We start from the raw sequence: 229,476 nt of genomic DNA on the forward strand, positions 1-229,476 counted from the left end.
CCCGCTGGCGAACAAGGTGCAGGAGGGCGACTTCGTCGCCCCGCCGGTCTCCGCCGAGGGCAAGCACGTCGTCGTCATCGGCGGCGGCGACACCGGCGCCGACTGCGTCGGCACCGCGCACCGCCAGGGCGCGCGCTCGGTCACCCAGCTGGAGATCATGCCGCGGCCGTCGGACGACCGCCCGTCGCACCAGCCGTGGCCGACCATGCCGATGACGTACAAGGTCACCTCCGCCCACGAGGAGGGCGGCGAGCGGGTCTACGCCGTCAACACCATGCGGTTCGAGGGCGACGAGGACGGCAACGTCAAGGCGCTGCACCTCGTCGAGGTCGAGTTCCAGGACGGGAAGTTCGTCCCGCAGCCCGGCACCGAGAAGGTCATCCCGGCCGAACTGGTCACCCTCGCCATGGGCTTCACCGGCACCGACCAGCGCAACGGCCTGGTCGAGCAGCTCGGCCTGGAGCTCGACGCCCGCGGCAACATCGCCCGCGACAAGGACTTCACCACCAATGTGGACGGGGTCTTCGTCGCAGGTGACGCGGGCCGCGGCCAGTCGTTGATCGTGTGGGCCATCGCCGAGGGCCGTTCCGCGGCCCGCGCGGTGGACCACTACCTCACCGGCGCGAGCATCCTGCCTGCCCCGATCCGCCCGACGGATCGCCCGCTGACGGTCTGACCACCCGTCACACCTGAGACGTCCCGTACAAGGGCGTACGGAACGGAACGCGGCGCCTGCCCTCACCCGACCGGGGGCAGGCGCCGCACTGCGATGTCGTCGAACTCCACCCGGGCGTCCTCGGTGTAGGCGCCCACGGCGCCCCGTGTGTAGGGGCGTTCGGCGTCCGTGTACGCGGTCAGGAAGCGTCCGTCGACCGTGATCGTGAGCGTGCCGCCACGCTGCTCCACCTCGATCCGGTACCGGTGCCCGGTGGGGAACGGCGCCGGACCGGTGGCCAGGAAGCGCTGGCCGCCCGGGTAGGCCGGATCGCGCTTGCCCAGCTCCCAGCCGTTGGGCTTGAGGGCGAGGTAGTAGAAGTGCTCCGGGTCGCGGTACGCCCAGACCAGCCACGGCACCTCCCAGGGGTTGGGGCGCGGGGTGCGCAGCTGGCGGAGCGTCCGGGTGCGCGCCGCGTACGCCATGTCCCCGTACTCCTCGGTGGAGACCACCAGGCCCGCGTGGGTGACGTCCGGCCGGTCCGCCGCGCCCGGAGTGAGCAGCAGCGACGTGGCGTCCCCGCGGTTGTCGCCGTAGCCGTCGTACACCGAGAGCCAGGGTCCGTGCACCGTGCCGTCCGTCCAGCCGGGCCCGGCGCTCGCGCGGTCCTGGCAGGCGTACACCACCGCGCCCAGCACCAGCAGCAGGGCGAGCACCAGCCCGGCGGACCGCGGGCCCCTCCGCCGCGGGGGGCGCAGGGGCCTGGGCGCGGAGGGGCTCAGGGCGGTGGTCATGCCGCGGGGGAGGGCTCCGGGGCGCGCGGCGGCCGGACCGCGGAGGAGAGGCCCGTGGGCACGTCCTCCCCGAAGTCCTCGGCGAGCTGGGCGAGCACGCGTTCGGCAGCCCGTCCGTCGCCGAAGGGATTGCCCGCGGTCGCCATCCGGTGGTACTCGGCGGGGTCGTCCAGCAGCCGGCCCGCGGCCGCCAGGATCGCCTCGGGATCGGTGCCGATCAGCCGGGCGGCGCCCGCTTCCACGGCCTCCGGCCGCTCGGTGGTCGTACGCAGCACCAGCGTGGGCTTGCCGAGGCTGGGCGCCTCCTCCTGGATGCCGCCGGAGTCGGTGAGGACGAGGTCGCAGTCGGCGAGGGTGGCGGCGAAGTCGGGGTAGCCCAGCGGCTCGACGACGTGGACGGCGTGGTGGCCGGTCAGTTCGGGCAGCAGCGCGTCGCGCACGGCGGGGCTCTTGTGCAGCGGCAGCAGGATCTCCACGTCCCCGCGCTGGCCGAGCCGGCGCAGCGCGCGGCCCATGGCGCGCATCCGCTCGCCCTGGTTCTCCCGGCGGTGCAGGGTGAGCAGCACCCGGCGGCGGCCGCTGCCGGGGAACGCGCTGCGGCCGACGCCCTCCCCGAGCACCCACAGCAGATTGTCGACGACCGTGTTGCCGGTGGTGAACACCTGGGTGTCGGGGGTGCCCTCGGCGCGCAGGTGGGTGGCGGCCCGCGGGGTGGGCGCGAAGTGCCAGCGGGCGATCCGCCCGATCAGCCGGCGGTTGAGCTCCTCGGGGAAGGGGTTGTCGAGGACGCCGGTGCGCAGGCCCGCCTCGACGTGGGCGACCGGGACCCGTTCGTAGAAGGCCGCCAGCGCCCCGGTCAGCGCGGTCGTGGTGTCGCCCTGGACGATCACCAGGTCCGGGCGGTCGTTCCGGATGACCTCTCCGAGTCCCTCCACCAGACGCGCGGTCAGCTCCGAGAGCTGCTGGCGCTCGCGCATCACGTCGAGCCCGGCCTTGGCGGGAACCTGGAGCAGCTCCAGCATCTGGTGGAGCATCTCGCGGTGCTGCCCGGTGGTGACCACGACCGGCTCGAACAGCCGCGAGGCCGCCATGGCACGCGCCACGGGGGCCAGTTTGATCACTTCGGGCCGGGTGCCGAGGACGAGCATCGCACGGATGGTTCCCGGCACTTCGGGCAGTTCGACTGGGTAAGCGGACATGGTTCCCCCCTGGGACGGTGGTGCTGGTGTGCGGTGAGAGAAGTGTGGGCCGTCAGGTGCGCCCGGTCTTCAGCCAGGTGCGCTTGCCGGTGGCCATCCGCCACAGACCCCACCAGCCGGCGGCGAACCAGATGTAGCCGTAGAGGATGAAGGCGTGCGCCACCAGGACGGAGCGCACCAGCCCGAGCGTGCGCTCGCGCTTGGCGTAGACGAAGCCGTAGACGTAGGCCGCGGTGAAGGAGAGCAGGTACGGGCCGAGCAGCCACATCGGCGACACGAGCGGCCGGCCCTGCTGGAACGAGGCGAGGACGGTGCCCGCGACGGCGACCAGGAAGGAGAGCGGCAGCAGCGAGGTGAGCAGGATCAGCACCGGGCTGGACAGGTGGTAGAGCAGGTCCAGGGCCGGGCGGGTGGCGACCTCGCGCAGGATCAGCGGGACCAGGTTGGCCGACTGCAGGTGCCCCTGGAACCAGCGGGAGCGCTGCCGCACCAGGCGCCGTACGTCGAGCACGGCCTGCTGGGACACGGCGGCGGTGGTGCAGTACTGGTTGCGCCAGCCGCGGGCGATGAGCCGGACCCCGAGGTCGAGGTCCTCGGTCAGGCTGTCGCTCCAGGGGCCGTCGCCGCCGAGGGTGTCGAGCGCGGACAGCCGCATGAACTGCCCGTTGCCGCCCATCCCGACGCTGCCCAGGAAGCGCCGGGCGCTCTGGAAGACGTCGCCGTAGACGACGAACTCCATGTCCTGCAGCCGGGCCAGCAGTCCCAGGTGACGGTTGTACATGCGGACGCCGATCTGGACGGCGCCGGTCGACGGGTCGTCGAAGCAGGGGTCGACGGCCTGGATGGTGTGCGGGTCGAGCCGGCCGTCGGCGTCGACGACGCAGATGACGACGTCCTCGGGGGCGCGGTGGCCGAGCAGCCCGGCGGCCCGCAGATGGCGCACACCCGCGTTGAGCGCCGCGCCCTTGCCGCGCCGGGCGTCGGGGAGGCGGCGCTGGTAGAGCCAGACCCGTGAACTGTCGGCGGCCCGGGCGACCTCGGCCGTACGGTCGTCGGAGGCGTCGTCGATGACCAGTGCCACGAAGCTGTCGGCGGGCAGCGAGGTGATCCGGGCCAGGCTCTCGGCGAGGACCTTCTCCTCGTTGAGGCAGGCGAGCAGGAAGACGTAGAAGCGCTGCCGTCCCGGCCGGCGGACCCGGCGGATGTGCCGCCGGGAGAGCAGGAACAGCGTGGTGTTGTAGGTCCCGGCCAGCACGATCAGGGCGGTCGCGGCCCACAACGCGAACTGGCCGGTCATGACCCGCCCCCGGTGGGGCGGCCGGCCGCCGCCGCACGGGCCGAGGGCCGGCGGAGCCAGAGTCTCGCCGCTATCAGACCGAATGCGATCAAGCAATACAGCAGGAAGCCCATTCCTGCCGCTATTTGTAAACCCCTGGCGAACGGAATGCCAGGGACAGTTCTCGAAGCCGTGGCCATGCCGGCCAGCGGCAGCATTGTGCCCAGTGCGGGCCTTCCGTACATGAGTGAGTCCCCCCAATGTGTTCCGGTGCGAAAGGCCGTCCGGAACTCCAGGGCAGGAAGTTAGCAGATACTTTTTGATGATCATCGTTCCCCGCGTGGAGCGTGGGGTGGCCTGCGGGGCGTGCGCCGTATCGCCGCAGCTCGGGGGCGTGCGCCGAAAGAGAAATTCACCCTTCCGAGGGCTTCGGTTTCCATCATGGAATGGATAATCGAACGAGATGCGAATCCGATGATCGTGTTGACAGCGGGCATTGCCGCTCTGAACAATCGGCGACCTGTTCCGTACTGGTGCATTGGGGGGAAACATGCAATCCCGCATCGGGAGGTCCGGGAAGTCCCGGGTCTCCGTCATCGTCATGCTCATCGCGGCCCTGCTGGGGGCCGTATTCCTGTCCGCCCCGGCGGGCGGCGCCGCCGAGCGCGGCCCGGCCGGCAAGGGCGACCACCGCCACCGCGGCGAGCTCCCGGGCGGCCGCGCGGGCCTCGGCAAGGTCGACTTCTCCGGCTGGGCCAAGGCCCAGCGCGCCGCCGACCGCGACCGGCGCGCCAAGACCCCGGTCCGCGGCGGAGGACAGCCGCCACGGGCCGGCCGCGACCTGGCCGGCGCGCGCGCCCCGCTGGCAGCCGGGTCCGCGCGGGCCGCGGCGGCCGCCGACGCGGGCACCGCCGCGCTCGTCCTGTACGACACCGCCGGCCCCTACGGGCACCTCGGCGAGCTGTACGCCATGGCCACCGCCAACCTCGCCGGCCACTTCGGGAACGTGACCGCCAAGCCCGTCTCGCAGTACACCGCGGGCATGGTCGACCAGTACACGGCCACCTACTACATCGGCTCCACCTACTACGGCGGGAGCATCCCGGACGCCGTCCCCGCCGCCTTCTACCAGGACGTGGTCGCCACCACGCGCCCGGTGACCTGGCTCGCCGACAACATCTGGTCGCTGGCGAACGCGACGGGCGTCGCCCAGTTCCAGAACAAGTACGGCTGGGACCCCACCGCGTCGTACTTCGAGGCGAACGGCAGCGTCGGCACCGTCACGCAGGTGACGTACAAGGACCAGACCCTCACCCGGAAGGTCCCGGCCGGCCAGGACGGCGGCGTGCTGCGGCCCGCCGTCATGACGGGGCCCGGCTACCCGGCGGTGACACAGCTGGCCACCGCCCGCGACACCAGCACGGGCACCGACTTCCCGTGGGCGGTGCGCTCGGGCAACCTCACCTACGTCGGTGAGATCCCCTTCGCCTACGTCTCCGAGAGCGACCGGATCATCGCCTTCCAGGATCTGCTCTTCGACTCCCTCGCCCCCGGCACCGCCGAGCGGCACCGGGCCATGATGCGGCTGGAGGACATCAGCCCCAACTCCGACCCCGCGGAGCTGCGGGCCATCGCCGACTACCTCGCCGCGGAGCAGATCCCCTACGGCATCAACGTCATCCCCGTCTACACCGACCCCAAGGGCACGTACAACAACGGTCGGCCGCAGACCGTCACCCTGGTGCAGCGTCCGCAACTGGTCGCCACCCTCAAGTACATGCTCCAGCACGGCGCCGTGCTGATGAACCACGGCTACACCCACCAGCACGGGAACACCGCCAACCCCTACAACGGCGTCACCGGTGACGACTTCGAGTTCTACCGGGCCCACGTCGACGCCTCCGACAACGTGGTCTACGACGGCCCGGTCACCGGGGACTCCGCCCTGTGGGCGCAGACCCGGGTCACCCTGGGCCTGACCCAGTTCGCCCTGGCGGGCCTGCCGGTGCCCAGGCTGTGGACCACCCCGCACTACGCGGCCTCCGCCACCGACTACAAGGTCTTCGCCCAGAACTACACCGCGCGCCTTGAGCGTTCGCTGTACTTCTCCGGCACCCTCGGCGGCAGCACGGCCGAGCCCAACCGCTTTATCGGGCAGTTCTTCCCGTACGTCGTCAAGGACGTGTACGGCACCAAGGTGCTGCCCGAGAACATCGGCAACTACGAGCCGGAGGCCTACAACAACCACCCGGCGCGCCTGCCGGCCGACCTGATCGCCTCGGCCAAGGCGAACCTCGCCGTCCGCGACGGCTACGCCAGCTTCTTCTATCACCCCTACTACCCGGTCCAGCCGCTCAAGGAGACGGTCGAGGGCATCCGCGCCCTGGGCTACACCTTCGTCAGCCCCGCGACCGCCGGATGACCCTGTTCAGGAGGACCGCCGCCGCGACCGTCGCGGCGGCGGTCCTCGCCCTCACCGCCGGCTGCACCACCGTCGGCGCCAGGCCCGCGGACCGTTCCGACGGCCGGCCGCTCGAGCGCCCCGGGGATGCCGCGGACGACCGCGTCCGCGGCATCGCGCTGCCCTCCTGGGCCGCGGACGACTACGACAGCCCCGCGGCCGGGCGCTATCTGCGCGGCATCGCCGCCACCGGCGCGCGGTGGGTGTCCTTCACCCCCACCTGGTACCAGTCCGGGGTCCACGACTCCTCGATGCGCACCACCGGGGAGACCGCGAGCGACGCGAGCCTGCGGCGGATCGTCCGCGAAGCGCACGCCGCCGGCCTGAAGGTGCTGCTGAAGCCGCACGTCGACCTCACCGGCGGCGGCGACCGGGCCGGCATCACGCCCGACGACCCCGACGCGTGGTTCGCCTCGTACACCCGCTTCATCACCCACTACGCGGAACTGGCGGGCTCGCTCGGCGTCGAGCGGTTCTCCATCGGCACCGAACTGGCCGGCACCTCGCGGGACGGCGGGCGCTGGGCGGCGGTGATCCGCGCCGTCCGGGAGGCCTACGACGGTCCGCTGGTCTACGCCGCCAACTACGACGAGTACGAGCACGTCCCCTTCTGGGGCGCCCTCGACCTGATCGGCGTCGACGCCTACTGGCCGCTGGCCGACCGCCCCACCACCGACGCCCGTCGGCTGCGCGACGCCTGGCGGCCCGTCATCCGGGAGCTGGCCGGCTACTCCGCGCGGCACCACCGCCGCGTGCTGTTCACCGAGGCCGGCTACGTCAGCCAGCGCGGGGCGACCACGGCCCCGTACTCCTGGACCGTCAGCCGGCAGCCGGGGGAGGCCGAACAGGCCGCCGCCTACGAGGCGCTGCTCGCCGCCCTGGACGGGGAGCGCTGGTGGGCCGGGGTGTGCTGGTGGATGTGGGACGACTGGCCGGGCAGCGGGGAGACCCCGGCCCGGCTCGCGTACAGCCCGCACGGCAAACCCGCGGAGGAGGTACTGCGCCGCTGGTGGCGCACATGAGCGTGACAATTCAGGCTAAACGCTGACATTGTGTCGTCATGACGGCTCTCGCACCCGGCGCAACCGAGGACACGACGGACTTCGCCGACGCCGACCGGGGATTCCTCGGTGCCCTGACCCCCGGCCGCGTCACCGACGGCGGCGGCCGGGTGGTCTGGGACGGTGACGCGTACTCCTTCCTGCAGGGCCCGTGCCCCGACACCGCGCACCCCGGCCTGTGGCGGCAGAGCCGGCTCGCCTCCCGGCAGGGCCTGTTCGAGGTCGTCGAAGGCATCTACCAGGTACGCGGCCTAGACCTGTCGAACATGACCCTCGTCGAGGGGGACCGCGGGGTCGTCGTCATCGACCCCCTCCGCTCGGCCGAGTGCGCCGCCGCCGCCCTCGCCCTCTACCGCGAGCACCGGGGGGACCGGCCCGTCACCGCCCTCATCTACAGCCACTCGCACGTCGACCACTTCGGCGGCGCCCGCGGCGTCCTGCCGCTCGGTCACGACCCGGTGCCCGTCCTCGCCCCCTCCGGCTTCCTGGAGCACGCCGCCGGCGAGAGCGTGGACGCCGGGGTCGCGATGACCCGCCGCGCCGTCTACATGTACGGCTCCGAACTGCCCAAGGGCCCGGCCGGGCAGATCGGCTGCGGCCTCGGCCAGACCGCCTCCACCGGCACCGTCACCCTGATCCCGCCCACCGTGCACGTCACCCGCACCGGCCAGGACGAGACGATCGACGGGGTCCGGATGATCTTCCAGCTGACCCCGGGGGCCGAGGCGCCCGCCGAGATGAACTTCCACTTCCCCGCCAAGCGGGTGCTGTGCATGGCGGAGAACGCCACCCACACCATGCACAACGTCCTCACCCTGCGCGGCGCGCAGGTCCGCGACGCGCGGCTGTGGGCGCACTACCTCAACGAGGCCCTCGTCCTCTTCGGCAACGCCTCCGACGTCGTCATCGCCTCCCACCACTGGCCGACCTGGAGCCGCGAGGGCATCCACCGGCTGCTGTCCCACCAGCGCGACCTGTACGCCTACCTCCACGACCAGACCCTGCGGCTGATCAACCGGGGCCTCACCGGCAGCGAGATCGCCGAGGAACTGACCCTGCCCCCCGCCCTGGAACGGCTGGGCTCCAACCGCGGCTACTACGGCTCCCTCAGCCACAACGTGAAGGCCGTCTACCAGCGCTACATGGGCTGGTTCGACGGCAACCCGGCCCACCTGTGGCAGCACCCCCCGGTGGCGGAGGCGCGCCGCTACGTGGACTGCCTCGGCGGCACCGACGCCACCGTCGCCAAGGCCGGGGAGTACGCCGACGCGGGAGATCTGCGCTTCGCCGTCACCCTGCTGGGCCACGCCGTCTTCGCCGACCCCGGGCACGCCCGCGCGGCGGAGGAACTGGCCCTGCTCTACGAGCGCCTGGGGCACGGCTGCGAGAACGGGCCCTGGCGCAACTTCTACCTGATGGGCGCCCGGGAACTGCGGCAGGGCGTCACCCGGACCCCGGTCGTCATCGCCAACCCGGACGTGATGGCCGCCCTCACCGTCGACCAGCTCATCGACTCCCTCGCCATCCGCGTCAACGGCCCCAAGGCGTGGGACGTCCACCTGACCATCGACTGGCGCCTCACCGACGAGCACCGCAGCTGGCATCTGACCCTCTCCAACGGCGCCCTCACCTACTTCTCCACCCAGGACGGGCGCCCCGCCGTACGGCACGCCGACCTCACCCTCACCCTCACCCGGCCCGAACTGCACCGGCTCCTCGCCGGCGGCCGCTTCGAGGGCGTGGAGCACGAGGGGGACCTGAAGGTGGTCGCGACCCTCGTCGGGCTGCTGGACGCCGCCGACCAGGACTTCCCGATCGTCACACCGTGAAGCTCCCCCGGAGCGCGCCGCGCGCCACGGTGCGGCACCGCACCGTCGAAGCGAACGGAATCCGGCTGCACATCGCGGAGGAGGGCGAGGGCCCACTCGTCCTGCTGCTGCACGGGTTCCCCGAGTGCTGGTACTCCTGGCGCCACCAGTTCGGGCCGTTCGCCGCCGCCGGCTACCGGGTGGTCGCCCCCGATCAGCGAGGCTACGGCCGCAGCGAACGGCCCGGCGCCGTCGAGGAGTACACCGTGCTCGACCTCGTCGGCGACGTCGTCGGCCTCGTGCACGCCCTCGGCGAGAGCCGCGCCGTCGTGGTCGGCCACGACTGGGGTGCCCCCGTCGCCTGGCACACCGCGCTGATGCGGCCCGACGTCGTCCGCGCCGTCGCCGGCCTCAGCGTCCCGCCGAACCCGCGCAGCGGCGGCACACCGCCGTTGCGGGCCATGCGCGAGCTGTACGGCGGGCACTTCTACTGGAACTACTTCGAGCGGCCCGGTGTCGCCGACGCCGAGTTCGCCGCCGACCCGCGGACCACCTTCCGGCGCTTCCTGTACGGCGCCTGCGGCGACAACCCCGCCAACGACCCGGTCCCGGCGCAGCCCCTCGTACCGCCCGGCGGCGGCTTCCTCGACATCGTCGCGGAGCCCGGGGAACTGCCGGACTGGCTCACCGACGAGGACCTCGACGCCTTCACCGCCGAGTACGCCGAGTCGGGCTTCACCGGCGGGCTCAACTGGTACCGCAACCTCGACCGCAACTGGCGGCTGACCGCGCCCTGGACCGGCGCCGCCCTCCAGATGCCCGCCCTCTTCGTCACCGGCGACCGCGACCTCGTCCACGGCTTCCCGGGGATGTCCGAGCTGATCCCGGTGCTGCGGCAGCTCCACCCCACGCTGCGCGAACCGGTGGTGCTGCCCGGGTGCGGCCACTGGACCCAGCAGGAGCGCCCGGCGGAGGTCAACGCCGCGCTGCTGGACTTCCTGCGGGAGGCCGCCCCGCCCACCGGCTGAGCACGCGCGCGGTCAGGTGTCGCACTCCAGCACGGTCCGGCACAGCCCGCACCGGGCCTTCACGCGGCCCCGCACGGGTACCCGGATCCGCTGGTGGCACATGGGGCAGGGAAAGGAGACCCGCTGGGGGTCGCCGCCCTCGAAGGCGTAGCCGGCGGCCGGGTACGCGAGGCCGCGCCGCCGGTCGTGGGAGTACCGGCGGCGGCCCGCCCAGCCGCAGCCGACCATCGGCGGATGCCGCAGATCGTCCTCGGCGACCCGCAGCCCGGCCCGGTAGGCCTCCCGGGCCCTCGGGCTGGTGAGCCACGGTTCGACGTCGTCGCCGAACGCCTGCGCCCGCTTGGCCAGGACGTAGCCGAACTCCTCCGGGGTGAGGTAGCCCAGCTTGGACGCGGCCGTCGTCAGCCGCTCCCCGAGCAGCGCCGGCTCCTCGCGGTAGGAGTCCAGCAGCAGCCATCCCGCGCCCAGATAGGTCGTGGCGGTGTCGGTCAGGATCTCGTTCTCCCGCACCCCGGGGAACTCCAGGCCCAGCCGGTGCAGGTAGACGTGCATGACCTCGTGCGCCAGCACCGCGCCGACGTCGCGCCGGTCGTCCCGGAAGCGGCCGTGCAGCTCCACGAAGTACTCGGGCCCGGCGGCCAGTTCCACGTTGCCCGCGTGCACCATGTCCCGGAAGCTGACCACCATGCGGGCCTCCGGCAGGCGGAAGTGCTGCACGATGGCCCGGGCCACCCGCTGGGCGCCCAGATGGAGGTCCTCGTCCGCGGGGAAGGCCACCGCCTCCGGGCGCACGCTCGCCGGGAAGCGGCTCACCGTGTCGTACGACAGCCGCCGGTAGAGCGCGGTCATGGCGGCCCGCACCTGCTCCAGGTGCGGAAAGCCGTGCACGATCGGGCTGGACGACGGCTCGGTCACGGCGCCTCCCCAAGCGGGTACGACACTTCGAGCCTACGCGTCGACCCAGGCCGTTGTCGCCGTGCGTTCCGGTCCCGTGCCGCTCGCCGAACCACCCACCGGCACCCCCAGCGCGGCCAGCCGCTCGGCGGCGGTCGGCGCGGTGCCGCCCTCCGCCTGGTACACGCTGACCAGCAGCCGGCCGCCCGGCTCCACGAGCTCCGCCAGCAGTCTGCGCACCAGGTCGCCCAGCCGGCGCTCGGGCACGCAGTCGGCGAGGGTGTGCACGAACGTGAACCGCCCGCCGTCCGCCGGCCGCCAGTCCAGCGCGTTGCCCACGGCCAGCCGCCCGGCCCACCGCGGCAGCCGGCGCAGGGCCAGCTCCACCAGGCGCGGGGCGAAGTCCACACCGTAGGGCTCGATCACCCGGCCCCGCTCCGCCGCCCACCGCCGCACCGAATCCATCAGCAGCCCGTTGGCGCAGCCGACGTCCAGGAACGTGCCGTCCTTGTGCAGCGCCTCGACCACCATGGAGCGCCGCGCCCGCCACTGCTCCGGCTCCCGCCCGAAGCCGGAACCGCCCTCGGGCGTGGTCGCCCGCAGGTAGGCGGGCTCCAGCAGGCGCAGGTTGTCCGCGAAGTACGAGGCGTCGTCCTGTTCCCGGAAGGAACGCGCCGCGTCCAGCACGGCACGGCGCTCGGGGCCCTGGGGGAGCATGCCCGCGATCGTGCCGGCGTCGGCCACGACCAGGTCCGCGTCGGCGGCGTGCGGCCGCCGGCCCCGGTAGCGGTCGCCGTCCAGCCAGGCGTAGAGCCGCTGTTGCCCGGCGTCCCAGGCGAAGGGGTGCACACGCTGCCGGTAGTAGCCGGCGGTCTCCAGCGGCACCCGGGCGGCGGTGTCGAGGATCCAGTCCTCCCCGGGGAGCACCTCGCCGGACGGCAGCCGCACCATCCCGTCGCCGCCGCGTACCGCGCCCGCCAGGCCGCCCGGGAAGAACGGCACGAAGGTGACCCGGCGCACCGACGCCGGTTCCGGGTCCTGCCCGAGCGGCTCGTACGCCGTCCGTCCCGCGTCGTCCATGCCGTCCCCCTCGGCCGCATGCGTCCACCCCGGCCCGCCGACCGGGCCGGCCGCGCTGCCGCGCGCACCCGGCGGCGGCATGTGGACACCGTACAAGTGGGCACCGACACCGGCACCGGGCCGGCGGCCGCTCATCCCGTGACGGCCGGCCCCGGAGCCTGCCCGTAGCAGAGGCAGAACGGGTGCCCGGCCGGGTCGGCGAAGACCCGGAAGCCGCTGCGCTCGCCGCCGCTGTCGTGCAGGAAGACGGCGCCCAGCGCCACGACCTCCTCGTGGGCCCGCTCCACGTCGGCGCGGGTCGGGACGTCGAAGTCCAGGTGGAACTGCTGGGGGTGCTCCGGGTCGGGCCAGCGCGGCGGCCGGTGGAAGGGCACTTCCTGGAAGGCGATCCGGGCACCGTGCGGGGACGTCAGGGTCACCCACGAGGGGTCTGCGGTGTCCAGCGCCCAGCCCAGGACGCCCTGGTAGAAGGTGCCCAGCGCGGTCGGGTCCGGGCAGTCGATCACGGTGCACTGCAAGGTGGCGATCATCCGCCGAGCCTGCCCGGCGTCCTCCTCCGGACGCAAGACCCGCCCCCGGGACCATACTTTCGGCTGATACGGAACCGGTCCGGCGGTGGAGGCCCCGGCACCCCCGGCCTCAGTACGGTGGGACCCGTGGCCGTCCGCCCGTCGCCCGGCGGCCGGCCACGACATCCGTGCCGTCGCCGCCCGAAGGACCCCGAGCCATGTCCGCCGTCTGCGCCACCTCCGCCGCATCCGTCCGGACCACCGCTGCCCGGGGTGCGGCGCTCGCCGTGCTCGCGGTCCTCACGGTGTGCGCGGCCGGGGTGGCCGGCGCCCTGGGCGTTCCCGGACCGGCCCTGACCGGCGTGCTGCTGCTGGCGACCGGCGTCTGCGGCGTCCTCTACGCCGTCCGCCCGAGGTGAGCGCGCGATGCGGATGACGCACCGTCGCATCAACGTCCTCGCCCTCGCCCTCCTCGCCGTCGCCGCCGCCGCGACCGGCTGGGCCGTCACCCACGCGGGGCAGGGCCGGGCGGCCGCCGTCGTCCACGGCAGCACACCCGCCCGCGCCTCCGACCCCGACGGGCACACCCCCGTACGCATCGACATCCCCAGCGCGGGCGTGCACGCCAGGGTCGTCGACCTCGGGGTCACCGACGACGGCACCCTCCAGACCCCCGCCACCGAGCAGGGCCGCTACGCCGGCTGGTACGACCGCAGCGCCGCCCCCGGCGACACCGGAACCTCCGTGATCGTCGGCCGCGACGACGGCAGGCGCGGACGCGCGGTCTTCCACGACCTCCACGATGTGCGCCTCGCCGACACCGTCGCCGTCACCCGGCGTGACGGCAGCCAGGTCCGCTTCACCGTGACACAGGTCGAGCACCTGCCGCGGCACGCCCTCGTCACCGAGGTCCGGCGCGCCGACGGCGACGCGTCCACCCTTCGGCTCGTCACCTGCGCGGGCGACGGGCACGGCGGCGGCCGGCCCGCCGGGACGCTGGTCGTGCGGGCGACCGCCGTCCGCGCCTCCTGAGGCGCGCCCCCGCCCTTCACCTGCCCCGGTTGCCACGGCATTTTCGGCGGAGGATCGTGAGGAGCGGGGCTGCCCCCGCATCGGATGGCGGAGTCGAGCGCCCTCGCCGCGGCGCGCCCTCCGGTTCCCCGCCGCCTCGGGCGCCGCCCGGCGGACACCGGGCCGTGCCCCGTCAGCCGGGTCGCCTCGGGCACCCGGGACGCAGGGCCACGGGAGGCCGCGATGTGCTTCGTCCATTCCGGTACCGCAGGCGCCCGCGGCCTGGTCCAGCAGGCCTCCGCGGGACCGGCCGCGGCCGCGCTGTCGGCGCTGGCCGCGGGTGGCGGAACGGTCGGCGGCATGGACGTCGCCGGCGCCGGCACTCCGGACGTGACCACGGGACCGGACGGCGACAAGGTTGTGGACGGGTTCGGCCACGTGCTGCACAACCGGTGGAACCGGGACCTGCGTCCGGTCACCACGGTGCGGCCGGGCGAGGTCGTCCAACTGCTGTGCCGCGACGCCCTGGACATCGGCGCCGCGGCCCGGACGATGACCCCCGAGGCGACCCTGACCATCGACCTGGGCAAGGTCCATCCGCTCACCGGCGCCATCGAGGTGGAGGGCGCGAAGCCGGGCGACATCCTCGAGGTCGAGGTCCTGGACGTCGCCCCCCTCGTGGACTTCGGCTACGTCGTCGTCAGCCCCGCCCTGGGCCTGTTCGGATCCCTGCGCCCCGAACCGCTCGCCCCGCTCGCCCCCTGGAGCGAGGCCTCCCAGCTGAGCGACCCCACTCCCGGACCGGCCGCCGGCGCCCTGCCGGAGGACCAACCCCACAACAGCGGCGCTCCGTTCATCCAGCTGTTCCACTTCGAGCGCGGCCAGAACACCGGCTTCGCCACGTTCACCGGCGCCGACACCGGCCGGCAGGCCCGCATCCCCGTCGCGCCCTTCATGGGGATCATGGGCGTCGCGCCCCTGCGCAAGGGCATGTACCGCACCTTCCCGCCCGATGTCAGCGGCGGAATGGGCGGCAACACCGACATCCGGCAGCTCGTCAGGGGAACACGGATCCAGATCCCGGTCTACGCCGAGGGCGCGCTGTTCTCCGCCGGGGACGGGCACATGGCGCAAGGCGACGGAGAGGTGACCGGGACGGCCGTCGAGACGCTCATGGCGGTCACCCTGCGCTTCGGCATCGTCCCGGACACGGTGATCGCCGGTCCCCGGGCCGTCGTGCCCGCCGCGGACCCGACCCAGCTGGCCATGTCCGAGGAGATGCTCGCGCAGGGCTACTACCAGACGACCGGCACCGGACCGGATCTGATGGAGAACGCCAAGAACGCGGTCCGGGACATGATCGACTGGCTCGCCGGCGACCAGGGGCTGAGCCTGCACGAGGCCTACACGCTCTGCAGCGTGGCGGGCGACCTGAAGATCAACGAGACCGTCGACCTGCCGTCGTGGCTGGTGTCGATGACCCTTCCGCGCGGCATCTTCACCTGACGGCAGGCCCGGGGCGGACGTGCGGACGCCCCGGCGTACGGACGCCCGGCCCGTGCGACGGCGGGCCGCGGGGAACCCCCGTGCGCCGCGAGCCGGGCATGGGGGAGCATGGCCGCATGCCTGCTCTCACACGTGCCGAGGCCGAGACCCGCGCCCGGCTGATCGCCGTCCAGCACTACACCGTCGACCTGGACCTCACCCGCGGTGACGAGGTGTTCGGATCGACCACCGTCATCCGCTTCACCGCCCTCGCCGACGGCGACACCTTCGTCGAGCTGAAGCCGGCCGTGCTGCACGGCGCCGTCCTGGACGGGCGGCCGCTGGACCCCGCGGCCCTGGACGACAACCGGCTGCCGCTCACCGGCCTCGCCGCCGGACCCCACGAACTGCGGGTCGAGGCGGACATGCGGTACTCCCGCACCGGTGAGGGCATGCACCGCTTCACGGACCCGTCCGACGGCGAGACGTACCTGTACACCCAGCTCTTCCTGGACGACGTGCAGCGCGTCGTCGCCGCCTTCGACCAGCCCGACCTCAAGGCCGTCTTCGAGGTCGCCGTGACCGCGCCCCCCGCGTGGACCGTCCTCGGCAACGGCGTCGCCGAGCGCACCGGCGAGGCGGAGGGCCGCTGGCGCGTCGCGGCGACCCCGCCGATCAGCACCTACCTGCTCGCCGTCGCGGCCGGACCCTGGCACTCGGTGCGCACCGAGCACGCGGGCCTGCCCTTCGGACTGCACTGCCGCCGCTCGCTCGCCCCGTACCTGGACGCCGACGTCGAGGAGCTCTTCGACATCACCCGGCGCTGCTTCGACCGCTACCACGAGCTGTTCGAGGAGCCGTACCCCTTCGACTCCTACGACCAGGCCTTCGTCCCCGAGTTCAACGCGGGCGCGATGGAGAACCCCGGCCTGGTCACCTTCCGCGACGAGATGGTCTTCCGTTCCGCCGTCACCGACACCGAGCGGCAGACCCGCGGCATGGTCATCGCCCACGAGATGGCGCACATGTGGTTCGGCGACCTCGTCACCCTGCGCTGGTGGGACGACATCTGGCTCAACGAGTCCTTCGCCGAGTACATGGGCTACCAGGTGCTCTCCGAGGCCACGCGGTTCACCGGCACGTGGACCGACTTCGCCGTCGCCCGCAAGGGCTGGGGCTACGACGCCGACCAGCGCCCCTCCACCCACCCCGTCGCCCCCGCGCCGGAGGCCGTCCCCGACACCGCCTCGGCCCTGCTGAACTTCGACGGCATCTCCTACGCCAAGGGCGCCTCCGCGCTGCGCCAGCTCGTCACCTGGCTCGGCCGCAAGGACTTCCTCGCCGGCATCAACGAGCACTTCGCGCGGCACCGCTTCGGCAACGCCGCCCTCGCGGACTTCATCGACTCCCTCGCCGGCGCCACCGACCGCGACGTGCACGCCTGGGCCGACCGCTGGCTGCGCACGACCGGGGTCGACACGCTCACCCCCGTCCCCGTGGACGCCGACGGCGGCTGGCGGCTCGACGTCACGCAGCAGGGCGGCCGCCCGCACCGCATCTCCGTCGCCGCGTACGACCGCGCCGGAGCCGACCCGGCGCAACTGGTGCTGCGCGAGCGCTTCGAGACCGACGTGCCCGCGGACGGCGAGACGCCCGGCACGCGTCCGGGAACCCGCCCCGACCTGGTGCTCCTCAACGACCAGGACCTGACGTACGCCAAGATCCGCTTCGACGCCCGGTCCTGGGACACCCTGGTCGCCGCGCTGCGCGGCCTGCCCGACCCGCTCAGCCGCGCCCTGGTCTGGAACGCCGCCCGCGACCTCGTCCGGGAGGGCGAACTCCGCCCCGCCGCCTACCTCGACGTCGCCCGTACCCATCTGCCGTACGAGACCGACATCGCCGTCGTGCAGGGCGTGCTCGGGTTCGCCCGCGGGCAGATCGCCGACCGCTACCTCCCCGCCGACGAGCGCCCGGGCGCGCTCGCCACGCTGGAGGCGCTCGCCCGCGACCTGCTCACCCGCGAGGACCCCGGGCTGCGGCTGGCCGCGGCCCGCGAGCTCATCGCCGCCACCGCCGACACCGGTGCCCTGCGCGGCTGGCTCACCGAGGACGCGCTGCCCGGCGGGCCCGCGCTCGACCCCGAACTGCGCTGGCAGATCCTCACCCGGCTCAGCGTCCTGGGCGCGGCGTCGGCCGAGGACATCGCGGCCGAACTGGCCTCCGACCCCAGCGCCACCGGCCAGGAGGGCGCCGCCCGCTGCCGGGCCGCGCTGCCCGACCCGGAGGCGAAGCGGGACGCCTGGGCGCGGATGTTCGACGGCGACACCCTGTCGAACTACCTCTTCACCGCCACCGCCCAGGGCTTCTGGCAGCCCGAGCAGTTCGACCTCGTCGGGGAGTACGTGCCCCGCTTCTTCCCCGCCGCGGTGGCGGTCGCCGCCCGCCGGGGCCCCGCACTCGCCGAGGCCGCGGGCCGCTGGGCCTTCCCCGTCCCCGTCGTCGAGTCCTCCGTGCTAGACCTCGGCGAGGAGTGCCTCCGCACCGGCGATCCCGCCCCCACCCCGGCGCTGCGCCGCCGGCTCGCCGACCAGCTCGACGACCTGCGCCGCGCCCTGCGCGTCCGCACGGGTTCCGCGTAGCGGGTGCGGGCGGCTGCGCCGGGCTGGCCGGGTGGTTGTGTGCGGGTTGTTTGCGCCTGCGGCGGGCATCCCCCGCCCTCCCGCCCGATTGCCCGGCGCGGTTGGTGCGGGCCTGCGCGCGTGCGTGGTGGGCCGGGGGCGGGGCCTCCGGGGCTGCACGTCCTGGACTGGGTTATTTACGTGCATGGCGGGCGGTCCAGGTCCGAGCCCCCGATGCCGCACACAAATATCCCGCAGCGTCCAGAACATCCACCCCTACGACCCCGCCCCCTCCGTATCGTGGGGCGACCAACGGCCGGTGGGTGGTTGAGGGCGGTCCGGGGTTGCCGCACCCGTCTCACTGAACGCCCATGGTCGTTTGGGGGTGGTGGCTGAGGCCCGCGCAGGCTCCGGCGCGATCGGACCGGAAGGGGGTGCTTGGGCCGATGCCGGAGGTATGTCGCCCTGCTGAGCGGCCCGTTGTCGTGTGCGCGTCCTGCCCTTTTCGGCCTTCGGTCAGGGGCGGGCTGGGTCGGTGCGGTCGGCGTGGTTCCAAGGCTGAACCTGGTTGCGGGTCGACAGCCCGCCGGCTGTCCCTGGCGGCGGCCCTGCTGTCGGCGGTCTGCTGCGCGACGGCGGCCGTCGCCCAGGAACGCACGGTGCCAGGGTGCGTCCCCACATCGGCGCTCGTCGTGATCTGCCGCCGGGCGACCTTCGGCGTCGCCGTGACACAGGCAAGCCCTGCGAGCACCTGTGGGTGAGGTGCGTCAGCCGTCCCGTGGGAGAAGCCCCGGGCCACGGGTGCGGACACCCTTGCTCGGCCTGCGGCCGGGGACCTCCCTGCGGGGGCAGCTCCCGGCGGTGCGGGGAGGGGCGCACCCCATCACCCCCCCCCACCGGCCGTCAGCCGCCCACGGATACGGAGGGGGCGGGGTCGTAGGGGTGGATGTTCTGGACGCTGCGGGATATTTGTGTGCGGCATCCGGGGCACAACAAATATCGCCCGCCATGCACGTAAATAACCCAGTCCAGGACGTGCAGCCCCGGAGGCCCCGCACCCGGCCCACCACGCACGCGCGAGGCGGTCACTGACCGCGCCGGGCAATCGGGCGGGAGGGCGGGGGATGCCCGCCGCAGGCGCAAAACAACCCGCACACAACAACGGGCCGCAAGGGGCACCCCCCGCAACCACGACGGCGCCGCACATGACAGCTGGGCGAACGCCTCCGCGGGTGCGCCGGGGCGGCGACCGTTCGGGGTGCGGTGGCAACACCCGGGGCGGGGGAGCGTCGTTACGCAGGTCGCCCAGCGCGCACGCGCCGGTGATCCGCGACAACGGAGGCGCCGACTCCATGCCACCCCATCTCGCCGGCGGAAGTGAAGGGCCGGACCGGTTGCGCCCGTTGGTCGAGGACGTGCTCGGCGCGCTCGCGGCGGGGGCGGCCGCCCGCAAGGGCCCGCTTCCCGCGGGTGGCCCGGGGGCGGTGGCGCGGCGGGTACGGGAGGTGCTGGGGGAGGCCCTGCCCGAGGACGGCACCGGGGCCGCGGAGGCGCTGCGCGCGCTGGTCGGGGTCGTCGCCGAGGGCGCGGCCGATCCGGCGGACCCGTTGTGCGCCGCCCACCTGCACTGCCCGCCGCTGGCCGCGGCCGTGGCGGCCGACCTGGCCGCGAGCGCGCTCAACCCCTCCATGGACTCCTGGGACCAGGCGCCGGCCGCGACCGCGCTGGAGGCGGAGGTCACCCGCGCGCTGGCCCGCCTGGTCCACCCGGACGCGGCCGAGCCGGACGCGCTGATCACGACCGGCGGTACGGAGTCCAACCAGCTCGCCCTGCTGCTGGCCCGGGAGACCGCCCCCGGTGTGCGGGTCGTCGCCGGGGCCAACGGGCACCACAGCGTGCCGCGTTCCGCCTGGCTGCTCGGGATGCCCGCCCCCGTCGTCGTGGACACCCCCGGCGGGGTGCTCGACCCGGAGCGGGTGCGGGACGCGCTCGCCGCGGACGGGGGCCCGGCCCTGCTGGTCGCCACCGCGGGCAGCACGGACTCGGGCGACATCGACCCGCTCCCCGAACTCGCCCGCGCCGCCCGGGAGTACGGCGCCCGCCTGCACGTCGACGCGGCGTACGGCGGGTCGCTGCTGTTCAGCGACCGGGAGGCGGCGAGGCTCACCGGGCTGCGGGAGGCCGACACCGTCACCCTCGACCTGCACAAGCTGGGCTGGCAGCCCGTGGCGGCCGGGGTGCTCGCGGTCCGGGAGGCCGCGCTGCTGCGCCCCCTCGACCACCGCGCCGACTACCTGAATGCCGCCGACGACACCGAGGCCGGCTTCCCCGACCTCCTCGGCCGCTCGCTGCGCACCTCCCGCCGCCCCGACGTGCTGAAGATCGCCGTCACGCTGCGCGCCCTGGGCCGCCGCGGACTGGGCGGGCTCGTCGAGACCGTCTGCGACCGGGCCCGCCACCTCGCGGACCTGGTGGACCGGCATCCCGCACTGACCCTGCGCGCCCGCCCGGCGGTCAGCACCGTGCTCTTCCGCCCCACCGGCGACGCCGACGAGGAGGTCGCCGCGATCCGCCGCCGGCTCATGCTCGACGGCCGCGCCGTCCTCGGCCGGGCCCGCGCCGACGGGCGGCTCTGGCTCAAGGCCACCCTGCTCAACCCGGCCACCACGCCCACCGACCTCGAGGCACTGCTCACGCTTGTATGCGCGACCCACCAGGAAGGCAGCACCCCCCGATGACCCCCACCGACGCCCACGACCCCCACCGGGACCAGCCCTTCGACCTGCTCGGCATCGGCATCGGCCCGTGCAACCTGTCCCTGGCCGCGCTCGCCGACGGCGTCCCGTACCTCAGCGCGGCCTTCTACGAGCAGGAGCGCTCCTTCCGCTGGCACCCGGGGCTGCTGCTGGACGACGCCACCCTTCAAGTGCCCTTCCTCGCGGACCTGGTGAGCCTGGTCGACCCGACGAGCCGGTGGAGCTATCTGAACTACCTCAGGACCCGCGAGCGGCTCTTCCCGTTCTACTTCGCCGAGCGCTTCCACACGCACCGCGCCGAGTACGACGCCTACTGCCGGTGGGTCGCCGAGTCGCTGCCCAGCACCTGCTTCGGCCACCAGGTCGACACCGTCCGCTGGAACCCCGGGCGCGCCGTGTTCGAGGTGGACCACACCCGGCTCGACGCCGAAGGCCAGGCCGAGGCCCTCGGCCGTACGTACGCCCGCAACCTGGTGCTCGGCGTCGGCAGCGCGCCGTACGTGCCGGAACCGCTGCGGCCGCTGGCCGAGTCGCCCGCCGTCCCCGTCGTGCACTCGGCGCACTACCTGGAGCACCGGGACCGGCTGCTGGCCGCCGAGCACGTCACCGTCGTGGGCTCAGGGCAGTCGGGCGCCGAGGTCTTCCTGGACCTGCTGCGCGCCCGGCCCGCCGGGCGTGAACGGCTGACGTGGATCGCCCGCAGCCCCTCGTTCGCCCCGATGGAGTACAGCAAGCTCGGCCTGGAGCAGTTCACCCCCGACTACACGCGCTTCTTCCACGGGCTGGCCGAGCCGGTCCGCGACAACCTCCTGCCCCGCCAGTGGCAGCTGCACCGGGCCATCGACCACGGGACGATCGGCGCCGTCCACGACGAGCTGTACCGCCGCACCCTGGGCGGCGGCTGGCCGGACGCCGTCCTCACCCCCGGCGTGACGGTCCGTACGGCCGGCCGGATGGGCGTGGGGGCCGTCGAACTCCACCTGGAGCACGAGCAGCAGGGCACCCGCAGCCGGCTGGTCACCAACGCGGTCGTCCTCGCCACCGGCTACCGGGAGCGCTCCCTGGACGCGCTGCTCGCCCCGATCCACCCGTACATCCGCCGGGACGCGTCCGGCCGGCCCCGGATCGACGAGTTCCACCGGCTGGAACTGGACCCGGTCGTCGCGGGCACCGGCGCGGCCGTCCACGTGCAGAACGCCGAGCGCCACACCCACGGTGTCGGCGCCCCCGACCTGGGGCTCGCCGCGTGGCGCTCGGCGGTCGTCCTCAACGCGGTGACCGGCAAGGAGCCCTACCCGCTGCCCTCCCGGACGGCCTTCACGACCTTCGGGCTCGGCGCGGCCACCGAGCCCGTCAGCCCTTGGACCGCGACTTCTCCTTGCGCAAGGCCCGCAGGTACTCGCGGTTCATAGCGGCGATCGACGGCAGCGGGATGCCCTTGGGGCAGGCCGTCGCACACTCGCCGGTGTTGGTGCAGCCGCCGAAGCCCTGGTCGTCCATGGCCGCGACCATGTCCAGCACCCGGGTCTCGCGCTCCGGCTGCCCCTGGGGCAGCACGTTGAGGTGGTTGACCTTGGCCGAGGTGAACAGCATCGCCGAGCCGTTGGGGCAGGCCGCCACGCACGCGCCGCAGCCGATGCACTCCGCGTGCTCGAAGGCGAAGTCGGCGGCCTCCTTCGGCACGGCCGTCGCGTGCGCCTCGGGCGCGCTGCCCGTGGGCACGCTGATGTAGCCGCCCGCCTGGATCACCCGGTCGAAGGCCGTGCGGTCCACCACCAGGTCCTTGACGACCGGGAAGGCGGCGGCCCGCCACGGCTCGACGTCGACCGTGTCGCCGTCCTTGAAGTGCCGCATGTGCAGCTGGCAGGTGGTCGTCCGCTCCGGGCCGTGGGCCTGGCCGTTGATGACCATGCCGCACGCGCCGCAGATGCCCTCCCGGCAGTCGTGGTCGAAGGCCACGGGCTCGTCGCCCGCGAGGATCAGCTCCTCGTTGAGGACGTCGAGCATCTCCAGGAAGGACATGTCGGGGCTGATGTCCTCGACGCGGTAGGTGACCATGGCGCCCTCCTCCTCGGAGGACTGCTGGCGCCAGATGCGCAGGGTGAGGTTCACGCGTAGCTCCGCTGGGTGGGGTGTACGTACTCGAAGTCGAGGGCCTCCTTGTGGAGCACCGGGTCCTCGCCGGAACCGGTGAACTCCCAGGCCGCGGCGTACGAGAAGTTCTCGTCGTCGCGCATGGCCTCACCGTCCGGGGTCTGGCTCTCCTCGCGGAAGTGGCCGCCGCAGGACTCGGCGCGGTGCAGGGCGTCCAGGCACATCAGCTCGGCCAGCTCCAGGAAGTCGGCGACCCGGTTGGCCTTCTCCAGCGACTGGTTGAGCTCCACGCCGCTGCCGGGCACCTTCACCCGGCGCCAGAACTCCTCGCGCAGCGCCGGGATCCGCTCCAGTGCCTTGCGCAGCCCGGCCTCGGTGCGGGCCATGCCGCACTCGTCCCACAGCAGCTCGCCGAGCTCGCGGTGGAAGGAGTCCGGGGTGCGGTCGCCGTCCACGGCGAGCAGCAGGTTCAGCCGGTCCTCGACCTCGGCGACGGCCTCGGCGACCGCCGGGTGGTCGGGGGCCACGGTGTCGTGGGGGCCGCGCGCCAGGTAGTCGTTGATGGTGGCGGGCAGGACGAAGTAGCCGTCGCCCAGGCCCTGCATCAGGGCGCTGGCGCCGAGCCGGTTCGCGCCGTGGTCGGAGAAGTTGGCCTCGCCGATGGCGAACAGGCCCGGGACGGTGGTCTGCAGGTCGTAGTCCACCCACAGGCCGCCCATCGTGTAGTGCACGGCGGGGTAGATCCGCATGGGCCGGGTGTACGGGTCCTCCGCGGTGATCCGCTCGTACATCTCGAAGAGGTTGCCGTACTTCTCCTCCACCTTGGCGCGGCCCATGCGGGCGATCGCGTCGGCGAAGTCCAGGTAGACGCCCTGGCCGCCAGGTCCGACGCCGCGGCCCTCGTCGCAGACGTTCTTGGCGGCGCGGGAGGCGATGTCCCGCGGCACCAGGTTGCCGAAGGAGGGGTAGATCCGCTCCAGGTAGTAGTCGCGCTCGTCCTCGGGGATCTCGTTCGGCGGGCGCGTGTCGCCCTTGGCCTTCGGCACCCAGATGCGGCCGTCGTTGCGCAGCGACTCGCTCATCAGCGTGAGCTTGGACTGGTGGTCGCCGGAACGCGGGATGCAGGTCGGGTGGATCTGCGTGAAGCAGGGGTTGGCGAAGTACGCGCCGCGCCGGTGGGCCCGCCAGATGGCGGTGGCGTTGGAGCCCTTGGCGTTGGTCGACAGATAGAAGACGTTCCCGTAGCCGCCGCTGGCCAGCACCACGGCGTCGCCCATGTGCACCGACACCTCGCCCGTCACCAGGTCGCGGGCGACGATGCCGCGGGCCTTGCCGTCCACCACGATCAGGTCGAGCATCTCGGTGCGCGCGTGCAGTTCCACGTTGCCCGCGTCGATCTGCCGGGACAGCGCCTGGTAGGCGCCCAGCAGCAACTGCTGGCCCGTCTGGCCGCGGGCGTAGAAGGTGCGGGAGACCTGGACGCCGCCGAAGGAGCGGGTGTCCAGCAGGCCGCCGTACTCGCGGGCGAAGGGCACGCCCTGCGCCACGCACTGGTCGATGATCTGCACCGAGACCTCGGCGAGGCGGTGCACGTTGGACTCGCGGGCGCGGAAGTCGCCGCCCTTGACGGTGTCGTAGAACAGGCGGTGCACGCTGTCGCCGTCGTTGCGGTAGTTCTTCGCGGCGTTGATGCCGCCCTGGGCGGCGATGGAGTGCGCCCGGCGCGGGGAGTCCTGGTAGCAGAACTGCACGACGTGGTAGCCCTGCTCGGCCAGGGTGGCGCCCGCGGCGCCGCCGGCCAGGCCCGTGCCGACCACGATGACCGTGTGCTTGCGGCGGTTGGCCGGGTTGACCAGTTTCGCCTCGAACCGGCGGCGGTCCCAGCGCTCGGCGATCGGTACGTCCGGCGCCTTGGTGTCGGCGATCGGTTCGCCCAGTCGGTAATCCATGGTCAGTCCACCAATCCGGTCATCACGGCGACGGGTACGACGAGGAAGCCGGCGGTCAGCGAGGCCGCCAGCACGTTCGCCGTGATCTTCAGCGCGCGGTCGCGGCGCTTGTTCACCGCTCCCAGGGTCTGCGCGGCGCTCCAGAAGCCGTGCCTGATGTGCAGGCCGAGGGCGAGCATCGCGACGATGTAGACGACGTTGACCCACCAGATCCGGAAGTCGGCCACGATGTTCTCGTAGGGGTGGTGCTCCTTGCCCAGCGGGTTCACGGTGAGCGTGGTCAGGTCGAGGATGTGCCAGACGATGTAGAGGCCGAGGATCACCCCGCCCCAGCGCATCGTCCGGGTCGCGTAGCTGGCCCGCTGCCGCTTGTGCTCGTACTTCGCCGGGCGCGCCCTGATGTCGCGCTTGCTGAGCTGGTAGGCGGCGACGCCGTGCAGCACCACCGCGACGACCAGGCCGGTGCGCTGGATGTACAGGTACCAGCTGTTGTGCAGGGCGGGCTCGCCGATGGTGCGCAGCCACGCCGCGTACCCGTTGAACTCCTCCGCGCCGAAGAAGATCTTCAGATTGCCCAGCATGTGCGCGACCAGGAACAGCAGCATGATCACGCCGGTCCCGGCCATGACCGCCTTCTTGCCCACGGTCGAGCCCCACAGTGCCCGTAGGAGCGACGGGCGGCGGCCGGTGCCCGTCGTCGCCCTCGTCCTCGTCGTCGCCAAAGCCATGGGCCCGACGCTAGGTCTGCCTGCTACGACAGGTCCAAGACATGTTCCGGCTCGTTTCGATAGGTCGCGCCTATCGTGGGTTATCGTGCGGTCATGCAGTTGCAGCAGCTCGTGTACTTCCTGGCGGTCTCCGACACCCTGCACTTCACCCGCGCCGCCGAGCGCGTCCACGTCGCGCAGCCCTCGCTGTCGCAGCAGATCAAGGCCCTGGAGCGGGAGCTGGGCGCGAACCTGTTCAGCCGGGCCCGCGGCAACATCGCGCTGACCGACGCAGGTGAGGCCCTGCTGCCGCTGGCCCGCCGCATCATCGCCGACACCGAGACCGCCACCCAGGAGGTCCAGGAGCTGGTGCAGCTGCGCCGCGGCCGGGTGCGCCTCGGCGCGACCCCCAGCCTCGCCACCGGCCTGCTGCCGGACGTGCTCCGCGACTTCCACGACCGCTACCCGGGCATCCGGCTGGTCGTCGAGGAGGGCGGCTCACGCGACCTGGTGCGCGAGCTGGCCTCCGGCAGCCTCGACCTCGCCCTGATCGTGCTGCCGCTGCAGAGCCACGACCCCGCCCTGGACGCCACGCCGCTGCTCCACGAGGACCTGGTGGTGGTCACCGCCGCCGACGCTCCGCCGCCCTCCGCGGGCCCCACCATCAGCGTCAGCGACCTCAGGGACCGGCCGCTGGTCATGTTCCGCAACGGCTACGACCTGCGGGAGCTCACCGTCACCGCGTGCCGGGCGGCGGGCTTCGAGCCGCGCTTCGCGATCGAGGGCGGCGAGATGGACGCCGTGCTGGGCTTCGTGGAGGCGGGACTCGGGCCCGCCGTCGTGCCCAGCATGGTCGCCGGGCGCCGGCCCAGGCTGCGTACGACGCCCTTCGAGGCCCCCGGGCTGCAGCGCACCGTCGCCCTGGCGCACCGCAAGGACGCCGAGCCCCCGCGCGCCGCCCGGGAACTGCGCCGTGTGCTCCTGGAACACGTACCGGCCTGAGGCCGGCCGCTTTCGAGAGCCCGGGGGGCATGTGCGCGCCGCGCACATGCCCCCCGGTTTTCCGCTGCGGCGAATTGGTTCGGGTCTAGAAGACCGCCACGCCGCCGCGGGTCAGCTTCCAGTCCTGCGAGCCGAACCGCGCCGGGTCGATGGCGCCGTTGGCCTGCACCCAGGTGATGATGGTGTTGCGGATCTCCTCGGAGTTCGCCCACACCTGCTGCGCCGTGGCGACGCCCGGGAAGTTGCCGCCGCCATTGGCCCGGTAGTTGTTGACGGCCAGCACGAAGCGGGCCGACTCGTCGATCGGCGCGCCCTGGAAGAGCACGTTCGACACGCGGGAACCGGCGGGCCGGGAGATGTCGATGTCGTAGGTGACGCCGCCGACCACGTCGTAGTTGTAGTCCGGCGTGCCGTTCGCGTTCGTCAGCTTCGCGACGTCGACGGGCGCGTCGGGCGCGGTCTGCACGAAGTAGTTCGCGGAGAACTCGATGTACGCCTTGATCTGGGCGCCGGTCAGGACCCGGGCCTCCAGGGTGTTCTCGAAGACGTACAGCCCCGCGACGTCGCGGATGGTGACCTGGCCCGCCGGGATGGCCGCGGTGCGCGAGAAGCAGGCCGCCTGCGACAGCACGGGCAGGGAGGCGTACTCCGTCCCGGCCAGCGCCGTCTTGACCGTCTCGGCCTGGACGAAGTTGATGAAGTCGATGATCGGCGTGTCCTTGTAGGGCGCCTCCTCCGCCGACATCGCGGCGGCCGAGGTGCCGATCACCTGGTTGACGTAACCCACGACCTCCTTGTGCTCGTCCGCGAGCAGCCGGACGATCCGCGGGTCCTCCTCGACCGTGTTGGAGTTGAGGACGGACGCGCCCACGGTGACGACCTCCCACTTGCCCCGGACCAGCTCCAGGCCGAAGTCGAAGACGGTCAGCCGCTGGCCCCACTTCAGCGGCTCGGAGAGCACCACGCCCTGGCCGGTCTGCTTGTTGGCCACCACGTACTCGGGGATCTCGGAGTGGGCGTGGCCGACCAGGATCGCGTCGATGCCCGGCACCTGCTCGGCCACGAGCGCCGCCGCGTTCTCGACGTACGGCAGCTGGTCACCGTAGGAGGAGGTGCCGGAGGAGCCGCTGTGGGCCGAGACGACGACCACGTCGGCGCCCATGGCGCGCAGCCGCGGCACGTACTTCGCGGCCTGCTCCTCCAGGCCCGGGAAGGTCATCTTGCCCTGCACGTTGGCCTTGTCCCAGATCGCGATGCCGGGGTTGGTCAGGCCCAGGACCGCCACCTTCACGTCGGGCGCGCCCTTCACGCTCAGCCGGTGGAAGGAGTACGGCGGGAAGGCCGGCCGGCCGGTGCGCGCGTCGAGCGCGTTGGCGCCGAGCAGCGGGAAGTCGCACTGCTCCTCGAACTTGCGCAGCACGGGGATGCCGTAGTTGAACTCGTGGTTGCCCAGTGCCGCCGCGTCGTAGCCGATGGCGTTCATGGCCTGCGCCATCGGGTGCACCGGACCGTGCTTGGCGGTGATCGGGTCGATCTTGGCGTAGTAGTAGGACAGCTGGGTGCCCTGGATGGTGTCGCCCGCGTCGATGAGCAGGGTGTTGCCGCGGCCCTTGGCCGCGCGCTGCTGGGTGACCAGGGTGGAGATCTTGGCCAGGCCGACGTCGTTGTGCGCCTTGTCGTCGTACTCGGCGTCGGTGAAGTAGTCCCAGTTGAAGACGTTGCCGTGCAGGTCGGTGGTGCCGAGGACGCTGAACGAGTACTTCTTCGGCGCGTGTCCGTGTCCGTGCCCGTTCCCGTGGCGGCCGGTGGCCTGGGCCGGGGCCGCACCGGCCACCGCGCCGGCCGTGCCGGCGAGCGCGAGTCCCGCGCCGGTGGCGGCGGAGCGGTTGAGGAAGTCCCTGCGGTTCAGCGGCATGCGTCGGCTCCTGGTGTCCGGTGGCGCCCCGGTGGTCGTCAGGGGCGGGATGATCGTCTTTTTGTGGTGTTAACGCGCGTAGATTCTGGCGCAAGGGTGCTCCCGGCAACACCCCCGCCAGGTTGCGAACAGATGACTCGTCACGGCCGCGGCGGCCTGGCAGGGTGGGACGCATGACCACAGAACCGGCCAGGACGTACCCGACGCCCGAGACCCCGCACGTGGGGGTACGGGGCGAGGCGACCCTCGAGGTCGAGCCCGAGCTCGCCCGGATCGCCGTCACCGTCAGCGCCCGGGGCACCGACCGCCGCGCCACGCTGGAGGACCTCACCCGGCGCAACGCGCAGGTGCTCGACCTCGTCAAGGGCTGTGCCGACGCCGTCGAGAAGCTGGAGACCGGTGCCTTCGTGATCACCCCCGAGCTGCGGGAGCGGGGCCGCGGCGAACGCGTACGGGCCTACCACGGCAGCGTGCGCGTGGGCGCCGCCCTCACCGACTTCACCGTTCTGGGGGAGCTGACCACCCGGCTGGCCGATCTGGAGCTCACCCGTGTCGACGGCCCCTGGTGGTCGCTGCGCCCGGACTCACCGGCCTACGGCGAGGCCCGCCGGCAGGCCGTGCGCGACGCGGTGCAGCGCGCCCGCGAGTACGCGGAGGCACTCGGCGCCCGGCTGGTCGCGCTGGTCGAGCTCGCCGACGAGGGTGTGCAGCAGTCGGCGCCCTTCCGTGCCCGTCCGGCGATGCGGACCGCCGCCTTTGCGGCGCCCGGCGGCGCGCAGGAGACGGCACCCGCCCTTGACATGGAGCCGGAGCGACAGAGCGTGTACGCGCAGGTCACCGCGCACTTCACCATGACGGCGCCCGACCTGTCGGCCTGAGGCCCGCCGCACCTGCGGTGTGCTCATCGGAGCGGACAGCGGCTCACTTCACCACTTGTCAACAACCGTTAATCAGGCTGACGTTGGACAGTCGTATTCCACGCGGTCCCTACTGTGAAGTAGGTCATAGGCTCGCTCCATGCGCCGAGCAAAAATCGTCTGCACCCTCGGGCCCGCCACCGACTCCTACGACCAGATCAAGGGCCTGGTCGAGGCCGGTATGGACGTCGCCCGCCTGAACATGAGCCATGGTTGCCACGCCGATCACGAGGAGCGTTACCGGCGCGTGCGCAAGGCCGCCGACGAGAGCGGCCGCAGTGTCGGGATCCTCGCGGACCTTCAAGGCCCGAAGATCCGGCTGGGACGCTTCGCGGAGGGCCCCGTACTCCTTGAACGCGGTGACGAGTTCACGATCACCACCGAGGAGATCGAGGGCGACCGCCTGGTCTGCGGCACCACGTACAAGGGTCTCGCCGCCGACGTCACGCGCGGTGAGCGGATCCTCGTCGACGACGGCCGCGTCACCCTGGAGGTCACCGGCGTCGACGGCCCCCGGGTCCGCACCCTGTGCATCGAGGGCGGTCTGATCTCCGACAACAAGGGGCTCAACCTCCCCGGCGTCGCCGTCTCCGTGCCCGCGCTGTCCCAGAAGGACGTCGAGGACCTGCGCTGGGCGCTGCGCACCGGTGCCGACATCGTCGCGCTGTCCTTCGTCCGCAGCGGCCGGGACGTCGAGGACGTGCTGCGCATCATGCGCGAGGAGGACCGCCGGGTCCCCGTCATCGCCAAGATCGAGAAGCCGCAGGCGGTCGAGAACCTCGAGGAGATCGTCGCCGCGTTCGACGGGATCATGGTGGCCCGCGGCGACCTCGGCGTCGAGATGCCGCTGGAGGCCGTGCCCATGGTGCAGAAGCGCGCCGTCTCCCTCGCCCGGCGCAACGCCAAGCCGGTGATCGTGGCGACGCAGATGCTGGAGTCGATGATCGCCTCCTCGCGCCCCACCCGCGCCGAGGCCTCCGACGTCGCCAACGCCGTCATGGACGGTGCCGACGCGGTCATGCTCTCCGGCGAGACCAGCGTCGGCAAGCACCCCGTCGAGACGGTCAGGACCATGGGCCGGATCGTCGCCGCCGCCGAGGAGGACATGCTCGCGGCCGGCCTGCCGCCGCTGACCGAGCAGAACAAGCCCCGCACCCAGGGCGGCGCCGTCGCGCGCGCGGCCGCGGAGATGGGCGACTTCCTCGACGCCAAGTACCTGGTGGCCTTCACCCAGTCCGGCGACACCGCCCGGCGGCTCTCCCGCTACCGCTCGCCGATCCCCGTGCTCGCCTTCAGCCCCGAGCCGGCCACCCGCTCCCAGCTCAGCCTCACCTGGGGCGTGGAGACCTTCCTCGGCCCGATGGTGCAGACGACCGACGAGATGGTCGACCAGGTCGACGAGCAGCTGCTGCGCATCGGCCGCTGCCAGGAGGGCGACGTGGTCGTCATCACGGCGGGCTCGCCGCCCGGTGTTTCGGGGACGACCAACCTCGTGCGCGTGCACCACATCGGGGAGGACGACTCCCCTTCGCACCGCTGACGCCGCCGGTGCCGCCCGCGGCCGGGCGGCGGCCGCGCGCCTCCAGCAGGAGCGCGAGCGACAGCAGCGCGACACCGAGCAGGAGGGAGCCCCACGGCAGGTAGGAGGTCATCAGCAGCACCGCCTGCCGCTGGGAGCTCACCAGGTCGACGGTGTGCCGGACGTAGTCCTCGCGCATCTTCACGTGCCCGGCGAACGCGGTGATCGGCCGCTGCTTCCCGTCGGTGAAGCGCATCTCCTCGCGGTGGACCTCCTCCCCGTTGACCGGGGCCCCGGTGACCGGGTCCACCCAGAACATGCGCTTGGTGGTGTACCAGCGCTCCATGCCCATCGCCGCGACGGTCTGCGGGGTGACGCCCTCGACCGGCATCCTCTTCGGCAGCGGCACCTTGGTCCAGGGCACGGTCTGCTCGAAGTAGTAGACCTCCAGGCCGCGGAACTCCTGCGTGCCCCGGTAGTGGATGGGCGCGGAGCTCCGCGCCTGCGCGTCGAAGTAGTAGTAGTCCCGCTTCTGCGTGAGGAAGGGGAACTTGAACTCGACGCCCCGGCGTTCGACGGGGTCGCCGTCGACGCTCTCGCCCCCCGCGTGCACGGGCTCCTGCGTGTGCGCGTCGAAGACGTACCGCTCCGGGACCTGGGAGACCATCGCGCCGTCCGGGCCGACCACGTAGGCGAGCCCGTCCCACACGACGACGTCGCGGCCGGTGGCCCGGTCGATCCTGCGGGCCTCCTCCACATCGCCCTTCAGGGTCTGCACGATGCTGACCTTGGCGACCTTCTTCGGCCGCATCGTGCCGTAGTCGAGCAGCGTGGCGTCCCGCGCCTCCAGGACGACCGCCTGGTACTGGCCCGCGGGGATCTTCGCCAGCCGGGGGAACGCGTACCAGCGGACGAGCGGTGACAGCGCGGTGAAGAACACCGCGAGGGACAGGAGGACCAGGCTCGACCTGCGGCGCATGGGACCGCCCTCCTACGGGTGCGCGGGGACGGTGGTGAGCAACGGCTCGGGGGAGGTGCTGCCGTCCGGCGGACCGACCGCGGTCACGAGGAGGACGATCGCGAACGCGGCGACGAGTCCGATGGCCGCGGCGATGACTGCGCGCATGGCCGTACCTCCCGGTCGTACGGCTACGTCGGCTGGGCCGGTGCACCGTAGCAACCGGGAGGTGAAATGAGAACAGGTTCTACGGCGTCAGTTGACCGGGCCGGTGGCGGTGCCGCCCTCGGTCTCCGTCGGCGACGGGCTGTCCCCGGGGGAGGCCGTCGCGCACGGGTCGGGCGTACCGGTCTGCGACGGGGACGTCGTGTCGGTGGGGGTCGCCGTGGGCGAGCCCGAGTCCGTCGGGCAGGTCGGCGGGTCCGTCGGGCCGGACGGCTCGGTCGGGTCCGTGGTCGGATGCGTCGGGTCCGTGCTGGGGCCCGTCGTCGGGGAGTCGGTGGGCGAGGGGTGGCCCGACGGGGTGCCGATCGTGCCGCTGGCGGACGCGGTCGGGGTGGGCTTCTTCGTCGGCGAGGCGCTCATGGTCGGGGACCACGTCGGCGACGGCGAGGTGGAGGGCGTCGTGGAGGACGGCGGGCTGTCGGGGAGGTCGCTGCCCGCGTCGCCGATGTCGGGGACGGAGACGACGCCGCCCTTGCGGAAGTGCTCGTACCAGGACAGGACGGTGTTCAGGTACGCGGTCGAGTGGTTGTAGCCGAGGATCGCCTGGTGCAGGTTGCTCTCGATCGACAGGTCGCGGTTGCCCGCGCAGAGGTAGCGGCCGGCGGCGAGTGCCGCGTCGAATATGTTGTTCGGGTCGCTGACGCCGTCGTCGTTGCCGTCGGCGCCCCAGGTCTGCCAGGTCGACGGGATGAACTGCATCGGGCCGATCGCCCGGTCGTGGACGGTGTCCCCGTCCCACTTGCCGCCGTCGGTGTCCGTGATGTTCGCGAAGCCGTCGCCGTTGAGGACCGGGCCAAGTATGGGGGAGAGCGTGGTGCCGGCGGAGTCGACGTTGCCGCCGCGCGCCTGGTTGGACTCGACCTGGCCGATCGCGGCCAGCAGCTCCCAGCGCATGTTGCAGCCCGGGTCGCTGGCGGCGAGCGCTGTCTCGGCCCTGCGGTAGGCCTCCAGCACGGACGCCGGCAGGCCGGTGCCGTCGGTCGTCACGGTGCCGGTGCCGGTGCCCGGGGTGGCGGAGCCGCTCGGTATGGGCGTGTTGAGCGGCGGCAGCTCGGTGAAGTAGTCCGACGAACCGCCGTCGATGGGGTCGCCCGGCGGGGGCACGATCGGGGCGCCGACGCCGGTGTTGAGGACGCCCTGCAGTAGTCCGGGAGCCTGGGAACCCGTCAGCGCCGCCATGGCCGCGGCGGCCACCGCGGTGCCCGCGACTCCCCTGCGGATCCGCCGTCCGTACCGCGCTCGCATACCCGGTGCCCCTCCCGAAAGCCGTATTGCCCGTCTCCCTGCGTGGCAACCCTGGTGACCCTACGGCAACTTCCTGAACGGAGCCACCGTCCCGGACGTCGCATACTGATCGGACAGATGTGTTCCGGAAGAGGTTGCATGCCGTTCACGATGAGTCATGCGTTGGCAGTGCTGCCGGGTCTGCGGCAGGACCGCGCCGGCACCGTACGAGGTCGCGGCCCGCTCGTCGCGGCGGCCCTCGTCGCCGGCTCCTTCGCCCCCGACGTGCCCTTCTTCGCCGACTCGCTGGTGCGGGGCCTGTTCGGCTACGGACAGTTCACCCACGCCCCGCTCGGCGTCGCCCTCGTGGACCCGGTCATCGCCGCCGCCCTGGTGGGCGGCTGGGTGGTGCTGCGCGGCCCGATGGTGGCCCTGCTGCCCGAGCGCCGGCAGCCGAGGATCGCCGCCCTGGTGGGTGTCGGCGACCCGGTGCGGCCCTCGGCCCGCTCGGTCGCGGCCTTCTGGCTGTCGGCGGTGGCCGGATCGACGACCCACGTGGTCTGGGACGCCTTCACCCACCCCGGGCGGTGGGGCGTGCGCCTGCTGCCCGTGCTCGACCACGAGGTGCACGGCACGGCCCTGCACAAGTACGTGCAGTACGGGAGCTCGGCCGTGGCGCTGGCGGTGCTGGGCTGGTACGGGCTGCGCGCCCTGAGGGCCGCGCCCGATCCGGCCGAAAAGCGCCCCTCCCTCGTGCCCCGGCTCTCACGCCGGGCCCGGCGGCTCGCCCTGGCCGTCCTCGGCGCCACCACGGCCGCCGGGGCCGCCGTACGCGCGGAGCAGTGGTATGAGGCGACCGGCGACGCCGCCGGGATGATCCCGGCCGGACTGTTCGGCGCCGGAGCGGGACTCGCCCTGGCCGCCGCGACCTGCGCCGGCGCGGTGCACCTCACGCACCGCGCCGCCCGCCGCGACGGCCCGGCGGCGGCCGGTCAGTGGGCCGCCGACTCCCAGTCCGGGCCGACGCCCACGGAGACGTCCAGCGGCGCCCGCAACGGGTAGGCGGCCGCCATCTCGCGGCGGACCAGCTCCTCCACCGCCGCCCGCTCCCCGGGGGCGACCTCGACCACGATTTCGTCGTGCACCTGGAGCAGCAGCCGCGACCGCAGCCCCTCTTGCGCGAGAGCCGCGTCCACCTTCAGCATCGCGACCTTGACGATGTCGGCGGCCGAGCCCTGGATCGGCGCGTTGAGCGCCATCCGCTCGGCCATCTCGCGGCGCTGCCGGTTGTCACTGGTGAGGTCCGGGAGGTAGCGGCGGCGGCCCATCAGCGTCTCGGTGTAGCCGGTGACCCGGGCCTCCTCCACCACCCGCTGCAGATAGTCCCGCACGCCGCCGAACCGCTGGAAGTACGTCTCCATCAGGCCGCGCGCCTCGGCCGCCTCGATGCCCAGCTGCTGCGACAGGCCGAAGGCCGACAGCCCGTACGCCAGGCCGTACGACATCGCCTTGATCTTGCGGCGCATCTCGGCGTCCACCTGCTCGGGCGGCACCGAGAAGACATAGCTGCCGACGGTGGTGTGCAGGTCCTCGCCGGAGTCGAAGGCCGCGATCAGGCCCTCGTCCTCCGACAGGTGGGCCATCACCCGCAGTTCGATCTGGCTGTAGTCGGCGGTCAGCAGCGACTCGTAGCCCTCGCCGACCACGAAGCCGCGGCGGATCGCCCGGCCCTCGTCGGTGCGCACCGGCACGTTCTGCAGATTGGGGTCGGTCGAGGACAGCCGGCCCGTGGCGGCCACGATCTGGCTGAACGTGGTGTGGATCCGCCCGTCGGGAGCGATCGTCTTGACCAGCCCCTCGACCGTCACCCGCAGCTTCGCCTGCTCCCGGTGACGGAGCATGATCACCGGCAGCTCGTGCTCGGTCTGCGCGGCCAGCCACGCGAGAGCGTCCGCGTCGGTGGTGTAACCCGTCTTGGTCTTCTTCGTCTTGGGCAGCCCCAGCTCGCCGAAGAGCACCTCCTGGAGCTGCTTGGGCGAGCCCAGGTTGAACTCGTGCCCGACCGCGGCGTGCGCCTCCTTCACGGCGAGCTGCACCTCGCCCGCGAACCGCTGCTCCAGGCGCTCCAGATGCTCGCGGTCGGCTGCGATGCCCGCCCGCTCCATCCGCGCCAGCAGCGCCGAGGTCGGCAACTCCACCTCGCGCAGCAGCCGCAGCGCGCCGTCCTGCTCCAGGCGCGCGGCGAACGCGTCAGCGAGGTCCAGCACGGTGCGCGCCTGCACCATCAGCGCCTCGGACTCGGCCTCGTCGTCGGCGCCGAAGGCCAACTGCCCGTCCTCGCCGCCCGCGGGGGCCAGCTCCCGCCCCAGGTACTCCACCGACAGGTCGTCCAGCGCGAACGAGCGGCGGCCGGGCTTCACCAGATACGCGGCCAGCGCCGTGCACATCGAGACCCCGTCCACGCTCCAGCCGTGCTCGGCCAGGACCCGCGTCACGTTCTTGGCGTTGTGCAGCGCCTTCGGCCGCGCGCCGTCCGCAAGCCACGCCGCGAAGGCCCGCTCGTCCTTCTCGTCCAGCGCCGCCGGGTCGAACCACGCCGCCGGGCCCTGCGCCGTCGCCAGCGCCACCTCGGACACGCTGCCCGCGCCCAGCGCCCACGCGTCGACCGTCGCCACGCCCAGCGGCCCGCCGGCGTGCTCCGCCAGCCAGTCGGCCAGCTCGCCCGCGGCCAGCACCCGGCCCTCGACGGCGACGCCGCCGGCGACCTCCTGCGTGCCCTGCTCCTCGGCGCTCGGGTCGGCCGCGTACAGCCGCTCCCGGAAGTTGGGGTGGCGGAACTCCAGCGTGTCCAGCACGTTGTCGAGCGCGTCCCGGTCGTACGGCTGCCGCGCCAGCTCCTCCGGCCCGCACGGCAGCTCCACGTCCCGCACCAGCTCCGTCAGCCGGCGGTTGAGCTTCACCGACTCCAGGTGCGCGCGCAGGTTCTCGCCCGCCTTGCCCTTCACCTCGTCCGCGCGCTCCGCGAGCTCCGCGAACGACCCGAACTGGTTGATCCACTTGGCGGCGGTCTTCTCGCCGACACCCGGGATACCGGGCAGATTGTCCGACGGGTCGCCGCGCAGCGCCGCGAAATCCGGGTACTGCGCGGGGGTCAGCCCGTACTTCTCCTCGACCTTGCCCGGCGTGAACCGGGTCAGCTCGGAGACGCCCTTGGTCGGGTACAGCACCGTGACGTGGTCCGAGACGAGCTGGAAGGAGTCGCGGTCCCCGGTGACGATCAGCACCTCGTACCCCAGCGCCTGCGCCTGCGTGGCCAGCGTGGCGATCACGTCGTCCGCCTCGTAGCCCTCCGTGGCGAAGCGCTGCACGTGCATCGTGTCCAGCAGCTCGCCGATCAGCGCCACCTGGCTGCGGAACTCGTCCGGCGTCGCGGACCGGGTCGCCTTGTACTCGGGGAACTCCTCCAGGCGCCAGGTGCGCCGCGAGACGTCGAACGCGACCGCGAGATGCGTCGGCTGCTCGTCACGCAACGTGTTCGCCAGCATCGAGGCGAAGCCGTACACCGCGTTCGTCGGCTGGCCGGTGGTGGTGTTGAAGTTCTCCACGGGCAGCGCGTAGAAGGCCCGGTACGCCAGCGAATGCCCGTCCAGCAGGAGCAACCGGGGCCGCTCACCCCCCTGGGGTGCGGTGCCGGTCGCTGCGCTCGTCTTCTCTGCCTTTGCTGCCACGTTCCCGATCCTCCCACGCCCGACTGACACTGCCGGTCCGCGGCCTCGTCGTGGCAGGATCGAAGTCATGGCAGGCAAAGCACCCGCAGGCGACCCCGTCCAGGACGCACCCGAGGTCAGCGCCCCGCAGCATGCCGCTGCCGGGCTCCCGGCCATCGGGCACACCCTCCGCATCGCGCAGCAGCAGATGGGGGTGCGCCGCACCGCGCTCACCCTCCTCAAGGTCAACCAGAAGGACGGGTTCGACTGTCCCGGCTGCGCCTGGCCCGAGCCGGAGCACCGGCACACCGCCGAGTTCTGCGAGAACGGCGCCAAGGCCGTCGCCGAGGAGGCGACCCTGCGCCGGGTCACCCCGGACTTCTTCGCCGCGCACCCCGTCGCCGACCTCGCCCGGCGCAGCGGCTACTGGCTGGGCCAGCAGGGCCGCCTCACGCAGCCCATGTACCTGCCCGACGGCGCCGACCACTACGAGCCCGTCCCCTGGGAGCGCGCCTTCGAGATCGTCGCGGACGAGCTGAACCGCCTGGCGGGCCCCGACGAGGCCGTGTTCTACACCTCCGGCCGCACCAGCAACGAGGCCGCCTTCCTCTACCAGCTCTTCGCCCGCGAGTTCGGCACCAACAACCTGCCCGACTGCTCCAACATGTGCCACGAGTCGTCCGGCTCCGCGCTCGCCGAGACCATAGGCGTCGGCAAGGGCAGCGTCCTGCTGGAGGACCTCTACCGCGCCGACCTGATCATCGTCGCCGGGCAGAACCCCGGCACCAACCACCCGCGCATGCTCTCCGCCCTGGAGAAGGCCAAGGCGAGCGGCGCCAGGATCGTCACGATCAACCCGCTGCCCGAGGCCGGCCTGCAGCGCTTCAAGAACCCGCAGACCCCCAAGGGCCTGGCCGGCGGCGGCACCCAGCTCGCCGACCTCTTCCTGCAGATCCGGCTCGGCGGCGACCAGGCCCTCTTCCGCGCCCTCAACAAGGCGCTCCTGGAGGCCGAGGACCAGGCGCCCGGCACCGTGCTCGACCAGGCCTTCATCGCCGGTCACACCCACGGCTTCGAGGAGTGCGCCGCCGCCGCCCGCGCCACCGGCGCCGAAGAGGTGCTGCGCGCCACCGGGCTGCCGCAGTCCGAGATCGACGAACTCCTCGCCATGGTGCTCGACGCCAAGAGCGTCATCGTCTGCTGGGCGATGGGCCTCACCCAGCACAAGCACTCCGTGCCCACCATCAAGGAGGTCGTCAACTTCCTCCTGCTGCGCGGCAACATCGGCCGCCCCGGCGCCGGCGTGTGCCCCGTGCGCGGCCACAGCAACGTCCAGGGCGACCGCACCATGGGCATCTACGAGAAGCCCGCACCCGCCTTCCTCGACGCCCTGGAGAAGGAGTTCGGCTTCGCCCCGCCCCGCGAGCACGGCCTGGACACCGTCGCCGCCATCCGCGCCCTGCGCGACGGCGACGCCAAGGTCTTCTTCGCCATGGGCGGCAACTTCGTCGCCGCCTCACCCGACACGGACGTCACAGAGGCCGCCATGCGCCGCGCCCGCCTCACCGTTCACGTGTCCACCAAGCTCAACCGCTCCCACGTGGTCACCGGCGCCCGCGCCCTGATCCTGCCCGCGCTGGGCCGCACCGAGAAGGACGTCCAGGCGGCCGGCGAGCAGTTCGTCACCGTCGAGGACTCCATGGGCATGGTGCACGCCTCACGCGGCGGCCTGGAGCCCGCGGGCCCCCTGCTGCTCTCCGAGCCGGCCATCATCTGCCGCCTCGCCCGTGCCGTCCTCGGCCCGGACAGCCGGGTGCCCTGGGAGGAACTCGAGGTCGACTACGACCGGATCCGCGACCGCATCTCCCGGGTGGTCCCCGGCTTCGACGACTTCAACGTCAAGGTGCGCCGCCCCGGCGGCTTCACCCTCCCGCACGCGCCGCGCGACTCCCGCAGCTTCCCCACCGCCACCGGGCTGGCCAACTTCACCGCCGCCCCCCTGGAGTACCCGCACGTGCCCGAGGGCCGGCTGCTGCTGCAGACGCTGCGCTCGCACGACCAGTACAACACCACCATCTACGGCCTCGACGACCGCTACCGCGGCATCAAGGGCGGCCGCCGCGTCGTCCTGGTCCACCCCGACGACGCCGCCGCCCTCGGCTTCGCCGACGGCGCCTACACCGACCTCGTCAGCGAGTGGACGGACGGCACCGAACGCCGCGCCGAGGGCTTCCGGGTGGTCCACTACCCGACGGCCCGCGGCTGCGCCGCCGCCTACTACCCGGAGACCAATGTGCTGGTCCCGCTCGACCACACCGCCGACACCAGCAACACCCCGGCCTCCAAGTCCGTCGTCGTCCGGCTGGAACGGACCACCCCGGTCGGCGGTCACCACTGACCGTCCGGTAGAAAACGGGCCAGTACACCGAACGACGACGATCGGAGCCACCGTCCATGGGCGAGCAGACCACCACCAGCCTTTTCTCCCCGGAGGTCATCGAGCAGTACGCCGGACTCGGCGTCGACCTGGTGGCGCTCTTCTCCGCCGGCGACCTCGGCTCCCGCATGGGCGTCGAGATCGTCGAGGCGACCGCGGAGCGCGTCGTGGGCACCATGCCCGTCGAGGGGAACACCCAGCCCTACGGGCTCCTCCACGGCGGCGCCTCCGCCGTCCTGGCGGAGACCATCGGCTCCATCGGCGCCATGCTGCACGGCGGCCCCGGCAAGATCGCCGTCGGGGTCGACCTCAACTGCACCCACCACCGCGGCCTGCGCTCCGGCAAGGTGACCGGGGTCGCCACCCCCGTCCACCGCGGCCGCTCCTCCGCGACCTACGAGATCGTCATCAGCGACGAGCAGGACCGCCGGGTCTGTTCCGCCCGCCTCACCTGCATGCTGCGCCCGGCCACCCCGGGCACCGTCGCCCCCTGACGACCGCCCGTACGGCGCGGGAGGCGGCCCGATCGGCCCGTACGGCCCGCACAAGGAGAACGGCCCCCGGAATGCTCCGGGGGCCGTTCTCCTCGCCGTATGACGCGCCGTGCGACGCCGGACGTTACGCCGCGCCCTCACCGAGGTAGGCGGCACGCACGCGCGGGTCGGACAGCAGGGCCGAGGCGTCGTCCTCCATGACGATCGCGCCCGTCTCCAGCACATAGCCGCGGTCGGCCAGCTGCAGCGCCTGGGAGGCGTTCTGCTCCACCAGCAGCACCGTGGTGCCCTGGTCGTTGATCTCCTTGATGATCTCGAAGATCTGCTGGACGATCAGCGGCGCCAGACCCATCGACGGCTCGTCGAGCAGCAGCAGGTTCGGGCGGCCCATCAGCGCCCGGCCGATGGCCAGCATCTGCTGCTCACCGCCGGACAAGGTACCCGCCAGCTGCGTACGCCGTTCCGCCAGGCGCGGGAAGAGGTCCAGCACCCGCTCCAGGTCGTCCTTGGGGACGCCCTTGAACCGGTACGCGCCCATCTCCAGGTTCTCCAGCACCGTCATCACCGGGAAGACCCGGCGGCCCTCGGGGGACTGGCCGATGCCGAGCTCCACGACCTTGTGCGAGGGAACGCCGTCGATCCGCTCGCCGCCCAGCCGCACCTCGCCGTGGCGGGGCTGCAGCAGACCGGAGATCGTGCGCAGGGTGGTGGTCTTGCCGGCACCGTTCGCACCGAGCAGGGCCACGACCTCGCCCTGCCGGACCGTCACATTGATGCCCTTCAGCGCCTGGATCGCGCCGTAGAACACCTGAAGGTCGACCAGCTCCAGCATCGCCGGGGCCTCGGTGACGGAACCAGCCGTCTCCTTCTCGAAGTTGGCGGCCTCGGTCATCGGCCCTCCTCCTCGGACTCACGCGGCGCGGGGACTTCGGGAACATCGTCCGCGTGGTGCGACTCGACGATCTCCACCATCTCCGCGACGGCCTCCACGGCCTCCTCGTCGGCCGAACCCAGGTACGCCTCGATCACCGCCGGATCGCGCTGCACCTCCTCGGGCAGACCCTCGGCGATCACCTTGCCGAAGTTCAGCACCATGACGCGGTCCGCGACCGACATCACGAGCTTCATGTCGTGCTCGATCAGCAGCACGCTGATGCCCAGGTCCTGGTTGATCCGGCGGATCAGCTGCTCCAGCTCCAGCTTCTCCGTCGGGTTCGTACCGGCCGCCGGCTCGTCCAGCAGCAGCACCTTCGGGTCGGTCGCCAGCGCCCGGGCGATCTCCAGACGCCGCTGGTCACCGTAGGAGAGGCTCGCGGCGAGCTCGTTGTGCTTGCCCGCCAGGCCCACGTACGACAGCAGCTCCTGCGCCCGCTTGTCGCTGGCCTTCTCGTCCCGGCGCGCCCACGGCAGGCCCAGCATGATCGAGATCGCTCCCGACTTCTGCCGCGACTCCGCCGCGATCTTGACGTTCTCCAGTGCCGTCAGGGCAGCGAAGAGCCGGATGTTCTGGTAAGTGCGGGCCACGCCATAACGGTTCACCAGGTAGGGCTTGGCACCGAGCAGCTTGTGCTCCGCACCGCCCTCCTCGTGGAAGGTGATCGCGCCCTCCTGCGGGACGTAGACGCCCGTCAGGGAGTTGAACAGCGAGGTCTTGCCCGCGCCGTTCGGGCCGATCACCGCGAGGATCTCGCCCCGCCGCATCGTCAGGTTGACGTCCGAGAGGCTGGTCAGACCACCGAACCGCAGCGTCACGCCGCGGGCCTGCAGCACCGGCCCACCGGTCTGCGCGGGCTCCACGCCCGCTTCCTGCACCGCGTTCACGACTTCACGCCTCCCGTCGGCTCGGTCATCGCATCGGCGTCACCGAGGCCCGCCTCCGCCATGTGCAGCTCGCGCTGCCTGCGACGTGAGGGGATCACACCCTGCGGACGGAAGATCATCATGATGACGAGCAGCGCACCGAGGTAGATGAAGCGGTCCTGCTCCGGCACGATGTCACGCAGTGCGTTCGGCAGCCACACCAGCAGCGCGGCACCGAACAGCACGCCCGCGATGGAGCCCATGCCACCGAACACCACGTACGCCAGCGCGAGCACCGACAGCACGATGGTGAAGTTCTCCGGGTTGATGAAGCCGACCTTGCTGGAGTACACCACGCCCGCCAGACCCGAGGTCGACGCGCCGATCGCGAACGCCAGCAGCTTGTACCGGACGGTGTTGATGCCCGTCGCGGAGGCGGCCACCTCGTCCTCCCGGATCGCCGTCCAGGTGCGGCCGATCCGCGAGTGCTCCAGGCGGTTGTACAGGAAGATCAGCACCACCAGGAAGAACAGCAGCAGGTACCAGTACGGCAGCGGGTCCAGCGTCCAGTCGTAGTTGATCGGACCGATGTGGATCGACGGGTGCGGGATGCCGATGACACCGCGCGAACCGTTCGTGAAACCGTCCGAGTTCTTCGCGACCAGGTAGACGATCTCGTGGAAGCCCAGCGTCACGATCGCCAGGTAGTCACCGCGCAGCCGCAGCGTCGGGGCGCCCAGCAGCACACCGGCGATCAGACAGGTGACGATGGCGAACGGGATCGACTCCAGCGCGCCCACCGTGAACGGCGGCTTCACCGGCATGTGACCGGTCCAGAAGGCGCAGGAGTACGCGCCGATGGCGTAGAAGGCGATGAAGCCCAGGTCCAGCAGACCGGCCCAGCCGACCACCACGTTCAGACCGACCGCGATGATCATGAAGATCCCCATCTGCGTGACGAGGACCTCCTGCCAGAACAGGCTGGTGTTGGCCGGGATGACGATCGCCAGCACCAGGACGAGCACCAGTCCGCCCAGCCGCAGCCAGCCGTTGGACCGGAACATCGCCCGCGTCGGCTCCAGCGACTTGCCGACGCTCTGCCTACCCTGCCGGGCCACGTTGCGCACCGGAGCGCCGAACTCCACCAGCGCCCACACACCCACCAGGATGGCCAGGCAGATCCACAGCCGCGCCGACTCGAAGGCGCCGGTGAACGCCGACAGCCTCTCCGCCGGGTTGCCGTCCTCGCCCGTCATCAGCGCCAGGATGAAGCCCAGCACCACCATGCCGAGCAGCCGCGTCCAACGGGGCTGCTGGTACCAGGCCTTGCGGCGCAGTTTCGCCACGTCCACCGAGAAGGACTTGGCAGCGGTCGTGTCGCTCATGCCGACCTCCCCAGACGCTCGCCCATGATGCCCGTCGGACGGAACATCAGCACCAGGATCAGGACCACGAACGCGGTCACGTCGATCCACTGGGTGCCGAAGAGCGGGGAGCTCAGGTTCTCGACGATGCCCAGCAGCAGACCGCCCAGCATCGCACCGCGGATGTTGCCGATACCGCCCAGCACCGCCGCCGCGAAGGCCTTGATGCCCGGCAGGAAGCCCACCGTGAACCAGACCTGGCCGGAGATGCCGAAGCCGTACAGGAAGCCGGCCGCACCACCCAGCAGACCGCCGATGATGAACGTACGGGAGATGATCTTGTCGATGTCGACACCCATCAGACCCGCCGTCTCGGCGTCCTGCGCCACGGCCCGGATACCCGCACCCATCTTTGTACGGTTGACCACCAGGTCCAGGCCGATCATCATCGCGACCGCCGAACCGATGATGATCAGCTGCGTGATCTTCACCGGGGTGCCGAAGACGCTGAAGACCTCACCGTTGGTGTACAGCTCCGGCATCGGCACGGGGTTGCGGCCCCACAGCTTGCCCGCCAGGTTGTACAGGAAGAACGACGCGCCGATCGCGCTGATCAGGAAGACCAGCTTCGGGGCGTTGCGCTTGCGCAGCGGCTTGTACGCCGCCTTCTCCAGCCCGAACGCGGTCAGCGCTCCGACCAGAGCGCCGGCGATCATGCCGACGATCACCCAGACCACGGACGTGAACCCGTGCGGGGACTGCGGGGCGAGCTCGGAGAGCACGACGAGCGAACCGAAGCCGCCCATCATGAAGACCTCGCTGTGCGCGAAGTTGATGAGCTGGAGCACGCCGTAGACCAGTGTGTACCCGATCGCGATGACGGCGTACATGGAGCCCGTCGTCAGGCCTGGGATGAAGTAGTCCCAGAAGTTGTGGAAGAGATTCATGGTGCGTGGGAATCCTTGCTGAAGCCGGTGAAGGGCGGCGAGAACGCATCCGGTACAGCGATGGGGAGCGCGGGGCGGCGGCCGGAGTCCGTGCCGCGTCCCGCGCCCCCCACCTCAGATGCCGGTTGCCGGATCAGCCGTTGCTGAGGGTGGCCACGTCACCCAGGTAGCCGATCTTGCCGTCGGCGACCTGGTACAGGTACACGTTCTTGATCTTCAGCTCGCCCTTGTCGTCGAAGGCGAAGTCCTTGGTCAGACCCTTGTAGTTGACACCCTTCAGGGCCGCCAGCAGCTTGTCGCGGGTGACGTCCTTGCCGAGCTTCTTCATCTCGGAGATGACCAGGTTCGCGATGTCGTACGACTCGGCCGAGTAGGTGCCCGGCGGCGTGTTGAACTTCGCGGTGTACGCCTCGGTGAACGCCTTGGTGCTCTCGTTCTTCGTGGCGTCGGTGCACGGGCAGGTCAGGAACCACTTGTCGGCCGCGGCGCCGGCCAGCTCCACGAACTTCGCGTCGTTGGAACCGTCACCCGAGATGCCGATGCCCTTGAAGCCGCCGTCCGTCAGCTTCTTGGCGAAGGGCGCCAGGTCCGCGTAGTAACCCGCGTAGATCAGCGCGTCGGCCTTCGAGTTGACGACCTTCGTCGCGGCGGCGGTGTAGTCCGGGGTCTTGGCCGGGACGGAGTCCGTCTCCACCGTGACGCCCGCGGCCTTCAGGTTGTCGATCGCGACCTTGGCCAGACCGACGCCGTACTCGCTCTTGTCGTCGATGACGAAGACCTTCTTGGCCTTCTCCTTCTTCGACAGGTACTCGGCCATGCCGGCACCCTGCTCGTTGTCGTTCGGAGCACCGCGCAGGAACGAGGTGAAGCCCTGGCTCGTCAGGTCCGGGTTGGTCGCCGACGGCGACACCGCGGCGAGCTGCGCCTGGGCGTACAGGCCACCCGAGGCCTTGGTCGGGCCGGAGAACGCCGGGCCGACGACGGCGACGACACTGGTGTCACCGATCAGCTTCTGGGCGGCGGCGGGCGCCTGGTCCGGCAGACCCTGGTCGTCACCGTCCACGACCTTCAGCGTGAAGGGCAGGTCGCCCTTCTTGTTGGCCTCTTCGACGGCCAGCTTCAGACCGTTGTTCTCGTTGATGCCCAGCGCGCTGTTGTCGCCGGACAGCGGACCCTGGAAGCCGATGGAGAACGTCGGCTTGCCGCCGCTCTTGCCGCTGTCGTCCTTGCCGCCACCGCATGCGGTGAGCGCGAGAGCGCCAACTGCCACCGGGATAGCAAACTTGACGAACTTGTTGTTGAGCACTACGACCCCCTGGAGCCGCCCAATGAGATTACGAGTCGGCGGGCCGTAGGCCCTCCGGATTGCGACCGCGTGAACATCACGCGGGTTGGCGGGAATGTAATCCGCTGATCAGGCACTCAGATAGGTCGTAGGAAGATATGTGATCGGACGGTGACCTGGGTCATGTGCCGGAAACAGAACGGTCCTTACCGGTAACCGGACGACCCGTGGGGGAGAGATGCAGGCAAAGGTCCGATTTGGCGGCCTTGTGCGACGGGCGGCCCACCGGCCGCTCGTGACCGCGCTGGCCGGAGCGCTCGCCGGAGCCACGGTAGCGGCCCTCGTCGCCGCGGCGACATGGCCCCACCCTTCCCCGCCCGCGACCGGGCAACCCCTCCGTCAGCTCGAAATCCCCCTCGACGCACCCGCCGTCAAGGCGGGGAACCTCGAATTCCGCGCCCTCGCGCTGCGCTGCGGCATCGCCGTCATCGTCGGCACCCACGCCGAACACCCCGCGAAAGGCCGCCTCTGCCGCGTCCGCATCGGCGTCACCGTCGACGACTCCGTCAGCGCGCGCCTCGACAACGACCTCCACCGGCTCGTCCTCGCCGACGGCAGCGGGCACTCCATGGACTGGGAGGCCATGCAGATCAAGCGCCAGCCCCTCACCATCGGCATCGGCGCCCACGACAGCGCCCAGTACGACCTGTGGTTCGACATCCCCCGCGACGCCGCCGTCGACCACCTCGCCGTCACCAACGACAAAGGGATGCCCGCATCGGACATCCCTCTGCCATCGCTTGACTGGCCCGACCACTCGGCCTGAACCGCTCCCCGGCCGACGCTACTTGGCGGCGCCGTCCACCTCGTCCAGCACGGCCTGCGCCACCGCCTGCATCGTCATGCGGCGGTCCATCGACGTCTTCTGGATCCACCGGAACGCGGCCGGCTCCGACAGCCCGTACTTCGTCTGCAGGACGCTCTTCGCCCGGTCCACCAGCTTGCGCGTCTCCAGTCGCAGGCTCAGGTCCGCGACCTCCGCCTCCAGCGCCCGCAGCTCCGTGAACCGCGACACCGCCATCTCGATCGCCGGCACGACGTCGCTCTTGCTGAAGGGCTTCACCAGGTAGGCCATGGCGCCCGCGTCCCGGGCCCGCTCCACCAGCTCGCGCTGCGAGAAGGCGGTCAGCATCAGCACCGGCGCGATCTTCTCCTTGGCGATCCGCTCCGCGGCCGAGATCCCGTCCAGCACGGGCATCTTCACGTCCAGGATCACCAGGTCCGGCCGCAGCTCCTCGGCGAGCTTCACGGCGGTCTCGCCGTCCCCCGCCTCACCGACGACGGAGTAGCCCTCCTCCTCGAGCATCTCTTTCAGGTCGAGCCTGATCAGAGCCTCGTCCTCGGCGATCACCACGCGGGTGGTCTGCGGCGGTACGTGCGACTGCTCGTCAACGGGCTCGGCGGCGCTCACGGGACTCCTCGTTCCAGGGCAGGTGCTGCGAGTAGAGCCTACCTAGCTGCGGTGTCGCGTACCCACACGGTACGCTGTGATCCGCAACCCGCCGGGTTGGTGGAACGGCATACACGGATGTCTCAAACACATCTGCCCGTGAGGGCTTGCGGGTTCGAATCCCGCACCCGGCACTTTTTCATGAACATCCCTTTCGAGTGAATGTTCCCCTTTCTCCCTCGTTGATCTTCGGCTTCCACTCAAAGTGGGCGCATGGTCGCACAAGGGAACGATTTGCGTCACCAAGCGACGGCCCTCTGCCGCTCGGGCATGCGGAACGCCGAGGTCGCCCGCCAGCTCGGCGTTCCGCCGGGAACCGTGAGCTATTGGCTGCACCTGGATCGCTCAAGACGTGGTGAATGTCCAGGACGGCGGCCTCCGCCACCCTGCCCCCGGTGCGACGACACTCCGCTCGACGAGGCGGCGTACGCCTATCTCCTCGGGCTCTACCTCGGCGACGGCCACATCATCCAGCACTCGCGGCACCGCGTGCCCAGTCTGATGATCACGTGCTCGGAGAAGTGGCCCGGGCTCATCGACGAGGCGGAACGAGCCATGCGCGCGGTCTTCCCGCAGAACAGGACGTGCCGCGTCCGCAAGACCGGGGCACTCAATGTCAAGGTCTACTCGAAGCACCTGTGGTGTCTGTTCCCGCAGCATGGCGAAGGCCGGAAACACGAACGCCACATTGCCCTCGAGCCGTGGCAGCAAGCGATCGTGGACAGGTACCCGTGGGGGTTCATCCGCGGACTCATCCATTCCGATGGCTGCCGGACCACCAACTGGACGACTCGGATCGTCGCGGGGGAACGCAAGCGCTACGAATATCCCCGCTACTTCTTCACCAACAAATCCGACGACATCAGGCGGCTCCTCACGGACACCCTCGACAAGGTCGGGGTGGAGTGGCGGGTCACCCGGCGCGGCAACGATCCGTACAACGTCTCCGTCGCCCGCCGGGAGGCCGTCGCGCTCATGGACCGCTTCATCGGTCCGAAGCTTTGAGCCGGGCGCTTGTGTGCCGGGTGGCCACCGCCGTCGTGGGGTCCTCGGGCCAGGGGTGCTTGGGGTAGCGGCCGCGGAGTTCCGCGCGCACCGCGCGGTAGCCGTCGCGCCAGAAGGAGGCGAGGTCGGCGGTGACGGCGGCGGGACGGCCGGCGGGGGAGAGCAGGTGGACGAGGAGGGGGACGCGGCCGCCGGCGATGCGGGGGGTGGCGGTCCAGCCGAAGAGTTCCTGGAGCTTGGCGGCGAGGACGGGGCGGTCGTCGTCGTAGGAGACGCGGACCTTGGAGCCGGAGGGGATCTCCAGGCGTTCCGGGGCGAGTTCGTCGAGGCGGGCGGCTTCGCCGGTGGCCCAGGGCAGGAGGCGGCCCAGGGCGGTGGCGGCGTCGGTGCGGGCGAGGTCGGCCCGGCGGCGGGCGGTGGCGAGTTCGGGGGCGAGCCACTCGTCCGCGCGGGAGAGCAGGGCCTCGTCGGAGACGTCGGGCCAGGGGGCGCCGATCTCGCGGTGGAGGAAGGCGAGCCGCAGCCGCAGGGTGTCGGCGTCGCGGGTCCACCTCAGCAGGCGGGGTCCTTCGCGGCGGAGGCCGTCGAGGAGGGCGGTGCGCAGTTGTGCGGGGTCGGGGCGGGCGAGGGGGCGGGTGGTGAGGGTGATCGCGCCGAGCCGGGCGGCGTGGTGGGCGGTGACGTCGCCGTCGGTCCAGGTGACCTCGTCGGTCTCGGTGAGCAGGGGCTCGGCGGCGGTGCGGGCGGTGTCCTCGTCGATGACGGCGGCGAGGCGTACGCGGGCGGAGGGGGAGCCCGCGGGGCGGTCGGCGACGGCGACGGCGAGCCACTGGGGGGTGCCGAGGCGTGTGCCGTCGGCGAGTTCGGCTGCGGTGCCGGAGGCCATCAGGTAGCCGGTGCCGGTGCCACTGCCGGTGCCGCGGCGGCGGGCGACGCGTTCGGGGAAGGCCAGCGCGGTGACGAGGCCGGCGGCGGTGTCGTCGGTGAGCGCGGTGGCGGGGTGGTCGGGGGCCGCGGCGGCGAGGCGGCGGGCTTCGCGGCGCCAGCGGTCGGCGTGGGCGTCGTGGGCGCGGCGGGCGGTGCGCCAGGCGGTGGCGAGGTCGTCGCCGTGGTCGCGCGGGGGTTGCTCGGAGAGGAGGGCGACGATGTCGGCGGCGCGGCGGGTGCCGGTGCGGGGCGCGCCGTCCATGAGGGCGCGGGCGAGGCGGGGGTGGAGCCCGATGCGGGCCATGCGGTCGCCGCGGTCGGTGGTGCGGCCGTCGGGGCGGAGGGCGCCGATGGCGGTGAGGACGTCGTGGGCGGCGGCGAGGGCGCCGGTTGGCGGCGGGTCGAGGAGCGCGAGCCCGGAGGCGTCGGGGTCGCCCCACGCGGCGGCCTGGAGGGCGAAGGGGGTGAGGTCGGCGACGGCGATCTCGGGGGAGGGGTAGCGGGGCCGGCCGGTGTCCTCGGCCTCGTTCCAGCAGCGGTAGGCGGTGCCGGGGGCTTCCCGTCCGGCGCGTCCGGCGCGCTGGGCGGCGGTGGCGAGGGAGGCCCGGACGGTGGTGAGGGAGCCGAGTCCGCGGGCGTGGTCGGTGCGGGGTTCGCGGGCGAGGCCGGAGTCGACGACGACGCGGACGCCGGGGACGGTGAGGCTGGATTCGGCGACGGAGGTGGCGAGGACGACGCGTCGCCGGATGCCGTCGCCGCCGCGGAGCACGGCGTCCTGGACGGAGGCGGGTGCCTGGCCGTGGAGTTGGAGGACCTCGGCGCCGATGTCGCCGAGCAGGCCGGCGACGCGGGCGATCTCGCCGGTGCCGGGGAGGAAGCACAGGACGTCGCCGTCGGCGGCGCGCAGCGCGGTGCGGACGGTGGCGGCGACGTGGTCGAGGAACGCGGGGTCGACGCGCATGCCGTGGGGCGGCCGGATGCCGTGCGGCGGGGGTGCGTGGGTGACGGCCACGGGGTGCATGTGTCCCTGGGCGTGGACGACGGGTGCGTCGCCGAGCAGCCGTGACCATGCGTCGGCGTCGGTGGTGGCGGAAGCGGCGACGAGGCGCAGGTCGGGGCGGAGGGCGGCGCGTACGTCGAGCAGGAAGGCCATGGCGGTGTCGGCGTCGAGGTGGCGTTCGTGGCACTCGTCGAGAAGGACGGTGGTGGTGCCGGGGAGTTCCTGGTCGCGCTGGAGCCGCTGCAGGAGGACTCCGGTGGTGACGACCTCGACGACGGTGCGGGGGGAGACCTTGCGGTCGCCGCGGACGGTGTGGCCGACGAGGCCGCCCGGCTCCTCGCCGAGCAGCCAGGCCATGCGGCGGGCGGCGGCCTTGGCGGCCATGCGGCGCGGTTCCGCGACCACGACGCTCCGGGTGGGCCGGTCGTCGAGGAGGCCGGCGAGGGCGAGCGGGACGAGGGTGGTCTTGCCGGTGCCGGGCGGTGCGGCGAGGACGGCGCAGCCGTGGCCGTCGAGGGCGCCGTGGAGGGCGGGCAGGGCGGTGCGCACCGGGAGGGCGGCGAGGGCGTCCTCCCGCGGTCGCGCGGGGCGGGGAGTCACGGGGCGACGCAGACGAAGATCGCGGTGCCGGGGATGACGCGGCCGCGCTGCGGGGACCAGCCGCCCCACTCCGCGGTGTTCCAGTCGGGCCATTCGGGTTCGACGAGGTCGACGAGCCGGAAGCCGGCGGCGCTGAGTTCGCGGACGCGGTCGCCGAGGGTGCGGTGGTGTTCGACGTAGACGGCGTGCCCGTTCTCGTCCTGTTCGACGTAGGGGGTGCGGTCGAAGTAGGAGGCGGAGGCGGCGAGTCCCTCGGGGCCGGGTTCGTCGGGGAAGGCCCAGCGGACGGGGTGGGTGACGGAGAAGACCCAGCGGCCGCCGGGGCGCAGGACGCGCCGGACCTCGCGCATGACGCGCGCGGTGTCGGCGATGAAGGGGAGGGCGCCGTACGCGGAGCAGGCGTGGTCGAAGGAGGCGTCGGCGAAGGGGAGGACGCCGGCGTCGGCCTGCACGAGCGGGAAGGGGCTGCGGCCGTCGTCGATGCGGCGGGCGTGCTGGAGCTGGCGGTGGGAGAGGTCCAGGGCGACGGGCCGGGCGCCGTGCGCGGCGAGCCAGCGCGAGCACTGGGCCGCGCCGGCGCCGATCTCGAGGATGCGGGCGCCGTGGAGGCCGGCGGCGGGTCCGAGGAGCTGGAGTTCGTCCTCGGTTGCTCCTTCCGGGCCCCAGACGAATTCGGAGTCGCCGAGGAACTCCCCGTGGTCGCTCTGGTACTCGTCCGCGTTGCGGTCCCACCATCCGCGGTTGGCTCGGCTGCTCTCCGTGTCGTCGGCGACACGGCGCGTGGCCTCGGGTTCTTCGGGGGCTGGCCGGGGGGCCGGTGCTTGGATCATCGCGCTGGTCGTCGTACCCTCTGTGGTGACCTGTGGCTGCGGTGTCACCGCAGCACGTCTATGTGCCAGTGCCCGGTACGGGGTGTTACGCCCGTGGTGTGCTCTTCGTGCATTGACCGTGCCCGGCTGCCCCCGTATGCTACAAGTTGCGCTGCGAGCCTGCGCGCCTCGGACGGAGCAGGCTGCGCTCACATCTGTTGTACCTCTCGGCCTTGTGGGCTGTCCGGAATCGGCAGGAGCGAAACGGGCTTACGGCGTAGCAGTACCTACGACTTCATGTCCGTACCGGAGCCCTTTTCCTAATGACGAGCAGCACCGAGGCCCAGGCCCCTCGTACCACCCCGCAGGTGGCGGTCAACGACATCGGTTCCGAGGAAGCCTTCCTCGCCGCGATCGACGAGACGATCAAGTACTTCAACGACGGCGACATCGTCGACGGCGTCATCGTGAAGGTCGACCGGGACGAGGTCCTGCTCGACATCGGTTACAAGACCGAGGGTGTCATCCCCTCGCGCGAGCTTTCGATCAAGCACGACGTCGACCCCAACGAGGTCGTCGCCGTGGGCGACGAGATCGAGGCCCTGGTTCTCCAGAAGGAGGACAAGGAGGGTCGTCTGATCCTGTCCAAGAAGCGCGCCCAGTACGAGCGCGCCTGGGGCACGATCGAGAAGATCAAGGAAGAGGACGGGATCGTCACCGGTACCGTCATCGAGGTCGTCAAGGGTGGTCTCATCCTCGACATCGGCCTCCGCGGCTTCCTCCCCGCCTCCCTGGTCGAGATGCGCCGTGTCCGCGACCTCCAGCCGTACGTCGGCAAGGAGCTCGAGGCCAAGATCATCGAGCTGGACAAGAACCGCAACAACGTGGTCCTGTCCCGTCGTGCCTGGCTGGAGCAGACCCAGAGCGAGGTCCGCCAGACCTTCCTCACCACCCTCCAGAAGGGCCAGGTGCGCTCCGGCGTCGTCTCCTCCATCGTCAACTTCGGTGCCTTCGTGGACCTGGGTGGCGTGGACGGCCTCGTGCACGTGTCCGAGCTGTCCTGGAAGCACATCGACCACCCCTCCGAGGTCGTCGAGGTCGGCCAGGAGGTCACGGTCGAGGTCCTGGACGTCGACATGGACCGCGAGCGTGTCTCCCTGTCGCTGAAGGCGACCCAGGAAGACCCGTGGCAGCAGTTCGCCCGTACGCACCAGATCGGCCAGGTCGTCCCCGGCAAGGTCACCAAGCTGGTGCCGTTCGGTGCGTTCGTCCGCGTGGACGAGGGCATCGAGGGTCTGGTCCACATCTCCGAGCTGGCCGAGCGCCACGTGGAGATCCCGGAGCAGGTCGTCCAGGTCAACGACGAGATCTTCGTCAAGGTCATCGACATCGACCTCGAGCGTCGTCGCATCAGCCTCTCGCTGAAGCAGGCCAACGAGTCCTTCGGTGCCGACCCGGCCTCGGTCGAGTTCGACCCGACCCTGTACGGCATGGCCGCGTCCTACGACGACCAGGGCAACTACATCTACCCCGAGGGCTTCGACCCCGAGGCCAACGACTGGCTCGAGGGCTACGAGACCCAGCGCGAGGCTTGGGAGCACCAGTACGCCGAGGCGCAGACGCGCTTCGAGCAGCACCAGGCCCAGGTCATCAAGTCCCGCGAGGCGGACGCCGAGGCTGCGGCCCAGGCCGGCGAGGCGGCTCCGGCCGGCCCGACCGGTGGCTCGTACTCCTCGGAGTCCGGTGACCAGTCCGGCGCCCTCGCCTCGGACGAGGCGCTGGCGGCGCTCCGCGAGAAGCTGGCCGGCGGCCAGAGCTGATCGCAGGGCCCACGCCCACGCATCACGGAAGGACCCGCTCTCCCCTGGAGGGCGGGTCCTTCCGCGTTCGCGGCGTCCGGGTGGGAATGCGCGGGCTGTACGGTCCGTTGCACCGAGAGTTGACGTAGACCGAGGGAAGGGTGCGCGGTGCTGGATCCGCAGGGGCTGTACGCATACGAGCCGGGCGGGGCAGAGGCGGTCGACGAGGCGTTCGGTGAGACCGGGCCCGTGCTGCTGTACCACTTCGAGGGGTACATCGACGCCGGTGAGACCGGGGCGCAGGTCGTCGAGGAACTGCTGGAACGGCAGGAGCACCGGCTGGTGGCGCGTTTCGACGCGGACCGCCTGGTGGACTACCGGGCGCGCCGTCCGCTGATGACCTTCAAGCGGGACCGCTGGACGGGGTACGAGGCGCCGGAGATCGCGCTGCGGCTGGTCCGTGACAGCACGGGCTCGCCGTTCCTGCTGCTGTCCGGTCACGAGCCGGACATCGAGTGGGAGCGTTTCGCTGCGGCGGTGGTGCAGATCGTGGAGCGCCTGGGTGTGCGGCTGGCGTTGAACTTCCACGGCATCCCCATGGGTGTGCCGCACACCCGGCCGGTGGGGCTGACCCCGCACGGCAACCGGCTCGACCTGGTGCCGGGACACCGCACCTGGTTCGACGAGGCGCAGGTGCCGGGCAGCGCCGAGTCGCTGATCGAGTACCGGCTGGCCGAGGCGGGCCGCGACGTGCTGGGTGTGGCCGCGCATGTGCCGCACTACCTGGCGCGTTCGGGCTACCCGGATTCGGCGCTGGCCGTGGTGGAGGCGCTGACGGCCGCCACCGGGCTGGTGCTGCCGCAGGTGGCGCACGCGCTGCGGATGGAGGCGCACACGGTGCGCGCCGAGATCGACCGGCAGGTCGCCGACGGCGACGTGGAGCTCGTCGCGGTGGTGCAGGGCCTGGAGAACCAGTACGACGCGATGGCGGGCGGCAGCAGCCGGCAGAACCTGATCGCCGAGCCGGTCGAACTGCCGTCGGCGGACGACCTGGCGGCGGAGTTCGAGCGTTTCCTGGCCGACCGCGAGGACGACGGCGCCTGACCGGGCTCGTGGGTGTGCGGGGGCACCGGTAGTCTCGCGCCATGGTCAAAGTGGGGCTGACGGGCGGGATCGGGGCGGGCAAGAGCGCGGTGTCGCGGCTGCTGGTCTCGTACGGGGCGGTGCTGGTCGACGCCGACCGGATCGCGCGCGAAGTGGTGGAGCCCGGCACACCCGGGCTGGCGTCGGTGACCGCCGAGTTCGGCACGGAGGTGCTGGCCGCCGACGGATCCCTGGACCGGCCGAAGCTGGGCGCGATCGTCTTCTCCGACCCCGAGCGGCTGCGGGCGCTGAACGCGATCGTCCACCCCCTGGTACGGGACCGCTCGGCCGAGCTGGAGCGGGCCGCGGGCCCGGACGCCGTCGTCGTGCACGACGTGCCGCTGCTGGCGGAGAACGGTCTGGCGCCGCTGTACGACGTGGTCGTGGTGGTGGACGCCGCCCCGGAGACCCAGTTGGACCGGCTGGTGCGGCTGCGCGGGATGGCCGAGGAGGACGCCCGGGCGCGGATGGCGGTGCAGGCCGGCCGGGAGCAGCGGCTGGCGGTCGCCGACGTCGTGATCGACAACGACGGGCCGTTGGAGGCGCTGGAGCCCCAGGTCCGGCAGGTGTGGGAGCAGTTGCGTCAAAAGATTGCCAAGAGCTGATCCGGAACCCTCTTCGCGGACGTCCATGGGGCAGTGGCGTCGCTGCGCCGTGGACAGGAGGGGGATGGGGATGGAAGCCGTGTCGGCCGCGATCGGGATCGCCGTCGTGGTGCTGGGGCTGGGCCTCAAGAGCAGTCTCCGGGTGATCAGGCAGTACGAGCGGGGTGTGGTCTACCGCCTGGGACGGGTGCGGCCGCAGGCCAAGCAGCCCGGGCCGCGTCTGCTGGTGCCCTTGGTGGACCGGATGACCAAGGTCAACATGCAGGTCGTGACCATGCCGGTGCCCTCGCAGGAGGGCATCACCCGGGACAACGTCTCGGTGCGGGTGGACGCCGTGCTGTACTTCCGGGTCATCGACCCGATCAAGGCCACGGTGGACGTGCAGAACTACCAGTTCGCGATGGTGCAGGTGGCCCAGACCTCGCTGCGCTCGGTGATCGGCAAGAGCGAGCTGGACGACCTGCTGTCGGGGCGCGAGGCCATGAACGAGGGCCTGGAGCTGATGCTGGCCACGCCGGCCGTCGAGTGGGGCATCCACATCGACCGGGTGGAGATCAAGGACGTGGCCCTGCCGGAGTCGATGAAGCGGTCGATGGCGCGGCAGGCCGAGGCCGACCGCGAGCGCCGGGCACGCATCATCACCGCCGACGGCGAGCTGCAGGCCTCGCAGAAGCTCGCGCAGGCCGCGTCCGCGATGGACGCCACCCCGGCCGCGATGCAGCTTCGCCTGCTGCAGACGGTCGTGGAGGTGGCCGCGGAGAAGAACTCGACGCTGGTCATGCCGTTCCCGGTGGAGATGCTGCGCTTCTTCGAGCGGGCGGCCGGGAGCGAACGCCCGGCCGCCGAACCGGCCCCCGCCCCTGCCCCCGTTCCCGCGCCCGCCCCCGGCCCGGCCCCCGCCGCTGCGCCCTCGGCCCTGGAGGCGCCGAGGGACCGGCCGGGGCCCGCGGTGCCGGCGGAACGGAGCCCGGTGGACGAGGAGGCCTGAGCGAACGCCCGCCGCGGTGGTCCCCTGGGGAATGCATATGCGGATGGTGATGTTGGGTAGTTGTGAGCTGTTGAGTGCCCGGGGAAGGAGGCGGCTGTGCCCGAGCAGAGCCCCGAGAACCACGTCATCGACTTCCGCGCGGCGGAGCATCTGCTGGCGGCCCGCGACGCCCGTGGGGCGGTGAAGCTGCTCGACTCGGTGATCGCCGCGCACCCGGAGAACACGGCCGCGCGGCTGCTGCGGGCGCGGGCCTTCTTCCTGTCGGCGCAGCTGCGCCCGGCCGAGCTGGAGTTCCAGGTCGTCCTGGAGCGCGAGCCGGACAACGCTTACGCGCACTTCGCCCTCGGCCGCACCCTGGAGCGTTCCGGCCGGTCCGCCGAGGCGCTGCGGCACTTCCGGCTGGCGGCGGCCCTCGACCCCAAGCCCGACTACCTGCAGGCGGCCCGCTTCCCCGACCCGGCGTGAGCCAGGCCGGGGAGTTCGCCCGGTTTTAGGACGAACACCCCTCGCGTCACATTGATCCGTATCGTCACTCCCGTTACGGTTCCGGGGCACGCGTTCTGACGCAGCCTCAACTGTCGGGAGCCGGCCGTGACTCGAGTGACCAGGCGGATGCTGCTGGGTTCCGCCGCCGCGACCGCGGCGGGTGCGGTGTTCCCGACGGGCGCGGCGGGCGCGGCCATGGCGGCCTCCTTCGACACCGCTCCCGCGCAGGCCGCCCTGGGCCGGCTGCTGCCGAGGCACGCGGGGCAGTTCCGGCTGGTCGCGCTGGGCCGGGGGAACGGCGGCAAGGACGGCGAACGGTCCGACCGCTTCCGGATCGCGGGCGCGCGGGGCCGGGTCGAGGTGGCCGGGACGTCGCCGGCCACACTGCTGTGCGGTGTGCGCTGGTACCTCAAGCACGTGTGCGGCGTGGGCGTCTCGTGGGTGGGTGACAGTCTGGACGCCCTGCCCGCGACGCTTCCCGCCCCGCCCCCGGACGGCATCGCCCGGCGCGCCACCGTGCCCCACCGCTTCGTCCTCAACGACACCAACGACGGCTACACCGCCCCCTACGCCGACTGGTCGCGCTGGGAGCGCTTCATCGACGTCCTGGCACTGCACGGCTGCAACGAGGTGCTGGTGGTGGCCGGTGCCGAGGCCGTGTACCGGCGTGTGCTGCGCGAGTTCGGCTACTCCGACCGGGAGGCGCTGGCCTGGCTGCCGGCCCCGTCCCACCAGCCGTGGTGGCTGCTGCAGAACCTTTCCGGGTACGGCGGCCCGCTGACCCCGGGGATCGTCGACGCGCGCGCCGCGCTGGGCCGCAGGATCACCGCGCGGCTGCGGGAACTGGGCATGGCCCCGGTGCTGCCGGGCTACTTCGGCACCGTCCCGGACGGCTTCGCCGGGCGCAACGCGGGGGCGCGCGTCGTTCCGCAGGGCACCTGGCACGGTTTCGCCCGCCCGGACTGGCTCGACCCGCGCAGCGGCGCGTTCGCCGCCGTGGCCGCGTCCTTCTACCGCCACCAGAAGAAGCTGTTCGGCGAGGCCGCCTACTTCAAGATGGACCTGCTCCACGAGGGCGGCACCGCGGGCGACGTGCCCGTGCCCGCGGCCGCCCGCGGCGTCCAGGAGGCGCTGAGCGCGGCGCACCCCCGTGCGACCTGGGTGATCCTCGGCTGGGAGAAGAACCCGCGGGCCGATCTGCTGGGAGCCGTCGACAAGGAGCGGATGCTCGTCGTGGACGGCGTCTCCGACCGCTTCGCCTCGGTCACCGACCGCGAACGGGACTGGGCGGGCACTCCGTACGCCTTCGGCTCCATCCCCAACTTCGGCGGCCGGACGACGATCGGCGCCAAGACCCACGTCTGGGCGGACCGCTTCTTCAGCTGGCGGGACAAGCCCGGCAGCGCCCTGTCCGGCACCTGTTATCTGCCGGAGGCAGCCGAACGCGACCCCGCCGCCTTCGAGCTCTTCTGCGAACTGCCCTGGCACGAGCGGCGGGTGGACCTGCCCACCTGGTTCGACACCTACGCGCGGACCCGCTACGGCACCGCGGACGGCCAGGCCCGCGTCGCCTGGCAGGCACTGCGCCGCACCGCCTACCGGCACGACGCGCTGGAGCGCGCCGACGCCCACGACAGCCTGTTCGCCGCCCGCCCCTCGCTGACCGCGGACTCCGCCAGCGTGTACGCACCGAACGCCCTCACCTACGATCCCGCCGCCTTCGACACGGCGTTCGCCGCACTGCTGGCCGTGTCCGCCGGGGCACACCGACGCGACGCCTACCGCTACGACCTGACCGACGTCGCCCGGCAGGCCGTCGCCAACCGCAGCCGGCAACTCCTGCCGCAACTGCGCGCCGCGTTCGAGCGCGGCGACGCGGCGGTCTTCCGCCAGCTGTCCGAGCTGTGGCTGCGGCTGATGCGGCTGGCCGACGAGGTCGCGGGCGGTCACCGGGCGTTCCTGCTCGGCCCCTGGCTCGCGGAGGCCCGGGCCTGGGGCGGGGCGGACGCGCAGCGCGCCGGACTCGAGCGCACCGCCCGGGTGCTGACCACCACCTGGGGCGGGCGCGCGACCTCGGTGTCACTGCACGAGTACGCCAACCGGGACTGGAACGGCCTGGTCGCGGACTTCTACCTGCCGCGCTGGCGGACCTTCCTGGACGACTGCGCGGCGGCCCTCGGCACCCGCCGCACACCACGGGAGACCGACTGGTACCGCGCCGAGGAGCCCTGGACGAAGCGCGCCGGGAGCTACCCCACCCGGCCCACCGGCGACGCGCACACGCTCGCCCGGCGGGCCTACGAGACCCTCGCCGCGGCCCCCTACCAGGGCACGCTGGCCGTGACCGCGCAGCCGGCGACGCTGGCACCGGGCGGCCGGGCCCTGGTGACGGCCGAGTTCACCAACACCAACGGGCTCGCCCCCACGGGCACGGTCGGTTTCTCCCTCACCGCGGACGGGGTGCGGGCAGCACCTCGCGGGGCGCTGTCGCTGCCGCGCGTGGCGGCCGGCGGCACCGGCCGCGCCACCTGGCACGTCACCGCGCCCGAGGCACGTCCCGAACGGCCGCTGTCGCCGCTGCGGTACGAGGCGCGGGCCGCGTACGAGCCGGTGCCGGGCGGCGCGCGGGTGCCCGCGGTCGCCGCGGGGGACCTGTACGTCGCGGGCCCGCTCGACCACGCGTACCGCACCGTCAACGGCACCGGCGCCGTCTTCGGGCAGCTCGGCGACCGCTTCGCCATCGACGGCGCCGGGCGCGACCTGTGGAAGGGCACCGCCGAGTTCGCGGCGCTGCTGCGGCGCGGCGCGCTGCGGGACGGCGGGACGGTCACCACCCGGGTCGACAGCCAGGCGAGGACCGCCGCATGGGCACGGGCGGGCATCGTCGTCCGCGACGACCTCGACGATCCGGTCGCCCCGGGCTTCCTGAACCTGGCGGTGAGCCCCGGGCACGGGGTGACGCTGTCGTACGACTCCGACGGCGGCGGCCTGCTCAACCGCTACCGGCGGCTCGCCGGAGTGCGGGCCCCGGTGCTGCTGAGGCTGCACCGCCGGGGCCGCGCGTATACGGGGGAGTGCAGCACCGACGACGGCTCGACATGGCGGAAGGTCGCGACCGTGACCGTCCCGGCCGCGGCCCCGGCGCAGGACGTGGGGCTCTTCATGACCGCGGGGAACGGCGGCACGGGTGACCGCGGCCTGGTGGAGTTCACCGGCTTCCGCATCGGCTGAGCCCGGCGGCCGCCTCGCCGCCGACCGAATGCCTCCGACCGGTGCCGTCAGCCGGTGCCTTCAGCCGGTGCCGTCAGCCGCGCCGACGGCGGCGACGAGGGCGGCCAGGGCGTCACCCAGCCGGTCCACTCCCGCGCCGGGGGCACCCCCGGGCTCCGTCATGTATCCGTCCCGGCGGATCTCGACCATCAGCGCCGACACCTCGCGGACCTCGCCGTAGTGCTTCAACGGCACATAGGTGCCGGCGAACGGCGAGTCGAGACCGACCTCGCCGCACGGCGCGAAGGCCTCGCGGGCCGCGTCCAGCAGCCAGGCCGGGGTGTGGAAGGGGTCGGTGCCCAGGCACACCGCGGGGCGGGGCCCGCCGCCGTGCAGCTCGTAGGGGAGCGGCGCGCCGGGATAGGAGTGCACGTCGATGACGACCGCCCGCCCGGTGGCCGCCAGCCGGTCCTGGACGGCAGCCGTCATGGCGGCCGCGTACGGTTCGAAGTACGCGTCCAGCAGGTCCCGTTCGTGGCGGGGGTCGTCCTCGCGCAGCGGGGCCCCGTGCGAGGTGCGGGTGTAGACGGCGCCCATGCCGACGGCGCGCATCTCCTCCCGCTCGTCCGGGAACCGCTCGGGGTCGACCACCAGCCGCGACAGGAGGTTGGTGAACCGCCAGGCCCCGGTACGCGCGGCGGCGCGATCGGCGATCAGGTCGGTGTACGCGTCCGTCATGTGGTCGAGCTCGGCCGTCAGCGCGTCGTCGTCCAGGAGGATGCGCTCGCGGACGTGCCCGGGCACGGCGCGGGCACTGTGCGGCACATGGAGGAGCACCGGTGAGTCCGGTGCGCCCTCGGCGACGCGGAAAGTCGATTCGTCCATTTCCCCACCCCTCCCCGGCCATGCCGGTGTCCGGCGGCACGTCAGAACAGCGGCTCCGGGAGGACACCCTCCAGGGCCAGCAGCGAGCGCTTGATGTCGAGCATGCGCGCGCCTCCGCCGAAGCCGCCGATGCCGCCGTCGCTCTCCAGGACCCGGTGGCACGGGACGACGACGGGCAGCGGGTTGGAGCCCATGGCCGTCCCCACGGCCCGGGCCGCGCCCGGTTCGCCGACCCGGTTCGCCAGGTCCTGGTAGCCGACCACGCTGCCGAACGGGACACCGGCCGACAGCTCGCGCAGCACACGGCGGTTGAAGCCGGTCGTCAGCGACCAGTCGAAGTCGAGGTCGAAGGTGTGCCGCGTCCCGGCGAAGTACGCCTCCACCTGCGGTATCGCCTCGTCCAGCCGGGCCCCCGCGGCGCTCGCGGGCCCGGGACTGCGCACGGGTACGGCGCCCAGCCGGGAGCAGATCCGCTCCAGCACGGCGGGGGCCTCCTCCTCCCCGGTGCGGAAGGCCACGTGGACAAGGCCCTGCCCGGTCGCGGCGAGCAGCAGCGGCCCGATCGGTGCCTCCAGCACCGTCCAGGCGACCTCGGTGGCAGGGGTCTGGGGTTGCGTCACGGATCCCACCCTAGGGCGGGGCACCGACAACCGGTGCCGGCCGGGGTCCCGTGAAGTCCCCGGACGGTGGCGGCAACCGGCCGCACGCCCCGCCACCCGGGAGGGTGGCCGTTCTCGACAGGTGTGTCACAAGCGGTAGTTGATCGGTTACGAGGGGGGATGGGGCGCGCATGACGCGAAACGACTTCACCCACGCCGTCCGCCGGCTCGCCCGCGAACAGGACCGGGTCGCCACCGTCGCCCAGCTCGCCGAGGTGGGCGTACCGCAGAGCAGGCTGCGCGAATGGTGCCGCCCCGGTGGCCGGTGGCAGCGGCCGCTGCCCCGGGTGGTCGTTCTCCAGCCCGGTCCGCTCACCGCCGCGCAGCGGTCCAGGGCGGCGCTGGCCTTCGCCGGGTACCCGCAGGTCCCGGCCATGATCACCGGTGTGGCGGGGCTCGCCCTGCACGGCGTCGCCGTCGCCGCGCCGCCGTGCGGGCTCCCGGTGGTGGACGTGCTCGTCCCGAGTGAGCGCCGCATCCGCACCCACACCTGGGTTCGGGTCCACCACGGCCGCGGGCTCCCCGTGCCGGACGCCGTGAACGGGGTGCCCGTGGCGCCGGTCGTCCGGGCGGCGGCCGACGGCGTACGGGAGTCCATCGACCCCGAGTGGGCCCTGGAGGTGGTCCGCGAACTGGTCACCGCGCTCGGTGTGCCCGCCGCCGCGCTCGCCGCGGAACTGGGCGGCGCGGTGCTCGCCCGGCGCCCCGCCGTGGCGGCCCTGCTGGACACCATGGACTCCAACCGGCGCGCGGCCTCCGCCGAGCCGATGGCCCGCGCCCTGGTGGCGCGGTCCGGGCTGCGGCAACCGCTGTGGCGCCCCACGCTCGAGTTCGACGGCGCCTTCCTGGGCTCGCCCGACGCCTACTGGGTGCGCGACGGCCTCGTCCTGGACCTCGGCCCGGGGACGAGGCGCGGCCGGCTGGAGTCGCTGGGACTGCGGGTGCTGCGGGTCGCGCCCGCCGCGTTCACCCGCAGCCCCGCCGAGGTCGTCGCCGCCCTGCGCAGCGCCCTGGCGGAGGGTCCGTACGGACCGCTGGAGCGGATCACGGCACTGCCCGGAACGAGATGACGCGGGGGTGTCCGCGCGATGAAGCCGTCGTAGGGATGCCGCGCAGCACGGGCCCGCGACCCTAGCGTGTGTCAGCGCGGGGGACGAAAGGGACCGGGAAACCGGCGCGGTCAGGGGAGGGTGCCGTGAGCGGCACATACGGAACGGTCAACGGATTCACCTACGGATGGGCGACCCCTCTCGCGGGGTTCGTCATGGCCTGCTTAGGCGCCGCCCTCGGGCTGCGCTGCACGACCCGGGCGCTCGCCATGCCCCCTTCGCGACGGGCAGGCTGGCTCGCGCTGGGCTCCGCGGCCATCGGATCGGGCATCTGGACCATGCACTTCATCGCCATGATGGGCTTCACCGTCGGCGAGGTGCGGATCAGCTACGACATGCTCGTCACCTTCGAGAGCCTGCTGGTCGCCATCGCGGTCGTCGCGCTCGGGGTGTTCCTCGTCGGCTTCGCGGGCCGCACGCCGCCCGCCGTCCTGGCCGGCGGCTGCGTCACGGGACTCGGTATCGCCGCCATGCACTACCTGGGCATGCGGGGCATGCGGCTGCGCGGCGACCTGGAGTACACGCTGTCCACGGTGGTGCTGTCGGTCGGTGTCGCCGTGCTGGCCGCCACCGTCGCCCTGTGGGCGGCGGTCTCCGTCCGGCGCATGTACGCCGGTGTGCTCGCCGGCCTCGTCCTGGGCTTCGCCGTCACCGCCATGCACTACATCGGCATGGCCGCGCTGACGGTCCACCTGCACAGCGACGCCCGGGAGGGGGCGGCCGGGGCGGGCCCGGCCGCGTCCCTGGCCCCCGTGCTGATCGGCCCTGTCGTCTTCCTCTTCCTCTCCGGTGTCGTCGTGGCGCTCGACCCGCCCGTCGGCGAGGTCGCACCGGAGCCCGCGCCCGCCCGCGGCCGGCGCTCCTCACGGGCCGACCGCTCCTCACGGGCCGTCCACGCCTCACGCTTCCGCGAGGGCCCGCGCGAACGCCAGTGACGGCTGGTCGACCCCGCTGCACCGGGTCGGGGCCGCGCTCCCCGGGTCGTCCTCGCAGGCCCTGTCCCGGTCGGCCGACCACATCGACAGTCCGCCCAGCCCCTTGTCACGGGCGAAGGCGGCCAGTTGTGCCGCGTCCCCCAAGGTGAAGACCTCGCCCTCGATGTCGTTCACCCCGACCATCGGTGTCACGGTGAGGGTCCGCCAGGCCGCCGCGTCCGGCAGGTCCAGCAGCGCCTTGAGTTGCCGGTGGGCCGCGGTGGCCGCCTGGATCGCGTACCGGCCCATGTCGCCGGTGTACGTCTCCCCGTACTCCATCGCCATGATGTTGACGCCGTCGACGCGCACCCCTTGGTGCCGGGCGTCCGCGAGCAGCGCCGATGCCTCGGCGGTCAGTCCCGACGGCATCGCCGGCAGCGTGAAGGAGACCGACAGCGTCCGCCCCTCGCGCTCCGCCTCCCTCTGGAGGCGGGCGACGGCACGCGCACGGCGGGTGTTGGCGGCCGTGTCCGCCAGGTCGTCGCCCTCGACGTCGAAGTCGACCCCGGTCAGCCGGTAACGGCCGATCACATCGGAGTAGGCGGAGGCGAGTTCGTCCACGTCGCCGCAGGCTCCCGCCAGTTCCGTGCCGTCGGCGCCGCCGAACGAGACCCGCACGTCGCGGCCGGTGGCGCGCAACGCGGCGATCCGGTCCGCCAGGTCGCCGTGGGCGATGCCCTCGCGCCCGTCCCAGGTCGGCGCGCAGCCGCCGCGCGCGGTGACGAACCCGAGGGTGAAGCCGTCGGCCCCGGTGCGGCGGGCCGCGCCCGCCATGTCGTACGGGGTGGAGCGCGAGGCGTCCACATACGGGGTGAAGACCACCTCGGCCGCCGGTTGCCTTCCCTGGGGCGCGCGGGTCGCCGGGGCGCCGGCGGGCTCCCGGCCGGTGAGGAGGGAGGCGGTCGTGGCGGCGACGGCGACCGCCACGAGGCCGGTGATCAACTGTGCCGTGCGGCTCTTCATGACGGAGAGACTATCTGCCCCGGGAATTTCGGATCTCACTTTCAGGGAATTGCCGAAAAGGCGTCCCGGTCCATTCGTGGGATTAATTCCCGGGCGAATCCAGGGAATTCGTGGAGGGAAATTACTGCTAGCATTCCGCCCATGCATTCCCTCTCCCGGCGGGCGTGTCCCCGTGGGCGGTCCACGGAGGAAGGGCCCGTGTTCGTCGACGCGTCGGGCCGCCGGGCGCGCATTATCCGGCGCGCCGGACTGGCCGCCGGGGTCGCCTGCGCGGGATATGCCGTGCTGCTGGCGGTGGCTTTGGCGGGAGGCACCCCTTTCGCGCCCCAGACCCTGATTCCGGGTGCCGACGTCCCCGGGGGCGCTTCGGCGCAGGCCGGGGCGGGCGGACGGACCGGGCGTGCCCACGAACGTGCCGCGGGCGCCCCGGGCGCCGCTCACGCCCCCGCGCCGGCGGCCCGTCCCGTCGCCGCGCCCACCGCCGTCACGGCCGCGGAGGTGACCCCCTCCGCCACCAAGGGCCGCGCGACGGCCTCCGCGACGCCCGCCCCCGCACCCGGCAGGACCGGTGCCACCCCGACGGCGAGCGCCTCCCCGAGGCCCACGCCCCCGCGCACCCCGGCGGCCTCCGCCACGCCGTCCGCCTCCGTCCCCGTCACACCCGGACCGGACACCCCCGCGTTCCCTCCGGGCGACGCCGGCGGCGATCCCGTGCCCGGCGACGGCTGGGACGACTGAGCGGCCATGGCACGGACGGCCCGGCACGCGGCACCCGGTGCGATCACCAAGGTGGCGTCGGCCGGCCGGCAGGCCGTGCCCAGACCCCGTCTCGTCATGGCCGTGCTGGGACTGTTCGCGCTGGTGTGCGTGATGCTGCTGGACGGCTACCTGCACTCGGAGATCGGCAACGACAGCCGCGTCCACGAGTCCGGGAGTTCGGACCGGGTGCCCGCCTCCGTCCTCGAGGGCGGCCCCGTGCTGACCTTCGGCGCCGACGGCGAGCCCGTCAGCCACACCCTGCCGCCCCGGACGATCGCGCTCACCTTCGACGACGGCCCCGATCCCCGGTGGACCGCGAAGGTACTCGCCGTACTGCGCGAACACGACGTGCCGGGCACCTTCTTCGTCGTGGGCCAGATGGCCGCCCGGTACCCCGCGCTCATCCGCGACATCGTCGACTCCGGCGGCGAGATCGGCGTCCACACCTTCTCCCACGTCGACCTGGCGTACCAGGACAGGGCCAGGATCGACCGCGAACTCGCCCAGACCCAACTGGCGCTCGCCGGCGCCGCGGGCATCACGACCTCGCTCTTCCGCGCCCCGTACTCCTCCGAGCCCGACGCCGTCGACGACACCATGTGGCCCGTCTACCGCTACCTCGGCACCAAGGGTTACATCAGCGCCTTCGTCGACACCGACAGCGAGGACTGGCGGCGCCCCGGCGTCGCGCACATCGTCCGCGACGCCACCCCGGGGAACGGGAAGGGCGCCTCCGTGCTCTTCCACGACGCCGGCGGCGACCGCTCCCAGACCGTGGAGGCGCTCGGCACGTACATCGACACCATGAAGGCGAAGGGCTACACCTTCACCACGCTGACCGCGAGCCTGGGCGCCACGACCGCCAACCACCGGGCGAGCGGGGCCGAGTTGTGGCAGGGACGCGCTCTCATCGGCGTCGTGGCCCTGGCCGAGTTCACCATGCCCGTCCTGTTCTGGCTGCTCGTCGTGGTCGGCGCCGCCGTCCTGGCCCGCTTCGCCCTGATGCTCGTCCTCGCCCGCCGGCACGCCAGGATCCGCGGCCGACGCCGCTTCAGCTGGGGGCCGGCGGTCACCGAACCCGTCAGCGTCGTCGTGCCCGCCTACAACGAGAAGGAGTGCATCGCCAACACGGTCGGTTCGCTCGCGGCGAGCACCCACCCGGTGGAGATCATCGTCGTGGACGACGGCTCGACCGACGGCACCGCGGGCATCGTCGAGGCGATGGGCCTGCCGCGGGTGCGCGTCGTACGCCAGGAGAACGCGGGCAAGCCCGCCGCGCTCAACCGCGGCCTGGAGCACGCCCGTCATGCACTCGTCGTGATGATGGACGGCGACACCGTCTTCGAGCCCGACACCGTCCACCGGCTCGTCCAGCCCTTCGCCGACCCAAGGGTCGGCGCCGTCGCGGGCAACGCGAAGGTCGGCAACCGCTCCACGGTGATCGGCGCCTGGCAGCACATCGAGTACGTGATGGGCTTCAACCTCGACCGCCGCATGTACGACCTGCTCGGCTGTATGCCCACCGTGCCGGGTGCCGTCGGCGGCTTCCGCCGCGCCGCGCTCCTGGAGGCCGGGGGCATGAGCGGCGACACCCTCGCCGAGGACACCGACGTCACCATCGCGCTGCACCGGGCGGGCTGGCGTGTGGTGTACGCCGAGCAGGCCCGCGCCTGGACCGAGGCACCGGGCACCATCGGCCAGCTGTGGCGGCAGCGCTATCGCTGGAGCTACGGCACCATGCAGGCGCTGTGGAAGCACCGGCGCTCCCTGGTGGACCGCGGGCCCTCGGGACGCTTCGGCCGCGTGGGCATGCCGCTGGTCGTGCTCTTCCAGATCGTCACGCCCCTCTTCGCGCCGCTGATCGACCTCCTGACCGTCTACGGCGCCGTCTTCGTCGACCCCGCCAGGTCGCTCCTCGCCTGGGCCGCGCTGATGTCGGTCCAAGTGCTGTGCGCGGCGTACGCCTTCCGCCTGGACCGCGAGCGCTACCGCCATCTGCTGATGCTGCCGCTGCAGCAGATCGTCTACCGGCAGTTGATGTACCTCGTCCTGATCCACTCCTGCGTCACGGCCATGACCGGAGGCCGGCTGCGCTGGCAGAAGCTCGAGCGCACCGGAGAGGTCGGCTCCCCGCAGGCGTCCGCGGAAGCCGCCCGATGACCGCGCCCGACACCTCCTCCCTGCCGCTGCCCCGGCCCAGGACATCCGGCCGGCACGCCGCCCGCCGTGCCGCGCCGGGCGCCCGCATCGCGCCGGGCGGTGGCCGCGACCACTATCTGGACCTCCTGCGCGCCCTGGCGCTCGTCCGCGTCGTGACGTACCACACGTTCGGCTGGGCGTGGCTGAGCCTGGCCTTCCCCTCCCTCGGTGTGATGTTCGCCCTCGCGGGATCGTTCATGGCGCGATCCCTGGAGCGGCCCGCGCGGCCGGTCGTGCGTCGGCGGCTGCGCAGGCTCCTGCCGCCGCTGTGGTGCCTCGGCGCCGTCCTGGTGCCGGCGATGCTGATCCACGGCTGGGCGCCCGGCGAGCACCACGCGGGCCGCTGGTGGGCGCGGCTGCTCCTGTGGGTGGTGCCGGTGGCCGACCCGCCGGGCAGCGCCTGGGCCGAGCAGGCCACGGGGGTCCTGTGGTACGTGCGCGCCTACCTGTGGTTCGTCCTGCTCTCGCCGCTGCTGCTGCGGGTCTTCCGGCGGTCGCCCTCCGCCGTGCTCGTCGTCTCCCTCGCCCCCGTCGTGCTCCTGCAGACGGTCTGGATCCCGCCGCAGGGCGCGGCCGGCGCCGCCGTCACCGACCTGGCGACCTACCTGACCTGCTGGCTGCTCGGCTTCGCCCACCGCGACGGGCTGCTCGACCGCACGCCGGCCGGCCTGGTGGCGGTCCTGGCGGCGGCCGCCATGGCGGCCGGCGGCTGGTGGACCTCGTCCCACCGCGTGGACGGCTCGTACGACCTCAACGAGATCCCCCTCGCCCAGGCGCTGTGGTCGGCCGGTTTCGTCCTGCTTCTGCTGCGCTTCCGGCCGTGCGCCGGCCCGGCCGGGCGGATCCCGCCGCTGGACCGGCTGGTGCGGATCGTGAGCGCGCGGGCCGTGACCGTCTACCTGTGGCACGAGGTCGCGCTCATGCTCAGCGTCCCGCTGATCGACCTGATGTGGCGGGTCAGGGCCTTCGAGCTGTCGCTGCCCCTGGACAGCACCTGGTTCCAGTTCGCGGTGGCCTGGGTGCTGATCGCGGTGGCGGTGCCGCTCCCGGGCCTGGTGGAGGACCTCGCAGCGGGGCGCAGGCCCCGCCTACTGCCCTGATCCGGGCAGGTCGGAGCCGGTTGTCGGTGGGGGGTCGTACCGTTGACCCATGCGGCCCGTATCAGACATCGAACGCAGTGTGGCGCCCTTCGAGGTCGTCAGCCCCTACCAGCCCAGCGGCGACCAGCCGGCCGCCATCGACGACCTCGAGCGGCGCATCCGCGCGGGCGAGAACGACGTCGTCCTGCTCGGCGCGACGGGTACCGGAAAGTCGGCGACCACCGCCTGGATGATCGAACGGCTGCAGCGCCCGACCCTGGTCATGGCGCCCAACAAGACCCTGGCCGCCCAGCTGGCGAACGAGTTCCGCGAGCTGCTTCCCAACAACGCGGTCGAGTACTTCGTCTCGTACTACGACTACTACCAGCCCGAGGCGTACGTCCCGCAGACGGACACCTACATCGAGAAGGACTCCTCGATCAACGAGGAGGTCGAGCGGCTGCGCCACTCCACCACCAACTCGCTGCTGACCCGCCGCGACGTGGTCGTGGTCGCCTCGGTGTCCTGCATCTACGGCCTCGGCACGCCCCAGGAGTACGTCGACCGCATGGTCCGGCTCAGGGTCGGCGAGGAGATCGACCGGGACGCCCTGCTGCGCAAGTTCGTCGACATCCAGTACGCGCGCAACGACGTGGCGTTCACCCGGGGCACCTTCCGGGTGCGCGGCGACACCATCGAGATCTTCCCGGTCTACGAGGAGCTCGCCGTCCGCATCGAGATGTTCGGTGACGAGATCGAGGCCCTCTACACGCTGCACCCGCTCACCGGCGAGATCATCACCGACGACCAGCAGCTCTACGTCTTTCCCGCCACCCACTACGTGGCCGGTCCGGAGCGCATGGAGCGGGCCATCGCCGGCATCGAGAAGGAGCTGGGCGAGCAGCTCGCGGTCATGGAGAAGCAGGGCAAGCTGCTGGAGGCGCAGCGGCTGCGGATGCGCACCACGTACGACATCGAGATGATGCGGCAGATCGGCACCTGCTCCGGCATCGAGAACTACTCGCGGCACATCGACGGCCGCGAGGCGGGCTCGGCCCCGTCCACGCTCATCGACTACTTCCCCGAGGACTTCGTCCTCGTCATCGACGAGTCGCACGTCACCGTGCCCCAGATCGGCGCCATGTACGAGGGCGACGCCTCCCGCAAGCGCACCCTGGTCGACCACGGCTTCCGGCTGCCCTCCGCCCTCGACAACCGCCCGCTGAAGTGGGAGGAGTTCCTGGAGCGGGTCGGTCAGACGGTCTACCTGTCGGCCACCCCCGGCAAGTACGAGCTCTCCCGGGGCGACGGTGTCGTCGAGCAGATCATCCGCCCGACCGGCCTGGTCGACCCCGAGGTGATCGTCAAGCCCACCAAGGGACAGATCGACGACCTCGTGCACGAGATCCGGCTGCGCGCCGAGCGCGACGAGCGCGTCCTGGTCACCACGCTCACCAAGAAGATGTCCGAGGACCTCACCGACTACATGCTCGAACTCGGCATCCAGGTGCGGTACCTGCACAGCGACATCGACACCCTGCGCCGCGTGGAGCTGCTGCGCGAGCTGCGGGCCGGCGAGTTCGACGTGCTGGTCGGCATCAACCTGCTCCGCGAGGGCCTGGACCTGCCCGAGGTGTCGCTGGTGGCCATCCTCGACGCCGACAAGGAGGGCTTCCTGCGCTCCGGCACCTCCCTGATCCAGACCATCGGCCGTGCGGCGCGCAACGTCTCCGGCCAGGTCCACATGTACGCCGACAAGATCACCCCGGCGATGGAGAAGGCCATCGAGGAGACCAACCGGCGCCGGGCCAAGCAGATCGCCTACAACGAGGAGCGGGGCATCGACCCGCAGCCGCTGCGGAAGAAGATCGCCGGGATCCTGGACTCCTTCGCCCGCGAGGACGCCGACACCGAGGAGTTGCTGGGCTCGGGCCGCCAGCGCTCGCGCGGCAAGGCGCCGGTGCCGGGCCTGTCGGCGAAGGCGGGGGAGAAGCGGGCCGCCAAGAGCCTGCCCGCCGCCGAACTCGCCGAGCTCATCGGCGAGCTGACCGACCAGATGCACACCGCCGCCGCGGATCTGCAGTTCGAGGTCGCCGCCCGGCTGCGCGACGAGGTGGGCGAGTTGAAGAAGGAGCTGCGGCAGATGAGGGAGGCGGGCGTGGCCTGACCGCTGCCGCTGTCGAATCTCTTGCCGAACCACGGTGCCCTACCGGGGCGTCTACCCATAGGGTGCGGAGCAACCGCACGTCGGCAAAACGGTTGAGAGGGGACAGCGCGTGACGGTCAACATGACCAAGGGTCAGAAGATCAGCCTGCAGAAGTCGGACGGGGGGACGCTTTCGTCGGTCCGCATGGGGCTCGGCTGGCAGGCCGCCCCGCGCCGTGGGCTCTTCGGCAGCCGCACCCGGGAGATCGACCTCGACGCCTCCGCGGTCCTCTTCGCCGACAAGCAGCCCGTGGACGTGGTGTTCTTCCGGCACCTCGTCAGCGACGACGGCTCGGTGCGGCACACCGGCGACAACCTGGTCGGCGGCGCCGGGCAGGGCGGGGACGACGAGGCGATCCTGGTCGACCTGCAGCGCGTGCCGGTGCACATCGACCAGATCGTCTTCACGGTCAACTCCTTCACCGGGCAGTCCTTCCAGGAGGTGCAGAACGCCTTCTGCCGCCTGGTCGACGAGAGCAACGGCCAGGAGCTCGCCCGCTACACCCTGACTGGCGGTGGCGCCTACACCGCGCAGATCATGGCGAAGGTGCAGCGCGGTGGTGATGCCGGCTGGTCGATGACCGCGATCGGCACCCCGGCCAACGGCCGTACCTTCCAGGACCTCATGCCGGCGATCCTGCCGGCGCTCTGATCGGGCACAGGGGGGGGCGCGGTCATGACCACCGAGCTGGTCCACGGGCAGAACCATCCGCTACCCGGCACCTCGCTGGAGGTCCGGGTGTCGGCCGGCACGCCGGTGGTGGCCGGCGTCTCCCTGGGCGACGGGCAGGGACGCGTGAGCGGCCCCGGGTCCGTCGCCCACCCGGGGGCGCCGCGGCTGCCCGGTATCGAGGTGCCCGCGCACCTCGCCGCCGAGCAGCGCGTCACCGCCGACCTGGCCGCCGTCCCCGCGGACGTGGACCGCGTCCACGTCCTGCTGGCGCTGCCGCCGGTCGCGGGGGCGCCGACCCGCTTCGGGGCCTGCCCCGCGCCCCACCTGACCGTCTCCGGATCCGACGGGGCGCCGGTCGCGAGCTTCACCGTGACCGGACTGAGCAGCGAGGCGGCGATCGTCGCCCTGGAGCTCTACCGCCGCCAGGGCGCGTGGAAGGTACGCGCGCTCGGCCAGGGCTACGCGGGCGGGCTGGCCGAGCTGCTGCGCGACCAGGGGCTGGGCCGCCCCGAGGCGGACGCCGTGGCCGCCCGCGTGGCGGACGCGGTGCGGCCGGCGCCCGCAGTGCCGTCCACCACGCCGCCCCCGCCCGTCACGCCGCCCCCGCCTGTCACGCCGCCCCCGCCCCCCGTCCCTCCCGCCGCGTCCCCAGCCGACACGGTGCCCCCGACCCCGGCGCCCGTCGCGGGCGACGCCTCCGGCTGGAGCATGGAGGAACGGCTCCACAACCAGGTCTGGGGCATGTTCGAGGACCTGGCCCGCACCATCGCGGCGTACCGCAGCGCCGTCGACTTCGCCGAGTCCCGGCTCGACCAGGAGCTGGACACGCTCCTCGCCGACCCGCGCACCCGCGTCGGCCCCGCCGCCGAGGCCGCCCGCGACCAGGCCAGGGCGCGCCAGGCGGAGCTGGTGGACCGGGCCCGTGCCGTGCTCGACCGCGACCTGGCCCAGCTGACCGCCGAGGTCGAGGTGGTCGAGCCCGCCCTGCCACCGCCCTACGCGGGCTGGGAGAGCCCGGTCTGGCACGGCTACCGCGTCCCCGCCGAACCCCCGATGGCGGTCCGGCTCGGCGACCTCCACCTGCCCGAGCGCCCGGAGCTGCGGATCCCCCTGCTGGTACGGCTCCCGCTGGAACGCGGGCTGTGGGTGGACAGCGCCCAGGACCGCCGCCGCGCCGTGGACGTGGCAGTGGCGCTCGCCGCCCGGCTGCTCGCCGCCCACCCGGCGGGGGAGTGCGCCGCCCACGTCATCGACCCCGCGGGCTCCGCCGCGACGGCGCTGGCCCCCTTCACGGACTCCGGCGCGCTGCGCGAGCCGCCCGCCACGGGCGCCGCCGGGGTGGCGGCGCTGCTCGCCCGGCTCACCGAGCGGGTCGACCTGGTGCAGATGGCGCTGCGCGCCGACGTGCCCTTCGAGCTGCCCCCGGGCGTCGACCCGGCCCGCCAGGTGCTGGTCGTCAACGACTTCCCGTACGGCTTCGACGACCGGACGATCAACCAGCTGCGCTACCTCGCCGACGAGGGCCCGCAGGTCGGCGTCCACCTGATCCTGGTCGCCGCCCGTGAGGACGCCCGCGAGTACGGTCCGCTCCTCGACCCGCTGTGGCGCTCGATGATGCGTCTGACGCCGCAGCCCGACGACCACCTCGCCGACCCCTGGGTCGGCCACGCCTGGACGTACGAACCGCTGCTCGCCCCGCCCGGCAGCGCGGTCCTGTCCCAGGTGCTGCGCCAGGTGGCCGCCGCGCGCCGCACCTACGACCCGGGCCGCCACTGACCTGTCCGGCCGGTACGGCGGGGCCCCGGCCCGCCGTCCTGATTGACCATCACTTTACTCTCTTTACCTTTCCTTGGGATTTCATGTACTCTTCTTTACGCGGAGGGGAGTACTCCCTGCTTGCGGTGCATCCCGTCATCACGGGCCTGAACGGCCCCGGGACACCGGCCCCGGCCCTCGGGCCCGGGTGGAAGAGACCTCCGGCAGCGACAACGCTGACAATTGCCAGCCCATCTGCCGGAGGCATCGCGTGGATGTATCCCTGACCCTCTGGGTGCTGACCATCGCCGGTCTGTGCGCCCTCATCGCCGCCGACTTCTTCATCGGGCGAAAACCCCATGACGTGTCGGTCAAGGAAGCCGGGATCTGGACCATCGTCTGGATCGTCCTGGCCGCCCTCTTCGGGCTCGGCCTGCTGTTCTTCGCCGGGGGCCAGCCCGCCGGCGAGTTCTTCGCGGGCTACATCACCGAGAAGTCGCTCAGCGTCGACAACCTCTTCGTCTTCGTGCTGATCATGGCGAAGTTCGCGGTGCCGTCCCAGTACCAGCAGCGCGTCCTGCTCTTCGGCGTGCTCATCGCACTGGTCCTGCGCGCGATCTTCATCGCCGCGGGCGCCGCCATCATCGCCAGCTTCTCCTGGGTGTTCTTCATCTTCGGCGCTTTCCTCATCTGGACCGCGTGGAAGCTGGTCCAGGAGGCCCGGGCCGAGGAGCACGACGAGGAGTTCGAGGAGAACAGGCTGCTGAAGGCCGCCGAACGCCGCTTCGGCGTCGCCGACCGCTACCACGGCACCAAGCTGTTCATCCAGCAGAACGGCAAGCGGATCATGACCCCGATGCTCGTGGTCATGCTGGCGATCGGCACCACCGACGTCCTGTTCGCGCTGGACTCCATCCCGGCGATCTTCGGCCTGACCCAGGACCCGTACATCGTCTTCACCGCCAACGCCTTCGCCCTGATGGGCCTGCGGCAGCTGTACTTCCTCATCGGCGGTCTGCTGAAGAAGCTGGTCCACCTCTCCTACGGGCTGTCGATCATCCTCGGCTTCATCGGCGTGAAGCTCGTGCTCCACGCCCTGCACGAGGTGGGGGTCCACGTCCCGGAGATCAGCATCCCGTTCTCCCTCGGCTTCATCGTCGTGGTCCTCGCCGTCACCACGGTCACCAGCCTTAGGGCGTCGAAGAAGCAGGCGGCCGCGGAGAAGCGCGACGAGGAGCACATCGACGCCTGACCCACGGCTCCTCAGCCCGGGCGGGGTGCGCGGCGGTCCGCCGCGCACCCCGCCGTCGCGTCCGCCGCGGCCGCGCCCCGCGTCTCCGGCAGCGCTGCGAAGCACCCGAGGCTGAGCAGCGCCACGGCCGCGACGTAGACCGCCACCGGCCACGGAGTGCCGGTGCCCGCCACCAGCCGGGTCGCCACGAGCGGCGTCAGGGCGCCGCCCAGGACGCCGCCGAGGTTGTAGCCCAGCGCGGCACCGGTGCAGCGCACCCGGGGCGCGTACAGCTCCGGGAGGTACGCGCCCACCACGGCGAAGACCGTGATGAAGGCGATCAGCTCCGCGGCGGACCCCACGGCGATCGCCACCGGCGAGCCGCTCGCGAGCAGTCCGGCGTACGGGAAGACCACCACGCCCATCGCGGCGGTACCCACCAGCGCCATCCGCCGCCGCCCGAAGCGGTCGCCCAGCAGCCCCACGAGCGGCGTGAGCGCCCCCTTGAGCAGGACGGCCACCAGGACGCAGCCCAGCACGACCGTGCGGTCCATGCCGAGGTGCTCCGTGGTGTACGCCAGCGACCAGGTGGTCACCGTGTAGAAGACGGCGTAGCCGCACGCCATGGCGCCCGCCGTGAGCAGCACCAGGCGCCCGTGCTCGCGCAGCAGCTCCGAGACGGGCACCCGGGCCAGGTCGCCGCGCCCCGCGGCCGCCGCGAACGCGGGGGTCTCCGGCAGCGCTGCCCGCAGCGCCAGGCCGGCCAGCGCGAGCGCGCCCGCCACCCAGAACGGCACCCGCCAGCCCCAGGAGCGGAAGGCGGCGTCGCTCAGCCCCGCGGACAGGGCGAGCACGATCCCGTTCGCCAGCAGGAAGCCCACCGCGGGACCGGTCTGCGGCAGGCTCGTCCACAGCCCGCGGCGCCGCTCCGGCGCGTGCTCCGCGACGAGCAGCACCGCGCCGCCCCACTCGCCGCCCAGCCCCAGCCCCTGCAGGAAGCGCAGGGTCACCAGCAGCACGGGCGCGGCCGGGCCGATCGCGGCGTATCCGGGGACGCAGCCGACGGCGGTGGTCGCCAGCCCGGTCAGCAGCAGGGAGCCGACCAGTACGGGGCGGCGTCCGACGCGGTCGCCGATGTGGCCGAAGAGGACCGAGCCGAGCGGGCGGGCGACGAAGCCCACCGCGAAGGTGCCGAACGCGGCCAGAGTGCCGGCGAGCGCCGAGGCGTCGGGGAAGAACAGCGGTCCGAGGACGAGGGCGGCCGCGGTGCCGTAGGCGAAGAAGTCGTAGAACTCGATCGCGGTCCCGGCCGCCGACGCGGCGGCGATCCGGGCCATCGAGGGGGAGGCGGAGGGGGAGGCGGAGGGGGAGGTGCGCACGTGGGTCCAACGACCCACGTGCGCGGGGGTGGCGGCGCCGCGGTGGGCACCGCCGCGGAGTCGCTACCAGCCCCGTTCGCGCCATTCGTCGAGGTGCGGGCGCTCGTCGCCGAGCGTGGTGTCCTTGCCGTGGCCGGGGTAGACCCAGGTCTCGTCCGGGAGGCGGTCGAAGAGCTTGGCCTTGACCCCCTCGAAGAGGCTCGTGAAGTGGTCCGGGTTGCTGTGCGTGTTGCCCACGCCGCCCGGGAAGAGGCAGTCCCCGGTGAAGATGTGCGGGTGCCCGTGGGGGTCGTCGTAGATCAGGACGATGCTGCCGGGTGTGTGGCCGACCAGGTGCCGGGCGGTGAGCTCGACCCGGCCGACCTGGATCCGGTCGCCGTCCTCCAGGGGCACGTCGGTGGGGACGGGGATCCCCTCGGCGTCGTGGCGGCCCGCGTAGGTGCGGGCGCCGGTCCCGTCGACCACCGCCTGCAGCGCCTGCCAGTGGTCGGCGTGCCGGTGCGTGGTGACGACGGACGCGAGACCGTCGTTTCCGGCGACCTCCAGGAGCGTGTGCGCGTCGTTGGCCGCGTCGACGAGCAACTGCTCGTCGGTGGCGCGGCAGCGCAGCACATACGCGTTGTTGTCCATGGGGCCGACCGCGACCTTGGTGATGATGAGGTCCTTGAGTTCGTGCACGTCGGGCGCGCCCCCGACCGTGACCTCGCCGCTGTACGTCATGACGTCAGCCTAGTGGCGGCAGCACCGGCAGCGGCACGTCCGGATGGGCGGTCAAGTCCTCGCCGCCGGAGCGGCCGCTGACCCAGGCGAGCAGCGCGTGCCGGGGCCCGCCGACGGTGAGTTCGGGCTCGTTGGCGGCGCCGATCACCCACTTCTCGCCGCTGCCGGTGTCGTGGATGCGGACGGCGGCGACGCCCTCGTGGCCCGACAGGTCGTCGATGATGGCGCCGAGCTCCCGGGTCGCGAAGTCCTCGGGGAGGTGCGCGCAGGTGTACTCCAGGCCGAGGTCGACGTGGTGGAAGTAGATCTCCATGAGCCGGACGTACGGGATCTCCGCCGCCGCGATCACCCGGCCGGAGCGCATGACGACCTGTGCGGCCCAGTTCTGCGGCGGGAGCTCCTCGATGGCCAGGGCCAGCCGGTCCGCGGAGATGCGCAGGTCGTCGAGGTGCTCGGCGAGAGCGCGGCCCGCGCCCTCCTCGATGTCCTTGTTCCGGCGGTCGCCGCTCTCGTACTGCGGGGTCTCCTCGCCGGTGCGGGCCCAGATCATCAGGTTGACCAGGGAGTCGGCGTTGCGCGCCAGGTGGGCCAGCACATGGCCGCGGGTCCAGCCCGGCAGCCGCGACGGCTCCGCGACGGAAGCGGGGGGCATGGCGGCGATGGTCTCGATCAGTCGTTCGGTGGCTTCGTGGAGTTCGGCCGCATCGTGGTCGGGGTCGGGTCGTTGGACAGACACGGGGCCTCCTGGTCGGACCTGATCGACGTCTCCACGGAGACGCTAGCGCGGGACACTCGTTCGGGTGAAGCTGCCGCACCGATGCCGGAAATCGAATGTGCGTGCTATAGGCTCGCTCTCGTCATAACCGGAAGAAAACTCGTCGGCGCCCCGTTTAGGCTGTCTGGGGGTGCTGTCCCCTTGTCTGTCTTTTGAAAGGTGCGCACTGGCGTGGCCGATCGTCTCACCGTCCGTGGCGCTCGCGAGCACAATCTGAAGAACGTCTCGCTCGACCTGCCACGGGACTCGCTCATCGTGTTCACCGGCCTCTCGGGGTCGGGCAAGTCGTCCCTGGCGTTCGACACGATCTTCGCCGAGGGCCAGCGACGCTACGTGGAGTCGCTCTCCTCGTACGCTCGGCAGTTCCTGGGCCAGATGGACAAGCCGGACGTCGACTTCATCGAGGGGCTGTCGCCCGCGGTCTCGATCGATCAGAAGTCCACCTCGCGCAACCCGCGCTCGACGGTCGGCACGATCACCGAGGTCTACGACTACCTCCGCCTGCTCTTCGCCCGCATCGGCAAGCCGCACTGCCCCGAGTGCGGCCGGCCCATCTCCCGGCAGTCGCCCCAGGCGATCGTGGACCGGGTGCTGGAGCTGGAGGAGGGCTCCCGCTTCCAGGTGCTCTCGCCGCTGGTGCGCGAGCGCAAGGGCGAGTTCGTCGACCTCTTCTCCGACCTGCAGACCAAGGGCTACAGCCGGGCCCGGGTGGACGGCGCGACCGTCCAGCTGACCGATCCGCCGAAGCTGAAGAAGCAGGAGAAGCACACCATCGAGGTGGTCGTCGACCGCCTCACCGTCAAGGAGAGCGCCAAGCGCCGGCTGACGGACTCGATCGAGACCGCCCTGGGCCTCTCCGGCGGCATGGTGATCCTGGACTTCGTCGACCTCCCCGAGGGCGACCCGCAGCGCGAGCGGATGTTCTCCGAGCACCTCTACTGCCCGTACGACGACCTGTCGTTCGAGGAGCTGGAGCCCCGCTCCTTCTCCTTCAACTCGCCCTTCGGCGCCTGCCCGGAGTGCACCGGCATCGGCACCCGCATGGAGGTCGACCCGGAGCTGATCATCCCCGACGAGGAGAAGTCCCTCGACGAGGGCGCCATCGCCCCCTGGTCGCTCGGTCACACCCGGGACTACTTCCAGCGCCTGATCGGCGCGCTCGCCGACGAACTGGGCTTCCGCACCGACATCCCCTGGGCGGGGCTGCCGCAGCGCGCGAAGAAGGCCCTGCTCAACGGCCACAAGACGCAGATCGCGGTGCGCTACCGCAACCGCTACGGGCGCGAGCGCTCCTACACCACCTCCTTCGAGGGCGCGATCCCCTTCGTCCGGCGCCGGCACGCGGAGTCCGAGAGCGACTCCAGCCGTGAGCGCTTCGAGGGGTACATGCGCGAGGTGCCCTGCCCCACCTGCGAGGGCACCCGCCTCAAGCCGATCGTGCTGGCGGTCACCGTCCAGGGGAAGTCCATCGCCGAGGTCGCCGCGATGTCCATCAGCGACTGCGCGGAGTTCCTGCGCGGCATGAAGCTGAGCGCACGCGAGAAGACCATCGCCGAGCGGGTGCTCAAGGAGGTCAACGAGCGGCTGCGCTTCCTGGTCGACGTCGGCCTGGACTATCTGTCGCTCAACCGCGCGGCCGGCACGCTCTCCGGCGGCGAGGCCCAGCGCATCCGGCTGGCGACGCAGATCGGCTCGGGTCTGGTGGGCGTGCTCTATGTGCTGGACGAGCCGTCGATCGGCCTCCACCAGCGGGACAACCACCGGCTCATCGAGACCCTGGTGCGGCTGCGCGACCTCGGCAACACCCTGATCGTGGTGGAGCACGACGAGGACACCATCAAGACCTCCGACTGGGTCGTGGACATCGGCCCGGGCGCGGGTGAGCACGGCGGCAAGGTGGTGCACAGCGGCTCGCTCAAGGAGCTGCTGCGCAACAAGGAGTCGCTGACCGGCCAGTACCTTGCGGGCAAGCGCCAGATCCCGATCCCGGACACGCGCCGCCCGGTCAATGGGGAGCGCCGGCTGACCGTGCACGGCGCCCGGGAGAACAACCTGCGGGACATCGACGTGTCCTTCCCGCTGGGTGTCTTCTCCGCGGTCACCGGGGTCTCCGGCTCCGGCAAGTCCACCCTGGTCAACGACATCCTCTACACACACCTGGCCCGTGAGCTGAACGGTGCCCGGGGCGTCCCGGGCCGGCACACCCGGGTCGACGGGGACGACCTGGTCGACAAGGTGGTCCACGTCGACCAGTCGCCGATCGGCCGCACCCCGCGGTCCAACCCGGCCACGTACACGGGTGTCTTCGACCATGTCCGCAGGCTCTTCGCGGAGACCATGGAGGCGAAGGTGCGCGGCTATCTGCCGGGCCGCTTCTCCTTCAACGTCAAGGGCGGCCGCTGTGAGAACTGCTCCGGCGACGGCACCATCAAGATCGAGATGAACTTCCTCCCGGACGTGTATGTGCCGTGCGAGGTCTGCCACGGTGCCCGGTACAACCGGGAGACCCTGGAGGTCCACTACAAGGGCAAGTCCATCGCCGAGGTCCTGGACATGCCGATCTCCGAGGCGCTGGACTTCTTCGAGGCGGTCCCGACGATCGCCCGGCACCTGCGCACCCTCACCGAGGTCGGGCTGGGCTACGTCCGGCTGGGCCAGTCCGCCACGACCCTGTCCGGTGGTGAGGCGCAGCGTGTGAAGCTCGCCTCCGAGCTGCAGAAGCGCTCCACCGGCCGCACGGTCTATGTGCTGGACGAGCCCACCACGGGTCTGCACTTCGAGGACATCAGCAAGCTGATCAAGGTGCTCTCCGGGCTGGTCGAGAAGGGCAACACCGTGATCGTCATCGAGCACAACCTCGATGTGATCAAGACGGCCGACTGGGTCATCGACATGGGTCCCGAGGGCGGCAGCGGCGGCGGTCTGGTGATCGCCGAGGGCACCCCCGAGCAGGTCGCGGGGGTGGGCGCCAGCCACACCGGCAAGTTCCTCAGGGACATCCTGGGAGCCGAGCGGATCTCCGACGCCCCGCCGGTACCGGCCAAGAAGCGGGCCGCCCCTCGGAAGCGGGCGGCGGCGAAGGCCTGACAGCCGGCTCAGAGTTTCGGCACGTAAGGTACAGCTTTCAAGCTCTTTCCTTACGTGCCGAAGCGGAGTCCCCATGGCTGACACCACCGCCCTGCCCCCCTGCCGCCGTACCGTCCTGAAGGGCGCGGCGCTCGCCGGAGTCGCCGGGGTCGGTCTCACCGCCTGCGGTGGTTCCGGCACGACGGTCTCCGACGGCCCGATCGAGCTGGGCGCGGCCACCGAGGTCCCGGTCGGCGGCGCCAAGCTCTACCGCGAGGCCAGGATCGTCGTCGCGCAGCCCACGCAGGGCACCTACCAGGCCTTCAGCGCCGTGTGCACCCACCAGGGCTGCACCTGCGACAAGGTGGAGGGCACCGCACTGTCCTGCCCGTGCCACGGAAGCGTCTTCGACGCCGCCACCGGCGCCGTGCGCACCGGCCCCGCGACCAAGCCGCTGACCAAGGTCGACGTCCAGGTCGAGGACGGCAAGCTCGTCGCCGTGACAGGCGGCTGAGACGGCGGGAATGTCACCGTCAATCAGTAGGGTGGGGGCATGGCCGATCCCTCCAGCTACCGCCCCAAGCCGGGACAGATTCCGGACTCGCCCGGGGTGTACAAGTTCCGGGACCAGCACGGCCGGGTGATCTACGTCGGGAAGGCGAAGAGCCTGCGCCAGCGGCTCTCCTCGTACTTCCAGGACCTCGCGAACCTGCACCAGCGCACCCGCACGATGGTCACCACCGCCGCCTCCGTGGAATGGACGGTGGTGACCACCGAGGTCGAGGCGCTGCAGCTGGAGTACTCCTGGATCAAGGAGTTCGACCCGCGCTTCAACGTGAAGTACCGGGACGACAAGAGCTACCCCTCGCTCGCCGTCACCATGAACGAGGAGTTCCCCCGCGTCCAGGTGATGCGCGGCCCCAAGCGCAAGGGCGTGCGCTACTTCGGCCCCTACGCGCACGCCTGGGCGATCCGCGAGACCGTGGACCTGCTGCTGCGGGTCTTCCCCGTGCGCACCTGTTCCGCCGGGGTGTTCAAGCGCTCCGCGCAGATCGGCCGGCCCTGCCTGCTGGGCTACATCGGCAAGTGCTCGGCACCCTGCGTCGGCCGGGTCAGCGCCGAGGAGCACCGCGAACTGGCCGAGGAGTTCTGCGACTTCATGGCCGGCCGCACCGGTACCTATCTGCGTCGCCTCGAGCAGCAGATGAGGGACGCGGCCGCGGCGATGGAGTACGAGAAGGCCGCCCGGCTCCGTGACGACATCGAGGCGCTCAAGCGCGCCATGGAGAAGAACGCGGTCGTCCTCGCCGACGCCACCGATGCCGATCTGATCGCCGTCGCCGAGGACGAGTTGGAGGCCGCCGTCCAGATCTTCCACGTCCGCGACGGCCGGGTGCGCGGTCAGCGCGGCTGGGTCACCGACCGGGTCGAGGAGGTCGGTACCGCCGAGCTGGTCGAGCACGCCCTGCAGCAGCTCTACGGCGAGGAGCGCGGCGAAGGGGTGCCCAAGGAGGTGCTGGTACCCGCGCTGCCCGACCCGTGCGAGCCGGTGCAGCAGTGGCTCACCGAGCGCCGCGGCTCCCAGGTGAGCCTGCGGATACCGCAGCGCGGCGACAAGAAGGACCTGATGGCCACCGTGCAGCGCAACGCCCAGCAGGCGCTGGTGCTGCACAAGACCCGGCGCGCCTCCGACCTCACCACGCGCTCCCGGGCGCTGGAGGAGATCGCCGAGGCGCTGGACCTGGACTCGGCACCGCTGCGCATCGAGTGCTTCGACATCTCCCACCTGCAGGGTGACGACGTCGTCGCCTCGATGGTGGTCTTCGAGGACGGGCTGGCCCGCAAGAGCGAGTACCGCCGCTTCCAGATCAAGAGCTTCGCCGGCCAGGACGACGTCCGGTCGATGCACGAGGTGGTCTCCCGGCGTTTCCGCCGCTATCTGCTGGAGAAGCAGAAGACCGGCGAGTGGGTCGACGGCGACGGCGACGGCGACGGCCACGGCGAGGGCGGCGGCCCGGGGAGCGGCGGCGAGGTCGCCGGCGGGCCCATCGACCCGGACACGGGCAGGCCGCGCAGGTTCGCCTACCCGCCGCAGCTCGTCGTCGTCGACGGCGGGCAGCCGCAGGTCGCCGCCGCCCAGCGGGCCCTGCAGGAGCTCGGCGTCGAGGACGTGGCCGTGTGCGGCCTGGCCAAGCGCCTGGAGGAGGTCTGGCTGCCCGGCGAGGACGACCCGGTCATCCTGCCGCGCACCAGCGAGGGCCTGTACCTGCTGCAGCGGGTGCGTGACGAGGCACACCGCTTCGCCATCGCCTACCAGCGCAACAAGCGTTCCAAGTCGATGAGGGCCGGCGCCCTGGACTCGGTGCCGGGCCTCGGCGAGAGCCGCCGCCAGGCGCTGCTCAAGCACTTCGGCTCGCTCAAGCGGCTGCGGGCGGCGACGGTCGAGCAGATCTGCGAGGTCCCCGGCGTCGGCCGGCGCACCGCCGAGGCCGTGCTCGCCGCGCTGGCCGGGGCCGCCCCGGCCGGACCGGCGGTGAACACCGCCACAGGAGAGATCATTGAGGAAGAGGGGACGGCCGGTCCGGTGACCGTCCCCACGGAACGGGGAAACAGCTCATGAACGCGAACGACGGAGGCGGAGCACAGGTGACGACAGGAGGAGCGGGCGAGGCCGCCGAGGCCATCCCCGAACTCGTGATCATCTCAGGCATGTCGGGTGCCGGGCGCAGCCATGCGGCCAAATGCCTGGAGGACCTCGGCTGGTTCGTCGTGGACAACCTGCCGCCCGCCCTCATCCCCACCATGGTCGACCTCGGCGCCCGCTCCCAGGGCAACGTGGCACGGATCGCGGTGGTCGTGGACGTCCGCGGCCGGCGCTTCTTCGACAACCTCCGGGAGTCCCTGGCGGACCTGGACTCCAAGGGAGTCAAGCGCCGGGTGCTCTTCCTCGAGGCATCCGACGACACCTTGGTGCGCCGCTTCGAGTCGGTGCGCCGCCCGCACCCGCTGCAGGGCGACGGCCGGATCGTCGACGGCATCGCCAAGGAACGCGAGCTGCTGAGCGAGCTGCGCGGCGACGCCGACCTGGTGATCGACACCTCCAGCCTCAACGTCCACGAACTGCGGGCCAAGATGGACGCCCAGTTCGCCGGCGAGGAGGAGCCGGAGCTGCGGGCCACCGTCATGTCCTTCGGCTTCAAGTACGGCCTCCCCGTCGACGCCGACCTGGTCGCGGACTGCCGCTTCCTGCCCAACCCGCACTGGGTGCCGGAGCTGCGGCCGTACACCGGTCTCAACGACGAGGTCGCCACCTATGTGTTCAACCAGCCCGGCGCCAAGGAGTTCCTCGACCGCTACGCCGAGTTGCTGCACATCGTGAACGCCGGCTACCGCCGCGAGGGCAAGCGCTACGTGACCATCGCGGTCGGCTGCACCGGTGGCAAGCACCGCAGCGTCGCCATGTCCGAGCGACTCGCCGCGCGGCTGTCCGCCGACGGAGTGGAGACGGTGGTCGTCCACCGGGACATGGGGCGCGAGTGATCAGGACGACTCGGCGCTTGCGCCGGTCGGCAGGGCGCAGTGGGGTCACCCCCAAAGTCGTGGCACTGGGAGGCGGGCACGGACTGTCCGCCTCCCTCTCCGCCCTGCGCCGCATCACCCAGGACCTGACCGCCGTGGTCACGGTCGCCGACGACGGCGGCTCCAGCGGCCGTCTGCGCGAGGAGATGGGGGTGCTGCCGCCCGGCGACCTGCGCAAGGCGCTGGCCGCGCTGTGCGGCGACGACGAGTGGGGCCGGACGTGGTCCCAGGTCGTCCAGCACCGCTTCGTCAGCGAGGGTGAACTGCACGGCCACGCCGTGGGGAACCTGCTGATCGTCGCGCTGTGGGAACAGCTCGGCGACCCCGTGGCGGCACTGGAGTGGGTGGGCCGGCTGCTCGGCGCGCACGGCAGGGTGCTGCCCATGTCGGCGGTCCCGCTGGAGCTCACCGCCACGGTCCGCGGCCACGACCCGGCGGAGCCGGACGAGGTCACGACCGTGCACGGCCAGGCCACCGTCGCCCTCACCCCCGGTGAGGTGCAGGAGGTGCAACTGGTGCCGCACGACCCGCCGGCCGTCCCCGAGGCGGTGCAGTCCGTGCTCGACGCGGACTGGGTGGTGCTCGGTCCCGGTTCCTGGTTCTCCTCCGTGATGCCCCACCTGCTGGTGCCCGATCTGGTGTCCGCGCTCATGGAGACCAGGGCCCGCAAGGTGCTCGCGCTCAACCTCGCACCGCAACCGGGTGAGACCGAGGGCTTTTCTCCGCAGCGTCACTTGGAGGTTTTGGCCCGACACGCCCCTAAACTCACCATCGACGTGGTGCTGGCCGACGAGGCCGCCGTACTCGACCGCGACAGCCTCATACAGGCAGCCGAGCGTTTGTCGGGCACGGTGGAACTGGCCCGGGTCGCCGCCCCCGACGGGCCGCGGCACGATCCGGAACTGCTGGCCGCCGCGTTCGACCGGATTTTTCGTATGCATGGAAGGATCGGCCCATGGCGATGACGGCAGCGGTGAAGGACGAGATCTCCCGGCTCCCCGTCACCCGGACCTGCTGCCGCAAGGCGGAGGTCTCGGCGATCCTGAGGTTCGCGGGCGGACTGCACCTGGTCAGCGGACGCATCGTGATCGAGGCGGAGCTGGACACCGGCATCGCCGCGCGCAGGCTGCGCAAGGACATCCTGGAGATCTTCGGGCACTCCTCCGACCTGGTGGTCATGGCGCCCGGCGGGCTGCGCCGCGGCAGCCGCTACGTCGTGCGAGTGGTCGCCGGCGGTGACCAGCTGGCCCGCCAGACGGGCCTGGTGGACGGCCGAGGCCGCCCCATCCGCGGTCTGCCCCCGCAGGTCGTGTCCGGGGCCACCTGCGACGCGGAGGCCGCCTGGCGCGGTGCGTTCCTGGCCCACGGCTCGCTGACCGAGCCGGGCCGTTCCTCGTCCCTGGAGGTCACCTGCCCCGGTCCCGAGGCAGCCCTCGCCCTGGTCGGTGCCGCCCGCCGGCTGCAGATCGCGGCCAAGGCGCGCGAGGTGCGCAACGTCGACCGCGTGGTCGTCCGTGACGGTGATGCCATCGGCGCGCTGTTGACGCGGCTCGGCGCGCACGAGTCGGTGCTGGCGTGGGAGGAGCGGCGGATGCGGCGCGAGGTGCGCGCCACCGCCAACCGGCTCGCCAACTTCGACGACGCCAACCTGCGCCGCTCGGCCCGCGCCGCGGTCGCGGCGGGCGCGCGCGTGCAGCGGGCGCTGGAGATCCTCGGCGACGACGTGCCCGAGCACCTCGCGGCGGCCGGCCGGCTGCGCATGGACCACAAGCAGGCGTCCCTGGAGGAGCTGGGCTCGCTCGCCGAACCGCCGCTCACCAAGGACGCGGTGGCGGGCCGGATCCGCCGGCTGCTGGCGATGGCGGACAAGCGCGCCTCGGACCTCGGCGTCCCGGGCACCGAGTCCAACCTGACCGAGGAGATGGTCGGCTGAGCCCGGCGCGGCCCGGCCGCCCCGTCCGGTTACCGGTCCGTACGGCGGGCACCCGTGGCGCCGATGTCACCGGCGGGTGCCCGGGGAGGTAGGGTCGTCCTTGGTCGGGGACATCCCAATACGTCGCAGCCGGAGCGAAATGGCCTCCGGCACACCAGCGAGGAGATCGGTTCGTGACGATCCGCGTAGGCATCAACGGCTTTGGTCGCATCGGTCGAAACTTCTTCCGTGCCGCCCTGGAGCAGGGTGCGGACATCGAGATCGTGGCTGTCAACGACCTGGGTGACACGGCCACCACCGCGCACCTGCTCAAGTACGACACGATCCTCGGCCGCCTCAAGGCCGAGGTGTCCCACACGGCGGACTCCATCACCGTCGACGGCCACACCATCAAGGTGCTGTCCGAGCGCAACCCCGCCGACATCCCGTGGGGCGAGCTCGGCGTCGACATCGTGATCGAGTCCACCGGCATCTTCACCAAGGCCGCCGACGCCAAGAAGCACCTCGACGGCGGCGCCAAGAAGGTCATCATCTCGGCGCCGGCCTCCGACGAGGACATCACCATCGTGATGGGCGTCAACAACGAGAAGTACGACCCGGCGAAGCACAACATCATCTCCAACGCGTCCTGCACGACCAACTGTGTGGCGCCGATGGCCAAGGTCCTCGACGAGAACTTCGGCATCGTCAAGGGTCTGATGACGACCGTGCACGCGTACACCAACGACCAGCGCATCCTTGACTTCCCGCACAAGGACCTGCGTCGCGCCCGCGCCGCCGCCGAGAACATCATCCCGACCTCGACGGGCGCCGCGAAGGCCACCGCCCTGGTCCTGCCGCAGCTCAAGGGCAAGCTCGACGGCATCGCGATGCGCGTCCCGGTCCCGACCGGCTCCGTGACCGACCTGGTCATCGAGCTGGAGCGCGAGGTCACCAAGGACGAGGTCAACGCCGCCTTCCAGAAGGCCGCCGAGGGCCAGCTCAAGGGCATCCTGGAGTACACCGAGGACCCGATCGTCTCCTCGGACATCGTCAACTGGCCGGCCTCCTGCACCTTCGACTCCTCGCTGACCATGGCGCAGGGCAAGCAGGTCAAGGTCATCGGCTGGTACGACAACGAGTGGGGCTACTCCAACCGTCTCGTCGACCTGACCGTGTTCGTCGGCGACCAGCTCTGACACCCGCTCGACCTCCCGTCATGCGATGAGGACAGGGTCCGAACGACGTGCCGTCGTCCGGACCCTGTCCCATGAGACGGCGGTCCGAGCGATCCGACCCAGTCAGGACCAAGGCAGGGGAGCCTTCACCATGAAGACGATCGACGAACTCGTCGACGAGGGGGTCGGCGGCAAGCGCGTGTTCGTGCGCGCCGACCTCAACGTGCCGCTGTCCGGCACCACCATCACCGACGACGGCCGCATCCGCGCCGTCGTGCCGACCATCGCCAAGCTGGCCGAGGCCGGCGCCAAGGTGATCGTCGCCTCCCACCTGGGCCGTCCCAAGGGCGCGCCCGACCCGCAGTTCTCGCTCGCCCCTATCGCGGCGCGTCTGGGCGAACTCCTCGGCACGCAGGTGGCCTTCGCGACCGACACGGTCGGCGAGAGCGCCCGCGCGACGGTGGACTCGCTCACCGACGGCTCGGTGGCGCTGCTGGAGAACCTGCGCTTCAACCCGGGCGAGACCAGCAAGGACGACGCCGAGCGCGGCGCCTTCGCGGACCAGCTGGCCGCGCTGGCCGAGCTGTACGTCGGCGACGGCTTCGGCGCGGTGCACCGCAAGCACGCCTCCGTCTACGACCTCCCGGCCCGGCTGCCGCACGCCGCGGGCCTGCTGATCGCCACCGAGGTCGCGGTGCTGAGGAAGCTCACCGACGAGGTGTCCCGTCCGTACGCGGTGGTGCTGGGCGGCGCCAAGGTCTCCGACAAGCTGGGGGTCATCGACCACCTGCTCGAGCGCGCCGACCGGATCCTGATCGGCGGCGGCATGGTCTACACCTTCCTCAAGGCCCAGGGCCACGAGGTGGGCAACAGCCTGCTGCAGGAGGACCAGATCCCCGCGGTCACCGAGTACCTGGAGCGCGCGAAGGCCAAGGGCGTGGAGTTCGTGCTGCCCGTGGACGTCGTCGCCGCCCCGTCCTTCCCGGACCTGAAGAACCCGGTCGACACCAACCCGCTGGTCGTCGGCGTCGACGCCATCCCCGCCGACGTGCTGGGCCTGGACATCGGTCCGGAGTCCCGCAAGCTCTTCGCCTCGAAGCTCGCCGACGCGGCCACCGTCTTCTGGAACGGCCCGATGGGCGTCTTCGAGCACCCCGACTACGCCGAGGGCACCCGCGCCATCGCCCAGGCGCTGATCGACAGCCCCCTGCCTCCGGCGGGGGGACCCCCAGCGTTCACCGTGGTCGGAGGCGGCGACTCGGCCGCGGCCGTCCGCATCCTGGGCTTCGACGAGAACGCATTCGGCCACATCTCGACCGGTGGTGGCGCGAGCCTCGAATACCTCGAGGGCAAGACGCTCCCCGGCCTCGCCGCACTGGAGGACTGACCCGATGACCTCGCGCACGCCGATCATGGCGGGCAACTGGAAGATGAACCTCAACCACCTCGAGGCCATCGCCCACGTCCAGAAGCTCGCCTTCGCGCTCAACGACAAGGACTTCGACGCCGTCGAGGCCGTCGTGCTGCCGCCCTTCACCGACCTCCGGGGTGTGCAGACCCTGATCGAGGCCGACAAGCTGAAGATCAAGTACGGTGCCCAGGACCTGTCGGCGCACGACTCCGGCGCCTACACCGGCGAGATCTCCGGCCCGATGCTGGCCAAGCTGAAGTGCTCGTACGTGGTCATCGGCCACTCGGAGCGCCGCCAGTACCACCACGAGACCGACGAGCAGGTGAACGCCAAGGTCAAGGCGGCGTTCCGGCACGACCTGACGCCGATCGTCTGCGTCGGCGAGGGCCTGGACGTCCGCAAGGCCGGCGAGCAGGTGGCCTTCACCCTCGCCCAGGTCGACGGCGCCCTCAAGGACGTCCCGGCCGAGCAGGCCGAGACGCTGGTCGTCGCCTACGAGCCGGTATGGGCCATCGGCACCGGCGAGGTCGCCACCCCCGAGGACGCCCAGGAGGTCTGCGGGGCGATCCGCGGCCGGCTGGCAGAGCTGTACGGCCAGGCGGTGGCCGACGTGATCCGCATCCAGTACGGCGGCTCGGTCAAGGCCGGCAACATCGCGGCGATCATGGCGCAGCCCGACGTGGACGGCGCCCTGGTCGGCGGTGCCGCGCTGGACTCGGAGGAGTTCGTCAAGATCATCCGCTTCCGCGACCAGTAAGTTCTGCGGCAGTAGGCTGTCGGGCCCTGCCCGAAGTACTCTGTCGGGGGTCGGAGCGCTGCGAGGCAGCGGCCCGGCCCCCGCGTCGTCCTAGGTCACCGAGAGAGTTGGTCCAGCTGTGGTCATCGGGTTCTCCATCGCCCTCATCATCTTCAGCCTGCTGCTGTTGCTGCTCGTGCTGATGCACAAGGGCAAGGGCGGCGGTCTGTCCGACATGTTCGGTGGCGGCATGCAGTCGTCCGTCGGCGGTTCCTCGGTGGCCGAGCGCAACCTCGACCGGATCACGGTTGTCATCGGTCTGTTGTGGTTTGCCTGCATTGTCGCTCTCGGGCTTCTGCTGAAGTTCCAGAAGTGACCGAGTCCCCGGCTTCCGGGGAGAACTGACGCCTCGTCGTCGGCGCGACTTATCATGGGAGGGCCCCATGGGATACGGTGCCCTTTCCCCGCAGGCGCGGGGCGAACCGGTCTCCGTACACTGGGCGACCTCGCAGCACCATCACGCAGGGAGTTACGACCGTGGCAAGTGGCAACGCGATCCGTGGTAGTCGGGTCGGGGCGGGGCCGATGGGAGAGGCTGAGCGGGGCGAGTCCGCGCCGCGCCTCCGCATCTCCTTCTGGTGCTCCAACGGGCACGAGACCCGGCCGAGTTTCGCGAGCGACGCGCAGATCCCCGAGCACTGGGACTGCCCGCGCTGCGGCTTCCCGGCGGGACAGGACGAGGAGAACCCGCCTGCGCCCCCGCGCACCGAGCCGTACAAGACGCACCTGGCGTACGTGCGGGAGCGGCGCAGCGCGGCCGACGGCGAGGCGATCCTCGCCGAGGCGCTGGCCAAGCTGCGCGGCGAGATCTGAGCCGTACCGGCTGATGCTCCACGGGCCCGACCCGCAAGGAAGACCCTTCTTTCGCGGACCGGGCCCGTCGCGTCCCTTCAGTGCGTAACCGGAACGTATACTCCGTGTCGTGTCTCTGGTGATCGGCATCGATGCGGGCGGAACCCGGACGCGCGCCTACCTGGCCGAGGCGGCGCCCGACGGCGTGGTGCTCGGCGAGGGTGAGGGCGGCCCCGGCAACGCGATGACCGTCGAACGCGTGGCGCTGACGCAGCACCTCGCGGACGCCATCCGCGGCGCGGTCCCGGAGGACCGCAGGGGCGAGGTCGCGACCGTCGTGGGCGGCTTCGCCGGCGCGGCGCTCGGCACCGGCCCCGAGACGGGGCACGAGCTGGCCATCTCCTGTCTGCGGGCGGCGCTCGACAGCCACGGCGTCGGTGCGCCCGAGGTGACGGTCTGCGGTGACATCGAGGTCGCCTTCGCCTCCGCGCCGGGCACGCCGGCGGACGGACTGGCGCTGGTCGCCGGGACCGGAGCCGTGGCCGCGCGGATCGAGAAGCGCAACCAGACCCTCGTCGCGGACGGCAACGGCTGGCTGGTCGGTGACGAGGGCAGCGGCTTCTGGCTGGGCCGCGAGGTCATGCGGGCCGCCCTGCGCGCGCTGGACGGGCGCGGGCCGTGGACGATCCTGGTCGAGGCCGTGCTCTCCCACTACATGGGCTCCCCCGGGGGGCCGTACCTCGCGCAGGAACGCCCCGGCGGCCACGAGTGCCATGTGCTGCGCAACCGTCTGGTGCCGCTGGTGTACGCCGAATCCCCGGTCAGGCTGGCCAGGTTGAGTCCGCTCGCCGTCGCCGCCGACCGGGACGGCGACGAGGTCGCCGGAGCCCTGCTGGACGACGCCGCCGACGAACTGGCCGCCACCGTCGCCGCGCTGGACCCGCGGGCGGGCGAACCCCTGGTCGTCACGGGCGGGCTGCTGGGGCCGACGGGGCCGCTGCTCGGCCGGATCGTGGCCCGTGCCGAGGAGATGGACCTGGACGTGCTGCCGGTGCGCGACGGCGGCGCGGGCGCGCTTGCGCTGGCCCGGCTGCGGGTGAACGGGGACTGAGCGGGAGCGAACCGGACGGTTCGGACGGTCCCGACAGGACACCCCCGCCTGGGGATTGACGTGGACTAGACCTCTCGTCCATCGTTTCGGAGGAGCACCCACCGGATCACTGGACTCAGGGGGAATCGGCCATGGCCGACGACGTGACGACCACCGCTGCACGGTTCGCCGACGAGGCGAGGACGGTGATCGACCGCGTGGTCGCCGCCAACAAGGACTCCGTGGCCGCCGCCGCCCGGCTGCTGGCCGACTGCGTCGCCGCGGACGGCATCGTCCAGGCCTTCGGGACCGGCCACTCGCAGGCCACGGCGCTGGAGATCGCCGGACGCGCCGGCGGGCTGATCCCCACCAACCGCATCGGGCTGTCGGACCTGGTGGCCCGCGGCGGCGAGGACCTCTCCGTGCTCTCCGACCCGCTGCTGGAGCGGTCGCCGGGGCTCGGCAAGCGGCTCTACGAGCTGGCCGCCCCGCATCCGCGGGACGTCTTCGTGGTGATCTCCAACTCCGGCGTCAACAACTCGATCGTCGACTTCGCCCTGCACGTGAAGGAGGCGGGCCACCCGCTGATCGCCCTCACCTCGCTGCAGCACACCCGTTCCGTCCCGGCGCTGCACGCCAGCGGCAAGCACCTGGCCGACGTCGCCGACGTCGTCCTGGACAACGGGGCGCCGATGGGTGACGCGCTGCTCCCGCTGCCCGACGGCGGGTCGCTGTGCGGGATCTCCACGATCACCTCGGCCATGCTCGTCCAGATGACCGTGGCCGAGGCCGTCGGCCTGATGACCGCCGAGGGCCACCAGGCACCGGTGTACGTCTCGGCCAACGTCCCCGGCGGCTTCGAGCGCAACCTCGTCCTGGAGCGCCACTACGGGGAGCGGCTGCACCGCGGAGGGTTCTGACCTGGGCGTACGCGGCGTTGTCAGTGGCCCCCGCTACGGTCTGTGACGAAAGTCGAGGACCGGTGAGCGGGGGTTTCCATGAGCGTCGGCATCGCGTACGGCACCGAGCACGCGCCCGCGTGGCGGGGCGGGTTCGGGCGGCTGTGGACGGCCGCCGCGGTCTCGCGGTTGGGGGACGGGCTGCGGGCTGCGGCGCTGCCGCTGCTCGCCGTGGGCCTGACCGACTCCCCGCTGCTGGTCTCGCTCGTCACCGCCGCGGGCTATGTGCCCTGGCTTTTCTTCGGGCTGCTCGGCGGGGCCGTGGCCGACCGGGTGGACCAGCGGCGTGCCATGTGGGCCGTGGACGCCGTACGGGGCGCGCTCACGGCCGCCTTCGCGCTCGCGGTGTGGCTGGACGGGGCGGGCATCGCGCTGCTGCTCGTGCTGGCGTTCGCCCTCACCACGCTGCAGACCCTCTTCGACAACGCCACGACCTCCCTGCTGCCGGCTGTCGTGCCCTCCCGCGCACTCGGCCGTGCCAACGCCCGGTTGATGACGGCTCAGACCACGGCCGCGACCTTCCTCGCCGCGCCCCTGGGCCCGGTGCTGTTCGGTCTCACGGCCGCGCTGCCGTTCGGGGTGGACGCCCTCAGCTACGCGGTCGCGGCCCTGCTGGTGGCATCGCTGCGACTGCCCGCGCCCGAGCGGGCCGTACGGGCGGCCGGCCGCACACTGCGGCAGGACATCGCCGAGGGGATACGCGTGCTGCGGCGGGACCGAGTGCTGCGGGCGCTGTGCACGGCCAACACCGTGGTCAACGTGGGCATCGGCGCCCTGGTGGCGACCCTCGTCCTCCAGGTCACCGGCTGGCTCCACGCCGGGCACACGGGATACGCCGTCGTCCTGGTCGCCTACGGAGCGGGCAGCGTGGCCGGGGGAGCGGCCGCCGGGCGGCTCTCGGCGCTGCTGGGCGGCCGTGTCAGGAGCCTCGCGCCGGGCCTGGCCCTGCAGGCCGGCTGCCTGGTCCTGGCCGGCACTGTGCGCTCCCTGGCGGTGACCGCGGCCGCCCTGGCCGTCTTCGGCGCCCTCGGCATGGTGTGGAACGTCAACGAGACCACCCTGATGCAGCAGCGCACGCCCGAGAAGTTGCTGGGCCGGGTGAGCGCGGCCATGCGCACCCTGGGAGTCGCGGGGGCACCGCTGGGAGCCCTGCTGGGCGGCGCCACGGCGCAGATCCTCGGTCCGAACACCCCGCTGCTGCTCGCGGCCGCTCTGGTGGGCTGCGCGTTGCCGGCTCTTCGTCCGATCGTCACCACGCCCGACGGCGGACGTGAAAGAACGACGCGCAAGTAATCAACTAGTTTGGACCTGCAGCAGGAGGACGAGGAGAAGTGGACTGATGTCCGATACCAACACGCAGGGCCGAACCCGTCTCGACCAGCGGCCCGAGTGGCACGCGCTCGCCGAGCACCGCGAGGAGCTGGGCGCGACCCACCTGCGGGAGCTGTTCGACACCGACCCGGACCGCGCCCGGCGCTACACCGTGCAGGTCGGCGATCTCCATCTGGACTACTCCAAGCACCTTGTGACCGACGAGACGCTGCGTCTGCTGCGCGACCTCGCGGCGGCCACCGGAGTCGCCGAGCTGCGGGAGGCCATGTTCCGCGGCGAGAAGATCAACGTCACCGAGGACCGCGCCGTGCTGCACACGGCGCTGCGCGCCCCCCTGTCGACCGAGATCACGGTCGACGGGGTCAACGTGGTGCCCGGGGTCCACCATGTGCTCACCAGGATGGGGAGTTTCGCCCACTCCGTCCGCACGGGCAAGTGGGTCGGCTCGACCGGACGCCGCATCAAGAACGTGGTGAACATCGGCATCGGCGGTTCCGACCTGGGACCGGCGATGGCCTACGAGGTGCTGCGGCCGTACACCGACCGCGAGCTCACCTTCCGCTTCGTCTCCAACGTGGACGGCTCCGACCTCCACGAGGCGCTGCACGGCCTGGACCCCGCCGAGACGCTGTTCATCGTCGCGTCGAAGACGTTCACCACCATCGAGACCATCACCAACGCCACCTCGGCGCGCGAATGGCTGCTCGACGGGCTCGGCGGCGACGAGAACGCGGTGCGCTTCCACTTCGTGGCGGTGTCCACGAACGCGGCGGAGGTCTCCAAGTTCGGCATCGACACCGACAACATGTTCGAGTTCTGGGACTGGGTCGGCGGCCGCTACTCGTACCCGTCCGCGATCGGGCTCTCGCTGATGATCGCCCTCGGCGAGGAGCAGTTCCGGGAGATGCTGGCCGGCTTCCACCTGGTCGACGAGCACTTCCGCACCGCCCCTCCAGAGGCCAACGCGCCGCTGCTGATGGGCCTGCTGGGCGTCTGGTACGGCCAGTTCTTCGACGCCCAGGCGCACGCGGTCCTGCCGTACAGCCACTACCTGTCGAGGTTCACGGCCTACCTCCAGCAGCTCGACATGGAGTCCAACGGCAAGTACGTGGACCGCGAGGGACGGCCCGTCGACTGGCAGACCGGCCCGGTCGTGTGGGGCACGCCCGGCACCAACGGGCAGCACGCCTACTACCAGTTGCTGCACCAGGGCACGAAGTTCATCCCCGCGGACTTCATCGGCTTCGCCAACCCGGTCGGCGAGCTCGAGCCGGCCTTCGCCGCCCAGCACGACCTGCTCATGGCCAACTTCTTCGCCCAGACGCAGGCGCTGGCCTTCGGCAAGACCAGCGAGGAGGTCCGCGCCGAGGGCGTCCCGGAGGAGCAGGTCCCGCACCGCACCTTCCGCGGCAACCACCCGACGACGACCATCCTCGCCAAGGAGCTGACCCCGTCCGTGCTGGGCCAGCTGGTGGCGCTGTACGAGCACAAGGTCTTCGTCCAGGGCGCGGTCTGGAACATCGACTCCTTCGACCAGTGGGGCGTCGAGCTGGGCAAGGTCCTCGCCAAGCGCGTGGAGCCCGCGCTGACCGAGGGCGCCGAGGTCGCCGGCCTGGACGCTTCCTCGAAGGCCCTCGTGGCCACCTACCGGTCGCTGCGCGGCCGCTGAGGCGGACGACGCACAAACGAAAGACGCCGGGCGGACTCCTCGGAGCCCGCCCGGCGTCTTTCGTTTGCGCGTCGTCCCGCGCCGGTCACCGCCTCACGGGGAGGACGGCGGGTACAGCTGCGGGGGCAACTTCGCTGCGGCCGTACGGTCGAGCAGCCACAGCGTGCGGGCCCGCCCGTGGGCACCCGCCGCCGGGGCCTGGATCTCACCGGGCCCGGACAGGGCGATGGCCACGGCGCCCGCCTTGTCCTCGCCCGCCGCCAGCAGCCAGACCTCGCGGGCGGCACGGATGGCGGGCAGGGTGAGCGAGATCCGGGTCGGCGGCGGCTTGGGGGAGCCGTGCACGCCCACGACGGTGCGCTCGGTCTCGCGGACCCCCGGATGCCCGGGGAACAGCGAGGCCACGTGCGTGTCAGGACCCACACCGAGCATCAGTACGTCGAAGGAGGGCACCGGCCCGTGGTCCTCGGGACCGGCCGCCTCCGCCAGTTCCCGCGCGTAGGCCTCCGCGGCGGCGTCCGCGTCGTTGCCGAGCGGGCCGTCCGAGGGCGGCATTGCGTGCACCCGCGCCGGGTCGACCGGAACCGCGTCGAGCAGGGCCTCACGGGCCTGGGTCTCGTTGCGCTCCGGGTCGCCCGAGGGCAGGAACCGCTCGTCGCCCCACCACAGATCCAGCCGCGCCCAGTCCACCGCGTCCCGGGCCGGCGAGGCGGCCAGGGCTGCGAGCAGGGCGTTGCCGTTGCGTCCGCCGGTGAGCACCACCGAGGCGGAGCCGCGCGCGGCCTGGGCGTCCACGATCTTCGTGATCAACCGGGCCGCCGCGGCCTGCGCCATCAGCTCCTTGTCCCGGTGGACCACCACCTGGGGCGCGGTCACCGGGCGGCCGCCTTCTTGCCGGAGCCGCCGTCCTGGCCGGTTCCCGCCGCCGCGGCGGCCGGTTCGGCCGTCTCCTCGGCGTGCGCGAGCCGGTCCACGCCGAACTTCACCGCCGCCGCGTACGCCTCGTCGGGGTCGAGCCGGCGCAGCTCCTCGGCGATCAGATCCGAGGTCGCCCGCCGCTGCAGCGCCACGTGCCGGTCCGGCTGGCCCGGGATGGCGAGCTCGGCCAGTGAGCCGGTGGGCCGGTCAAGGCAGATCTCGCCGTCCGCGGTCGCCAGCCGTACGGCGGTGATGCCGGGGCCGTCGGAGACCTTCCGCCTGACGGGCACGCCGAGTCGCCGGGCGAGCCACAGCCCGAGCAGTTCCGTGCTCGGGTTGTACGCCTCGCCCTCGACGACGGCGCCCTTGACCGCGGCCTGCTTCTGGTCCAGGGCCGCGGCCAGCACGCTGCGCCACGGGGTGATCCGGGTCCAGGCGAGGTCGGTGTCGCCGGGGGCGTACGTCGCGGCACGCAGCCCCAGTGCGGCGACCGGGTCCTCGGTGGCCGCCGCGTCGGTGATCCGGCGCGCCGCGAGCTGGCCCAGCAGGTCCTCGGCGGGGTTCGCCGGGGCGTCCTCGGGCCACCAGACGACCACGGGGGCGTCGGGCAGCAGCAGCGGCAGCACGACGCTCTCGGCGTGGTCGGCGAGTTCGCCGTGCAGGCGGAGCAGGACGATCTCGCCGGTGCCGGACTCGCCGCCGACGCGCACCTCGGCGTCGAGGCGGGCGCTGCGCCGGTCGCGGGGGGAGCGGCCGGGCCGCTTGATGACGACCAGGATGCGCGAGGGGTGCTCGCGCGAGGCGTCGGAGGCGGCCTTGAGGGCGTCGTAGTGGTTGCCCTCGTCGGTGACGATCACCAGGGTGAGCACCATGCCGACCGCCGGGCTGCCGATCGACCTCCGCGCCTTGATCAGCGCCGAGTTGATCTTGCTTGAGGTGGTCTCGGTCAGATCGATGTTCATGGCCGGCGCCAGCTCCTGCCGTCTCGTGCGAGCATCTCGTCCGCCGCCTTCGGACCCCAGGTACCCGCGGTGTACTGCTCGGGCTTGCCGTGCCGGTCCCAGTACTCCTCGATCGGATCCAGGATCCGCCAGGACTCCTCCACCTCCTGCGGCCGCGGGAAGAGGTTGGCGTCGCCGAGCAGGACGTCCAGGATCAGCCGTTCGTAGGCCTCCGGGCTGGACTCGGTGAAGGACTCGCCGTAGGCGAAGTCCATCGTCACGTCCCGGATCTCCATCGAGGTGCCCGGAACCTTGGAACCGAACCTGATCGTCACGCCCTCGTCCGGCTGGACGCGGATGACCAGGGCGTTCTGCCCCAGCTCCTCGGTCGCGGTGTTGTCGAACGGGGAGTGCGGGGCGCGCTGGAAGACGACCGCGATCTCGGTGACGCGGCGGCCCAGGCGCTTGCCGGCGCGCAGGTAGAACGGGACCCCCGCCCAGCGGCGGTTGTCGATCCCCAGCTTGATCGCGGCGTAGGTGTCGGTCCTGGACTTGGCGTCGATGCCCTCCTCCTCCAGGTAGCCGAGCACCTCCTCCCCGCCCTGCCAGCCGTGCGCGTACTGGCCGCGCACCGTGTGCCCGCCCAGGTCACCCGGCAGCCGGACCGCCTGCAGCACCTTCAGCTTCTCCTGCACCAGCGACGTGGCCTCGAAGCACGACGGCTCCTCCATGGCGGTCAGCGCGAGGAGTTGGAGGAGGTGGTTCTGGATGACGTCGCGTGCGGCGCCGATGCCGTCGTAGTAGCCGGCGCGGCCGCCGATGCCGATGTCCTCGGCCATCGTGATCTGCACGTGGTCGACGTAGGAGCGGTTCCACAGCGGCTCGAACATCGTGTTGGCGAAGCGCAGCGCCAGGATGTTCTGGACCGTCTCCTTGCCCAGGTAGTGGTCGATCCGGAAGACCTCCGCGGACCGGAAGACCTGGTGGACCACCCGGTTGAGCTCCTGGGCACTGGCCAGGTCGTGCCCGAAGGGCTTCTCGATGACCGCCCGGCGCCAGGATCCCTCGGGAGGATCGGACAGCCCGTGCTTCTTCAGCTGCTGGACCACGCTCGGGAAGAACTTGGGCGGCACCGAGAGGTAGAAGGCGAAGTTGCCGCCCGTACCGCGGGCCTTGTCCAGTTCGTCGACCGTGGCGCGCAGCTTCTCGAAGGCCTGGTCGTCGCCGAAGTCGCCGGGGACGAACCGCATCCCCTCGGAGAGCTGCTGCCAGACCTCCTCGCGGAAGGGGGTGCGCGCGTGTTCCTTGACGGAGTCGTGGACGACCTGCGCGAAGTCCTCGTCCGCCCAGTCGCGGCGGGCGAAGCCGACGAGCGAGAAGCCCGGCGGCAGCAGCCCGCGGTTGGCGAGGTCGTACACGGCGGGCATCAGCTTTTTACGTGACAAATCGCCCGTGACGCCGAAGATCACCAGGCCCGACGGCCCCGCGATGCGCGGGAGCCGTCGGTCCGATGCGTCACGCAGCGGGTTGGCGCTGCTCAACGTGCTTACGCCTCCTTCGGCGCCAGGCGCTTGAGCTCGGCCTCGGTCGAGCCCAGCAGCTCGTTCCAGGACACCGCGAACTTCTCGACGCCCTCGTCCTCCAGCAGCTGGACGACGTCGTCGTACGAGATGCCGAGCGCGCCGATCGCGTCCAGCTCGCCCTGGGACTGCTCGTACGTGCCGCGGATGGTGTCCCCGGTCACCTCACCGTGGTCGGCGACCGCGTCCAGCGTGGCCTCGGGCATGGTGTTGACGATGCCAGGGGCGACCAGCTCGGTCACGTACAGGGTGTCCGGGTAGGCCGGGTCCTTCACGCCGGTGGAGGCCCACAGCGGACGCTGCTTGTGCGCGCCCTCACGCTCCAGCGCCTGCCAGCGGTCGGAGGAGAAGACCTCCTCGTACGCCTGGTAGGCCAGCCGGGCGTTGGCGACGGCGGCCTTGCCCTTGAGGGCCTTGGCCTCGTCGCTGCCCAGCTTCTCCAGGCGCTTGTCGATCTCGGTGTCCACGCGCGACACGAAGAAGGAGGCCACCGAGCGGATCAGGGAGAGGTCCAGGCCCGCGGCCCGGGCCTTCTCCAGGCCCGCCAGGTAGGCGTCCATGACCTCGCGGTAGCGCTCCAGCGAGAAGATCAGCGTGACGTTGACGCTGATGCCCCGGCCGATCACCTCGGTGATGGCCGGCAGGCCCGCCTTGGTCGCCGGGATCTTGATCAGGGTGTTGGGCCGGTCCACCAGCCAGGCCAGCTGCTTGGCCTCGGCGATGGTGGCGGCGGTGTTGTGGGCCAGACGCGGGTCGACCTCGATCGACACCCGGCCGTCCTGGCCGCCGCTGGCCTCGTACAGCGGGCGCAGCACGTCGGCGGCGTCCCGTACGTCCGCGGTCGTGATCATCCGCAGTGCCTCGTCCACCGTCAGCTTGCGCGCGGCGAGGTCGGTGAGCTGCTGCTCGTAGCCGTCACCGCCGGCGATCGCCTTCTGGAAGATCGACGGGTTGGTGGTGACGCCGACCACGTGGCTCTGGTCCATGAGCTCGGCCAGGTTGCCGGAGGTGATCCGCTTACGGGACAGGTCGTCGAGCCAGATCGCCACGCCCTCGTCGGAGAGGCGCTTGAGTGCGTCTGTCATGGGTTCTGCATCTCCTCTGTACGTCGTATGCGTCTGTGCGTCAGCGTGCGGCTGCGGCGATGGAGTCGCGTGCGGCGGCGGCCACGGCCTCTGCGGTCAGACCGAACTCGCGGTAGAGGACCTTGTAGTCGGCGCTTGCCCCGAAGTGCTCCAGGGACACAATCCGGCCCGCGTCGCCGACGAAGCGGTGCCAGGTCAGGCCGATGCCGGCCTCGACGGCGACCCTCGCCCGTACGTTCGGCGGGATGACGCTGTCGCGGTACGCCTGGTCCTGCTCCTCGAACCACTCCACGGACGGCATGGAGACCACGCGCGTCGGGATGCCGTCGGCCTGCAGCTGCTCGCGGGCCTCGACGGCCAGCTGAACCTCGGAGCCGGTCCCGATCAGGACGACCTGCGGCTGACCGCCCTCGGCGTCGAACAGCACGTAGCCGCCCTTGGCCGCGTTCTCGTTCGCCGGGTAGGTCGGCACGTTCTGCCGGGTCAGCGCCACGCCGTGCGGGGCGGGCTTGGCGGTGTGGCGGCGCAGGATCTCCGCCCAGGCGATCGCCGTCTCGTTGGCGTCGGCCGGCCGGACCACGTTCAGGCCGGGGATGGCGCGCAGCGCGGACAGGTGCTCGACCGGCTGGTGGGTCGGGCCGTCCTCGCCGAGGCCGATGGAGTCGTGCGTCCACACGTAGGAGACGGGCAGCTTCATCAGCGCGGCCAGGCGCACGGCCGGGCGCATGTAGTCGGAGAACACCAGGAAGGTGCCGCCGTAGATACGGGTGTTGCCGTGCAGCGCGATGCCGTTCATCGTCGAGCCCATGGCGTGCTCGCGGATGCCGTAGTGCACGGTGCGGCCGTACGGGCTCGCCTCCGGCAGCGGGTTGTCCGCCGGGAGGAACGAGGACGAGGCGTCGATGGTGGTGTTGTTCGAGCCGGCCAGGTCGGCGGAGCCGCCCCACAGCTCGGGGATCACGCCGCCCAGCGCCTTCAGCACCTCACCGGAGGCCTTGCGGGTGGCGACGTCCTTGCCCGCGGGGAACTCCGGGACGACGTCCTCCCAGCCGGCCGGGAGCTCGCCGGCGTGGATGCGGTCGAAGGTACGGGCCCGCTCCGGGTTGGCGGAGCGCCACTCCTCGAACCGCTTGGTCCACTCCGCGTGGGCCTCGCGGCCGCGGTCGGCGACCTTGCGCGCGTGCGCCAGCACCTCGGAGGCGACCTCGAAGCTCTGCTCGGGGTCGAAGCCCAGCACCTTCTTGGTGGCCGCGACCTCCGTGTCGCCCAGCGCCGAGCCGTGGGCGGCCTCGGTGTTCTGGGCGTTCGGGGCGGGCCAGGCGATGATCGTGCGGGCCGCGATGATCGAGGGGCGGTCGGTGACGGCCCGCGCCTTGTCGAAGGCGGCGTACAGGGCCCGGACGTCGAAGTCGCCCGAGGGGTCCTGCTCGATGCGCTGCACGTGCCAGCCGTAGGCCTCGTAGCGCTTCAGCACGTCCTCGGAGAAGGCGGTCGCGGTGTCGCCCTCGATCGAGATGTGGTTGTCGTCGTACAGGGCGATCAGATTGCCCAGCTTCTGGTGCCCGGCCAGCGAGGACGCCTCGGCGGAGATGCCCTCCTCCAGGTCGCCGTCGGAGACGATCGCCCAGACGGTGTGGTCGAAGACCGACTCGCCCGGCGCCGCGTCCGGGTCGAACAGGCCGCGCTCGTAGCGGGCGGCCATCGCCATGCCCACCGCGTTGGCGATGCCCTGGCCCAGCGGGCCGGTGGTGGTCTCCACACCCGTCGTGTGACCGTGCTCCGGGTGGCCGGGGGTGCGCGAGCCCCAGGTGCGGAAGGCCTTGAGGTCCTCCAGCTCCAGCCCGTAACCCGAAAGGAAGAGCTGCGTGTACAGCGTCAGCGACGTGTGTCCCGGCGAGAGGACGAAGCGGTCGCGACCGGTCCACGCGGCGTCCGAGGGGTCGTGCCGCATCAGCTTCTGGAACAGCAGGTAGGCCGCGGGGGCGAGGCTCATCGCCGTACCCGGATGGCCGTTGCCGACCTTCTGTACGGCATCCATCGCCAGAACCCGGGCGGTGTCAACCGCACGCCTGTCCAGCTCGCTCCACTCCAGCTCGGAGGTGGTCGGCTCGGTGCTCACCTGAGAGGGCTCCTCTCCACATGTATTACGCCGGTGACGATGTGCACACCGGGCGTTGCCGAGCCTACCCCTGCACGTGCGTGCACCTTTTCGAGTGTGGGCTCGACGGCTGCGGCAACCGATCCCCGGGCAGCGGCATTCCCTCCCCGGCACCGGTGGTTTCACCAGCGTGCCCCGGTCAGCGTTTCTTCGCCTGTTGAACGCAGAACACCTTCAGGTTGCCCTTCTCTTGCGCTATGGAGGACAACACGTGGCACCCCCGAGCGCGGGCGGAGTATCCGCTACGTCTAAAGTGGCGTGGTACGCGCAAGCGGAGCCGCTTGCTGGACTTTTCCTCAGGGGTGTTCGTGACGGCCGTCGAATCCCGGCCCGCCGGAGCCATCGGGTCGAGCCACCGCCACCGGCCGTTCGGTGCCCGTGTGATGGCGTTCGTGGCGCTGACCAAGCCGCGCATCATCGAGCTGCTGCTCATCACGACGGTTCCGGTGATGTTCCTTGCGGCGGGCGGTGTCCCCGACCTCTGGCTGGTCGCGGCGACCATGATCGGCGGTTACATGTCGGCGGGCGGCGCGAACGCCCTCAACATGTACATCGACCGCGACATCGACGCGCTCATGCACCGTACGGAGCAGCGCCCGCTGGTCACCGGCATGGTCGCGCCGTGGGAGTGCCTGGTCTTCGGCATCACGCTTTCGGTGGTTTCCACCGCCTGGTTCTGGGTGCTCGTCAACCCCCTGTCGGCGGCGCTGTCCCTGGCGGCGATCCTCTACTACGTCTTCGTCTACACCCTCGGCCTCAAGCGCCGTACGGCCCAGAACATCGTCTGGGGCGGCATCGCCGGCTGCATGCAGGTGCTCATCGGCTGGTCGGCGGTGCGGAACGAGCTGGCCTGGGCGCCGTTCGTCCTCTTCCTCGTCCTCTTCTTCTGGACGCCGCCGCACTACTGGCCGCTGTCGATGAAGGTGAAGGACGACTACGAGCGCGTGGGCGTGCCCATGCTGCCGGTCGTGGCGGGCAACGTCGTGGTGGGGCGGCAGATCGTCATCTACAGCTGGGTGATGGTGCTGGTCTCGCTCACGCTGTGGTGGCCGCTCGGTGCGGCGAGCTGGTTCTACGCGGTCGCCGCCGTGCTGCTGGGCGCCTTCTGGCTGGTCGAGGCGCACGCCCTGTACGGGCGGGCGAAGGCCGGTGTGGTCGGCGCCAAGCTCAAGGAGATGCGGCTGTTCCACTGGTCCATCACCTACGCGACGCTGCTGTTCGTCGCCGTCGCCGTGGACCCCTTCCTGCGCTGATTACCGGCGGGTAGCATTCCTTTCATGGCAGAGACCGAGGAAGCAGTCACCCAGGCCGCGGACCGCCGGGCCGCGGCCCGTGCCGAGCGCCGCGCCGCCCGCCTGGCGAAGCAGATCACCGCGTTCGCCAGGAGCCACGGCGGCGGCGCCGAGGGCCAGATCGCGTACATCGGCGAGGTCGGCACCCGCATCGTCCTCGTCGGTGAGAACGGCGAGTGGGGCGACCTGGTGGCCCCCACGTACGACATCGCGCGCAGCGCCGTGGAGCGCTCCGGGATCACCGTGCACGAGACCTTCGACGGAGACCTGGCGGCCAAGGTGCGCACCGGCCGCTACGAGTGGTCGCGGATGGCCGGGATCCAGATCGGCGGCCCCGCCAACACCTGACGCCGGGCCCGCCCGTTAGGACCATGGGAGTGGTCCGGTCGACGGGTGGCAACGAGGAGGCGCCGGTGGATACCGAGGAACGCGACGAGAGGCGGCTGACGGCCCGCCGGGAAGCGGCGCGGCTGTCCGCGGAGGGCGTGCGCGCCGTCGCCGTCAGCTGGGTGGACAACGCGGGCATCAGCAGGGCCAAGACCGTGCCGACCGCCCGGCTGGCGCACGCCGCGCACCGCGGGGTGGGCATGTCGCCGGTCTTCGACGTCTTCACCTCCGACGACGCCGTCACCTCCTCCCCGCTGATCGCCGGCCCTGACGGCGACCTGCGGCTCTTCCCCGACCTGGACCGGCTCACCGTGCTGGCTGCCCGGCCCGGCTGGGCCTGGGCCCCGGCCGACCGATACGACCAGGACGGCCGCCCCCACCCCGCCTGCCAGCGGCTGTTCGCCCGGCGTATGGCGGAGCGCGCCGCCGAGCGCGGCCTGGAACTGCGGATGGGCTTCGAGACCGAATGGGTCGTGGCGAAGGACGACGGCAGCGGCGACTGGGCCTCCCGCGGCCCGGCCTACGGCCTGACGCGGGTGACCGAACTCTCGGACTACCTGCTCGACCTCCACGACGCCCTCGCCGCCCAGCGCATCGAGGTCCTGCAGGTGCACCCCGAGTACGCGCCCGGCCAGTTCGAGGTGTCCACCGCGCCCGCCGACCCGGTCCGCGCCGCCGACGAGGTCGTCCTCGTCCGCGAGACCGTGCGGGCGGTCAGCGCCGCCCACGGCCTGCGCGCCTCCTTCGCCCCGGCCGTCGTCGCCGGGCAGGTCGGCAACGGCTGCCACCTGCACCTGAGCCTGCGCGAGCACGGGCACAACCTGCACCGCGACCCCACCGCCCCGTACGGCCTGGCACCCGCCGCGAACACCTTCCTGGCGGGCGTGCTCGACGCGCTGCCCGCCCTGTGCGCCATCGGCGCCCCGTCCCCGGCCAGCTACCTGCGGCTCGTCCCCTCCCACTGGGCCGGGGTGTACCGCTGCTGGGGCGTGGAGAACCGCGAGGCGGCGCTGCGCCTGGTGCCGGGCGAGGCCGACGACCCCGACGGCGGCCACGCCGAGCTCAAGCCCTTCGACGCCGCCGCCAACCCCTATTTGCTGGTCGGCGCCGTCATCGCGGCGGGCCTGGCCGGTCTGCGCGACGGCGGGGGGACGCTGCCGCCGCCGGTCAGCGGGGACCCGGTCGGGCAGGGCGACCAGAAGCGGCTGCCCAGCTCGCTCAGCGAGGCCGTCTCGCACCTCGTGCGCAGCGGGACGCTGAAGGAGGCACTGGGCGAGGCGCTGTTCGGCGCCGTGGTCGCGGTGCGGCGCGCCGAGTCCGAGGCGCTGGCCGAGTACGGTCCCGACGAGCTCGCGGAGGCCACCCGGTGGCGGTGGTGATCGAGCTGCCGCCGCTGGTCGACCACCACTGCCACGGCGTCGTCCGGGGCGAGCTCGGCATCGCGGCCTTCGAGACGTATCTCACCGAGTCCGACGCCCCCGCGGCGCCCGGCACCACCTTCTTCGACACCCAGACCGGCTTCGCCGTCCGCCGCTGGTGCCCGCCGCTGCTCGGACTCGAAGCGCACTGCCCGCAGGCAAGCTACCTCGCCCGGCGCCGCGAACTCGGGGCGTACGAGACCACGCGCCGGCTGCTGCGGGGCAGCGGCATCGGCACGTACCTCGTCGACACCGGGCTGCCCGGGCACCTGACGACGCCGGCGGAGCTGGCCGCGGCCGGCGGGGGAGCGGAGCGGGAGATCGTCCGGCTGGAGCGGCTCGCCGAGGACGTCGCCGGGGCCTGCGACTCGGCCGGTGCCCTGGTCGAGGGCATCGCCGAGGCCGTCCACACCGCCGCGCGCACCGCCGCCGGTTTCAAGTCGATCGCCGCCTACCGCCATGGCCTGGCGCTCGCCCCGGAGCCGCCCGCGCCCGGCGAGGTCCGGCACGCCGCGGGGGCGTGGCTGGAGGCCCGCGGCGCCGGGCGCGTCCGGCTCGACGACCCCGTAATGCTGCGGCACCTGCTGTGGACGGCCGTCGCGACCGGGCTGCCGCTGCAGCTGCACACCGGCTTCGGCGACCCGGACCTGCGGCTCGACCACGCGGACCCGGCGCTGCTGACGGACTTCGTCCGGTCGACCGCGGGGACCGGGACAGATTTGGTGCTGCTGCACTGCTACCCGTACCACCGACAGGCGGCCTACCTGGCGAACGTCTTCCCGCACGTGCACGCGGACGTCGGCCTCGCCCTCACCCATGTGGGGGCGCGGGCGGGCGCGGTCCTCGCGGAGTTCCTGGAGCTGGCGCCGTTCGGGAAGCTGCTGTTCTCGACGGACGCCTACGGGCTGCCCGAGCTGTATGTGACCGGCGCCGAGGCCTTCCGCGGCGCGGTGCGCGAGGTGCTGGGCGGCTGGGTCGCGGACGGCGCATGGTCGGCGGCCGACGCCCGGCGCGTCGCGGCCATGCTGGCCGCGGACAACGCGCGGCGGCTGTACCGGCTCCCGTGAGGGCCCCCTTGGCGGGGGCGTGGGCGGCGTGTCCGTGCCGCGGCCGGTGGGCGGGTGCGGGTTCGTCTCGCGCCCTTCGGGCGCAAAGCGGCGGGCTGCGGACGGGAGGGTGGGGGCGGTGCCTTGGCGGCGCTGTGCGGGTGGGTTCGTGGCGGGGGTTCAGGCTGCGGAGCGGGTGGGGTTTCCGTTGGCGGGGGTCTCGTTTCCGTCCGCGGGTGCAGATGGCCGCTTCCACGCCTTCGCTGTGTGGTGGGCGCGCCCGCCGTGACCGGCGTCCGCGGCTGATTCGAGGTGCTGTCGAGGGGTCGGCGGGACATCGGGCCCGCTTTCGCCGACATGTTCGGTGGAACAGGGCCCGGTCTTTGGGCCGGGGTAGATCGGGCTCGCTTTCGCCGACTCTGTCGGCGGAACAGGGCCCGATGTCGGGGAAGCACCCGCAGACGCCGGTCACGGCGGGCGCGCCACCCACGAACGGTGGGCGTGGCCACCGGCCATCTCTCCCCGCGGACGGCAACGAGACCCGCACCACTGGACAGGCGAACCGCTCCGGAGCCTGAACCCCCGCCACGAACCCACCCGCACACCGCCGACCGGCCCCGCCCCCACCCTCCCCATCCGCAGCCCGAGTCTTTGCGCCCGAAGGGCGCGCGCCCCGCGTGCTGCGGGGGCAGGCCGCTACGCGGCCGGCGCGGGCTCCGGGGCGGACGCGACAGCCGCGGGCACGGGCTCCTCGCCGCGCTCGCTCTCCGGACGCTCGCGCATCGACAGCAGCACCCGCAGCACCGCGATCCACACCAGCGTCGAGCCGAGCATGTGAAGCGCCACCAGGACCTCGGGCAGCTTCGTGAAGTACTGGACGTAGCCGATGACGCCCTGTGCGAGCAGCACGACCAGCAGGTCCCGTACCCGGGCCCGCGGCCCCGCGGGGGCGTCGACCGCGCGCAGTACGAACCACAGCGCGATCGTCAGCCCGCACACCACCCACGCGAGGTCGGCGTGGAGTTGCGCGATGGTCTCCCACTTCACCGGGACGCGCGGAACGTCGCTGCTGTCGCCGGCGTGCGGTCCGGCCCCCGTCACGAGCGTGCCGACCGCGATCAGCGCCCCGGAGGCGGCGATCAGCACCCACGTCAGCTGCCTGACCGGCTTGCCGACCAGGGGACGCGCTTCCGCGTCGCCCTCTCCGGCCCGCTGCCACATCACCAGCGCGACGGCGATCAGCGCGCTGGAGAGCAGGAAGTGCGCGGCGACCGTGTAGGGGTTGAGACCGGTCAGGACGGTGAAGCCGCCGAGCACGGCGTTGCCCATGACGACCCAGAACTGGGCCCAGCCGAGCCGGGTCAGCCCGCGCCGCCACGGCTTCGCGGCCCGCGCGGCGATGATCGCCCAGCCCACGGCGGCGCACAGCACGTACGTCAGCATGCGGTTGCCGAACTCGATCACGCCGTGCACGCCCATCGCCCGGGTCGCGGTGAGGCTGTCGTCGGTGCACTTGGGCCAGGTCGGGCAGCCGAGGCCCGAGCCGGTCAGCCGGACGGCACCGCCGGTCACCACGATGACGACGCTCATGACCAGCGCGGCCAGCGCGGCCCGCCGGACCGTCTCGGGGGACGGGGTCCAGCGCCGGGCGATGAAGGCCAGGGGGTTTCGAGCGGCTTGGCCTGCTTGGCTGAGATTGGGCACGGCCACCATCGTAGGCGCCTCCTTGTGCAATCCTTCACGAGGGGGACGCCCAGGGGAGGGGTTGGGGGACATGAGCGACGTCGACCGGCGGAAACTGCTCTACGGAGGCGCCGCCGCGGCGCTCACGGGGATCGGCGCGGCCGCGTACACCGCCGCGGACACCCCCGCCGCCGAGGCCGTGCGGCAGCCCAGGAGCACCACGCACCCCGGTGTGGTCGACGTCGTCGCCGACTTCGGCGCCAAGGGCGACGGCACCACCGACGACAGCAAGGCCTTCGCGGACGCCTACCGCTACGCCGAGTCGCGACTGGACGACCACACCGGCCGCACCGTTATCGACGTCCCGCCCGGCAAGTACCTGATCACCGAGCCGGGCGCGCTGCTGGACGGCGACGACCCGTCCAACGCCGCCAACGGCCTGCGCTTCCGGGGCGCGGGCCTGCGCATCAGCGAGATCGTCTTCGCGCCGCGGGAGCCCGCCGGCGCCTTCCTCTGCCGCAACGACGACATGTGGCAGAACATCGCCTTCGAGGGCCTGCGCTTCACCTCCGGCACCCCGGGCGCCTCCTTCTTCTCCTCCTACTCCACCGGCGGGGCGGCGAACTACCGCTTCAGCGACTGCGAGTGGATGGGGGAGTGGGAGTACGGCATCGCCCTCGACGGCACCAACACCAACTCCGAGATGCGCTGGGAGGCCTGCCGGGTGGGCGGCGCCTACCGCAGGGCGTTCCTCTACTCGGGCCTGTCCAAGCGCTCGGAGAACCCGGAGCAGCAGGACCAGTTCCTCAACTACTGGTTCACCGACATGAACGTCACCTACGAGTGGGGCAACTTCCTGGAGTTCCCCTACGGCGGCTCGGTCACCTGCCGCGCCGGGAGCTACATCGTGACCGGGCGCCGCCCGGCGCCCCACCCCGACTACGGCTACGAGAGCGCCTTCTTCCGCTTCCCCCGCAAGCAGCACTTCAGTTCGGTGCAGCGCTTCCACGCCGAGGACATCCGCTTCGAGCTGCGCAACGCCGACACGGTCGTGATCGACTGCGAGTGGGGCGGCGGCACCGTCCACTTCAACGACTGCGACGACACCGCCAACGCCTTCAAGTCCTTCGCCCCGCAACTGCGGGCCCACCGCTACACACTGGGCCCGCGCGGTCCGCTGGTGCGCTACGACTCCTGCCAGCTCACCGGCGCCCACCGCTACCGCACCGACGGCTCCGCGGAGCTGCCCACGACCGTGCGCTACGACATGTGCCTGCTGGCCAGCCACGCCCCGGAGAGCGGCTTCCTCGCCCTCGACGAGGGCCAGGGCACCGGCTTCGCCCGCTTCGTGGACTGCGTCACTCCCACCTGAACCAGCGCGCCGCGGCGCCGAGGCCCAGCACCGCCCAGACGGCGAGGATCCCGAGGTCGCCCCACGGCATGCCCGCGCCGTGCCGGAGGACGTCGCGCAGGCCGTCCGACAGGGCCGAGATCGGCAGCAGTTCCAGGACGGAGCGGGCCGTGTCCGGGAACCTGTCCAGCGGCACGATCACCCCGCCGCCGACGAGCAGCAGCAGGAAGACCAGGTTCGCGGCGGCGAGCGTGGCCTCGGCGCGCAGTGTGCCGGCCATCAGCAGACCGAGGCCGGAGAAGGCCGCCGTGCCCAGGGCGAGCAGCAGGAGCACCGCCAGCGGGTTGCCGCTCGGAGACCAGCCCAGGGCGAAGGCGATCACGGTGAGCAGGGCGATCTGCAGGACCTCGGTGACCAGCACGGAGCCGGTCTTGGCGGTCATCAGCGCCCAGCGCGGCAGCGGGGACGCGCCGAGCCGCTTCAGCACGCCGTAGCGCCGCTCGAAGCCGGTGGCGATCGCCTGGCCGGTGAAGGCGGTCGACATCACGGCCAGCGCGAGGACGCCGGGGGTGAGGAAGTCGACGGCCTTGCCGGCGCCGGTGTCGACGATGTCGACGGCGCTGAAGAGGACCAGCAGCAGTGTGGGGATGACGACGGTCAGCAGCAGCTGCTCGCCGTTGCGCAGCAGCATCCGGGTCTCCAGCGCGGTCTGCGCGCCGATCATCCGGGGCAGCGAGGCCGCTCCGGGGGCCGGGATGAAGGTGCCGGTGGCGGTCACGAACGCAGCTCCTTGCCGGTGAGCTCCAGAAAGACGTCCTCCAGGGTGCGCCGCTCGACCGCGAGGCGGTCGGGCATCACGCCGTGCTGGGCGCACCAGGAGGTGACGGTGGCCAGCATCTGCGGATCGACCTTGCCCTCGATCCGGTAGCTGCCCGGGGTGAGCTCCACGGCCGCGGAGTCGGCGGGCAGCGCCTTGAGCAGGGAGGCCAGGTCGAGGCCCGGGCGGCCGGAGAAGCGCAGGGTGTTCTCGGCGCCGCCGCGGCACAGCTCCTCGGGGGTGCCGCTCGCTATCACGCGGCCCTTGTCGATGATCGCGACGTCGTCCGCGAGCTGCTCGGCCTCGTCCATGAAGTGCGTGGTCAGGACGACGGTGACGCCGTCGGCACGCAGCTCGCGGATCAGCTCCCAGGTGGTGCGGCGGGCCTGCGGGTCCAGGCCGGCCGTCGGCTCGTCCAGGAAGACCAGCTCCGGGCGGCCCACGACGGCCATCGCCAGCGCCAGACGCTGCTGCTGGCCGCCCGAGAGCCGGCGGTACGGGGTGCGGCCGCAGGACTCCAGGCCGAGCCGTTCGATCAGCAGGGCGGGGTCGACGGGGTCGGCGTGCAGCTTCGCGGTGTGCCGCAGCATCTCCTCGGCACGGGCGCCGGCGTACACGCCGCCGGACTGCAGCATCACGCCGATCCGGGGCCGCAGCGCGGCGGCCTCGCGTACGGGGTCGAGCCCCAGCACCCGCACCCGGCCGCCATCCGGACGGCGGTAGCCCTCGCAGGTCTCGACGGTGGTGGTCTTCCCGGCTCCGTTGGGTCCGAGCACGGCGGTCACGGTGCCCCGGGCGACGCTCAGGTCGAGCCCGTCCACCGCGGTCTTGGCGCCATATCGCTTGACCAGTCCCGTCATCTCGACCGCGGGGTCCATTCGCATGAACGGAAGTCTACGAACCTCCGGGGGGCGTTCCGCCGGGAGGGCGGTGCCGCGCGCCGTCACCGCCGGTCGCGCGGGGTGCGCGGCGGCCGGATCCCGGCAGTGGGGAAGATCGTTTTCGCAGGTCAGGTTAGGTTTCCCTAAGTGACGCAGCAGACATCCACCCCGTGGACCGCCGCTTGCCTCTGCGAGCTGAATTACGCAACACTGGCCTTGTGAAAAACGCGTCCGAGGCTCAGGAGGAGCAGACGACCGGGGAGCGGAGCACCCGCAACCGGGTCGCCAGGTCCGTCCTGGTCCACGGGCCGTCCACCGCCGCCGACCTGGCGGAACGGCTCGGGCTGACGCAGGCGGCCGTGCGCCGCCACCTGGACGCGCTCGTCGCCGAGGACATCGTCGAGCCGCGCGAGAAGCGGGTCTACGGGAACCGCGGCCGAGGCCGCCCCGCCAAGGTGTTCGCGCTGACCGACTGCGGCCGTGACGCCTTCGACCAGGCCTACGACCAGCTCGCCGCCGACGCCCTGCGCTGGATCGCCGAGTCCGCCGGCGGCGGGGAGCAGGGGGACGCCGCGGTGTCCGCCTTCGCCCGCGCCCGGGTCGCCGCGCAGGCCGAACGCTACCGGTCGGTCGTCGAGGCGGCCGGCCCCGAGGAGCGCACGCAGGCGCTGGCCGAGGCGCTCAGCCAGGACGGGTACGCTGCCACGACGCGCAACGCGCCCGCCTCCGCCGGCGAGCAGCTCTGCCAGCACCACTGCCCGGTGGCCCACATCGCCGAGCAGTTCCCGCAGCTGTGCGAGGCGGAGGCCGAGGTCTTCTCCCGCCTGCTCGGCACCCATGTACAACGGCTGGCGACCATCGCCCACGGAGACGGTGTCTGCACCACCTTCGTGCCGAAGGCCGCGTCGCCGTCCGGAACCACCGCACCGACAAACACCGCAAGCAACGCCGGGAGGAACCCCGCATGACTGCCCCCCTGGAGACGGCTCACCCTGAACTCGAGGGTCTGGGCAACTACGAGTACGGCTGGGCCGACTCGGACGTAGCCGGTGCCGCCGCCCGTCGTGGCCTGAACGAGGACGTCGTCCGCGACATCTCCGCGAAGAAGAACGAGCCCGAGTGGATGCTCAAGCTCCGCCTCAAGGGCCTCAAGCTCTTCGGGAAGAAGCCCATGCCCACCTGGGGCTCGGACCTGTCCGGCATCGACTTCGACAACATCAAGTACTTCGTACGGTCCACGGAGAAGCAGGCGGAGTCCTGGGAGGACCTGCCCGAGGACATCAAGAACACCTACGACAAGCTGGGCATCCCCGAGGCGGAGAAGCAGCGGCTGGTCGCGGGCGTGGCCGCGCAGTACGAGTCGGAGGTCGTCTACCACCAGATCCGCGAGGACCTGGAGGAGCAGGGCGTCATCTTCCTGGACACCGACACGGCGCTGAAGGAGCACCCGGAGCTGTTCCAGGAGTACTTCGGCACGGTCATCCCCGCGGGTGACAACAAGTTCGCCTCCCTGAACACCGCGGTGTGGTCCGGCGGCTCGTTCATCTACGTGCCGAAGGGCGTGCACGTCGAGATCCCGCTGCAGGCCTACTTCCGGATCAACACCGAGAACATGGGCCAGTTCGAGCGGACGCTGATCATCGTCGACGAGGACGCCTACGTCCACTACGTCGAGGGCTGCACCGCGCCGATCTACAAGTCGGACTCGCTGCACAGCGCCGTGGTCGAGATCATCGTGAAGAAGGGCGGCCGCTGCCGCTACACGACGATCCAGAACTGGTCGAACAACGTGTACAACCTGGTCACCAAGCGCGCCGTGGCGTACGAGGGCGCGACCATGGAGTGGGTCGACGGCAACATCGGCTCCAAGGTGACCATGAAGTACCCGGCCGTCTACCTGATGGGCGAGCACGCCAAGGGCGAGACCCTGTCGATCGCCTTCGCGGGCGAGGGCCAGCACCAGGACGCCGGCGCCAAGATGGTGCACATGGCGCCGAACACCTCCTCCTCGATCGTCTCCAAGTCGGTGGCCCGCGGCGGTGGCCGCACCTCCTACCGCGGTCTGATCGAGATCGGCGAGGGCGCCGCCGGCTCCAAGTCCAACGTGCTGTGCGACGCGCTGCTGGTGGACACGATCTCCCGCTCGGACACCTACCCGTACGTGGACGTCCGCGAGGACGACGTGTCGATGGGCCACGAGGCGACCGTCTCCAAGGTCAGCGAGGACCAGCTCTTCTACCTGATGAGCCGCGGCCTGGAGGAGACCGAGGCGATGGCCACCATCGTCCGCGGCTTCGTGGAGCCGATCGCGCGCGAGCTGCCCATGGAGTACGCGCTGGAGCTCAACCGGCTGATCGAGCTGCAGATGGAGGGTTCGGTCGGCTGACGCCCGGCCGCTCCGTCCACCACGAACCGATGCCCCTGCAGGGCCGTGAGCGAGCCGAAGGGCGCGACGAGCCGAAGAGCGACGAGACCAAGCGACCTGGGAACGAGGGAGCGCAGTGTCGAGGAGCGTCGGCTGGGGGCCCCTCCCAGCGGTAGCTGGGGGAGGGTTCGAGCGCCCGGAGGCGAGCGAGCACAAATAGGCAGAAAGAGGCAGTAAGACAGCCATGGCTGAAACCATCCCGGCCGCCGGTGCCACCACCGAAGGCGCCATCCAGGTCGGCCAGCCCCGGGACGCCCGGGTCAGCGCGCCCGCGTCCTACGACGTGGCCGACTTCCCCGTGCCGAACGGCCGCGAGGAGGAGTGGCGCTTCACCCCGCTGGAGCGGCTGCGCGGTCTGCACGACGGCACCGCCGTCGCCACCGGTGGCGGCGTCAAGGTCGAGGTGAGCGCCCCCGCCGGCGTCATCGTCGAGACCGTCGGCCGGGACGACGCCCGGGTCGGCAAGGCCGGCAAGCCGGTCGACCGGGTCGCCGCCCAGGCGTACAGCGCCTTCGAGAAGGCCGGTGTCGTCTCCATCCCCAAGGACGCGGTGCTCTCCGAGCCGGTGCGGATCTCCGTGCACGGCCAGGGCGGCGTGGCCTTCGGCCACCAGGTGGTCGAGGTCGGGGCCTTCGCCGAGGCGGTCGTGGTGATCGACCACACCGGTGACGCCACCGTCGCCGCCAACGTCGAGTACCTGATCGGCGACGGCGCCAAGCTGACCGTCGTCTCCATCCAGGACTGGGACGACACCGCCGTGCACGCCGCCCAGCACACCGCGCTGATCGGCCGCGACGCGACCTTCAAGTCCGTCGTCGTCACCTTCGGCGGCGACGTGGTGCGGCTGCACCCGCGGGTCCTCTACGGCGCCCCGGGCGGCGAGGCCGAGCTCTACGGCCTCTACTTCACCGACGAGGGCCAGCACCAGGAGCACCGCCTCTTCATCGACCACGACACCCCGCACTGCCGGTCGAACGTGGCGTACAAGGGCGCGCTGCAGGGCCGGGACGCGCACGCGGTGTGGATCGGCGACGTGCTCATCCGCGCCGAGGCCGAGGGCACCGACACCTACGAGCTCAACCGCAACCTGGTGCTCACCGACGGCGCCCGGGTCGACTCGGTGCCGAACCTGGAGATCGAGACCGGCGAGATCGTCGGCGCCGGCCACGCCTCGGCCACCGGCCGTTTCGAGGACGAGCAGCTGTTCTACCTGATGGCCCGCGGCATCCCGGCCGACGAGGCCCGCCGGCTGGTCGTGCGCGGTTTCTTCGCCGAGCTGATCCAGCAGATCGGTGTCGCCGACCTGCAGGAGCGCCTGCTGGAGAAGATCGACGCGGAGCTGGAGGCGTCCGTCGTATGACCACTGCCGAAGGCTTCGTCCGCGCCTGCGCGCTGAGCGAGCTCGAGGAGGACACGCCCAAGCGTGTCGAGCTCGGCGGCGTGCCGGTGTCGGTCGTGCTCACCGAGGGCGAGGTGTTCGCGATCAACGACATCTGCTCGCACGCGAACGTCTCGCTGTCCGAGGGCGAGGTGGAGGACTGCCAGATCGAGTGCTGGCTGCACGGCTCCTCCTTCGACCTGAGGACCGGCAAGCCGTCCGGGCTGCCCGCGACGCGGCCCGTCCCCGTGTACCCCGTTCAGATCCAAGGGGACGATGTGCTCGTCTCCGTCACCCAGGAGTCCTGAGACACCCATGGCAACGCTTGAGATCCACGACCTGCACGTCTCCGTCGAGGCCGAGAACGGTCCGCGGGAGATCCTCCGCGGCGTCGACCTGACCGTGAAGCAGGGCGAGACCCACGCCATCATGGGTCCGAACGGCTCCGGCAAGTCGACCCTGGCCTACTCGCTGGCCGGGCACCCGAAGTACACCGTCACCGGTGGCACCGTGACCCTGGACGGCGAGGACGTGCTGGCCATGTCCGTCGACGAGCGGGCCCGGGCGGGCGTCTTCCTGGCCATGCAGTACCCCGTCGAGGTCCCCGGCGTCTCGGTCTCCAACTTCCTGCGGACCTCGGCCACCGCCATCCGCGGCGAGGCCCCGAAGCTGCGCACCTGGGTGAAGGAGGTCAAGGAGGCCATGGAGCGCCTGCACATGGACCCCTCCTTCGCCGAGCGCAACGTCAACGAGGGCTTCTCCGGCGGTGAGAAGAAGCGCCACGAGATCCTCCAGCTCGAACTGCTCAAGCCCAAGATCGCGATCCTCGACGAGACCGACTCCGGCCTGGACGTCGACGCGCTGCGCATCGTCTCCGAGGGCGTCAACCGGGTACGCGAGAGCGGTGAGGTCGGCACGCTGCTGATCACCCACTACACCCGGATCCTGCGCTACATCAAGCCCGACCACGTCCACGTCTTCGCCGCGGGCCGGATCGCCGAGTCCGGCGGTCCGGAGCTGGCGGACAAGCTGGAGGCCGAGGGCTACGAGGCCTATGTGAAGGGAGGCGCGTCCGCGTGACACCGCAGCTGCCGGGCCTGCTGGACGCCGAGGCGATCCGCAAGGACTTCCCGGTGCTGGACCGCCTGGTCCATGACGGCAAGAAGCTCGTCTACCTGGACAACGCGGCGACCTCGCAGAAGCCGCGCCAGGTCCTCGACGCCCTCAGCGAGTACTACGAGCGCTACAACGCCAACGTCCACCGCGGTGTGCACACGCTCGCCGAGGAGGCCACGGCGCTGTACGAGGGCGCCCGTGACAAGATCGCGGCCTTCATCAACGCGCCGAGCCGCGACGAGGTGATATTCACCAAGAACGCCTCGGAGTCGCTGAACCTGGTCGCCAACATGCTGGGCTGGGCCGACGAGCCCTACCGCGTGGACAGCGACACCGAGATCGTCATCACGGAGATGGAGCACCACTCCAACATCGTCCCGTGGCAGCTGCTCTCGCAGCGCACCGGCGCGAAGCTGAAGTGGTTCGGCCTGACCGACGACGGCCGGCTCGACCTGAGCGACATCGAGCAGGTCATCACCGAGAAGACGAAGATCGTCTCCTTCACGCTCGTCTCCAACATCCTGGGCACGGTCAACCCGGTCGAGGCGCTCGTGCGCCGCGCCCAGGAGGTCGGCGCCCTGGTGCTGATCGACGCCTCGCAGGCCGCTCCGCACATGGTGCTGGACGTGCAGGCGCTGCAGGCCGACTTCGTGGCCTTCACCGGCCACAAGATGCTCGGCCCGACCGGCATCGGCGTGCTGTGGGGCCGCCAGGAGCTGCTGGAGGATCTCCCGCCGTTCCTGGGCGGCGGCGAGATGATCGAGACCGTCTCGATGCACGAGTCGACCTACGCGCCCGCGCCGCACAAGTTCGAGGCGGGTACGCCCCCGATCGCCCAGGCCGTCGGCCTCGGCGCGGCCGTGGACTACCTGAGCGCCATCGGCATGGACCGGATCGCCGCGCACGAGCACGCGATCACCGAGTACGCGCTGCGCCGGCTGAAGGAGGTGCCCGGGCTGAAGATCATCGGACCGGACACCCCCGAGGGCCGCGGCTCCGCGATCTCCTTCACCCTCGGCGACATCCACCCGCACGACGTGGGCCAGGTCCTCGACGAGCAGGGCATCGCCGTGCGGGTCGGGCACCACTGCGCGCGGCCGGTGTGCCTGCGGTACGGAATTCCCGCGACCACGCGAGCGTCGTTCTATCTGTACTCCACTCCGGCCGAGGTCGACGCCTTGGTCGAGGGCCTGGAGCACGTACGGAACTTCTTCGGCTGAGGGACGGACGGCGAAGCCTGTGAAGCTGGATTCGATGTACCAGGAAGTCATCCTGGACCACTACAAGAACCCGCACGGCCGCGGCCTGCGCGACGGCGATGTCGAGGTGCACCACGTCAACCCGACGTGCGGCGACGAGATCACCCTGCGCGTCAAGCTCGACGGCACGTCCATCCAGGACATCAGCTACGAGGGTCAGGGCTGTTCCATCAGCCAGGCCAGTGCCTCCGTGCTCAACGAACTGCTCGTCGGCCGCCAGGTCGACGAGGCCGTGAAGGTCCAGGAGGTCTTCCTGGAGCTGATGCAGTCCAAGGGCAAGCTGGAGCCCGACGACGCGATGGAGGACGTGCTGGAGGACGCGGTCGCGTTCGCCGGCGTCTCCAAGTACCCGGCGCGCGTCAAGTGCGCGTTGCTGAGCTGGATGGCGTGGAAGGACGCCACCGCCCAGGCTCTGGGCGATGGCGCGGTCAGGGAGTCCGCATGAGCGAGAACGCAGAAGTGACGACGACGAAGCCGGCGAGCGAGGAGGAGATCCGCGAGGCCCTCTACGACGTCGTCGACCCCGAACTGGGCATCGACGTCGTCAACCTCGGCCTGATCTACGGCATCCACATCGACGACAGCAACGTCGCGACCCTCGACATGACGCTCACGTCGGCGGCCTGTCCGCTGACCGACGTCATCGAGGACCAGGCGAAGTCGGCCACCGACGGCATCGTCAACGACCTGAAGATCAACTGGGTCTGGATGCCGCCGTGGGGCCCCGACAAGATCACTGACGAGGGCCGCGACCAGCTGCGCGCACTCGGCTTCAACGTCTGACCCTCGCGGGGCCCCAGGGGTCCCGGAGACCACGACCGCGGGACGCCGCTCCGATCGGGAGCCGCGTCCCGCAGTTGTGTTGCGGCCCGCGATGTGTACGGGTGTACACATCGATGTGTACGCTTGTACGCATGGCATACGCATTGCTGGGCGGGGCGATACTCGCCGAAGTGCTCGGTACGACATCCATGAAGTACAGCGACGGCTTCACCAGGCTGTGGCCCTCCCTCGGCACCGCCGCCGGCTACCTGATCGCCTTCGCGCTGCTCGCGCAGACGCTCAAGTCGATGTCCGTGGGCACCGCCTACGCGATCTGGGCCGGGGTCGGCACCGCCGCGATCGCCGCCATCGGCATGGTCTTCCTCGGCGAGGCGGCCACCGCGGCCAAGCTGACGGGGATACTCCTGGTCATCGCCGGGGTGGTCGTCCTCAACCTGGGCGGCTCCCACTGATGGCCCGCCGGTACGACCCCGAGCGGCGGCAGCGCCTCATCGACGCCGCGATCCGCGTGGTCGGCGAGCGCGGCATCGCCGGGCTCAGCCACCGGGCGGTGGCCGCGGCCGCCGACGTCCCGCTGGGCTCCACCACGTACCACTTCGCCACCCTCGACGACCTGCTCGTGGCCGCCCTGCGGCAGTGCAACGAGGCCTTCTTCCGGGAGGTCGGGGAACGCGCCCTGCTCGGCGCGCCCGGGGCCGACCTCGCCGCCGAACTGGCCCGGTTCGTCGAGGAGACGGTCTCCCGGGACCGCCCCCGTGCGCAGCTGGAGTACGAGCTCTACCTGGCCGCCCTCCGTCACGAGGCCGTACGCCCGGTAGCCGCGGAGTGGGTGGACAACATGGCCGCGCTCCTCACCCGGTGGACCGATCCGGTCACCGCCCGCGCGCTGGCCGCCCTCACCGACGGGATGTGCCTGCAGGCGCTGCTGACCGGCCGCGACATCGACCGGGAGGAGGCCCGCGAGGTCTTCGCGCGGATCATCGGCAAACCCGGGCGAGACTGCTGACCTATACCGGCCGCGACCTGATCCGGCATCCTCACGCGCCGCATTCATGCCTTCACGTGATCGATTCTTGTAGAGCGTCGATCGGAGGCCAGTAAATGAAACAGGCGATGAAGGACATACCGAAGGTGGTGTGGCTCCTTGCCACCGGCATGTTCTTCGTGGCGGCGGTGAGCTTCACCTTCGTCTACCTCTTCGTCTACCTGACCGGACCCCGTGGGCTCAGCACCTCCCAGGCAGGACTCATCGCCGGCGTCGGCGGTGTGGGCATGGTCGCCGGCAACTTCAGCGGCGGGTGGTTCGGCGACCGCTTCGGGCACCGCCGCACCCTCATCACCGGCATGGTCGTGTCCGGTCTCGGCCTCGCGGCCCTGCCGCTGACGCCGACCGCCGCCCTCGCGGTGGTCTTCCCGGTCGCCCAGTACGCCACGGGCGTCACCCGGGCCTCCAACTCGGCGCTCATCGCCTTCTCCGTGCCCGAGGGCTCCCGCCGCCAGGGCTTCGCCCTGCTGCGCTTCATGGCGAACCTCGGCGTCACCGTGGGCCCGCCGCTCGGCGCGCTGATCGCCACCACGATCTCGTACGACTGGCTGTTCGTCGCCGACGGCCTCGGCATGCTCCTCTTCGGCGTCTACGCGCATTTCATCCTGCCGGCGAACGGCAACCACCGGCCCAAGGGCGACGCCTCGCCGGACGCGCCCGGCCTGTGGACCGCGCTGCGCGCCAGGCCCGCCGTGCTGGTGCTGCTCGCCGCGATCCTGGTCGCCGACACCATCTACCGCCAGCAGTACTCCACCCTGCCCGTGTACCTGAAGGACCACGGCATCGGCACCGGCGTCTACGGCGCCCTCATCGCCGTCAGCGGCGCCCTGGTCATCCTCCTCGAACTCCCGGTCACCGTCGCCCTGCGCCGGCGCGCCCCGCTGCCGATCATCGGCCTCGGCGTGATGCTGGTCGGGCTCGGCTTCGCCGCGCTGGCCACCGGCCACTGGTACATCGCGGCCGCCGTCGTGATGATGATCCTGCTGACCGTGGGCGACATCCTCTACAAGTCGCCGTCCACGGCCTACGTCGCCGACAACGCCCCCGACCATCTGCAGGGCCGCTTCCAGAGCATGTACGCCGGCGCCTCCATCAGCGGCGTCGTGCTGGCCGCCCCGCTCGGCGGTGTGCTCTACGAGACCGCGCCGGGCGCGCTGTGGCCGCTGTGCGCCGTCCTCGGTGTCGTCGCCGGCGCGGCCGTGCTCGGTGCCCAGCGGCTGCCGGGCGTACGGGAAGCGGCCGTCGAGCCGGACACGGTCAAGGCCGCGACGCAGTCCTGACCGCCTCGAGCGCCTCCGCCACGCTCGCCGTGACGTCCGTGACCGGGTAGAAGACCCGCCGGATCACCCGGTCCGCGCCGACCACCAGGGTCAGCCGCTTCAGCCGCACCGCGCCGCCCGCGCGGAAGGTCGGCAGCCGCAGCGCCGCGGACAGGGTCAGCTCCGCGTCCGACAGCAGCGGGAAGGGCAGCCGCTCCCGCTCGGCGAACTCGGCCTGCTCGTCCGGGCGCTGGGCGCTCACCCCGTGCACGGCCGCGCCCGCCGCGGTGAACTCCGCCGACCGGTCGCGGTAGGTGCAGGACTCCAGCGTGCAGCCCGCCGCCCCCGGGATGTCGCCCCAGCCCGGGGGATAGGACGCCGGCCGCGCGAAGGCGCCGGGGAAGCAGTAGAGGACCGTGAACGGGCGGTCCGGGGCCACCGGGTCGAGCGGTTCGCCGTCCGGGCCCGCGGGCAGCAGCAGCGCGGGCACCCGGGTCCCCGTCAGCGCGTGCACGCGCTCGGCCTCCGGCGAGCCGTCCGCCGCGGTGCCGGTGGTCGTGCCGTCGCCCAGCACCCACTGGTCGCCCCAGTCCTGGAGGGCGATCAGCACCGGCAGCAGCGCCCGGCCGCGCGGGGTGAGCCGGTACGCGTACCGCACCGGGCGCTCCTGGTAGGGCTCGCGGGCCAGCACGTCCGCGTCGACCAGCAGGCGCAGCCGTTCGGCCAGCACCTTGCGGGAGACGCCGAGTTCGCGCTGCAGGTCGTCGAAGCGGTCGACGCCGCGGGCGGCGTCCCGCACGATCAGCAGCGTCCACCAGTCGCCGACCACGTCGAGCGCCTGGGCGATGGAGCAGTTCGCGTCACCGAGGTGTGTGCGGCGGGCCATGCCGCTATCCTGCCAGCCGAGAGTGAGTTCCCAAAAGGAACTCACTGGGGCGGAGAAGGGGGTTCGGGTATGCGCGAGGTGCCCAGGGTCGTCTGGTCGCTGGCGGCGGGGGTCTTCACGAACGCGGTCGTGAGCTTCACCTTCGTCTACCTCTTCGTCTGGCTGACCGCGGTACGGGACCTGCCCGTCGCGCAGGCCGGGCTGATCGCCGGCACGGGCGGGGTGGGCCTGGTCGCCGGCAACTTCACCGGCGGATGGTTCGGCGACCACCTCGGCCACCGCCGCGTCCTGCTCGCCGGATCCGCCGTCTCCGGCGCCGGACTCGTCCTGCTGCCCGCCCTGCCCACCGCTGTGCTGCTGCCCGTCCTGCTGCTCGCGCAGTACGCGGCCGGCACCGTGCGCGCCGCCAACTCCGCGCTCGTCGCCGTCTCCGTGCCCGAGGGCGCGCGCCGCCAGGGCTTCGCCGTGCTGCGCTTCGCCTCCAACGCGGGCTTCACCGTGGGGCCGCCGCTCGGCGCGCTGCTGGCCGCCCACACCTCGTACACCTGGCTTTTCGTCGCCGACGGCGTCGGCACACTGCTCTTCGCGGGCTACGCCGCCCGCGCGCTGCCCGCCGAGGGCGCCCGCCGGGCCCGCGCCGCGCGCCCCGCGGACGCCCCCGGACTGTGGACGGCACTGCGCGCGCGGCCCGCAGTGATGCTGCTGCTGGCGACGGTCCTCGTCACCGACACCGTCTACCGGCAGCAGTACTCCACCCTGCCCGTCTGGCTCGCCGACCACGGCATCGGCACCGGCGCGTACGGCTGGCTGATCGCCGTCAACGGCGGCGTCATCCTCTGCCTGGAGATCCCGGCCACCGTCGCACTGCGCCGCCGGCCGCCGCTGCCGATCACCGGCACCGGCCTCGTCCTCGTCGGCGCGGGCTACGCCGCCCTGACCGGGGGGCCGTACATCGCCACGGCGGTGACCATGATGGTGTTCCTCACGGCGGGGGAGATCCTCTACAAGACCACCGCCACCGCCTACGTCGCCGACAGCGCCCCGGACCACCTGCAGGGCCGCTTCCAGTCCCTGTACGCGGGAGCCTCCGTCAGCGGCACCGTCCTCGCCCCGCCCCTCGGCGGCGCCCTGTACGAGGCGGCGCCGGGCGCGCTGTGGCCGGTCTGCGCGGTGCTGGCCGCGCTCAGCGGGGCGGTGCTGCTGGCAGCGGCCGCGTGGTGGCGGCGCGGTGCGGGGGAGGGGGACGGGGAGGCGGTGTCCGCCGCAGGCGTGCCGGGCGGGGCGGGTGCGACGCGGCGGCGTTCCGGATGGCGGGCCGGTTGGGCAAGCGCGGGACGCAGCGACTAGCGTTCGACACATGACTGAAACGACCGCCACCTCTCGCGCCACCGGTGCCGTTGCCGCAGGCCTCGCCACGATCGCCGACGACGGCACCGTCCTCGACACCTGGTTCCCCGCGCCCGAGCTCGTGGCGGCCCCCGGCCCCGCCGGGACCGAACGGCTCACCGCGGACCAGGCCGCCGAACTGCTGGGCGACGCCGCCCCCAAGGCGCTGGGAGCGGACCCGCGCCGCGGCGTCGAGGTCGTCGCCGTACGCACGGTCATCGCCTCGACCGACGACAAGCCGCTCGACGCGCACGACGCCTACCTGCGCCTGCACCTGCTGAGCCACCGCCTGGTCAAGCCCAACGGCCAGAACCTGGAAGGCATCTTCGGCCTCCTGGCCAACGTCGCCTGGACCTCCATCGGCCCGGTACCCGCCGGGAACATCGAGCGCGCCCGCCTCGCCGCCCGAGCCGAGGGCCTGCACCTGTCGGTCTACGGCGTCGACAAGTTCCCGCGCATGACGGACTACGTCGTGCCCGCCGGCGTCCGCATCGCCGACGCCGACCGCGTCCGCCTCGGCGCCCACCTCGCCTCCGGCACGACCGTGATGCACGAGGGCTTCTGCAACTTCAACGCCGGCACGCTGGGCACCTCCATGGTCGAGGGGCGCATCAGCCAGGGCGTCATCGTCGGCGACGGCTCCGACATCGGCGGCGGCGCCTCGATCATGGGCACCCTCTCCGGCGGCGGCAAGTCCGTCATCTCCATCGGCGAGCGCTGCCTCCTCGGCGCCGAGGCCGGCATCGGCATCTCCCTGGGCGACGACTGCGTCGTCGAGGCCGGCCTCTACGTCACGGCGGGCACCCGGGTCTGCCTGCCCGACGAGACCATCGTCAAGGCCAAGGAGCTCTCCGGCGCCGACAACCTCCTCTTCCGCCGCAACTCCATCACCGGCACGGTCGAGGTCCTCCAGCGCACGGGCTCGTGGGGCGGGCTGAACGAGATCCTGCACAGCCACAACTGACCGCGCGCGGCGTGCCGGGTGCCGTGCGCGGCACGCGGCCGTGAGCCTGCGGCCGTGTCGGCCGTCCGACGAGCGCCCTCCCATGGCCGGTGGCCCGGGAGGGCGCTCGTGCGTTCAGCGCCCGTCCGGGCCGGAGGCCGTGTCGTACTCGTCGACATCGAGCTCGGCGCCGACGGCGGCGAGGAAGTCCATGACCTCGCGGTCAAGGTGCCAGCCGAAGAGATTCGGGCTCTGCGGGGCTTCCGGGAGGTTCTGAGTTGCGTCGTCGAAGTAGCGCACGACCTGAAGCACTGCTCCGCCGCCTTCGGCAGCCAGGCGGCCGGCGAGTTCGGCTATGCGGTCGGTGTGGGGCCGCAGCCTTTCGAGAACCCGGGCGATCTGCTCGTCCACGCACAACCCCGGGTCCGCGCAGGCGACCTCCCAGGAGTGGTCGACCGGGACGACCGTCGGCCCGGCGAGGCGGCTGCCCCGGACCGACACCTTGTCAGGGCTGATGCCAAGCTGCTCGGTGATCTCTTGTGCCGGGGTGTGGCGGCTGAACAAGGCGAAGTAGACGTACTGGCGCACGGGCATCCGCGCGATGCTACCCCCGAGCTCGGATGACGCCGGTTCAAGGGGAGGGCAAGGTGGGCGTGTACGTCTCCGTCAGGGGGTGGCTGGAGTGCGACGAGCAGCAGCTCGCCGCCGTCCGCCAAGTGATCGCGGACCATTCCGACGGGCACTACAGCGACGGCTGGGGCTTTCCGGCCCGACACTTCAACTGGACCTCGTACGTCTTCTACGGCGGCGACGTCCGTGTGTCGGCCGTGGACTGGTTCATGGACCAACTGCGGGCGATGGCCGCGATCCCCGCGTCCGACGAGGACGGGGACCGGGTCCGTGGGCTCTTCGTGGCCAGTGGCGAGGTGGCCGGGCAGGTCGAGTGGCAGGTGCGGGGCGGATCGGTGACGACCCGGCCCACTGAGGCCGGTCTTGCCTACCTGGCCGAGTAGCGCAGGGCCGTCGCACGTCACTGGGACGGTCGGCACGGCGGCAGGGCGGTGCGCCATGTGAACGGCTCCCCGAGAAGACGCGGTGACCGGGACACCGGCGTCGGTCACGTCGCAGAGGGGGCGGGCGGGAGGGGGAGCCGCAGGACGATCTCGCCGTCGTCGATGTCCCCGGTGGGTTCGAAGCCGAACTTCCGGTAGAAGGGCCACGGCTCGCCGTCGCCGGGCTCGTAGCTGGTCAGCAGTTCCGTGGCGCCGTCCGCGCGGACCAGGTCGGCGATCAGCGTGAGCACCTCGCGGCCGATGCCGTGCCCCTGGTACCGCTTGTCGATCAGGAGCCGCCAGATGAAGTGCCGCCCCCGGTACGGGCCGGACGGCGGCTTCCACGACAGCATCACGAAGCCGACCGGTTCGTCGCCGCGGTACACGGCGCGGTACCAGGGACTGGCGTCCGGCATCTTCGCCGCCTGCTTCAGCGACAGGGACACGGAGGCGACGAACTGCTTCTGCCTGTGCCGGACGCGGAGGGCGCGGACGGCCTCCCGGTTGTCGTCGGTGATCTCCCGGAGGTGCACACCTGGGGACGTCATGCCACACCCTTTCCCGCATCCGGCGATCTCCCCGTGCGTACGCCTCGCCGAGGACGCCAGGCCGGACGTCCTCGCAGCGTAAGCGGCCCGGGCGGGTCGGGGCGGCTCTGGCACGCCGGGCGCCGGGTCGCCCGCGTGCGGCGGCGGTCGTGGACCTCATGCGGATCTCCGGTCTGATGCCGCAGGGCGTCGGCCCCCATGCGGAGGACGTGGTCAGCGCGGTGTCGTACCGCCGGGGCGAAGGCGAGGGCTTGGGTGGGGCTGGTTGCCTGGGGCACCATGTGACCCGCGGGGTTCGTGGTGTGGGGCGGCCGGGGGCCGCAGGGGAGGGAGCGCGTCATGGGTGGGGCGGAGCGGGACGGTTCGGGCCCGGGGGCCGTACGTCCGGAGGAGATGATCGCGGAGGCGCGGAAGGCGTTCTTCGTGGTGTTCGGCTTCCTGGCGGTCGTCTGGCTGCTGCAGGTGGCCAACTACACGGGCCACTACGCGCTCTCGCGGGACTACGGGGTGGTCTCCAGCGACGTCGGCACGCTGCCGAACGTCCTGACCGCGCCCTTCCTGCACTGGAGCTGGGCGCACATCGAGAGCAACTCCGGTCCGCTGTTCGTCTTCGCCTTCCTCGCCGCGTACCGCGGGGTGGGCCGCTTCCTCGCGCTGAGCCTGCTCGTCGCGGTGACCAGCGGCCTGGCGGTGTGGTTCTTCGAGCAGGGCAACGCCGACACGGTCGGCGCCAGCGGCCTGATCTTCGGCTACTTCGGCTACGTCGTGGTGCGCGGGCTCTTCGACCGGCACCTGATCGACACCCTCATCGGCATCGTGATGGCGGCGTCCTTCGCCTACATGCTCACGGTGGCCGTGCCGGGGACGCCGGGTGTGAGCTGGCTGGGTCACCTCGGGGGACTGGTCGGCGGCCTGGTGGGGGCCTGGCTCTTCCGTGACCGGCGCGTTCGCGGCGACCGCCCGGCCCGCCGGGGCGGCGGCGGGCCCGCCGTGACGCGCGGCGACGCCCCGCTCCCCGCCGACAACCCGCGGGCCGATCTGCACAAGGAACTGGGCGACCTGGGGCTGCTCTAGGCCCCCGCCGGCCCGTACGGGCCGGCTCAGATCCAGGTGCTCAGCCACATCCGGGCGTGCCAGTCGTCGTAGGGGATCGTCCGCCCGGTGTAGATCGGGAAGAAGTAGATGAAGTTCCAGACGATCAGCAGGACGAGCACGCCCGCGGCCACCACCCCGTAGGTGCGCCGGCGTTCGGTCGCGCCGGGCCGGCCGATGAGCGCGCCGAGCGCCATGGCGACGGCGAGGCAGAGGTAGGGGAGGAAGACGACGGCGTAGAAGGAGAAGATGGTGCGGTTCTGGTAGTGGAACCACGGCAGGTAGCCCGCCACGACCGCGCACAGGACGGCCCCGGCGCGCCAGTCGCGGCGCAGCGCCCAGCGGTACAGCAGGTAGGCGAGGGCGAAGCAGGCGGCCCACCACAGCAGGGGCGTGCCGAGGGCGAGGATCTCCCGCGAGCAGTTGGCGACGCCGCAGCCGTCCTGCCCCTGCTTGGGGGACTCGTAGAAGAAGGACACGGGACGGCCGAGGACCAGCCAGCTCCACGGGTTGGACTGGTAGGGGTGCGGGTCCGACAGGCCGACGTTGAACTGGTAGACCCCGTACTCGTAGTGCCACAGGCTGCGCAGCGGTGCCGGGATCCACGACCACGTGCCGCCGCGGCCGTCGGCCCAGTGCCGGCCGTAGCCGTCGTCGCTGAGGAACCAGCCGGTCCAGGTCACGAGGTATGCCACCACGGCGACCGGGACGAGGGACAGGAAGGACCAGCCGAGGTCGCGGCGGAGCACCGCGCGGTAGGGGCGGCGGGCTCCGGCCAGACGCCGGGCGCCGACGTCCCAGAGCACGGTCAGCAGCACGAAGAACGCCAGGTAGTACAGGCCGTTCCACTTGACGGCGGAGGCGAGGCCGAGGAGCACGCCGGCCGCGAGCCGCCAGGGCCGGGGGCCGGTTCCCGCGCGGGCGCCGGTGTCCTGGTCGGGACCGGCGAAGCCGTCGATGCCCACCGGGAGGGCCGCGGCGAGCCGGGCCCGCGCGCGGTCGCGGTCGATCAGCAGGCAGCCGAAGGCGGCCAGCACGAAGAACATGACGACCACGTCGAGGAGGGCGACGCGGCTCATCACGAAGTGCAGGCCGTCGACCGCCATCAGCCCGCCGGCCAGGCAGCCGAGCGCCGTGGAGCGGAACAGGCGGCGGCCGATGCGGCACAGCATCAGCACCGACAGGGTGCCGAGCACCGCCGCCATGAAGCGCCAGCCGAGCGGGTTCAGGCCGAACATCCACTCGCCGAGCGCGATCACCCACTTGCCCATCGGCGGGTGCGCCATGAAGTGGCCGGTCTCGGAGAGGGGGATGACCTGGGGGTCTCCCAGGATCTGCGGGTCCGAGACCTTGCGGTCGGGCCAGCCGCCCTCGTAGCCGAGCCGGAGCAGGGACCAGGCGTCCTTGGCGTAGAACGTCTCGTCGAAGACGATCGCGTGCGGGCTGCCGAGGCTCACGAAGCGCAGTACGCCGGCGAAGACGGCGACCAGGACGGGGCCGAGCCAGCCCATGGCCCGTGCGGCACGGTACGCCCGCGCCGGGCCTAGGCCCAGGGCCTGCCACGTGCGGGTGCCCGGCTCGGGGAAGGGCGGGACCAGCCGCTCGCGGGTGTCGGTCCGGGGGCGTGGGCTGTGGCCGAACCGGCGCAGTCGCAGCGGCCAGTCGGCGGCGGTCGCCGCCCGGGGGTCGCCGGCGTCGTCGTCGGTGCGGTCCGGCGTAGCGGTGTCCGTCGTCACCCGCACATCCTAGGGACGTTGTCGGATTGTCATACCGGCACCCGTGTTTGAGGGGCCCCGCGGCGGGCGTCGTGCCGGCCGCGCTCAGACGACCGGTGCCCGGTGCAGGTCCAGCGGACGGATCCCCGCCTCGTCGAAGCGCCGCTCCAGCGCCTCGGTGCCGTGCTCGCGGCGGAAGGCGATCTCGGACGAGGTCACCGGCAGCAGCCACAGCAGACGGGCGTGGCCGTCCGGCAGGTGGCAGACCTCCAGGTCGGGGCCGTGCAGGTACGGGAGGCTGACCAGGATGTGGTCGCAGGCCGAACCCGGTACCCAGGGTTCGCCGACGGGGAGGCTGTGGCCCACGTCGAGCGGGTGCGGCCGGGGACCGCAGTGGTAGTGGGCGGTCATGGCGATCAGGTCCGCGAAGCGGGGGTCGGGGACCGGGGCGGTCAGGACGAACTCCACCCCGTGGCCGTCGCGGGCGCCCCGGGACCAGCAGCCGGCCGTCACATAGGTCCAGTGGTCGCCGCGGGGACCCGGACCCACCTCGATGACACGCAGGTCGGGAACCGTGCCGCGGCGTCCGTCGCCCAGGTCGTGGGCGGCCGTGCCCACCGGGTGTCCCGCGAAGAACTCCCGCACGTGCCGGTCGAGCGCCTGGTGCGCCTCGCTCGTCGTCATGGCGAGGATCATGGCAGGCGCCGCGCGGGGCGGCGCGTGGGGGAAGCCGTGCGCCCTGTCGCGCACCGGTGCATCCGCGGGGCGTGGGCCGCCGCGGCGTGCGCACCGGCCGCCGGCTCCGGCGGTGGGGCGGAAGTGACACCGCTGACGGATGGAACCGCGGTGCGCGTTCCGCGGGCCCGCCCACTCCCGGCAATGCCGACAACTCGTGCGTCCGTCGCGGTAATGGCGGGTGACGGAAAGCCGAAGCACGCCCGCCGGGCGCCCACACGTCTAGGCTGGTGCTGCGCGTTCAGGCGCCCCCCGGACACCGCTGCATTGGAGACCCCGCCATGGCCGCTGACCGCCTCGAATTGCCGCCGGTGAGGCTGCTGCCCGAGGAGGAGCTGGCGCGGCTCGCACTCGCCGTGCCGCTCCTCGACCGCGCGGTACGACTGGCGCGCTGGTGCGCGCCGCACGTGACCGTGGACGCCATGGGGGAGCTGACCGCGCAGGACGTCCCGCGCGCCGTCCGCGAGCTGGGCCTGGAGGAGCAGCCGGACGGCCCGGCGGACGCGGCTCAGGCCTGGGGCGTGGCCGTGGACGCCGGACTCGTCGACCTCGACATCGAGGACGAGGACGAGGACGACGAAGAGGCCGCCGCCGGGAGCGTGGCCCTGGACGAGCCCGCGGGGCGCGCCGTGCCCGGCGCGGCGCTGGGGCGGCTGGACGCGGGCGGGCCGCGCGAGGTGCTGGAGGTGTGGCTGGCCGCACTCGACACGGCGCTGGCCGAGGCCGCGACCCCCGACCTCGACGGCCTGTTGGAGGAGCTGGGCCCGGACGGCGAGGTCGACCTGGGCAGCCTGGACTGGGACCCGGAGGAGGAGGCCGAGTTCCTCGACGGCGCGCTCGCCAACCTCTACCTCTTCACGGCCATGGAGGACTCCGGCGGCGACGCCAAGGACGCCGTGCCGCTGCCGGTCCTGGCCGCCTCCCTCGTCGTCCCCGAGGACGTGGAGGAGCCGAGCGACGCCCTGCTGGAGGACGTCACCGAGGTGATGATGCGCCTCGACGAGCACTTCCGGCTGCTCACGACCATCGGGCTGCTGGAGTACCAGCCGCTGGACGAGGCCCTGATCGAGGAGGCCGAGTCCGAGGACGACGGGCCCGCCGAGACCGCGGCGGTCTTCCCGGAGGAGATCGGGCCCGAGGAGGTCTCGCGCTACGGCCTGGTGCGGCTGACCCCGCTGGGCGTGTACGGCGTACGTTCCCGGATGGCCGACGCCGGCATGCACGCCCCGGTCGCCGGCGACCTGGCGGGTGAGCCGGCCGCCGTCCTCCTGGAGGCGCTGTTCCAGTACCCCGACCAGATCGCCCGCCGCGAGGCCGACGCGTGGCTCGGCAACCGCAAGCCGTACGACGCGGCCCGCGAGCTGCTGGAGGCGGCGCGCGGCGAGGACCGCAACGCGCCCGGCCGCCGCCTGGTCGCCCAGCAGACCCTGAGCCTGCTCGGCGACGAGGCCGAGCCGGCCCTGCGCGAGGTCCTGGCGGACCGCCAGCTCGGCGGACTGGCCCGGGTCTGGCTGACGGAACGCGAGGCGGCGGACGTCCCCGCCCCCGACGAGGACATGATCTTCTGGCTCACCGTCGACACCATCGCCGCCCAGCTCGACGCCGACGACGACCCCGAGTTGCTGCGCGAGCTGGTCACCGACCTCGTCGCCCGGCACGACGGGTTCTTCACCGCCGCCTGGCGGGTGGACCACCCGGCGACCGCCGACGTCCTGGAGGCCATGGGCCGCATCCACCCCGACAAGCGACTGGCCAAGGAGGCGCGCAAGGCCGCGTTCAAGGCCCGTTCGGCGGGAACCGCGGCGCCCTGAACCGCCCGCCGGCCCCGCGGGGAGGGGCGCGGCGGAGGCCCGAACGTCTCGGGGAATGGGCGTCGGAATGTCCCGCTCAGTTCAACTCCCGTTCGCCGTGGGACGGGAGCGTGACTGCGGCAGAGCAGTGACCTTGTGGCCCCAGGAGAGAACGATGCCTCTCACCCGCAGAGACTTCGCCAAGCGCACGGCGATCACCGGCGCCGGAGTCGCGCTGGCCGGAACCGTCGACGTCCTCGCGACCGCACCCGGCGCCCTCGCCGCCGAGCCTCCGGCGACCGCCGCGGCGGCCGGCGCGTCCCGGCACCACGGAGGGCTCGGCTACGGCGAGCTGCTCCCCGACCCCAAGGGCATCCTGGCGCTGCCCAAGGGCTTCTCGTACCGCGTCATCACCCGGACCGGCGTCACCAAGCTGGAGTCCGGCGAGTCGACCCCCTCCAACCACGACGGCACCGCCACCTTCGAGGGCCTGCGCGGCGCCACGCTGCTCGCCACCAACCACGAGTTGGCCGGTGCCCGCGCCGACTGGCCGCACCCGGTCCCGCTGACCGAGGGCCTGGTCTACGACTCCGGCGCGGCCGGCGGCGTGACCATCGTCGAGGTCGCCAAGCACGGCGGCCACGTCGTGGAGTGGGTCGGCGTGGCCGGCACCGCCACCAACTGCGCCGGCGGCCGCACCCCCTGGGGCACCTGGCTGACCTGCGAGGAGACCGAGGACAAGGCCGGCAAGAACGGCTTCCTGAAGGACCACGGCTACGTCTTCGAGGTCGACCCGTACGACCGCAGGGCCAACCGCGACCCCAAGCCGATCAAGGCGCTGGGCCGCTACGCGCACGAGGCGGTCGTCGTCGACCCCAAGCGCGGCCACCTCTTCCTCACCGAGGACGCCTCCAACCCCAACGGCCTGTTCTTCCGCTGGACCCCGCCGGCCGGCTTCCACCACGGCCGCGGCAAGCTGCGCGCCCTGCCCGACGGCGCGGGTGTGCTGCAGGCCTTCAAGTGCTTCGACTCCGGCGGCAAGTTCGTCGACGACCTGTCCCGCGCCACGAAGATCGGCACGGTCTACGGCGTGGACTGGGTGGACGTCCCGGACCGCGACGCGAAGGCGACCTCCGTCCGCAAGCAGTTCGCGGCCGGCGAGGTCACCCGCGCCCGCAAGCTGGAGGGCATGTGGTGGGGCGACGGCGGCGTGTACGTCGTCTCCTCCTACGCCCGCGAGGAGAGCCCGGGCGCGTCCCACGACGGTGCCGTGTGGTTCTACGACCCCAAGCGCCGCACCCTGACCCTCAAGGTCCTCCTGGGCGTCAACCCCGACCCGTCGGCCGACGGTGCCTTCGACGGTCCGGACAACATCACCGTCTCGCCCTACGGCGGCCTGGTCATCGCCGAGGACGGCGAGGGCGTGCAGCACCTGTTCGGCGCGCTCGGCGACGGCCGTACCTACCCGATCGCCCGCAACGAGCTGAACATCGGCACCGCGGAGGAGCCGGAGTACAGCGAGTTCACCGGTGTGACCTTCTCGCCCGACGGCAAGACGCTGTTCGCCAACATCCAGGACCCGGGCATCATGCTGGCCATCACCGGCCCCTGGCGCCGCCAGGGCCACGGCGGCGCCTGCTGAGCCCCGACCGCGTCAACCGCGCCCGGTGGTCCGTGCCCCGCACGGGCCACCGGGCGCACGCGTGTCGCTCAGAGCGCCTGCGCGGCGGGCTTGACCATGCCCTTCACCGTGCGGGAGTCGACGAAGTCGCCCATCGCCGTCATCTCCCACTCACCGGAGAACTGGCGGATGAACTTGGCCATCATCACGCCCGTGCGGGGCTCGGCGCCGGTGAGGTCGAAGCGCACCAACTCCTCGCCCGTCGCGCCGTCCATCAGACGGCAGTAGGCCTTGGCCACCTGGTTGAACTTCTGGCCGGAGAAGGAGTTCACCGTGAAGACCAGCCCGGTGACCTCGGGCGGCAGGCCGCCGAGGTGGACGGTGATGACCTCGTCGTCGCCCGCGCCCTCGCCGGTGAGGTTGTCGCCGGAGTGCTGGATCGCGCCGTTCAGGATGGTGAGGCGGCCGAAGTAGCAGGACTCGATGTGGTTGCGCTGCGGTCCGTACGCGATGACCGAGGCGTCCAGGTCGATGTCCTTGCCGCGGTAGGCGGGCTCCCAGCCGAGGCCCATGCGGACCGAGGTCATCAGCGGCTTGCCGCCCTTGACCAGGGAGACCGTCTGGTGCTTCTGGAGGTTGACCCGGCCCTTGTCCAGGTTGATCTTGCCGGTGCCGACCGGCGGGGCGGGAGGGGCCGGCGGTGCGGCCGGGGGCGCGGGGGGCGGGGTCATGGCGGCGGCCGGGGGAGCGGGCGGCGGCGGGGGAGCCACGGGCGGCGCCTGGGGCGGTGCCTGCGGAGCGGCGGCCGCGGGCTCGTCGACGGAGACGCCGAAGTCGGTGGCGATGCCCGCCAGCCCGTTCGCGTACCCCTGGCCGACCGCGCGGGCCTTCCAGGCGCCGGCGCGGCGGTAGACCTCGACCACCACGAGCGCGGTCTCGGTGCTCAGCCCGGAGGGGGTGAAGGTCGCGAGGACGGTGCCGCTGTCGGCGTCCCGCACGGTGGCCGTCGGCTCGGTGCCGGCGAAGGTGGCCCCGGGCGCGTCGGGACTCGCCGTCACCACGATCTTCTCGATGTCGGCGGGCACGGCAGAGGTGTCGACCGTGATCGCGTCGGGGGAGGTGCCGCCACCGGACCGGTAGGTGACACCCGGCCCCGCGGGCTGGTTGTAGAAGACGAAGTCGTCGTCGGAGCGCACCTTGCCGTCGCCGGCGATCAGGAGGCCCGAAACATCCAGCCGCACGGGCGCGGATACCTCCACTGCCACGCGCGCCGCGGAGAGCGGGATGTTCGAGCCGGGTGTCATTGCGGTCATGTTCCGCTTAACGATCGTTCCGGGTTTACGGTTCCATTACCGAACGGAGTTTTCACGTGTCACGCATCGTGGTCGTCAGCGGCGGCGGTACGGGGATCGGCCTGGCCGTCGCGGAGGCCTTTGTCCGCGACGGGGACCAGGTCGTGCTGGTCGGACGGCGGGCGGACGTCCTGGAGGAGGCGGTCGCCCGGCTGGGTTCCGGATCCGCCCTGGCCGTCCCGGCGGACCTGACCGACGAGACGGAGGCGGCCGGGGTCCGCGACCTGGTGGCCGAGCGCTTCGGCCGGGTGGACGTCCTGGTCAACAACGCGGGCGGGAACGTCGCCCTCGGCGCCGGCGAACCGTCGCTCACCGAACTGTGGACGGGCAACTTCCGGTCCAACGTGCTGACCGCCGTGCTGCTCACCGAGGCGCTGCGCGACCTGCTGGCCGACGGCGGCCGGGTGCTGCTGCTCAGCTCCATCGCCGCCGTGCGCGGCGGCGGCTCCGGCTCGTACGGCGCCGCCAAGGCCGCCCTGCACCCGTACGCCTACGACCTGGCGGCGGACCTGGGCGCGCGCGGGATCACCGTCAACGTCATCGCGCCCGGCTTCATCGACGACACCGAGTTCTTCGGCGGGCGCATGACGCGGGAGCGGCGCGCGTTCCTCGTCGGCCAGACCCTCACCGGCCGGGTCGGCGTCCCCGAGGACGTCGCCTCGCTCGCGCACTGGCTCGCCTCCCCGGGCGCCGCGCACATCACCGCGCAGATCCACCAGGTGAACGGCGGTGCGGAGCGCGGTCGCTGAGGGCCGCCCCGGGGTCAGTGGGGCCAGATGGGCGGGTGCGTGGTGAAGTGGCCGCCGAGGTGGGCGTGGTCCGGGTTGGCCGGGTCGAGTTCGCCCTGCGCGTCCACGAGCCCGGCCGCGAAGGGCTCGGAGTCGTCGCGCGGTTCGTAGCCGAGCGCCCGCGCGGAGGACAGGTCCCACCACAGCCGGGTGTTGGCGGAGCTGCCGTAGACCACGGTGTGCCCGACGTCCTCGGCGGTGAGGGCGGCGTGCAGCAGCCGCGCGCCGTCCTCCGGGCTCAGCCAGACCGACAGCATGCGCACCGACGTCGGCTCGCGGAAGCAGGAGCCGATGCGGATCGAGACGGTCTCCAGGCCGTGGAGGTCCCAGTAGAGCTGGGCCAGGTCCTCGCCGAAGCACTTGGACAGGCCGTAGAAGGTGTCGGGGCGGCGCGGGGTGTCGACCGGGATGAGCGGGTCGTCCCCGACCGGGCGCGGGGTGAAGCCCACCGCATGGTTGCTGGAGGCGAAGACGATCCGCGGCACGCCCTCCTCGCGGGCGGCCTCGTAGAGGTTGTACGTGCCCTCGATGTTGGCGCGCAGGATCTTCTCGAAGGGGGCTTCCAGGGAGATGCCCGCGAGGTGGATGATCGCGTCGACCCCGCGCACGGCCTCGCGCAGGGCGGCGCGGTCCGCCAGATCCGCGGTGATCGCGTCGGGCGCGCCCTCGACGGGCAGCATGTCGAGGAGGCGCAGCTCGTAGCCGTGCGCCGGCAGCAGCTCGCGCATCAGGGTGCCCAGGCCGCCTGCGGCGCCGGTGAGCAGGATGGTGCGGGGAGCGGGCATGCGCGGGTCTCCTCGATCGGACGTCCATGCTCATGGACGTCATTCATATTCATGGACACGCTAAAGAGCGCTTGTCGAAGCGTCAAGACTCCACCACCTGCGGCTGTCTTCCTTGACCCGTCCTCTGTGCTGCCCTAGCGTGAACGCGTTCATGAATATAGACATCGATCAGATGAGCGTACAGACGCCAGTCTTCAGGGAGAAGCCGATGACCGATGCCGCCTCACTCTCCGCGCGCCTCGACGGCCTGCTGTTCTTCCCCGTGACGCCCTTCGGCCCGGACGGCGCCGTCGACCTGGAGGTCTTCCGCGCGCACGTGCGCCGCGGGATCGAGGCCGGGGCCGGGGCGGTGTTCGCGTGCTGCGGCACCGGCGAGTTCCACGCGCTGACGCCCGAGGAGTACCGCGCCTGTGTGGCGGCGGCCGTCGAGGAGTCCGCGGGCCGGGTCCCGGTCGTCGCCGGCGCCGGCTACGGCACCGCACTGGCCCTGCAGTTCGCGCGCCTCGCCGAGGAGGCGGGCGCCGACGGGCTGCTCGCCATGCCCCCCTATCTCGTCGTCGCCGACCAGGCCGGACTGCTGCGCCACTACGCGGCGCTCGCCGAGGGCACCTCGCTCGACGTCATCGTCTACCAGCGCGACAACGCCGTCCTCACCCCCGCGACCGTCGCCGAACTCGCCCGCATCCCGCGCATCATCGGCCTCAAGGACGGCGTCGGCGACCTCGACCTGATGCAGCGCATCATCAGTGCCGTCCGCAGCACCGTCCCCGACCGGGACTTCCGCTACTTCAACGGCCTCCCCACCGCCGAACTCACCGGCCTCGCCTACCGCGGCATCGGCGTCACCCTCTACTCCTCCGCCGTCTTCTGCTTCGCGCCCGAGATCGCCCTCGCCTTCCACCGCGCCCTGACCGCCGGCGACGACGCCACCGTCAACGCCCTCCTCGACGGCTTCTACCGGCCGCTGGTGGAACTGCGCCACCAGGGCCGCGGCTACGCCGTCTCCCTCGTCAAGGCCGGCGTCCGGCTGCGCGGGCTCGACGTCGGCGAGGTGCGCCCGCCGCTGTCCGAGCCCGCGCCGGCGCACGTCAAGGAACTCGCCGAACTCATCGACCGCGGACTCGCCCTGCTCGGCGAGGACTGACGTACGGTGGCCCGCGTCAACCCCGATCACCAGGAGCCGTGTTGAGAGCCTCCACCTTCGTCTACCCGTGGGACGTCATCGGCGACCCGGAGGCGGCGGACCGCATGGCCGGCCTCGGCGTCCAGCAGGTCACACTCGCCTCCGCGTACCACTCCACCCGGGCGCTGACCCCCCGCCACCCCGGACACCGCGTCGTCACCGCCCGCCACGCCGCCGTGCTCTACCCGCCCGACGAGCGCCGCTGGGCGGGGCGCGCCCTGCGGCCCTACACCCAGGACTGGGCGGGAGCCGAGGACGCCTACGGCGAGGCCGCCCGGGCCCTGCGGGCGGCCGGACTGGACGTGCACTCCTGGGTCGTGCTCGCCCACAACTCCCGCCTCGGGGACGAGCACCCCCGCGTGAACGTGCGCAACGCCTACGGCGACCGCTACCCCTGGGCGCCGTGCATCGCCCAGCCGGAGGTGCGCGCGTACCTGGTCACGCTGGCGGCGGAGGCCGCGGTGCGGCCGGGGACGGACACGGGGGGCACGGAACTGGAGTCCTGCGGCTGGTACGGCCTCGCGCACCTGCACGCCCACGACAAGACGGGCGGCGTGCCGCTGCCCGGGGCCGCGCAGTTCCTGATGTCCCTGTGCTTCTGCCCCGCGTGCGAGGCGGGGTACGCCGGGCTGGGCGCGGACCCGGAGGAACTGCGGGGGGCCGTACGGGGGGCCCTCGCGCCGGTGTGGGCGGGGGAGTGGGTCCCCGGGTCCGACGAGTGGGCCGACGTCGAGAAGCTGCTCGGGGCGGACCTCGCGGGGCTGACCATGGTGTGGCGCGGTTCCGTCGCGCGGGACCTGCAGCGGGGCGCGGTGGAGGCGGTACGGGCCGCCGCGGCACCGGGGTTCCGGGTGCTGCTCCACGCGGACCCGCACGCGCACCGCTGCGGGGCCAACGCCGGGGTCGACCCGGGGTGGGTCCTGGGCCACGCGGACGGGCTCGTGCTGCCCGGGGCGGACCTGGTCGCGGCCTGCGCGCCGCACGCGCGGCCTGGAACCGTGCTGGCCGCCAACTTCCCCGTGGTCGCCGGGATGGGGGGCAGCCCCGCCACGCTGGCCGCGGACGCGGCCCGGGCGGCGGCTGCCGGGGCGACGGAGTTGCGGCTTTACCACGCGGGGCTCGCGTCCGCGGGGGATCTGGCGGCGGTGCAGGCGTTTTTGGCGGGGGCAGGGGGCCGCTGAGGCTTGCGCCTTGTGCGCCGGGTGGGTTGTGGTTGTGGCCGGTGGGTGTGTGCGGGTGCGTTGCGCCTGCGGGCGGCTGCGCCGGGCTGCCCGGTTGTTGTGTGCGGGTTGTGTGCGCCTGCGGCGGGCTGTCTCCCGCCCTCCCTCCCGATTGCCCGGCGCGGTCAGTGCGGGCCTGCGCTCCGTTGGCGTGGGGTCGGTGCCGCGCCGGCGCACGTCCTCAACGCTCGCGGTTTACCCCAACATCATTCGGCGCCGGGTCCGCCGCTCGTCGTTTCCGGGCGCACCCCGCCACACCCCCTCCCGTCGTGAGAGCGCATGACGGCCGGAGGGGGTGAGAGGGCAGTCCGGGGTTGCCGCACGCGCTTTGTGAACCCCACCGGCTGTTCTATGGGGGCACCTTCCAGCGGTAGCTGGGGGTGGCGGCTGAGGCCCGCGCCGGGTTCGCGTGATGATCATGGGGTCGATTGGACCGGGAGCTCTTTCGGGGTGCTGGGGCCGGTGCCGGCGGTAGGGCGCACAGGTGTCGATCACTCTGCTGAGCGGCCTGTTGTCGTGTGCGCGTTCTTGCCCTCCCTCGGTCTTCGACCAGGGGCGGCCTCATGCGGTGCGGTCGGTGTGGTCTCAGGACTGAACCTGGTTGCGGGTCGGCGACTCGCCGGAGGCCAGGGTGCGTCCCCACACCGGCAATCGTCATGATCTGCCGCCTGGCGACCTTCGGCGTCGCCGTGACATAGGCAAACCCTGCGAGCGCAAGCGGGCGAGCTGCGCCAGCCGTTCCGGGGAGGTGCCGATCTCGGCCTGCGGCCGGGGGACCCCTGCCGGGGGCAGTTCTTAGCGGTGCCGGGAGGGGCGCCCCCCATTACCCCCCTCCGGCCGTCAGTCGCCCACACGACTGGAGGGGGTGTGGCGGGGTGCGCCCGGAAGCGACGAGCGGTGGCCGCGGCGCCGAACGATGTGAGGCAGCGCCGCGAGCGCTGAGGACGTGCGCCGGCGCGGCACCGACCCCACGCCAACGGAGCGCAGGCCCGCACTGACCGCGCCGGGCAATCGGGCGGGAGGGCGGGTGGACGCCCGCCGCAGGCGCAAACGACCCGCACACGACAACCGCGCCGCACACAAAGCCGTGTTGGACCCATTGACGTACCCCGCCCCCCGCCCTACTTTCATCGCGTCGTACTTCGTACGTCATATATGAGACGCCATACGCGAGATCCGAAAGAGCCCCCATGGACCTGCTCGCCGGCACCGCGCCGACGCCGATTCCGTCCCGTACCCAGGTCGTGCTGGAAACGATCAAGCACGGGATACTCACCGGCCGGCTGAAGCCCGGTCAGGCACTCGTCGAGGCCGAGCTGGCAGCGCAGTTCGGGGTGTCCAAGACGCCCGTGCGGGAGGCGCTCAAGACGCTCGCCGGCACCGGGCTGGTCGTGATGAGCCAGTACAAGGGCGTGACCGTGCGGACCGTGGACGCGGAGATGGCCCGTCAGGTGTACGACGTCCGCCTGCTGCTGGAGCCGGAGGCCCTGCGTCGTACCGTCACGCACCGCGCCCCGCTGGACGCCGCGCGGGAGGCGCTGTCGCGGGCCGACGAGGCGGGGGACCGGGCCGACCGGTCGCTCGCCAACCGGGAGTTCCACCGGGCGCTGTACACGCCGTGCGGCAACCCCCTGCTGGCCCGGATGCTGGACGACGTGCGGGACCAGGCGGCCCTGGTCTCGGCCGTGGTCTGGCAGGAGACGCCGTCGTGGGAGCAGGAGGCCCGCGAGCACCGGGAGATCCTGGCGCGTGCGCTGGACGGGGACGCGGACGGCGCGGCGCGGCTGCTCCACGACCACATCGCGAGCTTCGTGGCCCGGGCGTTCCCCGAGGGCCCGGACGGCGGCGACGGGCCGCCCCGCTGAGCCGCGGGCGCGCGGGGGTGAGGGGACGGCCCCCCGCGCGCCCGCTTCCGTTGCGTGCCACCCCCACCGCACCCGAGTTGAAGGGCTACCGAATGTCATTCGCAGAGCAGTCGTCCGCGCTCGCCGACGTCGTGGCGATCCCGGTGACCCCGTTCGACGCGGACGGGGGCGTGGAGCGCGCCGCGTACCGGGCGCTGCTGCGCAGACTGCTCGACAGCGGGGTGCGGACGGTCACGCCGAACGGCAACACCGGGGAGTTCTACGCCCTCGACCCGGCCGAGCGGCGGCTGGTCGTCGAGCTGACGATGGCGGAGGCGGACCCGGACACCCAGGTCGTGGTGGGCGTCGGCCACGACGTGCCGACGGCGGTGGCCGCCGCGCGGCACGCGCGCGACGCCGGCGCGCAGATGGTGATGGTGCACCAGCCGATCCACCCGTACGTGTCGCCGGAGGGCTGGGTGGACTACCACCGCGCCATCGCGGAGGCCGTCCCGGAGACCGCGGTCGTCCCGTACGTCCGCAACCCGCTGCTGGACGGCGGACTGATCGCGCGGCTCGGCGCGTTGTGCCCGAACGTCGTCGGGGTGAAGTACGCGGTGCCCGACGCCGCCCGCTTCGCGGCGGTGGCGCGGGACGCGGGGCTGGACCGCTTCACCTGGGTCGCCGGTCTCGCCGAGCTGTACGCGCCCGCGTACTGGGCGATGGGCGCGACCGGTTTCACCTCGGGCCTGGTCAACGTCGCGCCCCGGGTGTCACTGGAGATGCTGCGCGCACTGCGCGACGGCGACTACGCGGCGGCGATGAAGGTGTGGGAGCAGATCAGGGAGTTCGAGGACCTGCGGGCCGAGCAGGGTTCCGCCAACAACGTGTCCGTGGTGAAGGAGGCGCTGGCGGTGCTGGGCCTGTGCCGCCGCGAGGTGCGCCCGCCCAGCCGCCTGCTGACCGGGGACCGGCGCGAGCGGGTGGCCGCCCTGCTCGCCGGCTGGGACCTGTGAGCCGGGAGGGGACGGAGGGTCCGCCATGAAGAAGCCGGAAGAGCTCCGCAGCCACCAGTGGTACGGGACCGACGGCCTGCGCTCGTTCAGCCACCGGGCCCGTACCCGGCAGCTGGGCTACCTGCCCGAGGAGCATCTGGGCAAGCCGGTGATCGCGGTCCTCAACACATGGAGCGACATCAACCCCTGCCACGTCCACCTCCGCGAGCGGGCCCAGGCGGTCAAGCGCGGGGTCTGGCAGGCGGGCGGCTTCCCCCTGGAGTTCCCCGTCGCGACGCTGTCGGAGACGTACCAGAAGCCGACGCCGATGCTCTACCGCAACCTGCTCGCCATGGAGACCGAGGAGCTGCTGCGCTCCTACCCGGTGGACGGGGCGGTCCTGATGGGCGGTTGCGACAAGTCCACGCCGGCGCTGCTGATGGGGGCCGCGAGCGCCGACCTGCCGGCGGTGTTCGTGCCGGCCGGACCCATGCTGCCCGGGCACTGGCGCACCGAGGTGCTGGGCTCCGGCACCGACATGTGGAAGTACTGGGACGACAAGCGGGCCGGGCTCATCGGCGACTGCGAGATGGCCGAACTGGAGAGCGGGCTGGCCCGTTCGCCCGGTCACTGCATGACCATGGGCACCGCCTCCACGCTGACCGCGGCGGCGGAGGCGCTGGGGATGACGGTGCCGGGCGCGTCGTCGATCCCCGCCGTCGACTCCGGTCACGACCGCATGGCGGCGGCCTCCGGGATGCGGATCGTCGACCTCGTGCGGGAGGACCTGCGGCCGTCGGCGATCCTCACCCGCGAGGCGTACGAGGACGCGGTGGCCACGGTGCTCGCGCTCGGCGGTTCGACCAACGCCGTGATCCACCTGATCGCGATGGCGGGGCGCAGCGGCGTCCCGCTCACGCTGGACGACTTCGACCGCATCGCCCGTACGGTGCCGGTGCTGGCCAACCTCCGCCCCGGCGGCCGGTACCTGATGGAGGACTTCCACTTCGCGGGCGGCCTCCCCGGGTTCCTGACCCGGCTGCGGGACGCCGGCGTCCTGCACCTCGACCGGCCGACCGTCGCGCACAAGACCCTGGGCGAGCAGCTGACCGGGGCGCTCGTCCACGACGACGACGTGATCCGCCCGCTGGACAGGCCGCTCGCGGCCGAGGGCGGCGTCGCCGTCCTGCGCGGCAACCTGTGCCCGGACGGCGCGGTCGTCAAGCACATAGCGGCCGAGCCGCACCTGCTCGAACACACCGGTCCCGCGGTCGTGTTCGACGACTACCGGACCCTGCAGCGCACCATCGACGACCCGGGCCTCGGGATCACCGAGGACAGCGTCCTGGTGCTGCGCGGTTCCGGCCCGCTCGGCGGGCCGGGCATGCCCGAGTACGGGATGCTGCCGCTGCCCGACCACCTCCTGAAGAAGGGGGTGCGGGACATGGTGCGGATCTCCGACGCCCGGATGAGCGGCACGAGTTACGGCGCGTGCGTGCTGCACGTGGCGCCCGAGTCGCACGTGGGCGGACCGCTCGCCCTCGTCCGCACCGGGGACCTGATCACCCTGGACGTCCGGGCGCGCACCCTGCGCCTGGAGGTCGACGACGCGGAACTGGAACGCCGGCGCGCGCAGTGGCAGGCACCGCCGCCCCGCTACGGACGCGGCTACGGCGCGCTGTACCAGGACCAGATCACCCAGGCCGACACCGGCTGCGACTTCCGCTTCCTGGCCCGGCCCGGAGAAGTGCCGGAGCCCTACGCGGGCTGACGCCCCGCCGCGCACCACCCCGCACCGCCCGTACCGCCACCGCGCCCGTGGCGGCCCCGCACCAATCGGCAAGCGCTTTCCCCGTACCCGTACGAAGGAGTACCGGTCATGGCCACAGCCGTGGCGAAACCACCCCGGCCCCCGCGGCGCCGGCCGTCCGGCGCGGCCCGGCGCACCCCGTACGTCCTGATCGCCCCGGCCGTCCTGCTGATGCTGGGCTTCATCGCCTACCCGATGCTCAGCGTCCTCTACTACAGCCTGCAGGACTACAACGTCACCAAGCCCTGGCGGAACGGCTTCGCCGGCCTCGGCAACTTCCGGCGGATCCTCTTCGACGACCCGCTGTTCTGGCAGAGCCTGCTCTTCAGCCTCAAGTGGGTCGTCGCGGAGGTGGGACTGCAGCTCGCCCTCGGGCTGGCGCTGGCCCTGATCGTCAACCAGACCTTCGTCGGCCGCGGCCTGTCGCGCGCCCTGGTCTTCTCGCCGTGGGCCGTCTCCGGCGTGCTGACCACCACGATCTGGATGCTGCTGTACAACCCCGCGACCGGCATCAGCCGCTACCTCGCGGACGCCGGCATCGGCGAGTACGGCACCTCGGTGCTGTCCGACCCCGACACCGTCTTCCCCGCCGCCGTCCTGGCCGAGCTGTGGCGCGGGGTCCCGTTCTTCGCCATCCTCATCCTCGCCGACCTGCAGTCCATCCCGAACGAGCTGTACGAGGCGGCCTCGGTCGACGGCGCGGGCCGCTTCCGGCGGTTCTTCCACATCACGCTGCCCCACCTGCGGGACGCCATCGTGCTGTCCACGCTGCTGCGCGCGGTGTGGGAGTTCAACAACGTCGACCTGCTCTACACGCTCACCGGCGGCGGTCCCGCCGGGTCGACGACGACCCTGCCGCTGTACGTCGCCAACACCGGCATCGACGGCCACGACTTCGGCTACGCGTCCGCGCTCACCACCGTCGCCTTCGTGATCCTCCTCTTCTGCTCCATCGTCTACCTGCGTCTCAGCAAGTTCGGGAGCGACCGCACATGACCACCACCGTGCCGGAGACGAACGGCGTCCCCCTGCCGCACGTGGCGCCCGCGACGCGCCCCGACCGCGGCGGCACCGGGCCGCGCCGCGGGCGCCGGGCGCTCACCGCGGGCGCGCCCCGCTGGCAGATCTACCTGCCCCTCGGCCTGTACCTGCTGTTCACGCTCGTCCCCTTCTACTGGATGCTGCTGTTCGCGCTGCGCCCCTCGGGGTCCACCTCGCTGGTGCCGTGGCCGGCCACCACCGCGCACTTCTCGAAGGTGTGGAACGACCTCGGCTTCGCGGTGTTCTTCAAGAACAGCCTGCTCATCGGTGTGGCCACGCTCGTGATGACCACCGTGGTCGCGCTGCTCGGCGGCTATGCGCTGGCCCGCTTCGACTTCCGTGCCAAGCGGGCCTTCCTGCTGGCCCTGCTGTGCTCGCAGTTCATCCCGGGCGCGCTGATGCTGGTGCCGCTCTTCCAGATCTTCAGCGAACTGCGCATGATCGACTCCCTGTGGAGCGTCATCGTCGCCGAGACGGTCTTCCAGCTGCCCCTGTCGATCATCCTCATCAGCGGCTTCATCAAGAACGTGCCGGTGTCGCTCGAGGAGGCCGCCTGGGTCGACGGCTGCGGCCGGATCCGTGCCTTCTGCGCGGTGGTGCTGCCGCTGCTGCGCCCGGGGCTGATCGCGGTGGGCTCCTTCGCCTTCGTGCACAGCTGGAACCACTTCCTCTTCTCGCTGATGTTCCTCAGCACGCAGGAGAAGTACACGATCCCCGTCGGCCTCAGCTACACCATCGGCTCCGGCGAGAGCGTCGAGCTCGGGACGCTCGCCGCGGGCGGCGTCGTGGCCGCCGTGCCCGTCGTCATCGTCTTCGCCTTCATCCAGAAGTGGCTGGTCACGGGCTTCAGCGCGGGCGCGGTGAAGGGCTGACGCCCGTACCGGCAGCGCAGATCCCCCACGGACGAGGAGGTCCGAACCGTGCGTGATGCATCCCCACGGCCCGCCGGCGGCGGCCCGCCCGTGGCGCCGTCCGGCGCCGCGCCCGTGCCGGTCGTCCTGGCCGGGGCCCGCGGCCACGGCGCCTGGCACCTGGAGAACCTGCGCAGGCTCTCGGCCACCGGGCTGGTGCGCCTTGCCGGGATCTGCGACACTGCCGCGCTCGCGCCGGGCGAGCCGGCCGGGTTCCCCGAACCCGCCCGCGGCACCGATCTGGGCGAGCTGACCGCGCGGACCGGCGCCGGGATCGTCATCGTCTGCACCCCCATCCACACGCACACCGACCTGGCGCTGGCCGCGGCCGCGCAGGGCGCCCACGTGCTGCTGGAGAAGCCGCCCGCGCCCTCCTACGCCGCGTACGAGCGGCTGGTCGCCGGGGTCGAGGCGAGCGGGCGGGCCTGCCAGATCGGCTTCCAGTCGCTCGGCTCGCACGCCCTGGCCGCCGTGCGGGCGCTCGTCGCCGACGGCGCGATCGGCGCCGTGCGCGGCATCGGCGCGGCGGGCAACTGGGTGCGCGAGGAGCACTACTTCCGCCGGGCCGCATGGTCGGGGCGGCGCAGGGTCGGCACGACGGACGTCGTCGACGGGGTGCTCACCAACCCGCTCGCCCACGCCGTCGCCACCGCGCTCGCCCTGGACGGCAGCGAACGCGCCGAGGACGTCGGGGCGATCGAGCTGGAGCTCTTCCGGGCCAACGCCATCGAGGCCGACGACACCTCCGCGCTGCGGCTGCGCACCGCGCGGGGCACGATCGTCACGGTCACCGCCACCCTGTGCGCCGAGCGGAACACCGAACCGTACGTGGTCGTCCACGGCGACCGCGGCCGGGTGACGTTCTGGTACAAGCAGGACCGCGTCCTGCTGCAACGCGCCGGGCACGGGCCGCAGGAGCGGCGGTACGGGCGCACCGACCTGCTGGAGAACCTGGTCGCGCACGTCCGGCACGGCGAGGACCTGCTCGTGCCGCCCCGCGCGACCGGCGCCTTCATGAAGGTCGTCGAGGCCGTGCGCACCGCGCCGGACCCGGTGCCGCTCCCCCCGGACGCCTGGCGCACCGAACCCGGTGAACGCTCCGTCAGGCGCGTCGTCACCGGGGTCGACGCCATGGTCACCGCGGGCGCCGAGCGCCTGGCCCTCCTCTCCGAAATGGGCGCCCCCTGGGCCGCCGCCGGCGGGGTGGTCCCGCGATGACGGCCACGGCCCTGCGCGTCGCCGGACGCACGGTGGGACGGTACGTCCACCGCCCCGATCTGCCCGGACGGCTCTCCCCGCGCCCTTACCTGCACCCGCTGACGACCCTGGCCGGGGTGCCCGTCACCGAGTTCATGCCCGGCGACCACCTCCACCACCTCGGGGTGAGCGTCGCCGTCCCGGACGTCGGCGGGCGCAACTTCTGGGGCGGCCGCACCTACGTCCGCGACCGCGGCCCCACCGAACTGGACGACCACGGCGTCCAGGAGCACCTGGGCCTGCTCCGCGGCGGCCCGGACGGCTTCACCGAGGAGCTGTCCTGGCGCTTCGGGGACCTCGAACTGCTCCGCGAGCGCCGGACGGTCACGGCCCGGGCACTCGGCCCGGACCGCTGGGCGCTCGACGTCACCTTCGCGCTGGCCAACCCCGGCGACCGGGAACTGACCATCGGCAGCCCCGCCACCAACGGTCGCCCCGGAGCCGGTTACGGCGGCTTCTTCTGGCGGGCGCCCGCCGAGCCCGAGCGGGCACGGGTGTTCACCGCCGACGCGGAGGGCGAGGAGGCGGTGCACGGCCGGGCGGCCGACTGGCTGGCCCTGTCCGGCGAGGGCTGGACCCTGGTGTTCGCCGGGGCGACCGGCGCGAGCCGCCGCGACCCGTGGTTCGTGCGCACCGCCGAGTACCCGGGCGTCGGCTCCTCCCTCGCCTGGGCTCGGCGGCTGCCCGTCCCGGCGGGAGGCACCGTCACCCGGCGGATCGCCACCGCGGTCGCCGACGGGCGGCTCGGCCCCGCGGAGGCCGGCGCACTGGCCCGCCGCCTCGTCGAGGGGAGCGGCTGACGATGCGCCCCTGGACGGCCGACCTCGGCGACGGCACCTACCGCAACCCGGTGCTCCACGCCGACTGGTCCGACCCCGACGTCATCCGCGTCGGCGACGACCACTACCTGACCGCCTCCAGCTTCGGCCGCGTCCCAGGGCTGCCGGTCCTGCACTCCCGCGACCTCGTCAACTGGCGGATCATCGGGCACGCGCTGGACCGTCCCGTACGGGCGTCCGCCGTGCCCCGGCACGACTGCGGGGTGTGGGCGCCGTCGCTGCGGCACCACGACGGCCGCTTCTGGATCTTCTGGGGCGACCCCGACACCGGGCTGTTCCAGGTCAACGCGCCCGATCCGCGCGGCCCGTGGACCCGTCCGCACCTGCTGAAGGCCGGCAAGGGCCTGATCGACCCCTGCCCGCTGTGGGACGAGGACGGCACCGCCTACCTGGTGCACGCCTGGGCCAGGTCCCGCGCCGGGGTGAAGAACCGGCTCACCGGGCACCGGATGAGCCCGGACGGCCGGGAACTGCGGGACGAGGGCCGGGTGGTCGTGGACGGCGACACGATCCCGGGCTGGTTCACCCTGGAGGGCCCCAAGCTCCACCGGCACGACGGCTGGTACTGGATCCTCGCGCCGGCCGGCGGGGTGGGGACGGGCTGGCAGGGCGCGTTCCGCGCACGCGACTTCTTCGGCCCCTACGAGGAGGCCGTCGTGCTCGCACAGGGGCGCACCGCGGTCAACGGGCCGCACCAGGGCGCCTGGGTGCGCACCGCGCGGGGCGAGGACTGGTTCCTGCACTTCCAGCAGCGCGGCGCGTACGGGCGTGTGGTGCACCTGCAGCCGCTGCGCTGGACGGCGGACGGCTGGCCCCTGGCGGGTGACGCGGGCGAACCCGTCGCCCGCCACGCCAAGCCGGCGACCGCCGAGCCGCAGCCGCCCGAGGCCCCGGCCACCGACGACGACTTCCCCGGCGGACGGTTCGGCCGGCAGTGGTCGTGGGCCGCCTCGCCGCGGCCCGGCTGGACCACCGCGCACGGCGCCGACGCGCTGCGCCTGACCTGCGTGCGCACCGCCGACGCCCACGACCTGCGGCGGCTGCCCAACGTCCTGCTGCAGCGGCTGCCCGCCGAGTCCTTCACCGTCACCGTCGACCTCGCGCTGGACGCCGCGGCCGACGGCGCCAGGGCCGGGCTGGCCGTGGTCGGCGACGCCTATGGCTGGATCGGCCTGGAGCGCTCCGCGGACGGCGTCCACCTGGTGCACCGCTTCGCCGAGTCCGACGCCGCGGCCGAACGCGACGCGGCGCAGGCCCGCCTCGCTGCGCGTGGAGGTGACCCCGGGCGCCCGCTGCCGCTTCGCCGCGGACACCGGGGACGGCCCGCGCCCCTCGGGCCCGGTGTTCGCCGCGACGCCGTGGCGGTGGGTCGGCGCCCAGCTCGGGCTCTTCGCCACGGCGCCCAGCGCGCCCACCGGCCCCGGCGGCCCCGCCGGGACCGCGGACTTCACCCACTTCCGGATCACGGCGGGCACGGCCGGCCCGCCCGCCCCGGAACCCGCGCCGGACCCCCGGCCGCCCCGTAGGTCCCGTACGTCCCCACCACCCGCACACACCCCGACAGGAGAGTCACCATGAGAGCACCGAAGGGTCGCGGAGCGCGCCTCGCCGCCGCCGTCGCGGCCGTCTCCGCACTGGCGCTGACCGCGTCCGCCTGCGGCACGGACGGCAAGGGCAGCTCGGGCAGCGAGGGCAGCGGCAAGGGCACCGTCACCTTCTGGGACAACAACGGCGGTGTCCGCACCGAGGTGTGGAAGGAGATCATCTCCCGCTTCGAGAAGAAGAACCCGGACATCAAGGTGAAGTACGTCGGGGTCGCCGCAGCCGACGTGCAGTCCAAGTACGACACCGCCATCGCGGGCGGCAAGGGCCTGCCCGACGTGGGCGGCGTGGGCACCGCGATGCTCGCGAGCCTGGTCGCGCAGGACGCCCTGGACCCGGTGACCGACCGCATCGAGGACAGCTCCCTGAAGGGCGGGTTCGACCCCGACCTGGTCGAGAGCGTGCAGGTGGCGGGCGGCGGCGACGAGCTGTTCTCGGTGCCGACCTCCGCGAACATGGGCGTCCTGTGGTACCGCACCGACCTCTTCGAGGCCGCCGGGGTGCCCGCGCCCACCACCTGGGACGCCTTCTTCACGGCGACGGAGAAGCTGACCGACCGGAAGAACAACGAGTTCGGCTTCACCTTCCGCGGCGGCGCCGGCTCGATCGCCCAGGCCCTGGACATGATGTACGGGCAGTCCGGCATCGACAGCTTCTGGAACGGCGACTCGACCACCGTCAACGACCCGAAGAACGTGGCGGCGCTGGAGAAGTACGTCGCGCTGTACAAGAAGACCACGCCGGAAGCCGACCTCAACAACGACTTCACCAAGATGGTCGCCGAGTTCGACAACGGCAGGATCGGCATCCTCCAGCACAACCTGGGCTCCTTCCAGAACCACCTGGACGCCCTCGGCCAGGACAAGTTCGCGGGCGTGGCCATGCCGGTCGACGCGGCGGGGGTGCGTACGACGGTCTCCAACCCGGTGGACGGGCTCGGCCTGTTCAAGAGCTCCGGGAACAAGGAGGCGGCCTGGAAGTTCATCGAGTTCGCCGCCTCGGCGGAGGCGAACAGCCTGTGGAACGAGTCGGCCGGGGCCATCCCGTCCAACACCCAGGCGCAGGACGACGACTGGATCGCCTCGGCGGGGGCCACCAAGATCGCCATCGACGCGCTCACCGACTCCAGGACCAGGATCGTCCAGCTGCCGTACTACCTGCCGGACTGGAACACCCTCAGCAAGGCCGACAGCGAACCGGAGTTCCAGAAGGTCGTCCTCGGCCGGCTGAGCGCCAAGGACTTCCTGGACGCCTTCGCCGGGAAGCTCAACGCCGCGCAGGCGGACTGGAAGAAGCACAACTCCTGATCCACGCGCCAGGGAAGGGGGCGGCCGGCGGCGCCCACGCCGTGCGGTGCGCCGCCGGCCGTCCCCTCCACCCCCCGTTCCCCATCCCTCCCGACCTCCTCGCAAGGAGCCGCAATGCGCAGAACTGTGTGTCATGCACGCGCCATGCTTGCCCTGCTGGGCTGCTCGACGCTGACCCTCGCCCTCACCGCACCCGCCGCGGCCCAGGCCGTCCCGCACGGGGCCGCCCTCGGCCGTGCGGTGCTGCCCGCCGGGGACGGCTGGGCCTCGGCCGGCGGCGGCACCCGGGGCGGCTCGGCCGCCGACGCCGCCCACGTCTTCACCGTGCGCAACCGCGCCGAACTGGTCGCCGCCCTCGGCAACGGCGACGGCACCCCCCGGATCGTCCAGGTCAAGGGCGTCATCGACGCCAACACCGCCGACGACGGCACCCCCCTGGACTGCGCCGACTACGCCACCGGCGGCTACACGCTCGACGGCTACCTCGCCGCCTACGACCCCGCGGTGTGGGGCACCGACCGCGAGCCGTCCGGCCCGCTCGAGGACGCCCGCGCGGCCTCGCAGAAGGTCCAGGCGGAACGCGTCCAGGTGCGGGTCGGCTCCCGCACCACCATCGTCGGCCTCGGCCGCGGCGCCACCCTCCGCGGCGCCGACCTGATGGTCCAGGACGCGGACGACGTCATCATCCGGAACCTGTCCTTCGAGAACGCCGCGGACTGCTTCCCCGCCTGGGACCCCACCGACGGCGACACCGGCAACTGGAACTCCGAGTACGACAACCTCAGCGTCGTCGACTCCACGCACGTGTGGGTGGACCACAACACCTTCTCCGACGGCGACGAGCCCGACAGCGCCCTGCCCGAGTACTTCGGCCGCGTCTTCCAGAAGCACGACGGCCTCTTCGACGTCATCAAGGGCTCCGACCTCGTCACCGCCTCGTGGAACGTCTTCCGGGACCACGGCAAGACCTCGCTCATCGGCAACAGCGACAGCGCCGCCGCCACCGACGCGGGCAGACTGCGCGTCACCCTCCACCACAACCTCTACCGGAACGTCACCGAGCGCGCCCCACGCGTCCGCTTCGGCCAGGTCGACGTCTACAACAACCACTACGTGGTGACCCCGGACTCCGGTTACGCCTACGGCTACAGCCTCGGTGTCGGCGTCCAGTCGCAGCTGGTGGCGGAGGCCAACGCCTTCACCCTGCCCGCGGGCGTCGACCGCGCCACCGTCATCAAGAAGTGGAAGGGCACCGCCCTCACCGAGGCGGGCAACCTCGTCAACGGCCGCCCCGTCGACCTGCTGGCCGTCCACAACGCGGGTGTCCCCGGGGAGCAGCTGGGCGACGACGCGGGATGGACCCCGGCCCTGCGCACCCGGGTCGACCGGGCCGCCGCCGTACCGCACGTCGTCGACCGCCGGGCGGGCAGCGGAAGGCTCTGACCGGCCGCCGCCCCGCCCCCGCGGCACCCCGTCGGCCGACCGTCCCCGGCCGGCGGACGTCAGATCGCCGCGGCGCCCTCGGGGACCGCGCCGCGGGGCTTGCGCCCCTCGTACCAGAGGGCCGCGCCCGTCAGCAGCGCGCCCACGCCCTCCCACACACCGACCCCGAGGAAGCCGGACGGCGCCCGGCCGATCACCACGGCGGTGGTGAAGACGGTGAAGGTCAGCAGCCGGAACGGGACCGTCCAGCGGAAGAAGGCGCGCCAGTCGGCGAGGGCCGCCAGGACGTAGTAGACGCCCATGTTGAGCGCCGCCATCGAGGAAGCCGTGAGGAAGACCAAGGTGTGGTCGCCCGCCGCGCGGTGCTCCGGCCGGTGGAAGCCGAGCAGGGACAGCTGTACGGCCGGCGAGACGATCCCGACGATGCCGAGCGCGGCGGCGAGCAGACCGAAGACGGCCATGGTCCAGCCGGAAAGGGAGCGGGGGAGACGCACCGGTCCTCCAAGTTTGGGGGCGACGGCTTCGGCGCCCCAACTCCCATGATCCTAGGGGATGTTCAGGCCGACTCCCGCCGCACCAGCTCCGTCGGGAGGATCACCCCGGCGGGCTCGTCACCGGCGATCCGGGCGAGCAGCAGCCGCACCATCTCGGCGCTGATCCGGTCCCACGGCTGGCGGATCGTGGTCAGCGGCGGCAGCGTGGCCAGCGCCGCGGGGGAGTCGTCGAAGCCGCCGACCGCGACGTCCTCCGGCACCCGCCGCCCGGCCCGTTCCAGCGCCGCCAGCGCGCCCTGCGCCATCAGGTCGGACGCGACGAAGACCGCGTCCAGGCCCGGGGCCCGCTCCAGCAGCGCGGTCATCGCGGCCTCGCCGCTGGACCGGCTGTAGTCACCCTCGGCGACCAGCGACTCGTCGGCGGGCAGCCCCGAGGCCGCCAGCTCCTCCCGGTAGCCCGCCAGCCGCTGGACACCGCCGGGGGTGTCCAGCGGCCCGGTGATCATGGCGACCCTGCGCCGCCCGGTGGCCACCAGGTGCCGCACCATCCGGTGCGCGCCGCCGCGCTCGTCGGCCGCCACATACGCGACCCGGCCGCCCTGCCCCAGCGGCTCCCCGCACGCGACGACCGGGACCCCGGCCTCCTCCAGCCGCTCGGCGACCGGGTTCCCCGAGTGGCTGGAGACCAGCAGCACGCCGTCGACGTGCCCGGCGGTGATGTAGCGGGTTATCCGCCGCCGCTCGGACTCGTCGCCGGCGATCATCAGCAGCAGCGGTATGTCGTGCGCGGCCAGCGCCTGGGTGCAGCCGCTGAGCAGTACGTTGAAGTTCGGGTCCTCGAAGAAGCGCTCCTGCGGCTCGGTGAGCAGGAAGCCCACCGAGTCCGACCGGCCGGTGATCAGGCTGCGGGCGTGCCGGTTCACCACGTAGCCGGTGCGGCGGATGGCGGCGTTGACCGCCTCCAGCGCGGCCGGGCTCACGTTGTGCCCGCCGTTGAGGACGCGCGACACCGTGCCCCGTGACACGCCCGCCTCGCGGGCCACGTCGTGGATCGTCGGGGGACGGCGTCGTTCTGTGCGGCTCATACCGTTCTTCCTTCGGGGGCTCCTCAGGACTTTACGGCCCCGGAGAGCAGGTCCAGGCTCCAGAACCTCTGGATGACCAGGAACAGCGCGATCAGCGGCATTATCGCCAGCATCGCTCCGGTGATCACCAGCGTGTAGAGGGCGGGCGCCGAGGCGCCCTGCTGGAGCAGGGTGAACAGGCCGAGCGTCACCGGGAACTTCTCGTCGTCGCCGAGCATGATGAACGGCAGCAGGAAATTGTTCCAGATCGCCACGAACTGGAAGAGGAAGACCGTCACCAGCCCCGGCAGCATCACCGGCAGCGCGACCGTGCGGAAGATCCGCCACTCCCGCGCCCCGTCCACCCGGGCCGCCTCCACCACCTCGTCCGGCACGGCGGCGGCGGCGTAGATCCGCGCCAGGTAGATCCCGTACGGCGCCAGCACGCTCGGCAGCAGCACCGACAGGTAGCTGTCGGCCAGACCCGCCTTGGCCATCAGCAGGTACTGCGGGATCGCCAGGATGACGGGCGGCATCAGCACCCCCGTCAGCAGGACGTTGAAGATCGCCTCCCGGCCGCGGAAGCGGTACTTCGCCAGCGCGTAGCCGCTGATCGCGGACACCGCCGTCGACAGCAGCGCCCCGAAGCCCGCGTAGAACAGGGAGTTGAGCATCCACCGCCAGTAGACGCCGTCGCGGTACGCGGACAGCGCCGAGAGGTTGTCCGCCAGACCCGTGCCGGGCAGGAAGGTGAACGTCGAGAAGAGCTCGCGGCTGCTCTTCGTCGACGCCACCAGCACCCACGCCACCGGGAGCAGGCAGTACGCGGCGCCGAGCAGCAGGACGGCGGTCGGGACCAGGCCGGCACGGCGGCGGCGCCGCGGCGCGGAGGCGCGGACCGCCGCGGTGGCGCCGGGCCGCCGGTCGAGGGGGGTTGCGGTGACGCTCATCAGGAGGCTTCCTGCCGGGTACGGGAGTTGGCCGCCCGCAGGAAGCCGAAGGACAGCACGAGGGTGACGACGGCGATGACCACGGACGTCGCCGCCGCCGAGTGGAGGTCGCCCCGGACGAAGGCGTCCTGGTAGACCTTCATCAGCGGACTCCAGGTCGTGGAGATCGAGTTGGTCATCCCCTTGAGGGTCATCGGCTCACCGAAGACCTGGAAGGTGGCGATCATCGAGAAGAAGAAGGTCAGCACGAGCGCCGGCGCCACCGTGGGGATCTTGACCCGCAGCGCGATCTGCAGCTCCGAGCAGCCGTCGATCCGCGCGGCCTCGTAGATCTCGGCGGGCACCGCCCGCAGCGAGGTGTAGATCACGATCATGTTGAAGCCGGTGCCGCCCCACACGGCGACGTTCGCCAGCGCGCCGAACAGCGCGCCGCCGTTCAGCAGGTCCGGCTCCGGCAGGCCCAGCGCGCCCAGCGCGTAGTGGACCGGGCTGAGCGAGGGCAGGTAGAGGAAGCCCCACAGCAGCGCCGCGACCACCCCGGGTACGGCGTACGGAAGGAAGATCGCCAGGCGCGAGAAGCCGCGCAGGCGGGTCCGCCGGGCGTCCAGCATCAGGGCGAACAGCAGGGCGAGGCCCAGCATCACCGGCACCACGATCGCGCCGTAGCCGAGGATGCGGGCGGCGCCGTGCAGGAGCTCGGTGTCGGACAGGACGGAGGCGTAGTTGGACAGCCCCGCCCAGGTCTCGCCGCGGGCGCCCCGGCCCAGGCCCAGCCCCTTGACCTCGATCTTGCGGAAGCTCAGGTAGAGGGCGTAGCCGATGGGGAGCGCGAAGGTCGCGGCGAACAGGACGACGGCGGGGACGAGGAATCCGTAGGGGGCGAGGCGTCGGGTGCGCCGGGCGGCGGTCGGCGAGGGCGGCATGGGCGGCTCGTTTCGGACGGGGGACGGATGGGCGGGGACCGGGGGCGCGTGGTGCCCCCGGTCGACCTGGGGGTGCCGCGCTACTCCGCGACCGGGAAGCCCTGCTTCTTCATGTCGGCGACCGTCGTCGACTGCACCGTGCCCAGCGCCGGGCCGAAGCCCGCCTTGTCCTGCGCCGCCTTGCCGAAGGCGTCCTTGAACGCGCTGTAGGCGACGTTCACGTTCGGGCCCCACGCGCCCGGGGCGGTGGTCTTCGCGATCTCGGCGGCCTTGGTGTAGAAGTCGGGCTGGTTGGCGAAGAACTCCGGCGCCTGGGCGAGCGCGTCCCCGGTCTGGGCGGCCGTCGCCGCCGGGTAGATGCCGCCGTTCTTCACCAGGGCCGCCACGGCCTCCGGGTCGGTGTTGAGCCAGGTCGCGAACTCCACCGCCGCGTCCTTGTGCGTCGAGTCGTTGGAGACGCCGGTCGTGGAGCCGCCCCAGCTGCCCGTGACCTGGTCACCCGCGGTCCACTGCGGAAGCGGGGCCATGGCCCACTTGCCCTTGGTGTCGGGGGCCGCGGTCGTCAGCACGCCCGGCGCCCACACGGCGCTGACCCAGGCGATCTGGGTGCCGGTGTTGAGCGCCTTGTTCCACGCGGGGGTGTACATCGGCTGGTTGTCGATGGCGCCCTCCTCGACCAGGCCGCCCCAGAAGTCGGCGACCTTGGTGGAGGCGGCGTCGTCGATCGCGACGTTCCACTTGTCCCCGCCGGTCGTCCACCACTTCGCGCCCGCCTGCTGGGACAGGCCCGCGAACAGGCCGGGGTCGGTGGCGGAGAAGGTGGTCAGCGCCTTCTTCGGGTCCTTCTTCTTCAGGGCCCGGGCGGTGGCGGCGAACTCGTCCCACGTCGTGGGCACGCTCAGGCCGTACTTCGTGAACAGGTCCTGGCGGTAGTAGAACATCAGCGGCCCGGTGTCCTGCGGGATCGCGTACACCGCGTCGGAGCCGAGGGTCACCTGCTGCCACACGCCCTCGGCGAAGTCCTTCTTCGTGTCGCCCGCCTGCCCGGATATGTCGGCCAGGACGTCGTTGCTCACCAGGGTGGGGAGGGCCTGGAACTCGGCCTGCACCAGGTCGGGCGCCTTGTGCGCCTTCGACGCCGTGATGATCTTGGTGACGAGGTCGTCGCCGGACGCCTGCTTCTTCACCGTGACCGTGATGCCGGCCTCCTTGCCGGGGCCGGCGTTCCAGATCGCCGCGACCTTGTCCAGGCCGGGAGCCCAGGCCCAGTAGGTGAGGCTGACCGGGCCGGACTCCGCCTTGTCTCCGTCTCCGCCGTCGTCCGACGAACCGCAGCCGGCCAGCAGCGTGGTGGAGAGCGCGGCCGCTGCGAATGCGGCGACGAGGCGCTTGTTCATGGGTTCCTCCCCTGACGAGGGTGCGCGGGGGCGCTGTGAGCGTTCACAGTAGAGAAACATCTCCGACACTTGTCAATGCCTGTGGCCCTGCGGTTACCTTGGCCGAGCCGCCCCTCAGGAGGCTGTGCACGTTCCCAGAGTTGACCCAGGAGATCCCATGGCGCGCCTTGCCTACGGCGGCGACTACAACCCCGAGCAGTGGCCCGAGGAGGTCTGGCAGGAGGACGTCCGGCTGATGCGCGAGGCCGGTGTGACCATGGTCAGCGTCGGCATCTTCGCCTGGTCGAAGCTGGAGCCCGAGCCCGGCCGCTACGACTTCGGCTGGCTCGACCGGCTGCTGGACCTGCTGCACGAGCACGGCATCCGTGCCGACCTCGGCACCCCCACCGTCGTACCGCCCGCCTGGTTCTACGCGGCCCACCCCGAGGCGCTCCCGGTCAGCCGCGAGGGCGTCCGCTACGGCTTCGGCTCGCGCGGTGCCATCTGCCACAGCTCCGCCGCCTACCGCGCGGCCGCCGCCCGGATCACCGAGCGGCTGGCCGAGCGCTACGGCCGCCACCCCGCCCTCGCCCTGTGGCACGTCCACAACGAGTACGGCGTACCGGTCGGCGCCTGCTACTGCGAGGCGTCCGCCGAGGAGTTCCGGGACTGGCTGCGGGCCCGCCACGGCACCCTCGACGCCCTCAACGCGGCCTGGGGCACGGCCTTCTGGGGCCAGACCTACGGCGACTGGGCGCACGTCGACGCCCCGCGGCTGACCCCCACCGTCGCCAACCCGGCCCAGCAACTCGACTACGCCCGCTTCACGGACGAGACCGTCCGCGGCAACTTCACCGCCGAACGCGACATCCTGCACCGGCTGTCACCCGGTGTCCCGGTCACCACCAACTTCATGACCGCGCTCAGCCAGTGCGACTCCATGGACTACTGGGCCTGGGGACGCGAGGTCGACCTCGTCACCAACGACCACTACCTGATCACCGACGGGCGCCGCACCCACGTCAACCTGGCCATGGCCGCCGACCTGACCCGCTCCGTCGCCGGCGGCGCCCCCTGGCTGCTGCTGGAGCACTCCACCAGCGGCGTCAACTGGCAGCGGCGCAACCCCGCCAAGGCGCCCGGCCAGATGGCCCGCAACAGCCTCGCGCACGTGGCCCGCGGTTCGGAGGGCGCCCTGTTCTTCCAGTGGCGGCAGTCCCGCTACGGCGCCGAGAAGTTCCACTCCGCGATGCTGCCGCACGCCGGAACCGACAGCCGCGTCTGGCGCGAGGTCGTCGGGCTGGGCGCCGACATCGCCGCCCTCGCCGAGGTCGCCGGCACCCGGACCGTCGCGGACGCCGCCGTGCTGTGGGACTGGCAGTCCTGGTGGGCGCAGAAGCTGGAGTGGCGGCCCAGCCAGGACCACGACGCGCGCGAACGCGCGGACAGCTGGTACGAGGCCCTGTTCGACCGCCACCTGACCGTCGACTTCGCCCGCCCGGAAGCCGATCTGTCGGCCTATCCCCTTGTCGTCGTCCCCGCCCTCTACCTCACCACCGAGGCCGCCGGACGGAATCTGCGCGCCTACGTCGAGGCCGGCGGCACGCTGCTGGTCTCGTACTTCTCAGGCGTCGTCGACGAGCACGACACCGTCCATCCGGGCCCCGTGCCCGGCGCGCTGCGGGACGTTCTCGGGCTGACCGTCGAGGAGTTCGCGCCGCTGCTCGACGGCGAACGGGTCCGGCTCGACGGCCCCGAGGCTCCCGCGCTCACCGGCGACCTGTGGACGGAGGTCGTCGTACCGCGCGGCGCCGAGCCGGTGTGGACGTACGCCGACGGCCCCGCCGCAGGCCGCCCCGCCGTCACCCGGCACGCCCTGGGGGCCGGCACGGCCTGGTACGTCTCCACCCGTCTCGGCCCCGCGGAGCTCGGCGCGGTCCTGGCCGCCGCGGCGCAGGACACGGGCCTGCCGGACCGGGCGGAACTGCCGCATGACGTCGAGGTCGTCCGCCGCGCCGGGGAGCAGGGCGCGTACCTCTTCGTGATCAACCACAGCGGGGCCGAGGCAAAGGTGCCGCTCGACGTGCCGGGCACGGAACTGCTCACCGGGGAGCGGGCCATCGGCCGGCTCAGCGTGCCGCCGGGCGCGGTCCGGGTGCTCCGGGAGGAGTCCTGAGCAGGCGGATCAGAGGCGGCGGGTCGCCAGCGTGAGGCGGTCGCGCGCGTCGAAGAGGGCGTCCTTGATCAGCTGCTCGTGCGCCGGGGTCAGCCGGGCCACCGGCACCGAGCAGCTGATCGCGTCCCGGGCGGGCGTGCGGTACGGGACGGCCACGCCGAAGCAGCGCAGGCCGAGCGTGTTCTCCTCGCGGTCCACGGCGTAACCCTGCTCGCGGATCTGGTGCAGCTCGGCGATCAGCTTCTCGCGGTCGGTGTGTGTGTGCTCAGTGAGCGGCTCCAGCGTCTCCGGCAGCAGCTTGCGGACCTGCTCGTCGGTGTACGTGGCGAGCAGCGCCTTGCCGAGCGAGGTGGAGTGGGCCGGCAGCCGGCGGCCGACGCGGGTGAACGGCCGCAGGTAGTGCGAGGACTGACGGGTCGCCAGGTACACGACGCTGGTGCCGTCGAGGCGGGCGAGGTGGATGGTCTCGCTGGTGTCGTCCGAGAGCCGGTCCAGGGTCGGGCGGGCCGCGGCCACCACCTCGTCGCCGTCGATGTACGAGGTGCCGACCAGCAGGGCGCGCACGCCGATCCCGTAACGTGTGCCGGTGGCGTCGGTCTCGATCCAGCCCAGCTCCACGAGCGTGCGCAGCAGCATGTACAGGCTGGACTTGGGGTAGCCGACGGCCTCCTGCACGGCGGCCAGGCTGTGCATGCCGGGCTGCCCGGCGAAGAACTCCAGCAGCTCCACCGTCCGCACCGCGGATTTGACCTGGGCCCCGCCCTCACCTGCAGCCATCTGGAGTGGACCCCTCTTGTTCGGCCGGGACCCGCGCAAGTAGGCTCCCGAACAGATTCACAGTTGCGGATGCTGTTCAGCATATCGAACGAAAGGCCTGGAGGTACCCGCGGTGGCCGTACCAGTGTGGAGCGTCGATCCCCGAACCGGGAAGCAGCGGGAGCAGGTCGCCGTCGAAGCCACCGCCGAGGAGGTCGACGCCGCCGTACGCGCCGCCGCCGCGGCCTTCCCGGCGCTCGCCGACCGCGAGGTGCGGGCCCGGCTGCTGCGCACCGCGGCCGACTTCCTCGAGGAGGCCGGCCCCCGCATCCTGGAGGCCGCCGACGCGGAGACCGCCCTCGGTCCCGCCCGCCTCACCGGCGAACTCGGGCGCACCACCTACCAGCTGAGGGCCTTCGCCGAGATCGTCGAGGAGGGCGCCTTCCTCGACGTCATCATCGACCACGCCGACGCGACGCTCGCCCCGCCCCGGCCCGACCTGCGGCGCTACAAGATCCCGCTCGGCGTCGTGGCCGTCTACTCCGCCAGCAACTTCCCGCTCGCGTTCTCCGTGCCGGGCGGCGACACCGCCAGCGCGCTCGCGGCGGGCTGCCCCGTCGTCGTCAAGGCCCACCCCGACCACCCGGCGACGAGCGAGCTCTGCGCCGACGCGCTGCGCCGCGCCGCCGTCGAGGTCGGCCTGCCCGCCGACGTCGTCTCGGTCGTCCACGGCTTCCAGGCCGGCATCGACCTCGTCAAGCACCCGCTGGTCTCCGCCGCCGGGTTCACCGGCTCCGTACGGGGCGGGCGCGCCCTCTTCGACGCGGCGGCGGCACGACCCGTGCCGATCCCGTTCCACGGCGAACTCGGCAGCCTCAACCCGGTCGTCATCACGCAGGCCGCGGCCGAGGAGCGCGCCGAGCAGATCGGCGCGGGGCTCGCCGGGTCGATGACGCTCGGCGTCGGCCAGTTCTGCGTCAAGCCCGGCCTGGTACTGGCCCCGGCGGGGGAGGCGGGCGACCGCCTCCTCAAGTCCCTGGCGGCCGCGGTGGGCGACGTCGCCCCCGGCACCCTGCTCGACGCCCGCATGCGGGACAACTTCATCGCGGGTGTGCGCGAACTGACCACGCTGCCCGAGGTGGAGGCGCCGGTCGAGCCCGGCGACGGCGGCGAGCACCTGGTGCGCGCCGGCTTCGTCTCCGTCCCGGCCGCCCGGCTCGCGGAGGGCGGCGAGCACGACGCGCTGCTGGAGGAGCACTTCGGGCCCGTCACGGTCGTCGCGCGGTACGGCACCGCGGAGGAGGTCGAGGGGGTGCTCGGACGGCTCCCCGGGAATCTCACGGCGACGGCGCACCTGAGCGAGGCCGAGGCGTCCGGCGGCGACGGGGACGCCTCCGGCGCGGAACTGCTGCGCCGGCTCACCACGCTGGCGGGGCGCGTCGTGGTGAACGGCTGGCCCACGGGCGTCGCGGTGGCCCCGGCCATGCACCACGGGGGGCCGTACCCGGCCACGACCTCGACGTCCACGTCGGTCGGCGGCACGGCGATCGAGCGGTGGCTGCGGCCTGTCGTGTACCAGGACGCGCCGGAGGGGTTGCTGCCGGCGGAGCTGCGTGACGGCAACCCCTTGGGGTTGCCGCGCCGGTTCAACGGGCGCCGCGAAGTCTGAGGCTTGCGCCTTCTGCGCCGGGTGGGTTGTGGTTGCGGCCGGTGGTTGTGTGCGGGTTGTTTGCGCCTGCGGGCGGCTGCGCCGGGCTGCCCGGTGGGTGTGTGCGGGTTGTTTGCGCCTGCGGCGGGCGGTTCTCCCGCCCTCCCGCCCGATTGCCCGGCGCGGTCAGTGCGGGCCTCGCACCGTGTGCCTGGGTCGGTGCCGCGCCGGCGCACGTCCTCAACGCTCGCGGTTTACGCCCACATCGTTCGGCACCGGGTCCGCCGCTCGTCGTTTCCGGGCGCACCCCGCCACACCCCCTCCGGTCGTGTGGGCGACTGACGGCCGGAGGGGGGTAGGGGCGGTCCGGGGTTGCCGCACGCGTCTTGCTGAACCCCCATCGGCCGCCAGCGGCCACCAGTGCGCGCACCCTGTTTCGGCCTGCGGCCGGGGGACCTCCCGCTGGGGCAGCATCCAGTGGTGTGGGGAGGGGCGCCCTCCCATCACCCCCCTCCGGCCGTTGGTCGCTCATCGATACGGAGGGGGCGGGGTCGTAGGGGTGGGCGTTCTGGACGCTGACGTGTATTTGTTGTGCGGCACAGACGGCACCGACCTGGACCGCCCGCCATGCACATAAATATGCGGTACAGAATGCCCAGCCCCGGAGGCCCCGCCCCCGGCCCGCCACGAACCGCGCGAGGCCCGCACCAATCATCCGGGGCAATCGGGCGGGCGGGCGGGCGAACCCCCAACCGCAACCACGACGCACTCGCACACAACAACGCACCGGACACAGAGCCGGCGCCCCCCGGAGGGTTACCGCACGGGCGTGAAGTCGCGCGCGCCGATGAACTCGGGCCGCCGCACAGGCGCCGCGAACGGCTCGACGGCCGCGTTCTCCACGCTGTTGAAGACGATGAAGACGTTGCTGCGCGGGTACGGCGTGATGTTGTCCCCCGAGCCGTGCATGCAGTTGCAGTCGAACCAGACCGCGGACCCTGGCTGCCCGGTGAAGAGCCGGATCCCGTGCCGGCCCGCCAGTTCCGTGAGGGCCGTGTGGGAGGGCGTGCCCGCGTCCTGCATCTGGAGGGACTTCTTGTAGTTGTCCTCCGGCGTCGCGCCCGCGCAGCCCAGGAACGTCCGGTGCGAGCCCGGCATGATCATCAGGCCGCCGTTGGTGTCGTGGTTCTCGGTCAGCGCGATGGAGACCGAGACCGCGCGCATGCGGGGCAGCCCGTCCTCGGCGTGCCAGGTCTCGAAGTCGGAGTGCCAGTAGAAGCCGGAGGCGCCGAAGCCCGGCTTGACGTTGATCCGGCTCTGGTGGACGTAGACGTCGGAGCCGAGGATCTGCCGGGCACGGTCGACGACGCGGGGGTCGCGGACCAGTTCGGCGAAGACCGGGCTGATCTTGTGGACCTCGAAGACCGAGCGGATGTCCCGGGATTTCGCCTCCACGATGGACCGCTCGTCCGCGCGCACGGCCGGGTCGGCGCACAGCCGCTCCAGCTCGGCGTGGTAGCGGGCCACGTCCTCGGGCCCGATGAGCGCGTCGACGGGCAGGAAGCCGTCGCGGTCGAAGTCGCCGAGTTCGGACGGCCGGAGCGGGCCGGTCGTGCCGGGTGCGCCCCAGACGACCGGGTCCTGGCGCGGGGTCAGCACCTCGGCGGTGCCGCGGGTGGGGTAGAGGTCGGTCGTCGTCGCGGTGGTCATCGCTGGTCACGCTCCCTCGGTGAGCAGGGGGTAGACGCCGTTCTCGTCGTGCACCTCGCGCCCGGTGACGGGCGGGTTGAAGACGCAGACGAAGCGCAGGTCGGTCTGGGGGCGCATGGTGTGCCGTTCGTGGCCGTCGAGCAGGTAGAGCGTGCCGGGGGAGATCCGGTGCCTCTCGCCGGTCTCGTCGTCGGTCAGCTCGCCCTCGCCCTCGACGCACAGCACCGCCTCGACGTGGTTGGCGTACCACATGGAGGTCTCGGTCCCCGCGTACATCACGGTCTCGTGCAGTGAGAAGCCCACGCGGTCGTCGGCGAGGATGATGCGCTTGCTGCGCCAGGTGCCGGTCTCGGCGGTGACATCGCGGTCGGTGCCCTCGATGTCCTTCAGGGATCGCACGATCACGGTGGGACGGTTCCTTTCGTCAGGCGGTCTCGCGGACGGAGCGGGCGAGGGTGCGCAGCCCCTCGTCGAGCTCCTCGGGGGTGATGGTCAGGGCGGGCAGCAGTTTGACGACCTCGCCGCGGGGGCCGGAGGTCTCCAGCAGCAGGCCCAGTTCGAAGGCGCGGGCGCAGACCCGGGAGGCCCGGCCGGGGTCGGTGAACTCCAGGCCCCACACCAGGCCGCGGCCCCGGTACCGGGCGCCGGAGCGCGGATGCTCGGCGCAGATCTCGCGCAGGACGGCCTCGGCCTGCTCTCCGCGCTTGAGTGTCTGCTTCTCCATGCTCGCGCCGTCCGCCCAGTAGGTGTCGAGCGCGGCGGTGGCGGTGACGAAGGCGGGGTTGTGGCCGCGGAAGGTGCCGTTGTGCTCGCCCGGCTCCCAGATGTCCAGTTCGGGACGGAAGAGGGTCAGCGACATCGGCATGCCGTAGCCGCCGATCGACTTGGAGAGGGTCACGATGTCCGGCACGATGCCCGCCTCCTCGAAGGAGAAGAACGGGCCGGTGCGGCCGCAGCCCATCTGGATGTCGTCGACGATCAGCAGCATGTCGCGGCGCCGGCACAGGTCGGCCAGACCGCGCAGCCACTCGGGGCGGGCGACGTTGATGCCGCCCTCTCCCTGGATCGTCTCGACGATCACCGCGGCGGGCTGGTTGAGACCGGACCCCTGGTCCTCCAGCAGCCGCTCGAACCACAGGAAGTCCGGGACGCGGCCGTCGAGGTAGTTGTCGAAGGGCATCGGGGTGCCGTGCACCAGGGGGACGCCGGCGCCGGCCCGCTTCATCGAGTTGCCGGTGACGGCGAGCGCGCCCAGCGACATGCCGTGGAAGGCGTTGGTGAAGGACACCACCGACTCACGGCCCTTGACCTTGCGGGCCAGCTTCAGCGCCGCCTCGACGGCGTTGGTGCCGGTCGGTCCCGGGAACATCACCTTGTGGTCCATGCCGCGCGGGCGCAGCACGACGTCCTGGAAGCGTTCCAGGAAGGCGCGCTTGGCGGTGGTGCTCATGTCCAGGCTGTGCGTGATGCCGTCGCGCTCCAGGTAGTCGAGCAGGGCGCGTTTGAGCACGGGGTTGTTGTGCCCGTAGTTGAGGGCGCCGGCGCCGGAGAAGAAGTCGAGGTACTCGTGGCCGTCCTCGTTGAAGACGCGGCTGCCCTGCGCGCGGTCGAAGACGGCGGGCCAGCCGCGGCAGTAGCTGCGGACCTCGGACTCGAGGGTCTCGAAGACGGACGTGGCGGGCGGGGTGATGGTCACCGTGCATTCCTTCTGTGGGGGAGGAGGAGTCGGGCGGGGACGGCCGGGTCAGACGAGGGGCCCGATGCGGTACAGGACTTCGGGTCCGTGGCCGTCGGGGAACAGCGCCGTGTCGAAGAGCACCCCGCGCTCGGTCCGTGCTCCGTGGCGGGCGGCGAAGGACGTGAACAGGCGGTGCGAGGCCTCGTTGTCCGGGGTGATCGTGGTCTCGACCTCGCGGACGCCGGACGCGGCGGCCCGTTGTGCGAGGTCGTCGAGCATCGCGGCCGCGAGCCCCCGGCCGCGGTGCGCCTCGTCCACGGCGACCTGCCAGACGACGAGGGTGCGGGGGCGTTCGGGGCGGACGTAGCCGGTCACGAAGCCGATCGGTTCGCCGTGCGCCGTACGCGCCACCACGGAGGTGCCGGCGAAGTCCCGGCACCACAGGAGATAGCTGTACGGGGAGTTCAGGTCCAGGGTCCGTGAATCACGGGCGATGCGCCACAGTGCGGCGCCGTCCTCGATTCCCGGGGTGTCGAGCAGCAATTCCCTAGCGACGGTCATGCGGAGACAACGTAGCGGGCGGAATTCCGAATCGCATGCCGCGCGGCCCTTGTGGTGGGTGGATGCCGCTGATATCAGGCGCGCGGAGGCCGCGGAGATGGGTTTGTTTACCCGTATATTTCGGGGCAGAAGGGTGGCATTGTGGCCTCGATCACATCCTCGAAATCATCACCTGGTGTCGATGAAATCTTGGCGTTTGAAGCCGTGATCCCGGGGCAGGAGTTGAATGCGGAATACCTTCCGGGATGCCCCGGATAATTACTCGGAATTTCCCCGCCGTCAAGTCGGCATGGAATTCGGCGCGCCGAAACACAAGGGCCGCCCCAGCCGTTCGCGACGGCCGGGGCGGCCCCTGGGGGAATGCGGTTCTCTCAGACCTGCCATGCGGCATCGGCCGCCGCCACGGCCGGCTCGGGGTCCGCCTCCAGGACGCCGGCCAGCGTGCGCAGCGTACGGACGACCACGGCGGGGTCGGCGTCCCGGCCGTAGTGGTTGACCCGGATCATCTCCTTGGCCAGTGCCCCGCCGCCGGCGACCAGCGGGAGCCCCGGTTCCAGGGCCAGGGCGCGGGCGACCAACCCGTCGGCGGCGACGCCGTCCAGGGTGCGCAGCGTCGTCGCGACCGGCGCGGCGTCCTCGTCCCGGTACACGTACGGCTCGACGGCGGCCAGCGCCGCCGCACCGGCCCGGGTCGCCGCCGCGGCGGCACGGTGCCGGGCGATCACCGCGTCGAGCCCGGCCTCCTCGATCCGCTCCAGGCAGGCCTCCAGCGCCAGCATCTCCAACTGCGCGGGAGCGTGCGGCAGCGCCTTGCGCCCAGCGTCGATCCAGCGCTCCTTCCAGTCCAGCAGCGACAGGTACGAACGGCGCGGCGCCGCCGGGTTGTCCGCCAGGCGCCGCCACGCGCGCTCGCTCACCGACACCGCCGACACCCCGGCGGGCCCGCCCATCGCCTTCTGGGCGCCGATCACACACAGGTCCACGCCCCACGCGTCCACCAGCAGCGGCTCGGCCGCCACCGACGCGACCGCGTCGACCATGAACAGCGCGCCGTGCGACCGGACCACCTCGCCGATCTCCGCCACCGGGTTGGTGTTGCCGGTCGCCGCCTCCGCGTGCACCAGCGACACGAAGTCGATCTCCGGGTGGCCGGACAACGCCCGCGCGACGTCCTGCGCGCTCACGGCGGCGTGGAAGGGCACCTCCAGGTCGACCACGGTGGCGCCCGCGTCCCGCAGCCAGTTGCCGAAGGTCTGGCCGTACGGTCCGGTCACCACGTTCAGCGCCGTCGAACCCGGCCGCGCCCCGCCGCGGATGCAGCCCTCCAGCGGCAGCAGGGCCTCGCCCTGCGTGATCACGACGTCCTGCTCCGTGTGCAGCAGCGCGGCGACTCTCCGCTCGATCGCGGCGAAGCGCTCGGCGGTCAGCGGGGGCAGGTCGAGCAGGGGGTGGGACACGGCGGCGCTGCTTCCTTCGTCGGGGGGTGTACGGCCCGAGGGTATCCGGCGGCTCGTAGAGTGCAGACATGGCTGATCGCGAGGCGCCGCAGGCACTGCACGTCAAGGGCCGCATCCTGGCCGGGCCGCAGGACGTACGGGACGAGCTCTGGGTGGTCGGCGGGCGCGTCACCTACGAGCGCCCCGCCGGTCCGCGAGACCTCACCACCGTCGAGGGCTGGGTCCTGCCGGGCCTGGTCGACGCCCACTGCCACGTCGGCCTCGACCACCACGGCCCCGTCGACGCGGACACCTCCGAGAAGCAGGCGCTCACCGACCGCGACGCGGGCACCCTGCTGCTGCGCGACGCCGGTTCCCCCTCCGACACCCGCTGGATCGACGACCGCGAGGACCTGCCGCGGATCATCCGGGCCGGCCGGCACATCGCCCGTACCCGCCGCTACATCCGCAACTACGCCTGGGAGATCGAGCCCGAGGACCTGGTCGCCTACGTCCGGCGGGAGGCCCGGCGCGGGGACGGCTGGGTCAAGCTGGTCGGGGACTGGATCGACCGCGACGCCGGCGACCTCACCGCCTGCTGGCCGCGCGGTGCCGTCGAGGCCGCCATCGCCGCCGCCCACGAGGAGGGCGCCCGCGTCACCGCCCACTGCTTCGCCGAGGACTCCCTGCGGGACCTGGTCGAGGCGGGCATCGACTGCGTCGAGCACGCCACCGGGCTCACCGAGGACACCATCCCGCTCTTCGCCGCGCACGGGGTGGCCATCGTCCCCACCCTGGTCAACATCGCGACCTTCCCGGAACTCGCGGACGGCGGCCAGGCCAGGTTCCCGCGCTGGGCGGACCACATGCGCCGGCTCCACGCCCGCCGCTACGACACCGTCCGCGCGGCCCACGACGCCGGCATCCGGATCTTCACCGGCACCGACGCCGGCGGCTCCCTCGCCCACGGGCTCGTCGCCGCGGAGGTCGCCGAACTGGTCACCGCCGGTCTGCCCGCCCTCGACGCGCTCTCCGCCGCCACCTGGTCGGCCCGCGAGTGGCTCGGCCGCGACGGCCTCACCGAGGGGGCCTCCGCCGATCTGGTCGTCTATCCGGAGGACCCCCGGGCCGACGTCCGCGTCCTGACCGCGCCCCGGCGCATCGTGCTGCGCGGCCGCGTGGTGGGGTGACCCGGCGGACACCGCGGAGCCACGGTAGCGGTGCGCCGCCGGCGGTGCGCCCGGAATGATCCCGGAGCACCGATTCGGGTGATCCTGTACGGGAACAGTCGATCCGTCCCTTTCCTTCGTGCTGCGATCGGTGCAGCCGGCCGACACCGCAACGGGACGGGGAGCACCATGACCAGGCAGGGACCGCAGAAGTACCCGGGCGCCTCGCGAAGGTACTGGTACCAGGACGACTACGGCGGCGACGCGATGGAGGTCAACGCCCTCGTCCTGCACACCACCGAGGGCCGCAGCGTGCCGACGTACGGGGGCGGCGGCAGCGCGCCCAACCTGACGGCGAAACCGGACTTCGAGGACGAGAAGCTGGTCTGGTACCAGCACTTCGACATCGACATCTCCTCGCGCGCCCTGGTCAACCGGCCCGGCGGGGTGGAGACCAACACCCTCAACGTGTGCCAGGTGGAGCTGGTGGGCACCTGCGATCCCGAGCGGCACGAGGACTGGGGCGCCGCCAACCGGCACATCTACTGGCCCAAGGCCCCCCAGTGGGCGCTGCGCGAACTCGCCGAGTTCCTCGCCTGGATGCACACCCACCACGGCGTGCCCCTGAAGGGGCCGAAGCTCTGGCTGCCCTACCCCCGCTCGTACGGGAACGCGGGCGGCCAGCGGATGACCGGACGGGAGTGGAACGCCTTCCGCGGGGTCTGCGGCCACCAGCACGTGCCCGAGAACTGCGTGCACCCCGACACCCCGGTGCTCCGCGCCGACCTGAGCTGGGCGCGGGCGGCCGAACTGGCCGTCGGGGACGAGATCGCCTGCTTCGACGAGGAGGACGCCGAGGCCGCCGAGGGTGCCGGGGCCGGGCGGGGGCGACGCCGGCTGTGCCGCGGGGTGGTCACCCGCAACGACCCCGCGCGCAAGGACGCGTACCGGGTGACGACGGCTCGGGGCGAGGTCGTCGCGACGGCCGACCATCCGTGGCTGGTGCGGCTGCCGCACGGCGACGTGTGGGTCGCCAGCCGTGAACTGACCCCGTTCAAGCACCGGATCGTCGCCCTCGCCGACCGGCAGGGCGCCCCCGCGGGCGCCTGGGAGGGCGCCGTCGTCGCCGAGGTCACCGGCGAGGCGGAGGTGCTCGCCGTCGAGCCCCTGGGGGAGCAGCCGATCGCCTCGCTGTCGACCTCGACCCGTACCTACGTGGCCCGCGGGCTGCTGTGCCACAACTCCCACGGGGACCCCGGGGCGCTCGACTTCGCCAAGCTGCTCGAATACGCACGATCGCAGGTGTGACGCACGGGAACGCGTGTGCCGCAGGTTTCGAATACGGGGACGAAAACCACCCTTTGGAGTGAACCGGGCCCAGGCGGGTGCCGGTTCACTCTCCGTACGTAAATCATTACGGGGTCGAGGTCGCCCCGGCGAGCGCGCTGTCCCCTTCAGCGGCGCCGCGGCGACTCCATGACCATTTGGGGGTTTTCCACTGTGTCCAGCTCTCCCTTCAGCATGCCCGCGCGCCGTCCCGCCGCCGCGCTGGGGGCCGCCGTCGCGCTGGCGGCGGGCGCCCTCGCGCTGGGGCCCGCGACCCCGGCCGCCGCGACCGGGGGGACCCACGGCTCGTCCGGCAAGGCCGGCGCGGTCGTCCTGCGGACCGGCCTGGACGTCTCGTTGCTCCGCAAGTCCGTCGACGTGCCGCTGAACCTGACGCTCAACGAGGTCCACGCACCGGCGAGCGCCGACGAGACCGCGCTGACCGCCACCCTCGACGGGGTCGACCGCGGCAGGCCGTTCAGCGTCCTGCGTGCCGAAGTCGCCACCGCCCGGGCCACCGCCGACCGCCGCAAGGCGGAGGGCTACGCCAAGCTCGTCAAGGCGCGCGTCAACCTGCCCGGACTGCCGTTCCTCGGGCTCGTCAAGGCCGACCTGATCTCCGCGCGCGCCACGTGCGTGGCCGGCCGCAAGCCGGTCGCCGACGTCGAGATGCCCGGCCATGTCGTCGTCCTCGGCAAGCGCGTCGCCGTCTCGGCCGGCGGCACGACCCTGGTGAAGGTGCCCGGCGTGGGCGAGGTCCGCCTCGACCTCGCCAAGAAGACCGTCACCTCGCGCAGCGCCGCCGCCACCGCACTGGAACTGTCGGTCGAGGTGAACCCGCTCAAGCTCGGCGTCGCCGAGGTGAGCGGCACCGTCACCCTGGCCGGGGCCACCTGTGAGACGCCCCGCCGCGGCGGGCACGGCGGCGGTGGCGGACACCACGGTGGCGGTGGCAACGGCGGTGGTGACAACGGTGGCGACGGCGGCGAGGAGTCCGGCGGCGGCGAGGAGCCGCAGACCGGAGGCGGGTCCGAGCAGCCCTCGCAGTCCGCGGAGCCCACGCCGTCGGCCGGGCCCTCCGAGTCCGCGCGCGCCGACCAGTCCCCGCAGGCCGCGCCCGCGGCGACCGGCGACCTCGCCGAGACCGGCAGCAGCTCCATGACCCCGTACCTCGCGGGCGGTTCGGTGCTGCTGTTCGCCGCCGGATTCCTCGTGATCCGCAAGACCCGCCGCAAGCCGGCGGCCGAGAGCGCCCGGGACTGACGACCCCGGGTCGACCCCGGGGGGCGGACCAGGGGTGAGGGGGGATGTGGAGGGCGGCTGAGTGTCCGGAGCCGCCCTCCACGTGTTCTCCGCTCCCGCCCCTCGCGCCTGTCCGCAGGCGTCTGAAAAGGGTACTTTCCACTACCCTGTTGGGAGTGTTCGCGTGCCCGTCGCGGACAGGGCCGGGGGGTCGCATGTTCGGGGGACGGTACGAGTTGCGGGCGCTGCTCGGCTCCGGCGGCATGGCGCGGGTCCACCTCGCGTACGACACCCGGCTCGGCCGGACCGTGGCCGTCAAGACGCTCCTGCCCGAGCTGGCCCGCGACCCCGAGGCGCGGCGCCGCTTCGCCCGCGAGGCCCGGGCCGCGGCCGCGCTGAACCACCCCGGCATCGTCACCGTCCACGACCAGGACGAGGTGACCACGGACGACGCGGTCGTGCCGTACCTGGTGATGGAGCACATCGAGGGTCGCACCCTCGCCGAACTCGCCCGCGAACAGGCCCCGATGGAGATCGAGCGGGCCGTCCGCACCACCTGCGAGATCCTGGACGCACTCGCCCACGCCCACGCCCGCGGCCTCGTCCACCGCGACGTGAAGCCCTCCAACGTCCTGATCACCACCGGGGGCGCGGTCAAGGTCGCCGACTTCGGCATCGCCCGGGTCGTCCACTCGCTGTCCCGCATCACCGGCACCGGCTCCGCCATCGGCACCCCCGGCTACATGGCCCCCGAGCAGTGCGCCGGTGACTCAGTCGACGCCCGCAGCGACGTGTACGCGGTCGCCTGCATGCTCACCGAACTCCTCACCGGCACCGTCCCCTTCGCCGGGGCCACCCCGCTGTCGGTGATGTACGCCCACGTCCACCAGACGCCGGTGGCGCCCTCCGCGCGCAATCCGCTGGTGCCGCCCGAACTCGACGCGATCGTGCTCGGCGCGCTGTCGAAGAACCCGGCGCTGCGCCCACGCAGCGCGGCGGAGATGCGGAACGCCCTCAGCGGCTGGCTGGCCTCGCGGACCCCTCCCACGGGCCCGCCCGCCCTGCCCCCGCCGCCCGCGCGACCCCCCGCCGTACCCCACCCCGCGTACAACCCGCCCTCGTTCGGCCCGCCGTCCTACCCCACCCGGCCCGCCTGGGACACCCCCGTCCCGGGGCCCCGGCGGCGCCGCCGGGGCGTGGTGGCCGCGGTGACCGCGGCCGTCGTGGCCCTCCTGGTCACCGTGACGGTCCTCGTGGACCCCTTCGGCGACGACCCGAAGAAGCCCGTCACCCGCACCGCCCAGGACCTGATCGCCGCCCGCAGGCCCACCGGCGGCTACAACGGCGCCCTCACCGGCGCCGTCAACCCGTCGACCGCCAGGGGCGGCACCCTCAGGCTCATCTCCGCCTACACCCCCGACTCCCTCGACCCGGCCCGCACCTACTCCCCGATCGTGTGGAACCTCGGCCGCCTCTACCTGCGCAAACTCGTCGACTTCGCCCCGCAGCCCGGCGCCGCGGGCACCCGCCTCGCGCCCGACCTCGCCACCAGCACCGGCAGCATCTCCGACGGCGGCCGCACCTACACGTACACCCTCAAGGAGGGCGTCACCTTCGAGGACGGCGCGCCGATCACCTCCCGGGACGTCAAGTACGGCATCGAGCGCACCTTCGCCAGGGACCTCTACCCCGGCGGCCCCACCCACCTGCGCGACCTGCTCGACCAGGGGCAGGACTACCCCGGCCCCTACAAGGACACCGACCCCGACGGGCTCGGCCTGAAGAGCGTCGAGACCCCCGACGCCCGCACGATCGTCTTCCACCTCGACGCACCCTTCGCGGACTTCCCACACGTCCTGGCGCTGCCCATGTCCTCGCCCGTCCCGAAGGCGAAGGACACCAAGGAGCGCTACCAGGACCAGCCGGTCGCCAGCGGCCCGTACCGCATCGCCTCCTACGACGCCGCCGCCGGGCTGCGCCTGGTGCGCAACGACAAGTGGGACCCGGCGACCGACGCGATACGCACCGCCCTGCCCGACGAGGTGGAGCTCACCTTCGCCGCGGACGCGGCCGCCGTGGACACCGCCCTGACGAACGGCACCGCCGACCTCGACCTCGCCCAGACCGGTCTCCAGGAGGCCACCCGGACCCGGGTCCTCGCCGACGACTCGCTCAAGTCCCGCGTGGACCTGGTGCAGACCGGCGCCGTCCGCTACTTCTCCCTGCAGACCGCCGTCGCGCCCCTGGACGACTACCGCTGCCGCTGGGCCGTCCAGTACGCCACCGACCGCAGCCTGCTGCGCAACGCCCTGGGCGGCGAGGACGCGGGCGACGTCGCCGGCGGCATGCTCCCGCCGACCATCGGCGGCCACGACCGGCACCTCGACACCTACGGCACGGTGAGCGGCGGCTCCTACCCCGAACAGGCGCGGCGCTTCCTCGGCGAATGCGGTCGCGCCAAGGGGTTCAGCACGGTCGTCGCCGTCTCCGGCAGTGACCCGGCCGCCCGCAAGGTCGCGCAGTCCCTGGCCGGCCAGCTCGCCGAAGTGGGCATCAAGGCGACCGTGCAGACCCCCGACGCGGCCGACTTCTACGCCGCCCTCACCGACCAGCAGCAGATCAAGGACAAGGGCTGGGGCATCGTCCTGACCACCTGGCAGTCCGACTGGCCCTCCCCGGCCGGATTCCTGCGCCCGCTGCTGCTGCCGGACAGCCCCAGCAACTACGCGGGCCTGGACGACCGGGAGATCAACTCCCTGATGAACGAGGCCGACTCCGAGACCGCCCGCAACGCCGCCGACAACCTCTGGCGCACCGTCGACTCCACCGCCCAGGACCGCGGCACACTGCTGCCCTTCCTCTACGACCGCCGCCTCAACTACCGCTCCGACCGCCTGACCAACGCCTACGTCCACCCGGCCCTGGGCGGCCTCGACATCCAGGCCCTGGGCGTCAAGGGCTGAGCCCGGCGCCGCTGCCCGGGGGAGTCCGTCAGCGCACGTCGACGTAGTCCGTGACCCTGGCACTCCTCAGGAAGCGGGGTCCGGTCTGCCGGTCGAACGCGACCGCCCAGGTGCCGTCCTTGACGGCGTTCAGCACGACGTCGCGGATCCGGCCGTGCGAGTCGGTGCTCAGGTCGGTGACGAAGCGGTACGAGGATGCCCCCCGCGCCCGGAAGTACAGCGCGGGGGACTCGCCGGCGAGCGGCTTCCAGACGCCGCCCGGCTTGTACTGAAGGGTGCCGCTGAAATGGAGGCGGCCGTTCTTGCGGACCGGTTCCGGGGAGACGTTGAACCCGGTGATCCGCGTGGCGTAGCGACGGAGGTGGACCGGCTTGGTGGTGCTGCCCGCGAGGTCGGGGTTCCCGGCGAAGCGGGCCCGCCAGTACGCGTCGGGCGGCGCGGTGAACTTCGTGGCGAACTCCTCCTGGATGTTCGCCTTGTTGTGGCGGATCCGCAGGGGGAGGGTGGCCGCGCTCTTCCAGCCGGCCTTGCCGTCCTTGGAGTACTCGATGGTGACCGTGGGCTTCGCGGGCCAGTGGGCGCGGGGGTCGCCGTAGTAGATCTGCCCCGAGACGCTCAGCCGGGAGTCGTCACCGAGCGCGGCCCACAGGTCGAGGTGGGTGGTGTAGGCCACGTGGAGGCTGAACGGCTGGGTGGCGGATCGCAGGAACGGGGTGCCCCCGAGGAGGAGTTCGCCGGTGGGCGCGGGATTGTCCGTGGGGACGCGGAGCGTGTAGAGGCCCTGTTCGTCCGTGGTGGTCTGGGCCGCGAGGAACGTCGTCCGGCCGTCGGCGTCGAGGCCGAGGAGCGACAGGGGTGCGCCGGCCAGGGGCTGCCAGCCGCCGGCGGTCTGGATCTCGGCACGGCCGGTGACCGTGCCGGTCGCCCCCTGCCGCAGGTCGAGGGCGTGCGTGCTCGCCGTGAACCGGGTCGGGGCCGCCACGGCGGTCACCTGGCGGGCCTCGCGGGTCCCCAGGGTGACGGCACCGGGATGGGCCGCGGTGGCGACCGGCCATGCCGTGAGGTCGTCGGAGGACCAGGTGGGGACGAAGGAGGTGGTGAAGCGGCCGTCCGCGCCGGTCGTCGCGACGCGCCGTCCGTGCCGGCCGTCGACCGACACCGGGACGTCGCCCGCCGGGACGGCGGTGTCGGGGGTCCGCGGGTCCTCGGCGAGCACGGTGCCGCTCAGGGTGACCCGCTGGTGGAGGTAGTCGGGCGCGGCCGGGGTGACGGTGAACTCCGAGACGGCGAGGACGGTCCGGTACTCCAGCTTCAGGGGCGACACGGCGCCGGTGACCGTGGCACGGGAGGAGTCCTCGAGGTCGACGGTGACGCGGTAGTCGCCCAGTTCCGCGAGGTGCACCGGCGCCCGCCACACACCTGACCGGCCGTCCTCGCCGTACTGCTGGGTGAAGTCGGCGGTCGATCCTGCCTCCGGCGCGCCGTCCTGGGCGTCGACCCGGGTGAAGTGCGCGGTGATGCGGGTGATCGGGTGGTCGGAGTGCGCGGTGACGGAGACCGTGCCGGGGTGGTCGTACGTGGTCGCCGCGGTGTCCAGGACGGGTCCGGAGTCCGCGGTGCCGTCGGCCGTGGCGACCGCCGAGCCGGTGAGCATCGAGGCGGCCAGCGCGGTGGCGGTGGCGGCGGAGAGCAGGGTGATGCGTCGCACGATGGAGTCCCCCCACAGGATCACGTGGCAACGAGCGTACGCACGCGCCGGGTAGGACCCCGGTGGTGCGCCGAGCGGCCGGCGCGGACGGCGACCGGGTGATCAAGGACTATAGCTCCCCCCTTGGGCGGCCCCGCCGCCCGGTTCGTGCGGCGGGGGGCCGGAGTGGGTGCGCGGTCGTACGTGGGCGGTTGCCGGAGGAGTCGTGTACGGGGTCGGCGGCTTTGGCGTGGTCGGGCCCGCGGGTGATCAGGACGCCGGGCTTTCGGGGCGTCGGGCGGAGTAGGTGCGCGGTCGTTTGTGGCGGGCGTGGCGGGTGTGGTGTGGCGGGTGTGGCGGGTGGCGATGCCGAGGCTGTGAGGTCGTTCGTGGGCGGTTGATGCCGGGGGTGCAGTGGGGGAGAGGGCGGTGCGGGCGGGCGGCTTTGGCGTGGTCGGGCCAGTGGTGATCGGGGCGCCCGGTTCTTGCGGCGTCAGCCGTCGAGCGCCTTCGACAGGGCGGCCGCCAAGCGGTCGGTCGTGGCGGGGTCGCGGACGGCGAGACGGAGCCAGTCCGGGGAGAGGCCGGGGAAGGTGTCGGCGCGGCGGACGGCGAAGCCGAGGTCGCGCAGGCGGGCGCGGACGGAGGCCGCGTCGGGCAGGCGCAGCAGGACGAAGGGGCCGTGGGCCGGGCCGGCGACCTCGACGTCGTCGAACTCGGCGAGCCGGCGCAGCAGATGCTCGCGGTCGGCGGTGGTCCGGCGGGCCGCCTCCTCGGCCTCCGCGAGGGCCGCGGGGGCGCAGCAGGCCTCGGCGGCGGTGAGGCCGGGCGCCGAGACCGCCCACAGAGGCTGGGCGCGGCGCAGCGCCGCCACGCGCTCGGGGTCGCCGAGGACGTAGCCGACCCGCAGGCCCGCCAGGCCCCAGGTCTTGGTGAGGCTGCGCAGCACCACCAGGCCGGGCAGGTCGCGGCGGGCGGCGAGGCTCTCGGGCTCGCCGGGCACCGCGTCCATGAACGCCTCGTCGACGACGAGGGTGCGGCCCGGCCGGGCCAGGCGGGCGAGCTCCGCCGCGGGGTGCAGCACGGAGGTGGGGTTGGTCGGGTTGCCGACGACCACCAGGTCGGCGGATTCGGGCACCGCCCACGGGTCGAGGCGGAAGCCGTCCGCCGCCCGCAGCACGACGCGGTGCACAGGGTGCCCGGCGTCGCGCAGGGCCGCCTCCGGCTCCGTGAACTGCGGGTGGACGACGACCGCGTGACGGGCCCGGGTGGTGCGGGCCAGCAGGACGAACGCCTCCGCGGCACCGGCCGTGAGCAGCACCTCCTCGGCGGGGCGGCCGTGGCGGGCGGCGACCGCCCGGTGTGCGGCGCGGTCGTCCGGGTAGCCGGCCAGCCCGTCGAGGGTGGCCGCGAGGCGTTCCCTGAGCCATGGCGGGGGCGTCCCGGCGCGTACGTTGACGGCCAGATCGGTGAGGTCGTCGCCGCCGTCGCGGACCTCGGCGTCGCCGTGGTGCCGCAGATCGTGCTCGCCGTCACCGTCGCCGGGCTCCGGCCGCCCGCCGCCGTCGTGCGCCGGCGCGTGCCGCACCTCGACCTCGGGGCGCGCCTCCGCCCAGCCCTCCGCCTGCTGCGCGACCCGCTCCTCCAGGGCCGCGTCCGCCGGGAAGCCGGTCAGCACGACGATCCGCCGGGCACCGAGCCGCGCGCAGCGTTCCAGGCCCGCGGGGACGTCCGGCGCCGCCGTCGTCAGGAAGGCGGTCTCCACGCCCGCGTAGCCCCGGCCCTCCCACAGCAGCCGCGCGGTGCGGGAGACCTCGGCGTTGTCCGCGGCCTCGGGGGAGCCGGCGCCGACCAGCAGCACCATGGTCGCCGCCCGGTCCAGGGGTGTACGGCGGCCGCCGCCGAGCGCGGCGTCGACACGCCGCTCCAGCACGTCCTCGGGCCGGTTGATCACGGTGCCGTCTCCTCCGTCGTGCTGTGCGTGCCCTGCGTGCCGTGCCCCGGTGCACGGTGCCGCGCCACCGCCGCGGTCGCCCTGGCCGCACCGCTCCCGGGGGCGGACTTCCTCTTCGGTACCAGCAGTTCGCCGCCGGGCGCGGCGGCCAGCGCCGCCGCCTCCGCAACGGAGGGCGTGCCGACCGCGGCCAGCGCCGCGCCCGAGGGGCTCGGCACGTCGACCGCGGCCAGCGTACGCGCGTCGTACGCCACCAGGGGGACGCCCAGCCGCTCGGCCGCCGTGACGAGGCCCGGCTCCCCGGCCTTGCCGTCGACGGTCGCCAGCGCCGTGACGGACGCCTCCGGCACGCCGGCCTCGGCGAGCACGGACGTTACGAGTGCGAGCACTTCGGCCGCCGCCACACCGCGGGCCGCACCCACACCGACGACGACGCTCACGCGGGCGCGCCCGCCCCGCCCGCGCAGGAGGCGACGAACCGCCGCGCCAGCGACGGCTCCGCCGCCCAGTGGACGTGCAGATACGACGCGTGGACTCCGCCCTGCACGAAGCCCTCCACGCGCCGCTCCGGGCGGATCAGGCCCCAGGCGGGGGTGGCACCGGCGGCGGGCTCCACGACGGTGCGGTGGAACTCGTGGCCGCGCACCCGGGTCCCGGCGGCCGCCAGCGCGTTGTCGGCGATCGCGACCGCCTCGCGGTAGCCCAGCGTGAGCCGCTCCGACATACGGGCCGTCGTGTCCAGCACCCCGCACATGGGACGTCCGTCCAGTTCCCGCCCGAGGTAGAGCAGGCCCGCGCACTCCGCGGTCACGGGCCCTGCGAAGGCGGCGACGGCCTCGCGCAGCGGCTCGTTGGCGGACAGCTCGTGGGCGTACATCTCGGGGAAGCCGCCGCCGATGACCAGCCCCGTGGCACCGGGCGGCAGCCGCTCGTCCCGCAGCGGGTCGAAGGTGACGACCTCCGCCCCCGCCGCGGCGAGCAGTTCGAGGTGCTCGGCGTACGAGAAGGTGAACGCCGCCCCGCCCGCCACCGCGACCACCGGCCGGGCGCCCGGCGCCGCCGGGCCGGCGGCCGCCTCCGCCGGGTCCCAGGGCTCGTCGGCGAGCGGGGGAGCGCTGCGTGCCAGGGCCAGCAGCGCCTCCATGTCGCAGCCCGCCCGCACCCGTGCGGCCAGCGCCCGCACGGCGTCGACGGCGTCCGCGCGCCGTTCTGCGACCGGGACCAGCCCCAGGTGCCGGGAGGGCGTGCCGACCGAGGTGTCGCGCCGCAGCGCGCCCAGCACGGGTACGCCCGCGCCGTCGAGGGCGTCGCGCAGCAGTTCCTCGTGCCGGTCGGAGCCGACCTTGTTGAGGATGACGCCGGCGACCCGCACCCGCGGGTCCCACGAGGCGAAGCCGTGCACCAGCGCCGCCACCGAACGGGACTGCGAGGAGGCGTCCACGACCAGCACCACCGGCGCCCGCAGCAGCTTCGCCACATGCGCGGTGGAGGCCAGCTCGCCCATCCCGGAGGCGCCGTCGAAGAGCCCCATCACGCCCTCCACGACCGCCAGGTCGGCCCCCCGGGCGCCGTGCAGGAACAGCGGCGCGATCCGCTCCGGGCCGCACATGTACGCGTCCAGGTTGCGGCCCGGGCGGCCGGTGGCCAGGGCGTGGTAGCCGGGGTCGATGTAGTCGGGGCCCACCTTGTGCGGGGAGACCGCGAGCCCGGCCTCCGCGAAGGCGGCCATCAGCCCCGTGGCGACGGTGGTCTTGCCGCTCCCCGAGGCGGGGGCCGCGACGACGAGCCTGGCTACCACTCGATGCCCTTCTGGCCCTTCTGGCCGGCGTCCATCGGATGCTTGACCTTGCCCATCTCGGTGACCAGGTCCGCGAAGTCCAGCAGCGGCTGCGGGGCGTTGCGCCCGGTGATGACGACGTGCTGAGTGCCGGGCCGTTCGCGCAGGACCGAGACCACCTCGTCGGTGTCGATCCAGCCCCAGTGCAGGGGGTAGGCGAACTCGTCCAGCACGTACAGCCGGTAGGTCTCGGCGGACAGGTCGCGCTTGACCTGCTCCCAGCCCTCGCGGGCGGCGTCCTCGCTCTCGGCGATGTCCCGCTGCACCCAGGACCAGCCCTCGCCCATCTTGTGCCAGGCGACACTGCCGCCCTCGCCGGAGGCGCCGAGCACGCGCAGCGCCCGCTCCTCCCCGACCTTCCACTTGGCGGACTTGACGAACTGGAACACCCCGACCGGCCAGCCCTGGTTCCACGCCCGCAGCGCCAGCCCGAAGGCGGCGGTGGACTTCCCCTTGCCGGTGCCGGTGTGCACCATCACCAGCGGCCGGTTACGACGCTGACGGGTCGTCAGGCCGTCCTGCGGCACGACGCTCGGCTGTCCCTGTGGCATTACGCGGCCCTCCGTACATCCCGTACCAGTGCCGCGACGCTGTCCGCGCGCAGCTCGTCCAACGTCACGGCGGTGCCGTGCAGTTCACGCGCCAGCTCGCCCGCGAGGCCCAGCCGCACCGGCCCGGACTCGCAGTCGACGACCACCGAGGCGGTGCCCTCGGCCGCCAGCAGCCGCGCCGCGCGCCCGGCCGTGCGCACCGGCTCGGGGCCGCCCGTCGCCCGGCCGTCGGTGACCACGACCAGCAGCGGGCGGCGGGAGGCGTCCCGCAGCCGCTCCACGCGCAGCACGTCGTGGGCCTTCAGCAGCCCGGCGGCCAGCGGGGTGCGGCCGCCGGTGGGCAGCCTGTCCAGGCGTGCCGCGCCCGCCTCGACCGACGAGGTCGGCGGCAGCGCCAGCTCCGCCGTCGCGCCGCGGAAGGTGATCAGCCCGACCTTGTCGCGCCGCTGGTAGGCGTCGAGCAGCAGCGACAGCACCGCGCCCTTGACCGCGCTCATGCGCTGCCGGGCGGCCATCGAACCCGAGGCGTCGACGACGAAGAGCACCAGGTTGCCCTCGCGGCCCTCGCGGACCGCCTCGCGCAGGTCGTCCCGGCGGATCACCAGGCCCGGTCCGCCGCGCCCGCGCGCCCGCTGGTGCGGGGCGGCGGCGTGCACGGTGGCGGCCAGGTGCAGTTTGGACAGGGCGCCCTGGGGCCGCCGGGCGCCGGTCGTCCTGCCGTGCGCGGTACGGGCCCGGGAGCGGCGGCCCGCGGCGCCCTCGCCGAGGCCGGGAACGGTCAGCGCGCGGGCCTTGAACGGCTCCGCGGCGGGCACCGCGGCCCGTTCGCCCACGCCACCCTGCGGTGCCTGCGCGGGCTCGGGCTGGGCACCCTCGGGCTGGGCAGCGGAGTCCGCCGGCTCCCTGGGCGGGGCGATGTCGGGCGCGGTGTCCGGGGTGCCGTCGTCGCCCTGGGGCGGGCGGCCGCCGCCGTCGGGGCCGCCGCCGTCCGGGCCGGGGTCCGGGTCGTCGTCCTCGCCGCGGTTGCGTTCCAGGGTCTCGTCGAGCTTGTCCTCGTCGAGGCCGGGCGCGTCGAAGGGGTTGCGGCGGCGCCGGTGCGGCAGCGCGAGCAGCGCGGCCTGCCGCACGTCGGCGCCGGTCACGTCGGTGCGCCCGTCCCAGGCCGCGAGGGCGGTCGCGGTGCGGGCCATGACGATGTCCGCCCGCATCCCGTCCACCTCGAAGGCCGCGCAGGTCGCGGCGATCTGGCGGAGCGCTCCGTCACCGAGCGAGACCGACGGCAGCAGCGCCCGCGCCGCCGCGATGCGCTCCCGCAGTTCCCGCTCCTCCGCCTGCCAGGCGGCGGCGAACCCCGCCGGGTCCGCGTCGTAGGCGAGGCGCCGCCGGACGACCTGCACCCGCTCCTCGGTCTCCCGCGACGCCGCGACCTCCACCGTGAGGCCGAAGCGGTCCAGCAACTGCGGCCGCAGCTCGCCCTCTTCGGGGTTCATCGTGCCGACGAGCAGGAAGCGCGCGGCGTGCCGCACGGAGACGCCCTCCCGCTCGACGTAGGAGGCCCCCATGGCGGCCGCGTCCAGCAGCAGGTCCACCAGGTGGTCGTGGAGCAGGTTGACCTCGTCCACGTAGAGCACGCCGCGGTGCGCGTCCGCCAGCAGCCCCGGCTCGAAGGCCTTCACGCCCTCCGCCAGGGCCCGTTCGATGTCCAGGGCGCCGACGAGGCGGTCCTCGGACGCGCCGACCGGCAGCTCCACCATGCGCGCCGGACGGCTCTCCGCGCCGGCGTCGGGGCCGTGCGGCCCGTCGGGGCACGCCGGGTCCGGTACCGCCGGGTCGCAGCCGAAGCGGCAGCCGGGCACGACCTCCACGGGCGGCAGCAGCGCCGACAGGGCCCGTACGGCGGTGGACTTGGCGGTGCCCTTCTCGCCCCGCACCAGCACACCGCCGACCGCGGGGCTGACCGCGTTCAGCAGCAGTGCCAGCCGCAGGTCCGCCATCCCGACGATCGCGGTGAAGGGGTAAGGGGTGCTCACGCGGCCTCCTGGGTCGAACGGTCGTTGCGGCGGTGCTCACGGACGGCCCGGCCGAGGGGCCGCGACGGGGTGCTCACGGTGCCCCCGGAGGGACGAAGGGCAGCCCCGCAGGGGGGCCGTGCTCGATCAGGCGGAGCAGGGCGCCCGTGTCGGCGTGCTCCTCGATCAGATCGCCCAGCCGGTCCAGCTGCTCCTCGCGGAGCGCGCCGAAGGCGGTGCCGGGGGCGGGGACGAAGCGCCGCCCAGCGGCCTGTGCGACGCGGCGCAGGAAGGCGCGGCGGAAGCCGTCGCTCTCCAGGGAGCCGTGCCAGTGGGTGCCCCAGACCGCGCCGCTGCGGCAGCCGTCCAGGAAGGGCTCGTCGCCGCCGCGGACGTCGGCGACGCCGTGGTGGATCTCGTACCCCTCGACCGGTTCGCCGTACGCCTTCCCGGAGGGCCGGGCCAGGGTCTTCTCCGTGGCGAAGCGGACGCGCGCCGGCAGCAGCCCGAGCCCGGGGACCGTACCGGCCCGCGACTCGACGTCGTCCTCGATCGTCTCGGCGAGCATCTGGAAGCCGCCGCAGATCCCCAGCACCGGGCGTCCCTCGGCGGCCCGGCGGACGACCGCGTCGGCCAGCCCGCGCCGGTGCAGCCACTCCAGTGCCTTGACCGTGCCGCGGGTGCCGGGCAGCACCACGAGGTCGGCGTCGGCGAGTTCCTCCGGCCGGTCCACGAAGCGGACGAGGACACCGGGCTCGGCGGCGAGCGCGTCCACGTCGGTGAAGTTCGACATCAGGGGGACCGCCGCGACGGCGACCCGCAGGACGTCCTCGCCGTGCGGCGGCGCGGTGTCCGACTCCCGGACGCTGCCGCGCAGCGACATCCGCAGCCCGTCCTCCTCGTCGATGCCGAGGCCGTGCCGGAACGGCAGCACCCCGTAGAAGCGGCGTCCGGTCAGCCCGCGCAGCATCTCCAGCCCCGGCTCCAGCAGGGACACGTCGCCGCGGAACTTGTTGACCAGGTAGCCGCAGACCAGTTCCTGGTCCTCGGGGGCGAGCAGCGCCGTCGTCCCGAAGAACGAGGCGAAGACCCCGCCCCGGTCGATGTCGCCGACCACGACGACCGGGAGCCGGGCGGCCCGCGCCAGGCCCATGTTGACGATGTCGCCCCGCCGCAGGTTGATCTCGGCCGGGCTGCCGGCGCCCTCGCAGATCACCGCGTCGTACCGCCCGCGCAGCTCCTCCAGGCAGCCGGTGACGGTCTCCAGCAGCTCCGCGCGGCTCCCGTTGTGGTAGCCGCGCGCACTCATCTCGCCCACCGGGCGCCCCATCAGGACGACCTGGCTCGTGCGGTCCCCGCCGGGCTTGAGCAGCACCGGGTTCATCAGGGCCGAGGGCTCCACGCGCGCCGCCTGGGCCTGCATCGCCTGGGCGCGGCCGATCTCGGCGCCCTCGCGGGTCACGTACGAGTTCAGCGACATGTTCTGCGCCTTGAACGGCGCCACGGACACACCCTGCCGCGTCAGCCACCGGCAGATCCCCGCCGTGACGACGCTCTTGCCGGCGTCCGACGTGGTCCCCGCGACCAGCAGGCCCCCGCCCCTCATGAGTCCCTCCTCCGGGCGACCGCGCCCCACGCCAGGCGCCCGCCCACCGCGACCGCCAGCGCCAGCGCGCCGACCCGCCGCGACAACCGCGCCGCCCGTTCGATGTCCCGTACCTCCACCGGCCGGTTCCCCGCCCCCAGCACGGGCCGGTGCTCCACCCGCCCGCCATAGGCAAGCGTCCCCCCGAGGCGTACGCCCAACGCCCCCGCGAACGATGCCTCGACGGGCCCCGCGTTCGGGCTGGGATGCCGGGAGCCGTCCCTGCGCCAGGCCCGCCACGCCCCCCGGGGGTCGGGGCCGGCCAGCACCGCGAGCGCGGCGGTCAGCCGGGCGCCGGGGTAGCCGGCCACGTCGTCCAGCCGGGCCGCGGCCCAGCCGAACCGCCGGTGCCGCGGCGACTTGTGACCCACCATCGCGTCGAGGGTGTTGACCGCTCGGAAGCCCACCAGCCCGGGCACACCGCCCAGCGCGCCCCACACCAGGGCACCCACGACGGCGTCCGAGGTGTTCTCCGCGACGGACTCCACGACCGCCCGCGCCAACTGCGCCCGGTCCAGCGCCTGCGGGTCGCGGCCGCACAGGTGGGGCAGCCGCTCGCGCGCCGCCTCCGTGTCACCGGCGGACAGGGCGGCGCCGACGGCCCGCGCCTCGCGTACCAGGGAGGTCCCGCCGAGCACGGCCCAGGTCGCGGCCGCCGTCAGAGCGACGGACGCCGCGCCGGAACGGCGCACGGCACGCTGGAGCCCGGCCGCGGCCGCCACCGCGCCGCCCGCGCACAGGGCCGTGTGGAGGGCGCCGCGACCGCGGTGGTCGCGCCACAACGCCCGCTCCAGGCCGGCGGCGGCGCTCCCGAACACCGCCACGGGGTGACCGCGGCGCGGGTCGGCCAGGGCGAGGTCGGCGAGCCAGCCGAGGGCGGCGCCGGTGGCGAACGCGCACGGCGCCGCAGCGCCGTTGCCGGGTGGACGGCCGGAGCCGCGCATCACAGGAGTCCTCACTCAGGGTCCGCGCCCTGGTTCGACGTGACCGGCGACGAGAGTCTCCTGGCTCCCGGATCGGCGGCACCCCCGGCCTTCCAGCCCCGAGTCGGGGCCGTGGCCATGGGCGGGGGTCCGCTCCCCGGTGACAGTGGCGGGACCGCGCCGGATTCGCACCGGACTTCCTCTCCTGCCGCCGTTTGGCGGTTCCGATACCACCACGCCCCGCTCCGGCCCGTCAACTCATCGCGACAGCCTGTGGAAAAGAAGAAACCCCAGCTCACGGCCGGAAGGCCGGGAGCTGAGGTCAACTTCACACCGCGGTGCGCGGGGATGTGCGGGTCAGGCGACGATCAGGTAGATCCCGTACGCCACCGCCGCCGCGCACAGCGCGAAGCACAGGTAGGCGCCGGTGCGGGCCAGGGCGGTGGTGCCACCCGCGGCGGAGGTGCCCGCCTCGCCGCCGGCGGTGCCCTGCTTGGACAGGCCGACGATGCCGAGGGTGAACAGGCCGACGAGTCCGACGGTCACGGCGAGGCTGACGCCGAAGACGGAGCCGAGGGCAGCCCAGTCGATGTGCATGGTGCTGGTTCCTTCCGGGGCCGGTGCGGCTGCCGCCGTCAGGCGGAGGCCTTGGCGGGGTCGGTGTCGGCGGCGGTCGTGGTCAGGCCCGCGGGCGGCGGGATCACGGCGGCGATGGCCGTGGTGATGACGCCCGGCTCCTCGGCGTCGTGGCCCTCGTTGACGTTGGTGTGGTCGACGGGCTTGCGGCGGGAGGCCATCCAGATCGCGGTGCACGCGGCGAGCGCCAGGACGGCGACCGTCGTGACACCCCAGTCGCCCTGGTCGGCCAGGAGCGCGGCGCCCGCCGCGACCAGGCCGGCGGCCGGGAGGGTGAGCCCCCACGCGGCGAACATCCGCCCCGCGGTGCTCCAGCGGACGACGCCGCCCTTGCGGCCGACGCCGGCGCCCATGACGGAGCCGGAGCAGACCTGCGTGGTGGAGAGCGAGAAGCCGAGGTGCGAGGAGGCCAGGATGACGGTCGCGGCGCCGGTCTGGGCGGCGAAGCCCTGCGGCGGCTGGATGTCGGTGATGCCCTTGCCCATGGTGCGGATGATCCGCCAGCCACCGATGAAGGTGCCGAGGGCGATCGCCATGCCCGCCGAGACGATGACCCACAGCGGCGGGTCGGAGTCGGGCGCGACGACGTTGCCGGCGATCAGGGCGAGGGTGATGACACCCATGGTCTTCTGTGCGTCGTTGGTGCCGTGGGCGAGGGAGACGAGGCCGGCCGAGGCGATCTGCCCGGCCCGGTACCCCTTGGCGGTGGCGGCCGGATCGGTGTTGCGGCCGATGCGGTAGGTCAGCCGGGTCGCCAGCATCGCGCCGACCCCGGCGACCAGCGGGGCGCAGACGGCCGGGATCAGGACCTTCATGACGACCGCGTCACCGTTGATCGAGCCGAATCCGGCCGAGGCGACGGAGGCTCCGATGAGGCCGCCGAAGAGGGCGTGGGAGGAGCTGGAGGGGAGGCCCGCCAGCCAGGTCAGCAGGTTCCAGACGATCGCGCCGACGAGACCCGCGAAGATCACCTCGGGCTTGATGCCCGCGCTCTCGTCGAGGATGCCGCCGGAGATCGTCTTCGCCACCTCGACGGAGAGGAAGGCGCCGACGAGGTTGAGCACGGCGGACATGGCCACCGCCGTCTTGGGCTTGAGTGCGCCAGTGGAGATGGTGGTCGCCATCGCATTGGCGGTGTCGTGGAAACCGTTCGTGAAGTCGAACACGAGTGCGGTAATGATCACGATTCCGATCAGGAGCGTGATGTGTTCCATTGACCCAGGCATTCGTTCGATCGGACAGTGGCGGTGGCGACCGTACGGAGTCTGGATGAACGGAAGGTGAACGAGGGGAGGCGCGGCGGTGCCGGTGGGTGCGGGGGGTGTGGGGCGGGCTGTGCTTCGCCCGGCAATCGTTACTTCTGTGCCGTTTTGCCGCGCGTTCCCGGTGGGGCGGAAGAGATCCTGGTCACGAGGGTCGGACGCGGTGGGTCCGCGCGGGTTCGTCTCGCGCCCTTCGGGCGCACAGCGGCTGGCTGCGGAGGGGAGGGTGGCGGTCCGGGGTCGGTCGGCGGTGTGCGGGCGCGTGGGTGGCGGGCGTTCAGGCGCCGGAGCGGGTTGCCTTTCCGCCGGCCTGGGGTCTCGTTGCCGTCCGCGGGTATAGATGGCCGCTTCCACGCCTACTGCCGGTGGTGGGCGCGCCCGCCGTAACCCGCGTCTGCGGATATTTCCGGGTGCTGTCGGGGGTCGGCGGGAGATCGGGCCCCTCTTTCGCCGACATGTTCGGTGGAACAGAGCCCGATCTTTGGGCCGGGTGAGATCGGGCTCGCTTTCGCCGACTATGTCGGCGGAACAGGGCCCGATGTCGGATCGGGGAAGCACTCGCAGACGCGGGTTACGGCGGGCGCGCCACGCACGAACGGTGGGCGTGGTCACCGGCCATCTGCACCCGCGGACGGCAACGAGACCGGGACCGTACGAACAACCGGCCCCGCTCCGGCGCCTGAACGCCGGCCGCCCACCGGGCCGCACCCCGCCGACGAGCCCCGGCTCCCCACCCTCCCCTCCGCAGCCGGCGCTGTGCGCCCGAAGGGCGCGAGACGGCGCGACAGCCGAAGAACCGGCGCACCACCCACCGGCGCCGCACCCACCGGCCGAATCCCCTTAGTGGCGGCCCGAGATGCGGTCCGCGATGCGGGCCACCCGGTCGGTCTCCACGCTGCGTCCGGCCTGCTCGCGCCGGTCGGCACCGCGGTAGGCCGCGTACAGCCCGTGCACCCCGATCCACCGGAAGGGCTCGGGCTCCCAGCGGCGCACGCGGTGGTGCACCCACGGCAGGGCCGTCAGCTCCGTGCCGTGCGCCTGGCCGGAGTCCATCTGGACGAGGTCCCGCAGCGTCCGCGCCGCGAGGTTCGCCGTGGCGACACCGCTGCCGACGTAGCCGCCCGCCCAGCCCAGGCCGGTGGAGCGGTCCAGCTCGACGGTCGCGCACCAGTCGCGCGGCACGCCGAGCACCCCGGACCAGGCGTGGTCGATCGCCACCCGCCCCGTCGCCGGGAAGAAGCGCACCAGGATCTCGCGGAGCGCCTCGACCGTCGCCGCCTGCGTGCGGCCGTCGTTGTCCGTACGCGAGCCGAAGCGGTAGGGCACCCCGCGGCCGCCGATGGCGATCCGGTCGTCGGCGGTGCGCTGCGCGTACATGTAGGCGTGCGCCATGTCGCCGAGCGCCTCCCGGCCCTCCCAGCCGATGGTGTCCCAGACCTCCCGCGGCAGCGGCTCTGTCACGACCATCGAGGAGTTCATCGGCAGCCACGACCGCTTCTGGCCCTTGAGCGAGGCGGTGAAGCCCTCCGTGCAGCGCAGGACGTAGGGGGCACGCACGCTGCCGAACGGCGTGACCGCGTGCTTCGGCCGGATCTCCGTCACCGGGGTCGACTCGTGGACGACGACCCCGAGCGCCTCCACCGTGCGGGCCAGCCCCTGCACCAGCTTCACGGGGTGGATGCGCGCCCCGTGCGGCGTCCAGGTGCCGCCGGCCGTCCCGGCGACCCGGATCCGTGCGGCGGACTCGGCCGCGCCCAGCAGCAGGCGGTCCTTCTCGCCGAACGCGACCTCCGTCTCGTGGAACGCCCTGAGCCGGGCCAGTTGCGCGGGGGAGTGGGCGACCTCCAGCACTCCGCCCTTGTGGATGTCCGCGTCGATGCCCTCCTCGGCGGCGACCCGGATCACCTCGTCCACCGTCCCGTTCATCGCGCGCTGCAGCGCGACGGCGGCCTCGCGGCCGTGCAGCGCGGCGTAGCGGTCGCGGCCGGCGATGCCGTTGTACAGCCAGCCGCCGTTGCGGCCGGAGGCGCCGTAGCCGCAGAAGCGCTGCTCCAGGACGACGATCCGCAGGAAGGGCACGGCCTTCTTCAGGTAGTAGGCGGTCCACAGTCCGGTGTAGCCGCCGCCGACGATGCACACGTCCGCGGTGGTGTCCCCGGGCAGCGGCTCACGCGGCACCGGGAGGCCTGACTTCGCGTACCAGAAGGAGATGCCGCCGTTGACGGTGGTCATGGTGCCCCTGCAATTCGTATGCGTGCTCGGTCCGGAAGGTGTGCCGGGACGTTACTGTGCCCCGAGAGCGGGCGGCAACGGCCAACCTGTCAGGATCAGCGCTCGGAGGTGGCACGGATGTCGGTGCGGAACACGGTGGCGCGGGCCTGGACGGAGCTGGTGGACACGGCCCGCCGCTCCGTCGACGACGGTCTCGTGGTCGGCACGTCCGGCAACGTGTCGGTGCGGGTGGGCGACGACCTGGTGCTCGTCACCCCCAGCGGGGTGCCCTACCACCGCCTCGCCCCGGAGGACACGGTCGGGGTCGACCTGGACGGCAAGCAGGTGCTCGGCGCGCTGCGCCCGACGAGCGAGCTGGCGATGCACCTGGCGATCTACCGGAACACCGACGCGGGTGCCGTCGTCCACACCCACGCCGTGCACGCCACCGCCGTCTCCACGCTCCTCTACGAACTGCCCGCCATCCACTACATGGCCGCGGCCCTGGGCGGCCGGATACGCGTCGCCGACTACGCGACCTACGGCAGCGAGGAACTGGCCGCCAACGTCCTGCGCGCGCTCCGCGACCGCACGGGCTGCCTGCTGCGCAACCACGGGACCATCGTCTACGGCGACGACCTCGAGCAGGCCTACGACCGCACCGCCCAGCTGGAGTGGATGTGCCAGGTCTGGCTCGCCGCCCGCTCGGTGGCCGGATTCTCGCCCTCGCTGCTCTCCAAGCGCGAACTCGCCCGCGTCGCCGAGCGACTGCGCCAGTACGGCCAGCCCGGGGACGAGACGGAGGGGGAGCACGAGGGGCACGAGGTCCACGACGGCCCCGAGGCCCGCGGGGAGCACGCGCCCGCCCGCGCCGACGTCCCCCGGCCCCGCGAGGCCCACGAGGACGAGCGCGGCTGAGCCCGGACGGCTCCGCCCACTGGCCGCCCGGGGTGAGCGCGCGGACACTGGAAGCGATGCGCCTCACCACGGCGGCGGCCCTCGCCGCCACGACAGCGTTCGGTGCCGGTGCGGCCGCGGTGGCGGCCGGGCGGCACGTCTCCGAGCTTGCCCTCAGGCCGAGCGCGAGCGGCGTCGACCCGGACCCGCTCACCGTCCACGCCGTGACCGGGCAGGACATCACCCTCACCCGGACCCTGGGCACCGCCCGGCGGGGAGTGCACGGCCTGATCGCCGCCGGGGTGCACGTCACGGTCGGCGAGGTGCTCTCGACGGCCCCGGACTCGGTGACCCGCCGCCTCGTGCGGATCAACCGCGGCGCCGTCGCGCCGGGCGACACGCTGCGGCTCACCCCGCAGGTGCACATAGGCACCCCGGGCTCGGCCCTCGGCCTGGAGTACCGGGACGCCGAGATCCCCGCCGAACTCGGCCTGCTGCCCGCCTGGTTCGTGCCCGGCGCCCGTGACACCTGGGTCGTGCTCGCACACGGCCTCGGCACCTCCCGCGAGCTCGGCATGAACCTCATGGCGTTCCTGGCCAAACTGCGGCTGCCCGTCCTTGCGTTCTCCTACCGCAACGACGCCGGGGCGCCCCCCTCGTGGGACGGCATCGGCCACCTCGGCGACTCCGAATGGCGCGACCTCGACGCGGCCATGCGCTACGCGGTCCGGCACGGCGCGCGCCGGCTGGTGCTGCACGGCTGGTCCACGGGCGCGACGATGGCGCTCCGGGCGACCAGCCACTCCCCGCTGCGCGCCCTGGTGTCCGGGATGGTCCTGGACTCCCCGGTGCTCGACTGGCAGGACACGGTCCGCGCCGCGGCCGCCGCCCGGGGCGCGCCGCGTGCGCTGCTGCCGCTGGGCGTGCGCGCCACCGAGGGCCGCACCGGCCTGCACGCGGAGCGGATCGCGGAGGCCGCCCACCCGGAGCGGCTGGACGTCCCGGCGCTTGTCTTCCACGGGCCCGACGACACACTCGCCCCGTGGGGGCCGTCCCGCCAACTCGCCCGGCAGCGTCCGGACCTGGTCACGCTGCACGCCGTCGGCGGGGCGTCGCACGCGGCCATGTGGAACGCCAACCCCTCAACATACGAGGAAGCCCTCCGGCGCTTCCTGACGCCCCTCCTCTGAGCCCCTCCCTACGTGGTCTTTATGTCCGTACAAAAGTGCATCTCTCCCTTCAATTCGGGCGGCGTCAATCACGGTACGGGGACGCTCGTTTGGGTTTCCGGGTGCTCACCCGCAAGACTGCTCCCGTGACGTCCCGTATCCCGCGAGACACTCCGCTGCGTCTTGTCCCGCGCAGGCCACTCGCCACCGCGCGCCGTGCCGCCACCACGCGGCGAAGCCGCCCGCCGCGGCCGCCGGAGGGAATCCCGGCACTGCCCGAGCTCGCCCGCAGGGCGCGCACCGAACTCTCGGACGCTGTACGGCTGGCCCGCTGGGCCGACGCGGAGACCGGCGCCGCCGCCCCCGGGACCGCCGGGATACTGCGGGACCCCGACGTGCTGCGGGCCGTCGCCGCCATGGGCCTGACGGAGCGGCAGGTGCGCACCGCCTGGGACCGGGCCCGGCTGACCGGCCTGATCGAGCTGCACAAAGGAGGTGCCGCCCGACCCGGCTGGCGCCTGCGCGCCTGGGACCGCGACGACACCGCCGTGCTGCGCGGCTGGGTCGCGCTCTTCGACGCGTGGTCGCTGGCGCACCCCGCGGCGCTCGAGCCGGAGTGCGCCGAAGCCGACCCGTCGCTCGTCGCCGAGGTCGTCGAGGCCGCACCGCAACTGCTCTCCCTGCTCCACCTCTCCTCCGGTCCGGTCGCCGTGGCCGTGCTGCTGGACCTGTTGCGGCAGCGTGTGGCCGAGCTACGCGCGGAGCGCCACGAGCCCCCGGCCGGCGGCGGCCGCGACGAACTGCCCGCGCTGCTGAACTGGACGCTGGCCGCGCTCGCCCGTGTCGGCGCCCTCAGGCCCCGCGACCCGGCCCGCCCCGGCGAGGTCACCATCACCGCGCTCGGCAGCTGGGCGGTGTGGGTGAAGCTGGAGCAGATCTGCGTGGCCGCGCAGGGCCCCGCCGGGCACTTCGAACACTCCGCCGAGGAGATGCTCAAGGCGTGCATCGGGATGGGGCCCGGCGCCGCCCGCGACGAGTACAAGGCCTGGCTGGCGGCCCGCCCGGTGGCCCAGGCGGTGGGCGAGTTCCTGGACGTGGCGCGCGGCGACGACGCCCTGCTGCGCGCCCTGGCCTTCGAGGCGCTGCGCGTCGTCGGCGGCCCCGCGGAGCCGTCCGTCCGCCATGTGGTCGACGAGGCCGGTCTGCGCCCCTATGCGCTGCTCTGGCTCGCCGAGCACGAGGGAGCGGACCCCGAGGACGTCGCCGCGCTGCTCACCCGCGAGGAGTCCACCTGGCTTTGGGTGGACACCGCCGCGGCCGTTGCCGACCACGGCGAGAGCCACCTGCTGGTGAGCCATCTCGAGACGGCCGTCCAGGGCTCGGTCACCCGCCTCCTGGAGGAGTTGCGTCACGCCGGGCACCCCCGCACCGTCCAGGTGCTGGTCGCCCTCGCCGCCGCGCACCCCGACCCCGCCCTGTCCAAGATGATCCGCCGGGCCGCCTTCCAGGTGCACACCGGGGGAGAGTGACGGGGGAGCCGCTCCAGGGCTACTCCGGTATCCGCGGCACATAGGTGCCGAAGGACCAGAGGTTGCCCTCCGGGTCGCGGGCCGTGTAGTCCCGCGACCCGTAGTCCTGGTCGGTGAGCGGCAGCACGACCTCGGCCCCGGCGACGACGGCGCGCTCGTGGTGGGCGTCGGTGTCCTCCACGGCCACGTACACCGACGCGGCGCCCAGGTCCGAGGCGATCCGGCTGAACGCGGTGCCCGACCGCTCGCTGCCGAGCATCACCACGCCGTTGCCGTACGCCAGTTCCGCGTGCTCCACCGTGCCGTCCTCGCCCTCGTACACCGCGACCTCGGTGAAGCCGAAAGCCTCCTTCAGGAAGGCGACGGCGGCCTTCGCGTCCTTGTAGCGCAGCGTCGGACAGACGGTGGGCGCGGTTGCCTCGGCGGCCATGACGATCACTCTCCCCTTCCGGGATCTGACGTCCTGTGTGACGTGGATCCCAGTCTGGCAGGGGGGTCCGACAATGGCCCCGCGCACGGACATTCCACCCGGTCAGCGCCCGAAGGTGTCGCAGTGGCCGGGGTCGCCGGAGTCCAGCCCGGTGGTGAACCACTGCTGGCGCTGCGCGGAGGAGCCGTGCGTCCAGGACTCCGGGGTCACCCTGCCCTGCACCCGGGACTGGATCGCGTCGTCGCCCACCGCCGCGGCCGCGTCCAGCCCCCGGCGGATGTCCTCCTCGTCGAGCGCGCTGATCATGGGGCTTCCCGTGTCCTCGTCCAGGGTCCGCGTGGCGTTGTGCGCCCACACGCCCGCGTAGCAGTCGGCCTGCAGTTCCACGCGCACCGAGTTGCTGCTCGGGCCCGTGAGCCGGTCCTGCGCCTTGCCCAGCGTCCCCACCAGGTCCTGCACGTGGTGCCCGTACTCGTGGGCGACGACGTAGCTCTCGGCGAACGGGCCGCCCTCGGCACCGAAACGGCTGCTCAGGGTCGAGAAGAAGTCCAGGTCCAGATAGACCTTGCGGTCCACGGGGCAGTAGAAGGGCCCCGACGCGGGGTCCGCGACCCCGCACCCGGTGCGGATGGGCTGGTCGAAGAAGACGGTCGGAGCCGGCTCGTAGGTCATGCCCCGCTTGCGGAACTCCGACGCCCAGTACGCCTGCACGTTGTTGATCACCGCGACCATGCGGCACTCCTGGCGGGCGTTGGCGTCCGCTCCGGTGCGGCAGCCGGCGGCGAGGTCCGAGCCCGAGGTGGTGCCCGGGGCCTGGCCCCGCGGATCGGAGGAGAGTCCGAGCTGGTCGGGGCTGATGCCGAAGATCAGCCCGATCACCAGGACGATCAGCCCGGCGAGACCACCGCCCACCATCTTGCCCCGCGGCCTGCCGCCGAACCGTCCGCCGCTTCGCCGGTCCTCCACCTGGGATGTGTCGAGCGATGCGTCGTCGTCGAACTGCATACCTCCGATTATCAGCTGATTCGTCCCTCCCGGCCCGTCGCGACCGCCGTCGTGACCGGCCGGGCGGGCCCGCCCCGGCGCCCGCCCGAAAACCGCTTGCCGGGCACCCGTGCCGCCCCCGGTAGACTGGAGACATGGCAGTGATCCTCACGCATTAGACGGCGTCCGACCGCGACCACCGCGTATCCACGTCCGACTGCCGTCCGACACGCCCAGGAGCTTCTTCCCGTGATTACTGCCACCGGCATCGAGCTGCGCGCCGGAGCCCGCGTCCTCATCGAGTCCGCCTCCTTCCGCATCGCCCGCGGCGACCGCGTCGGCCTGGTCGGCCGCAACGGCGCCGGCAAGACCACCCTCACCAAGGTGCTCGCGGGCGAGGGCCTGCCCGCCGCCGGCACCGTGACGCGTTCCGGCGAGGTCGGTTATCTGCCCCAGGATCCGCGTACCGGCGACCTCGACGTCCTGGCCCGCGACCGCATCCTGTCCGCCCGCGGCCTGGACACCGTCCTGCGCAAGATGCGCGAGAACGAGGACCGGATGGCCAACGGCAAGGGCGCCACCCGCGAGAACGCGATGAAGAAGTACGCCCGCCTGGAGACCGAGTTCCTCACCAAGGGCGGATACGCCGCCGAGGCCGAGGCCGCCACCATCGCCGCCGCCCTGGGTCTGCCCGACCGGGTCCTCGCCCAGCCGCTGCACACCCTCTCCGGCGGTCAGCGCCGCCGCGTCGAGCTGGCGCGCATCCTCTTCTCGGACGCCGACACCCTGCTGCTCGACGAGCCGACCAACCACCTCGACGCCGACTCCATCCTGTGGCTGCGGGACTTCCTCAGGACCTACCGCGGCGGCTTCATCGTCATCTCCCACGACATCAACCTGGTCGAGACGGTCGTCAACAAGGTCTTCTACCTGGACGCCAACCGCTCCCAGATCGACGTCTACAACATGGGCTGGAAGCAGTACCTCACCCAGCGCGAGGCCGACGAGAAGCGCCGCAAGCGCGAGCGCGCCAACGCCGAGAAGAAGGCCGCGACCCTCAACGCCCAGGCCGACAAGATGCGCGCCAAGGCCACCAAGACCGTCGCCGCCCAGAACATGGCGCGCCGCGCCGACAAGCTGCTGTCCGGGCTGGAGGCGGTGCGCCAGTCCGACAAGGTCGCCAAGCTGCGCTTCCCGGACCCCGCGCCCTGCGGCAAGACCCCGCTGACGGCCGAGGGGCTGTCCAAGTCGTACGGGTCGCTGGAGATCTTCACCGACGTCGACCTGGCCATCGACAGGGGCTCCAGGGTCGTCATCCTGGGCCTCAACGGCGCCGGCAAGACCACCCTGCTGCGGCTGCTGGCGGGCGTGGAGCAGCCGGACACCGGCGAGGTCGTCCCCGGCCACGGCCTCAAGCTCGGCTACTACGCCCAGGAGCACGAGACCCTGGACGCCGACCGGACGGTCCTGGAGAACATGCGCTCCGCGGCGCCGGACATGGACCTGGTCGCCATCCGCAAGATCCTCGGCTCGTTCCTCTTCTCCGGCGACGACGTCGACAAGCCCGCCGGCGTGCTGTCCGGCGGTGAGAAGACCCGGCTCGCGCTGGCCACCCTGGTCGTCTCCAGCGCCAATGTGCTGCTGCTCGACGAGCCCACCAACAACCTCGACCCGGCCAGCCGCGAGGAGATCCTCGGCGCGCTGCGCACCTTCTCGGGCGCGGTCGTCCTCGTCACCCACGACGAGGGCGCGGTGGAGGCGCTGCAGCCCGAGCGGATCATCCTGCTGCCCGACGGCGTCGAGGACCTGTGGGGCCAGGACTACGCCGACCTCGTCGCCCTCGCCTGATCCCTCCGGGGCCCGCGGCCGATCATCCGTGTGGATCACTCCACTGGATCATTCGGCCGACGGGTGATCCTTCATCTGTGTGAGACCGGCTCGTACTCCGGCGCGGGAACGTGCGAAATACCGGACGTACGGATGGATCAGCCGCGTCACATGGGGAAACTCCTTACCGGCCCAGGTGACCTGCCCTTTCTCCGCCGCGCTGCGGAGGGAGCCGGGGAAGGCTGTGCGGAATGCCGGATTCCACCCGTCCGGAGCCGGGTGTCCGCGTCAACAGGGCGCCAAATGTTGTCGCACGGACCTTGCCGAATGGGTGGCCAGGAAGTCTCCTAGGGGTGATCATGAGAGTCACAGAGCGCACTTCCCTAGAGGAGGCACGGGTGGCCGAGACTCTGAAGAAGGGCAGCCGGGTGACCGGCGCCGCGCGCGAGAAGCTCGCGGCAGACCTCAAGAAGAAGTACGACGGTGGAGCAAGCATCCGGGCGCTGGCCGAGGAGACCGGCCGCTCGTACGGCTTCGTCCACCGGATGCTCAGTGAGTCCGGCGTGACCCTGCGCGGTCGCGGCGGAGCGACACGGGGCAAGAAGGTTTCCACGGCCTGACACACGGCCGGGCGCCTTGCGCGGCGGCTCGGAGTCGTGGCGGTACCACCCGGTCGCGGGAACGGCCGACCGGGTGGTTACTCTTCGGTAATCCAGACTGCGGATCGCCAGGAGGTGCCCGATGTCCGACCCCACTGTGCTGCTGGAACGCGACGGCGTACGACTCGTGACGGAGGATTCCGTCGCCACCGTCACGCTGTGCAACGCGGCCAAGCGCAACGCCCAGTCGCCCGCCCTGTGGCGGGCGCTGGTCGAGGCCGGCCGGCTGCTCCCGGGCAGCGTACGGGTCGTCGTGCTGCGCGCGGAGGGTGTGTCCTTCTCCGCCGGGCTGGACCGACGGGCCTTCACGCCCGAGGGATTCGAGGGCGAGCCGTCCTTCGACGACCTCGCGCGCGCTCCCGAGGGCGAACTCGACGCGACGATCGCCGAGTACCAGGCGGCGTTCACCTGGTGGCGGCGGAACGACCTCGTCACCATCGCCGCCGTGCAGGGGCACGCCATCGGGGCGGGCTTCCAGTTGGCCCTCGCCTGCGACCTGCGCGTCGTCGCCGACGACGTGCAGTTCGCCATGCGCGAGACCAGTCTGGGCCTGGTCCCCGACCTCGCCGGCACCAAGCCGCTGACCGAACTGGTCGGCTACGCACGGGCGCTGGAGATCTGCGCCACGGGCCGCTCCGTCGACGCCGAGGAGGCCTGCGCCGTCGGCCTGGCCAACGTCGCCGTCCCCGCGGCCGAACTGGACGCCACCGTCAAGGACCTGGCGGGTGCCCTGCTGGCCGCGCCGCGCGACGCGGTGATCGAGACCAAGGCCCTGCTGCGCGCGGCCTCGGGCCGTACGTACGAGGAGCAGCGCGTGGCCGAGCGCGCCGCGCAGGGCCGCCGGCTGCGGGACCTGGCGGGCGTGGGGGAGTAACGGCAGCGCCGGGCCCGTGGCGTGAGGCCTCAGTGCCCGGCGATGTCGGTGACCACGACGGTCGTGACGTCCTGCGTCACGGCCGTCACCGCCATGGCCACGGCCCGTCCGACGTCCAGTGGGCGGTGCCCCGCGTCCACGGCGATCTGCACCTGCGACGGATGGCGCTGTCCGCCGAGCCGCGAGGTCAGCCCGGCGACCCCGGGCACCGCCGCCGCGGCGCGGCCCGCGGTCGTTGCGCTCCGCCCGCCCTCCGGCGGGTCGACGGGTTCCGTGGGGAGCGCCACCCGAGGGCCCTCCTCCAGCAGTCCGGTGACGGTCAGGTCGACCGCCTCCGTCTCCAGGCCGACGCCCTCGGCGGCGGCCCGCCACAGCGCGTCGCGCAGCCGTCCGGCCGACTCGGGCAACGGGCGCTCCGGGGTGGCCTCGAAGCCCGCCTCCACGCGCAGCGGCCGCCTCGGCAGCGCCCCGGACGGCGTCGACTCCGGCAGCGCGCCGGCCGCGTCACCCGGCTCCCCGCCCGGGCCGTCCGGTCCGCCTGAGCCGTCCGGTCCGCCGGGCCCGTCCGCCGTGCCGATGCGCAGCGTGCCCAGGCGGATCCCGGGCACCGCGTCGGCTGCCGCGCGCAGTACCCCGGCCGCCGCCCGCTCGGTGACCCACACCGTGTCCCCGGGCCCGCCGAGGGGGAGCACACGGCCCAGCCCGAGTTGCCGGCGCACCGCTCGAGCCAGCCGGTCAGCGGTCATCGGCCGTCGCCTCCCTCCGGCGCGCGCGTCCGCGCGCGCCGCCATCCTGTCCCTGATCGCCGCATCCTCACGGCGCGACGGGGCATGCCCACATAGTGTGGTGCACGGAGCAGCCCGTACCGCTCCCGCCGTCGGAAACCCGAAGGGACGAGGTGCGATGACCGAGACCGCTCAGCAGCCGGAGGAGCGGGGCCGGACCCTGGAGAAGGGGACCAGCCCGGCCGGCAACGGCACGTCAGGGCGGCGGGCGCCCCTGGGCGATCCCGCGACGCGCGGGCGGACCACCATCGCGGACGGCGTCGTCGAGAAGATCGCCGGGCTCGCGGCCCGCGACGTCGAGGGGGTGCACGCCCTCGGCTCCGGTGTCTCGCGCGGCTTCGGCGCGGTCCGCGACCGGGTGCCCGGCGGCAGGTCCGTGACCCGGGGGGTGCGGGCCGAGGTGGGCGAGGTGCAGGCGGCCCTCGACCTGGACATCGTCGTGGACTACGGGGTGTCGATCGTGGCCGTCGCGCACGGGGTGCGCGAGAACGTCATCGCGGCAGTGGAGCGGATGACCGGGCTTGAGGTCATCGAGGTCAACATCGCGGTGGGCGACGTCAAGCTCCCCGACGACACGGACGAGGACGACCAGGAGCAGCGGGTCCAGTGACGGGCCCCGGGAGGGAAACAGGGAGCGGACGATGAGCATGGCCGTGCTCGGCTTGATCGTCGGGATGGCACTCGGATTCGCCGGGTACTTCGGCGGGTTCGCGGCCTTTCTGCTGGTGGCGGCGCTCGGCGCCGTGGGGTTCGTGGTCGGCCGGTTCCTCGACGGCGACCTGGAGCCCGGGGAGTTCTTCCGCAGTCGTGACCGGAGGCGGTGAGCCACGCAGATGACGGCCGCGGCTCCGGACTCCCCCGCGCAGCCCCTCGCCCCCAAAGAGCGCGGCTCGCTCCGCCTCGCCGACCGCGTGCTGGCGAAGATCGCCTCCCAGGCGGCCCGCGAGTCCCTCGCCGACGCCCCCGGCCGGGAGTACGTGCCGCGCGGCGCGCGTCCCCAGGCGAGCGTCTCCGTCGTCCGCGAGCAGGTGTACGTGAGGCTCTCCGTCGAACTCGGCTACCCGGTGGACATCGCCGAGGTGTGCAGGTCGGTGCGCCGCCATGTCGCCTCGCGCGTCGAGGAGTCGACCGGGTTCGCGGTCCTCGGGGTGACCGTGGAGGTCGAACGCCTGCACTCGCGGGCCAGCCACATCGTGGAGGAGGCGAGGGTCCGGTGAGCGAACTCGGTCCCTCGCCCCTCCCGCCGCGGCACCGTTCCCGCCGGCGGCGCTTCTGGTCCCCGCGCCGCCTCCCCGCCGCGATCACCGCCGCCCTGCTGGCCGTCGTGGCCGGGCTGCTGCTCTACGACATCGCCGCGGTACGCGCCGGGCGGCCGGGGATGGCCTGGCGCCGGAGTCTCGCGGACGAACTGGCCACCCGCCCGCTGGACGACCCGTGGATCCTCGCCGTGGCCTGCGTGGCGGTCGTGCTCGGGCTGTGGCTTGTCGTCCTCGCCGTCACCCCGGGGCTCCGCGACGTGCTCGCCATGCGCGCGGGAACGGCCCCCGTACGGGCCGGACTCGACCGCCACGCCGCCGAACTCACCCTGCGCGACCGCGCGGTGGAGGTATCGGGGGTGCGGTCGGCGCGCGTCACGGTCACCCGCCGCACCGCGACGGTGCGCGCCGTGGTCTCCTTCCGGGAGACGGAGGAGGTCCGCGCCGATCTGGCCGCCGTCCTGGCCGAGGCCATGGAACAGCTGAGCCTGGCCCGGCCGCTGGGGCTCGCGCTGCACGTCCGCCGTATGGGAGAGGGGTGAGGCGCGGTGCGCGCCACCGTCAATCGCGTCGTCCTCGTGCTCACCGGGCTGGCCCTGGTGCTGTCCGGTGCCGTCGTGCTGTGCTCCGCGACGGGTCTGCTGCACCGTCCGTACACCGGCCGGGACGACGTGCTGCTGAGCGAGGGCGACCGGACCCGTTACGAGGGCACCTCCTGGTGGTGGCCCGTCGTGATCGGCGTGCTGGCCCTGATCGTGCTGTGCGCCCTGTGGTGGCTGCTCGCCCAGGTGCGCGACCGCAGGCTGCGCCGGCTGGCGGTGGACGCCGACGACGACGGCATGGCGCTGCTGCGCGGCCGCGCCCTGGAGGAGATCATCGCCGCCGACGCCGAGCAGCTGCACGGCGTCGACCACGCCACCACCGCGCTCATGGGCACGCCCACCGCGCCCCGTGCCCGGCTGCAGCTCGCCCTGTCCCCGAACGCCGTCCCCGGTGACGTCCTCGCCGAACTCGACTCCGCCGTGCTCGACCGCGCCCGCGTCAGCGCCGGCCTCCCCCTGCTCCCCGCCGAGGCCCGGCTGCGCGCCGTCAGCCACCGCGCGGCCCGCGTCAGCTGACCGCGCCGGTGCGGTACTTCGGACACGGGCCTAGAAGCCGCTGCGCGCCCCGCCGTCCACCGGGAGCATGATTCCCGTCAGATACGAGGCCGCAGGTGACATCAGGAAGGCGGCGGCACGCCCGAACTCCTCCGGGGTGCCGTAGCGACGCAGCGGGATGCGTTCGCTGAGGCGGGCGCGGGCGGCCTCCGCGTCGCCGGTGAGGGCGTCGAGCTCGCGGACGCGGTCGGTGTCGATCCGGGCGGGCAGCAGCCCCACCACGCGGATGCCGCGCGGCCCCAACTCGTTGGCCAGGCTCTTGGCGTAGCCCGCCAGGCCCGGTCGCAGGCCGTTGGAGACCACGAGTCCCGGGATCGGTTCGTGCACCGAGCCGGAGAGCACGAAGCCGATGACACCGCCCTCGCCGAGTTCGTCGGCCGCCGCCCGGGACAGCCGTACGGCCCCGAGGAAGACGGACTCGAACGCGTCCCGCCACTGGTCGTCGCCGATGACGTCGGTGCCGCCCGCCGGCGGGCCGCCCACGCTGACGAGGAAGCCGTCGAGCCTGCCGAACGCCCGGCGGGCGGCGGCGATCAGCCGCTCCGGAGCCTGCGGTTCTGCGTTGTCGGCGACGACGCCGGTCGCCCGCTCGGCGCCGCCCAGCGCCGCGACGGCGGCGGCGACCGACTCCTCGCGGCGGCCGCCGACGACCACCCGCGCGCCGTCGGCCACCAGTTCCCGCGCGGCGGCGAAGCCCAGCCCGCGGGTCGCGCCCGTGACGACGTACACCCTGTCCCTCAGCCCGAGATCCATGGTGTCACCGTGCCCCGTCGCGGCCGGAGAGCGTGAGCGCGGTGTTGACCAGCCCGATGTGGCTGAAGGCCTGCGGGAAGTTGCCGAGCTGGCGCCGCTCGACCGGGTCCCACTCCTCCGCCAGCAGACCGACGTCGTTGCGCAGGCCCAGCAGCCGTTCGAACAGGCCGCGTGCCTCGTCGGTGCGGCCGATACGGTGCAGCGCGTCGGCGAGCCAGAACGAGCAGGCCAGGAAGGCGCCTTCGCCGCCGGGCAGCCCGTCCACGCTGCTGTCCTCCAGGGTGTAGCGGCGGACGAAGCCGCCGTGGTCCAGTTCGCGGCGCACCGCCTCCACCGTGCCGACCACCCGGCTGTCGGTGACGGGCAGGAAGCCCACCTGCGGGATGAGCAGGGTCGCCGCGTCCAGTTCCTTGGAGCCGTAGTACTGCGTGAAGGTGTTGCGCTCCCGGTCGAAGCCCTTGCGGCACACCTCGCGGTGCACCTCGCTGCGCATCGCCCGCCAGGAGTCCGCGTCGCCGGACAGGTGCGGCAGGCCCTCCAGGGTGCGCACCGCCCGGTCGGCGGCCGCCCAGGCCATCACCTTGGAGTGCACGAAGTGCTGCCGGTCGCCGCGCACCTCCCACAGGCCCTCGTCGGGCTCGTGCCACTTGGTCTCCAGGAAGTCCATCAGCGTGCGCTGCACCGCCCAGGCGTGCGGTTCGTCGCGCAGCCCGAAGCTGCGGGCCAGGAACAGCGAGTCGAGGACCTCGCCGTAGACGTCGAGCTGGAGCTGTTTTGCGGCGGCGTTGCCGGTCCGCACCGGCAGGGACGCCTCGTACCCGGTCAGCCAGTCCAGCTCCTCCTCGGGCAGCCGGCGCTCGCCCGCCAGCCCGTACATGATCTGCAGGTCGGCCGGGTCGCCGGCGACGGCACGCAGCAGCCAGTCGCGCCAGTGGTAGGCCTCCTTGAGGTAGCCGGTCTCGACCAGCACGTTCAGGGTGAGCGTCGCGTCGCGGAGCCAGCAGAACCGGTAGTCCCAGTTCCGCACCCCGCGGATCTCCTCCGGCAGCGAGGAGGTGGCCGCCGCGACGATGCCGCCGCTGGGCGAGTAGGTGAGCGCCTTGAGGGTGATCAGCGAGCGCAGCACCGCGTTCCGCCAGGGACCGTCGTAGCGGCACTTGGCCGACCAGGACTCCCAGTCCGCGCAGCTCTGATCCAGCGCCCGGAAGGGGTCGATCAGACGTGGCCGGCTCTCGTGGGAGGGGTGCCAGGTCAGGGCGAAGGCGATCCGCTCGCCCTCGGCGACGGTGAAGTCGGCGTGGGTCGCGAAACCCTTGCCGTACATGGGCACCTGGGGTACGGAGCGAAGCCACACCGAGTCCGGCCCGGCGATTGCGACGCGGTGGCCGTCGGTGCGGCGCATCCAGGGGACGACCCGCCCGTAGTCGAAGCGCAGCCGCAGTTCGCTGGCCATCGCCACCCGCCCGCGTACGCCCTCGACGACGCGCATGACGTCCGGGGCGCGATCGCGCTGCGGCATGAAGTCGATCACCTTGGCGGTGCCGTCGCGGGTCTCCCACACGCTCTCCAGCACCAGGGTGCCGTCGCGGTACGAACGGTGCGTGCAGGGCTCCCCGTGCCAGGCCGAGGCCGGGGCGATTCGCCAGTTGCCGTTGTCCTCGTCGCCCAGCAGCGCCGCGAAGCAGGCGGAGGAGTCGAAGCGCGGCAGGCAGAGCCAGTCGATGGAGCCGCTCTTGGAGACCAGCGCGACGGTCTGCAGGTCGCCGATGATCGCGTAGTCCTCGATCAGTGCCGCCACGGTCGGCCTCCGTCTCTCCCTCTTACGAGGGTCCCCGCTCTACGAGGGTGCCCCCGGCGCTAGGGCGACGCGACCGCAGCGGCGACCGGCTCGGCCGTACCGTCCGCCTCCTGCGCCGCCGCGTCGCGGGCGGCGAGCCGCTCCCGCCGCTCCCGGCGGACGAGGATGACCCAGCCGACCGGCACCATGGCGGTGAACAGCCACCACTGGATCGCGTACCCCATATGCATGCCGATGCTGCTGTGGTCGGGGTCCGGGATCAGCTCGGGCTGCCGTCCGGAGGGCTTGGGGGAGGTCGTCTCCAGCTCGATGTAGCCGCCGACCGGCCGCTCCGCCGCCGGCAGCTCCTCGGCCACCAGGGCGCTGTTGATCAGCATGATCATGCGGTCGGGCAGTCCGCCCTTGTTCCGGATGCCGGTCGCCGCCGTGGTCTCGTCCGGGCGCAGCCGGCCGGTGACGGTGATCTCGCCGGACGGGGCCGCGGGGACCTTCGGGACCTTCGTCAGGTCGGTACCGGCCGGGATCCAGCCGCGGTTGACCAGCACCGACCGGCCGTCGGCCAGGACCAGCGGGGTGATGACGTGGTAGCCGATGCTGTCCCCGTCGGCGGCGGTGCGCTGGCGGGCGACGACCTCGTGGGCGGTGTCGTAGTGCCCGGTCGCGGTGACCGTGCGGTAGACCTCCCGCTTCGGCACGGCCGCGCCGGGGGCGGTCAGTGACTCCACCGGGGCGGGCTTCGCCCTGAGGTTGTCCGCGATCAGGTGGTTGCTGGCCACGCGGCGCTCGTGCCGGTGCATCTGCCAGAAGCCCAGCTCGACCATGGCGGGCATCAGCAGCAGTGCGATGAGGGTGAGGATCACCCACTGCCGGGACAAGAGGAAGCGGTACACCCCACGACCGTACAACTCGGTCGCGGGGCGCTCTGCGGAGGGGTCGGACGGCGCCGCGGCGTGGCCGCCGGGATCAGCGCCCGCCGGGATCAGCCGCCACCGGGCAGCGAGCCGACCCGGTCGATGATGCCGCTGCGGCCCTCGGCCTTCGAGCAGTGTCCGCCGCAGTACCAGTGGCCGTCGACCTCGACCCCGTGGCCGACGATCCGCACCCGGCAGTGCTCGCAGATCGGCGCCATCCGGTGGATGGCGCACTCGAAGCTGTCGAAGACGTGCACGGCCCCCTGGGCGTGCACTTCGAAGCTCATCACATAGTCGTTTCCGCATACTTCGCATCGGGCCATGAGGCCCAGGGTGCGGGCCGGGCCCCGGCGCGGCAATCGGTGACCGGGTGCGTCGCGGGCGCACCACTCGAACGGCGGTGTCAGCCGTGCACGTCCGGCGCGGGGGCGACGTCGCCCAGCAGATCGGCGAAGCGCCGCTCGCCGACCACCGGGGTGCCGAGCTGCCGGGCCCGAACCGTCTTCGTGGTGAGCGAGTCCGGGTCGTTGGTCACCAGCAGGCTGGTCAGCCGGCTCACCGAGGACGACACGTGCAGACCCGCCTCGGTGGCGCGGTCCTCCAGCAGTTCGCGGTCGATGCTCGTGTCGCCCGAAAAGGCGACCCGCATTCCCTGGACCAGTGGTCCCCCGGACTCCAGCCGCCCCGGGTTGGGGTAGGGGCAGGCCGGCCGCTTCCGCGCGGGCCGCCAGCTCATCGGCCGGTAGGTGCTGCGGTATCCCGCGGAGGCCGACTGCCCGGGGACGGCCGTGTCGATCCACTCCGTCAGCGGACGGCAGGCGTGCAGCGGCAGCCGGAGACCGCCCGCCGCGGCCTGCCGCAGGCTGGGGCGGAACACCTCGGCCAGCACGCGGGCGTCGTCCAGGGCGTGGTGGGCGCGCTGCTGGACGACGCCGAAGTGCGCGGCCAGGGACTCCAGCTTGTGGTTGGCCAGCGGCAGCGCCAGCGCCTTGGAGAGCACGATGGTGCACAGCCTGTGCTCCACGGGCGCCACGGTGCCGGCCCGCGCGAACTCCCGGGCGAGCATGGACCAGTCGAAGACCGCGTTGTGGGCGACGAACACCCGGCCCGACAGCCGGTCCGCCAGTTCGGTGGCGACCTCGCCGAAGAGCGGGGCGTCGGCCAGCATGTCCGAGGTGAGGCCGTGGATCCACACCGGGCCCGGGTCCCGCTGCGGGTTGACGGGGGTGTACCAGTGGTCCTGCACCTCGCCGTGCGCGTCCAGCCGGTAGACGGCCGCGGACACTATCCGGTCGTCGCGGCCGAGGCCGGTGGTCTCGACGTCCACGACGGCGTATCCGTCGGGGTAGGCCTCTGGCCACGACGGTTGCGGAAGCTGGGGCGCGTGCATGGAGGAACACAATACGGGCGGCCACCGACAGTGCCCGCCGCCACCCGCCTCTGGCGCACCGTCGGATGCCCCCGCGGGCGGTCCGTCCGGGGGCGGCGCGCCGGGTGTGCGACGGAGCGGTCCGGTCGGTCAACCGCCCGCCCTCTGGCTCCGGTTGGGCGCACGCCCCGCCGCGGCGGCCGGTGCGGCGGACTCCCTCGGATACCCCCGGGTAGAACCGATCGGTAACGACCTCTAGCCGGGGCCGCCACGCGCCCTTAAGGTGCGCGCATGCCGCAACTGCCCGATGCCGTGATGTGGTCCATACCCGCGTTCGTGCTGCTCACCGTCGTGGAGCTGATCAGTTACCGGATCCATCCGGACGAGGACGCCGCCGGGTACGCCGCCAAGGACACCGCGACGAGCCTGTCGATGGGACTCGGCAGCCTGTTCTTCGACTTCCTCTGGAAGATCCCGATCGTCGTGGTCTACACCGCCGTGTACGAGTTCACCCCGCTCCGGGTGCCCGTGGACTGGTGGACGATCCCGCTGATGCTGCTCGCGCAGGACTTCTTCTACTACTGGCAGCACCGCGGTCACCACGTGATCCGCATCCTGTGGGCGAGCCACGTGGTGCACCACTCCAGCCGGAAGTTCAACCTCTCCACCGCGCTGCGCCAGCCCTGGACCGGCATGACGTCATGGGTGTTCTACCTGCCGGTGATCGCCTGCGGGGTGCACCCGGCGGCACTGGCGTTCTGCTCCTCGCTCAGCCTCGTCTACCAGTTCTGGATCCACACCGAGCGCATCGAGAAGCTGCCCCGCCCGGTCGAGTTCGTCCTCAACACGCCCTCGCACCACCGCGTGCACCACGCCTCGCAGGGCGGCTACCTGGACCGCAACTTCGGCGGCATCCTGATCGTCTGGGACCGGCTGTTCGGTTCCTTCGCGGCGGAGGGCGAGCGTCCGGTGTTCGGGCTCACCAAGAACATCACCACGTTCAACCCGCTGCGGGTGGCCACCCACGAGTACGCCGCCATCGCCCGTGACGTCGCCGCGGCCCGTACCTGGAGCGACCGCGCGGGCCACGTCCTGCGCGGTCCCGGCTGGCGGCCGCGGGGCGAGGAGCCGGCGGCGTGACGCGTGAGCGCGCCGCCCGCGCGGCGACGGCGGCCTTCGCGGTGGTGGCCGTGGTCCACCTGGCGGCGCAGCTCGCGGGCTCCGCGACGGCGGACCACCTCACCAAGCCCGTCCTGGTGCCGCTGCTCGCGGTCTGCGCGGTGCTGCGCGGTGGACCCCGGCTGCTGGTGGCCGCGCTGCTGTGCGGCTGGGCGGGGGACGTGCTGCTGCAGCTCGACGGGGACACGTCCTTCCTCCTCGGGATGGGCGCGTTCGCCGCCGGGCACGTCTGTTACCTCACACTCTTCACCTCCCGCGGGGCCTTCGCCGACCGGCGGCGCGCGGCCCTGACGGCGGCCGGCTACGCGGTCGTGTGGCTCGCCGCGCTCGTCGTGCTGTGGCCGGGCCTGCCCTCCGGGCTGCGGCTCCCGGTCGCCGCGTACAGCCTGCTGCTGACGGCGATGGCGGCCGGCGCGGCCGCGCTCGGCCCGCGGGCGACGGCGCTGGGCGGGGCGCTCTTCCTGCTCTCCGACACCCTGCTCGCGACCCGGCTCGCCGACCTCCCGCAGCTCCCGGCGGCCGACTTCTGGATCATGTTCGGCTACCTCGCCGCGCAGTTCCTGCTCTCCACCGGCCGGTACGGTGGTACGACCCCGTTCGAACAACCATCGAGGACGACTTCCGTATGCGCGCCACCGTGATCCACGCCCCCCACGACATCCGGGTGGAGGAGGTGCCGGACCCGGCGGTCCGGCAGCCCACAGACGCGGTCGTGCGCGTGGTGCTGGCCTGCATCTGCGGCAGCGACCTGTGGGCGTACCGCGGCGAGTCGGCCCGGAAGCCGGGGCAGCGCATCGGGCACGAGTTCCTCGGCGTCGTCGAGGAGACCGGTTCCGAGGTGTCCGGGCTCAGGCCCGGCGACCTGGTCGTCTCCCCCTTCGTGTGGTCCGACGGCACGTGCGACTACTGCGCGGAGGGCCTGACGACCTCCTGCCCGGCCGGCGGCTTCTGGGGCCAGGTCGGCTCCGACGGCGGCCAGGGCGAGGCCGTACGGGTGCCGTTCGCGGACGCCACCCTGGTGCGGCTGCCCGCCGAGGCGCTGTCCGACGACCGCCTGCTGGCGGGTCTGCTCACCCTCTCCGACGTGCTGGGCACCGGTCACCACGCCGCCGTCGGCGCCGGTGTGCGGCCCGGGGCCACCGTCGCGGTCGTGGGGGACGGCGCGGTCGGCCTGTGCGGGGTGCTCGCCGCGCGGCGGCTCGGCGCGGAGCGGATCATCGCGCTCGGCCGGCACGAGGCCCGCACCGCCATCGCCCGTACCTTCGGAGCCACCGACGTCGTCGCCGAGCGCGGTGAGGCGGCCGTCGAGGCGGTCCGCCAACTGACCGGCGGCCACGGCGCCCACGCGGTCATCGAGGCCGTCGGCACCGAGCAGTCGATGCGCACCGCGGTCGCCGTCACCCGCGACGGCGGCACCGTCGGCTACGTCGGCGTCCCGCACGGCAGCGGCACCGGCCTCGACCTGAGCGACATGTTCGACCGCAACGTCTCCCTGCGCGGCGGCGTCGCCCCGGTCCGCACCTACATCCCCGAACTGCTCCCGGACATCCTCGACGGGACGATCGACCCGTCCCCGGTCTTCGACCTCACCGTCGGCCTGGACGGCGTCCCGGGCGGCTACAAGGCGATGGACGAGCGCATCGCGCTGAAGGTCCTCGTCAAGGCCTGACCCGGCTCCCGGACAGCGAGCCGGACAGGGGCCCGACTGGGGCCCGACAGGGGCCCGGACAGCGGGAACGCCCGGCGGAATCCCCGCCGGGCGTTCCCGCTGTCACGCGGGGCGCGTCACTTGGTGACGGCGTCCAGGGCGTCGACGATGCCGTGGCCGTAGAAGCTGGTCACGTGCCGTCCCGTGGTGCAGGTGGCGTCCTGCACGCCGTTGCCGTCCGGGTCGTACAGACCCGTCGGGCAACGCGGGTCGTCGGCCTGGGCCTTGAGCAGCCACTGCAACTGCTCCGGGGAGGCGTGCGGGTGGCGGCTCTTGATGAGCGCGGCGACGCCGGCCACGTGCGGGCTGGCCATCGACGTGCCCTGCAGGTAGCCGTAGGTGTTGCCGGGCAGGGTGGACAGGATGCGCCCGTTCGCCGAGGGGGTGGCGGGGATCTGGTAGCGGTCGCCGCCCGGGCCCGCGACGTCCACGACGCCCAGACCGTAGCTGGAGTAGTACGACTTCAGCTTCTGCACACCGGTCGCGGAGACGGTGACGACGCCCGGCAGCTGGGTCGGAAGGTCCCAGCAGACGTGCGGGTCGATCGTCCGGGTGACCGGGGTGGTGTCGTCGGGGCTCGTCGCGTCCTCGATGGCGTCCGAGTCGAGGTCGTGGTTGGAGTTGCCCGCCGAGGCGACGTTCAGCACGCCCTTCTTGTGGGAGTACTGCGCGGCCCGGTTGACGGCGTCGACGATGGCCCGCTGGTCGGGGTCGCCGAAGCAGTTGTAGAGCCACGGGTCGATGTAGTAGCTGTTGTTGGTGATCTCGACGCCGTGGTCGGCGGCGAAGACGAAGGCGCAGACCACGCTCTCCGGGAAGAACAGCTGGGTGTCGGGGTCGGCCACCTTGATGGAGGCGACCTTCACGCCCGGGGCGACACCCGCCACGCCGATCCCGTTGCGCGCCGCGGCGATCTCACCGGCGACGTGCGTGCCGTGGTAGGCCTCCGGGACGTAGGGACGCCAGGCGCCCGGGCTCGTGTCGGCCTTGCCGCCCACGCAGTTGGCGGACTGCGAGGCCGAGAAGTTGGCGGTGAGGTCCGGGTGCGTGTCGTCGACGCCGGTGTCGATGACGGCGACCGTGACCTTGCGGCTGCCCGGGTTGATCCGGGCGGCCTTGTCGGCCCGGATGGCCGGCAGGTCCCACTGGTCCGGCTCCATCGGCTCCTGCCCGGCGGTGGCCGCGGCCTTCGCCCGGGCCGCGCCGGCAGCGGTGATCTCCTGCACCGCGCCCAGATCCGTGGTCGACGCCGTGGACAGCGCGGCCGTACGGGTCGCCCCGGCCGTCTGCACACCGCGCACCTTGCGTATCTCGGAGGCGAACGCGGGATTCGCGGAGTGGACGACGATCACGCCGATCCGGTCGTAGGTGGTGACGATGTCACCACCGCTGCGGGACACGGCCCGCTCGACGGACTTGATGGTTCCCCGGTCGGTCTTGGTGTTGACCACGTACGACAGCGTCGGGCCGTCGTACGCGGCACCGCCGCCGTTCGAGGCGGAACCGGCGGTGGCGGCCGAGGCGGCGTTCGGCAGGAAGGCGAGAGCACTCGCCACCGCGAATCCGATGGGTATCGCGAAGGCGCGACGCCGTCCGGGCAGTGGAGCCATGGGATCTCCAATCGTCCAAACACCCGTCCTGGCGGGCCGGGTTGCCCTTGGACGGGTACATGACGCTGGAAGCTATCGCCGCCGTCCACGCGCTATCAATGGATTGGTAAAGAAAGCTCAAGTTCCGGTTGCCGAAGAAGAACCAGTTTTCAACTACCGCCCCCTGTCGAAGGCCGTGGTTGCGCATCTACCATGCGCGGGTCCGATCTTTACGTGACGTAGCTCACGTCGGCGCCCCGTGCGCCCGCGCGGGTCGCGTCGCCTGCTCATGTCCCCTCAAGCTCCGCCCCCACAGGAGGCATCGTGGACCCCGCACGACCTTCGGCAAGCTCCGGTCCGCCGTCTGCCGACTCGTACGCCGAGGTGCAGGCGAGCGCGGAGTTCGCCCAACTGCGCCGCTCATACCGATCGTTCGCGTTCCCGCTCACGGTCGCGTTCATCACCTGGTACCTGCTGTACGTCCTGCTGTCGAACTACGCCGGCGGCTTCATGGACACCAAGGTCGTGGGCCACATCAACGTCGCCCTCGTCTTCGGGCTCGCTCAGTTCGCCACCACCTTCGGCATCGCCGTCTGGTACTCCCGGCACGCGAACGCCAAGCTCGACTCCCGCGCGGACGCCATCAAGGCGCGCCTGGAAGGCCCCGGCACCCGGGGCGCCGACGACACCGACGACACCGAGAGCACGGAGGCCACCGCATGACCGCGCTGCACACCACGGGAGTCCAGGTGGTCGCGGTCGGCGCGAGCGAACACCGGCCGCTGATCATCACCCTGTTCTCGGTCTTCGTCGTCGCGACGCTCGGCATCACCGTCTGGGCGGGCCGCCAGACCAAGGACGCCACCGACTTCTACGCCGGCGGCCGTTCCTTCAGCGGCTTCCAGAACGGCCTGGCGATCTCCGGCGACTACATGTCGGCCGCGTCCTTCCTGGGCATCGCCGGCTCCATCGCCCTCGTCGGCTACGACGGCTTCCTCTACTCGATCGGCTTCCTCGTCGCCTGGCTGGTGGCGCTGCTGCTGGTCGCCGAACCGCTGCGCAACTCCGGCCGGTTCACCATGGCCGACGCCCTCGCCTTCCGGCTGCGGCAGCGCCCGGTGCGCACGGCCGCGGGCATCTCGACCATCGTTGTCAGCATCTTCTACCTGCTGGCCCAGATGGTCGGCGCGGGCGCCCTGGTGGCACTGCTGCTCGGCATCACCGGTGAGGGGCCGCGCCGTCTGATCGTCATCCTCGTCGGCGTCGTCATGGTGCTGTACGTGACCATCGGCGGCATGAAGGGCACCACCTGGGTGCAGATGGTCAAGGCGGTGCTGCTGATCGGCGGGACCCTGCTGATCACGTTCCTGGTCTTCGCCAAGTTCAACTGGAACCTGTCCTCGCTGCTCGGCGCGGCCGCTGAGAAGAGCGGCAAGGGGGCGGCGTTCCTGGAGCCCGGCCTGAAGTACGGCGTCACCGCGACCTCGAAGATCGACTTCATCTCGCTGGGCCTGGCCCTGGTCCTCGGCACGGCGGGTCTGCCGCACATCCTGATCCGCTTCTACACCGTGCCCACCGCCCGGGCCGCCCGCACCTCGGTGAACTGGGCGATCGGCATCATCGGCTGCTTCTACCTGATGACGATCGCGCTGGGCTTCGGGGCCGCCGCGCTGCTCACCCCGGAGACGATCACCACCTCCAACGCCGCCGGCAACACCGCGGCACCGCTGCTCGCCCAGGAGATCGGCGGCGGCGCGGACTCCACGGGCGGCGCGATCCTGCTGGCGGTGATCTCCGCGGTCGCCTTCGCCACCATCCTGGCCGTGGTCGCGGGCCTCACCCTCGCCTCCTCGTCGTCCTTCGCGCACGACCTGTACGCCAACGTCATCCGCAAGGGCACGGCGAGCGAGAAGGAGGAGGTCGCGGCGGCGAAGATCGCCGCGGTGGCCATCGGGGCCGTGGCGATCCTGCTCGGCATCTTCGCGGGCAAGCTCAACATCGCCTTCCTGGTCGCCCTGGCCTTCGCCGTAGCGGCCTCCGCGAACCTGCCGACGCTCCTCTACAGCCTGTTCTGGAAGCGCTTCAACACCACCGGGGCGCTGTGGAGCATCTACGGCGGCCTGATCACCTCCGTGTTCCTGGTGGTCTTCTCGCCCGTCGTCTCGGGCAAGGAGACCGCGATGTTCCCCGGTGTGGACTTCCACTGGTTCCCGCTGGAGAACCCGGGGATCATCTCCATCCCCGTCGGTTTCCTGCTCGGTGTGGTGGGCACGCTCCTGTCCAAGCCGGAAGAGGACGCCGACCGCAAGTACGCTGAGCTGGAGGTCCGCTCCCTCACGGGAGCCGGAGCGCATTAAACAAACTGTTGAACGTCAGTGCCGTCCCGTAGGCTGCGAAGTAACGGGACGGCACTGCCGTCCCACCGACCGGACCCTCAAAGGGAGGCGCGCCGTGCTGATCGACACCTACGGCCGGATCGCGACCGACCTCAGGGTCTCGCTGACCGACCGGTGCAATCTGCGGTGCACCTACTGCATGCCGGAGGAGGGCCTGCAGTGGCTCGGCAAGCCCGAGCTGCTCAGCGACGACGAGATCGTCCGGCTGGTGCGGATCGCCGTCACCACGCTCGGCGTCAAGGACGTCCGCTTCACCGGCGGCGAGCCCCTGCTCCGCCCCGGTCTCGTCGGCATCGTCGAGCGCTGCGCGGAGCTGGAGCCCCGCCCGAAGCTCTCCCTCACCACCAACGGCATAGGCCTCGCCCGCACCGCGGCCGCTCTGCGCGGGGCCGGGCTGGACCGGGTGAACGTCTCCCTGGACACCCTGCGGCCCGACGTCTTCCAGACCCTCACCCGCCGCAAGCGGCACGATGACGTCGTCCGCGGCCTGGAGGCCGCCCACGCCGCGGGACTGACCCCGGTCAAGGTCAACACCGTGCTGATGCGCGGCATCAACGACGACGAGGCCCCCGAGCTGCTGGCCTGGGCCCTGGAACACGACTACGAGCTGCGCTTCATCGAGCAGATGCCGCTCGACGCCCAGCACGGCTGGCAGCGCAGCGACATGGTCACCGCCCAGGAGATCCTGGAGAGCCTGCGGACCCGCTTCACCCTGACCGCCGAGACCGACGAGGCCCGCGGCCACGCCCCCGCCGAACGCTGGCTGGTGGACGGCGGCCCCGCCCGGGTCGGCGTGATCGCCTCGGTCACGCGGCCCTTCTGCCGGGCCTGCGACCGCACCCGGCTCACCGCGGACGGTCAGGTGCGCAACTGCCTGTTCGCGCGCGAGGAGAGCGATCTGCGCGCCGCGCTGCGCTCCGGCGGCTCCGACGAGGAGATCGCCGAGCTCTGGCGCACCGCGATGTGGGGCAAGAAGGCCGGCTCCGGCCTGGACGACCCCACGTTCCTGCAGCCCGAGCGGCCCATGTCAGCCATCGGCGGCTGAGCTCGTCTCCCACTCCTCGAAGGGCACGACGTCCTTCAGGAAGCCGCGGACGCCCAGGAACGAGGACAGGTGCTCGCGGTGTTCCTCGCACGCCAGCCAGGTCTTGCGGCGCTCGGGCGTGTGGATCTTCGGGTTGTTCCAGGCGAGCACCCACACGGCGGGGGCGCGGCAACCCTTGGCGGAGCAGATCGGAGATTCGTCGGTCACGAACCCCATCCAAACATGGCGACGCCGGGCAGCCACGGGGGGAGCCGCCCGGCGTCGGTCCGTCGCTCCGACGGGGGATGCGGAGCGCGTACGCAGTATGTCACGCGGCAAGGGCCGCAGTGCAGTGGATCCCCATGATTGATCTGAGGTTTTCTTGAGCTTCGGAGCGGTGCGCGAACGGGCGAAAGGTTCAGGCCTGACCGGAACGAGGCCGTCCGTCCTCTTCCGGGGTCCGCTCCGCCGGCAGCCGCGGTTCACCGGGGCCGAGCGCCGGCGGGACCCGCGGAGCGATCCGGGCCGACGGCAGCCCCGGGGCGTTCTCCCGGCCCGCGTTGGCGATGACGACCGCGATGTACGGCAGCACCAGACCGAGCACCAGCGCGATCCAGGCCAGGGGCGCCGAGACGTTCCACAGCACGACCGCCAGGATGAACGACAGGGTGCGGACCGACATCGAGATGATGTAGCGCCGCTGCCTTCCGCGGACGTCATCGGTGAGCCCCGCCGCGGTCCCGGTGATCCGGAAGACCTCGGTACCGCTCCGCTTCCGCATCACGTTCCACCACCTGCTCGAAACGCCGGAAGCCACCCGGTTCCGGCACGGCCCACGTTACGCCGTGGGTCCGTCGCAGTGGAGACCGGGGAGGCCGTCGGGGTGTGACAGCACCCGCCGTACGGCGTATGGCCGCCTTCCGCATGCGACGTACCCGGGCCACGCCGAGACTGACCGCATGAACTGGTTCTGGGCGATCATCGTCGGCATCGTGCTCGGCTTCCTGGCCAAGCTGCTCCTGCCGGGGAAGCAGGACATCCCCTGGTGGCTCACCATCATCTGCGGCATCCTCGGCGCCTTCCTGGGCAACGCGGTCGCCGGATGGGTCGGCGTACGGCACACCAGCGGTGTCGACTGGATCCGCCACGTGCTGCAGATCCTGGGCGCCATCCTCGTGGTCGCCGTGATCACCCCGCTGTGGGCCTCGGTCCGCGGCCGTCGGCGGCGGACGGCCACCTGACGGGACGTACCGCGCCGGGCAGGGCGCCCCGCTCAGTGGGCGTGCTGCCGCAGATGGGTCGGCGGCACCAGGTCGGTGAGCCACACTCCGTTGGCGCTCACCCGGAACACGTGGCCCGTGGCGGCCAGCCCCGCCGCGTCCACCGCCAGCACCACCGGACGGCCGTGCCGCGAACCGACGCGCACGGCCGTCTCCACGTCCGCGGAGAGGTGGACGTCCTGCCGGGACATCGGCTTGAGCCCCTCGCGCAGCACGATCGGCAGCGTGGTGCTCGCCGTGCCGTGGAAGAGGACGGCCGGCGGATCCGCCGGGGACAGCCCGAGGTCGACCTCGACCGAGTGTCCCTGGCTGGCCCTGATCCGCCGCCCGTCCTCCGAGAAGGCGTACCGCTTCTTGTTGTTGTCGGCCACGACGTGGTCGAGATCGGCGCGCGAGAAACGCCGGCCGGCCCGGCGGGACGCGGCGATCAGCTCGTCCACGTCCACCCAGCCGGCCTCGTCGAGGGTGATCCCGATCGAGGCCGGGTCGTGCCGCAGCACCCGTGCCAGGAACTTCGAGACCTTGACCGTCTGCTTCTCGTCCATCGCCCCACCCATCGTCCTGGTCAGACCCCCTGGCTGACCGAGCTCATGTTGAAGTCCGGGATCCGCATCGCCGGGAACGCGGCCCGGGTGAACCAGTCGCTCCACTCGCGCGGCAGCGTCCGCTCGGTGCGGCCTACCTCGGTGGCCCGGCCCAGCAGGTCCACCGGCGACTCGTTGAACCGGAAGTTGTTCACCACGCCGGTCACCTCGCCGCCCTCCACCAGGTAGACCCCGTCCCGGGTCAGTCCGGTCAGCAGCAGGGTGGCCGGATCCACCTCGCGGATGTACCACAGGCAGGTCAGCAGCAGGCCGCGCTCGGTGTCCGCCACCATCTCCTCCAGCGACCGCTTGCCGCCGCCGTCCAGGATCAGGTTGCCCCCGGACGGCGCGAACGGCAGCCCGGTCAGACCGGCGCTGTGCCGGGTGGTGGACAGCCGGTTGAGCACGCCCTCGCGCACCCAGTCGGTGGCCTCGACGGGCAGCCCGTTGTCGAAGACCGACGCGACGTCACCCGAGGCGTGCGCGATCACGAACGGCGCCGACTCCAGCCCCGGTTCGTTCGGGTCGCTGCGCAGCGTCAGCGGCAGTTCCGAGAGCTGCTCGCCGACCCGGGTGCCGCCGCCCGGCCGGCTGAAGACCGTACGGCCCTCCGCCGCGTCCCGGGCCGCCGCGCTCCACTGCTGGTAGATCACCAGGTCCGCCACGGCGGACGGCGGCAGCAGCGTCTCGTACCGCCCGGCGGGCAGGTCGATCCGGCGCTCGGCCCAGGCCAGGCGCTGCGCCAGGTCGGCGTCGAGGGCCGCCGGGTCGACGTCGGTGAAGTCCCGGGTGGCGGCACCGGCCCACGCCGAGCGGGACATGTCCTCGGACTTGGCGTTGAGCTCCAGGGTGCCGCTGGGCTGGTCGTGACGGAGCCGCAGCCCCGAGGACGTGCCCAGGTAGGTGGAGGTGACGGAGTGGTACGCGAAGCCGTACAGCCTCCGGCCGCCGGCCCGCGCCGCGGCGAAGGACTCGCCCAGGGCGGGCGCGAAGGCGGCGAACACCCCGGAGGAGGTCTCGGCGGGAGGCTCGGTGAAGGAGGTGCTCGCCGGCACCCCCTCGACCAGCGGCTGGGCGTCCTCGGCGGGCCCGGCGGCGCGGGCGGCCGCCTCGGCGGCCCGTACCAGCGGCTCCAGTTCGTCCGCGGTGACCGCGGCGCGGGACACCACGCCCGAGGCGGTGCCCTGGGAGCCGTCCACCGTGGCGACCACGGTCAGGGTGCGGCCCCGCGTCACACCGTTGGTGGTCAGGGCGTTGCCCGCCCAGCGCAGGTTGGCCGAGGACTCCTCGTCGGCGATGACCACGCAGCCGTCCGCCCGGGACAGCTCCAGGGCGCGCTCGACGATCTCGTGGGGCTTCGAAACGGAGCTCATCGACCGGCCTCCTGCGTGGTGTTGAGGATGTTGACGCCTCGGAAGAGCGCGGAGGGGCAGCCGTGCGAGACGGCGGCGACCTGTCCCGGCTGGGCCTTGCCGCAGTTGAAGGCACCGCCCAGGACATAGGTCTGCGGCCCGCCGACGGCCTCCATGGAGCCCCAGAAGTCGGTGGTGGTGGCCTGGTAGGCGACGTCGCGCAACTGCCCGGCCAGCCGGCCGTTCTCGATCCTGAAGAAGCGCTGACCGGTGAACTGGAAGTTGTAGCGCTGCATGTCGATCGACCACGAGCGGTCGCCCACGACGTAGATGCCGCGCTCGACGCCGCCGATCAGCTCCTGCGTCGACGGCCCGTCCGGCGCGGGCCGCAGCGACACGTTCGCCATCCGCTGCACCGGCACATGGCCGGGGGAGTCCGCGTACGCGCAGCCGTTGGAGCGCTCGAAGCCGGTGAGCCGGGCGATCCTGCGGTCGAGCTGGTAGCCGACCAGGACGCCGTCCTTGACCAGGTCCCAGGACTGCCCGGCGACGCCCTCGTCGTCGTAGCCGACGGTCGCCAGGCCGTGCTCGGCGGTGCGGTCGCCGGTGACGTTCATGTGCGCGGAGCCGTACCGCAGCTTGCCCAGCTGGTCGAAGGTGGCGAACGAGGTGCCCGCGTAGGCGGCCTCGTAGCCCAGTGCGCGGTCCAGCTCGGTGGCGTGGCCGATCGACTCGTGGATGGTCAGCCACAGGTTCGACGGGTCGACCACCAGGTCGTACGAGCCCGCCTCGACCGTCGGCGCCGCCATCTTCTCGGCGAGCAGCCCGGGGATCTCCGCGAGCTCCGCGTCCCAGTCCCAGCCGGTGCCGGTCAGGTACTCCCAGCCGCGACCGGCCGGCGGCGCGAGGGTCCGCATCGAGTCGAAGCCGCCGGACTTCGGATCCACCGCGACGGCGGTCAGCTCGGGGTGGACCCGCACCCGCTGCTGGGTCGTGGTCGTCCCCGCGGTGTCCGCGTAGAACTTGTTCTCGTGGACGGTCATCAGGGAGGCGTCGACGTGCGACACGCCGTCGGCGGCCAGCAGCCGCCCGCTCCACTCGGACAGCAGACCCGTCTTGTCGGCATCGGGCACCTCGAAGGGGTCGACCTCGTACGAGGAGACCCACACCCGGTCGGAGTGGACCGGCTCCGCCGCCAGCTCCACCCGCTCGTCGGAGCCCGCCGCCGCGATCACCTTGGCCGACAGCTTCGCCATCGCCACCGCCTGCCCGGCCACGCGCGCCGCGGCGTCCATGGTCAGGTCGACCCCGGACGCGAATCCCCACGCCCCGCCGTGCACCACGCGCACCGCGTAGCCGACGTCCGTGGTGTCGGACGAGCCGGACGCCCTCCCGTCGCGCAGCCGCCACGAGGCGCTGCGCACCCGCTCGAAGCGGAAGTCGGCGTGCTCGGAGCCCAGCGCGCGGGCGCGTGCCAGCGCCGCGTCGGCGAGCGCCCTGAGCGGCAGCGCCAGGAATGACTGATCGACCTCGTGGGGCACGTCGGCCTCCCCTTCTGTCCAGTCGTCGACGTCTCCGCAGTGAATCATGCCGCTCCGACAATCCGCCCGCCTGCGGTTTTCTGTAGGGACTCGACAGCGACTCGCACATGCCCCTGTCGGGGGTCGATTCCACGTACCGCGAGGTAGGCAGATAGTTTTCTGGAGTACCAGACCTCTAGGGAAAGGGTGATCCGTTGAGCCGCTCGGTTCTCGTCACCGGAGGAAACCGGGGCATCGGCCTCGCCATCGCCCGAGCGTTCGCCGACGCGGGCGACAAGGTCGCCGTCACCTACCGCTCGGGCGAGCCGCCGGAGGGGTTCTTCGCCGTCAAGTGCGACATCACAGACGGTGAGCAGGTCGAGCAGGCGTTCAAGGAGATCGAGGCCCAGCAGGGCGCGGTCGAAGTGCTGGTGGCCAACGCCGGCGTCACCCGCGACCAGCTGCTGCTGCGGATGTCCGACGACGACTTCACGTCGGTCCTGGACACCAACCTCACCGGCACCTTCCGCGTGGTCAAGGCCGCGGTGCGGAAGATGCTGCGCGCGCGCAAGGGCCGCGTCGTGCTGATCTCCTCCGTGGTGGGCCTGACGGGCCAGGCGGGACAGGCGAACTACGCCGCGTCCAAGGCCGGCCTGGTCGGCTTCGCGCGCTCGCTGGCCCGTGAGCTCGGCTCGCGCAACATCACGGTCAACGTGGTCGCCCCCGGCTTCGTCGACACCGACATGACCCGGGTGCTCACCGACGAGCAGCGCCAGAACATCGTCGGCCAGGTCCCGCTGGCCCGTTACGCGCAGCCCGAGGAGATCGCCGCCTCGGTCCGTTTCCTCGCCTCCGAGGAAGCCGCATACATCACCGGAGCCGTCATTCCCGTAGACGGCGGATTGGGCATGGGTCACTGAGCATCATGAGTGGAATTCTCGCTGGAAAGCGCGTCCTCATCACCGGCGTGCTGATGGAGTCCTCCATCGCCTTCCACACCGCGAAGCTCGCCCAGGAGCAGGGCGCCGAGATCATCCTCACGGCGTTCCCGCGGCCCACGCTGACCGAGCGCATCGCCAAGAAGCTGCCCAAGCCGGTCAAGGTCATCGAGCTCGACGTCACCAACGACGAGCACCTGGCCTCGCTCGCCGACGTCGTCGGTGAGGAGCTGGGCGGCCTCGACGGCGTCGTGCACTCCATCGGCTTCGCGCCGCAGGACGCGCTCGGCGGCAACTTCCTGAACACGCCGTTCGAGTCCGTCGCCACCGCGATGCACGTCTCCGCGTACTCGCTGAAGTCGCTCACCATGGCCTGCCTGCCGCTGATGCAGGAGGGCGGCTCGGTCGTCGGCCTCACCTTCGACGCGCAGTTCGCCTGGCCCCAGTACGACTGGATGGGCCCGGCCAAGGCGGCGCTGGAGGCCACGTCCCGCTACATGGCCCGGGACCTGGGCAAGCAGAACATCCGCTGCAACCTGATCTCGGCGGGCCCGATCGGCTCCATGGCCGCCAAGTCCATCCCGGGCTTCAGCGACCTGGCCGACGTCTGGAACCACCGCTCCCCGCTCGAGTGGAACCTCGCCGACCCCGAGCCGGCCGGCCGCGGTGTCGTCGCGCTGCTGAGCGACTGGTTCCCGAAGACGACGGGCGAGATCATCCACGTCGACGGCGGTCTGCACGCGGTCGGCGCGTAGCGGCTCGCGCCGCTCGGACCGCTGGACGCGGCGCCGCTGACGGCGGCGGAAAGGAAGGGTCGACGGGCGAGATCATCCACGTCGACGGCGGTCTGCACGCGGTCGGCGCCTGATCGCACGGCCGTCACGGCCCCTTCGCGTACGGCCCCGGTGCCGCCTTCGGGCGGCGCCGGGGCCGTACGCGCGTTCGGCGCTTTTTCCCCCGTTCGGCCCAGCAGACCGGGTGGCCGGGCACCGCGGGCCGGGAGGATGGCTGTGCGGGGGGAGAGCCGGGGGTCAGCGGAGGGAGGGTGTGCATCGTGCGTGCCTACGTGTGCGCCGCGGCAGTGGTCGCGGCGTTCGCCGCGGGCCTGGGCCCGGCGGCCGCTGCGGCGGGGGCCGCGGCACGGCTGCCGGACGTCGCGGAGTGCCGGACCTCGGTGCAGGGCAGCGAGGGCGTCGCCGTGTGCTTCAACCCCGATCCCGACCTGGACCGTGTGCAGCTGCACATCGAGTGCCGCCAGTGGTGGGACCCGGACGTCGACGGAGCCTCCGTCCCGGTCGGGCCTGCCGAGACCGTCACCCTCAGCGACCGCTGCTGGAAGGAGATCCAGGAGATCTGGGTCACCGGGATGCTGGGCTGAAGCGGCAGCTGAAGGCGTGCGCCGACGCTTCGGCGGAGGCCGCCTCCGGATCGCCGGCCCGGATCGCCTCGACCAGCCGGGCGTGGTCCACGTACTGCTCGGGGCGCAGCTCCTCGCCGACGTCCGCGCGCAGGAACGCGCGCAGCACCTCGCCCAGGTCGGCGTAGAGCTCGACGACGACCTCGTTGTGCGAGGCCGCCACGACGGACAGGTGCAGGGCCGCGTCGGCGTCGACGAAGGCCTCGGCGCGGCCGGACTCCCAGGCGCGTTCCCGCCGGGCCAGGGCCGCGTCCAGCTGCCTCAGGTCGCGGTCCGTGCGCCGCCGCGCGGCGAGCGCGGCGGCGGACGCCTCCAGGGCGCTGCGCAGCTCGGCCACGTGCTGCGGATCGGAGTCGGCGAAGCGGCGGTGCATGACCCCGGCCAGCTCGCTGGTGGCCAGCACATAGGTGCCGGAGCCCTGCCGGATGTCGAGCAGCCCGTTGTGCGCGAGCGCCCGGACCGCCTCACGGACGGTGTTGCGGGCCACCCCGAGCTGCTCGACCAACTGGGTCTCGGTGGGGATCCGCGACCCCACCGGCCACTCACCGGAGGTGATCTGGGCGCGCAGCTGCGCGATCACCTGGTCGGCCAGGGCGGAGCGCCGGGGCGAGGTCAGGGGCATGGACTCTCCTCAACATTCATCCCATCATTCTATGATGGTCGGCATGCGTGACGACGAAGCGACGCTCGACCCTGCCACGGAACGGGCCACCATGCCCGCACACCTCCCCACCGCCGCGCAAGGCGTACGGCGCACCCGGATCCTGGTGGCCGTCGCATTGGTGCTGGCCGCACTCAATCTGCGGCCCGCGATCACCAGTCTCGGCGCGCTCCTGGAGGAGGTCCGCGACGGCCTCGGCATGAGCGGCACCGTCGCGGGCCTGCTCACCTCCGTCCCCGCGCTGTGCTTCGCCGTGTTCGGGGTGACCGCGCCCCGGCTGGCCCGCCGCCGCGGCCCCGGTGCCGTGGTCTGCGCGGGCCTGGTCGCGATCACCCTCGGGCTCTTCCTTCGTCCGTTCGCCGGCGGCACGGCGCTCTTCCTCGCCGCCAGCGCCCTCGCGCTGGGCGGCATAGCCGTCGGCAACGTCCTGATGCCCGTCGTCGTCAAGCGCTGGTTCCCGGACCGCGTGGGCACCATAACCGGGCTCTACTCGATGGCCCTGTCCCTGGGCACCGCCCTCGCCGCCGCGGCGACCGTCCCGGCGACCCGCGCCTTCGGCGGCGACTGGCGGCTCGGCCTCGCGGCCTGGGGCGTGATCGCCGCCGTCGCCGTACTGCCCTGGCTCGCCCTCGTCCGCGACCGCGGCCCCGTTCCTGCGGTCCCCGCCGCGTCCCCGCACGCCCCCGCCCCGGAGCGGGCACGGGCCGGCAGCATCGCCCGCAGCCGTACCGCCTGGGCGCTCGCCGTCTACTTCGGGCTCCAGGCCACGGGCGCGTACATCACCATGGGGTGGCTCCCGCAGATCTTCCGCGACGCCGGGGTCTCCGCCTCCACCGCGGGCGTGCTGCTCGCCGTCACCATGGTGATGGGCGTACCGCTCTCCTTCGTGCTGCCCGCGCTCGCCGGCCGGATGCGGCACCAGGGCGGACTCGCCGTCGGCCTCGGCCTGTTCGGGATCGCCGGCTACGGCGGCCTGTGGGCGGCCCCGGCCGCCGCGCCCTGGGTGTGGGCCCTGCTGCTGGGCATCTCCAACTGCTCGTTCCCCCTCGCGCTCACCATGATCGGGATGCGCTCGCGCACCGGCGGCGGCGTCGTGCGGCTGTCCGCCTTCGCGCAGTGCACCGGGTACCTGATCTCCATCCCCGGTCCGATCCTCGTCGGCACCCTCTACCAGCACACCGGCGGCTGGGACCTGCCGGTGGCCTTCATGCTGGCCCTGCTGGTGCCGCAGATCGCCGCGGGTGTGGTCGCCGGCCGCGACCGCGCAGTGGAGGACGAGCTCTGACCACCCGCGTGCGCGGGTGGCGCCGGCGGATGCGAGACTGGGCGGTATGCCCGTGCTCGAGCCCGATCCCCCGCAGCCGCAGAAGAAGCTCCTGATCATCTTCGGCCTGATGATGGCCGTGCCCGCCTTCGTCGCGGTGATCGCCGTCATCGGCGCCAAGTTCGGCTGACCCGCCACCCCGAGACCCGGGGTAGGGACAACCCCACCTCCCCTAGGGGGCCAGGGTCAGGGTCAAGTGGGTGGGCCACCCGATGGGACCGGCGGCCGCGTTTCCGTAGCGTCGTGGTGCAAGGTCGGACGACGTTCCGGCACCCCGGCCGACCCACGGAGGCGCCCCGTGTCCACGCAGGCTGTTCCCTCGCGTACCCCGCGAACCCGCGCCGCCCGCCCGGCGGTCGGGGGCGGCACGCAGACGCGCCTGCCGTGGTGGGCGCTCGCCCTGCCTGCCCTCGCCTTCGCGGCGCTGCTCGCCCTGGTCGTGGGCCCGGGGGCCGCGGAGGCCTCCGCCGCGGAGCCCGTCGGACAGCTCCTGCACGCGGTCGGCGAAGGGCTCCCGGGACTCCTGCAGCACCTGCTGTGACCCTCCCGCGGCGAACCGTGATCCGTCCCGCAGCCCGCGCCTGGCGGCCGGATTTCTGGAAAGCTGAGGGTCATGAGCGCAGCTGCATCGCCCCGCCGGATCGTCCTGCTCCGGCACGCCAAAGCCGACTGGCCCGACGTCCCCGACCACGAGCGACCGCTGGCGGAACGGGGACGCAAGGAGGCCCCCGTCGCCGGCCGCAGGCTCGCCGAACTGGGGATCCCGTTCGAACTCACCCTCTGCTCCTCGGCCACGCGCACCCGCGAGACGTGGAAGCTGGCCGCCCACGAACTCCCGCACCGCCCCCGCACCGTCTACGAGGAGCGTCTCTACGACGCCACCCTCGGTGATCTGATCGCCCTGCTCAACGAGACCCCCGAGGACGTCGACGACGTGCTGCTGGTGGGCCACAACCCGGCCATCCACGCGCTCGCGGACGCCCTCGCGGGGGAGAGCGACGGGGACGCCCGCGCGCGGATGAACCGCACCGGCTTCCCGACGGCGGCCATCGCGGTGATCACCTTCTCCGGGCCCTGGAAGACGGTCGAGCACGGCGTCGGCCGCCTCGTCGACTTCTGGTCGCCGCACGACTGAGCCGCGCCCGGCCGCGGCCCGGTGAGCCGCCGGGGACGGCATGGCAAGGGCCCCGGCGCGCCTGCCGCCGGGGCCCTCGCCGAGCCCGTGGATCCGCGCCGGTCAGGCCCGGGCGTTGCCGCCGTCACCGGCGTCGGCCGCCTCGACCTCCTCGCGGGTGATGCCCAGCAGGTAGAGCACGGTGTCCAGGAACGGCACGTTGACCGCGGCGTCCGCGGCCCGCCGCACCACCGGCTTGGCGTTGAAGGCGACCCCGAGGCCCGCCGCGTTGAGCATGTCCAGGTCGTTGGCGCCGTCGCCGATGGCGACGGTCTGGCTCAGCGGCACCCCGGCCTCCGCCGCGAAGCGCCGCAGCAGCCGGGCCTTGCCCGCCCGGTCCACGATCTCGCCGGTCACCCGGCCGGTGAGCTTGCCGTCCACGATCTCCAGGGTGTTGGCGGCCGCGAAGTCCAGCCCCAGCCGCTCCTTGAGGTCGTCGGTGACCTGCGTGAAGCCCCCGGAGACCACGCCCACCTGGTAGCCCATCCGCTTGAGCGTGCGGATCAGCGTGCGCGCCCCGGCCGTCAGCCGCACCTCCTGGCGGACCTTGTCGATCACGGAGTCGTCCAGCCCCTCGAGCAGGGCGACCCGCGCGTGCAGGGACTGCTCGAAGTCCAGCTCCCCGCGCATCGCCGCGGCCGTCACCTCGGCGACCTGGTTTTCGCAGCCCGCGTGCGCCGCGAAGAGCTCGATCACCTCGTCCTGGATGACGGTGGAGTCCACGTCCATGACCACCAGGCGCTGCGCCCTGCGGTGCAGGCCCGCCGACACCACGGCCACGTCGACCCCGCGCTCGTGGGCCTCCAGGGCCAGTGCCGGGCGCAGCAGGTCGGTGGCGACACCGGAGACGGCGAACTCCACCGCGGTCACCGGGTACTTCGCGAGCCGGAAGATGCGGTCGATGTTGCCGCCCGCGCCGGTGATCCTGGCCGCTATGGCGGCGGTGGACTCCGCCGTCAGCGGGTGCCCCAGCACCGTCACATGGGAGCGGCCCTCGCCACGCGGCCGGTTGTCGCCGATACCGGAGATGATCTCGGCCTGCAGGCGCATCGACTCCGCCCACGCGTGCACCGTCGCGCGCAGCTCGCCCTCCACCGAACGGCCCGCGGGGGCCGGCACCAGGGCGCAGAGCACGATGCGCCCCCGGGTGACGACCTGCTCGATGTCGATGACGTTCACCTGGAAGCGGGCCAGCGTCTCGAAGAGCCCGGCGGTGATTCCCGGCCGGTCCTTGCCGAAGATCTTGACCAGCAGCGTCGGCACATTGGCGGCGGTGGCAGCGGTCGCCTGCGATGCGTCGTTCATGGTGTCTCCACCGTATCGGGCACCGTGCCCGGGACGGACATGTGTTCCGCCTGGCGGACACCGTCCGTGGTCAGCGGCGGCCCCCGGGCGCGCCGGGCGGCGGAGGGCCCTCGCGCGGCGGGCCGGGCGGCCCCGGGGGCGGCCCCGGGGGCGGGCCGGGCGGCGGGGGCAGCGGCGCCCCGGTGACGGTCCGCGCGGAATGCGGCGGCTGACCCTGTGGCGGCGGGTCGTACGGCGCCCGACCCCGCGGCGCCGGGCCCTGCGAGGGCTGCCGGTAGGGGTTGGGCCCGGTGTCCGGCGGGCCGTAGCCGGGGCTCGGGACGTACGGGCCGGGCTGGTAGGCGATGCCCGGATAGGTGCGCGAGCTGCTCTCCCCGGCCGCCGCCTCGGCCGCACGGCGCAGCGCGTACGGCGACACCCGGCGTCCGGCGGTGCCCGTCGCCAGCGCCAGCACAGCCCCCGCGCCGCCCGCCGCCGCCCCCCACGCGGCACCCAGCAGGAACGCCAGGGGAAGGCTGCCGTGCAGGTCGATGCCGGCGCCCACCGCGTCGAAGCCGAAGACCGAGACGCCCGCGTTCACCGAGACGCCCGTCACCCACACCAGCAGCGGGAAGGCGACCGCCGTGACCAGTCCGAGCCGTACCGCGCAGCGTCCCGCGAACCCGGCCCGCGTCGACCCCCACCGCGGGGTGCGGGCCGCCGCCAGCGCTCCCGCGGCCAGCATCATCAGCGCCGCGGCGGCGGTCAGCAGCCACACCCGCTGGTCGTACTCCGCCAGCCGGGCGGGCGTCACCGGCTCCTCGACGCTGGTCGACAGCAGCCGGTCCAGCGGATCCGGCAGCACCTTCGCCAGCTCGCCGGTGGCCGTGCCCCGCCAGGACACGAATAGACCGAGGGGCACCGCCAGCCACACCCCGTTGGGCGCCCCCAGCAGCGCAGCCCCGGCGATCCGGCCCGGCTCGTCACCCGTCACGGCCGCGTACCCCGCGGCGGCGCAGCCCGCGACGACCGCCAGCAGCAGTACCCAGCGCAGCGCCGACGCCGCGGGCCGGACGACCCGGTGCAGCCCCTCCAGGGCGGGTGGCAGCGGCGTACGGCGTGAGCTGAGCAGTGCCACCAGGAGGACGACCAGGACCCACAGCAGACCGCCCAGCAGGGTGCGGCCGGTCGCGACGTGGAAGCTCACCGAGGCCTTGGCGTCGATCAGGTCCTGCAGCCCGTCCCCGAGCCCGCCGCCGATGTCACCGATGCCCGGCAACCCGTCCGTCAGGCCGCCGCCCTTGTCCCCGCCCAGCGCGGCCCCGTCGAGGGCGATGGTGTCCTCCCCGGCCCACGCCAGCGCGCCCAGCAGGGTCACGAACAGCACCACCACCGCCCCGGCCCGCGCGGCCAGTTCGCCCCCGGGCACGGTCAGCCCCGCCCCGCGCAGCGACCGCAGGAACACCCAGGCCAGCAGAAGGGCACCGATCAGGCCGACGCCCAGCGGCATGAGCTCCAGCCGGCCCTCGCCGCCCGCGCCGCCCAGACCGAACACCGCGACGTCACCGGAGGGGACGACCTTGCCGCCCACCGTCATGGCGACCACGGCCGCCGTCATCGGCCCCAGCGAGCCCGCGGTGTCAGCGCCGAGCAGGTGCAGACCCAGCGCCGCGGCCCCCACCATCCCCAGGTACGCCCAGCTCACCGCGGCGACCGCGGAGAGCAGCACACCGCCCCACGGGACCGGTCGCCCCGGGCGCGCGGGCGCGTTCGAAGGTGTGGAGGTGTACGCGGTCATGCCCGCCCCCGAGGTCTCGCGTCCGAACCGCCTGCGCTGCATGGTGCCCCGATCCGTCATGATCCGCACGGTTCATGGGCGGTTACCACTCTCCGGTGGTGTTTCGGCGCCGTCAACGGCTTCTGGGAAGAGGGTTCACATCACCGCCGCGGCATGGCTTCCTGACGGGTGCGCGTGCCTGGAATAGTTCCGCCCGATGTTCGCAATCCCTAGACTCCCCTCATGGGGAACTCGGGGGACAACTTTGTGGGGCTTGGGGTGCCTGAACTCGTACTCGAACTGAACGGACGGACCTGGGCGCTCGATCCGGCCAGGTCGTACAGCCTCGGCCGCGATCCGCAGTCGGACGTCGTCCTCGACGACGCGCGGGTCTCCTGGCGGCACGCCACCATCCGTCGCGGCGAGCGCGGTTGGGTCGTCGAGGACCTCGGCAGCACGAACGGGACCTACGTTCAGGGCCAGCGCGTCCACGCCTACGACGTCGCCGCGGGAGCCACCGTCAACCTCGGCAACGCCACCGACGGCCCGCGGCTGAGCTTCAGCGGTGGCGCCGCGGCCGGCGGTGACCTCTACAGCGCCGAGACCGCGCTGGCGAAACCGCAGCAGGGCCGCCGGTCCGGGCCCGCCGCGCCCGCGACACCGAACTCCGGCACCCCGCCGCGGCAGGGCGGCTGGGGGAACGGGTCGCCCGCCGCCCACGTGCCGCAGCCCTCGCCGGCCCCGCGTCCGGACCAGCGGAAGCCGCAGGCCCACATCCCGTCGCCGCACGGGCCGTCGGGCGCCGGCGCCGCGCCGCCCGTGTACGGCGACCGCAGCCCCACCACCTTCCACCACCTGGTGCTCGGCCGCGTCATGAAGATCGGCCGTGCCCTGGAGAACGACCTGGTCGTCTCCGACCTGCAGGTCTCCCGCTTCCACGCGGAGTTCAGGGCGCACCCCGACGGCCGCTACGAGATCGTCGACCTCGGCAGCCACAACGGCACATACGTCAACGGCCAGCCGATACAGCGTCATCTGCTGGGCCCCGAAGACATCGTGGGCGTCGGCCACTCCACCTTCCGGCTCGTGGGCGACCAGCTCGAGGAGTTCGTCGACACCGGCGAGATCTCCTTCTCCGCCCGCCGGCTCACCGTCCGCGTGCCGCAGGGCAGCACCACCAAGACCATCCTCAACGACGTCTCCTTCGGCGTCCCCGAGAAGTCGCTGGTCGCCGTCATCGGCCCGTCCGGCTCCGGCAAGTCGACGCTGCTGCGCGCCCTGACCGGCTACCGCCCGGCCGAAGAGGGCGAGGTGCTGTACGACAGCCGCAACCTCTACAAGCAGTTCGCCGAGCTGCGGCAGCGCATCGGCCTCGTCCCGCAGGACGACATCCTGCACAAGGAGCTGACGATCCGCAGAGCCCTGCGCTACGCGGCCAAGCTCCGCTTCCCCGGCGACACCAAGGCCGCCGAGCGCGAGGCCCGCATCGACGAGGTGCTGCGCGAACTCAAGCTGGACGTCCACGCCGACAAGCGCGTCACCTCGCTCTCCGGTGGCCAGCGCAAGCGGGTCTCCGTCGCCCTGGAGCTGCTCACCAAGCCCTCGCTGATCTTCCTGGACGAGCCCACCTCCGGCCTCGACCCGGGCATGGACCGCGACGTCATGAAGCTGCTGCGCGGACTCGCCGACGACGGCCGCACCGTGCTCGTCGTGACCCACTCGGTGGCCGAACTCGCCCTGTGCGACAAGCTGCTGGTGATGGCGCCGGGCGGCGCCGTGGCGTACTTCGGCCCGCCCGAGGAGGCGCTGAACTTCTTCGGCTACGAAACCTGGGCCGACGTCTTCTCCGCCTTCGAGAACTACCGCGACTACGACTGGTCCGGCCGCTGGCGCGGCTCCCAGCACTACCAGATCTACGCCGCGGACCTGGACGCGGTCGCCCCGCAGTCCGTAGGCGCGGCCCCGCAGCGGGCCAAGCCGCCCAAGCCGCAGAGCTGGCCGGCGCAGTTCGTCACCCTCGTCCGCCGCTATCTGTCGGTGATCGCCTCCGACCGGGGCTTCATGGCGCTGATGGTGATCCTCCCGGCCGTCCTCGGCCTGGTGAGCGTGGTCATCCCGGCGAAGTTCGGACTGGCGCCGTCCGGCGAGGCGGGCAAGTTCAACACCGACGCCGGCACCATCATGCTGATCATCGCGGTCGGCGCCTGCTTCTCGGGCGCCGCCAACTCGGTGCGCGAGCTGATCAAGGAACGGGTGATCTACGAACGGGAACGCGCCACCGGCCTGTCCCGCTCCGCGTACCTGCTCTCCAAGGTCTTCGTGCTCGGCCTGATCAGCGCCCTGCAGGGCGTCATCATCTGCGCCATCGGGCTGTCGGTGCGCAAGCTCCCCGAAGAGGGCCTGATCGTCAAGGGCTTCCCGGCCGCGGAGATCACCCTGGTGGTCATCGCGCTGGGCTTCACCTCCATGATGTTCGGCCTGGTCATCTCCTCCCTCGTGAAGACCGCCGAGAAGACCATGCCCCTGCTGGTGATGTTCGCGATCGTCCAGGTCGTCTTCACCGGTGTCCTGTTCCAGATCTTCGGCACCGTCGGCCTGGAGCAGGTGGCCTGGCTGATGCCGTCCCGCTGGGCCGTCGGCGCCGCCGGCGCCACCCTGGACCTCGGGCACATCATGCCGCCGTGGGACCCGGCCAAGCCCGACAACCTCGACCCGCTGTGGGAGCACTCGGCGAGCCAGTGGGGCTTCGACATGGCGATCCTGCTCGGCATCGCCCTCGTCTGCGGCATCCTCGTGCTGCGGCTGCTGCGCCGCCACGAGCCGGAGGTCATGCGCAAGTAGCGGCCCCCGCGTACGCATACGGAAGGCGGCGGCTCCCCCGGGGTGGGGAACCGCCGCCTTCCGTATGCCGTGCGCCCTGCGCGCGCCGGCTCAGTACCAGTGGTTGGCCTGCCAGAACGACCAGGCGCCGCAGGGGCTGCCGTAGCGCTCGTTCATGTAGTCCAGACCCCACTTGATCTGCGTGGCCGGATTGGTGCGCCAGTCGGCGCCCGCGGAGGCCATCTTGGCGCCCGGCAGCGCCTGGACCAGGCCGTACGCGCCGGAGGACGGGTTGACCGCGTAGGGGTTCCAGGTGCTCTCGTGCATCACGATGCTGGAGAAGCACTGGAACTGGGCCGCGTCGCCGATGATCTGCTGCGCCATCTGCTGCGGGGTGCCGGACGGCGCGGCGGGCGCCTGCGGGGCGGCCGCGCGCGGAGCGGAACGCGAGTTCTCCTGCCGCTGCTGCGGGACGAGGGCCTTGCGCTCATGGCTGCGGTTCGCCGCCTGCCGCTCCTGCCGGCGCGCCTCGTCAGCGGCCTTGCGCGCCCGCTCCTGCGCCTGGCGCTCGCGCACCACGGCCTGGTGGGCGACATGGGCGGCGTGCTGCTTCGCGAGCACCTTGCGGTGCGCGACGTGGGCGGCGTGCGCGGCGTGCTGCTCGGCCGCGGCGGCGCGCGCCCGCTCCGCGACCGACTCCGCCGCCTTGCCGGAGGCCTGCGCCGTCCCGCTGGTCCCGGTCACACCGGTGATGGCCAGGACGCCCACACCGGCCGCGGCGATGCCTGCGGCGGAGAACTTGTGGGCCTTGGTCAGACGGTCGAACTTCGGGATCGTCGGGAGCTGCATGGGGGAGTGACCTCTTCCATTCGGCTGCGCTCCACTCCGCCCTCGGGGGCAAGGAGAAGCGCCGCATGTCGAACACGGCGCGGAGCGACCCGAGCATTCTTAGCCCCGGGAAATTCCCCAGCCAAACCCACCCATTACTACCCGAAGTCGTAGCCGCCGGACCGGCCGGGTACGGCACACGCCCTGCCTCCGGCCGATCCGGCCACCCCGCCCACTACTACGCGCCTTCGTACGTGATGTACGTCCTGTGCCCCGCCTCACAGGCGCGTCGCATACCGCGACCGCGCCGCGACGCCGCGTGGCGCCCGGCGGGGCGGTCAGGGCAGCAGCAGGTTCACGTCCCCGAACTCGTGCCAGAGGTAACCCGCCCCCACCGCGGCGTCGTAGACCCGCTCCAGCAGCTCCCGCCCGGCCACCGCCTCCAGCATCAGCACATGCGACGCCGCCGGGTCGTGCAGCCCGGTCAGGAGGCCGTCCACCGTCCGTACTCCCCGCTCGGGGGTGACCACCAGGTCCGTCCAGCCGCCCGCCGCCGCGACCCGCCCCCGTGCGTCGGCCGCCGTCTCCAGGGCGCGCACCGCGGTGGTGCCCACCGCCACCACCCGCCCGCCGCCCGCCCGGGCGGCGTTCACCAGCCACGCGGTGCTCTCCGGCACCGAGAACCGCTCCGGATACGGCGGCTCGTGCGCCTCGCCCGAGGACACCCCGGTGTGCAGCACCACCGGAGCGATCTGCACCCCCCGGCTCACCAGCGCCGTGACCAGCCCGGTCGTGAAGGGGCGGGCCGCGCTCGGCATCTCGGCCGAGCCGAGGCCGTCGGCCGACGGCAGCGAGAACACCGTCCGGTACGCCGCCGCCGGCTGGTCCCGCTCGGTGTACGCGTACCGGATCGGCCGCCCGTGCCGGTGCAGGAACGCCATCGCGTCCGCCACCGACGCCCGCGCCACCCACAGCCTCTCCCCGCAGGGGCTCAGCGGCTCCTGCGGGACCAGCCGCTCACCACCGGGCAGCGCCACCGCCACCCCCGCCGGGCCTCCCGTGCGCGGCCGGGTCGTGCCCCGCCCGTCGGGCGTCCGCAGCTCCACCACCCAGCGCCCGTCGTCCAGCAGCCCCGAGAAGTGCACCACCACCGGCGACTCCCCGAGCGTGGCGTCCACCGCCGCCGGCAGCGTCCGCGAGGTGTTCACCACGAGCACGTCCCCCGCCCGCAGCAGCTCCGGCAGGTCACCGAAGGCGTGGTGTGCGACCTCGCCCCCGGCCCGCCGCCCCACCAGCAACCGCACCCCGTCACGGCCCGCCGCCCCGCCGGCGCGTTGCTCCACCGGCACCCGCGCCGCCAGTTCCTCCGGCACCCTCAGCGCGTCCAGAGCGGTCACCGCCCGGCCTCCAGCAGCGCCCGGGCCACGTAGCGGCCACTGGCCGCGCCGCCGTCGAGCAGCCCGAGCACGGCCGGCACCACGGTCGCGGGATCCGGACGCCCGTCCGCGTCCGGATCGTCGGGCACCGCCGCCGCGTACAGCTCGGTCCCCATGTCGCCCGGGTCCAGCCACCACACCCGCAGTTCCGGCTCCTCCGCCGCCAGCACCGCCGACAGCTGTTCCAGCGCCGCCTTGCTCGCGCCGTACCCTCCCCACGTGGGGTACGCCTCGACGGCGGCGTCCGAGCTGATGTTGAGCACCGCCCCCCGCCGCCGCTGCAGCAGCGGCAGAGCCTCCTGGACCAGGCCCAGCGCGGCCACCACATTGGTCTCCAGCGCCGCCCGCAGCCCCTCCAGCGGATGTCCGGACAGCGGTCGCAGCGGCTCGGCGCCCAGCGCGCTCGCGTTGTTCACCAGCAGGTCCAGCCCGCCGAACTCCCAGGCCGCCGCGACCAGGTCCACCCGGTGCCGTGGATCGGCGACGTCACCCGGCAGCGCGGCCACCCGGGTGCGGTCCGCCAGTTCCCCCTCCGCCTGCTTCAGCGCCCCGGCCGACCGCGCGTCGATCACCAGGTCCCAGCCCCGCTCCGCGAGCGCCCCGGCGAGGGCCCGACCCAGTCCCCGCGACGCTCCCGTGATGATTGCCACCGGCATGACGTGTCCTCCCGCCGGCCGCCCGGCCCGTCGCCCGGCGGCTGCCCCCACCGTAGGAACGGCCCCGCCCCGGACACCTCGGCCGCCCGCAGCACGGGCGGGAGGAACTTCGCCCTAGGTCCACGGACGGGGGGAGGTCGGTCACGAGGCCGATCCCGCAGGCCCCGACCCGCCGGTACGGTGAGATCATGTCCAGCCGATCGTCCCGACGCGGCATCGAGGCGGTGAGTGCGGCCGTCCTCGCGATGAGCCGCCACCTGGAAGTGCGCGAGGTCCTGCAGACGATCGTCTCGTCCGCCCGCGAACTGCTCGAGGCCCAGTACGCGGCCCTGGGCGTGCCGGACGACCACGGCGGCTTCGCCCAGTTCGTCGTCGACGGCGTCAGCGACGAGCAGTGGAAGGCCATCGGCCCGCTGCCCCGGCAGCACGGCATCCTCGCCGCGATGCTCCACGAGGCCACCCCGCAGCGCCTGCGCGACGTCAAGAGCGACCCCCGCTTCGGCGGCTGGCCGTCCGCCCACCCCGACATGGCCGACTTCCTCGGCATGCCGGTGGTCGACGGCGAC

The 229,476-nt window shown here is 72.6% G+C and carries 199 protein-coding genes, 1 tRNA gene, 4 pseudogenes and 1 riboswitch (2 of these 205 cut by a window edge); of the genes and pseudogenes, 118 read left to right on the plus strand and 86 right to left on the minus strand.

Features of this window, described 5'->3' with window-relative positions; translation table 11 throughout:
* On the plus strand, positions 1-676 hold the 3' portion of the coding sequence (locus CHF15_RS02875; RefSeq protein WP_089221958.1) for a glutamate synthase subunit beta. The gene continues 785 nt to the left of window position 1, outside the view; 676 of the gene's 1,461 nt are visible here — the last part of the coding sequence; its start codon lies off the left edge, out of view; its stop codon occupies positions 674-676.
* 62 nt (positions 677-738) lie between these two features.
* Here the strand turns inward: CHF15_RS02875 and CHF15_RS02880 are convergent, their stop codons facing one another.
* From CHF15_RS02880 to CHF15_RS02890, 3 genes are read right to left on the minus strand one after another with little or no spacing between them, the layout of a single operon-like run.
* Positions 739-1,449: a DUF6250 domain-containing protein gene (locus tag CHF15_RS02880; RefSeq protein ID WP_089221959.1), complete on the minus strand. Its 711-nt coding sequence runs from the start codon at positions 1,447-1,449 to the stop codon at positions 739-741.
* Positions 1,446-2,648 (minus strand): non-hydrolyzing UDP-N-acetylglucosamine 2-epimerase, encoded by a 1,203-nt coding sequence (gene wecB / locus CHF15_RS02885; protein WP_245938630.1) that lies wholly within the window; start codon positions 2,646-2,648, stop codon positions 1,446-1,448. Before wecB ends, CHF15_RS02880 begins: the two co-directional genes overlap by 4 nt.
* Positions 2,649-2,700: 52 nt before the next feature.
* Positions 2,701-3,945 (minus strand): glycosyltransferase family 2 protein, encoded by a 1,245-nt coding sequence (locus CHF15_RS02890; RefSeq protein WP_089221961.1) that lies wholly within the window; start codon positions 3,943-3,945, stop codon positions 2,701-2,703.
* Positions 3,946-4,474: 529 nt separating this feature from the next.
* Here CHF15_RS02890 and CHF15_RS02895 point away from each other — a divergent pair.
* From CHF15_RS02895 to CHF15_RS02910, 4 genes are read left to right on the plus strand one after another with little or no spacing between them, the layout of a single operon-like run.
* Positions 4,475-6,346 (plus strand): DUF2334 domain-containing protein, encoded by a 1,872-nt coding sequence (locus CHF15_RS02895; protein WP_245938631.1) that lies wholly within the window; start codon positions 4,475-4,477, stop codon positions 6,344-6,346.
* A complete protein-coding gene (locus CHF15_RS02900) occupies positions 6,343-7,407 on the plus strand; it encodes a glycoside hydrolase family 113 (protein WP_089221962.1) in 1,065 nt (354 codons plus the stop codon). Before CHF15_RS02895 ends, CHF15_RS02900 begins: the two co-directional genes overlap by 4 nt.
* 38 nt (positions 7,408-7,445) lie before the next feature.
* Positions 7,446-9,275, plus strand: a complete 1,830-nt coding sequence (locus CHF15_RS02905; RefSeq protein ID WP_089221963.1) for an alkyl/aryl-sulfatase — start codon at positions 7,446-7,448, stop codon at positions 9,273-9,275.
* Complete coding sequence (locus CHF15_RS02910; RefSeq protein ID WP_179279633.1) at positions 9,272-10,282, plus strand: alpha/beta fold hydrolase; 1,011 nt, start codon at positions 9,272-9,274, stop codon at positions 10,280-10,282. The genes CHF15_RS02905 and CHF15_RS02910 overlap by 4 nt, the downstream gene beginning before the upstream one ends.
* A gap of 12 nt (positions 10,283-10,294) precedes the next feature.
* On the opposite strand, the gene CHF15_RS02915 is transcribed toward CHF15_RS02910, so the two are convergent.
* The 3 genes from CHF15_RS02915 to CHF15_RS02925 all read right to left on the minus strand — a co-directional run bounded on the left by CHF15_RS02915 (position 10,295) and on the right by CHF15_RS02925 (position 12,786).
* The gene (locus tag CHF15_RS02915) at positions 10,295-11,131 is read right to left on the minus strand and encodes a hypothetical protein (protein WP_089222194.1); all 837 of its coding nucleotides are present in this window, start codon (positions 11,129-11,131) and stop codon (positions 10,295-10,297) included.
* Positions 11,132-11,230: 99 nt separating this feature from the next.
* Positions 11,231-12,337 carry a class I SAM-dependent methyltransferase gene (locus CHF15_RS02920; protein ID WP_143681513.1) on the minus strand — a complete coding sequence of 369 codons (1,107 nt, stop codon included), beginning with the start codon at positions 12,335-12,337 and terminating at the stop codon, positions 11,231-11,233.
* A 50-nt stretch (positions 12,338-12,387) separates the two neighbouring features.
* Positions 12,388-12,786: a VOC family protein gene (locus CHF15_RS02925; RefSeq protein ID WP_089221965.1), complete on the minus strand. Its 399-nt coding sequence runs from the start codon at positions 12,784-12,786 to the stop codon at positions 12,388-12,390.
* Between the two features lie 197 nt (positions 12,787-12,983).
* Here CHF15_RS02925 and CHF15_RS02930 point away from each other — a divergent pair, with 197 nt between their 5' ends.
* From CHF15_RS02930 to CHF15_RS02955, 6 genes are all read left to right on the plus strand, one after another.
* Positions 12,984-13,184: a hypothetical protein gene (locus tag CHF15_RS02930; protein ID WP_089221966.1), complete on the plus strand. Its 201-nt coding sequence runs from the start codon at positions 12,984-12,986 to the stop codon at positions 13,182-13,184.
* Between the two features lie 7 nt (positions 13,185-13,191).
* On the plus strand, positions 13,192-13,797 hold the full coding sequence (locus tag CHF15_RS02935) for a sortase domain-containing protein (RefSeq protein WP_089221967.1): 606 nt from the start codon (positions 13,192-13,194) through the stop codon (positions 13,795-13,797).
* A gap of 222 nt (positions 13,798-14,019) precedes the next feature.
* Positions 14,020-15,282: an acetamidase/formamidase family protein gene (locus CHF15_RS02940; protein WP_179279634.1), complete on the plus strand. Its 1,263-nt coding sequence runs from the start codon at positions 14,020-14,022 to the stop codon at positions 15,280-15,282.
* A gap of 116 nt (positions 15,283-15,398) precedes the next feature.
* Positions 15,399-17,900, plus strand: a complete 2,502-nt coding sequence (gene pepN / locus CHF15_RS02945) for an aminopeptidase N (RefSeq protein ID WP_089221968.1) — start codon at positions 15,399-15,401, stop codon at positions 17,898-17,900.
* Positions 17,901-19,231: 1,331 nt separating this feature from the next.
* Positions 19,232-20,617 (plus strand): pyridoxal phosphate-dependent decarboxylase family protein, encoded by a 1,386-nt coding sequence (locus CHF15_RS02950; RefSeq protein ID WP_089222196.1) that lies wholly within the window; start codon positions 19,232-19,234, stop codon positions 20,615-20,617.
* Entirely contained in the window at positions 20,614-22,047 is a 1,434-nt protein-coding gene (locus CHF15_RS02955) for a lysine N(6)-hydroxylase/L-ornithine N(5)-oxygenase family protein (RefSeq protein WP_089221969.1), read from the plus strand. Before CHF15_RS02950 ends, CHF15_RS02955 begins: the two co-directional genes overlap by 4 nt.
* Here CHF15_RS02955 and CHF15_RS02960 read toward each other — a convergent pair.
* The 3 genes from CHF15_RS02960 to CHF15_RS02970 are packed head-to-tail and all read right to left on the minus strand — an operon-like array spanning position 21,989 to position 25,406.
* The gene (locus CHF15_RS02960; RefSeq protein ID WP_089221970.1) at positions 21,989-22,747 is read right to left on the minus strand and encodes a succinate dehydrogenase/fumarate reductase iron-sulfur subunit; all 759 of its coding nucleotides are present in this window, start codon (positions 22,745-22,747) and stop codon (positions 21,989-21,991) included. The two genes, CHF15_RS02955 and CHF15_RS02960, sit on opposite strands and share 59 nt — an antisense overlap.
* On the minus strand, positions 22,744-24,678 hold the full coding sequence (locus CHF15_RS02965) for a fumarate reductase/succinate dehydrogenase flavoprotein subunit (RefSeq protein WP_179279635.1): 1,935 nt from the start codon (positions 24,676-24,678) through the stop codon (positions 22,744-22,746). The genes CHF15_RS02960 and CHF15_RS02965 overlap by 4 nt, the downstream gene beginning before the upstream one ends.
* A gap of 2 nt (positions 24,679-24,680) precedes the next feature.
* On the minus strand, positions 24,681-25,406 hold the full coding sequence (locus CHF15_RS02970; protein WP_089221971.1) for a succinate dehydrogenase cytochrome b subunit: 726 nt from the start codon (positions 25,404-25,406) through the stop codon (positions 24,681-24,683).
* A 93-nt stretch (positions 25,407-25,499) separates the two neighbouring features.
* Between CHF15_RS02970 and CHF15_RS02975 the strand changes: the two genes are divergently transcribed.
* Positions 25,500-26,387 carry a LysR family transcriptional regulator gene (locus tag CHF15_RS02975; protein ID WP_089221972.1) on the plus strand — a complete coding sequence of 296 codons (888 nt, stop codon included), beginning with the start codon at positions 25,500-25,502 and terminating at the stop codon, positions 26,385-26,387.
* An 85-nt stretch (positions 26,388-26,472) separates the two neighbouring features.
* Here CHF15_RS02975 and CHF15_RS02980 read toward each other — a convergent pair whose 3' ends face one another.
* Entirely contained in the window at positions 26,473-28,302 is a 1,830-nt protein-coding gene (locus tag CHF15_RS02980; RefSeq protein WP_089221973.1) for a bifunctional metallophosphatase/5'-nucleotidase, read from the minus strand.
* Between the two features lie 173 nt (positions 28,303-28,475).
* On the opposite strand from CHF15_RS02980, the gene CHF15_RS02985 reads away from it, so the two are divergent.
* Positions 28,476-29,180, plus strand: a complete 705-nt coding sequence (locus tag CHF15_RS02985; protein WP_089221974.1) for an SIMPL domain-containing protein — start codon at positions 28,476-28,478, stop codon at positions 29,178-29,180.
* 139 nt (positions 29,181-29,319) lie between these two features.
* The gene (gene pyk / locus CHF15_RS02990) at positions 29,320-30,759 is read left to right on the plus strand and encodes a pyruvate kinase (protein WP_089221975.1); all 1,440 of its coding nucleotides are present in this window, start codon (positions 29,320-29,322) and stop codon (positions 30,757-30,759) included.
* Here the strand turns inward: pyk and CHF15_RS02995 are convergent.
* From CHF15_RS02995 to CHF15_RS03000, 3 genes are all read right to left on the minus strand, one after another.
* On the minus strand, positions 30,668-31,717 hold the full coding sequence (locus CHF15_RS02995) for a DUF3068 domain-containing protein (protein ID WP_089221976.1): 1,050 nt from the start codon (positions 31,715-31,717) through the stop codon (positions 30,668-30,670). The genes pyk and CHF15_RS02995 overlap by 92 nt on opposite strands.
* A gap of 12 nt (positions 31,718-31,729) precedes the next feature.
* Positions 31,730-31,864, minus strand: a complete 135-nt coding sequence (locus tag CHF15_RS43790; protein WP_107418524.1) for an SPW_0924 family protein — start codon at positions 31,862-31,864, stop codon at positions 31,730-31,732.
* Between the two features lie 87 nt (positions 31,865-31,951).
* Positions 31,952-33,166: a lytic transglycosylase domain-containing protein gene (locus tag CHF15_RS03000; RefSeq protein WP_107418525.1), complete on the minus strand. Its 1,215-nt coding sequence runs from the start codon at positions 33,164-33,166 to the stop codon at positions 31,952-31,954.
* 168 nt (positions 33,167-33,334) lie between these two features.
* Between CHF15_RS03000 and CHF15_RS03005 the strand changes: the two genes are divergently transcribed.
* On the plus strand, positions 33,335-34,207 hold the full coding sequence (locus tag CHF15_RS03005; protein WP_245938650.1) for a DUF4184 family protein: 873 nt from the start codon (positions 33,335-33,337) through the stop codon (positions 34,205-34,207).
* On the opposite strand, the gene polA is transcribed toward CHF15_RS03005, so the two are convergent.
* Positions 34,138-36,873: a DNA polymerase I gene (polA, locus tag CHF15_RS03010; protein WP_089221978.1), complete on the minus strand. Its 2,736-nt coding sequence runs from the start codon at positions 36,871-36,873 to the stop codon at positions 34,138-34,140. The two genes, CHF15_RS03005 and polA, sit on opposite strands and share 70 nt — an antisense overlap.
* Before the next feature lie 67 nt (positions 36,874-36,940).
* On the opposite strand from polA, the gene CHF15_RS03015 reads away from it, so the two are divergent.
* The gene (locus tag CHF15_RS03015; protein ID WP_089221979.1) at positions 36,941-39,250 is read left to right on the plus strand and encodes an FdhF/YdeP family oxidoreductase; all 2,310 of its coding nucleotides are present in this window, start codon (positions 36,941-36,943) and stop codon (positions 39,248-39,250) included.
* A 56-nt stretch (positions 39,251-39,306) separates the two neighbouring features.
* Positions 39,307-39,783, plus strand: coding sequence for a PaaI family thioesterase (locus tag CHF15_RS03020; RefSeq protein WP_089221980.1), 477 nt, complete (start codon positions 39,307-39,309; stop codon positions 39,781-39,783).
* 124 nt (positions 39,784-39,907) lie between these two features.
* Here the strand turns inward: CHF15_RS03020 and CHF15_RS03025 are convergent, their stop codons facing one another.
* From CHF15_RS03025 to CHF15_RS03045, 5 genes are all read right to left on the minus strand, one after another.
* Complete coding sequence (locus tag CHF15_RS03025) at positions 39,908-40,675, minus strand: ABC transporter ATP-binding protein (RefSeq protein WP_089221981.1); 768 nt, start codon at positions 40,673-40,675, stop codon at positions 39,908-39,910.
* Positions 40,672-41,604, minus strand: a complete 933-nt coding sequence (locus CHF15_RS03030) for an ABC transporter ATP-binding protein (RefSeq protein WP_089221982.1) — start codon at positions 41,602-41,604, stop codon at positions 40,672-40,674. Before CHF15_RS03030 ends, CHF15_RS03025 begins: the two co-directional genes overlap by 4 nt.
* Positions 41,601-42,968 (minus strand): branched-chain amino acid ABC transporter permease, encoded by a 1,368-nt coding sequence (locus CHF15_RS03035; protein ID WP_089221983.1) that lies wholly within the window; start codon positions 42,966-42,968, stop codon positions 41,601-41,603. The genes CHF15_RS03030 and CHF15_RS03035 overlap by 4 nt, the downstream gene beginning before the upstream one ends.
* Positions 42,965-43,894: a branched-chain amino acid ABC transporter permease gene (locus CHF15_RS03040; protein WP_018557217.1), complete on the minus strand. Its 930-nt coding sequence runs from the start codon at positions 43,892-43,894 to the stop codon at positions 42,965-42,967. The genes CHF15_RS03035 and CHF15_RS03040 overlap by 4 nt, the downstream gene beginning before the upstream one ends.
* Positions 43,895-44,027: 133 nt before the next feature.
* Positions 44,028-45,164 (minus strand): branched-chain amino acid ABC transporter substrate-binding protein, encoded by a 1,137-nt coding sequence (locus CHF15_RS03045; RefSeq protein ID WP_322975660.1) that lies wholly within the window; start codon positions 45,162-45,164, stop codon positions 44,028-44,030.
* Positions 45,165-45,474: 310 nt separating this feature from the next.
* On the opposite strand from CHF15_RS03045, the gene CHF15_RS03050 reads away from it, so the two are divergent.
* Complete coding sequence (locus tag CHF15_RS03050) at positions 45,475-46,005, plus strand: hypothetical protein (protein ID WP_143681515.1); 531 nt, start codon at positions 45,475-45,477, stop codon at positions 46,003-46,005.
* Positions 46,006-46,023: 18 nt separating this feature from the next.
* On the opposite strand, the gene CHF15_RS03055 is transcribed toward CHF15_RS03050, so the two are convergent.
* Entirely contained in the window at positions 46,024-46,650 is a 627-nt protein-coding gene (locus tag CHF15_RS03055; protein WP_089221986.1) for an ANTAR domain-containing response regulator, read from the minus strand.
* A gap of 90 nt (positions 46,651-46,740) precedes the next feature.
* Here CHF15_RS03055 and CHF15_RS03060 point away from each other — a divergent pair.
* Both CHF15_RS03060 and CHF15_RS03065 read left to right on the plus strand, forming a co-directional pair.
* Positions 46,741-46,823, plus strand: a tRNA-Leu gene (locus CHF15_RS03060).
* Between the two features lie 79 nt (positions 46,824-46,902).
* Entirely contained in the window at positions 46,903-47,694 is a 792-nt protein-coding gene (locus CHF15_RS03065; protein ID WP_089221987.1) for a hypothetical protein, read from the plus strand.
* Here CHF15_RS03065 and hrpB read toward each other — a convergent pair.
* Together hrpB and CHF15_RS03075 are read right to left on the minus strand one after the other, a co-directional pair.
* Positions 47,675-50,314, minus strand: a complete 2,640-nt coding sequence (hrpB, locus tag CHF15_RS03070) for an ATP-dependent helicase HrpB (protein ID WP_245938632.1) — start codon at positions 50,312-50,314, stop codon at positions 47,675-47,677. The two genes, CHF15_RS03065 and hrpB, sit on opposite strands and share 20 nt — an antisense overlap.
* Positions 50,218-51,051 (minus strand): class I SAM-dependent methyltransferase, encoded by an 834-nt coding sequence (locus CHF15_RS03075; RefSeq protein ID WP_089221989.1) that lies wholly within the window; start codon positions 51,049-51,051, stop codon positions 50,218-50,220. The genes hrpB and CHF15_RS03075 overlap by 97 nt, the downstream gene beginning before the upstream one ends.
* A gap of 302 nt (positions 51,052-51,353) precedes the next feature.
* Between CHF15_RS03075 and rpsA the strand changes: the two genes are divergently transcribed.
* The 6 genes from rpsA (at position 51,354) to CHF15_RS03105 (ending at position 59,282) form a co-directional block, all read left to right on the plus strand.
* On the plus strand, positions 51,354-52,850 hold the full coding sequence (rpsA, locus tag CHF15_RS03080) for a 30S ribosomal protein S1 (RefSeq protein ID WP_089221990.1): 1,497 nt from the start codon (positions 51,354-51,356) through the stop codon (positions 52,848-52,850).
* Positions 52,851-52,997: 147 nt separating this feature from the next.
* The gene (locus CHF15_RS03085) at positions 52,998-53,933 is read left to right on the plus strand and encodes a PAC2 family protein (RefSeq protein WP_089221991.1); all 936 of its coding nucleotides are present in this window, start codon (positions 52,998-53,000) and stop codon (positions 53,931-53,933) included.
* A gap of 41 nt (positions 53,934-53,974) precedes the next feature.
* Complete coding sequence (coaE, locus tag CHF15_RS03090) at positions 53,975-54,577, plus strand: dephospho-CoA kinase (protein ID WP_089221992.1); 603 nt, start codon at positions 53,975-53,977, stop codon at positions 54,575-54,577.
* A 70-nt stretch (positions 54,578-54,647) separates the two neighbouring features.
* A complete protein-coding gene (locus CHF15_RS03095) occupies positions 54,648-55,565 on the plus strand; it encodes a slipin family protein (protein WP_410169613.1) in 918 nt (305 codons plus the stop codon).
* A gap of 96 nt (positions 55,566-55,661) precedes the next feature.
* Positions 55,662-56,030, plus strand: coding sequence for a tetratricopeptide repeat protein (locus CHF15_RS03100; RefSeq protein WP_018557227.1), 369 nt, complete (start codon positions 55,662-55,664; stop codon positions 56,028-56,030).
* Between the two features lie 147 nt (positions 56,031-56,177).
* Positions 56,178-59,282 (plus strand): alpha-N-acetylglucosaminidase, encoded by a 3,105-nt coding sequence (locus tag CHF15_RS03105; protein ID WP_089221994.1) that lies wholly within the window; start codon positions 56,178-56,180, stop codon positions 59,280-59,282.
* 60 nt (positions 59,283-59,342) lie between these two features.
* On the opposite strand, the gene CHF15_RS03110 is transcribed toward CHF15_RS03105, so the two are convergent.
* Together CHF15_RS03110 and CHF15_RS03115 are read right to left on the minus strand one after the other, a co-directional pair.
* The gene (locus CHF15_RS03110) at positions 59,343-60,146 is read right to left on the minus strand and encodes an N-formylglutamate amidohydrolase (RefSeq protein ID WP_089221995.1); all 804 of its coding nucleotides are present in this window, start codon (positions 60,144-60,146) and stop codon (positions 59,343-59,345) included.
* A 41-nt stretch (positions 60,147-60,187) separates the two neighbouring features.
* Positions 60,188-60,766, minus strand: coding sequence for a methylated-DNA--[protein]-cysteine S-methyltransferase (locus CHF15_RS03115; RefSeq protein ID WP_089221996.1), 579 nt, complete (start codon positions 60,764-60,766; stop codon positions 60,188-60,190).
* Positions 60,767-60,936: 170 nt separating this feature from the next.
* Between CHF15_RS03115 and CHF15_RS03120 the strand changes: the two genes are divergently transcribed.
* Both CHF15_RS03120 and CHF15_RS03125 read left to right on the plus strand, forming a co-directional pair.
* A complete protein-coding gene (locus tag CHF15_RS03120) occupies positions 60,937-61,875 on the plus strand; it encodes a hypothetical protein (protein WP_089221997.1) in 939 nt (312 codons plus the stop codon).
* Between the two features lie 194 nt (positions 61,876-62,069).
* On the plus strand, positions 62,070-62,849 hold the full coding sequence (locus CHF15_RS03125; RefSeq protein WP_089222198.1) for an MHYT domain-containing protein: 780 nt from the start codon (positions 62,070-62,072) through the stop codon (positions 62,847-62,849).
* On the opposite strand, the gene CHF15_RS03130 is transcribed toward CHF15_RS03125, so the two are convergent.
* Positions 62,814-63,851, minus strand: coding sequence for a chitinase (locus tag CHF15_RS03130; RefSeq protein ID WP_089221998.1), 1,038 nt, complete (start codon positions 63,849-63,851; stop codon positions 62,814-62,816). The genes CHF15_RS03125 and CHF15_RS03130 overlap by 36 nt on opposite strands.
* Before the next feature lie 198 nt (positions 63,852-64,049).
* On the opposite strand from CHF15_RS03130, the gene CHF15_RS03135 reads away from it, so the two are divergent.
* From CHF15_RS03135 to CHF15_RS03165, 7 genes are all read left to right on the plus strand, one after another.
* The gene (locus CHF15_RS03135; RefSeq protein ID WP_089221999.1) at positions 64,050-64,589 is read left to right on the plus strand and encodes a hypothetical protein; all 540 of its coding nucleotides are present in this window, start codon (positions 64,050-64,052) and stop codon (positions 64,587-64,589) included.
* Positions 64,590-64,595: 6 nt separating this feature from the next.
* Complete coding sequence (locus CHF15_RS03140) at positions 64,596-66,770, plus strand: bifunctional polysaccharide deacetylase/glycosyltransferase family 2 protein (RefSeq protein WP_089222000.1); 2,175 nt, start codon at positions 64,596-64,598, stop codon at positions 66,768-66,770.
* Entirely contained in the window at positions 66,767-67,909 is a 1,143-nt protein-coding gene (locus CHF15_RS03145) for an acyltransferase family protein (RefSeq protein ID WP_179279636.1), read from the plus strand. Before CHF15_RS03140 ends, CHF15_RS03145 begins: the two co-directional genes overlap by 4 nt.
* Before the next feature lie 49 nt (positions 67,910-67,958).
* Positions 67,959-70,055 (plus strand): excinuclease ABC subunit UvrB, encoded by a 2,097-nt coding sequence (gene uvrB / locus CHF15_RS03150; protein ID WP_089222001.1) that lies wholly within the window; start codon positions 67,959-67,961, stop codon positions 70,053-70,055.
* Positions 70,056-70,164: 109 nt separating this feature from the next.
* Positions 70,165-70,746, plus strand: a complete 582-nt coding sequence (locus CHF15_RS03155) for a TerD family protein (protein ID WP_089222002.1) — start codon at positions 70,165-70,167, stop codon at positions 70,744-70,746.
* A 24-nt stretch (positions 70,747-70,770) separates the two neighbouring features.
* Positions 70,771-72,543, plus strand: coding sequence for a TerD family protein (locus CHF15_RS03160; protein ID WP_089222003.1), 1,773 nt, complete (start codon positions 70,771-70,773; stop codon positions 72,541-72,543).
* 250 nt (positions 72,544-72,793) lie between these two features.
* Positions 72,794-73,774: a TerC/Alx family metal homeostasis membrane protein gene (locus tag CHF15_RS03165; protein WP_089222004.1), complete on the plus strand. Its 981-nt coding sequence runs from the start codon at positions 72,794-72,796 to the stop codon at positions 73,772-73,774.
* A gap of 11 nt (positions 73,775-73,785) precedes the next feature.
* Here the strand turns inward: CHF15_RS03165 and CHF15_RS03170 are convergent, their stop codons facing one another.
* The 3 genes from CHF15_RS03170 to CHF15_RS03180 all read right to left on the minus strand — a co-directional run bounded on the left by CHF15_RS03170 (position 73,786) and on the right by CHF15_RS03180 (position 76,588).
* The gene (locus CHF15_RS03170) at positions 73,786-75,090 is read right to left on the minus strand and encodes an MFS transporter (protein ID WP_089222200.1); all 1,305 of its coding nucleotides are present in this window, start codon (positions 75,088-75,090) and stop codon (positions 73,786-73,788) included.
* A gap of 105 nt (positions 75,091-75,195) precedes the next feature.
* Positions 75,196-75,852 carry an MBL fold metallo-hydrolase gene (locus tag CHF15_RS03175; RefSeq protein ID WP_089222005.1) on the minus strand — a complete coding sequence of 219 codons (657 nt, stop codon included), beginning with the start codon at positions 75,850-75,852 and terminating at the stop codon, positions 75,196-75,198.
* A gap of 4 nt (positions 75,853-75,856) precedes the next feature.
* Entirely contained in the window at positions 75,857-76,588 is a 732-nt protein-coding gene (locus CHF15_RS03180; RefSeq protein WP_089222006.1) for a maleylpyruvate isomerase family mycothiol-dependent enzyme, read from the minus strand.
* 210 nt (positions 76,589-76,798) lie between these two features.
* Between CHF15_RS03180 and uvrA the strand changes: the two genes are divergently transcribed.
* The 15 genes from uvrA (at position 76,799) to pgi (ending at position 94,411) form a co-directional block, all read left to right on the plus strand.
* Positions 76,799-79,714 (plus strand): excinuclease ABC subunit UvrA, encoded by a 2,916-nt coding sequence (gene uvrA, locus CHF15_RS03185; protein WP_089222007.1) that lies wholly within the window; start codon positions 76,799-76,801, stop codon positions 79,712-79,714.
* 73 nt (positions 79,715-79,787) lie between these two features.
* Positions 79,788-80,207, plus strand: a complete 420-nt coding sequence (locus CHF15_RS03190) for a Rieske (2Fe-2S) protein (protein ID WP_089222008.1) — start codon at positions 79,788-79,790, stop codon at positions 80,205-80,207.
* A 39-nt stretch (positions 80,208-80,246) separates the two neighbouring features.
* Complete coding sequence (uvrC, locus tag CHF15_RS03195) at positions 80,247-82,313, plus strand: excinuclease ABC subunit UvrC (RefSeq protein ID WP_089222009.1); 2,067 nt, start codon at positions 80,247-80,249, stop codon at positions 82,311-82,313.
* The gene (gene rapZ, locus CHF15_RS03200; protein WP_089222010.1) at positions 82,310-83,233 is read left to right on the plus strand and encodes an RNase adapter RapZ; all 924 of its coding nucleotides are present in this window, start codon (positions 82,310-82,312) and stop codon (positions 83,231-83,233) included. Before uvrC ends, rapZ begins: the two co-directional genes overlap by 4 nt.
* On the plus strand, positions 83,230-84,237 hold the full coding sequence (locus CHF15_RS03205) for a gluconeogenesis factor YvcK family protein (RefSeq protein ID WP_375821403.1): 1,008 nt from the start codon (positions 83,230-83,232) through the stop codon (positions 84,235-84,237). The genes rapZ and CHF15_RS03205 overlap by 4 nt, the downstream gene beginning before the upstream one ends.
* Positions 84,228-85,205 (plus strand): DNA-binding protein WhiA, encoded by a 978-nt coding sequence (whiA, locus tag CHF15_RS03210; protein WP_018557248.1) that lies wholly within the window; start codon positions 84,228-84,230, stop codon positions 85,203-85,205. Before CHF15_RS03205 ends, whiA begins: the two co-directional genes overlap by 10 nt.
* Before the next feature lie 173 nt (positions 85,206-85,378).
* Positions 85,379-86,383: a type I glyceraldehyde-3-phosphate dehydrogenase gene (gene gap, locus CHF15_RS03215; RefSeq protein ID WP_089222012.1), complete on the plus strand. Its 1,005-nt coding sequence runs from the start codon at positions 85,379-85,381 to the stop codon at positions 86,381-86,383.
* Positions 86,384-86,513: 130 nt separating this feature from the next.
* Positions 86,514-87,749, plus strand: coding sequence for a phosphoglycerate kinase (locus tag CHF15_RS03220; protein WP_089222013.1), 1,236 nt, complete (start codon positions 86,514-86,516; stop codon positions 87,747-87,749).
* A gap of 4 nt (positions 87,750-87,753) precedes the next feature.
* Entirely contained in the window at positions 87,754-88,530 is a 777-nt protein-coding gene (gene tpiA, locus CHF15_RS03225; protein WP_089222014.1) for a triose-phosphate isomerase, read from the plus strand.
* Positions 88,531-88,648: 118 nt separating this feature from the next.
* Positions 88,649-88,885 (plus strand): preprotein translocase subunit SecG, encoded by a 237-nt coding sequence (secG, locus tag CHF15_RS03230; protein ID WP_018557252.1) that lies wholly within the window; start codon positions 88,649-88,651, stop codon positions 88,883-88,885.
* A gap of 161 nt (positions 88,886-89,046) precedes the next feature.
* On the plus strand, positions 89,047-89,382 hold the full coding sequence (locus CHF15_RS03235) for an RNA polymerase-binding protein RbpA (RefSeq protein ID WP_078619730.1): 336 nt from the start codon (positions 89,047-89,049) through the stop codon (positions 89,380-89,382).
* Between the two features lie 109 nt (positions 89,383-89,491).
* Positions 89,492-90,472: an N-acetylglucosamine kinase gene (locus CHF15_RS03240; RefSeq protein ID WP_245938633.1), complete on the plus strand. Its 981-nt coding sequence runs from the start codon at positions 89,492-89,494 to the stop codon at positions 90,470-90,472.
* Positions 90,473-90,603: 131 nt separating this feature from the next.
* A complete protein-coding gene (locus tag CHF15_RS03245; protein ID WP_089222016.1) occupies positions 90,604-91,371 on the plus strand; it encodes a sugar isomerase domain-containing protein in 768 nt (255 codons plus the stop codon).
* A gap of 78 nt (positions 91,372-91,449) precedes the next feature.
* Positions 91,450-92,703 (plus strand): MFS transporter, encoded by a 1,254-nt coding sequence (locus tag CHF15_RS03250; protein WP_089222017.1) that lies wholly within the window; start codon positions 91,450-91,452, stop codon positions 92,701-92,703.
* A gap of 46 nt (positions 92,704-92,749) precedes the next feature.
* The gene (gene pgi / locus CHF15_RS03255; RefSeq protein WP_089222018.1) at positions 92,750-94,411 is read left to right on the plus strand and encodes a glucose-6-phosphate isomerase; all 1,662 of its coding nucleotides are present in this window, start codon (positions 92,750-92,752) and stop codon (positions 94,409-94,411) included.
* 93 nt (positions 94,412-94,504) lie between these two features.
* On the opposite strand, the gene pgl is transcribed toward pgi, so the two are convergent.
* From pgl to tkt, 5 genes are read right to left on the minus strand one after another with little or no spacing between them, the layout of a single operon-like run.
* Entirely contained in the window at positions 94,505-95,287 is a 783-nt protein-coding gene (gene pgl, locus CHF15_RS03260; RefSeq protein WP_089222019.1) for a 6-phosphogluconolactonase, read from the minus strand.
* Positions 95,284-96,291: a glucose-6-phosphate dehydrogenase assembly protein OpcA gene (gene opcA, locus CHF15_RS03265; RefSeq protein ID WP_089222020.1), complete on the minus strand. Its 1,008-nt coding sequence runs from the start codon at positions 96,289-96,291 to the stop codon at positions 95,284-95,286. The genes pgl and opcA overlap by 4 nt, the downstream gene beginning before the upstream one ends.
* Positions 96,288-97,811, minus strand: coding sequence for a glucose-6-phosphate dehydrogenase (gene zwf / locus CHF15_RS03270; protein WP_089222021.1), 1,524 nt, complete (start codon positions 97,809-97,811; stop codon positions 96,288-96,290). Before zwf ends, opcA begins: the two co-directional genes overlap by 4 nt.
* A 5-nt stretch (positions 97,812-97,816) precedes the next feature.
* On the minus strand, positions 97,817-98,935 hold the full coding sequence (gene tal, locus CHF15_RS03275; protein ID WP_089222022.1) for a transaldolase: 1,119 nt from the start codon (positions 98,933-98,935) through the stop codon (positions 97,817-97,819).
* Positions 98,936-98,975: 40 nt separating this feature from the next.
* Complete coding sequence (gene tkt / locus CHF15_RS03280; protein WP_089222023.1) at positions 98,976-101,054, minus strand: transketolase; 2,079 nt, start codon at positions 101,052-101,054, stop codon at positions 98,976-98,978.
* A gap of 347 nt (positions 101,055-101,401) precedes the next feature.
* Here tkt and CHF15_RS03285 point away from each other — a divergent pair, with 347 nt between their 5' ends.
* The 4 genes from CHF15_RS03285 to CHF15_RS03300 all read left to right on the plus strand — a co-directional run bounded on the left by CHF15_RS03285 (position 101,402) and on the right by CHF15_RS03300 (position 105,257).
* On the plus strand, positions 101,402-102,346 hold the full coding sequence (locus tag CHF15_RS03285; protein WP_089222201.1) for a heme o synthase: 945 nt from the start codon (positions 101,402-101,404) through the stop codon (positions 102,344-102,346).
* Positions 102,347-102,370: 24 nt separating this feature from the next.
* Positions 102,371-102,733 (plus strand): hypothetical protein, encoded by a 363-nt coding sequence (locus CHF15_RS03290; protein ID WP_089222024.1) that lies wholly within the window; start codon positions 102,371-102,373, stop codon positions 102,731-102,733.
* Between the two features lie 65 nt (positions 102,734-102,798).
* Positions 102,799-104,151 (plus strand): glutamine synthetase family protein, encoded by a 1,353-nt coding sequence (locus tag CHF15_RS03295; protein WP_089222202.1) that lies wholly within the window; start codon positions 102,799-102,801, stop codon positions 104,149-104,151.
* Entirely contained in the window at positions 104,148-105,257 is a 1,110-nt protein-coding gene (locus CHF15_RS03300) for an amidohydrolase family protein (protein ID WP_089222203.1), read from the plus strand. The genes CHF15_RS03295 and CHF15_RS03300 overlap by 4 nt, the downstream gene beginning before the upstream one ends.
* Positions 105,258-105,932: 675 nt before the next feature.
* Here CHF15_RS03300 and CHF15_RS03305 read toward each other — a convergent pair.
* A complete protein-coding gene (locus CHF15_RS03305; RefSeq protein WP_089222025.1) occupies positions 105,933-106,949 on the minus strand; it encodes a COX15/CtaA family protein in 1,017 nt (338 codons plus the stop codon).
* Positions 106,950-107,010: 61 nt separating this feature from the next.
* On the opposite strand from CHF15_RS03305, the gene CHF15_RS03310 reads away from it, so the two are divergent.
* Positions 107,011-108,291 (plus strand): glycosyl hydrolase family 28-related protein, encoded by a 1,281-nt coding sequence (locus CHF15_RS03310; RefSeq protein WP_245938634.1) that lies wholly within the window; start codon positions 107,011-107,013, stop codon positions 108,289-108,291.
* Here CHF15_RS03310 and CHF15_RS03315 read toward each other — a convergent pair.
* Complete coding sequence (locus CHF15_RS03315) at positions 108,278-108,994, minus strand: ABC transporter permease (RefSeq protein ID WP_179279650.1); 717 nt, start codon at positions 108,992-108,994, stop codon at positions 108,278-108,280. The genes CHF15_RS03310 and CHF15_RS03315 overlap by 14 nt on opposite strands.
* 50 nt (positions 108,995-109,044) lie before the next feature.
* On the minus strand, positions 109,045-109,971 hold the full coding sequence (locus tag CHF15_RS03320) for an ABC transporter ATP-binding protein (protein ID WP_089222028.1): 927 nt from the start codon (positions 109,969-109,971) through the stop codon (positions 109,045-109,047).
* Positions 109,972-110,186: 215 nt separating this feature from the next.
* Here CHF15_RS03320 and CHF15_RS03325 point away from each other — a divergent pair, with 215 nt between their 5' ends.
* The 11 genes from CHF15_RS03325 (at position 110,187) to CHF15_RS03375 (ending at position 119,254) form a co-directional block, all read left to right on the plus strand.
* Complete coding sequence (locus CHF15_RS03325; protein ID WP_245938635.1) at positions 110,187-110,936, plus strand: helix-turn-helix transcriptional regulator; 750 nt, start codon at positions 110,187-110,189, stop codon at positions 110,934-110,936.
* Entirely contained in the window at positions 110,933-112,354 is a 1,422-nt protein-coding gene (gene sufB / locus CHF15_RS03330; RefSeq protein ID WP_089222029.1) for a Fe-S cluster assembly protein SufB, read from the plus strand. The genes CHF15_RS03325 and sufB overlap by 4 nt, the downstream gene beginning before the upstream one ends.
* Before the next feature lie 223 nt (positions 112,355-112,577).
* Entirely contained in the window at positions 112,578-113,753 is a 1,176-nt protein-coding gene (gene sufD / locus CHF15_RS03335; protein WP_089222030.1) for a Fe-S cluster assembly protein SufD, read from the plus strand.
* Complete coding sequence (locus CHF15_RS03340; RefSeq protein ID WP_018560671.1) at positions 113,750-114,079, plus strand: non-heme iron oxygenase ferredoxin subunit; 330 nt, start codon at positions 113,750-113,752, stop codon at positions 114,077-114,079. The genes sufD and CHF15_RS03340 overlap by 4 nt, the downstream gene beginning before the upstream one ends.
* A 7-nt stretch (positions 114,080-114,086) precedes the next feature.
* Complete coding sequence (gene sufC, locus CHF15_RS03345) at positions 114,087-114,851, plus strand: Fe-S cluster assembly ATPase SufC (RefSeq protein WP_018560670.1); 765 nt, start codon at positions 114,087-114,089, stop codon at positions 114,849-114,851.
* Positions 114,848-116,107 (plus strand): cysteine desulfurase, encoded by a 1,260-nt coding sequence (locus CHF15_RS03350; protein WP_089222031.1) that lies wholly within the window; start codon positions 114,848-114,850, stop codon positions 116,105-116,107. The genes sufC and CHF15_RS03350 overlap by 4 nt, the downstream gene beginning before the upstream one ends.
* 19 nt (positions 116,108-116,126) lie before the next feature.
* Positions 116,127-116,591, plus strand: a complete 465-nt coding sequence (sufU, locus tag CHF15_RS03355) for a Fe-S cluster assembly sulfur transfer protein SufU (protein ID WP_018560668.1) — start codon at positions 116,127-116,129, stop codon at positions 116,589-116,591.
* The gene (locus tag CHF15_RS03360) at positions 116,588-116,929 is read left to right on the plus strand and encodes a metal-sulfur cluster assembly factor (RefSeq protein ID WP_018560667.1); all 342 of its coding nucleotides are present in this window, start codon (positions 116,588-116,590) and stop codon (positions 116,927-116,929) included. The genes sufU and CHF15_RS03360 overlap by 4 nt, the downstream gene beginning before the upstream one ends.
* A gap of 131 nt (positions 116,930-117,060) precedes the next feature.
* Entirely contained in the window at positions 117,061-117,381 is a 321-nt protein-coding gene (locus tag CHF15_RS03365) for a DMT family transporter (RefSeq protein ID WP_026251297.1), read from the plus strand.
* A complete protein-coding gene (locus CHF15_RS03370) occupies positions 117,381-117,935 on the plus strand; it encodes a TetR/AcrR family transcriptional regulator (protein WP_089222032.1) in 555 nt (184 codons plus the stop codon). Before CHF15_RS03365 ends, CHF15_RS03370 begins: the two co-directional genes overlap by 1 nt.
* Positions 117,936-118,042: 107 nt before the next feature.
* A complete protein-coding gene (locus CHF15_RS03375) occupies positions 118,043-119,254 on the plus strand; it encodes an MFS transporter (RefSeq protein ID WP_089222033.1) in 1,212 nt (403 codons plus the stop codon).
* On the opposite strand, the gene CHF15_RS03380 is transcribed toward CHF15_RS03375, so the two are convergent.
* Complete coding sequence (locus CHF15_RS03380) at positions 119,232-120,119, minus strand: winged helix-turn-helix transcriptional regulator (RefSeq protein WP_089222034.1); 888 nt, start codon at positions 120,117-120,119, stop codon at positions 119,232-119,234. The two genes, CHF15_RS03375 and CHF15_RS03380, sit on opposite strands and share 23 nt — an antisense overlap.
* 69 nt (positions 120,120-120,188) lie before the next feature.
* Here CHF15_RS03380 and CHF15_RS03385 point away from each other — a divergent pair, with 69 nt between their 5' ends.
* On the plus strand, positions 120,189-121,466 hold the full coding sequence (locus tag CHF15_RS03385; protein WP_089222035.1) for an MFS transporter: 1,278 nt from the start codon (positions 120,189-120,191) through the stop codon (positions 121,464-121,466).
* Positions 121,467-121,476: 10 nt separating this feature from the next.
* Entirely contained in the window at positions 121,477-122,469 is a 993-nt protein-coding gene (dapD, locus tag CHF15_RS03390; protein ID WP_089222036.1) for a 2,3,4,5-tetrahydropyridine-2,6-dicarboxylate N-succinyltransferase, read from the plus strand.
* 114 nt (positions 122,470-122,583) lie between these two features.
* Here dapD and CHF15_RS03395 read toward each other — a convergent pair whose 3' ends face one another.
* Complete coding sequence (locus CHF15_RS03395) at positions 122,584-123,042, minus strand: DUF4279 domain-containing protein (RefSeq protein ID WP_089222037.1); 459 nt, start codon at positions 123,040-123,042, stop codon at positions 122,584-122,586.
* A gap of 26 nt (positions 123,043-123,068) precedes the next feature.
* Here CHF15_RS03395 and CHF15_RS03400 point away from each other — a divergent pair, with 26 nt between their 5' ends.
* A complete protein-coding gene (locus CHF15_RS03400) occupies positions 123,069-123,461 on the plus strand; it encodes a hypothetical protein (protein WP_322975661.1) in 393 nt (130 codons plus the stop codon).
* A gap of 104 nt (positions 123,462-123,565) precedes the next feature.
* On the opposite strand, the gene CHF15_RS03405 is transcribed toward CHF15_RS03400, so the two are convergent.
* Positions 123,566-124,048, minus strand: a complete 483-nt coding sequence (locus tag CHF15_RS03405) for a GNAT family N-acetyltransferase (protein ID WP_245938636.1) — start codon at positions 124,046-124,048, stop codon at positions 123,566-123,568.
* Between the two features lie 339 nt (positions 124,049-124,387).
* Between CHF15_RS03405 and CHF15_RS03410 the strand changes: the two genes are divergently transcribed.
* Positions 124,388-125,122, plus strand: a complete 735-nt coding sequence (locus CHF15_RS03410) for a rhomboid family intramembrane serine protease (RefSeq protein WP_089222039.1) — start codon at positions 124,388-124,390, stop codon at positions 125,120-125,122.
* 26 nt (positions 125,123-125,148) lie between these two features.
* On the opposite strand, the gene CHF15_RS03415 is transcribed toward CHF15_RS03410, so the two are convergent.
* The gene (locus CHF15_RS03415; protein WP_179279638.1) at positions 125,149-126,876 is read right to left on the minus strand and encodes a dolichyl-phosphate-mannose--protein mannosyltransferase; all 1,728 of its coding nucleotides are present in this window, start codon (positions 126,874-126,876) and stop codon (positions 125,149-125,151) included.
* A gap of 84 nt (positions 126,877-126,960) precedes the next feature.
* Positions 126,961-127,539, minus strand: coding sequence for a suppressor of fused domain protein (locus CHF15_RS03420; RefSeq protein WP_245938637.1), 579 nt, complete (start codon positions 127,537-127,539; stop codon positions 126,961-126,963).
* A 332-nt stretch (positions 127,540-127,871) separates the two neighbouring features.
* On the opposite strand from CHF15_RS03420, the gene CHF15_RS03425 reads away from it, so the two are divergent.
* Both CHF15_RS03425 and CHF15_RS03430 read left to right on the plus strand, forming a co-directional pair.
* Positions 127,872-129,401 (plus strand): hypothetical protein, encoded by a 1,530-nt coding sequence (locus CHF15_RS03425; protein WP_089222040.1) that lies wholly within the window; start codon positions 127,872-127,874, stop codon positions 129,399-129,401.
* Between the two features lie 154 nt (positions 129,402-129,555).
* Positions 129,556-131,022, plus strand: a complete 1,467-nt coding sequence (locus CHF15_RS03430; RefSeq protein ID WP_089222041.1) for an alkaline phosphatase PhoX — start codon at positions 129,556-129,558, stop codon at positions 131,020-131,022.
* 68 nt (positions 131,023-131,090) lie between these two features.
* Here CHF15_RS03430 and CHF15_RS03435 read toward each other — a convergent pair whose 3' ends face one another.
* Entirely contained in the window at positions 131,091-132,305 is a 1,215-nt protein-coding gene (locus CHF15_RS03435; RefSeq protein ID WP_179279652.1) for a TerD family protein, read from the minus strand.
* 65 nt (positions 132,306-132,370) lie between these two features.
* On the opposite strand from CHF15_RS03435, the gene CHF15_RS03440 reads away from it, so the two are divergent.
* On the plus strand, positions 132,371-133,102 hold the full coding sequence (locus CHF15_RS03440) for an SDR family NAD(P)-dependent oxidoreductase (protein ID WP_089222043.1): 732 nt from the start codon (positions 132,371-132,373) through the stop codon (positions 133,100-133,102).
* A 14-nt stretch (positions 133,103-133,116) separates the two neighbouring features.
* On the opposite strand, the gene CHF15_RS03445 is transcribed toward CHF15_RS03440, so the two are convergent.
* Complete coding sequence (locus tag CHF15_RS03445; RefSeq protein WP_089222044.1) at positions 133,117-133,926, minus strand: NAD-dependent epimerase/dehydratase family protein; 810 nt, start codon at positions 133,924-133,926, stop codon at positions 133,117-133,119.
* A gap of 208 nt (positions 133,927-134,134) precedes the next feature.
* Between CHF15_RS03445 and CHF15_RS03450 the strand changes: the two genes are divergently transcribed.
* From CHF15_RS03450 to CHF15_RS03505, 12 genes and pseudogenes are all read left to right on the plus strand, one after another.
* Positions 134,135-135,070: a 5-dehydro-4-deoxyglucarate dehydratase gene (locus CHF15_RS03450; protein ID WP_089222045.1), complete on the plus strand. Its 936-nt coding sequence runs from the start codon at positions 134,135-134,137 to the stop codon at positions 135,068-135,070.
* 41 nt (positions 135,071-135,111) lie between these two features.
* Positions 135,112-136,290 carry a hypothetical protein gene (locus CHF15_RS03455; RefSeq protein WP_089222046.1) on the plus strand — a complete coding sequence of 393 codons (1,179 nt, stop codon included), beginning with the start codon at positions 135,112-135,114 and terminating at the stop codon, positions 136,288-136,290.
* Positions 136,291-137,519: 1,229 nt separating this feature from the next.
* A complete protein-coding gene (locus CHF15_RS03460) occupies positions 137,520-138,194 on the plus strand; it encodes a GntR family transcriptional regulator (protein WP_089222047.1) in 675 nt (224 codons plus the stop codon).
* Positions 138,195-138,286: 92 nt separating this feature from the next.
* Positions 138,287-139,189, plus strand: coding sequence for a dihydrodipicolinate synthase family protein (locus tag CHF15_RS03465; RefSeq protein ID WP_089222048.1), 903 nt, complete (start codon positions 138,287-138,289; stop codon positions 139,187-139,189).
* 25 nt (positions 139,190-139,214) lie between these two features.
* Positions 139,215-140,939: an L-arabinonate dehydratase gene (gene araD, locus CHF15_RS03470; protein ID WP_089222049.1), complete on the plus strand. Its 1,725-nt coding sequence runs from the start codon at positions 139,215-139,217 to the stop codon at positions 140,937-140,939.
* A gap of 108 nt (positions 140,940-141,047) precedes the next feature.
* Positions 141,048-141,974, plus strand: a complete 927-nt coding sequence (locus tag CHF15_RS03475) for a carbohydrate ABC transporter permease (protein ID WP_089222050.1) — start codon at positions 141,048-141,050, stop codon at positions 141,972-141,974.
* Positions 141,971-142,891, plus strand: a complete 921-nt coding sequence (locus tag CHF15_RS03480) for a carbohydrate ABC transporter permease (protein WP_089222051.1) — start codon at positions 141,971-141,973, stop codon at positions 142,889-142,891. The genes CHF15_RS03475 and CHF15_RS03480 overlap by 4 nt, the downstream gene beginning before the upstream one ends.
* Positions 142,892-142,981: 90 nt before the next feature.
* The gene (locus CHF15_RS03485; RefSeq protein ID WP_089222052.1) at positions 142,982-144,148 is read left to right on the plus strand and encodes a Gfo/Idh/MocA family protein; all 1,167 of its coding nucleotides are present in this window, start codon (positions 142,982-142,984) and stop codon (positions 144,146-144,148) included.
* The gene (locus CHF15_RS03490) at positions 144,145-144,987 is read left to right on the plus strand and encodes a DUF6807 domain-containing protein (protein ID WP_089222053.1); all 843 of its coding nucleotides are present in this window, start codon (positions 144,145-144,147) and stop codon (positions 144,985-144,987) included. Before CHF15_RS03485 ends, CHF15_RS03490 begins: the two co-directional genes overlap by 4 nt.
* Before the next feature lie 2 nt (positions 144,988-144,989).
* Positions 144,990-146,604 (plus strand): annotated as a pseudogene (locus CHF15_RS03495) (family 43 glycosylhydrolase).
* Positions 146,601-147,935 (plus strand): ABC transporter substrate-binding protein, encoded by a 1,335-nt coding sequence (locus tag CHF15_RS03500; RefSeq protein ID WP_089222054.1) that lies wholly within the window; start codon positions 146,601-146,603, stop codon positions 147,933-147,935. The pseudogene CHF15_RS03495 and the gene CHF15_RS03500 overlap by 4 nt, the downstream one beginning before the upstream one ends.
* A 114-nt stretch (positions 147,936-148,049) precedes the next feature.
* On the plus strand, positions 148,050-149,378 hold the full coding sequence (locus tag CHF15_RS03505; protein ID WP_089222055.1) for a pectate lyase family protein: 1,329 nt from the start codon (positions 148,050-148,052) through the stop codon (positions 149,376-149,378).
* Between the two features lie 59 nt (positions 149,379-149,437).
* Here the strand turns inward: CHF15_RS03505 and CHF15_RS03510 are convergent, their stop codons facing one another.
* The 5 genes from CHF15_RS03510 to CHF15_RS03530 form a co-directional block, all read right to left on the minus strand.
* Complete coding sequence (locus CHF15_RS03510; RefSeq protein WP_089222056.1) at positions 149,438-149,839, minus strand: hypothetical protein; 402 nt, start codon at positions 149,837-149,839, stop codon at positions 149,438-149,440.
* A gap of 95 nt (positions 149,840-149,934) precedes the next feature.
* Complete coding sequence (locus CHF15_RS03515) at positions 149,935-150,957, minus strand: LacI family DNA-binding transcriptional regulator (RefSeq protein WP_089222057.1); 1,023 nt, start codon at positions 150,955-150,957, stop codon at positions 149,935-149,937.
* A gap of 23 nt (positions 150,958-150,980) precedes the next feature.
* Entirely contained in the window at positions 150,981-151,886 is a 906-nt protein-coding gene (locus CHF15_RS03520; protein ID WP_089222058.1) for a carbohydrate ABC transporter permease, read from the minus strand.
* On the minus strand, positions 151,886-152,809 hold the full coding sequence (locus tag CHF15_RS03525) for a carbohydrate ABC transporter permease (RefSeq protein WP_089222059.1): 924 nt from the start codon (positions 152,807-152,809) through the stop codon (positions 151,886-151,888). The genes CHF15_RS03520 and CHF15_RS03525 overlap by 1 nt, the downstream gene beginning before the upstream one ends.
* A gap of 80 nt (positions 152,810-152,889) precedes the next feature.
* Entirely contained in the window at positions 152,890-154,206 is a 1,317-nt protein-coding gene (locus tag CHF15_RS03530) for an ABC transporter substrate-binding protein (protein ID WP_089222060.1), read from the minus strand.
* A 157-nt stretch (positions 154,207-154,363) separates the two neighbouring features.
* Here CHF15_RS03530 and CHF15_RS03535 point away from each other — a divergent pair, with 157 nt between their 5' ends.
* Positions 154,364-156,361, plus strand: coding sequence for a beta-galactosidase (locus tag CHF15_RS03535; protein WP_089222061.1), 1,998 nt, complete (start codon positions 154,364-154,366; stop codon positions 156,359-156,361).
* Between the two features lie 9 nt (positions 156,362-156,370).
* Here the strand turns inward: CHF15_RS03535 and CHF15_RS03540 are convergent, their stop codons facing one another.
* Positions 156,371-157,138 (minus strand): IclR family transcriptional regulator, encoded by a 768-nt coding sequence (locus CHF15_RS03540; RefSeq protein WP_089222062.1) that lies wholly within the window; start codon positions 157,136-157,138, stop codon positions 156,371-156,373.
* Between the two features lie 112 nt (positions 157,139-157,250).
* Here CHF15_RS03540 and CHF15_RS03545 point away from each other — a divergent pair, with 112 nt between their 5' ends.
* The gene (locus tag CHF15_RS03545; RefSeq protein WP_179279639.1) at positions 157,251-158,786 is read left to right on the plus strand and encodes an aldehyde dehydrogenase (NADP(+)); all 1,536 of its coding nucleotides are present in this window, start codon (positions 157,251-157,253) and stop codon (positions 158,784-158,786) included.
* 795 nt (positions 158,787-159,581) lie between these two features.
* On the opposite strand, the gene thpD is transcribed toward CHF15_RS03545, so the two are convergent.
* From thpD to CHF15_RS03570, 5 genes are all read right to left on the minus strand, one after another.
* Complete coding sequence (gene thpD / locus CHF15_RS03550; protein WP_089222064.1) at positions 159,582-160,475, minus strand: ectoine hydroxylase; 894 nt, start codon at positions 160,473-160,475, stop codon at positions 159,582-159,584.
* A 6-nt stretch (positions 160,476-160,481) separates the two neighbouring features.
* A complete protein-coding gene (locus CHF15_RS03555; protein WP_089222065.1) occupies positions 160,482-160,880 on the minus strand; it encodes an ectoine synthase in 399 nt (132 codons plus the stop codon).
* Positions 160,881-160,899: 19 nt separating this feature from the next.
* Entirely contained in the window at positions 160,900-162,171 is a 1,272-nt protein-coding gene (ectB, locus tag CHF15_RS03560; RefSeq protein WP_089222066.1) for a diaminobutyrate--2-oxoglutarate transaminase, read from the minus strand.
* Positions 162,172-162,219: 48 nt separating this feature from the next.
* The gene (gene ectA / locus CHF15_RS03565) at positions 162,220-162,714 is read right to left on the minus strand and encodes a diaminobutyrate acetyltransferase (protein ID WP_089222067.1); all 495 of its coding nucleotides are present in this window, start codon (positions 162,712-162,714) and stop codon (positions 162,220-162,222) included.
* A gap of 371 nt (positions 162,715-163,085) precedes the next feature.
* Complete coding sequence (locus tag CHF15_RS03570) at positions 163,086-164,171, minus strand: pyridoxal-phosphate-dependent aminotransferase family protein (protein ID WP_089222068.1); 1,086 nt, start codon at positions 164,169-164,171, stop codon at positions 163,086-163,088.
* Between the two features lie 68 nt (positions 164,172-164,239).
* On the opposite strand from CHF15_RS03570, the gene CHF15_RS03575 reads away from it, so the two are divergent.
* The 4 genes from CHF15_RS03575 to CHF15_RS03590 all read left to right on the plus strand — a co-directional run bounded on the left by CHF15_RS03575 (position 164,240) and on the right by CHF15_RS03590 (position 170,850).
* Positions 164,240-165,340: an amidohydrolase family protein gene (locus CHF15_RS03575; protein WP_089222069.1), complete on the plus strand. Its 1,101-nt coding sequence runs from the start codon at positions 164,240-164,242 to the stop codon at positions 165,338-165,340.
* Between the two features lie 168 nt (positions 165,341-165,508).
* Complete coding sequence (locus CHF15_RS03580) at positions 165,509-166,627, plus strand: Hint domain-containing protein (protein WP_089222070.1); 1,119 nt, start codon at positions 165,509-165,511, stop codon at positions 166,625-166,627.
* Positions 166,628-166,840: 213 nt separating this feature from the next.
* The gene (locus CHF15_RS03585; RefSeq protein ID WP_089222071.1) at positions 166,841-167,908 is read left to right on the plus strand and encodes an SCO1860 family LAETG-anchored protein; all 1,068 of its coding nucleotides are present in this window, start codon (positions 166,841-166,843) and stop codon (positions 167,906-167,908) included.
* 194 nt (positions 167,909-168,102) lie between these two features.
* Complete coding sequence (locus tag CHF15_RS03590; RefSeq protein WP_179279640.1) at positions 168,103-170,850, plus strand: ABC transporter substrate-binding protein; 2,748 nt, start codon at positions 168,103-168,105, stop codon at positions 170,848-170,850.
* Positions 170,851-170,878: 28 nt separating this feature from the next.
* Here the strand turns inward: CHF15_RS03590 and CHF15_RS03595 are convergent, their stop codons facing one another.
* From CHF15_RS03595 to CHF15_RS03645, 12 genes and pseudogenes are all read right to left on the minus strand, one after another.
* Complete coding sequence (locus CHF15_RS03595) at positions 170,879-172,558, minus strand: hypothetical protein (RefSeq protein WP_143681516.1); 1,680 nt, start codon at positions 172,556-172,558, stop codon at positions 170,879-170,881.
* Between the two features lie 472 nt (positions 172,559-173,030).
* On the minus strand, positions 173,031-174,125 hold the full coding sequence (gene cobC, locus CHF15_RS03600) for an Rv2231c family pyridoxal phosphate-dependent protein CobC (protein WP_265737381.1): 1,095 nt from the start codon (positions 174,123-174,125) through the stop codon (positions 173,031-173,033).
* A 45-nt stretch (positions 174,126-174,170) separates the two neighbouring features.
* Positions 174,171-174,401, minus strand: a pseudogene (locus tag CHF15_RS45600) (CbiX/SirB N-terminal domain-containing protein); the annotation flags it as partial.
* A 134-nt stretch (positions 174,402-174,535) separates the two neighbouring features.
* A pseudogene (locus tag CHF15_RS03605) lies at positions 174,536-174,928 on the minus strand (cobalamin biosynthesis protein); the annotation flags it as partial.
* Positions 174,928-176,289, minus strand: coding sequence for a cobyrinate a,c-diamide synthase (locus tag CHF15_RS03610; protein ID WP_089222076.1), 1,362 nt, complete (start codon positions 176,287-176,289; stop codon positions 174,928-174,930). The gene CHF15_RS03610 and the pseudogene CHF15_RS03605, both read right to left, overlap by 1 nt.
* A complete protein-coding gene (gene cobO / locus CHF15_RS03615) occupies positions 176,283-176,879 on the minus strand; it encodes a cob(I)yrinic acid a,c-diamide adenosyltransferase (protein ID WP_089222077.1) in 597 nt (198 codons plus the stop codon). The genes CHF15_RS03610 and cobO overlap by 7 nt, the downstream gene beginning before the upstream one ends.
* Positions 176,879-178,909, minus strand: coding sequence for a putative cobaltochelatase (locus CHF15_RS03620; RefSeq protein WP_089222078.1), 2,031 nt, complete (start codon positions 178,907-178,909; stop codon positions 176,879-176,881). Before CHF15_RS03620 ends, cobO begins: the two co-directional genes overlap by 1 nt.
* Positions 178,910-178,982: 73 nt before the next feature.
* Entirely contained in the window at positions 178,983-180,494 is a 1,512-nt protein-coding gene (locus CHF15_RS03625; RefSeq protein WP_089222079.1) for a cobyric acid synthase, read from the minus strand.
* Positions 180,491-181,477 carry a cobalamin biosynthesis protein gene (locus tag CHF15_RS03630; protein WP_089222080.1) on the minus strand — a complete coding sequence of 329 codons (987 nt, stop codon included), beginning with the start codon at positions 181,475-181,477 and terminating at the stop codon, positions 180,491-180,493. The genes CHF15_RS03625 and CHF15_RS03630 overlap by 4 nt, the downstream gene beginning before the upstream one ends.
* Positions 181,478-181,531: 54 nt before the next feature.
* Positions 181,532-181,658, minus strand: a riboswitch (cobalamin riboswitch).
* 155 nt (positions 181,659-181,813) lie between these two features.
* Positions 181,814-182,053 carry a hypothetical protein gene (locus CHF15_RS03635; protein ID WP_089222081.1) on the minus strand — a complete coding sequence of 80 codons (240 nt, stop codon included), beginning with the start codon at positions 182,051-182,053 and terminating at the stop codon, positions 181,814-181,816.
* 38 nt (positions 182,054-182,091) lie between these two features.
* Positions 182,092-183,306: an inorganic phosphate transporter gene (locus CHF15_RS03640; protein ID WP_089222082.1), complete on the minus strand. Its 1,215-nt coding sequence runs from the start codon at positions 183,304-183,306 to the stop codon at positions 182,092-182,094.
* An 888-nt stretch (positions 183,307-184,194) separates the two neighbouring features.
* Complete coding sequence (locus CHF15_RS03645; protein ID WP_089222083.1) at positions 184,195-185,586, minus strand: NAD(P)/FAD-dependent oxidoreductase; 1,392 nt, start codon at positions 185,584-185,586, stop codon at positions 184,195-184,197.
* Between the two features lie 117 nt (positions 185,587-185,703).
* Between CHF15_RS03645 and CHF15_RS03650 the strand changes: the two are divergent.
* The 3 genes and pseudogenes from CHF15_RS03650 to CHF15_RS03660 form a co-directional block, all read left to right on the plus strand.
* A pseudogene (locus tag CHF15_RS03650) lies at positions 185,704-186,354 on the plus strand (class II aldolase/adducin family protein); the annotation flags it as partial.
* Positions 186,355-186,539: 185 nt separating this feature from the next.
* Positions 186,540-187,652: an alpha/beta hydrolase family protein gene (locus CHF15_RS03655; RefSeq protein ID WP_089222085.1), complete on the plus strand. Its 1,113-nt coding sequence runs from the start codon at positions 186,540-186,542 to the stop codon at positions 187,650-187,652.
* A gap of 125 nt (positions 187,653-187,777) precedes the next feature.
* Complete coding sequence (locus CHF15_RS03660) at positions 187,778-189,160, plus strand: hypothetical protein (RefSeq protein WP_179279641.1); 1,383 nt, start codon at positions 187,778-187,780, stop codon at positions 189,158-189,160.
* A gap of 19 nt (positions 189,161-189,179) precedes the next feature.
* Here CHF15_RS03660 and CHF15_RS03665 read toward each other — a convergent pair whose 3' ends face one another.
* Positions 189,180-189,590 carry a VOC family protein gene (locus CHF15_RS03665; protein ID WP_179279642.1) on the minus strand — a complete coding sequence of 137 codons (411 nt, stop codon included), beginning with the start codon at positions 189,588-189,590 and terminating at the stop codon, positions 189,180-189,182.
* Positions 189,591-189,692: 102 nt separating this feature from the next.
* Entirely contained in the window at positions 189,693-190,595 is a 903-nt protein-coding gene (gene ypfJ / locus CHF15_RS03670; protein ID WP_089222087.1) for a KPN_02809 family neutral zinc metallopeptidase, read from the minus strand.
* A 228-nt stretch (positions 190,596-190,823) separates the two neighbouring features.
* On the opposite strand from ypfJ, the gene CHF15_RS03675 reads away from it, so the two are divergent.
* From CHF15_RS03675 to CHF15_RS03685, 3 genes are all read left to right on the plus strand, one after another.
* A complete protein-coding gene (locus CHF15_RS03675) occupies positions 190,824-192,422 on the plus strand; it encodes an ABC-F family ATP-binding cassette domain-containing protein (RefSeq protein WP_089222088.1) in 1,599 nt (532 codons plus the stop codon).
* Positions 192,423-192,799: 377 nt separating this feature from the next.
* Positions 192,800-193,021, plus strand: a complete 222-nt coding sequence (locus tag CHF15_RS03680) for a helix-turn-helix domain-containing protein (protein WP_018560612.1) — start codon at positions 192,800-192,802, stop codon at positions 193,019-193,021.
* Between the two features lie 121 nt (positions 193,022-193,142).
* Entirely contained in the window at positions 193,143-193,934 is a 792-nt protein-coding gene (locus CHF15_RS03685) for an enoyl-CoA hydratase/isomerase family protein (protein WP_089222089.1), read from the plus strand.
* Positions 193,935-193,963: 29 nt separating this feature from the next.
* On the opposite strand, the gene CHF15_RS03690 is transcribed toward CHF15_RS03685, so the two are convergent.
* Entirely contained in the window at positions 193,964-194,680 is a 717-nt protein-coding gene (locus CHF15_RS03690) for a hypothetical protein (RefSeq protein ID WP_089222090.1), read from the minus strand.
* Between the two features lie 157 nt (positions 194,681-194,837).
* Between CHF15_RS03690 and CHF15_RS03695 the strand changes: the two genes are divergently transcribed.
* From CHF15_RS03695 to amaP, 5 genes are read left to right on the plus strand one after another with little or no spacing between them, the layout of a single operon-like run.
* Complete coding sequence (locus tag CHF15_RS03695) at positions 194,838-195,329, plus strand: Asp23/Gls24 family envelope stress response protein (RefSeq protein ID WP_089222091.1); 492 nt, start codon at positions 194,838-194,840, stop codon at positions 195,327-195,329.
* Positions 195,330-195,360: 31 nt separating this feature from the next.
* Positions 195,361-195,543 carry a hypothetical protein gene (locus tag CHF15_RS03700; RefSeq protein WP_018560608.1) on the plus strand — a complete coding sequence of 61 codons (183 nt, stop codon included), beginning with the start codon at positions 195,361-195,363 and terminating at the stop codon, positions 195,541-195,543.
* Positions 195,544-195,552: 9 nt separating this feature from the next.
* Positions 195,553-195,936, plus strand: a complete 384-nt coding sequence (locus CHF15_RS03705; protein ID WP_089222092.1) for an Asp23/Gls24 family envelope stress response protein — start codon at positions 195,553-195,555, stop codon at positions 195,934-195,936.
* Entirely contained in the window at positions 195,933-196,517 is a 585-nt protein-coding gene (locus tag CHF15_RS03710; protein WP_089222093.1) for a DUF6286 domain-containing protein, read from the plus strand. Before CHF15_RS03705 ends, CHF15_RS03710 begins: the two co-directional genes overlap by 4 nt.
* Before the next feature lie 6 nt (positions 196,518-196,523).
* Positions 196,524-197,093, plus strand: coding sequence for an alkaline shock response membrane anchor protein AmaP (amaP, locus tag CHF15_RS03715; protein WP_089222094.1), 570 nt, complete (start codon positions 196,524-196,526; stop codon positions 197,091-197,093).
* Positions 197,094-197,123: 30 nt separating this feature from the next.
* Here amaP and CHF15_RS03720 read toward each other — a convergent pair whose 3' ends face one another.
* From CHF15_RS03720 to CHF15_RS03740, 5 genes are all read right to left on the minus strand, one after another.
* Complete coding sequence (locus tag CHF15_RS03720; protein WP_089222095.1) at positions 197,124-197,885, minus strand: SDR family oxidoreductase; 762 nt, start codon at positions 197,883-197,885, stop codon at positions 197,124-197,126.
* A gap of 4 nt (positions 197,886-197,889) precedes the next feature.
* On the minus strand, positions 197,890-199,683 hold the full coding sequence (locus CHF15_RS03725) for a glycoside hydrolase family 15 protein (protein ID WP_089222096.1): 1,794 nt from the start codon (positions 199,681-199,683) through the stop codon (positions 197,890-197,892).
* 59 nt (positions 199,684-199,742) lie between these two features.
* Positions 199,743-200,573, minus strand: a complete 831-nt coding sequence (locus CHF15_RS03730) for an SURF1 family cytochrome oxidase biogenesis protein (RefSeq protein WP_089222097.1) — start codon at positions 200,571-200,573, stop codon at positions 199,743-199,745.
* Between the two features lie 89 nt (positions 200,574-200,662).
* Positions 200,663-200,917: a hypothetical protein gene (locus CHF15_RS03735; RefSeq protein WP_089222209.1), complete on the minus strand. Its 255-nt coding sequence runs from the start codon at positions 200,915-200,917 to the stop codon at positions 200,663-200,665.
* A gap of 80 nt (positions 200,918-200,997) precedes the next feature.
* On the minus strand, positions 200,998-201,984 hold the full coding sequence (locus tag CHF15_RS03740; protein ID WP_089222098.1) for a DEDDh family exonuclease: 987 nt from the start codon (positions 201,982-201,984) through the stop codon (positions 200,998-201,000).
* 270 nt (positions 201,985-202,254) lie between these two features.
* Here CHF15_RS03740 and CHF15_RS03745 point away from each other — a divergent pair, with 270 nt between their 5' ends.
* From CHF15_RS03745 to CHF15_RS03755, 3 genes are read left to right on the plus strand one after another with little or no spacing between them, the layout of a single operon-like run.
* Positions 202,255-203,103 (plus strand): sterol desaturase family protein, encoded by an 849-nt coding sequence (locus CHF15_RS03745; RefSeq protein WP_089222099.1) that lies wholly within the window; start codon positions 202,255-202,257, stop codon positions 203,101-203,103.
* Positions 203,100-203,783: a lysoplasmalogenase gene (locus CHF15_RS03750; RefSeq protein ID WP_089222100.1), complete on the plus strand. Its 684-nt coding sequence runs from the start codon at positions 203,100-203,102 to the stop codon at positions 203,781-203,783. The genes CHF15_RS03745 and CHF15_RS03750 overlap by 4 nt, the downstream gene beginning before the upstream one ends.
* On the plus strand, positions 203,768-204,811 hold the full coding sequence (locus CHF15_RS03755) for a zinc-dependent alcohol dehydrogenase family protein (protein WP_089222101.1): 1,044 nt from the start codon (positions 203,768-203,770) through the stop codon (positions 204,809-204,811). Before CHF15_RS03750 ends, CHF15_RS03755 begins: the two co-directional genes overlap by 16 nt.
* 116 nt (positions 204,812-204,927) lie before the next feature.
* Here CHF15_RS03755 and CHF15_RS03760 read toward each other — a convergent pair whose 3' ends face one another.
* A complete protein-coding gene (locus CHF15_RS03760) occupies positions 204,928-206,460 on the minus strand; it encodes a S8 family peptidase (RefSeq protein ID WP_089222102.1) in 1,533 nt (510 codons plus the stop codon).
* A 303-nt stretch (positions 206,461-206,763) separates the two neighbouring features.
* On the opposite strand from CHF15_RS03760, the gene CHF15_RS03765 reads away from it, so the two are divergent.
* The 3 genes from CHF15_RS03765 to moaA all read left to right on the plus strand — a co-directional run bounded on the left by CHF15_RS03765 (position 206,764) and on the right by moaA (position 209,880).
* Entirely contained in the window at positions 206,764-207,162 is a 399-nt protein-coding gene (locus CHF15_RS03765) for a DUF485 domain-containing protein (RefSeq protein WP_089222103.1), read from the plus strand.
* Complete coding sequence (locus CHF15_RS03770) at positions 207,159-208,796, plus strand: solute symporter family protein (RefSeq protein WP_089222104.1); 1,638 nt, start codon at positions 207,159-207,161, stop codon at positions 208,794-208,796. Before CHF15_RS03765 ends, CHF15_RS03770 begins: the two co-directional genes overlap by 4 nt.
* 94 nt (positions 208,797-208,890) lie before the next feature.
* A complete protein-coding gene (moaA, locus tag CHF15_RS03775) occupies positions 208,891-209,880 on the plus strand; it encodes a GTP 3',8-cyclase MoaA (RefSeq protein ID WP_089222105.1) in 990 nt (329 codons plus the stop codon).
* Here the strand turns inward: moaA and CHF15_RS03780 are convergent.
* Both CHF15_RS03780 and CHF15_RS03785 read right to left on the minus strand, forming a co-directional pair.
* A complete protein-coding gene (locus CHF15_RS03780; protein WP_089222210.1) occupies positions 209,863-210,087 on the minus strand; it encodes a hypothetical protein in 225 nt (74 codons plus the stop codon). The genes moaA and CHF15_RS03780 overlap by 18 nt on opposite strands.
* Positions 210,088-210,277: 190 nt before the next feature.
* Positions 210,278-210,640 (minus strand): DUF3099 domain-containing protein, encoded by a 363-nt coding sequence (locus tag CHF15_RS03785; RefSeq protein ID WP_089222106.1) that lies wholly within the window; start codon positions 210,638-210,640, stop codon positions 210,278-210,280.
* Positions 210,641-210,818: 178 nt separating this feature from the next.
* Here CHF15_RS03785 and CHF15_RS03790 point away from each other — a divergent pair, with 178 nt between their 5' ends.
* Positions 210,819-211,100, plus strand: coding sequence for a GlsB/YeaQ/YmgE family stress response membrane protein (locus tag CHF15_RS03790; protein WP_089222107.1), 282 nt, complete (start codon positions 210,819-210,821; stop codon positions 211,098-211,100).
* A gap of 32 nt (positions 211,101-211,132) precedes the next feature.
* Here the strand turns inward: CHF15_RS03790 and CHF15_RS03795 are convergent, their stop codons facing one another.
* The 3 genes from CHF15_RS03795 to CHF15_RS03805 are packed head-to-tail and all read right to left on the minus strand — an operon-like array spanning position 211,133 to position 214,616.
* The gene (locus tag CHF15_RS03795; protein WP_089222108.1) at positions 211,133-211,684 is read right to left on the minus strand and encodes an RNA 2'-phosphotransferase; all 552 of its coding nucleotides are present in this window, start codon (positions 211,682-211,684) and stop codon (positions 211,133-211,135) included.
* Between the two features lie 20 nt (positions 211,685-211,704).
* Entirely contained in the window at positions 211,705-213,096 is a 1,392-nt protein-coding gene (locus CHF15_RS03800; RefSeq protein ID WP_089222109.1) for a metallopeptidase TldD-related protein, read from the minus strand.
* Positions 213,093-214,616 carry a TldD/PmbA family protein gene (locus CHF15_RS03805; RefSeq protein ID WP_089222110.1) on the minus strand — a complete coding sequence of 508 codons (1,524 nt, stop codon included), beginning with the start codon at positions 214,614-214,616 and terminating at the stop codon, positions 213,093-213,095. The genes CHF15_RS03800 and CHF15_RS03805 overlap by 4 nt, the downstream gene beginning before the upstream one ends.
* A gap of 194 nt (positions 214,617-214,810) precedes the next feature.
* On the opposite strand from CHF15_RS03805, the gene fabG reads away from it, so the two are divergent.
* The 3 genes from fabG to CHF15_RS03820 all read left to right on the plus strand — a co-directional run bounded on the left by fabG (position 214,811) and on the right by CHF15_RS03820 (position 216,911).
* On the plus strand, positions 214,811-215,515 hold the full coding sequence (gene fabG, locus CHF15_RS03810; protein WP_089222111.1) for a 3-oxoacyl-[acyl-carrier-protein] reductase: 705 nt from the start codon (positions 214,811-214,813) through the stop codon (positions 215,513-215,515).
* Between the two features lie 5 nt (positions 215,516-215,520).
* Complete coding sequence (gene fabI, locus CHF15_RS03815; protein ID WP_089222112.1) at positions 215,521-216,288, plus strand: enoyl-ACP reductase FabI; 768 nt, start codon at positions 215,521-215,523, stop codon at positions 216,286-216,288.
* Between the two features lie 299 nt (positions 216,289-216,587).
* Complete coding sequence (locus CHF15_RS03820) at positions 216,588-216,911, plus strand: hypothetical protein (RefSeq protein ID WP_245938638.1); 324 nt, start codon at positions 216,588-216,590, stop codon at positions 216,909-216,911.
* Here the strand turns inward: CHF15_RS03820 and CHF15_RS03825 are convergent.
* Positions 216,892-217,572, minus strand: coding sequence for a FadR/GntR family transcriptional regulator (locus CHF15_RS03825; protein WP_089222114.1), 681 nt, complete (start codon positions 217,570-217,572; stop codon positions 216,892-216,894). The genes CHF15_RS03820 and CHF15_RS03825 overlap by 20 nt on opposite strands.
* A gap of 43 nt (positions 217,573-217,615) precedes the next feature.
* Between CHF15_RS03825 and CHF15_RS03830 the strand changes: the two genes are divergently transcribed.
* From CHF15_RS03830 to CHF15_RS03840, 4 genes are all read left to right on the plus strand, one after another.
* Positions 217,616-218,896: a CynX/NimT family MFS transporter gene (locus CHF15_RS03830; RefSeq protein WP_179279643.1), complete on the plus strand. Its 1,281-nt coding sequence runs from the start codon at positions 217,616-217,618 to the stop codon at positions 218,894-218,896.
* 46 nt (positions 218,897-218,942) lie between these two features.
* Positions 218,943-219,065: an SGM_5486 family transporter-associated protein gene (locus tag CHF15_RS46345; protein ID WP_265737379.1), complete on the plus strand. Its 123-nt coding sequence runs from the start codon at positions 218,943-218,945 to the stop codon at positions 219,063-219,065.
* Positions 219,066-219,233: 168 nt separating this feature from the next.
* The gene (locus tag CHF15_RS03835) at positions 219,234-219,476 is read left to right on the plus strand and encodes a hypothetical protein (RefSeq protein ID WP_089222116.1); all 243 of its coding nucleotides are present in this window, start codon (positions 219,234-219,236) and stop codon (positions 219,474-219,476) included.
* 72 nt (positions 219,477-219,548) lie between these two features.
* Complete coding sequence (locus tag CHF15_RS03840; protein WP_089222117.1) at positions 219,549-220,070, plus strand: SixA phosphatase family protein; 522 nt, start codon at positions 219,549-219,551, stop codon at positions 220,068-220,070.
* A gap of 102 nt (positions 220,071-220,172) precedes the next feature.
* Here CHF15_RS03840 and serB read toward each other — a convergent pair whose 3' ends face one another.
* The gene (serB, locus tag CHF15_RS03845; RefSeq protein ID WP_089222118.1) at positions 220,173-221,414 is read right to left on the minus strand and encodes a phosphoserine phosphatase SerB; all 1,242 of its coding nucleotides are present in this window, start codon (positions 221,412-221,414) and stop codon (positions 220,173-220,175) included.
* Between the two features lie 70 nt (positions 221,415-221,484).
* On the minus strand, positions 221,485-223,251 hold the full coding sequence (locus CHF15_RS03850; RefSeq protein ID WP_143681517.1) for a streptophobe family protein: 1,767 nt from the start codon (positions 223,249-223,251) through the stop codon (positions 221,485-221,487).
* Positions 223,252-223,449: 198 nt separating this feature from the next.
* On the opposite strand from CHF15_RS03850, the gene CHF15_RS03855 reads away from it, so the two are divergent.
* Complete coding sequence (locus CHF15_RS03855) at positions 223,450-226,011, plus strand: FHA domain-containing protein (RefSeq protein WP_458363506.1); 2,562 nt, start codon at positions 223,450-223,452, stop codon at positions 226,009-226,011.
* A 90-nt stretch (positions 226,012-226,101) separates the two neighbouring features.
* Here CHF15_RS03855 and CHF15_RS45605 read toward each other — a convergent pair whose 3' ends face one another.
* The 3 genes from CHF15_RS45605 to CHF15_RS03870 form a co-directional block, all read right to left on the minus strand.
* Entirely contained in the window at positions 226,102-226,839 is a 738-nt protein-coding gene (locus tag CHF15_RS45605; protein WP_245938639.1) for an aggregation-promoting factor C-terminal-like domain-containing protein, read from the minus strand.
* Positions 226,840-227,156: 317 nt separating this feature from the next.
* Positions 227,157-228,215: an S-adenosylmethionine:tRNA ribosyltransferase-isomerase gene (locus tag CHF15_RS03865; protein WP_089222120.1), complete on the minus strand. Its 1,059-nt coding sequence runs from the start codon at positions 228,213-228,215 to the stop codon at positions 227,157-227,159.
* Positions 228,212-228,910, minus strand: a complete 699-nt coding sequence (locus CHF15_RS03870; RefSeq protein ID WP_089222121.1) for an SDR family NAD(P)-dependent oxidoreductase — start codon at positions 228,908-228,910, stop codon at positions 228,212-228,214. Before CHF15_RS03870 ends, CHF15_RS03865 begins: the two co-directional genes overlap by 4 nt.
* Before the next feature lie 188 nt (positions 228,911-229,098).
* Between CHF15_RS03870 and CHF15_RS03875 the strand changes: the two genes are divergently transcribed.
* Positions 229,099-229,476, plus strand: the start of a protein-coding gene (locus tag CHF15_RS03875; RefSeq protein ID WP_089222122.1) for a GAF domain-containing sensor histidine kinase. 777 nt of this gene lie beyond the right edge of the window; 378 of the gene's 1,155 nt are visible here — the first part of the coding sequence; it begins with the start codon at positions 229,099-229,101; its stop codon lies beyond the right edge, outside the window.

Origin of the sequence: Actinacidiphila glaucinigra (genome assembly GCF_900188405.1) — a bacterium.
Classification (GTDB): Bacteria; Actinomycetota; Actinomycetes; order Streptomycetales; family Streptomycetaceae; genus Actinacidiphila; species Actinacidiphila glaucinigra.

Excerpts from the sequence above, each read along its gene's own strand:
- CHF15_RS03175 (WP_089222005.1), bottom strand. The coding sequence starts at position 75,852 with ATGACGTACAGCGGCGAGGTCACGGTCGGGGGCGCGCCCGACGTGCAC.
- CHF15_RS02905 (WP_089221963.1), top strand. The coding sequence starts at position 7,446 with ATGACGGCTCTCGCACCCGGCGCAACCGAGGACACGACGGACTTCGCC.
- CHF15_RS02985 (WP_089221974.1), top strand. The coding sequence starts at position 28,476 with ATGACCACAGAACCGGCCAGGACGTACCCGACGCCCGAGACCCCGCAC.
- CHF15_RS03850 (WP_143681517.1), bottom strand. The coding sequence starts at position 223,251 with ATGACGGATCGGGGCACCATGCAGCGCAGGCGGTTCGGACGCGAGACC.
- CHF15_RS03435 (WP_179279652.1), bottom strand. The coding sequence starts at position 132,305 with ATGACACCCGGCTCGAACATCCCGCTCTCCGCGGCGCGCGTGGCAGTG.
- CHF15_RS03245 (WP_089222016.1), top strand. The coding sequence starts at position 90,604 with ATGGCCGACGACGTGACGACCACCGCTGCACGGTTCGCCGACGAGGCG.
- rapZ (WP_089222010.1), top strand. The coding sequence starts at position 82,310 with ATGAACGCGAACGACGGAGGCGGAGCACAGGTGACGACAGGAGGAGCG.
- CHF15_RS03740 (WP_089222098.1), bottom strand. The coding sequence starts at position 201,984 with ATGCACGCGCCCCAGCTTCCGCAACCGTCGTGGCCAGAGGCCTACCCC.
- CHF15_RS03540 (WP_089222062.1), bottom strand. The coding sequence starts at position 157,138 with ATGGCTGCAGGTGAGGGCGGGGCCCAGGTCAAATCCGCGGTGCGGACG.
- wecB (WP_245938630.1), bottom strand. The coding sequence starts at position 2,648 with ATGTCCGCTTACCCAGTCGAACTGCCCGAAGTGCCGGGAACCATCCGT.
- tal (WP_089222022.1), bottom strand. The coding sequence starts at position 98,935 with ATGACAGACGCACTCAAGCGCCTCTCCGACGAGGGCGTGGCGATCTGG.
- CHF15_RS02940 (WP_179279634.1), top strand. The coding sequence starts at position 14,020 with ATGTGCTTCGTCCATTCCGGTACCGCAGGCGCCCGCGGCCTGGTCCAG.
- CHF15_RS03320 (WP_089222028.1), bottom strand. The coding sequence starts at position 109,971 with ATGCGAATGGACCCCGCGGTCGAGATGACGGGACTGGTCAAGCGATAT.
- CHF15_RS03525 (WP_089222059.1), bottom strand. The coding sequence starts at position 152,809 with ATGCCGCCCTCGCCGACCGCCGCCCGGCGCACCCGACGCCTCGCCCCC.
- CHF15_RS02955 (WP_089221969.1), top strand. The coding sequence starts at position 20,614 with ATGACCCCCACCGACGCCCACGACCCCCACCGGGACCAGCCCTTCGAC.
- CHF15_RS45605 (WP_245938639.1), bottom strand. The coding sequence starts at position 226,839 with ATGCAGCTCCCGACGATCCCGAAGTTCGACCGTCTGACCAAGGCCCAC.
- ectA (WP_089222067.1), bottom strand. The coding sequence starts at position 162,714 with ATGACCGTCGCTAGGGAATTGCTGCTCGACACCCCGGGAATCGAGGAC.
- CHF15_RS03025 (WP_089221981.1), bottom strand. The coding sequence starts at position 40,675 with ATGACCGAGGCCGCCAACTTCGAGAAGGAGACGGCTGGTTCCGTCACC.
- CHF15_RS03770 (WP_089222104.1), top strand. The coding sequence starts at position 207,159 with ATGACCGCGCTGCACACCACGGGAGTCCAGGTGGTCGCGGTCGGCGCG.
- CHF15_RS03795 (WP_089222108.1), bottom strand. The coding sequence starts at position 211,684 with ATGGACGAGAAGCAGACGGTCAAGGTCTCGAAGTTCCTGGCACGGGTG.
- araD (WP_089222049.1), top strand. The coding sequence starts at position 139,215 with ATGAAGAAGCCGGAAGAGCTCCGCAGCCACCAGTGGTACGGGACCGAC.
- CHF15_RS03310 (WP_245938634.1), top strand. The coding sequence starts at position 107,011 with ATGAGCGACGTCGACCGGCGGAAACTGCTCTACGGAGGCGCCGCCGCG.
- CHF15_RS03580 (WP_089222070.1), top strand. The coding sequence starts at position 165,509 with ATGACCAGGCAGGGACCGCAGAAGTACCCGGGCGCCTCGCGAAGGTAC.
- CHF15_RS03445 (WP_089222044.1), bottom strand. The coding sequence starts at position 133,926 with ATGCCCGCTCCCCGCACCATCCTGCTCACCGGCGCCGCAGGCGGCCTG.
- CHF15_RS03385 (WP_089222035.1), top strand. The coding sequence starts at position 120,189 with ATGCGCGAGGTGCCCAGGGTCGTCTGGTCGCTGGCGGCGGGGGTCTTC.
- CHF15_RS03380 (WP_089222034.1), bottom strand. The coding sequence starts at position 120,119 with ATGGCCCGCCGCACACACCTCGGTGACGCGAACTGCTCCATCGCCCAG.
- CHF15_RS03110 (WP_089221995.1), bottom strand. The coding sequence starts at position 60,146 with ATGGACGAATCGACTTTCCGCGTCGCCGAGGGCGCACCGGACTCACCG.
- CHF15_RS03590 (WP_179279640.1), top strand. The coding sequence starts at position 168,103 with ATGTTCGGGGGACGGTACGAGTTGCGGGCGCTGCTCGGCTCCGGCGGC.
- CHF15_RS03480 (WP_089222051.1), top strand. The coding sequence starts at position 141,971 with ATGACCACCACCGTGCCGGAGACGAACGGCGTCCCCCTGCCGCACGTG.
- CHF15_RS03040 (WP_018557217.1), bottom strand. The coding sequence starts at position 43,894 with ATGAATCTCTTCCACAACTTCTGGGACTACTTCATCCCAGGCCTGACG.
- CHF15_RS03375 (WP_089222033.1), top strand. The coding sequence starts at position 118,043 with ATGAAGGACATACCGAAGGTGGTGTGGCTCCTTGCCACCGGCATGTTC.
- tpiA (WP_089222014.1), top strand. The coding sequence starts at position 87,754 with ATGACCTCGCGCACGCCGATCATGGCGGGCAACTGGAAGATGAACCTC.
- CHF15_RS03720 (WP_089222095.1), bottom strand. The coding sequence starts at position 197,885 with ATGGATCTCGGGCTGAGGGACAGGGTGTACGTCGTCACGGGCGCGACC.
- sufB (WP_089222029.1), top strand. The coding sequence starts at position 110,933 with ATGACTGCCCCCCTGGAGACGGCTCACCCTGAACTCGAGGGTCTGGGC.
- CHF15_RS02900 (WP_089221962.1), top strand. The coding sequence starts at position 6,343 with ATGACCCTGTTCAGGAGGACCGCCGCCGCGACCGTCGCGGCGGCGGTC.
- CHF15_RS03785 (WP_089222106.1), bottom strand. The coding sequence starts at position 210,640 with ATGCGGAAGCGGAGCGGTACCGAGGTCTTCCGGATCACCGGGACCGCG.
- CHF15_RS02895 (WP_245938631.1), top strand. The coding sequence starts at position 4,475 with ATGCAATCCCGCATCGGGAGGTCCGGGAAGTCCCGGGTCTCCGTCATC.
- CHF15_RS03125 (WP_089222198.1), top strand. The coding sequence starts at position 62,070 with ATGGCCTGCTTAGGCGCCGCCCTCGGGCTGCGCTGCACGACCCGGGCG.
- CHF15_RS03000 (WP_107418525.1), bottom strand. The coding sequence starts at position 33,166 with ATGCGAGCGCGGTACGGACGGCGGATCCGCAGGGGAGTCGCGGGCACC.
- CHF15_RS03520 (WP_089222058.1), bottom strand. The coding sequence starts at position 151,886 with ATGAGCGTCACCGCAACCCCCCTCGACCGGCGGCCCGGCGCCACCGCG.
- CHF15_RS03220 (WP_089222013.1), top strand. The coding sequence starts at position 86,514 with ATGAAGACGATCGACGAACTCGTCGACGAGGGGGTCGGCGGCAAGCGC.
- CHF15_RS03760 (WP_089222102.1), bottom strand. The coding sequence starts at position 206,460 with ATGGCTCCACTGCCCGGACGGCGTCGCGCCTTCGCGATACCCATCGGA.
- cobO (WP_089222077.1), bottom strand. The coding sequence starts at position 176,879 with ATGCCACAGGGACAGCCGAGCGTCGTGCCGCAGGACGGCCTGACGACC.
- CHF15_RS03840 (WP_089222117.1), top strand. The coding sequence starts at position 219,549 with ATGAGCGCAGCTGCATCGCCCCGCCGGATCGTCCTGCTCCGGCACGCC.
- CHF15_RS03825 (WP_089222114.1), bottom strand. The coding sequence starts at position 217,572 with ATGCCCCTGACCTCGCCCCGGCGCTCCGCCCTGGCCGACCAGGTGATC.
- CHF15_RS03685 (WP_089222089.1), top strand. The coding sequence starts at position 193,143 with ATGTCCGACCCCACTGTGCTGCTGGAACGCGACGGCGTACGACTCGTG.
- CHF15_RS02975 (WP_089221972.1), top strand. The coding sequence starts at position 25,500 with ATGCAGTTGCAGCAGCTCGTGTACTTCCTGGCGGTCTCCGACACCCTG.
- CHF15_RS03745 (WP_089222099.1), top strand. The coding sequence starts at position 202,255 with ATGCCGCAACTGCCCGATGCCGTGATGTGGTCCATACCCGCGTTCGTG.
- CHF15_RS03530 (WP_089222060.1), bottom strand. The coding sequence starts at position 154,206 with ATGAACAAGCGCCTCGTCGCCGCATTCGCAGCGGCCGCGCTCTCCACC.
- CHF15_RS03510 (WP_089222056.1), bottom strand. The coding sequence starts at position 149,839 with ATGGCCGTCTTCGGTCTGCTCGCCGCCGCGCTCGGCATCGTCGGGATC.
- pepN (WP_089221968.1), top strand. The coding sequence starts at position 15,399 with ATGCCTGCTCTCACACGTGCCGAGGCCGAGACCCGCGCCCGGCTGATC.
- CHF15_RS03535 (WP_089222061.1), top strand. The coding sequence starts at position 154,364 with ATGGCGCGCCTTGCCTACGGCGGCGACTACAACCCCGAGCAGTGGCCC.
- CHF15_RS03305 (WP_089222025.1), bottom strand. The coding sequence starts at position 106,949 with ATGGTGGCCGTGCCCAATCTCAGCCAAGCAGGCCAAGCCGCTCGAAAC.
- CHF15_RS02935 (WP_089221967.1), top strand. The coding sequence starts at position 13,192 with ATGCGGATGACGCACCGTCGCATCAACGTCCTCGCCCTCGCCCTCCTC.
- CHF15_RS03630 (WP_089222080.1), bottom strand. The coding sequence starts at position 181,477 with ATGCGCGGCTCCGGCCGTCCACCCGGCAACGGCGCTGCGGCGCCGTGC.
- CHF15_RS03665 (WP_179279642.1), bottom strand. The coding sequence starts at position 189,590 with ATGGCCGCCGAGGCAACCGCGCCCACCGTCTGTCCGACGCTGCGCTAC.
- CHF15_RS03170 (WP_089222200.1), bottom strand. The coding sequence starts at position 75,090 with ATGGCCCGGATCGCCGCCGCGTCGGCGGCCGGGACCGCGATCGAGTTC.
- CHF15_RS03655 (WP_089222085.1), top strand. The coding sequence starts at position 186,540 with ATGCGCCTCACCACGGCGGCGGCCCTCGCCGCCACGACAGCGTTCGGT.
- CHF15_RS43790 (WP_107418524.1), bottom strand. The coding sequence starts at position 31,864 with ATGCGCGCAGTCATCGCCGCGGCCATCGGACTCGTCGCCGCGTTCGCG.
- CHF15_RS46345 (WP_265737379.1), top strand. The coding sequence starts at position 218,943 with ATGCCCGTGCTCGAGCCCGATCCCCCGCAGCCGCAGAAGAAGCTCCTG.
- CHF15_RS03690 (WP_089222090.1), bottom strand. The coding sequence starts at position 194,680 with ATGACCGCTGACCGGCTGGCTCGAGCGGTGCGCCGGCAACTCGGGCTG.
- CHF15_RS03645 (WP_089222083.1), bottom strand. The coding sequence starts at position 185,586 with ATGACCACCGTCAACGGCGGCATCTCCTTCTGGTACGCGAAGTCAGGC.
- CHF15_RS03420 (WP_245938637.1), bottom strand. The coding sequence starts at position 127,539 with ATGACGACGAGCGAGGCGCACCAGGCGCTCGACCGGCACGTGCGGGAG.
- CHF15_RS03065 (WP_089221987.1), top strand. The coding sequence starts at position 46,903 with ATGGTCGCACAAGGGAACGATTTGCGTCACCAAGCGACGGCCCTCTGC.
- CHF15_RS03365 (WP_026251297.1), top strand. The coding sequence starts at position 117,061 with ATGGCATACGCATTGCTGGGCGGGGCGATACTCGCCGAAGTGCTCGGT.
- CHF15_RS03870 (WP_089222121.1), bottom strand. The coding sequence starts at position 228,910 with ATGCCGGTGGCAATCATCACGGGAGCGTCGCGGGGACTGGGTCGGGCC.
- CHF15_RS03700 (WP_018560608.1), top strand. The coding sequence starts at position 195,361 with ATGAGCATGGCCGTGCTCGGCTTGATCGTCGGGATGGCACTCGGATTC.
- CHF15_RS02920 (WP_143681513.1), bottom strand. The coding sequence starts at position 12,337 with ATGCCGCCGCCGGGTGCGCGCGGCAGCGCGGCCGGCCCGGTCGGCGGG.
- CHF15_RS03735 (WP_089222209.1), bottom strand. The coding sequence starts at position 200,917 with ATGGCCCGATGCGAAGTATGCGGAAACGACTATGTGATGAGCTTCGAA.
- CHF15_RS03755 (WP_089222101.1), top strand. The coding sequence starts at position 203,768 with ATGCGCGCCACCGTGATCCACGCCCCCCACGACATCCGGGTGGAGGAG.
- CHF15_RS03075 (WP_089221989.1), bottom strand. The coding sequence starts at position 51,051 with ATGATCCAAGCACCGGCCCCCCGGCCAGCCCCCGAAGAACCCGAGGCC.
- CHF15_RS03425 (WP_089222040.1), top strand. The coding sequence starts at position 127,872 with ATGGCCGCTGACCGCCTCGAATTGCCGCCGGTGAGGCTGCTGCCCGAG.
- CHF15_RS03130 (WP_089221998.1), bottom strand. The coding sequence starts at position 63,851 with ATGAAGAGCCGCACGGCACAGTTGATCACCGGCCTCGTGGCGGTCGCC.
- CHF15_RS03120 (WP_089221997.1), top strand. The coding sequence starts at position 60,937 with ATGACGCGAAACGACTTCACCCACGCCGTCCGCCGGCTCGCCCGCGAA.
- CHF15_RS03625 (WP_089222079.1), bottom strand. The coding sequence starts at position 180,494 with ATGAGGGGCGGGGGCCTGCTGGTCGCGGGGACCACGTCGGACGCCGGC.
- CHF15_RS03035 (WP_089221983.1), bottom strand. The coding sequence starts at position 42,968 with ATGAGCGACACGACCGCTGCCAAGTCCTTCTCGGTGGACGTGGCGAAA.
- CHF15_RS03515 (WP_089222057.1), bottom strand. The coding sequence starts at position 150,957 with ATGAGCCGCACAGAACGACGCCGTCCCCCGACGATCCACGACGTGGCC.
- CHF15_RS02995 (WP_089221976.1), bottom strand. The coding sequence starts at position 31,717 with ATGCGCCGCAGGTCGAGCCTGGTCCTCCTGTCCCTCGCGGTGTTCTTC.
- CHF15_RS03505 (WP_089222055.1), top strand. The coding sequence starts at position 148,050 with ATGCGCAGAACTGTGTGTCATGCACGCGCCATGCTTGCCCTGCTGGGC.
- CHF15_RS02950 (WP_089222196.1), top strand. The coding sequence starts at position 19,232 with ATGCCACCCCATCTCGCCGGCGGAAGTGAAGGGCCGGACCGGTTGCGC.
- CHF15_RS03705 (WP_089222092.1), top strand. The coding sequence starts at position 195,553 with ATGACGGCCGCGGCTCCGGACTCCCCCGCGCAGCCCCTCGCCCCCAAA.
- CHF15_RS03405 (WP_245938636.1), bottom strand. The coding sequence starts at position 124,048 with ATGACGTCCCCAGGTGTGCACCTCCGGGAGATCACCGACGACAACCGG.
- CHF15_RS03290 (WP_089222024.1), top strand. The coding sequence starts at position 102,371 with ATGGCAGAGACCGAGGAAGCAGTCACCCAGGCCGCGGACCGCCGGGCC.
- CHF15_RS03575 (WP_089222069.1), top strand. The coding sequence starts at position 164,240 with ATGGCTGATCGCGAGGCGCCGCAGGCACTGCACGTCAAGGGCCGCATC.
- CHF15_RS03360 (WP_018560667.1), top strand. The coding sequence starts at position 116,588 with ATGAGCGAGAACGCAGAAGTGACGACGACGAAGCCGGCGAGCGAGGAG.
- uvrC (WP_089222009.1), top strand. The coding sequence starts at position 80,247 with ATGGCCGATCCCTCCAGCTACCGCCCCAAGCCGGGACAGATTCCGGAC.
- CHF15_RS03490 (WP_089222053.1), top strand. The coding sequence starts at position 144,145 with ATGACGGCCACGGCCCTGCGCGTCGCCGGACGCACGGTGGGACGGTAC.
- CHF15_RS02925 (WP_089221965.1), bottom strand. The coding sequence starts at position 12,786 with ATGATCGCCACCTTGCAGTGCACCGTGATCGACTGCCCGGACCCGACC.
- CHF15_RS02980 (WP_089221973.1), bottom strand. The coding sequence starts at position 28,302 with ATGCCGCTGAACCGCAGGGACTTCCTCAACCGCTCCGCCGCCACCGGC.
- rpsA (WP_089221990.1), top strand. The coding sequence starts at position 51,354 with ATGACGAGCAGCACCGAGGCCCAGGCCCCTCGTACCACCCCGCAGGTG.
- pgi (WP_089222018.1), top strand. The coding sequence starts at position 92,750 with ATGTCCGATACCAACACGCAGGGCCGAACCCGTCTCGACCAGCGGCCC.
- CHF15_RS03095 (WP_410169613.1), top strand. The coding sequence starts at position 54,648 with ATGGAAGCCGTGTCGGCCGCGATCGGGATCGCCGTCGTGGTGCTGGGG.
- sufC (WP_018560670.1), top strand. The coding sequence starts at position 114,087 with ATGGCAACGCTTGAGATCCACGACCTGCACGTCTCCGTCGAGGCCGAG.
- CHF15_RS03140 (WP_089222000.1), top strand. The coding sequence starts at position 64,596 with ATGGCACGGACGGCCCGGCACGCGGCACCCGGTGCGATCACCAAGGTG.
- CHF15_RS03640 (WP_089222082.1), bottom strand. The coding sequence starts at position 183,306 with ATGGAACACATCACGCTCCTGATCGGAATCGTGATCATTACCGCACTC.
- CHF15_RS03790 (WP_089222107.1), top strand. The coding sequence starts at position 210,819 with ATGAACTGGTTCTGGGCGATCATCGTCGGCATCGTGCTCGGCTTCCTG.
- uvrB (WP_089222001.1), top strand. The coding sequence starts at position 67,959 with ATGCGGCCCGTATCAGACATCGAACGCAGTGTGGCGCCCTTCGAGGTC.
- fabI (WP_089222112.1), top strand. The coding sequence starts at position 215,521 with ATGAGTGGAATTCTCGCTGGAAAGCGCGTCCTCATCACCGGCGTGCTG.
- thpD (WP_089222064.1), bottom strand. The coding sequence starts at position 160,475 with ATGACCACCGCGACGACGACCGACCTCTACCCCACCCGCGGCACCGCC.
- CHF15_RS03400 (WP_322975661.1), top strand. The coding sequence starts at position 123,069 with ATGACGCCGGTTCAAGGGGAGGGCAAGGTGGGCGTGTACGTCTCCGTC.
- CHF15_RS03450 (WP_089222045.1), top strand. The coding sequence starts at position 134,135 with ATGACCGATGCCGCCTCACTCTCCGCGCGCCTCGACGGCCTGCTGTTC.
- CHF15_RS03160 (WP_089222003.1), top strand. The coding sequence starts at position 70,771 with ATGACCACCGAGCTGGTCCACGGGCAGAACCATCCGCTACCCGGCACC.
- CHF15_RS03800 (WP_089222109.1), bottom strand. The coding sequence starts at position 213,096 with ATGAGCTCCGTTTCGAAGCCCCACGAGATCGTCGAGCGCGCCCTGGAG.
- whiA (WP_018557248.1), top strand. The coding sequence starts at position 84,228 with ATGGCGATGACGGCAGCGGTGAAGGACGAGATCTCCCGGCTCCCCGTC.
- CHF15_RS02970 (WP_089221971.1), bottom strand. The coding sequence starts at position 25,406 with ATGGCTTTGGCGACGACGAGGACGAGGGCGACGACGGGCACCGGCCGC.
- CHF15_RS02930 (WP_089221966.1), top strand. The coding sequence starts at position 12,984 with ATGTCCGCCGTCTGCGCCACCTCCGCCGCATCCGTCCGGACCACCGCT.
- CHF15_RS03500 (WP_089222054.1), top strand. The coding sequence starts at position 146,601 with ATGAGAGCACCGAAGGGTCGCGGAGCGCGCCTCGCCGCCGCCGTCGCG.
- CHF15_RS03830 (WP_179279643.1), top strand. The coding sequence starts at position 217,616 with ATGCGTGACGACGAAGCGACGCTCGACCCTGCCACGGAACGGGCCACC.
- CHF15_RS03250 (WP_089222017.1), top strand. The coding sequence starts at position 91,450 with ATGAGCGTCGGCATCGCGTACGGCACCGAGCACGCGCCCGCGTGGCGG.
- CHF15_RS03395 (WP_089222037.1), bottom strand. The coding sequence starts at position 123,042 with ATGCCCGTGCGCCAGTACGTCTACTTCGCCTTGTTCAGCCGCCACACC.
- CHF15_RS03340 (WP_018560671.1), top strand. The coding sequence starts at position 113,750 with ATGACCACTGCCGAAGGCTTCGTCCGCGCCTGCGCGCTGAGCGAGCTC.
- CHF15_RS03635 (WP_089222081.1), bottom strand. The coding sequence starts at position 182,053 with ATGCACATCGACTGGGCTGCCCTCGGCTCCGTCTTCGGCGTCAGCCTC.
- opcA (WP_089222020.1), bottom strand. The coding sequence starts at position 96,291 with ATGAACATCGATCTGACCGAGACCACCTCAAGCAAGATCAACTCGGCG.
- CHF15_RS03430 (WP_089222041.1), top strand. The coding sequence starts at position 129,556 with ATGCCTCTCACCCGCAGAGACTTCGCCAAGCGCACGGCGATCACCGGC.
- CHF15_RS03315 (WP_179279650.1), bottom strand. The coding sequence starts at position 108,994 with ATGATCGGCGCGCAGACCGCGCTGGAGACCCGGATGCTGCTGCGCAAC.
- CHF15_RS03695 (WP_089222091.1), top strand. The coding sequence starts at position 194,838 with ATGACCGAGACCGCTCAGCAGCCGGAGGAGCGGGGCCGGACCCTGGAG.
- CHF15_RS02890 (WP_089221961.1), bottom strand. The coding sequence starts at position 3,945 with ATGACCGGCCAGTTCGCGTTGTGGGCCGCGACCGCCCTGATCGTGCTG.
- ypfJ (WP_089222087.1), bottom strand. The coding sequence starts at position 190,595 with ATGCAGTTCGACGACGACGCATCGCTCGACACATCCCAGGTGGAGGAC.
- CHF15_RS03190 (WP_089222008.1), top strand. The coding sequence starts at position 79,788 with ATGGCTGACACCACCGCCCTGCCCCCCTGCCGCCGTACCGTCCTGAAG.
- pyk (WP_089221975.1), top strand. The coding sequence starts at position 29,320 with ATGCGCCGAGCAAAAATCGTCTGCACCCTCGGGCCCGCCACCGACTCC.
- CHF15_RS02965 (WP_179279635.1), bottom strand. The coding sequence starts at position 24,678 with ATGGATTACCGACTGGGCGAACCGATCGCCGACACCAAGGCGCCGGAC.
- CHF15_RS03145 (WP_179279636.1), top strand. The coding sequence starts at position 66,767 with ATGACCGCGCCCGACACCTCCTCCCTGCCGCTGCCCCGGCCCAGGACA.
- serB (WP_089222118.1), bottom strand. The coding sequence starts at position 221,414 with ATGAACGACGCATCGCAGGCGACCGCTGCCACCGCCGCCAATGTGCCG.
- hrpB (WP_245938632.1), bottom strand. The coding sequence starts at position 50,314 with ATGGCCCGACTGGAACACCGCGGAGTGGGGCGGCTGGTCCCCGCAGCG.
- CHF15_RS03465 (WP_089222048.1), top strand. The coding sequence starts at position 138,287 with ATGTCATTCGCAGAGCAGTCGTCCGCGCTCGCCGACGTCGTGGCGATC.
- coaE (WP_089221992.1), top strand. The coding sequence starts at position 53,975 with ATGGTCAAAGTGGGGCTGACGGGCGGGATCGGGGCGGGCAAGAGCGCG.
- CHF15_RS03475 (WP_089222050.1), top strand. The coding sequence starts at position 141,048 with ATGGCCACAGCCGTGGCGAAACCACCCCGGCCCCCGCGGCGCCGGCCG.
- CHF15_RS03370 (WP_089222032.1), top strand. The coding sequence starts at position 117,381 with ATGGCCCGCCGGTACGACCCCGAGCGGCGGCAGCGCCTCATCGACGCC.
- sufD (WP_089222030.1), top strand. The coding sequence starts at position 112,578 with ATGGCTGAAACCATCCCGGCCGCCGGTGCCACCACCGAAGGCGCCATC.
- CHF15_RS02880 (WP_089221959.1), bottom strand. The coding sequence starts at position 1,449 with ATGACCACCGCCCTGAGCCCCTCCGCGCCCAGGCCCCTGCGCCCCCCG.
- CHF15_RS03460 (WP_089222047.1), top strand. The coding sequence starts at position 137,520 with ATGGACCTGCTCGCCGGCACCGCGCCGACGCCGATTCCGTCCCGTACC.
- dapD (WP_089222036.1), top strand. The coding sequence starts at position 121,477 with ATGACTGAAACGACCGCCACCTCTCGCGCCACCGGTGCCGTTGCCGCA.
- CHF15_RS02915 (WP_089222194.1), bottom strand. The coding sequence starts at position 11,131 with ATGACCGCGCTCTACCGGCGGCTGTCGTACGACACGGTGAGCCGCTTC.
- CHF15_RS03015 (WP_089221979.1), top strand. The coding sequence starts at position 36,941 with ATGGCAGGCAAAGCACCCGCAGGCGACCCCGTCCAGGACGCACCCGAG.
- CHF15_RS03020 (WP_089221980.1), top strand. The coding sequence starts at position 39,307 with ATGGGCGAGCAGACCACCACCAGCCTTTTCTCCCCGGAGGTCATCGAG.
- CHF15_RS03105 (WP_089221994.1), top strand. The coding sequence starts at position 56,178 with ATGCTGCTGGGTTCCGCCGCCGCGACCGCGGCGGGTGCGGTGTTCCCG.
- CHF15_RS03410 (WP_089222039.1), top strand. The coding sequence starts at position 124,388 with ATGGGTGGGGCGGAGCGGGACGGTTCGGGCCCGGGGGCCGTACGTCCG.
- CHF15_RS03585 (WP_089222071.1), top strand. The coding sequence starts at position 166,841 with ATGCCCGCGCGCCGTCCCGCCGCCGCGCTGGGGGCCGCCGTCGCGCTG.